At 60.0% G+C, this 230,686-nt stretch carries 188 protein-coding genes (2 of these 188 only partly in view); 92 read left to right on the forward strand and 96 right to left on the reverse strand.

All coding sequences use genetic code 11. From position 1 onward, the window contains the following. From BLU78_RS04960 to BLU78_RS04985, 8 genes are all read right to left on the reverse strand, one after another. A protein-coding gene (locus BLU78_RS04960) for a fimbrillin family protein (protein ID WP_010261386.1) crosses the window boundary here: on the reverse strand, window positions 1-476 show its 5' portion. Its footprint begins 1,585 nt before the window's first position; 476 of the gene's 2,061 nt are visible here — the first part of the coding sequence; its start codon is at window positions 474-476; its stop codon lies off the left edge, out of view. Window positions 477-497: 21 nt separating this feature from the next. Continuing rightward, entirely contained in the window at window positions 498-629 is a 132-nt protein-coding gene (locus BLU78_RS14285; RefSeq protein ID WP_010261389.1) for a hypothetical protein, read from the reverse strand. A gap of 74 nt (window positions 630-703) precedes the next feature. Further along, window positions 704-2,062, reverse strand: coding sequence for a fimbrillin family protein (locus BLU78_RS04965; protein ID WP_010261391.1), 1,359 nt, complete (start codon window positions 2,060-2,062; stop codon window positions 704-706). Between the two features lie 25 nt (window positions 2,063-2,087). Continuing rightward, window positions 2,088-2,237 (reverse strand): hypothetical protein, encoded by a 150-nt coding sequence (locus BLU78_RS14095; protein WP_176791122.1) that lies wholly within the window; start codon window positions 2,235-2,237, stop codon window positions 2,088-2,090. A gap of 42 nt (window positions 2,238-2,279) precedes the next feature. Beyond that, a complete protein-coding gene (locus BLU78_RS04970) occupies window positions 2,280-2,534 on the reverse strand; it encodes a hypothetical protein (protein WP_010261394.1) in 255 nt (84 codons plus the stop codon). Window positions 2,535-2,581: 47 nt separating this feature from the next. Then, window positions 2,582-3,751 (reverse strand): OmpA family protein, encoded by a 1,170-nt coding sequence (locus BLU78_RS04975; RefSeq protein ID WP_010261397.1) that lies wholly within the window; start codon window positions 3,749-3,751, stop codon window positions 2,582-2,584. A 50-nt stretch (window positions 3,752-3,801) separates the two neighbouring features. After that, on the reverse strand, window positions 3,802-4,293 hold the full coding sequence (locus tag BLU78_RS04980; RefSeq protein WP_044106342.1) for a hypothetical protein: 492 nt from the start codon (window positions 4,291-4,293) through the stop codon (window positions 3,802-3,804). A 425-nt stretch (window positions 4,294-4,718) separates the two neighbouring features. Continuing rightward, on the reverse strand, window positions 4,719-5,627 hold the full coding sequence (locus BLU78_RS04985; RefSeq protein WP_143029362.1) for a tyrosine-type recombinase/integrase: 909 nt from the start codon (window positions 5,625-5,627) through the stop codon (window positions 4,719-4,721). Between the two features lie 521 nt (window positions 5,628-6,148). Here BLU78_RS04985 and BLU78_RS04995 point away from each other — a divergent pair. From BLU78_RS04995 to BLU78_RS05050, 12 genes are all read left to right on the forward strand, one after another. Next, window positions 6,149-6,874, forward strand: a complete 726-nt coding sequence (locus BLU78_RS04995) for a GntR family transcriptional regulator (RefSeq protein ID WP_010261405.1) — start codon at window positions 6,149-6,151, stop codon at window positions 6,872-6,874. Window positions 6,875-7,057: 183 nt separating this feature from the next. Continuing rightward, complete coding sequence (locus tag BLU78_RS05000) at window positions 7,058-8,833, forward strand: class I mannose-6-phosphate isomerase (RefSeq protein WP_010261407.1); 1,776 nt, start codon at window positions 7,058-7,060, stop codon at window positions 8,831-8,833. 27 nt (window positions 8,834-8,860) lie between these two features. Then, window positions 8,861-10,036: an MFS transporter gene (locus BLU78_RS05005; RefSeq protein ID WP_010261409.1), complete on the forward strand. Its 1,176-nt coding sequence runs from the start codon at window positions 8,861-8,863 to the stop codon at window positions 10,034-10,036. Further along, entirely contained in the window at window positions 10,020-11,129 is a 1,110-nt protein-coding gene (locus tag BLU78_RS05010) for an ROK family protein (protein ID WP_010261412.1), read from the forward strand. Before BLU78_RS05005 ends, BLU78_RS05010 begins: the two co-directional genes overlap by 17 nt. 35 nt (window positions 11,130-11,164) lie before the next feature. Next, window positions 11,165-14,224: a SusC/RagA family TonB-linked outer membrane protein gene (locus BLU78_RS05015; protein WP_074712033.1), complete on the forward strand. Its 3,060-nt coding sequence runs from the start codon at window positions 11,165-11,167 to the stop codon at window positions 14,222-14,224. 26 nt (window positions 14,225-14,250) lie between these two features. After that, on the forward strand, window positions 14,251-15,792 hold the full coding sequence (locus BLU78_RS05020; RefSeq protein WP_010261419.1) for a RagB/SusD family nutrient uptake outer membrane protein: 1,542 nt from the start codon (window positions 14,251-14,253) through the stop codon (window positions 15,790-15,792). An 18-nt stretch (window positions 15,793-15,810) separates the two neighbouring features. Further along, a complete protein-coding gene (locus BLU78_RS05025) occupies window positions 15,811-18,531 on the forward strand; it encodes a GH92 family glycosyl hydrolase (protein WP_010261424.1) in 2,721 nt (906 codons plus the stop codon). A 21-nt stretch (window positions 18,532-18,552) separates the two neighbouring features. After that, entirely contained in the window at window positions 18,553-19,017 is a 465-nt protein-coding gene (locus BLU78_RS05030; protein WP_010261427.1) for a hypothetical protein, read from the forward strand. A gap of 11 nt (window positions 19,018-19,028) precedes the next feature. Then, window positions 19,029-19,997, forward strand: a complete 969-nt coding sequence (locus BLU78_RS05035; protein WP_010261429.1) for a DUF4961 domain-containing protein — start codon at window positions 19,029-19,031, stop codon at window positions 19,995-19,997. Window positions 19,998-20,001: 4 nt separating this feature from the next. Then, window positions 20,002-21,432: a sialate O-acetylesterase gene (locus tag BLU78_RS05040; protein ID WP_010261431.1), complete on the forward strand. Its 1,431-nt coding sequence runs from the start codon at window positions 20,002-20,004 to the stop codon at window positions 21,430-21,432. A 27-nt stretch (window positions 21,433-21,459) separates the two neighbouring features. Next, entirely contained in the window at window positions 21,460-22,569 is a 1,110-nt protein-coding gene (locus tag BLU78_RS05045; RefSeq protein ID WP_231290779.1) for a DUF4185 domain-containing protein, read from the forward strand. 156 nt (window positions 22,570-22,725) lie between these two features. Next, window positions 22,726-24,591 (forward strand): outer membrane protein assembly factor BamB family protein, encoded by a 1,866-nt coding sequence (locus tag BLU78_RS05050; protein WP_010261435.1) that lies wholly within the window; start codon window positions 22,726-22,728, stop codon window positions 24,589-24,591. A 103-nt stretch (window positions 24,592-24,694) separates the two neighbouring features. Here BLU78_RS05050 and BLU78_RS05055 read toward each other — a convergent pair whose 3' ends face one another. The 23 genes from BLU78_RS05055 to BLU78_RS05165 all read right to left on the reverse strand — a co-directional run bounded on the left by BLU78_RS05055 (window position 24,695) and on the right by BLU78_RS05165 (window position 58,925). Next, window positions 24,695-25,996 carry a TolC family protein gene (locus tag BLU78_RS05055; RefSeq protein ID WP_229096329.1) on the reverse strand — a complete coding sequence of 434 codons (1,302 nt, stop codon included), beginning with the start codon at window positions 25,994-25,996 and terminating at the stop codon, window positions 24,695-24,697. Window positions 25,997-26,001: 5 nt separating this feature from the next. Then, complete coding sequence (locus tag BLU78_RS05060; protein WP_010261440.1) at window positions 26,002-29,181, reverse strand: efflux RND transporter permease subunit; 3,180 nt, start codon at window positions 29,179-29,181, stop codon at window positions 26,002-26,004. A 2-nt stretch (window positions 29,182-29,183) separates the two neighbouring features. After that, the gene (locus tag BLU78_RS05065) at window positions 29,184-30,326 is read right to left on the reverse strand and encodes an efflux RND transporter periplasmic adaptor subunit (RefSeq protein ID WP_231290781.1); all 1,143 of its coding nucleotides are present in this window, start codon (window positions 30,324-30,326) and stop codon (window positions 29,184-29,186) included. Window position 30,327: 1 nt separating this feature from the next. Beyond that, on the reverse strand, window positions 30,328-31,548 hold the full coding sequence (locus tag BLU78_RS05070; protein WP_231290782.1) for a DUF4857 domain-containing protein: 1,221 nt from the start codon (window positions 31,546-31,548) through the stop codon (window positions 30,328-30,330). 2 nt (window positions 31,549-31,550) lie between these two features. After that, window positions 31,551-32,216: a hypothetical protein gene (locus BLU78_RS05075; protein WP_010261445.1), complete on the reverse strand. Its 666-nt coding sequence runs from the start codon at window positions 32,214-32,216 to the stop codon at window positions 31,551-31,553. Between the two features lie 18 nt (window positions 32,217-32,234). Beyond that, a complete protein-coding gene (locus BLU78_RS05080; protein ID WP_010261446.1) occupies window positions 32,235-33,491 on the reverse strand; it encodes a DUF4857 domain-containing protein in 1,257 nt (418 codons plus the stop codon). Window positions 33,492-33,493: 2 nt separating this feature from the next. Next, window positions 33,494-34,180: a hypothetical protein gene (locus BLU78_RS05085; protein WP_231290785.1), complete on the reverse strand. Its 687-nt coding sequence runs from the start codon at window positions 34,178-34,180 to the stop codon at window positions 33,494-33,496. A 5-nt stretch (window positions 34,181-34,185) separates the two neighbouring features. Then, a complete protein-coding gene (locus tag BLU78_RS05090) occupies window positions 34,186-35,079 on the reverse strand; it encodes an ABC transporter ATP-binding protein (protein ID WP_010261449.1) in 894 nt (297 codons plus the stop codon). 32 nt (window positions 35,080-35,111) lie between these two features. Next, a complete protein-coding gene (locus BLU78_RS05095) occupies window positions 35,112-36,647 on the reverse strand; it encodes a PKD-like family lipoprotein (protein ID WP_176791123.1) in 1,536 nt (511 codons plus the stop codon). A gap of 19 nt (window positions 36,648-36,666) precedes the next feature. Then, on the reverse strand, window positions 36,667-37,374 hold the full coding sequence (locus BLU78_RS05100; protein ID WP_010261452.1) for a DUF4843 domain-containing protein: 708 nt from the start codon (window positions 37,372-37,374) through the stop codon (window positions 36,667-36,669). 25 nt (window positions 37,375-37,399) lie between these two features. Continuing rightward, window positions 37,400-38,800 (reverse strand): RagB/SusD family nutrient uptake outer membrane protein, encoded by a 1,401-nt coding sequence (locus BLU78_RS05105; RefSeq protein WP_010261454.1) that lies wholly within the window; start codon window positions 38,798-38,800, stop codon window positions 37,400-37,402. Window positions 38,801-38,845: 45 nt separating this feature from the next. Further along, window positions 38,846-42,250 carry a SusC/RagA family TonB-linked outer membrane protein gene (locus BLU78_RS05110; RefSeq protein WP_010261456.1) on the reverse strand — a complete coding sequence of 1,135 codons (3,405 nt, stop codon included), beginning with the start codon at window positions 42,248-42,250 and terminating at the stop codon, window positions 38,846-38,848. Window positions 42,251-42,265: 15 nt separating this feature from the next. Further along, window positions 42,266-43,744, reverse strand: coding sequence for a RagB/SusD family nutrient uptake outer membrane protein (locus tag BLU78_RS05115; RefSeq protein ID WP_010261458.1), 1,479 nt, complete (start codon window positions 43,742-43,744; stop codon window positions 42,266-42,268). A gap of 20 nt (window positions 43,745-43,764) precedes the next feature. Then, complete coding sequence (locus BLU78_RS05120; protein ID WP_010261461.1) at window positions 43,765-46,443, reverse strand: SusC/RagA family TonB-linked outer membrane protein; 2,679 nt, start codon at window positions 46,441-46,443, stop codon at window positions 43,765-43,767. A 55-nt stretch (window positions 46,444-46,498) separates the two neighbouring features. Beyond that, complete coding sequence (locus tag BLU78_RS05125; RefSeq protein WP_010261464.1) at window positions 46,499-47,677, reverse strand: FecR family protein; 1,179 nt, start codon at window positions 47,675-47,677, stop codon at window positions 46,499-46,501. 199 nt (window positions 47,678-47,876) lie between these two features. Then, window positions 47,877-48,425: an RNA polymerase sigma-70 factor gene (locus BLU78_RS05130; RefSeq protein ID WP_020692064.1), complete on the reverse strand. Its 549-nt coding sequence runs from the start codon at window positions 48,423-48,425 to the stop codon at window positions 47,877-47,879. A gap of 590 nt (window positions 48,426-49,015) precedes the next feature. Then, window positions 49,016-50,665, reverse strand: coding sequence for a PCMD domain-containing protein (locus BLU78_RS05135; RefSeq protein WP_010261471.1), 1,650 nt, complete (start codon window positions 50,663-50,665; stop codon window positions 49,016-49,018). Continuing rightward, a complete protein-coding gene (locus BLU78_RS05140; RefSeq protein WP_010261475.1) occupies window positions 50,662-51,540 on the reverse strand; it encodes a hypothetical protein in 879 nt (292 codons plus the stop codon). Before BLU78_RS05140 ends, BLU78_RS05135 begins: the two co-directional genes overlap by 4 nt. Window positions 51,541-51,550: 10 nt before the next feature. Beyond that, window positions 51,551-52,357 carry a hypothetical protein gene (locus BLU78_RS05145; RefSeq protein ID WP_010261478.1) on the reverse strand — a complete coding sequence of 269 codons (807 nt, stop codon included), beginning with the start codon at window positions 52,355-52,357 and terminating at the stop codon, window positions 51,551-51,553. Window positions 52,358-52,367: 10 nt separating this feature from the next. Next, complete coding sequence (locus tag BLU78_RS05150; protein ID WP_231290787.1) at window positions 52,368-54,533, reverse strand: PCMD domain-containing protein; 2,166 nt, start codon at window positions 54,531-54,533, stop codon at window positions 52,368-52,370. 14 nt (window positions 54,534-54,547) lie between these two features. Continuing rightward, the gene (locus tag BLU78_RS05155) at window positions 54,548-56,254 is read right to left on the reverse strand and encodes a DUF4493 domain-containing protein (protein WP_020692062.1); all 1,707 of its coding nucleotides are present in this window, start codon (window positions 56,252-56,254) and stop codon (window positions 54,548-54,550) included. Window positions 56,255-56,289: 35 nt separating this feature from the next. Next, entirely contained in the window at window positions 56,290-57,141 is an 852-nt protein-coding gene (locus BLU78_RS05160; protein ID WP_026020685.1) for a DUF4493 domain-containing protein, read from the reverse strand. Window positions 57,142-57,164: 23 nt separating this feature from the next. Further along, window positions 57,165-58,925 (reverse strand): fimbrillin family protein, encoded by a 1,761-nt coding sequence (locus BLU78_RS05165; protein WP_010261489.1) that lies wholly within the window; start codon window positions 58,923-58,925, stop codon window positions 57,165-57,167. A gap of 199 nt (window positions 58,926-59,124) precedes the next feature. On the opposite strand from BLU78_RS05165, the gene BLU78_RS05170 reads away from it, so the two are divergent. From BLU78_RS05170 to BLU78_RS05195, 6 genes are all read left to right on the forward strand, one after another. Then, window positions 59,125-59,727 (forward strand): TetR/AcrR family transcriptional regulator, encoded by a 603-nt coding sequence (locus tag BLU78_RS05170; protein WP_010261494.1) that lies wholly within the window; start codon window positions 59,125-59,127, stop codon window positions 59,725-59,727. 112 nt (window positions 59,728-59,839) lie between these two features. After that, a complete protein-coding gene (locus tag BLU78_RS05175) occupies window positions 59,840-60,295 on the forward strand; it encodes a hypothetical protein (protein WP_010261498.1) in 456 nt (151 codons plus the stop codon). Between the two features lie 98 nt (window positions 60,296-60,393). Next, window positions 60,394-61,035, forward strand: coding sequence for a hypothetical protein (locus BLU78_RS05180; protein WP_010261501.1), 642 nt, complete (start codon window positions 60,394-60,396; stop codon window positions 61,033-61,035). Window positions 61,036-61,045: 10 nt separating this feature from the next. Beyond that, entirely contained in the window at window positions 61,046-62,386 is a 1,341-nt protein-coding gene (locus BLU78_RS05185) for a hypothetical protein (protein WP_010261504.1), read from the forward strand. Window positions 62,387-62,407: 21 nt separating this feature from the next. Continuing rightward, entirely contained in the window at window positions 62,408-63,490 is a 1,083-nt protein-coding gene (locus tag BLU78_RS05190) for a serine protease (RefSeq protein WP_010261505.1), read from the forward strand. A 15-nt stretch (window positions 63,491-63,505) separates the two neighbouring features. After that, window positions 63,506-64,849, forward strand: coding sequence for a hypothetical protein (locus tag BLU78_RS05195; RefSeq protein ID WP_010261508.1), 1,344 nt, complete (start codon window positions 63,506-63,508; stop codon window positions 64,847-64,849). 87 nt (window positions 64,850-64,936) lie between these two features. Here the strand turns inward: BLU78_RS05195 and BLU78_RS05200 are convergent, their stop codons facing one another. After that, the gene (locus BLU78_RS05200; RefSeq protein WP_010261510.1) at window positions 64,937-66,925 is read right to left on the reverse strand and encodes a sensor histidine kinase; all 1,989 of its coding nucleotides are present in this window, start codon (window positions 66,923-66,925) and stop codon (window positions 64,937-64,939) included. A gap of 327 nt (window positions 66,926-67,252) precedes the next feature. Here BLU78_RS05200 and BLU78_RS05205 point away from each other — a divergent pair, with 327 nt between their 5' ends. Genes BLU78_RS05205 through BLU78_RS05275 form a run of 15 tightly spaced genes read left to right on the forward strand, consistent with a single transcriptional unit; the run spans window position 67,253 to window position 84,001 of the window. Then, window positions 67,253-67,621: a response regulator gene (locus tag BLU78_RS05205; RefSeq protein ID WP_010261511.1), complete on the forward strand. Its 369-nt coding sequence runs from the start codon at window positions 67,253-67,255 to the stop codon at window positions 67,619-67,621. Further along, complete coding sequence (locus tag BLU78_RS14290) at window positions 67,618-68,790, forward strand: sugar transferase (RefSeq protein ID WP_010261513.1); 1,173 nt, start codon at window positions 67,618-67,620, stop codon at window positions 68,788-68,790. Before BLU78_RS05205 ends, BLU78_RS14290 begins: the two co-directional genes overlap by 4 nt. Before the next feature lie 3 nt (window positions 68,791-68,793). Beyond that, entirely contained in the window at window positions 68,794-69,603 is an 810-nt protein-coding gene (locus BLU78_RS05215; protein ID WP_010261515.1) for a TolC family protein, read from the forward strand. A 12-nt stretch (window positions 69,604-69,615) separates the two neighbouring features. After that, window positions 69,616-71,805 (forward strand): GumC family protein, encoded by a 2,190-nt coding sequence (locus BLU78_RS05220; protein WP_010261516.1) that lies wholly within the window; start codon window positions 69,616-69,618, stop codon window positions 71,803-71,805. A 24-nt stretch (window positions 71,806-71,829) separates the two neighbouring features. Further along, on the forward strand, window positions 71,830-73,341 hold the full coding sequence (locus BLU78_RS05225; protein WP_010261517.1) for an O-antigen ligase family protein: 1,512 nt from the start codon (window positions 71,830-71,832) through the stop codon (window positions 73,339-73,341). Then, window positions 73,338-74,228 (forward strand): glycosyltransferase family 2 protein, encoded by an 891-nt coding sequence (locus BLU78_RS05230; protein WP_010261520.1) that lies wholly within the window; start codon window positions 73,338-73,340, stop codon window positions 74,226-74,228. Before BLU78_RS05225 ends, BLU78_RS05230 begins: the two co-directional genes overlap by 4 nt. After that, on the forward strand, window positions 74,225-75,418 hold the full coding sequence (locus tag BLU78_RS05235; protein ID WP_010261522.1) for a glycosyltransferase family 2 protein: 1,194 nt from the start codon (window positions 74,225-74,227) through the stop codon (window positions 75,416-75,418). The genes BLU78_RS05230 and BLU78_RS05235 overlap by 4 nt, the downstream gene beginning before the upstream one ends. Beyond that, on the forward strand, window positions 75,415-76,557 hold the full coding sequence (locus tag BLU78_RS05240; RefSeq protein WP_010261524.1) for a glycosyltransferase family 4 protein: 1,143 nt from the start codon (window positions 75,415-75,417) through the stop codon (window positions 76,555-76,557). The genes BLU78_RS05235 and BLU78_RS05240 overlap by 4 nt, the downstream gene beginning before the upstream one ends. Next, complete coding sequence (locus BLU78_RS05245) at window positions 76,554-77,159, forward strand: acyltransferase (RefSeq protein ID WP_010261525.1); 606 nt, start codon at window positions 76,554-76,556, stop codon at window positions 77,157-77,159. The genes BLU78_RS05240 and BLU78_RS05245 overlap by 4 nt, the downstream gene beginning before the upstream one ends. A gap of 1 nt (window position 77,160) precedes the next feature. Further along, window positions 77,161-78,252, forward strand: a complete 1,092-nt coding sequence (locus BLU78_RS05250; protein WP_010261527.1) for a glycosyltransferase family protein — start codon at window positions 77,161-77,163, stop codon at window positions 78,250-78,252. Then, window positions 78,233-79,711 carry a lipopolysaccharide biosynthesis protein gene (locus BLU78_RS05255; RefSeq protein ID WP_010261529.1) on the forward strand — a complete coding sequence of 493 codons (1,479 nt, stop codon included), beginning with the start codon at window positions 78,233-78,235 and terminating at the stop codon, window positions 79,709-79,711. The genes BLU78_RS05250 and BLU78_RS05255 overlap by 20 nt, the downstream gene beginning before the upstream one ends. Window positions 79,712-79,717: 6 nt before the next feature. Next, on the forward strand, window positions 79,718-80,851 hold the full coding sequence (locus BLU78_RS05260) for a glycosyltransferase family protein (RefSeq protein ID WP_010261530.1): 1,134 nt from the start codon (window positions 79,718-79,720) through the stop codon (window positions 80,849-80,851). Then, entirely contained in the window at window positions 80,848-81,594 is a 747-nt protein-coding gene (locus tag BLU78_RS05265; RefSeq protein WP_010261532.1) for a glycosyltransferase family 32 protein, read from the forward strand. The genes BLU78_RS05260 and BLU78_RS05265 overlap by 4 nt, the downstream gene beginning before the upstream one ends. Window positions 81,595-81,604: 10 nt before the next feature. Continuing rightward, window positions 81,605-82,777: a glycosyltransferase family 2 protein gene (locus BLU78_RS05270; RefSeq protein WP_010261534.1), complete on the forward strand. Its 1,173-nt coding sequence runs from the start codon at window positions 81,605-81,607 to the stop codon at window positions 82,775-82,777. Between the two features lie 57 nt (window positions 82,778-82,834). After that, window positions 82,835-84,001, forward strand: a complete 1,167-nt coding sequence (locus tag BLU78_RS05275; RefSeq protein ID WP_010261536.1) for a hybrid sensor histidine kinase/response regulator — start codon at window positions 82,835-82,837, stop codon at window positions 83,999-84,001. Here the strand turns inward: BLU78_RS05275 and BLU78_RS05280 are convergent. Beyond that, window positions 83,991-85,037 carry an endonuclease/exonuclease/phosphatase family protein gene (locus BLU78_RS05280; protein ID WP_026020688.1) on the reverse strand — a complete coding sequence of 349 codons (1,047 nt, stop codon included), beginning with the start codon at window positions 85,035-85,037 and terminating at the stop codon, window positions 83,991-83,993. The genes BLU78_RS05275 and BLU78_RS05280 overlap by 11 nt on opposite strands. 107 nt (window positions 85,038-85,144) lie before the next feature. Here BLU78_RS05280 and BLU78_RS05285 point away from each other — a divergent pair, with 107 nt between their 5' ends. From BLU78_RS05285 to BLU78_RS05310, 6 genes are all read left to right on the forward strand, one after another. Then, the gene (locus BLU78_RS05285) at window positions 85,145-86,104 is read left to right on the forward strand and encodes a UDP-glucuronic acid decarboxylase family protein (RefSeq protein WP_010261542.1); all 960 of its coding nucleotides are present in this window, start codon (window positions 85,145-85,147) and stop codon (window positions 86,102-86,104) included. Window positions 86,105-86,555: 451 nt separating this feature from the next. Next, a complete protein-coding gene (locus tag BLU78_RS05290; RefSeq protein ID WP_020692050.1) occupies window positions 86,556-89,075 on the forward strand; it encodes a zinc-dependent metalloprotease in 2,520 nt (839 codons plus the stop codon). Window positions 89,076-89,127: 52 nt separating this feature from the next. After that, window positions 89,128-92,451 carry a SusC/RagA family TonB-linked outer membrane protein gene (locus BLU78_RS05295; protein WP_231290788.1) on the forward strand — a complete coding sequence of 1,108 codons (3,324 nt, stop codon included), beginning with the start codon at window positions 89,128-89,130 and terminating at the stop codon, window positions 92,449-92,451. 13 nt (window positions 92,452-92,464) lie between these two features. Further along, window positions 92,465-93,934 (forward strand): RagB/SusD family nutrient uptake outer membrane protein, encoded by a 1,470-nt coding sequence (locus BLU78_RS05300; protein WP_010261548.1) that lies wholly within the window; start codon window positions 92,465-92,467, stop codon window positions 93,932-93,934. Window positions 93,935-93,947: 13 nt separating this feature from the next. Then, entirely contained in the window at window positions 93,948-94,853 is a 906-nt protein-coding gene (locus BLU78_RS05305) for a DUF4843 domain-containing protein (RefSeq protein ID WP_010261550.1), read from the forward strand. A 15-nt stretch (window positions 94,854-94,868) separates the two neighbouring features. Then, on the forward strand, window positions 94,869-96,374 hold the full coding sequence (locus BLU78_RS05310; protein WP_010261553.1) for a hypothetical protein: 1,506 nt from the start codon (window positions 94,869-94,871) through the stop codon (window positions 96,372-96,374). Window positions 96,375-96,434: 60 nt separating this feature from the next. On the opposite strand, the gene BLU78_RS05315 is transcribed toward BLU78_RS05310, so the two are convergent. Next, entirely contained in the window at window positions 96,435-97,832 is a 1,398-nt protein-coding gene (locus BLU78_RS05315) for a Gfo/Idh/MocA family protein (protein WP_026020690.1), read from the reverse strand. A gap of 95 nt (window positions 97,833-97,927) precedes the next feature. Here BLU78_RS05315 and lnt point away from each other — a divergent pair, with 95 nt between their 5' ends. Next, window positions 97,928-99,517 carry an apolipoprotein N-acyltransferase gene (lnt, locus tag BLU78_RS05320; RefSeq protein WP_074712026.1) on the forward strand — a complete coding sequence of 530 codons (1,590 nt, stop codon included), beginning with the start codon at window positions 97,928-97,930 and terminating at the stop codon, window positions 99,515-99,517. Window positions 99,518-99,529: 12 nt separating this feature from the next. Next, window positions 99,530-100,819, forward strand: coding sequence for a bifunctional folylpolyglutamate synthase/dihydrofolate synthase (locus BLU78_RS05325; protein WP_010261562.1), 1,290 nt, complete (start codon window positions 99,530-99,532; stop codon window positions 100,817-100,819). Between the two features lie 57 nt (window positions 100,820-100,876). On the opposite strand, the gene BLU78_RS05330 is transcribed toward BLU78_RS05325, so the two are convergent. Continuing rightward, window positions 100,877-101,182 (reverse strand): DUF3467 domain-containing protein, encoded by a 306-nt coding sequence (locus tag BLU78_RS05330; protein WP_010261564.1) that lies wholly within the window; start codon window positions 101,180-101,182, stop codon window positions 100,877-100,879. 190 nt (window positions 101,183-101,372) lie between these two features. Here BLU78_RS05330 and BLU78_RS05335 point away from each other — a divergent pair, with 190 nt between their 5' ends. The 10 genes from BLU78_RS05335 (at window position 101,373) to yidD (ending at window position 109,490) form a co-directional block, all read left to right on the forward strand. Then, window positions 101,373-102,050: a LysE family translocator gene (locus tag BLU78_RS05335; protein ID WP_010261566.1), complete on the forward strand. Its 678-nt coding sequence runs from the start codon at window positions 101,373-101,375 to the stop codon at window positions 102,048-102,050. Beyond that, window positions 102,037-102,738 (forward strand): (d)CMP kinase, encoded by a 702-nt coding sequence (gene cmk, locus BLU78_RS05340; protein WP_010261569.1) that lies wholly within the window; start codon window positions 102,037-102,039, stop codon window positions 102,736-102,738. Before BLU78_RS05335 ends, cmk begins: the two co-directional genes overlap by 14 nt. Before the next feature lie 97 nt (window positions 102,739-102,835). Beyond that, a complete protein-coding gene (locus BLU78_RS05345) occupies window positions 102,836-103,717 on the forward strand; it encodes a 4-hydroxy-3-methylbut-2-enyl diphosphate reductase (RefSeq protein ID WP_010261572.1) in 882 nt (293 codons plus the stop codon). 11 nt (window positions 103,718-103,728) lie between these two features. Then, window positions 103,729-104,199, forward strand: a complete 471-nt coding sequence (locus BLU78_RS05350; protein ID WP_010261575.1) for a hypothetical protein — start codon at window positions 103,729-103,731, stop codon at window positions 104,197-104,199. Then, on the forward strand, window positions 104,192-105,853 hold the full coding sequence (locus tag BLU78_RS05355; protein WP_010261577.1) for a S41 family peptidase: 1,662 nt from the start codon (window positions 104,192-104,194) through the stop codon (window positions 105,851-105,853). Before BLU78_RS05350 ends, BLU78_RS05355 begins: the two co-directional genes overlap by 8 nt. A gap of 9 nt (window positions 105,854-105,862) precedes the next feature. Then, window positions 105,863-107,038 carry a sensor histidine kinase gene (locus BLU78_RS05360; protein ID WP_010261579.1) on the forward strand — a complete coding sequence of 392 codons (1,176 nt, stop codon included), beginning with the start codon at window positions 105,863-105,865 and terminating at the stop codon, window positions 107,036-107,038. Continuing rightward, on the forward strand, window positions 107,038-107,982 hold the full coding sequence (locus BLU78_RS05365) for a DUF4271 domain-containing protein (protein ID WP_010261581.1): 945 nt from the start codon (window positions 107,038-107,040) through the stop codon (window positions 107,980-107,982). Before BLU78_RS05360 ends, BLU78_RS05365 begins: the two co-directional genes overlap by 1 nt. Before the next feature lie 102 nt (window positions 107,983-108,084). After that, a complete protein-coding gene (locus BLU78_RS05370) occupies window positions 108,085-108,879 on the forward strand; it encodes a uroporphyrinogen-III synthase (protein ID WP_010261584.1) in 795 nt (264 codons plus the stop codon). 85 nt (window positions 108,880-108,964) lie between these two features. Continuing rightward, a complete protein-coding gene (locus BLU78_RS05375) occupies window positions 108,965-109,273 on the forward strand; it encodes a ribonuclease P protein component (protein WP_010261585.1) in 309 nt (102 codons plus the stop codon). Continuing rightward, the gene (gene yidD / locus BLU78_RS05380) at window positions 109,230-109,490 is read left to right on the forward strand and encodes a membrane protein insertion efficiency factor YidD (RefSeq protein ID WP_044106350.1); all 261 of its coding nucleotides are present in this window, start codon (window positions 109,230-109,232) and stop codon (window positions 109,488-109,490) included. The genes BLU78_RS05375 and yidD overlap by 44 nt, the downstream gene beginning before the upstream one ends. Before the next feature lie 200 nt (window positions 109,491-109,690). Here yidD and BLU78_RS05385 read toward each other — a convergent pair whose 3' ends face one another. The 7 genes from BLU78_RS05385 to BLU78_RS05415 all read right to left on the reverse strand — a co-directional run bounded on the left by BLU78_RS05385 (window position 109,691) and on the right by BLU78_RS05415 (window position 117,053). After that, window positions 109,691-110,584 carry a cation diffusion facilitator family transporter gene (locus tag BLU78_RS05385; protein ID WP_010261592.1) on the reverse strand — a complete coding sequence of 298 codons (894 nt, stop codon included), beginning with the start codon at window positions 110,582-110,584 and terminating at the stop codon, window positions 109,691-109,693. Then, window positions 110,581-111,513: a helix-turn-helix transcriptional regulator gene (locus BLU78_RS05390; RefSeq protein ID WP_010261595.1), complete on the reverse strand. Its 933-nt coding sequence runs from the start codon at window positions 111,511-111,513 to the stop codon at window positions 110,581-110,583. The genes BLU78_RS05385 and BLU78_RS05390 overlap by 4 nt, the downstream gene beginning before the upstream one ends. Window positions 111,514-111,588: 75 nt before the next feature. Further along, window positions 111,589-113,424, reverse strand: a complete 1,836-nt coding sequence (locus tag BLU78_RS05395; protein ID WP_010261598.1) for an LTA synthase family protein — start codon at window positions 113,422-113,424, stop codon at window positions 111,589-111,591. Between the two features lie 137 nt (window positions 113,425-113,561). After that, the gene (upp, locus tag BLU78_RS05400) at window positions 113,562-114,218 is read right to left on the reverse strand and encodes a uracil phosphoribosyltransferase (protein WP_010261601.1); all 657 of its coding nucleotides are present in this window, start codon (window positions 114,216-114,218) and stop codon (window positions 113,562-113,564) included. A 22-nt stretch (window positions 114,219-114,240) separates the two neighbouring features. Then, the gene (gene hflX, locus BLU78_RS05405; RefSeq protein ID WP_026020693.1) at window positions 114,241-115,461 is read right to left on the reverse strand and encodes a GTPase HflX; all 1,221 of its coding nucleotides are present in this window, start codon (window positions 115,459-115,461) and stop codon (window positions 114,241-114,243) included. Between the two features lie 133 nt (window positions 115,462-115,594). Beyond that, a complete protein-coding gene (locus BLU78_RS05410; RefSeq protein WP_026020694.1) occupies window positions 115,595-116,269 on the reverse strand; it encodes an energy transducer TonB in 675 nt (224 codons plus the stop codon). A gap of 100 nt (window positions 116,270-116,369) precedes the next feature. Beyond that, a complete protein-coding gene (locus BLU78_RS05415; protein WP_010261612.1) occupies window positions 116,370-117,053 on the reverse strand; it encodes an energy transducer TonB in 684 nt (227 codons plus the stop codon). Between the two features lie 158 nt (window positions 117,054-117,211). Between BLU78_RS05415 and rlmN the strand changes: the two genes are divergently transcribed. Then, on the forward strand, window positions 117,212-118,234 hold the full coding sequence (gene rlmN, locus BLU78_RS05420; RefSeq protein WP_010261616.1) for a dual-specificity RNA methyltransferase RlmN: 1,023 nt from the start codon (window positions 117,212-117,214) through the stop codon (window positions 118,232-118,234). Between the two features lie 77 nt (window positions 118,235-118,311). Continuing rightward, the gene (locus tag BLU78_RS05425; protein ID WP_010261619.1) at window positions 118,312-118,731 is read left to right on the forward strand and encodes a thioredoxin fold domain-containing protein; all 420 of its coding nucleotides are present in this window, start codon (window positions 118,312-118,314) and stop codon (window positions 118,729-118,731) included. A gap of 16 nt (window positions 118,732-118,747) precedes the next feature. Here the strand turns inward: BLU78_RS05425 and rsmG are convergent, their stop codons facing one another. From rsmG to BLU78_RS05440, 3 genes are read right to left on the reverse strand one after another with little or no spacing between them, the layout of a single operon-like run. Beyond that, entirely contained in the window at window positions 118,748-119,371 is a 624-nt protein-coding gene (gene rsmG, locus BLU78_RS05430) for a 16S rRNA (guanine(527)-N(7))-methyltransferase RsmG (protein WP_010261622.1), read from the reverse strand. A gap of 4 nt (window positions 119,372-119,375) precedes the next feature. Beyond that, window positions 119,376-119,939, reverse strand: coding sequence for an RNA polymerase sigma factor (locus BLU78_RS05435; protein WP_010261625.1), 564 nt, complete (start codon window positions 119,937-119,939; stop codon window positions 119,376-119,378). After that, window positions 119,930-121,084 (reverse strand): glycosyltransferase family 2 protein, encoded by a 1,155-nt coding sequence (locus tag BLU78_RS05440; protein ID WP_010261628.1) that lies wholly within the window; start codon window positions 121,082-121,084, stop codon window positions 119,930-119,932. The genes BLU78_RS05435 and BLU78_RS05440 overlap by 10 nt, the downstream gene beginning before the upstream one ends. A gap of 59 nt (window positions 121,085-121,143) precedes the next feature. Here BLU78_RS05440 and tgt point away from each other — a divergent pair, with 59 nt between their 5' ends. From tgt to BLU78_RS05465, 5 genes are read left to right on the forward strand one after another with little or no spacing between them, the layout of a single operon-like run. Next, window positions 121,144-122,274, forward strand: a complete 1,131-nt coding sequence (gene tgt / locus BLU78_RS05445; protein ID WP_010261631.1) for a tRNA guanosine(34) transglycosylase Tgt — start codon at window positions 121,144-121,146, stop codon at window positions 122,272-122,274. Between the two features lie 3 nt (window positions 122,275-122,277). Continuing rightward, the gene (locus BLU78_RS05450) at window positions 122,278-123,381 is read left to right on the forward strand and encodes an LptF/LptG family permease (protein WP_010261634.1); all 1,104 of its coding nucleotides are present in this window, start codon (window positions 122,278-122,280) and stop codon (window positions 123,379-123,381) included. Between the two features lie 10 nt (window positions 123,382-123,391). Continuing rightward, window positions 123,392-124,348, forward strand: a complete 957-nt coding sequence (locus BLU78_RS05455; RefSeq protein ID WP_010261637.1) for a PASTA domain-containing protein — start codon at window positions 123,392-123,394, stop codon at window positions 124,346-124,348. After that, window positions 124,348-125,430, forward strand: a complete 1,083-nt coding sequence (locus BLU78_RS05460; RefSeq protein ID WP_010261640.1) for an RluA family pseudouridine synthase — start codon at window positions 124,348-124,350, stop codon at window positions 125,428-125,430. The genes BLU78_RS05455 and BLU78_RS05460 overlap by 1 nt, the downstream gene beginning before the upstream one ends. A gap of 14 nt (window positions 125,431-125,444) precedes the next feature. Continuing rightward, window positions 125,445-127,214 carry a YgiQ family radical SAM protein gene (locus BLU78_RS05465; protein ID WP_010261644.1) on the forward strand — a complete coding sequence of 590 codons (1,770 nt, stop codon included), beginning with the start codon at window positions 125,445-125,447 and terminating at the stop codon, window positions 127,212-127,214. A gap of 97 nt (window positions 127,215-127,311) precedes the next feature. On the opposite strand, the gene BLU78_RS05470 is transcribed toward BLU78_RS05465, so the two are convergent. The 5 genes from BLU78_RS05470 to prmA form a co-directional block, all read right to left on the reverse strand. Continuing rightward, the gene (locus BLU78_RS05470; protein ID WP_010261645.1) at window positions 127,312-128,589 is read right to left on the reverse strand and encodes a YeiH family protein; all 1,278 of its coding nucleotides are present in this window, start codon (window positions 128,587-128,589) and stop codon (window positions 127,312-127,314) included. A 152-nt stretch (window positions 128,590-128,741) separates the two neighbouring features. Further along, window positions 128,742-129,797: a porin gene (locus tag BLU78_RS05475; RefSeq protein WP_026020695.1), complete on the reverse strand. Its 1,056-nt coding sequence runs from the start codon at window positions 129,795-129,797 to the stop codon at window positions 128,742-128,744. Window positions 129,798-129,919: 122 nt separating this feature from the next. Beyond that, on the reverse strand, window positions 129,920-130,294 hold the full coding sequence (locus BLU78_RS05480; protein WP_229096336.1) for a hypothetical protein: 375 nt from the start codon (window positions 130,292-130,294) through the stop codon (window positions 129,920-129,922). 35 nt (window positions 130,295-130,329) lie between these two features. Then, window positions 130,330-131,055 carry a DNA repair protein RecO gene (gene recO / locus BLU78_RS05485; RefSeq protein ID WP_010261652.1) on the reverse strand — a complete coding sequence of 242 codons (726 nt, stop codon included), beginning with the start codon at window positions 131,053-131,055 and terminating at the stop codon, window positions 130,330-130,332. Continuing rightward, the gene (gene prmA / locus BLU78_RS05490; protein ID WP_010261654.1) at window positions 131,052-131,882 is read right to left on the reverse strand and encodes a 50S ribosomal protein L11 methyltransferase; all 831 of its coding nucleotides are present in this window, start codon (window positions 131,880-131,882) and stop codon (window positions 131,052-131,054) included. Before prmA ends, recO begins: the two co-directional genes overlap by 4 nt. Window positions 131,883-131,951: 69 nt before the next feature. Between prmA and xerD the strand changes: the two genes are divergently transcribed. Beyond that, complete coding sequence (gene xerD / locus BLU78_RS05495) at window positions 131,952-132,848, forward strand: site-specific tyrosine recombinase XerD (RefSeq protein WP_010261656.1); 897 nt, start codon at window positions 131,952-131,954, stop codon at window positions 132,846-132,848. Window positions 132,849-132,868: 20 nt separating this feature from the next. Here the strand turns inward: xerD and BLU78_RS05500 are convergent, their stop codons facing one another. The 14 genes from BLU78_RS05500 to BLU78_RS05565 form a co-directional block, all read right to left on the reverse strand. Continuing rightward, window positions 132,869-133,222, reverse strand: coding sequence for a hypothetical protein (locus tag BLU78_RS05500; protein ID WP_010261657.1), 354 nt, complete (start codon window positions 133,220-133,222; stop codon window positions 132,869-132,871). Then, window positions 133,182-134,009: a DUF4296 domain-containing protein gene (locus BLU78_RS05505; RefSeq protein WP_010261658.1), complete on the reverse strand. Its 828-nt coding sequence runs from the start codon at window positions 134,007-134,009 to the stop codon at window positions 133,182-133,184. The genes BLU78_RS05500 and BLU78_RS05505 overlap by 41 nt, the downstream gene beginning before the upstream one ends. Window position 134,010: 1 nt before the next feature. Beyond that, window positions 134,011-135,216 carry an FtsX-like permease family protein gene (locus BLU78_RS05510; RefSeq protein ID WP_010261661.1) on the reverse strand — a complete coding sequence of 402 codons (1,206 nt, stop codon included), beginning with the start codon at window positions 135,214-135,216 and terminating at the stop codon, window positions 134,011-134,013. Window positions 135,217-135,336: 120 nt separating this feature from the next. Beyond that, a complete protein-coding gene (gene rbfA, locus BLU78_RS05515) occupies window positions 135,337-135,678 on the reverse strand; it encodes a 30S ribosome-binding factor RbfA (RefSeq protein ID WP_010261662.1) in 342 nt (113 codons plus the stop codon). 12 nt (window positions 135,679-135,690) lie between these two features. Then, a complete protein-coding gene (locus BLU78_RS05520) occupies window positions 135,691-136,500 on the reverse strand; it encodes a porin family protein (protein WP_010261664.1) in 810 nt (269 codons plus the stop codon). Between the two features lies 1 nt (window position 136,501). Next, window positions 136,502-138,538: an Ig-like domain-containing domain gene (locus BLU78_RS05525; protein ID WP_010261666.1), complete on the reverse strand. Its 2,037-nt coding sequence runs from the start codon at window positions 138,536-138,538 to the stop codon at window positions 136,502-136,504. Beyond that, the gene (locus BLU78_RS05530; protein WP_010261667.1) at window positions 138,535-139,503 is read right to left on the reverse strand and encodes a hypothetical protein; all 969 of its coding nucleotides are present in this window, start codon (window positions 139,501-139,503) and stop codon (window positions 138,535-138,537) included. Before BLU78_RS05530 ends, BLU78_RS05525 begins: the two co-directional genes overlap by 4 nt. Before the next feature lie 7 nt (window positions 139,504-139,510). Beyond that, on the reverse strand, window positions 139,511-139,999 hold the full coding sequence (gene folK, locus BLU78_RS05535; protein ID WP_010261669.1) for a 2-amino-4-hydroxy-6-hydroxymethyldihydropteridine diphosphokinase: 489 nt from the start codon (window positions 139,997-139,999) through the stop codon (window positions 139,511-139,513). Window positions 140,000-140,002: 3 nt separating this feature from the next. Further along, window positions 140,003-141,148 (reverse strand): DNA polymerase III subunit, encoded by a 1,146-nt coding sequence (locus BLU78_RS05540; RefSeq protein ID WP_010261671.1) that lies wholly within the window; start codon window positions 141,146-141,148, stop codon window positions 140,003-140,005. A 1-nt stretch (window position 141,149) separates the two neighbouring features. Further along, on the reverse strand, window positions 141,150-141,335 hold the full coding sequence (locus BLU78_RS05545) for a hypothetical protein (RefSeq protein WP_010261673.1): 186 nt from the start codon (window positions 141,333-141,335) through the stop codon (window positions 141,150-141,152). 2 nt (window positions 141,336-141,337) lie between these two features. After that, complete coding sequence (locus BLU78_RS05550) at window positions 141,338-142,807, reverse strand: lipopolysaccharide biosynthesis protein (protein WP_010261675.1); 1,470 nt, start codon at window positions 142,805-142,807, stop codon at window positions 141,338-141,340. Window positions 142,808-143,053: 246 nt separating this feature from the next. Further along, the gene (locus tag BLU78_RS05555) at window positions 143,054-144,037 is read right to left on the reverse strand and encodes a magnesium transporter CorA family protein (RefSeq protein WP_010261677.1); all 984 of its coding nucleotides are present in this window, start codon (window positions 144,035-144,037) and stop codon (window positions 143,054-143,056) included. A 69-nt stretch (window positions 144,038-144,106) separates the two neighbouring features. Next, window positions 144,107-144,661: a type 2 periplasmic-binding domain-containing protein gene (locus tag BLU78_RS05560; RefSeq protein WP_244886500.1), complete on the reverse strand. Its 555-nt coding sequence runs from the start codon at window positions 144,659-144,661 to the stop codon at window positions 144,107-144,109. 153 nt (window positions 144,662-144,814) lie between these two features. Beyond that, window positions 144,815-146,038: a glycoside hydrolase family 27 protein gene (locus tag BLU78_RS05565; protein WP_010261684.1), complete on the reverse strand. Its 1,224-nt coding sequence runs from the start codon at window positions 146,036-146,038 to the stop codon at window positions 144,815-144,817. Between the two features lie 502 nt (window positions 146,039-146,540). Here BLU78_RS05565 and BLU78_RS05575 point away from each other — a divergent pair. The 9 genes from BLU78_RS05575 (at window position 146,541) to BLU78_RS05615 (ending at window position 154,806) form a co-directional block, all read left to right on the forward strand. Further along, window positions 146,541-147,545: a hypothetical protein gene (locus tag BLU78_RS05575; protein ID WP_010261687.1), complete on the forward strand. Its 1,005-nt coding sequence runs from the start codon at window positions 146,541-146,543 to the stop codon at window positions 147,543-147,545. Next, on the forward strand, window positions 147,536-149,887 hold the full coding sequence (locus tag BLU78_RS05580; RefSeq protein WP_010261690.1) for a hypothetical protein: 2,352 nt from the start codon (window positions 147,536-147,538) through the stop codon (window positions 149,885-149,887). Before BLU78_RS05575 ends, BLU78_RS05580 begins: the two co-directional genes overlap by 10 nt. Further along, window positions 149,887-150,153 carry a hypothetical protein gene (locus tag BLU78_RS05585; RefSeq protein WP_010261692.1) on the forward strand — a complete coding sequence of 89 codons (267 nt, stop codon included), beginning with the start codon at window positions 149,887-149,889 and terminating at the stop codon, window positions 150,151-150,153. The genes BLU78_RS05580 and BLU78_RS05585 overlap by 1 nt, the downstream gene beginning before the upstream one ends. Continuing rightward, window positions 150,150-151,022, forward strand: a complete 873-nt coding sequence (locus BLU78_RS05590) for a Clp protease ClpP (RefSeq protein ID WP_010261695.1) — start codon at window positions 150,150-150,152, stop codon at window positions 151,020-151,022. The genes BLU78_RS05585 and BLU78_RS05590 overlap by 4 nt, the downstream gene beginning before the upstream one ends. Window positions 151,023-151,269: 247 nt before the next feature. Beyond that, window positions 151,270-152,247: a hypothetical protein gene (locus BLU78_RS05595; RefSeq protein WP_010261698.1), complete on the forward strand. Its 978-nt coding sequence runs from the start codon at window positions 151,270-151,272 to the stop codon at window positions 152,245-152,247. A gap of 68 nt (window positions 152,248-152,315) precedes the next feature. Further along, window positions 152,316-153,542: a phage portal family protein gene (locus BLU78_RS05600; protein ID WP_010261701.1), complete on the forward strand. Its 1,227-nt coding sequence runs from the start codon at window positions 152,316-152,318 to the stop codon at window positions 153,540-153,542. Beyond that, window positions 153,539-154,012, forward strand: coding sequence for a DUF6712 family protein (locus BLU78_RS05605; protein WP_010261702.1), 474 nt, complete (start codon window positions 153,539-153,541; stop codon window positions 154,010-154,012). Before BLU78_RS05600 ends, BLU78_RS05605 begins: the two co-directional genes overlap by 4 nt. After that, complete coding sequence (locus tag BLU78_RS05610) at window positions 153,987-154,412, forward strand: phage holin family protein (protein WP_010261704.1); 426 nt, start codon at window positions 153,987-153,989, stop codon at window positions 154,410-154,412. The genes BLU78_RS05605 and BLU78_RS05610 overlap by 26 nt, the downstream gene beginning before the upstream one ends. Further along, the gene (locus BLU78_RS05615; protein ID WP_010261706.1) at window positions 154,405-154,806 is read left to right on the forward strand and encodes a hypothetical protein; all 402 of its coding nucleotides are present in this window, start codon (window positions 154,405-154,407) and stop codon (window positions 154,804-154,806) included. The genes BLU78_RS05610 and BLU78_RS05615 overlap by 8 nt, the downstream gene beginning before the upstream one ends. A 48-nt stretch (window positions 154,807-154,854) precedes the next feature. On the opposite strand, the gene BLU78_RS05620 is transcribed toward BLU78_RS05615, so the two are convergent. The 12 genes from BLU78_RS05620 to BLU78_RS05675 form a co-directional block, all read right to left on the reverse strand. Further along, window positions 154,855-156,033 (reverse strand): DUF5009 domain-containing protein, encoded by a 1,179-nt coding sequence (locus BLU78_RS05620; RefSeq protein WP_010261709.1) that lies wholly within the window; start codon window positions 156,031-156,033, stop codon window positions 154,855-154,857. Window positions 156,034-156,045: 12 nt separating this feature from the next. After that, window positions 156,046-157,095: a glycosyl hydrolase family 18 protein gene (locus BLU78_RS05625; protein ID WP_010261711.1), complete on the reverse strand. Its 1,050-nt coding sequence runs from the start codon at window positions 157,093-157,095 to the stop codon at window positions 156,046-156,048. Window positions 157,096-157,105: 10 nt separating this feature from the next. Further along, window positions 157,106-158,494 (reverse strand): PKD domain-containing protein, encoded by a 1,389-nt coding sequence (locus tag BLU78_RS05630; RefSeq protein ID WP_010261712.1) that lies wholly within the window; start codon window positions 158,492-158,494, stop codon window positions 157,106-157,108. A gap of 33 nt (window positions 158,495-158,527) precedes the next feature. After that, window positions 158,528-160,129 (reverse strand): beta-N-acetylhexosaminidase, encoded by a 1,602-nt coding sequence (locus BLU78_RS05635; protein ID WP_010261713.1) that lies wholly within the window; start codon window positions 160,127-160,129, stop codon window positions 158,528-158,530. A 1-nt stretch (window position 160,130) separates the two neighbouring features. Then, window positions 160,131-161,687: a family 20 glycosylhydrolase gene (locus BLU78_RS05640; protein WP_010261716.1), complete on the reverse strand. Its 1,557-nt coding sequence runs from the start codon at window positions 161,685-161,687 to the stop codon at window positions 160,131-160,133. Between the two features lie 10 nt (window positions 161,688-161,697). Then, window positions 161,698-162,846: an acyltransferase family protein gene (locus BLU78_RS05645; RefSeq protein ID WP_010261718.1), complete on the reverse strand. Its 1,149-nt coding sequence runs from the start codon at window positions 162,844-162,846 to the stop codon at window positions 161,698-161,700. A 64-nt stretch (window positions 162,847-162,910) separates the two neighbouring features. Then, complete coding sequence (locus BLU78_RS05650; RefSeq protein WP_010261719.1) at window positions 162,911-163,261, reverse strand: PKD-like domain-containing protein; 351 nt, start codon at window positions 163,259-163,261, stop codon at window positions 162,911-162,913. 27 nt (window positions 163,262-163,288) lie between these two features. Further along, window positions 163,289-165,157: a SusD/RagB family nutrient-binding outer membrane lipoprotein gene (locus BLU78_RS05655; protein WP_074712030.1), complete on the reverse strand. Its 1,869-nt coding sequence runs from the start codon at window positions 165,155-165,157 to the stop codon at window positions 163,289-163,291. Window positions 165,158-165,171: 14 nt separating this feature from the next. Next, a complete protein-coding gene (locus BLU78_RS05660; protein ID WP_231290791.1) occupies window positions 165,172-168,348 on the reverse strand; it encodes a SusC/RagA family TonB-linked outer membrane protein in 3,177 nt (1,058 codons plus the stop codon). Between the two features lie 70 nt (window positions 168,349-168,418). Beyond that, complete coding sequence (locus BLU78_RS05665) at window positions 168,419-169,378, reverse strand: family 20 glycosylhydrolase (RefSeq protein WP_010261726.1); 960 nt, start codon at window positions 169,376-169,378, stop codon at window positions 168,419-168,421. Window positions 169,379-169,632: 254 nt separating this feature from the next. Further along, window positions 169,633-170,802 carry an N-acetylglucosamine-6-phosphate deacetylase gene (nagA, locus tag BLU78_RS05670; protein WP_010261727.1) on the reverse strand — a complete coding sequence of 390 codons (1,170 nt, stop codon included), beginning with the start codon at window positions 170,800-170,802 and terminating at the stop codon, window positions 169,633-169,635. Window positions 170,803-170,806: 4 nt separating this feature from the next. Next, entirely contained in the window at window positions 170,807-172,150 is a 1,344-nt protein-coding gene (locus BLU78_RS05675; RefSeq protein WP_229096338.1) for an MFS transporter, read from the reverse strand. 273 nt (window positions 172,151-172,423) lie between these two features. On the opposite strand from BLU78_RS05675, the gene BLU78_RS05680 reads away from it, so the two are divergent. The 8 genes from BLU78_RS05680 to BLU78_RS05715 all read left to right on the forward strand — a co-directional run bounded on the left by BLU78_RS05680 (window position 172,424) and on the right by BLU78_RS05715 (window position 182,813). Further along, window positions 172,424-173,200, forward strand: a complete 777-nt coding sequence (locus tag BLU78_RS05680; RefSeq protein ID WP_010261732.1) for a 6-phosphogluconolactonase — start codon at window positions 172,424-172,426, stop codon at window positions 173,198-173,200. A gap of 44 nt (window positions 173,201-173,244) precedes the next feature. Continuing rightward, window positions 173,245-174,297 (forward strand): substrate-binding domain-containing protein, encoded by a 1,053-nt coding sequence (locus tag BLU78_RS05685; RefSeq protein ID WP_010261734.1) that lies wholly within the window; start codon window positions 173,245-173,247, stop codon window positions 174,295-174,297. 28 nt (window positions 174,298-174,325) lie between these two features. Beyond that, window positions 174,326-175,804 (forward strand): ComEC/Rec2 family competence protein, encoded by a 1,479-nt coding sequence (locus tag BLU78_RS05690; protein ID WP_010261736.1) that lies wholly within the window; start codon window positions 174,326-174,328, stop codon window positions 175,802-175,804. Next, the gene (locus BLU78_RS05695) at window positions 175,801-176,946 is read left to right on the forward strand and encodes a THUMP-like domain-containing protein (RefSeq protein ID WP_010261738.1); all 1,146 of its coding nucleotides are present in this window, start codon (window positions 175,801-175,803) and stop codon (window positions 176,944-176,946) included. Before BLU78_RS05690 ends, BLU78_RS05695 begins: the two co-directional genes overlap by 4 nt. Before the next feature lie 30 nt (window positions 176,947-176,976). Beyond that, window positions 176,977-178,281: a YihY/virulence factor BrkB family protein gene (locus BLU78_RS05700; protein WP_010261741.1), complete on the forward strand. Its 1,305-nt coding sequence runs from the start codon at window positions 176,977-176,979 to the stop codon at window positions 178,279-178,281. 20 nt (window positions 178,282-178,301) lie between these two features. Next, window positions 178,302-179,081, forward strand: coding sequence for a Rossmann-like and DUF2520 domain-containing protein (locus tag BLU78_RS05705; RefSeq protein WP_010261742.1), 780 nt, complete (start codon window positions 178,302-178,304; stop codon window positions 179,079-179,081). Then, window positions 179,057-179,602 (forward strand): KdsC family phosphatase, encoded by a 546-nt coding sequence (locus BLU78_RS05710; protein ID WP_010261746.1) that lies wholly within the window; start codon window positions 179,057-179,059, stop codon window positions 179,600-179,602. Before BLU78_RS05705 ends, BLU78_RS05710 begins: the two co-directional genes overlap by 25 nt. 97 nt (window positions 179,603-179,699) lie before the next feature. After that, window positions 179,700-182,813 carry a glycoside hydrolase family 2 TIM barrel-domain containing protein gene (locus BLU78_RS05715; protein ID WP_010261749.1) on the forward strand — a complete coding sequence of 1,038 codons (3,114 nt, stop codon included), beginning with the start codon at window positions 179,700-179,702 and terminating at the stop codon, window positions 182,811-182,813. A 60-nt stretch (window positions 182,814-182,873) separates the two neighbouring features. Here BLU78_RS05715 and BLU78_RS05720 read toward each other — a convergent pair whose 3' ends face one another. Both BLU78_RS05720 and kbl read right to left on the reverse strand, forming a co-directional pair. Continuing rightward, entirely contained in the window at window positions 182,874-183,347 is a 474-nt protein-coding gene (locus tag BLU78_RS05720; protein WP_010261751.1) for an Lrp/AsnC family transcriptional regulator, read from the reverse strand. Window positions 183,348-183,355: 8 nt separating this feature from the next. After that, window positions 183,356-184,543 (reverse strand): glycine C-acetyltransferase, encoded by a 1,188-nt coding sequence (kbl, locus tag BLU78_RS05725; protein WP_010261753.1) that lies wholly within the window; start codon window positions 184,541-184,543, stop codon window positions 183,356-183,358. Window positions 184,544-184,769: 226 nt separating this feature from the next. Between kbl and galE the strand changes: the two genes are divergently transcribed. The 3 genes from galE to pth all read left to right on the forward strand — a co-directional run bounded on the left by galE (window position 184,770) and on the right by pth (window position 187,066). Further along, window positions 184,770-185,798: a UDP-glucose 4-epimerase GalE gene (gene galE / locus BLU78_RS05730; RefSeq protein WP_026020699.1), complete on the forward strand. Its 1,029-nt coding sequence runs from the start codon at window positions 184,770-184,772 to the stop codon at window positions 185,796-185,798. Between the two features lie 123 nt (window positions 185,799-185,921). Further along, window positions 185,922-186,494: a 50S ribosomal protein L25/general stress protein Ctc gene (locus BLU78_RS05735; protein ID WP_010261756.1), complete on the forward strand. Its 573-nt coding sequence runs from the start codon at window positions 185,922-185,924 to the stop codon at window positions 186,492-186,494. Window positions 186,495-186,502: 8 nt separating this feature from the next. After that, window positions 186,503-187,066, forward strand: coding sequence for an aminoacyl-tRNA hydrolase (gene pth / locus BLU78_RS05740; RefSeq protein WP_010261761.1), 564 nt, complete (start codon window positions 186,503-186,505; stop codon window positions 187,064-187,066). 564 nt (window positions 187,067-187,630) lie between these two features. Here the strand turns inward: pth and BLU78_RS05745 are convergent. Genes BLU78_RS05745 through rsmH form a run of 8 tightly spaced genes read right to left on the reverse strand, consistent with a single transcriptional unit; the run spans window position 187,631 to window position 197,169 of the window. Then, window positions 187,631-188,026: an RNA-binding S4 domain-containing protein gene (locus BLU78_RS05745; RefSeq protein ID WP_010261764.1), complete on the reverse strand. Its 396-nt coding sequence runs from the start codon at window positions 188,024-188,026 to the stop codon at window positions 187,631-187,633. Between the two features lie 2 nt (window positions 188,027-188,028). Then, window positions 188,029-189,402 carry an FtsW/RodA/SpoVE family cell cycle protein gene (locus BLU78_RS05750; protein WP_010261766.1) on the reverse strand — a complete coding sequence of 458 codons (1,374 nt, stop codon included), beginning with the start codon at window positions 189,400-189,402 and terminating at the stop codon, window positions 188,029-188,031. A gap of 3 nt (window positions 189,403-189,405) precedes the next feature. Next, complete coding sequence (gene murD, locus BLU78_RS05755) at window positions 189,406-190,755, reverse strand: UDP-N-acetylmuramoyl-L-alanine--D-glutamate ligase (RefSeq protein ID WP_010261769.1); 1,350 nt, start codon at window positions 190,753-190,755, stop codon at window positions 189,406-189,408. A gap of 1 nt (window position 190,756) precedes the next feature. Further along, complete coding sequence (gene mraY / locus BLU78_RS05760) at window positions 190,757-192,001, reverse strand: phospho-N-acetylmuramoyl-pentapeptide-transferase (RefSeq protein WP_010261771.1); 1,245 nt, start codon at window positions 191,999-192,001, stop codon at window positions 190,757-190,759. Window positions 192,002-192,019: 18 nt separating this feature from the next. Further along, complete coding sequence (locus tag BLU78_RS05765; RefSeq protein WP_010261773.1) at window positions 192,020-193,477, reverse strand: UDP-N-acetylmuramoyl-L-alanyl-D-glutamate--2,6-diaminopimelate ligase; 1,458 nt, start codon at window positions 193,475-193,477, stop codon at window positions 192,020-192,022. A gap of 1 nt (window position 193,478) precedes the next feature. Then, window positions 193,479-195,740 carry a penicillin-binding protein gene (locus BLU78_RS05770; RefSeq protein ID WP_010261774.1) on the reverse strand — a complete coding sequence of 754 codons (2,262 nt, stop codon included), beginning with the start codon at window positions 195,738-195,740 and terminating at the stop codon, window positions 193,479-193,481. Between the two features lie 6 nt (window positions 195,741-195,746). Then, window positions 195,747-196,262, reverse strand: a complete 516-nt coding sequence (locus BLU78_RS05775; protein WP_010261776.1) for an FtsL-like putative cell division protein — start codon at window positions 196,260-196,262, stop codon at window positions 195,747-195,749. 4 nt (window positions 196,263-196,266) lie between these two features. Continuing rightward, the gene (gene rsmH / locus BLU78_RS05780) at window positions 196,267-197,169 is read right to left on the reverse strand and encodes a 16S rRNA (cytosine(1402)-N(4))-methyltransferase RsmH (protein WP_010261778.1); all 903 of its coding nucleotides are present in this window, start codon (window positions 197,167-197,169) and stop codon (window positions 196,267-196,269) included. A gap of 92 nt (window positions 197,170-197,261) precedes the next feature. Between rsmH and BLU78_RS05785 the strand changes: the two genes are divergently transcribed. The 3 genes from BLU78_RS05785 (at window position 197,262) to BLU78_RS05795 (ending at window position 200,792) form a co-directional block, all read left to right on the forward strand. After that, on the forward strand, window positions 197,262-198,089 hold the full coding sequence (locus BLU78_RS05785) for an acyltransferase (RefSeq protein WP_026020700.1): 828 nt from the start codon (window positions 197,262-197,264) through the stop codon (window positions 198,087-198,089). Window positions 198,090-198,117: 28 nt separating this feature from the next. Beyond that, window positions 198,118-199,125: a glycine N(alpha)-acyltransferase GlsB gene (locus tag BLU78_RS05790; protein WP_010261784.1), complete on the forward strand. Its 1,008-nt coding sequence runs from the start codon at window positions 198,118-198,120 to the stop codon at window positions 199,123-199,125. A 149-nt stretch (window positions 199,126-199,274) separates the two neighbouring features. Beyond that, window positions 199,275-200,792: a BACON domain-containing protein gene (locus BLU78_RS05795; protein ID WP_026020701.1), complete on the forward strand. Its 1,518-nt coding sequence runs from the start codon at window positions 199,275-199,277 to the stop codon at window positions 200,790-200,792. 179 nt (window positions 200,793-200,971) lie between these two features. Here BLU78_RS05795 and BLU78_RS05800 read toward each other — a convergent pair whose 3' ends face one another. The 3 genes from BLU78_RS05800 to BLU78_RS05810 form a co-directional block, all read right to left on the reverse strand. After that, a complete protein-coding gene (locus tag BLU78_RS05800; protein WP_229096340.1) occupies window positions 200,972-201,181 on the reverse strand; it encodes a hypothetical protein in 210 nt (69 codons plus the stop codon). 227 nt (window positions 201,182-201,408) lie between these two features. Further along, entirely contained in the window at window positions 201,409-202,764 is a 1,356-nt protein-coding gene (locus BLU78_RS05805; protein WP_010261795.1) for a sigma-54-dependent transcriptional regulator, read from the reverse strand. 4 nt (window positions 202,765-202,768) lie between these two features. Further along, window positions 202,769-205,210, reverse strand: coding sequence for an ATP-binding protein (locus BLU78_RS05810; protein ID WP_020692015.1), 2,442 nt, complete (start codon window positions 205,208-205,210; stop codon window positions 202,769-202,771). A 198-nt stretch (window positions 205,211-205,408) separates the two neighbouring features. On the opposite strand from BLU78_RS05810, the gene BLU78_RS05815 reads away from it, so the two are divergent. The 4 genes from BLU78_RS05815 to BLU78_RS05830 all read left to right on the forward strand — a co-directional run bounded on the left by BLU78_RS05815 (window position 205,409) and on the right by BLU78_RS05830 (window position 211,229). After that, complete coding sequence (locus BLU78_RS05815; RefSeq protein WP_010261801.1) at window positions 205,409-206,329, forward strand: ABC transporter ATP-binding protein; 921 nt, start codon at window positions 205,409-205,411, stop codon at window positions 206,327-206,329. 12 nt (window positions 206,330-206,341) lie between these two features. Next, entirely contained in the window at window positions 206,342-207,664 is a 1,323-nt protein-coding gene (locus BLU78_RS05820) for an ABC transporter permease (RefSeq protein WP_010261805.1), read from the forward strand. Between the two features lie 109 nt (window positions 207,665-207,773). Further along, complete coding sequence (locus tag BLU78_RS05825) at window positions 207,774-209,036, forward strand: phosphoglycerate kinase (RefSeq protein ID WP_010261807.1); 1,263 nt, start codon at window positions 207,774-207,776, stop codon at window positions 209,034-209,036. Window positions 209,037-209,234: 198 nt separating this feature from the next. Continuing rightward, window positions 209,235-211,229, forward strand: coding sequence for a M13 family metallopeptidase (locus BLU78_RS05830; protein WP_010261809.1), 1,995 nt, complete (start codon window positions 209,235-209,237; stop codon window positions 211,227-211,229). Between the two features lie 272 nt (window positions 211,230-211,501). Here the strand turns inward: BLU78_RS05830 and BLU78_RS05835 are convergent, their stop codons facing one another. Then, complete coding sequence (locus BLU78_RS05835; protein WP_010261811.1) at window positions 211,502-213,799, reverse strand: patatin-like phospholipase family protein; 2,298 nt, start codon at window positions 213,797-213,799, stop codon at window positions 211,502-211,504. A gap of 76 nt (window positions 213,800-213,875) precedes the next feature. Between BLU78_RS05835 and pheS the strand changes: the two genes are divergently transcribed. From pheS to mnmG, 5 genes are all read left to right on the forward strand, one after another. Further along, window positions 213,876-214,901 carry a phenylalanine--tRNA ligase subunit alpha gene (gene pheS / locus BLU78_RS05840; protein ID WP_010261814.1) on the forward strand — a complete coding sequence of 342 codons (1,026 nt, stop codon included), beginning with the start codon at window positions 213,876-213,878 and terminating at the stop codon, window positions 214,899-214,901. 12 nt (window positions 214,902-214,913) lie between these two features. Continuing rightward, window positions 214,914-216,704: a tetratricopeptide repeat protein gene (locus BLU78_RS05845; RefSeq protein WP_010261816.1), complete on the forward strand. Its 1,791-nt coding sequence runs from the start codon at window positions 214,914-214,916 to the stop codon at window positions 216,702-216,704. 7 nt (window positions 216,705-216,711) lie between these two features. Then, on the forward strand, window positions 216,712-217,836 hold the full coding sequence (locus BLU78_RS05850) for a murein hydrolase activator EnvC family protein (RefSeq protein ID WP_010261818.1): 1,125 nt from the start codon (window positions 216,712-216,714) through the stop codon (window positions 217,834-217,836). A 73-nt stretch (window positions 217,837-217,909) separates the two neighbouring features. Then, window positions 217,910-218,344 carry an rRNA maturation RNase YbeY gene (ybeY, locus tag BLU78_RS05855; protein ID WP_010261820.1) on the forward strand — a complete coding sequence of 145 codons (435 nt, stop codon included), beginning with the start codon at window positions 217,910-217,912 and terminating at the stop codon, window positions 218,342-218,344. Continuing rightward, complete coding sequence (gene mnmG / locus BLU78_RS05860) at window positions 218,341-220,299, forward strand: tRNA uridine-5-carboxymethylaminomethyl(34) synthesis enzyme MnmG (RefSeq protein WP_010261822.1); 1,959 nt, start codon at window positions 218,341-218,343, stop codon at window positions 220,297-220,299. Before ybeY ends, mnmG begins: the two co-directional genes overlap by 4 nt. Before the next feature lie 105 nt (window positions 220,300-220,404). Here the strand turns inward: mnmG and BLU78_RS05865 are convergent, their stop codons facing one another. From BLU78_RS05865 to BLU78_RS05885, 5 genes are all read right to left on the reverse strand, one after another. Continuing rightward, window positions 220,405-221,418, reverse strand: coding sequence for a branched-chain amino acid aminotransferase (locus tag BLU78_RS05865; protein ID WP_010261824.1), 1,014 nt, complete (start codon window positions 221,416-221,418; stop codon window positions 220,405-220,407). Between the two features lie 49 nt (window positions 221,419-221,467). Further along, the gene (metG, locus tag BLU78_RS05870) at window positions 221,468-223,510 is read right to left on the reverse strand and encodes a methionine--tRNA ligase (protein WP_010261829.1); all 2,043 of its coding nucleotides are present in this window, start codon (window positions 223,508-223,510) and stop codon (window positions 221,468-221,470) included. Window positions 223,511-223,659: 149 nt separating this feature from the next. Next, a complete protein-coding gene (locus tag BLU78_RS05875; RefSeq protein ID WP_010261831.1) occupies window positions 223,660-225,756 on the reverse strand; it encodes a S46 family peptidase in 2,097 nt (698 codons plus the stop codon). A 72-nt stretch (window positions 225,757-225,828) separates the two neighbouring features. Beyond that, the gene (nadA, locus tag BLU78_RS05880) at window positions 225,829-226,770 is read right to left on the reverse strand and encodes a quinolinate synthase NadA (RefSeq protein WP_010261833.1); all 942 of its coding nucleotides are present in this window, start codon (window positions 226,768-226,770) and stop codon (window positions 225,829-225,831) included. 388 nt (window positions 226,771-227,158) lie between these two features. After that, a complete protein-coding gene (locus tag BLU78_RS05885) occupies window positions 227,159-228,211 on the reverse strand; it encodes an Mrp/NBP35 family ATP-binding protein (protein ID WP_010261835.1) in 1,053 nt (350 codons plus the stop codon). Window positions 228,212-228,378: 167 nt separating this feature from the next. Between BLU78_RS05885 and sppA the strand changes: the two genes are divergently transcribed. Next, on the forward strand, window positions 228,379-230,145 hold the full coding sequence (sppA, locus tag BLU78_RS05890; RefSeq protein WP_010261838.1) for a signal peptide peptidase SppA: 1,767 nt from the start codon (window positions 228,379-228,381) through the stop codon (window positions 230,143-230,145). A 74-nt stretch (window positions 230,146-230,219) separates the two neighbouring features. On the opposite strand, the gene BLU78_RS05895 is transcribed toward sppA, so the two are convergent. Next, window positions 230,220-230,686, reverse strand: partial view of an FG-GAP-like repeat-containing protein gene (locus BLU78_RS05895; RefSeq protein WP_231290795.1) — the end only. 1,546 nt of this gene lie beyond the right edge of the window; only the last 467 of its 2,013 coding nucleotides appear in the window; the start codon falls outside the window, past its right edge; the stop codon is at window positions 230,220-230,222.

Raw genomic sequence — 230,686 nt, forward strand, 5'->3', positions numbered from 1 at the left:
AGCTGCATGTTGCATTCGCCGTTGTTGCAGGTCTGCACGGAGGGGACGGCGGTCAGGATGATCGACCCGCTGTTGGCCCTGACGGCCGCAGCCGGATAGAACGCATAGAAATTATAACGTTCGTCGCTGCCCCACGCCATGCCCGTATTGCCGAGGTCCGCCTCGCTCTCCGTCGCGCCGGAGACGCTGACCGTAACTGCCGCCCGCTGCGGGGTCGTCTGGGGACAGATGATCTCCACCCGGTCGCCGTTGCGCCAGTAGATCGGATAACCGCCGTTGCGCAGGGGCCCGTAGGCCGTGCGGGTCTCGGGCGGAGCGTCCGCCTCGCCGTCGTTGTCGATCGAAAAACGGCAGGCGACGGCACCGCCCCCGCTCCCGGGGTCGCCGGGATCACAGGCCGTCTCCGTCAGATCGGTTCCGCACCCGGCCAGCAGGAGCGCAAGCGCCGGCAGCCGGAAAATAGTTCTGTATTTCATAGCGTCTGTTCTGAATGGGCGTTAGTACTCATCGTCCGCAAAGTCCGGCGAATCGGGCCCCAGCTCTCCGCCGTGCGGCTGGGAGATGGCGAACCCCGCCTCCGCCGCAACCGCGAACACCTCCAGCTGCGGCTGTATGTAAACTGCTTTCATCGGGTATCTACTTTATAGACATATCGGGACGGCGTTGTCTCCGTCCCGATATATGCAGGTTTTCTTCGCCGGAATTACTCGATCGTATAGGTGAAGTCGGCGAACTCGACGTGGTAGGAACCCGCGGTGCTCAGGATCTTGACCATGATCCGCTGCCCGTTCGAAACCGTGAACGTATGGGTCTGCGTACCGGACCGGCACTCGTTGTCGTTGCCACTGATGATGTTGTTGCGGTCGCGGAGCCACGCCTCGGTGATCGGGCCGTTGCCCGTGACGCCGATGCGGTATTTGATGTTCACCAGCGCCCGGTTGGTAGCTGCCTCGAACGAGATCCGCACGGTCTTCTGGCCGTCGCACTGGATCGGAGCCGTCACGAACGCACCGTTGTTGCTGTTATTCGTCCCGGCCGGAACCTGCAGCTGGATACGGTTCTTTTTAAGTTTGTCGTCGCCGTTCTTGTCGCTTTTGATCTCGGCGCGGTAGAAATACCAGCCGTCGAAAAGTCCGTCGGGATCGTACTGCGGATCGACATAGTAAAACCCGTTGTCCTTCCAGGTGTCGGAGCCGTATTTGCTGTCGATGGCGTCGGGAACAGCGATCGTAACGGTCTTCCTGTTGCAGGGAACGCTCATCGTGTAGTGGTGGTTACGCTTCAGGCCGGCCAGGGTCAGCGACTTGTCCGAATAGGTCAGGCCGTCGGCGGTCATGACCTTCACGGTCAGCGTCGAGTGGATGCCGACCGGGAGCAGGCCGATCACGAACTCTTTCTGTCCGGTGGGAATGGTGATCGCATTGGTGACGGACGAGGCCGTGAAGTTTCCCAGGGCGTCGATCGTACCCGCCGTCGGCAGGACGTTGGCGTCGGTCTCCAGCATGATCTTCCTGGGCGTCTCGTTGGCCCCCAGTCCGAGCGTGATTTTGATGCGCGCCATCAGCGGTTTGAACGTGAAGTTGACGGGCAGCACGGTCGAGGTCTCATCGACGCTGAAGGGCTCCTCCCAGATGTTCGTGTACATAAAATCGTAGTCGGCGAGGTTCGACGTGCAGTAGGCATCGCCCCACGTGTGTTTGAACGTCTTGTTCACGGCATCGAACGATGCGCTGCAGTCGTACGGGTAGTAGGCCGCAGCCAGGGTGTAGGAACCGACGGGCACGTCGCCCGAGAACGTGGTGGTCGCGCCCGACTTGTCAGCCGTAAAGAGGCAGGTCCGCGTCACGGAGCCGTCGTAGAGGAGCACGGCGACCCGGTCGCCCTCCACCCAGTTGGTCGTGTTGCCGTCGATGGAGGTGCGGGTCTGCGCCGAGACCATCTCCTCGGGAATGGTGACCTGCACATACGTCTTCGTATCTTCGGGCGAGGTCACATCGCTGTCCTTGCTGCATGCGCTCATGCCGACTGCGGCAAAAAGGGCAATGGCGAATAATTTTTTCATAAGGCGTTTTTCGTTTTGTCGTTGGTTATTCGAAATCGTCGAACGAACGGGAGTTGTCGCCCAGCTCTCCGCCGCCGGTTCCCGGCTCGATATCGCTGCTTGCAGCGAATCCTTTCTCCACGCACACGGACATGACGTACAGGTCCGGAGCTTCATAAATCAAATGCTTTTTCATAGTCTTTTTATTGTGTTTAAATCAGTTACATCAATCCCGCCGCTATCCTGCGACGCAGAGCACCCGTACACACAGCCGTTCCCCGTCGGCGAAAAGGCAGACCTCCAGGACGGCCACCCGGCGTCCGGAGCGGCGAAGGCGGTGCAGTTCCGCTTCGATCCGCAGCTCCTCGGCTTCGGGAAGCGACCGGCCCACCCACGCTCCGAGCGAATCGGGAGCGTACACGCAGAGCCGTTCCTCCCCGAGATAGGCCAGCAGGTAGTACGGCGCCGAAGCGGACCGGGGAGTTTCGCCCATGGCAGATATTGCGGTTCGGGACATACGGGGAACATGGCCGGCAACCATTATTCTACGATCACGGCACGGTTCAGCTCGGGCTCCGCAAAGCGGTTGTTGGTGTCACCCTCGGCCTTTTTGACAAGGCGGTCGGGAGCAACGCCGTATTTGTTCTTCAGCAGGTTGTAGACATACTCCATCCGCTGCTCGCTGAGGCGCCGGTTCAGCTCGCGGCTGCCCGTCGCCTTGTCGGCCGAACCGATCAGCGTGAAGGTCTTGTCCTTGTCGGCCTTAATGGCGTTTTTGACATAGAATTCGAGATTGGTGAGCTCCTTGCTGTCGAGCGTCGCCTTGCCGATTTTGAAGAACAGCACCACGGGCGATGCGGAGACCTTCTGCTCGACAACGACCTTGGCGGGCGCGTTGCGCAGTTTTTCATTCTCGTCGTTCAGCACGGAGTTTTTCGAGGCGAGTTCGGAATTGTTCTCCTCGAGTCCCCGAATCCGGTTGAGATAGGGCGTAATGTCGATCGGCTGCACGTTCGAAGCACGCTTGAAACCGCGGCGGTTGAACTTGTAAGCCAGACCCGCCGTGACGGAGAGCATGCCTTCGCCGAGGCGTCCGCCGCTCACGCCGTCGAAACGCTGGTTGACGAGCAGGCAGCGGGCCTCGATCGTCAGGTCGAGCGACTTGCAGAGCCGCACGACGTTCAGCAGGCCGATGTCGAAACCGATCTCGTTGTCGTGGGTGTCGTTGCCGTAGGAGCGCGCCCAGCCGACACCGGCGTAAGGCACGAAATTCCAGGTGCGGTCCTTGCGGTAGCCGCTCAGGGCGTTCGAAAGGTTCCACATGGCGTCGGCGTGGAGGTACATCACGCCGAATTTCTCTTTGAACAGATTGCCGTCGGCGCCCCTGGCGTAGATCGAATTGGCAGTGGTCCAGCCTTTGGCCTGCAACCCGGCATATCCGACGCGGGCGCCGACCGAGGGGGTGAACCATTTTCCGGCGTGGATGTCCAGCGCCGGGGCCAGCCGTTTGCCGAATTTACCCTCCGAATCGTTCTCTCCGAAATAGAGGTTTACACCGCCGGCGACACCGACGAAGATATTGTCGAAGAACCGGTTGGTTTCATAGGGACCACGCACGATGCGGCCCTGCGCATCGCGGTTTTCTTTTTCCTGCGCCTGCACAGCGAGGCCGGAAAGCAAGAGGAGAGCAAAAAGCCAAAAATGTTTCATGTTCGAATGTTTTGTAATGATTTGATTGTTTTACGTTCGGTTTCGGCAGGTCAGAGCGGTCCCGTCCCGGTGATCCCGCCGCCCGGAATCTCCGGATGCGACAGTTGGAACCGGCTCTGCCGCGACAAGGCAAGCGACTCCAATTCTTCGATTTGTATTTCGGACAAATAACTTTGCATGAGGCGGTCGAAATCCATGCATACCTTCCGCAAAGGCTGCATGGTGAGGATATTCTCGTAGGACCAGAAGATGTTGGAGGCTTCGTGCAGATCGCCCTCCAACCGGACGGCCAGATCGTAGAGCGTCGGATTGGAATCGGGATTCCAACTGTAGGAGGTTTTTCCCGACTGGAAGACACAAGTCACATAATCGGTCTTTGCAACCAGCTTCCGCAGCGTCCGGCGGTACAGGTAGCTGTCCGCTCCCGGCCCGATGCAGGCGGCCTGCAACTCGCGGCCCTTCATCAGAGGGGTCCCGGCAACGGAAGCCTTCCGCAGCACGAGCAGGATTTTCACCGCCCAGAGTATTCTTACAGACAACATAAACCTACAACTGATTTAATAACAACATTTTACGCGCAATTTCCGAGACCCATTATTACCAATAATGGGTCTTATTACAGGTATGTGTCTGATTACCAGATAGCAGATACGCTATTCGGACACTTCGGCAACGACAAAACAGAGCCGGTCCGGACAATTTCGATCAGTCCGGAGCAGATTGGATGAAAATAAAATTTAAACGATTGACAGCAAACGCATTACGCCATACAACGCAATTTTTTACCGTAAAATATTTGGTTATATTTATAATTAACCCTACTTTTGCCCATAGTTCAAAATGTCTATAATACAATTCATTAGGGCTTCAAGATACATTATTGGTAATAATGGGTCTTGAATTTTTTTATTGTCCTGTTCCTTTCTCTCCATCCGAAAAATCCGAACGGTTTACAGAACCGGCTTTTTTACAGATCGATGATTTTGCGATTCGCCCGGTCGATGATATTGTGATCGAGCTGCGTGAGGTAGATGCGCGTCGTCCTCTCGGACGTATGTCCCATCCCGGCGCTGATCACCGTGAGCGGTGTGCCGCAGTCACGGGCCAGAGTGGCCCATGAATGGCGTGCGACATAGAATGTCAGCGGTTCCGGGAGATTTAACAGGACTCCGATCTTTCGGATGAATTTGTTCAGCTCGCGCTGCTGCTGGCGGTAATTCGTATAGCTGTCGTCTTTTGCCAGGATCGGAAGAATGTAAGGCGACGCATTGCGATAACGGTCGATGAGCCGCTGCAACTGCGGCTCGATGCTCATCAGCAACGTCTGACCCGTCTTGTGGCGCACATAAGTCAGCACGCCGTTGCGGATATTGCCCGTGCGCAGGTAACACATGTCCACGAACGACATGCCGCGGGTGAAGAAGCTGAACAGGAATATATCACGCGCAAGAGCATATTTGGGGTGATACGACGAGAGGTCGAGGTCGACAATCCGTTTGAGGTTCGCACGCGACAGCGCCCGTTTGCGGGTCGCGGTCTGCCTGACGGTCAGCTGTCCGAAGGGGTTGACGTGGGAAGCGGGAATAAGCCGTTTCCTGACGGCCCGGTTGTAGACGGCCCGGAGGTTGCGCAGGTGGAAAATCACGGTGTTCGCGGAGACGCCGCGCGCCCGAAGCCAGCGCTCGTAGCGCTCGACCCAGCGAACGGTGAACTGTCTCGGCGTCAGACGCATCCCGTTCAGGTAACTCAGCAACAACCGGAACGATGCCCGGTAATTTGCTGCCGACCCTTTTTTCCCTGCCTTTTCGTAATCGAAGATGTGCTGCGAGAAACACAACACGAAGTCGAATTGCTCGTTACTACGGGCACGATTCATCCCGGACGGGTATGCCCCGACAACCGGATGCCGCCCCGTAAAAGCGGAATCTGGGGAATACATAATTAAAATTTTAATGCGAAGAATTAGTCACTGTATGCAAAGATACAAAATTAGCACCATCTTCAACCATGCAGGTCGGTGATACAGCGCAAATTAGTCTTTCGCCAACGGCCTTTTTTCGCCCCTCACGGAGCATTCGCCGCGACCGTATATTTTATATAACAGACTGATAATATAATATTTGATACCTTTCCAGACCTTTTCCCGGACCCATTTTTTCACGCGCTTGTATTTGAGCGAACCAAATGGCGCACTGCTCGTTTTTTCGGCAGATCCGGCAGCAATTTTTATCGGATGCGATTTGTTGTTTAAAGAAAAAAGTGCTATGTTTGCACATATTCTACAACCCCGACAAATTGATTCCGGCGGCTAAAGCCGAGCAAAGCACTCATAATGAAATCTTTGAAGCGCTAAAACAGTCATAGGATACATACATAACCCTCAATATGTCATACGCTATGACCGAAGTGAAAGTGAACAAACCGCTGCACGTGCTGGCGGAGGAGGCGATCAAAAAGATGATCGTGCTTCCCGAATACCAGAACGGCAAACTGCTGCCCAACGAGATCGAACTCGCACGCAGCCTAAATATTTCGCGTAACACACTGCGCCAGGCCATCAACAAGATGGTCTTCGAAGGACTGCTCTGCCGTCGCAAAGGGTACGGCACATGGGTCGCCAAAAAAACCATCACGGGCGGTGTGAAAAACTGGCTGAGCTTCTCGCAGGAGATGCAACGGCTGGGTATTCAAGTCAAAAACTACGAGCTGCATATATCTATGGAACAGCCCGATGAAAACGTCCGCCGGTTCTTCGGCATGGGAGAGGGTATAAACGAGCTCTGCCTGAAGCTGGAACGCGTAAGGGGGCACGCCGAATATCCGTTCGTGGTCTTCATCTCCTATTTCAACCCCAAATTTCCGATCAGCAGCGACGACAACTTCGCCATGCCGCTCTACGAACTGCTCGAGAAACAATACGACATCGTCGTACACACCTCCGTCGAGGAGATTTCGGCCCGGCTGGCCGGAAAACGGGTCGCTTCGAAGCTGCGCATTCCGGAGAACGACCCGATCCTGATCCGCCGCCGCTTTGTCTACGATATCAAAGGCGTACCCGTCGAATATAACATCGGCTACTACCGCGCCGACAGTTTCACCTACACGATCACGGCCGAGCGATAGCCGCACAATAGAGCTTTGACAGTCGTTTCAGGCTGTTTTCCACGTCGGAAGGAGACCTCCTTCCGACTTTTTTCATCCCCGGGCCAAAAAAAAGTGCCAAACTATTTTGTATTTACAAAATATGTTACTTTATTTGCACAAATAATAATATGTATGAACATATATAACAATATAAGATATACCATGTATAGAAAATCAGACAGTTTCCTGGCTCCCGTCCAGGCGGCCGAAACACCGGCGGGCGAATACGAACTCTACCCGGCATTTGAGATCGGAGATGAGATATACAGCCGCATCGAGGTGCTCGCGGAGCGGATCGCCGCAGAAAAAAGCGTCGTCATCGACGGTTACGAAGGCATCCTGTGGGAAAAATTCATCGGATCGCTGGTCCGCGCCCTCGAGTCGCGGGGCCGGAAGGCGGCGGCCATTCCCGTGGCCGGTGCGCTGAAGAGCGAGACGGAGATCGACACGCTGATCGCCCCCTTCATGGGCGAGGAGGATTCGATTTTCGGCCGCATGACCGACCTGCTGCTGATCGACTTCTTCGACCGCACGGCGCTTCGGCAGCTCAGCCCTGACGCCGAGGCCGACATCACCCTCCTTTACGGTTGCGGCGCCGCGCTGGCGGAGTGGAAAGGCCCGCTCGTGTATGTCGACCTGCCCAAGAACGAACTCCAGTTCCGCATGGCGGCGGGAGCGGCCTTCAACGTCGGCACGACGCGCCGCATGGACGCCCGGGAGTCCTACAAGCGCTGCTATTTCATCGACTGGCCGATTCTCGACGCCTACAAGGGCGCGCTGATCCCCCGCATCGACTGGATCGTCGACGAGCAACGCATCGACGCCTACACGTTCATGAGCGGCGACGCCCTGCGCGAAGGTCTGCGGCACATGTGTCGCAGCAGTTTCCGCGTCCGCCCGTGGTTCGCACCCGGCGTGTGGGGCGGCACCTACCTGCGCGACCATATCCGGGGTCTCAACCGCGAAGCGCCGAACATGGCCTGGTCGTATGAACTGATGGCGCTCGAAAACGGAGTCATGTTCAAACATAAGGACACGCTGCTCGAAGTGTCGTTCAGTTTCCTGATGTCGTACGGCTACCGCGAGGTGCTGGGACATTGCGCCGAGGATTTCAAGGAGGATTTCCCGATCCGCTTCGACTTCCTCGACACGATCGACGGCGGCAACCTCTCGATCCAATGCCACCCGCGCCCGGAGTACATCCGTTCGCGGTTCGGCAAACCCTACACGCAGGACGAGACCTATTATATCCTGCGCGCGACAGACGACGCGCACGTCTACCTGGGTTTTCAGGAAGGCGTACAGAAAGCGCCCTTCACCGCTGCGCTCGAAGAGAGCCAGCGCACCGGAAAGGCGCTCGACATCAAACAATACGTACAATGCTTCCCGGCCCGCAAACACGAGCTGTTCCTCATCCCCAACGGAACGATCCACGCCTCGGGCGCCGGCAACCTCGTACTGGAGATCAGCAGCGCACCCTATATCTTCACCTTCAAAATGTACGACTGGGTGCGCCTCGACATCGACGGCCGCCCCCGTCCGATCAACATTGAGCACGGGCTGAACAACGTCCGCTTCGAACGCAACGGCAAGGTGGTTCCGGAGACGCTCATCAGCAAACCGAGCGTCATGGAGCGCAACGAAAGCTATACGCAGGAGCACCTGCCCACACATCCCGACCACTTCTACGACGTGCACCGCTACCGCCTGCACGACGCGCACAGCCTGACGATCGACACCGGCAACCGCTGCCACGTCTGGATGGTCGTCGAAGGCTCCGGCGTCGAGGTCGAGACCACCGACGGACGCAGGGAGCGTTACAACTACCTCGAAACGTTCATCATCCCGGCAGCCGCAGGCTCCTACACGCTCTACAACGTGTCGGGAGGCGACCTGCTGATGGTCAAAGCCTTCGTGAAGGACTCCTACAAGCTGTAAACAGAATTCCAACCCAAAACCCGAACCATGAATAAAAAACACAGCCTGAGCCGCCTGCTGCCCGTGCTTTTCGGATTCTTCATCATGGGCTTCTGCGACGTGGTAGGCGTGGCGACAAGCTACGTGCAGCAACATTTCGCGCTCTCGGAAAGCCTCGCGGGACTCATTCCCTCGATGGTCTTCCTGTGGTTCCTGCTGCTGGCCGTGCCGGTGGCCTTCTGGATGAACCGCATCGGCCGCCGCCGCATGGTGATCGTGGGCAACGTCATCACGATCGTCGGCATGCTCACGCCGCTGGCGGATTACTCGTTCGCCGCCTGTCTGGCCGCCTTCGCCCTGCTGGGCATCGGCAACACGATCCTGCAGGTGTCGCTCAACCCCCTGCTGACGAACGTCGTCGACGGACGCGCCCTCTCCAGCTCGCTGACCGCCGGACAGGTCATCAAAGCGGTCTCCTCGTTCAGCGGCCCCTTCATCGCCACCTTCGCCGCCTCGACGCTGGGCAACTGGATCTGGATGTTCCCGATCTTCGCCGGAGCGTCGCTGATCTCGGCGCTGTGGCTGCTGGCCACCCCGATCGAAGAGTCCCCGGCCGAACGCTCGTCGTCGATGGGCGAGGTTTTTTCAGTGCTCCGCGACCGGAAGATCCGGCTGCTCTTCCTCGGCATCGTCGCCATCGTGGGCATCGACGTCGGGCTGAACACACTGGCCCCGAAACTGCTGATCGAGCGGTGCGGCATGCCCCTCGAAAGCGCTGGCTACGGGTCGAGCGTCTACTTTTTCTGCCGGGTGATCGGAGCGTTCACCGGCACGCTGCTGCTGACCCGCCTCTCCGACCGAACCTACTACTTCTCCCACATCCTGCTGGGAATCGCCGTGCTGGGTGCGCTCTACTTCGCACACAGCCGCTACGCCATCCTGATCGCCCTCGGAACGGAGGGATTCGCCTTCTCGAGCATCTTCGCCGTCATCTATTCCCAGGCGCTCAAACACATGCCCGCCCGGGCCAACGAAATCTCGGGACTGATGATAACGGGCGTCTTCGGCGGTGCCGTCGTACCGCCCCTGATGGGCTTGCTGACCGACGCCGTGGGCTCGCAGGCCGGTTCGCTGGCCGTGCTCACCCTCTTCGCACTCTACCTGCTGGGCTGCGGCCTGATGATCCGATCCGAAAAAACCGAAAACCATGTATCAGCACGATGACAGAACGGTCGTAACGCTCGACGCGGGCGGTACGAACTTCGTATTCGGGGCCATGCGGGGCTGTGAGTTCATCACCGAGCCCCTTTGCCGGCCTTCGAACTCCCACGACCTGGACCTGTGCCTGCGAACCCTCGTCGAAGGGTTCCGCGAGGTGATCTCCCGGCTCGACACACCTCCCGTGGCGATCAGCTTCGCATTCCCGGGACCGGCCGACTATCCCCACGGGATTATCGGCGGCAACCTGCCCAACTTCCCGTCGTTCCGCGACGGCGTAGCCCTCGGGCCGTTCCTCGAGATGAAATTCGGCATCCCGGTCTTCATCAACAACGACGGCAACCTCTTCGCCTACGGCGAGGCCATGGTCGGGGCGCTTCCGTGGGTCAATGCACAACTGGCCGCCGCCGGATCGCAGAAACGCTACCGCAACCTGCTGGGCGTGACGCTCGGAACGGGATTCGGCTGCGGCGTGGTCATCGGCGGGGAGCTGCTGCTGGGCGACAACGCCTCGGGCGGCGACGTGTGGTGTTTCCGCAACGGCAAGCATCCCGAATACATCATCGAGGAGAGCGTCAGCATCCGGGCCGTAAAACGCGTCTACGCCGAGCGTTCGGGCGACACGGCCGACCTCACTCCGAAAGATATCTACGACATCGCCAAAGGCATGCGCCCGGGGAACGCCGCAGCGGCCCGGGAGAGTTTCGCCGAGCTCGGACGCGCGGCAGGCGACACGCTCGCCGCAGCCGCAACCATCGTCGACGGCATCATCGTCATCGGCGGCGGACTGACCGGCGCGGCGGAGTTTTTCGTTCCGGCGATGCTGGAAGAGATGCGCAGTCCGCTGAAGATGATGAACGGCACCTCTTTCTGTCGCATGCAGACCGAAGTGCTGAACCTCGACGACGAGGCGTCGCTCCGACGGTTCGTCTCCAACGGAGGACGGCCGCTGAAGGTCTACGGATCGGAAAAGGTCGTACTGTACGACGCCGGCAAGCAGATCGGGGTGACCGTCAGCCGGCTGGGAGCCAGCCGTGCCGTCTCCGTCGGCGCCTACGTCTACGCGCTCAACCACATCGGACAAACAGAATCCATTTGAACGAGATACAAACTAACCAAATACTTGCAATGACCATGAAACAAAAACAACTTGACTTCCGCAGAGGACGGGCCATCCGGAACTTCGCCGCCCTTGTCTGCCTTCTGCTGCTGGGCGTCTCCGGAGTCCGGGCCCAGAGCCGGTACGAAGTTTCGGGCGCAGTCACGGACCGCAATGCACAACCCGTTGCGGGAGCCTCCATCGTGGAGAAGGGAACCAACCGCGGTACGGTCACCTCGGCCGACGGCAGCTACACGATCCGCGTATCGTCGGACAAGGCCGTGCTGGTCTATTCGTTCTTCGGGTGCAAAACCCAGGAACTCGCCGTCGCAGGCCGCACACGGATCGACGTCACGCTGCAGGAGGATGCGATCGCCCTCGAAGAGGTCGTCGCCATCGGCTACGGCTCGATGAAGAAATCCGACCTTACGGGAGCCGTCTCGTCGATCAAATCGGAACTGCTCGAAAACAAACCCATCGCCTCGTTCGACAACGCCCTGCGCGGCCAGATAGCCGGTGTGCAGGTACGCCAGAACGACGGACAGCCGGGGGGGGGTGCGTCGATCCGCATCCGCGGCACGAGCTCGATCAACGGCACCAACGAACCGCTCTACGTGATCGACGGCGTGCCCCTGATCAGCGAATCGGTGACCGAGGGGCAAGGGCTGGTCATCAATCCGCTGTCGAGCCTCAGCACCAATGACATCGAGTCGATCGAGGTGTTGAAGGACGCCTCGGCGACCGCCATTTACGGAGCCCGCGGCGCCAACGGCGTCATCCTCGTCACGACGAAGAAGGGCCGCGAACAGCGCGGCGAGGTGCGTTTCAGCGCCACCCTCTCGCTCCAAACCCCCGAGCAGGCCTACACGATGCTCGACGGCGCACAACTTGCACAGCTGGGCAAAGAGGCTTACGAGAATGCCGGCATGTCCGTTCCGGCCTATTTCCAGGACCCCAAGTCGGTGGTGACGCGCACCAACTGGCTGGACGAGATCTTCCGCACGGCCATCACACAGAACTATCAGGTGAATTTCGGCGGCGGATCGAAGAAGGTCACCTACAACTTCTCGGCCGGTTATTTCAACCAGGAGGGCATCCTCATCAATACCGATTTCAACCGTTACACGTTCCGCGGGCAGGTGGCGGCCGAGATCAACAAGTACATCAGCTTCGGCAGCACGATGGGTTACTCGCAGGTGCAGTCCGAGGGTTACGGAAACGCCGACCAGTCGTTGAGCCTGATCTCCATGGCCTACGACATGAACCCGGCGCTGCCCGTGTACGACGCCGAAGGCAACTACACCTTCCGCAACAACCTCTCCTCGTCGACGGGCGTCTACGGCGGCAACCCCGTCGCCACGGCCCGCAAAGCCGATATGCAGAACCGCCAGAACCGCTTTACGGGCAACATCTACACCGACCTGAAGTTTCTGGGCGACGACCGGCTGGTGTTCCGCACGCAGTTCGGCGTGGACGACATCTTCAGCATGGACCGCATGTTCCTGCCCAATGACCTGGCGGTGGCGGTGGACGGCCCCGGCAAAGGCAACGTCGCCACGTTCAACACCAAAACGTGGGTTTGGGAGAACACCCTCACCTACAAGAACACCTGGGGCAAGCACAACCTCTCGGCCATGATCGGACAGACAGCCCAGAAATTCACCCAGACCGTCTTCCGGCTGGGCGTGAAGAACTTCGAGGACAACCGCCTCGGCTACCACGACCTGAGCGTCGGCAAGGATGTCTGGCTCAACCAGACGACCGATTCCGAGTGGGCGATGCTCTCCTACATCAGCCGCATCCACTACTCATTCGACAACCGCTACCTGTTCACCTTCACCGGCCGCGTGGACGGCTCGTCGAAATTCGGCGCCAACCACAAATACGGCTTCTTCCCCTCGGGGGCCTTCGCATGGCGCATCTCGGAGGAGAAATTCATGAAGGACATGAAGAGCGTCTCGAACCTCAAACTGCGCCTGAGCTACGGCGTAGTGGGCAATGCAGGCATCGCGCCCTACCAGTCGCAGGGTACGCTGGTTTCGGTGAAACCGCCCTTCGGCGACGGCGTCGCCAGCGGCGGACTGGCCCCGCTGACGCTGCCCAACGCCGACCTGGCGTGGGAGTCGACCTCGCAGTTCGACGCGGGCATCGACATCGGCCTGTTCGACAACCGGCTGAGCATCACCGCCGACTACTACCGCAAATACACCACCGACCTGCTCTACGCAGTCGACCTGCCGATGTACTCGGGCTACATGTTCTCGATGCGCAACCTGGGCGACCTGAGCAACCGCGGTTTCGAGTTCTCGGTGACGGGCGTTCCCGTGACGACGCGCCATTTCAACTGGACGTCGACCTTCAACATCGACACCAACGTCACCCGCATCGAGAAGCTCAACATCGCCGAGGGCGAATCGGCCGGCACGGGCGTGACCCGCATGGTGGTCGGCGACAAGCTGAACAACATCTGGGGCTACAAGACCAACGGCATCGCCCAGTTGGACGAGGACCTGACACAGGTGGCCCAGCTACCCAACCGTCCGATGGTGGCCGGCGAGCAGAAATACCAAGACATCAAAAAGGACGGCATCATCGACCTCAACGACGAGGTCATCCTGGGCAACCTCGCCCCGAAATTCTCGTTCGGGTTCAACAACAGCTTCTCGTACAAGAACTTCAACCTGAACCTCTTCCTGGAGGGCACCTACGGCAACGACGTAATCAACTACACGCGCAAGGAACTGGAGTCGATGGACGGTTCGTACAACAACATCACCACGGTACTCGACCGCTGGACGCCGCAGAACCCCGGCGGAAAACTGCCCCGCGCCGACGCCGTGTCCAACTCGTCGGGCTTCTCCGACCGCTGGGTCGAGGACGGCAGCTACCTGCGCATCCGCGACCTGACGATCGGTTACACGATCCCCCGCAAGTCCCTGCGCGGTATCGCCAGCATCAATGTGTTCGTGTCGTTCGAAAACCTCTACACCTTCACCAAATACACGGGCAACGACCCCTCGATCGGCGGCGGCATCGACCAGAACCTCTATCCCACGTCGCGGAAATATTCGCTGGGCGTCTCGATGACTTTCTAAGCTACTGACCAATAATGATTACGAAAATGAAAAACAGATTCATTCATACGATTTTCGGCCTGTCGCTGGGGCTCGCATCCTGCAGCGGGTTTCTCGACGAAGTGCCCCTGTCGAACGTGACGGACAAGAATTACTACACCACCGAGTCGGACGCCGAAGGCGCCGTCAACGCCATTTACGAGACGGTGGGCATCGGTTCGGTCAGCCAGTGGCAGGGCACGGGCAATGCGAACACCCCCTACGGAGGCGTTTTCTACAACGACTTCTGGCTGTCGCAGGACCTCTTCTCGGACAACGCCCTCCACGACAACTGGCTCTACGCCAACTTCGACAATTTCAGTCTTCCGGAGACCGACGGCAAGGTCAAAACGCTGTGGTACGCCTTCTACCGGGCCATCAACACCGCCAACATCGCCATCGACCGGATTCCGGCCATCGACATGGACCCCGACAAGCGCGATCACCTGGTGGGCGAGGCCCGCTTCTGGCGCGGCCTGCTCTATGCCGAAATGGTCAAAATGTGGGGCGACATGCCGCTGCGGCTGAAGCCCAGCGAATCGGTCGACGAACTGTTCGGCGTGGAGCGCACGGACCAAGTCGCCGTACTCGGCACGGTGATCGAAGACCTGCAGTTCGCCATCGACAACCTGATGGACAACTACCGGTCCGGCTACGGACGTGCCGACGTGCTGATGGCCAACGCCGTGATGGCAAAGGCATACCTGATCAAGGCCACCCGGACGCACGACGCTGCCGACTATCAGGCTGCCGCCGACTACGCCTATGAAGTAATCAAAACCGGGAAATACGACCTCTTCCCCGATTTCGCCGACAACTTCGTCATCAGCAAAAAGCACGGCATCGAATCGGTCGTGTCGATCAACTACGGCGGCGACGACCTCTGGAAATCGCAGTTCAACGTCTCGCTGCTGCCCGCGGAGATTCGCCAGAACAGTCCCGGCGGCAACGAGGGCCCCTCGAACGCCAATTCGTGGATCGTTCCGACGGAGAACCTCTACAAGTCGTTCGCCGAGGGCGACACCCGGCGCGACGCGACGATCATGAAGGACTTCACCTACAGCGACGGATCGACCCTCGTCTTCGCGGAGAGCGCCAAGTATCCCTATTATTTCTGCAAGTTCTGGGACCGCGAGGCGGAGCCCAACGGCCAGAACTCGGACCAGAACTACCCCTACATGCGTTATTCGGAGTTGCTGCTGATCTACGCCGAGGCGCTGAACGAAGTGCACGACGGTCCCACGACCGAGGCTTACGACGCCATCAACAAGGTCCGCGACCGGGCCTTCCAGGACAACGGCTCGGGCGATCACGATCTGAAGAACCTCGACTACGCCGGATTCCGCAAGGCGGTGCTCGACGAGCGCCGCTGGGAACTGGCGCTCGAAGGTTCGCGCTGGTTCGACCTCGTGCGCCTCTCGACGGATTTCGCCGGCGAGGTGAAGCGCGCCAAACCCGCCGCCTACGTTGCCGGCAAGCACAAGCTCTTCCCGATCCCGCAGTACGAGCGGCTGCTGAACAAGAAGATCACGCAGAACGACGGGTATTAACGAAATAATTCGAAATCGATGAAAACGATAATCAGCATACTGGTCCTCGCGGCACTCTGTCCCCTGACGGGCCGGGCGGCGCAGAACAACATCGCCCCGCAGGCGCATGCCACCGTTTCGGACTCCCTGGGCGGGCAATACGGCGCCGAAGGACTGAACGACGGGGTGATCCGCTACGACGGACGCGGCGAATGGGCCTGCCAGGGGGCCGTGGCCTCATGGGGCGTGATGCACATGCCGTGGGCGCAACTGGAATGGGACGAGGAGGTGACCATCGAGCGCGTAGTGCTCTATGACCGCGTATCGCCCGAAGAGCATCTGGCCGGAGGCACGCTCCGCTTCAGCGACGGTTCGGAAGTCAGCGTAACGGGGATTCCCAACGACGGAAGCCCCCGGAGCGTGACGTTCACTCCCCGAAAGGTGAAATGGATGCGCTTCGAAGCGACCGACGGCGCGGGCAAAAACATCGGCCTCTCGGAGATCGAGGTCTTCCCGGCCCGGGACGAACGGACCTCCTACGTGGAGTGGGTCGATCCCTGGATCGAGACCACGCGCGGCCGCTGGTTCTTCTGCACCCCTGCGGCACGCCCAATGGGCATGGTGGCGGCGCACGCCTTCACCCGCAACAAGAACCAGGGCGGCGGCGGTTACAACTACAACTTCCCCGACATCCTGGGATTCACACAGGTCAACGACTGGATGGTTGCCGGGCCCAACGTCATGCCCGCCGCGGGCGACGTGGACCCGATGCAGGGCATGACCGGGTGGAAATCGCCTTTCAGCCATGAGAGCGAGATCATCCAGCCGGGTTACCACCGGCTTTACCTCGACCGTTACAACGCCTGGGTCGAATATACGGCGACGGACCGCGCGGCGCTCTACCGCGTGAACTACACGAAAGGCGAGCAGGGCAAACTGCTCGTGGACGTGGGCAGCACGCTGGGCAACTGTTCGATGAACCGGGCCACACTCTACCGCATGAGCGACACGGTGATCCTCGGCGAACTGACGACGACGGACCGCTTCTGGGGCGGACCCGACAGCATCGCGCTATTCTTCGTGCTGGAGTGCAACCGGCCCTTCACGAGCGCCGACGGCTGGAACGAGAAGGGCGTGATGCCTTGCGCGGAAGCCATCGCGGGCGATCAGGCGGGCATGGTGCTCAACTTCGATCTGAAGGAGTCCGGCGAGGTGCTCTTCAAAATCGGCATGTCGTACACGAGTCTGGAAAACGCCGTGGGCAACCTGAAAGCGGAGCTCGACGGATGGGATTTCGACGCCGTACGCGGCGAGACGCAGGCCGTCTGGAACGAAATGCTGGGCCGCATGGCCGTCGAAGGCGGCAGCGAGGCACAGCGGATCAAATTCTACACCGACCTGTGGCACGTGCTGCTGGGACGTCACAAGATCAACGACGTGAACGGCTGGTATCCCGACTACACGGGCGGGAAATACGTGGATAAACGCACGCCCGACCCGATGAAACTGCGCCGCGTGGAACTCGATGCGAACGGCGCGCCGAAATTCAACATGTACGGCTTCGACGGCATCTGGCTCACGCAGTGGAACCTCAACGTCCTCTGGGGGCTGGCATGGCCCGAGATCATGGACGATTTCACGGCCTGTCTGGTGCAGTATGCCGACAACGGCGGCCTGCTGCCGCGCGGAGCCTGCGCGGGAGGCTACTCGTTCATCATGACAGGATGTCCGGCGACCAGCATGCTGGTAAGCGCCTATATGAAGGGTATCATGAAGAAAACCGACCCGCTGCACGCCTATGACGCGATCAAACGCAACCACCTGCCGGGCGGCATGATGAGCCACGAGAGCGCCGACGACCTGAAATTCTACATCCGCAACGGCTGGTGCCCCGGCAACGCGGGCAAGACGCTCGAATGGGCGTTCCAGGACTGGGGCCTGAGCCGCATGGCGGCGCGTCTGGGCAAGAAGGCCGACGCCCGGGAGTTCGAACGCCGCGCCCACGGATGGACGCCGCTGTTCAATGCCGAACAGGGGTTGATCCTCCCCAAAAAGCGGGACGGCGAATGGCTCCACCTCGATCCGCTGGACGGCCGGGGCTGGGTCGAAGCCAACGCCTGGCAGGGGACCTGGTCGGTATCGCACGACCTGCCGAAGCTTGTCGGACTGATGGGCGGAGGCGACGCTTTCTGCGACAAACTCAACTACGCCTTCGAACAGGCCCGGGACCTCGACTTCGTCTACGCTTACAGCGGCGGTTACGTGAGCTACGCCAACCAGCCCGGCTGTTCGAACGCCCATCTGTTCACCTACGGCGGCAAGCCCTGGCTCACGCAGTACTGGGTGCGCCAGGTCAAGGAGCGCGCCTACGGCGGCATCACCCCCGACAAAGGTTACGGCGGCCACGACGAGGATCAGGGCCAGATGGGCGGCGTGAGCGCACTGATGGCCGTCGGCCTGTTCAGCGTCACGGGAACCGAATCCGACGTGCCCTATTACGACATCACCTCGCCGATCTTCGACCGGGTGACCATCCGGCTCAACCCCGACTACTACCCCGGGGGCGAGTTCGTCATCACGACGCACGACAATTCGGCCGACAACTGCTACATCCGCCGCGCCGAACTCAACGGCCGGCCGTGGGACTACGCCCAGTTCGACCACGAACAGTTCATCCGCGGCGGCAAGCTCGAGCTGTGGCTCGGCGAGCGGCCCAACATGGAGTGGGGCAAACTCAAATACCTGAATCCGAAACAATAACAACATCCAAAAACTACCGACATGAAAACACCGCATGTTTTCCTGATAACCGCGCTGAGCCTCCTCACGGCAAGTTGCACCAACGAGCTGGAGAGCGGCAAAGACTACCCCGCACTGGCCATGGGCAACGAGACGCTGGTATTCAAAATCGACAAGGTGATGCAGAACGAGACCGACGTAAAACCTTATTTCACCTTCTTCGACGACGTGCAGCTGACGCTGAGCTACAAGGACGGAGAGCCTTCGCTGCTGACCTTCAAAGAGACCGGAGCGCCGTTCCGCGTAACCACGAAAGATTACGTGGACGTGGAGTGGGAGATCTACACCGGAAAAAGCCCCTATGAAATTCGCGAGAAGGGGACCGGCGAGGTGATCTGCTACATGACGCGCGACCGCCTGATCACCTTCCCGTTCAAGCTGGGAGCGCCTTCGAACCAATACGAATACCAACTCCTGCCCGTCGGGAACGAGAGCGAAAACCAATAAACGAACCGAAGATGAAACGCTATTACAGATACCTGACCATCGCCGCACTGGCGGCCATCGTCGCGGGATGCATGGAGTTCCTCGCCATAAACCATCCCGAAACGGTCCCCGTAAACACCGGCGTCGACGCCACGTTCGACGTCAAAATCGAGGTAAACAAGGACATCGACATCCGCACGACCCCCGTGGTCGCCATACTGGCTCCCACGGCGTGGAAAATGGCCGAGAACGCCGTCGTCACCTACACGACCAGCGACGGCTCCGGAACGAAGGAGATGCGTCTGGCCGTAGGCACGGACCAGGAGCCCAAAACCAAAGGCCCGTGGTCCGCGGCGCTGAAATCGCGCCTCGGACTGAAAGGCAACTACGAACCCGTGGAGTGGGTGGCCTTCATCGCCACGACCGACCACAACTGGGGCCCTAACGACCAGTTCACGGGAACGGTCACCGTCCGTTTCACCACGGGAAGCGAAAACCTCAAAACCAACCTCGCCTACTTCATCGGCAACACGCAGGACGGCGTACATGACGACGCACAGTACTACCTGCTCCACGAACAGCCGTTCGAGACCACCGGCGGCAGCAACGCCACCATCGACTACACGCTGCCCAAGATGTGCTCCATTTCGCCCGAGGCTTTCACGTGGGAGGATATCGTGGCGATCAAATACGACGCGACGATCCAGGTCGACGGCGTGGATTCACCCCTGAAAGGCGCCGACAAAGTCTACCTGATGGCGCGCGCCTCCTACAACGGCGAGACGCAGGAAGCCGTTGTCGACGAGGTGGGCGCCAAGACGCTGATGACCAAAAACGGAAAGGACAAATGGATGCTTTACCTCTATCCGCACGAGTTCTTCGGCGTTCCGGCGGGCGTGAAGATCGACAAAGTCAGTTTCTACATGGTCAATGCCGACAAGAGCATCGAGGTGAAGATGCCCGACGGCGAAGAGTTCTCGTTCCCCGAGAACGACAAATAACCCCATGAAACGTCTGATCCTGATCATTCTGTTCGGGCTCTGCGCGTCCCCGGCCGGCGCGCAGGGCCTCGAACTGCCGCCCGTCTTCGCCTCGGGCATGGTGCTCCAGCAGCAGGCCGACGTGGAGTTGTGGGGAGAGGCCCGTCCCGGCGCCCGGGTACGCGTCCGGGCGAGCTGGACGAAAGCGCGGCCCAAAGCCGATGCCGACGCCCGGGGACGCTGGTCGGTGACCCTGCGAACCCCCGAAGCCGGATACGAGCCCCGGACGCTGACGGTGGAGAGCGGCCGGGAACGGCTGGAACTGACTGACATACTGATCGGCGACGTCTGGTTCGTCGGCGGACAAAGCAATATGCAGATGAGTTTCCGCGGCAACCCCGACCAGCCGGTCGAGGATGCGCAGCGGATACTGCTCCGCAGCAACCGCCCGGGCATGCGGCTGTTCCGCGTGGAGAACGGTTATGCGCTGGCTCCGAACGACACGCTGCGCATCGACGGCGCCTGGGGTCCCGCAGACCCGGAGCATGTGAAAGAGTTCAGCGTCGTGGGGTATGTCTTCGGCGAGAAGCTCCACGAGGTGACCGGCATCCCGATCGGCCTCGTGCAGTCGGCGCACGGCGGTTCGACGGCCGAGGCATGGCTGGACCGCGCCGAACTGGAGCGGTTCGGAGGCTTCGACCTCGAACTTACGCCCGCGAAGACCGACCCGGTCTGGTATGCCGTCCTGCCGACGGTGCTTTACAACCGGATGCTCGCACCGCTGTTGCCGATGAGCGTCAAAGGCGTGATCTGGTACCAGGGCGAATCGAACGTCGCCCGACCCCGGCAGTACCGCGAACTTTTCGCACGGCTGATCGAATCGTGGCGCGGCTATTTCCGCAATCCGGAGATGCCCTTCTATTTCGTGCAGATCGCCCCCTACGAGCATCCGGGTGTCAACTCCGCGGAACTGCGCGAGGCGCAGCTCGACGTGATGCACACGGTGCCCCATACGGGCATGGCCGTAACGCTCGACCTCGGAGAACGCGACGTGATACACCCAGCCCGTAAGGAAGCGGTCGGAGAACGGCTCGCCTATTGGGCGCTGAACCGCGACTACGGGCATCCGGCCTTCGGATGCCGCAGTCCGGAGTTCCGCTCGATGGAGGTGCGGGACGGACGCGCCCGCCTGAAATTCGACTACGCCCCCAACGGACTCTCGTTTTTCGGGAAACGACCTTCGGGCTTCGAGATCGCAGGCAGCGACCGCGTCTTCCACCCCGCAGAAGCCCGCATCGTGCCGGCATTCTGGGGCAACGAAGGGCTGGAGGTTTGGAGCGACGAGGTTCCCGAACCCGTCGCCGTACGCTATGGCTACACAAATTACGTCGACGGTTCGCTCTACAACACCGAGGGGCTTCCGGCCTCCTCGTTCCGGACCGACGACTGGCATTGAACGAACACCATTAAAAACCGATCTATGATGAAAATCCTGAAATTTTTAACACTGCCGACCCTGCTGGCGGCCGTATCCTGCGGCTCGAACAGCCCGGCGAAAGCACCCTCCGTGCACGTGGACACCCGCTTCACAACGCTCTATTCGCCCGATTCAAACGGCGTGACGGGCTCCGACGGCGCGATCTCGATCGTACTCGACGACGGCAGCTCGCTCTTCATGACCGGCGACTGTTTCCTCGGCGAGGTCGTCGGCGGAAAACGCGATTTCAGCTACGAGATGATCAACAACTCGCTCATCCACATCAGCGCCGACAGCAAATACCTGGGAGCCTATTACGGCGGCACGCCCGAGGCGCCCCAATCGCTCTGCACGCCCCTCGAAGCCGCAACTTCGCAGTACGTCTACTGGTACTGGCCCGGCCACGGATTCCAGCACGGCAATACGCTCCATCTCTTCATGACGAAGTTCTACCAGGGCGGCGAGGGGCAGTGGGGCTTCCGCTTCGACGGCACGGACGCCGTGAAGATCGACATGACGGATTACAGCGTCCGGTCGATCGAAGAGATTTACGACGACCGCTGCCCGATCCACTGGGGACACTGCGTGATGAAGCAGGGCGGCTGGTATTACGTCTACGGAACCCGTTCGGGAGCCGGTTACGACCCCGCGCAACTGTGTGTTTCGCGGGCAAAATTCGACGAAGCGGCCGATGGCCTGGGCCCCTACGAGTATTTCGACGGCACGGGATGGAGCGCCGATCCGGCCTCCGCGGCCGCCTGCCAGGGTCTCGACGTACCTGTCTCGGAGCAATTCTCGGTATTCAAACACGGCGATGTCTATGTGCTGGTCACACAGCGCCGGGCACAACAGGCGGGCGACATCTACTCCTACATCGCCGATACGCCGGTGGGACCGTGGCGGAACAAACAGTTGCTTTACGTCACCACCGAACAGGACAACGACCGCGAACTGTTCACCTACAACGCAATGGCGCATCCGCAGTTCATCAACGAAGCGAACGAACTGCTGATCTGCTACAACATCAACAGCTACAACCTCCAGAAACCCTACCTGGATGTTTTGACCTACCGGCCCGTGTTCCTGCGCGTCCCGATGAGCATGATCCTCGAATAGAAAAATCACCCGGGAACAGAATTCGGCGGGGCTGCGATACCAAATCGCAGCCCCGCCGAATTGTTTTATGCCTCTCGGGTTCAGACTCCGATCAAACGTTGTACGAACTTTTCCGAAGAAATCCGTATCTTGCGGTAATAAAACTGCGCAAAACCCATGAAACACTCCGGCATCCTGCGGGGACTCGGCCTGTGGTGGCTCCTGCTGTCTGTGGCAACTGTTGCAGCCGCACCCTGCGACACGCTCCGCGTCGCCTTTCTCACGGACATTCATGTGACGCCCGGCAATGCACAGGACTCGCTGCTGCGCATCGCCATCGACGAAATCAACGCCTCGACATGCGACATCGTTCTTTTCGGCGGCGACCTCACCAACCTGGGCAGCGACACCGAACTGGAACACGTCCACGCACTGATCTCCCGACTGCGGAAACCGTGGTGCGCAGTCCCGGGCAACCATGAAACCACGTGGTCCGAAAGCGCCTGCACGACGTTCGCCCGAATCTTCGGTCACGACGGGCGTATCGCCTTTCGTGCCGGAGGCTACCTCTTTCTGGGCTATGCATCGGGACCGTTCATGAAGATGGCCATGGGCGCCGTGCGCACCGAAGACCTCGCATGGCTGGCTGAGGAAGCCGCCAAGGCGCGTCCCGGCGAGCGCATCGTGAGCCTCTGCCACTACCCGCTCAACGGAGATCTCACCAACCGTTCCGAAGTTACGGCGACGCTCCGCCGGCTGGGCATTCCCCTCACGCTGTTCGGCCATTATCACCGGGCACCGTCGCTCTTCAATTTCGATTCCGTGGCGGGAATTCAGGGCCGCGCCCTGTCGGGCGGGAAGCAAGGCACGGCGGGATACATGCTGCTCGACTTCCGGGGCGACTCGGTTCGTGTGAGCGAAAAGGTGTTGGGCTCCGCGCCGCGCGTCTGCTTCACGATCGGCATGCACGACGACCCGCAGGTTGCGGCCATTGCCTCCGACCCGATGCCCGAAACTCCCGACTACGCGGACCATGCACAGTTGATGCTGCAGGACAGCGCGACAATTTACACCGGGGTCGCTTTCCACGACGGGATGATCTATTACGGAACGACGCAAGGCGTGCTGCGGGCCTTCGATCCCCGCCGGGGCCGCGAGGTGTGGCAGCAACGGCTCGGCGGCGCCCTTTATACCACGCCCCTTGCGGTCGAAGGCATTGTCATTGCCGGGACGACGACTCGCGGGCTGTGCGCTTTCGACGCCCGCACGGGCCGCGCACGGTGGAGGATCGACACCCCGACGCCGATCGTCGGACAGGGGCTCGTCGCAGGACGCGGCCGCGACGCGGCCCTCTACATCGGTCTCGGCAACGGCACGATGGCTAAAATCGCCGTGCGCGACGGACGTATCCTCTGGCGTTACGACTACGGGCGCAGACAATCGCAGGGACAGCCTGCACTGGCCGGCGACTGCCTGGTTTTCGGTGCCTGGAACGGCCGTCTCTACTGCCTCGACGCCTCGACGGGCGCACTTCGCTGGACGTGGACCAACGGATCGAAAAGTTTATTTCTGGCTCCGGGCAACATCGTTCCCCGAATCGCTAGGGGCCGTGTGTTCATCGATGCACCCGATCGGGCCGTCACGTGTCTCGACCTGGCCTCGGGCCGTGTCGTATGGCGCTGCCGGGATTACAAGGCCCGCGAATCATCGGGGCTGAGCGCCGACGGCAGTCGGTTTTACGTCAAGACGATGGACGGCGAACTGCTGGCTGTCGACACCTCGCAGAATTCTTTCCGCGAGGTGTGGATTACCCCGGTGGGGTTCGGCTACGACTACACGGCATGCCCCGTAACCGTGAGCGGCGGCATCGCCTACCTGGCCGACCGTTCGGGCCGTATCGCCGCCGTACGCGAGGACGGGACGTTACTTTGGTGTGCGAAATGCTGCCAATCGGCGGCAAACTTCATCGTTGCGGCCCCCGACGGTTCACTGTGGACGACCTTCGCCGAAGGAAAGATTTTCCGGATACCCCCGGAGCGCTGATCCCGGAGCATCCGCAGCCGAATACCCCGGAGCCGGAAAAATCCATGTATCCGAAACCGGCGCTGTCGCCGTCAGCGATACCCTGAATGCCCCGAACGGCCCGTCAATCCGTTTCCCGTAGCAACATGCCTGTCGTCAGCAATAAATCGACATGCGCCATTACCAGGTCATAGCGCGCTGACAGCAAATCGACGGCCGCGTTGAAATAGCTGATCTGCACATCGCGGAAGTCGAACTGCGAAAGCGTTCCGGAAGCGAATTTCTGCTCCGCGATCCGCAGACTCAATTCAGTGGTCGCCAACTGTTCCTCCCGCAGACCGACCAGTTCACGGCGAAGCAGGAAAGCGTCGTATTGCTTGTCGACATCATAGCTGACCGAAAGTTTCATATCTTCAAGCGACAGTTTCTCGATTTCATGGTTGATCTGCGCCACCCGCACGGCGCGCCGCCGCTGACTGCCGTTGAAGATATTGAATGAAATCTTCGCGGAAACATAGGGCTGTATCTGGCGGTTGTCGATTCCGGCAGCACGATTGTAAGCGTAACCGGCTCCCACGCCCACATTCAGACTCGGATAATAATCCGAACGGGCGACGAGCGTCTCCTCGGCGCGAAGCCGGATAGCAGCATACTGTTTGCGGATCGAAGCATTGTCGCTTTGCGCGATCCGGTGCAGTTCGGCCGGATCGAGCCGTTCGTCGATCGCCGGAATGCTGTCCGTCAGCGTCCAATCGCCTCCGCGCTCCACGGCAAGCAGGAATCCCAACTGCCGGCGAGCGTCCTCATAATTGTTTTTCTGGCTCAGATAGGAGGCCCGGTCCTGCAGCCAGGCATTCTTCGCCTGCAACAATTCGAGATTGCGGACCACACCCAGATCCGCCGCATGCTGCTCGCGGCGGAACCGGTCCATGGAAGCGTCCATCAACTGTTGCGCAATCGTCACCTTTTCCGATTCCAGAACGGCCTGATAATAGGCCGAGATGATCGACCGCACCGTATTCTCGATCAGCACGGTCTGCGAACCTTCGGCCTGTTCCTGGGCCGCATCGAGTTTGGCTTTCGTACGCCACACGCGAAAACCGCCGAAAAGGGTCCACGACAATTCGAGGCTGGGCTGCACGCTCAGCGTCGAATAATCCTCCGCGTCCGACCCCTGCGGCATCGTACGGCTGAAATTGGCGGAAGCCCCGACCGCTACGGACGGATAAAGTCCGGCCGCGCCCCACGTGTTGTTCACGACCGAAGTCCGGGTTTGCAGTTCGCCGACTTGAAGATCGTAATTGTTCTTCAACCCGATATCAATGGCCCTGGCCAATGTCAGAGCGTTTCCGTTCTGTGCAGCCGCCGGCTGCCGCACGGCTCCGAACAAACAGATCGCCGCACAAAGTACACTATATCGCATCATAGTTTTCATTCGTTGAAATCCGTATTCCGCGCCATGTCCTTCACGGCCGTTTCCGCACTTTCGGGCGTTGCATCCGGATGACGAAGCCGCAGGAAGAAGAGTTTGAACCGGTTGGCCATCTTGATAAGCACCGGGAAGCACGTCAGGATGAAAAACGTCCCGAAGAGGATACCGTATCCGAGCGTAATGGCCATGGGCAGGACGAAACGGGCGTCGCTGCTGCCTTCGCGGATCAGCGGGAACAATCCGGCCGTCGTCGTCAGCGACGTAAGTATAATGGGCCGGAAACGCGACCGGGCGGCCTCGACAATCGCCTCGTCGACCTTCATGGACAGTTTCAGACAATCGTTATAGCGGGAGATGAAGACCACCGCGTCGTTGATAATCGTTCCCGAAAGAGCCACCATGCCCCAGATGGTCATCATCGAAAGCGGCACGCCCTCGATCCAGTGGCCCCAGATCGCCGACATGCAGCCGACGGGGATCATCAGGACTACGAGCGACATTTGAAGCGTCGAACGCAGGTAGATGACCAATATCATGACGATGACGAACAAAGCGATCATATAGAAACCCTTGATGGTCTGCATTTCGTCGCGCATGTCCTTCATCTGCCCCTGCTGCATGTAGGTAATGTCCGGATAGCGGGCGAGAATCTCGGGCAGGATATGCTGCTCGATCTCCTCCATGACAGGGATCACAGACGCCGAAGCGTCCTCCATATAGGCGTCGACACGAATCTCCTTCCGCCCGTTGTAGTGGTTGATCGAAAGGACGCTGCGCCCCAGATCCAGATCGCACAGTTCGCCGAGCGGATAGACGCCGTTCGACGTGCGGATCATCATTTTAACCAGATCGCCCATCGTCCTGCGGTCCGTATCGGGGTAGCGGACGTAGAACCACACCTCGTCCTTGCCCTCCTGCAAACGCTGCGCGAGCGACCCGTAGAACGCCTCGCGCACCTGCCCCATCACCTGCTGCTGGGTGAGCCCCAGGCTGTAAGCCACCGGTTTGAGCCGGACACGGACCTCCTGGCCGCCGAGCTGCGCATTGTCGATCACGTTGTACAGCGCGTCGAGTTCGCGCAGGCGAGCCTGAAATTCGGAGCTCGCCCGTTCGAGCGTCTCCATGTCGTAGCCGAACAGACTGATCGAGACCTGCGCGCCGAAACGGTGTCCGGCGCCGATGGCGAACTTGTAGGCGGACGGAACCGTCCCCAGCTCTTTCGATATGCAGGCCTTGATCTCGTCCGTTCCGATCTCCGACTGGTCGAGACGCCGCAGGAAGACCACCACCGACCCGGCGTGGCTGCCCGTCTCGCTGCCCGAAAAAGCGGTTCCCGTACGCATGTTGATCAGTTTGATGAACGACGGTTCCCGGTAACGCTCCATCAGCATGGAGTCGACCCGCCAGACAACGGATTCGATGCGCTTGAGCTCAGCCGTCAGCTGGTCGTAATTCGTACCCGGCTTCATCGCCAGTTCGATGTTGAAGCTGTCTTCGTTCATCGACGGCAGGATCGTAAAGCCGATGCGGCCGCCGCCGATCAATCCGGCCGTCAGCAGAAAACAGGCGGCGAGCGACGACAACACGACCGACCGGTGTCCGAGAGCCCAGCGAACGAAAGGCAGATAGACCCGTTCGCACAGCGAGCGCATTCCCCGGTCGAATCCGCTGCGGATACGCCCGTAGAACGAAGTGGCCGAAGGCGGCGCCAGGACCTTGGCCGACGCACAGTGGGCCGGAAGCATGAACATACTCTCCAACAGGGAAAACAGCAGGCAGACGATAACGACCACCGCCATTTCGTACATCATTTCGAGATTGCCCTGGATGAAGAGAATCGGCAGAAACGCGACCAGCGTCGTCAACACGGAAACCAGCACGGCGGGCAGCACCTCCATCGTTCCCTCGACGGCCGCTTTCCGCGCCGGTAGCCCCTGCTGAAACCGCGTATAGATATTTTCGCTGATGACGATACCGTCGTCGACGAGGATTCCCACAATGAGGATCATGCCGAACACCGATATGAAATTCATGGTCAGCCCCATGAGCACCGCCACGACGAACATGCTGAGGAAGGCCATCGGAATGCCCCACGCCACCCACACCGAGAGACGGAAGCTCAGGAAAAGCGACAAACACAGCACCACCAGCAGCATACCGGCCAAACCGTTGCTGTACAAAATATTGAGCTGCCCGCGGAGCGTTTCGAGAAAATCGTGCATGAATTCGAGCCGGTAGCCGTTACCGCGCTCGTTGAACTCGCGGATGTAATCGTGCAGATAAGCGGAGATACGCTCCAAGTCCTCGGTCGCCAGGTTGTCGATACGGAACATGACGTTGCGCTCGCCGTCGACATAGCTCGCCGTCGGAATGTCCTCGAAGATCATCCGTACGTCGGCCACGTCTCCCACACGGATCAGATCGCCGTTGGCATTGGCCCGCACCACGATCCGTTCCACGTCGGCGGCTGAAACCGACCGATAGCGCGAATTGATCTTGATCTCCTCCCTGGGATTTTTGATCTTGCCGCCGTAAATATCGAGGTTGTTGGCGGCAATGGCATTCTTGATCTCCGAGAAGCTCATGCCGTAACGCTGCAACACCTCTTCACGAACCTCGACGGACATCTCCATCCGTGTCGGATAGCCGATCAGCGTCACCTGCGAGATCAGGCCCGAACCCAGAAAGTCGTCCTCGATACGTTGCGCCGTGCGCTTCAACAGCATGATGTCCTCCGGCCCGCGTGTCTGGGTCAGAGCCAGAAATCCGGAAAGCGACGTAGTTTTGGTCTTGGTGATGACCGGATTCTCCGCCCCGGCGGGGAAATTCGAGATTTTGTCTATCGCGTTCTTGATGTCGTTCAACACCACGTCGACATCGTAGTCAGTGCGGATGAGTATGGACACGAGCGACTGGTTCTCCATGGATTTGGAGCTGATCTCCTTGACTCCGACCACGCCCCGCAGCGCATTTTCGACGAGCGTCGTCACGCCCTCCTCCATTTCCTTGGGCGTGGCGCCCTGATAGGTCACCGACACGGTGATCAGCCGGGACTCGGTGATCGGGAACGAAGCCTTGCGGATGGAAAACAAGGCTGCGATGCCGAAGACCAGCGTCAGGAATACCAACGCCTGCGCATAGAACGGATACCGAACGAATGCAGTGATTACTTTCCGCATGACTATTCCGTTTTATCCGACGCCCGACGACCTTCCAGCAAACCGATCTCCATCCCGTCGGAAGGATTGACCAGCGATTCGGCGACGACGAGCGTTCCGGGTTCCAGGCCGCGCAAATAGGCGTAATCCTCATCCACATAAACAACCTCGGCCGGCCGGGCGCGCAGGCGGCCGTCGACGCAGGCATAAACCGTATCGTCGGCGAAGAGCGCCTCGCGCGGCAGGCGCACAACCTCCCTGAGCCGGGCCGCGGCGATACGAACCCGGTAAAGCTGGCCCGAAATCAGGTTGCGGCCGGGAGTTTCGACCCGAATGTAGACCTTCACGCGCTGCGTGTTCTCATCCACAAACGGGGCGATGCGGGCGACCGTACCGCGAAAACCGCCCCGTTCGTCCTCCACCGTCACGGCGCTGCCGCAGGAAAAATAGCGCACATAATCGGGTTCGACGCCGGCTTCCAGTTCGAGCCGGTCGGTCTGGGTGATGGTGGCGATCTCGCCCCCGACGGAGGCGATGGCGCCGACCTCTTTGCTCACCGTCGAAAATACGCCGTCGAAAGGGGCGTAAACGGCGTATTTGCGCAGATTGATCTCGGCCTGCCGAACTCCGTAGTATTCGGAAATGACATTCCGGACCGCCAGATAAACTTTCTCCTTCGCACTGTTGACCGCCGGAAGCGGCGGCAGGTCCTCATCGACGGAAAGTCGGTTGAAGAAGGCGCTCCACTTATCCGCCTCCTGCGGAAAGTCCACAGCCAGATCGGAAAGCTGCTGCGAAAGCAGGCTCATGTAACGGCTCCGGGCTGCCATCAGCGACGCGCGCGCGTCGTCGTCATAAAGCCGGACGAGCAGGTCCCCCTTCCGGAAACTCGTGCCTTCGCGCAGCGCGACCGGCCCTGCGACGATGCGGGCGCTGACCTCCGAGCTGAGCCGGACCGTCGCTCCGGCATGAACCTTCGCAAAACAGGAATAGGCGACGTCGTAGTCCCGCAAGGCGACCGTATCGGCCCGGACGTGTACGACGCTCTTCTTCGCCTTGTTCTTCTCGGCGACCGGCTTGGTCACGACCATGTAGCGGTATACTCCAAAGGCTGCGATCAGAATGAAAGCGGCCAATGCCGCCTGCAATAATCGATGTTTCTTCATATCAATATCTGTTCGGGAAAATTAACACGGCGATGAACCCGTAAATGCCGAACACGGCCGTCAAGGCCAGATCGACGAGATGGAATGCGCCCGTAAGCCGGCAGCGGTTGAGCCGTTTGACGACGACGAGCAGCAGCACGAAAAACAGATTGACGGGCCAGAACTGCCGTACCGGATTGGGAATGGGGATGAAATGCGCATATCCGGGCGTCAGCATGATGCGGAACGGGAATATCCGCTCTTCGGCAGCGGCGGCCGGCGAATTGCGGTAGTTGTTCACTGCGATCGCGCAACGGTCGACAGGCTCGAAATCACGGTCGAGGACATACATCGTACTGCTGTCCTGCCCAAGATTCTTGTACGAGCGGAAATAACGGTTGTAGGTCAGCATGAACCGGCCATTGTTCTTTCCGAGAGGCAGTTTTTTCAGCGTATAGTCGGTCAGCAGCGCATAAAGCTCGTTGTCGGGGGTGAAGATATGGCAGTAAATCTCCCCCGGCACGTGGCATTTAATCTGCTTGATCTCGAAATCGTTGTCGATGGCCTTCACGCGCGGTGCGCCGTGGACCATCAGCAAATGAAACAGTTTGCCGCGGGCGTCGACCACGAAATAGCCGTCGTCGCGGGATTTGATCGTTGAAGGGATGCCGAAGATGTCCCGCGCCGGAGCACGGAACCCGGCTTCGCGCAGCGCCTCGTCGAAAATCCGGCTCTTCCGTGTATCGACGCTGTTCGTCGCCGCGTCGATGAACTCGATGCCCCGCCTGCCGATCCGGAAGAGGTCGTGCGGCAGATCGACGCCCGGATGTCCGGGACACGACTCGAACAGGGGAGCCAGCGCGAAGTCGAATCCGCGGTCCCCGATGAGCATCACGCGGCGCACGCTCCGCAGCACCTCCTGCGTGAGCGGCTCGCCCATGAGCGAGTCGGGCATCATGCCCAGCATCTTCAACTTGCGCGCATTGTCGAAAGGCAGCAACCGGGCATATTCATTCTCGGTCAGCGGATTGCCGCTCCGGTCGTAATATACCATGCGGTTGGCTTGCCGGAGCGAATCGTACACCTCTTCGCTGAACACGAAATCGCGCTTCACTTCGCTGTAATAGAGCAGGCGCTTGCCCGCACGCTTCTCGAACCGGCTGCGAAACAGATCGGGCAGATAAAAGCCCAAAATCAGGATGGTGGTGAACACCAGCAGCACTCTTACAATTTTCGCCGTCATATCTACAACTCTCCCTTATTGAACCGACGGGCCGTGAAGAGCACCGAGACACTCGAAACTCCCGTAAGAGCCGCGAGCACCGGCAGCAGCGTCTCCACGTTGCCGACAGCAAATTTTCTCATGAATACCGAAATCAGCAGATAGGCGACGATGAAATAGAAAAAGCGGAACTTTCCCACCGGTTCCATCGCGATCATCGCTATCCAGAAATAGGCCGTCATGCCACCCAGCACCCACGGCATCATCGTCACCAGCGCCGCCCGAATTACCTCGGCGGGAAGGTATACGGCCGTCAGCCCCACGAACAGCAACAGGCAGCAGGCCAGAATCGCCGACAGCAGCAGAAAACCGTAAAGCACCATGCTGTAAACGACCCGGACCGGTCCGAGCGGCAGATGCAGCGAGAGTTTGATCCGCTTGTCGACCACCTCGGGCAAAAACTGCGACACCCCGATCAGCACGGCTGCGAACAGCGGCACGAAACGGAACAGCGCAAAAAACGCCTCCTTATTGGTCAACAGCCGCGACAGGTAAAGCGGAGCGTCGCTGCGGATACCCCCGGCGACGCCGGCGAATATGCCGACCACGGCCGCAAGGCCCGCCACGAGCGCCACGAGCGCAAACCAGCGGGTTTTGATCCACTCCTTGTATATAAGATGCAAAGTCATATCTTTCAGCTATTAAAGTCAATTTACATTCGGGTTTCCGAGTCCCGGCATAACCAACACGCCCAAAAATCCGTAGATGCCGAACAACGCCACGATCACCAGATCGACGAGCACGAACGGGTCGTGCAGCGACTCCCGGCGGCGGCGTTTGATCGCGGCCATGATTCCGGTCAGACAAACGCTGACCAGCAGCCAGAGGAATCCGTCGGACCACGTAAAACGCAGCCCGTGCCAGGGCGTAAGGCGCACGGTAAAGGGGAACACGACTTGTTGCGCTTTATATTTCGCAGTCTGTTCATAGGTGCGGTTGCCCACCGTACAACTGTCGATCATCCGATAATCGACATCCGTAACATAACAGGTCGTATGATCGTGATAGGCATAGACGAACTTGTTGAACAGCAGCATGCCGTGCATCGCCACCCGCATGGCGCGCGTATCGGGCAGCGGGAGCCGGCGGAAAGTATAGTCGCGTCCCATCCGGTACACTTCGCCCTTTTCGGTCAGCATCATGGCCAGGAATTCGGGCCGGTCGGCAAAACTCAAATTACGCACAACGCATCCTTCCGGCAGTGCGATCCGCTCAACCTCAGGCTCTCCGCCGCACATGCCCATACGGAAAAGCCCTCCGCGGCTGTCGGTCATGAAATAACCCAGCGTCTCGGCGTCCGTACGGTCCGCGGGCGTCCATGTGCCCGACGCCGGAGAGACGAATCCCGCACCGGCGAGCGCACGGCGGAAAGCCGCCGTTTTCGCCGTATCGACCCGGTTCGAGGGCGCGTCGAGGAACTCAATCCCGCCACGGCCGAAACGGAACAGATCTTGCGTCCGGTAATCGTTCGAAACATAGGACAGCTTGTCCTTCAAATCGAGCAATCCGTAGTCCCGGCCTCCTCCGTCGCCGAAGTAGACCGTATAATCGTGCGCCGACACACGCTCAGGCGTGACGGCGACACCGCAGACGGTTTCAGGCAGACGCCCTTCGTAAATAAGCTGCGAAGCGTTTTCAAGCACGGCCAGCGTATCGGCCTGTTCGGGCGTGTAGGCGTTGCCCTTCGAATCCCGGATTTCGTACCGGATGCCGGACCTGTCGGACGGATCGTTGGAATAGATGCTTTTCGAGATGATGAAATCGCCCAGAACTTCCGAATAGACGATTTTTTTGTAGTCGCCGTGCCACGATGCGGGAACCATGCGGTAGAACCCGGGCAACGCCATGGCGGCCGCGAATGCGGCGAACAGAACGGCGACGACGCGTATGATATTTCGGTACATGGCTATCGTTCTCCTTTACTGAAACGGTACGACGAATACAACAGCAACGGGAAAGATCCCGCAGCGATCGCCAGCAGGGGAAGCGCCGACGAGAAATAGGACCCCGGAGCCTCTCCGCACACGACGAACGGAGAAATGAGATAATATCCCGTAACGGCATACAGCAATGCACGCCAACGGTTCGGTTCGAGTGCGACCATGGCGATGAACCCGTAAACCGGATATGCCGCCAGCAGCCAGGGCAATACGGACTTCAACGCCGGAAGCGTAATCTCAGCCGGGAACAGAGCGGCGCTTTTCGCAACGAACAGCCCGTACAGCAGCGCATTGGAAACGGTGACCGCCGCAACGCCGTAGAGGGCCATGCCCAACACCAGCCGCGTATTGGCGACCGGCAGATGAAGCATCAGCCGGATACGCCGGTTCACAGTCTCCGGCAGGTATTGCGTGACGCCGACGCACGCGGCGATCAGCAGCGGCACGTAAAGCAACATGCGATAATAGATCAACGGCGGATTGTCGTACAGCACTTTGAGCATATAGGTCTTGGCCCCGAATCGTTCCATGCCGTTCTCCACCCGGATGAAAACGTAAAAGACCGTCGCCAAACCCAACACGAGCGCCGCAAGGTAAGTCCAGCGGGTCTTGATCCACTCCTTATAGAAAATATGCCAAACTATCTTTCCCATCTGCATCAGTATTTACCCGTAAGTCCGATAAAGGCATCCTCCAAGGTGAGGTTTTCCCGCCGGAAGTTGACGAATCCGACGCCCCGGCTCTGCAAAAGCGCGACGATCTCCTCTTCAGAGGCATAGGTGTACAGCTCGCAATGGTTGTTCAGCCGTTCCAGATTGACGACCTCCGGCGCGCCCGAAAGGTCGAACGCCCCCTCGGCCTCGAAGAAGAACCCTTTGAAATCACGCTGGAAATTGGCCAGCGGTCCCTGATAGAGCACCCGGTTATAGTCCATGATCAGGATGTCGTCGATCAGCCGCTCCATATCCTGAATGATGTGCGAGGTGAGAAAAACCGTTTTGCCCCTCGACTTGGCGTATTCGCGCAGGTAGTCGATGAACAGACGCCGATACCCCGGGTCCAGTCCCAGCGAGAAATCGTCGAGGATCAGCAGGTCGGGGTCCTGGGCCAGAATAAGCCCCAAAGCCACCTGTGCACGCTGCCCGCACGACATGGTCGAGATTTTCTGCCGCGGGAGAATCTTCAGCCGGTTGATCAGGTTGAAATAGGCGTCGCGGTCCCATTTTTCATAGAACCCCGAATAGAACTTCTCGATCTGGTGGACATTCATGAACGAATACTGAATATGTCCCTCGATCAGGTAACCGATGCGGGCCTTCGTCGCAGGCGACAGGTTTTGCGTATCCTCACCGTAGATCAGACACCGACCCGAGCGGGGAGCCAGAAATCCGTTGAGGATATTGATCGTCGTACTCTTGCCCGCACCGTTCTTGCCCAGCAAGCCGAGAATACGACCTTCGCCGACCGAGATATTCAGGTTTTCGTAAACCAGTTTTTTGCCATAGTAGTGCGTCAGGTTACGGCACTCTATTACATTTTTGCGTTCTTCCATCAGGAATGATTAAAAGATTAGTAATTTTCGGATTATTTTTTAATGAAATCCACGCCGCGTCCCGGAAGAATATCTTCGTAGGTGTGCAGATCCTCGCCGGTCAACGTGTTGTAAACGTCGATGGTCGTCGTCTTCTTTTCCCGGTCGTAGAGATAGACCACCGTGCAGTCGTCCTTGTCGCTGAGCGCCGTGCCGGCAATAAGCACGAAAACATCGACGATCTCGTACTTGTCGTCGTAGAGCCGGAACGGCTTCTCCTCGGGCGCAAACTGCGTGATGTTCAGATAGTCGAATTTCATGATCCTGTTCCCCACGGCATAGAACCCGTACCGGGTGGAAAAGGCCCCGAACCACACTGCGGCCTCACGCCCCACGCCGGCCGGAATGGGAACGACGGTTTTGAGCGTCAACGGATCGTTGGCCGAGGAGTGCGATCTGGCGTTATACACATACAGGAAATAGTCGCTGCCCTTGCGCACGACCAGGTGCATCAGGTAAGGATTGTTGTTCCCCTTGCCGGTAGCTTCGGAAAAGGCCCCGCAGAGTTCGTCGGCCGTCAGCACCGATTCACCGCCGGTTCCGGGAACCGGCGTGGCGGGTTGGTTGTACTGTTGCAGGCAACCGACCGTTCCGTCCTCGTAGAGCACGAACAACGCACGCTTATAGCGCATGAACTGTTTCGAGCCGACGACCTGCCGGATGTTTTCGGCCATGACGAACGCCTCGTCGTCGAAGACCGGCGTTTTCGTATCGGTCCCGCTGAACATGTGGATCTTGCCGTTCGCCACCACATACTTGGCTCCGCCCGCAGCATAGAATGCCGACGTGATTTTCACATCGGGAGCCTTTCCCACGTAAACCCGGCCGTTGACCGGCGAAACGATTTCGCCCATATTGGCCGTAAAATCCTGATCGCCGTCGGTATCCACCATGCTGACCGTAGCGCCGCACGAAGGGCTGTTGTCGGTGAATACCGCCAGTTCGGATTTCGCACAGACCGCCCCGACGTAGCGGCCTTCGATACGCTCCGAACTTCCGTTCACACGGGCGACCATGCCGGGAAACCAGCGGGTGAAACCGTTCTTCGGCGAGATCGTCGAGGCCGACGTTCCCGTCGTCTGGATCGACATCCATTCGACGCACCCCTCCTCGGTCTCGTACAAAGCGAGGAATTTGGGCGTGTAGCCGTTCAGCACTTTGAATTTGAAAGTCGACCGGAATTCCAATCCGTTGAGTTTGTTTCTCACCACGAAACTCCCCGGAATGTCCGTATTGAGTTGATACGATTTCGGGAGGTAGATTTCCCAATCGAGGTTTTTCTCGGTAGAGATCACCTCGCTTTTACCCACGATCCACTCGTATTCGTAATCCGCCTCGTCGCATCCCTCAGGCAACACGACCGTCGGTTCGCAGGTGAAGCGGTCGCCCAGATAAAGGTCGCTTTCGATCTCTACGCCTTCGACCGAAACCACATAATCGGGATCGGAGCCGATCTCGCCGTCCCTGTCTCCGTAGCACGACACCGCCGCAAGCGCTGCCAATGCCAATATATATGTTCTGCTGTTCATAATCATTCAACCGTTAGCGTCATTCATCGAAAAAGATTCTGTTACCCGTCGTCTGGTCGTAGACTTCGTTCTGCTCGAAATATTCCGTGCAGACGGCGATCCAGTAATCCAGAGCGAGACTGGTTCCGGCATCCTTCCAGTCGGGATCGGTGATGCCGCTGACCTCCAAAAATTTGGCGCATTTCACCGGATGATAGGTAAGTTTGCTGAGTTTGGAGGTATTCTCCCAGAACGCGGGCGGCGTATTGACGTTTTTCACGAACGACACCTCCACCCACTGATATTCGGGCAGTCCGGACACGAAATTCTCGTTCGGAGTCAGTTCGATGCGGAGTTTGTAGTCGTCGGTCTCGTTGAGCCGTGCGACATGGATCGTCAGCGGAAAGGTATCCTCGTAAAGCCCCTTGCGGAGAAGCTGCCTTTCGTCGAGCGTATATTCCACGCCGTTGACGGCATACTGCGACAACTCTTCGTTGACCCGGACCCGGTATTCGCGGTCGCGCTCGTAGTCGACGACCCCGGTCAGGCGCACCGGAATATCCAGCGTGTAGTCCCCGGCTCCCACACCCAGGAAATAGGCGTTGAACGCATAGGACTCAGGATAAGTTCCGGGCCTGAACTCGCCTTTGGCGATGTTGAGCGAAACGCGGCCCGCATCATAGACCTCTATATCGCGTTCCCGGCACGCCCCCGACAGACAGACCGCTGCGACCAGGAAACAAATCATCCTTCTATTCATGGCATTTACAGATTTAATTACCGAAATCGTTTTCATTGTCAGGCCGCGGGAAAGTATATGCCTGCGGAGCTATCGCAATGGTGTTGCCGTTGTAATTTCCGTTGTCGACCCGGTCCATATTGAGCCGCTTGTAGTAGAAAAACAACTGCCCCTCGCCCTTGAAATCGCAAATATATTCGCGCGTCAGGGCCGTGCGCAGCACATCGGCGGATGTCGATGCGTCGAGTTCCGCAATACCGCGGTGACGCTTGAGCGCATTGATGTAGGACAACGGTGCGGGATCGAGCTGCGGAGCGTTCATCACGGCCTCCTCGGCAATCAGATACATTTCGCTCAGTTTCAGCATCGGAGTGCATGCCTTGGGATATTTGTAGCTGTCAGCCGCCAGCGAGGAACGTTTGTATTTGATCAGATTGATCTTGTTCATCGAATTGTAAGCGAGCCAGGCATTCAGACGCAGGTCGCCCGCCTCGTAACAGTTGGGCGAGGTTACTATATCTTCGGAAAGCCCTTCGTAATAGGCCCGTGCACTCGCCGTGATCCGATCGTTGTCGAGGGCGAACACCAGTTCGGGCGTGAAGACCCGGTTCGACCGCAGCTCCTCGCCGTAGGAATCGGTCTCGGCGATCTCGGGTGCGGTGATAAACCGGAATTTCTCCGATCCGACGACCGTCTTCGCCTCGTCGTAAGCCGTAGCGTAGTCGCCCGTGTAAAGGGCGATACGCGCACGCAGCGCACAAACGGCATAATAGTTCATGCGTTTGGTGCGGTCGTAGGAGACATACGGATCGGCCGACTTGCGTGCGACGACGATGGGGTCGCGGGTTTCGAGCAGGGATTTCGCCTCCGCGAGTTCATCCATCAACTGCGCCAGCAGCCGCTCCGACGTGTGGCGTTCACCGATCGTCGCATCCCAGGAGGTTTTCCACGGGACATTGTTCGATTCCGCATTGACGGCATACGGTTCGTTGAACATCCGCACCAGGTCGAAGTACATATAGGCGCGCATGGCGAGCATCTCCGCGAGCATGATCTCCCGCACCCCCTCTTCGAACAGGGTCCGTTCCTCGTGGCGCAGTTTGTCGATGACCAGATTGGCGTTGAAGATGTTGTTGTACATCGTGAGCCAAAGGTCGTCGATAACCTTCTTCGAATCGTCGTTCGCGTAGTCGTAGGCCGCCCACTTACGGCGCTTCTCGTTGTTGGCCGATACGGTATACTGCCCGGTCAGCGGTTCGAGGGCGGTCAGCGCCACGTAACCGCCGTACAGATTGGCGTCGCCCATGTTGATATACACGCCCGTTACCGAATTGTAGTAGCCCTCGGCCGCATCGTACATGTCGTCGATGTCCACTTCCGATTTGGACGTTACGTCCAGCCACTTGCCGCACGATGCGAGCAGCAGTACGAACATCACGGATATTTTTGCAAGATTTTTCCTTTTCATTGCTGTGCCGTATTAAAAGTTGACCTGAGCCGAAAAACTGATCGTCCGTGCATAGGGATACGCCAAACCGCGCTCCTGACGGATCGTCGACAGGTAGAAAAGTTCGTTGGCCGTGAGTTGGAGCCGCAGCATGGAGATTCCCTTCCATCCCCAGCGTTCGACCGGGAAGGTATAGGCTACGCGGAGCGACGAGAGCGACAGACGGTTCTCGCGCTGGACGAAGCGCGACGTGGAACGCGTCGGGGTCGTATCGTCGATGGCCTTGTAGCGGGCGATCTGCCCGGGTTCCTTCCAACGTTCGGTCAGCGCCCGTACGTCGTTGTTCACCGAAGGATCGGCCCCTTCGATCTTTTCATGCAGGGTGAAGTTGTAGCGGTCGGCCCCGAACGAATAGTTGAAGCTGGCGCCCACCTCCAATTCCTTGTAGCGGAAGTTGAAGCCGGTGTATCCTTCAAGCGCGGCCTCGCCGACACCGATCGGGACCATATCCTCGTATTTCCAGACATCGGTCCGCTCGCCGTCTTTCGTCAGAAACTCCTCGCGGCCCGTACCCGGGTTGATCCCGAAACTGCGAACGCCGTATATCGTGTTGAGCGACTCCCCTTCCTTGAAAAGGAAAACATTGGCATCGCTGCTGCTTTCGGCGCGTTCGCCCACCATTTTGTTGTAATTTTTCAGCGTATTGGAAATTTTGCTGAGGATGTTCGAATTATGACGCCCGTTGAACGTCACCGAGAAGAGCATCTCCTTCGTGCGGACGGGTGTCACCGAGAGCGAAAAGTCGATGCCCTTATTCACGATGTCGCCCTGATTGACCTTCAATTCGGAGAATCCGATCGACGGCGCGATGGTTACCGACGTAAGGCTTCCCTCGGTCGTGTTGTAGTAATAATTCATGTCCAGATTAAGCAGCCCTTTGAGCACGGTCAGTTCCAGACCCACGTTGCGGTTGAACGTCTTCTGGCATTCGAGGTCGGGATTGCCCAGCACCGAAACGCTCGTACCGAACAGATTGCCGTAAACCGGTTTGAGATATGTGTACATGCTCTTGGACTGGTTCTGCGTAAAATTCTGGTTGCCGGTGGTTCCGATATTGGCGCGCAGGGCCAGCAGCGAGAAGACGCCCCGGTCCTTCATGAACCGCTCGTTGTGAAGGTTCCAGCGCACACCCGCCGACCAATAGGGCGCGGTCTGCTGCTTGCTGCCGTAGATCGAAGAACCGTCGATGCGTCCGGTGAGATCGACCAGATAGCGGTCGTCGTACGAATAGTTGGCGTTGAGATAGGCGCCCGCCGAACGAACGATGGACTCGTTGCCCGAAGGACGGGAGTCGGGTTCGTACTGCACGGCATAGGAGACGTAGTCGAGCGCATCGTCCATGAATCCCGTCACGACATAGCCGTCGCTCTCGCGTTTGACTTCGCGCAGGTCGCCGCCCACCACCGCCTGGACCAGATGCCGGTCGAGCTGCTTGGTGTAGGAGAGCATCAGTTTGCCGGCAAGCGTCATGTCCGTACCGTTGTTCAGCGTATATTTGCCCCGCGCGTAAAGCACGCTGGGATCGTTCACGTCGTTGTCGTTGTCGCGGATGTAGGAGTAACTCATAGGCGACAGGTAGATGTCCGTGCGGTTGAAATCGCTGCTCACCGAAAAGTCGCCGCGCACTTTCAGCCCGGAAACGATCGTCCAGTCGATCGCCGTGTTGTTCGTGACATTGGTCACGTCGCCGTGCGTGAAGCTGCTCAGGTATTTCGCTTCGTAGACGGGAGAGAGCTGCGACGACGAAACCGCGAGTTCCATTCCCTCCGGGGCCACGTTGTAGAGCGACAGCGTACGATAATAGGCACCGTCGGCATCCTTTTCCCGGTGATAGGGAAGCGTCTTCGAATAACTGGAAAACGATCCGTAAGGCGACTCGTCGCTTCGGGAGATGGAAAACTGCAAATCGTTGGTGATTCGCAGGCTCGAATGCGAATAGATCAGTTTCGTGCCGGCCCCGTAGGTCGTTCGGCCCGATTCCTTCATCACGCCGTTGTTCTGTCCGAGCGACAGGTTGACCTGATAGCGCACGTTTCCCTGATTGGCCCGCAGCCGGTTGACGCTGCCCTCGATGATGACCGAATGACGGTGCTGAAGACCCACGCGCAGCGGTTTCGAAAGCCAGTAGGTATCGACGCCCGCAAGGATCTCCTTGCGGATCAGGTTGTAGGAGTTGAGGTAATAGCCGCCGTCCTCCCCTTCGCGCGCAGGGTTGAAGAGCCCGGACAGACGTTGAAACTCCAACGCCTGCGATGCGTTCATCAGCTTGTACGACGACAGGTCGGGAATGTTCACGCCGCCCGTAAGCGTATAGCTCACGCGAAGCGCTCCGGGTTCGGGACTTTTGGTCTCGATCACGATCACGCCGTTGGCGGCCCGCGAACCGTAAATGGCCGACGCCGAGGCGTCTTTGAGAATCGTCACGCTCTGAATGCGGTTCATGTCCAGGTCGTAGACCTGCTGGACCTTGACCTCGAAACCGTCGAGAATGAAGATCGGCAGGCTGGTCATCGTTTTCAGCGTGCTGCCCGAGATCTCGGGAAAGCTGTTCTGTCCGCGGATTTCGATCTGTTCGGGGATATAGTTGGGATCGGAACCGAACATTCCGCGCACGTCCACGACCTGAAACGACGGGTCGAAAACTTTCAGGGCGTCGAAGAAACTGTTGTTGTTCACCGTCCGCAGCTCATCGCCCTTGACGAGCACGGCCGTTCCCGTGAAGCTGTTCTTCGCCTTGGGCATGTATCCCGTAACGACCGTAGCCGCGATGTCGTTCACCTCGGGTTCGAGGTAAATGTCGAACGTACTCTGGTTGTTCACCTCGATCGTCTGTTTTTTCATGCCCATGCACGACACGACGACCGACGTGCGGCCCGACGGCAGCGTCAGGCGGAAACATCCCTTCTCATCGGTCGAAACGCCGTTGTGCCCGGCGTCCTTCTGCACGACCGAAGCATAAGCGACCGGATTCTTGTTCTCGTCGAACACCGTTCCCGTGATTACGAATCCGGCCGGCCGGCGGTCGGACGCCGCGGCATTTTTCTGACGGGGGGGGGAAATCACGATCGTCCGGTCGACGATGTTGTAACTCAATCCGGCCGAAGCGCAGAGCTTGTCCAGCACCGTGCGCAGGTCGACGCCCGACACCTTTAAACTGACCTTGCGGCTGTCGTCCACATTCTGATTCACATAGAAGACCTGATAACCCGACGCCTTTTTGATCGCCTGAAAGACCTCGCTCAAAGGCCGGTCGGTCACGTCGATCGTGATATTCTGCGCCCGCACCAGACAAGGAGCCAACACTACGACCGTTACAAACAACAAGCGCATGAGACGCTCTGCAACAGTCTTCTTCACTTTTTCCGTATATGCAGCCATGATGATTTTTAAAGTTTAGAGAGCCTGTATTACGTTTACGGAACCCTCCGGAATCGGCCACGTGTACTTGTCGGCCGTCACGGTCAGCTCCGTGCCGTCGGATTTGGGAATTCGGGGACTGTTCAGACGTTTGTAGTAGTAGAACAACTGTCCTTCGCCGAAAAACTCGCGGCGGTATTCCAATTCAATGGCGTCGAGCAGCTCCCCGACGGTCAGCCCGGACGTTTCGAGCCGCTCCGCCACCGTCGGAATGTCGCGCGCCTTCTGCAACCCGGCCACTCTCGCCGCCGCGTCCGCAATGTTGTCGGCCGACTGGCGGACGAGGGCTTCAGCCTCGATCAGAGCCGCCTCGCCCAGCTTGACGAAAGGAATGCGGCAGGGCAGCACGCTCTCATTTCCCGCCACCGACGTGTAACCGTTGAGAACGGAGTTCTCGCCGAACTTGTACGCCATAAACACACGTGACGGATCGCTGTTGTCGAACCAGTCGCGATAACGCGTATCCTTCGGATTGTCGAACAGTGCGGAATAGTGCTTCGTCACAGAGGCCCCGTTCCGGCCGTAAAGCAAAGCCGCCGACCGCGGGAAACCCTCGGGGAGGGTGGCTATGCCGAAAAGATGCTCGCGCGAGAAACTGTAATCGTCGCCATATTCGCCCGGACCGAAATAATAGAACACCCGGTAGCGTTTCTCAACCTTCGTCTGGTGTTCGAAAGCCCGTGACGCATAGGCGGCGGCCTGCTCATAATCGCCCTTATACAGGTAGACGCGGGCCAGCAGCGTCGTCACGGCATAGTAATTCAGGCAGAAGGTGCGCAGCCGCGAGTCGATCTCCCCGGGGAGCACGGTTCCCAGCGTAAAGCCGTTCAACACGGGGTCCGCCGTTTCGAGTTCGGAAGCGGCCCGTTCGAGATCGGCGATCACCTTGCCGACGAACGCCTCGGTAGAGAGCGGCTCGGAAGCCGTCATTCCGAAACGGACCATATAGGGCAGTCCGACGAAACCCGGATCGACGGCATACGCCGGATGGAACAGCCGCAGCAACTCGAAGTGCAGGGCCGCACGCAATCCGTAAAGCTCTCCCGTGATAATCCGTTTCCGGGATTTCGAGTTGAAGACGATGTTCGTATTTTCGATATGCGCAATCACGTTGTTGCAGGACGCAATGGCCTTGTACATATCCACGAACGTCTGTTCGATGGCCGAGCGGAAAACCGCATCGGCGTAGTCGAGATCGGCCGCGGCCCGGAAATCCGTGCCGGCGGGCTGAAAGTTCTGTCCCATGAATTCCAGTTCACCGACCGAAAGCATGCGCCCGTAGAGGCTTTCCGCGCGCAGCTGGGTATAGACATCGGTCAGAGCGTTCAGGAAGACGTTTTCGTTGCGGAAAAACCGATCTTCGGGAATCGAGGTCCCGTCGGGAGTCATGTCAAACCATTCGTTGCACGACACCGACGCGACGCATAAGAACAACAGCAGATATATTTTTTTCATTTCGTATCTTCTTTAAGCGGTTAGAAAGTCGCCCGAAGCGACAGCGTGACGGTCCGCGTATACGGATAGACCGTTCCGCGCTGCATGTCGACGCCCGAACAATAGAAGAGGTTGCTGCCCGTGAGATAAAGGGCCAGATTGCGCATATAGAGCTTGCCGGCGGCCTTGGCCCCGAAAACATACCCGACCTGCACAGCCGAGAAATTCAAGGCGTCGAACCGTTCCACGAACCGTTGCAGCCGGACCGGTTCGCCGTCGAACGCGCGGCGGTACTTCGGGTTCAGCGCCCGCCGGTCGAGGTTGTAGAGCGGACTGCCGAACTGCACGTCGTACAACGTCCGGTTGAACGTCTGCCCGCCGATCCGGTAATCGAAGGCGGCTCCGAAATGCCACTTTCCCCAAGTTACGTTCACGCCGAAATTGCCTTTCAGGTCGGGTTCCGCACGTCCCGCCGCAACGGCTTCGCCCGCGGCCCGTTCGGTCGTCCCGTCGAACGAACTTTCAGCCGCATAGATCGCATTCACGGACTCGCCCTCCGACAGCGGAGCCTCACCCTCCGACAGCGCTTCGTTGTACCATGCCGCGAAGAATCCCGGCAGCTCCCCGATGCGGTTCCGGTTATGGCTGCCGGACGTGAAAGCCGAGACGGAAAGTCCCGGACGGCTGTAAAGAGTCGCGTTCAGGTAATATTCCAGCCCCGAATTCCGGACCCGTCCTCCATTGGAAACGTTACGGCGATAACCGCTCGCCAGCGGCAGCCGATCGACCGTCATGAGGTCTTTCGAATCATTGTTGTAATACTCGACGCGCAGCCGGAGCGCATGCGCGAACTCGGCCTGCAACGCCACGCTGCGGCTCACGAGCGTACGCCATTTCAGATCGGGATTGGGCATGAAATTGACCGAGGCTCCGACCAGATAGTAGTTGTAGACATACTCGTTGTCGATATTGCTGCTGTAAGTGACCACGTAGTCGGAATTCAGGGCGTCGACCGCTCCCGAAGTGCCGATCGCCGCGCTCAGCGTCAGGCGGTCGATCCAGTCGGCCCGGCGCAGGAAACGCTCCCGGCCGATGTTCCAGGCCGCCGACACGCCGTAAAACAGAGCCGTCCTTTCACCGGGCGCAAGCATCGACGAACGGTCGAGATGCGCCGTTCCGGCAACCGTATAACGCTCGTCGTAGGAGTAGTGCGCCGAAAGCGTTCCGCCCACCGTCCGGTCGTAATAGCGCCAGGCGTAAGGCGCCGTATCCGGATCGTAGGCCTTGGTGAAAGAGATGTAGCCCATCTTGTCCGAAGGGATTCCCACACCGGCATAGCTTTCCATATTGTAAGTGCCGCTGAAAATCCCGGCTTGCAGCGATGCGCCGTAGGACGACCGGCCGCGCGAACCGCGATAGGTAAGATCCACCGCCCCGTCGTAGGTCTGGATCGACGACCGCGCAATTCCGTAACGTCCCGTATAGGAGTCGGTCGTCTGCGAGGCATAGCGCACCGAAGCGGGCGATACGTAGGTGTCCGTGCGGATAAGGTCGCGCACGAACGAGAAGCGTCCGTTGACCGAAAATCCGGCTCCCAGGTCCAGCGAAAGGCGCACGTTGTCGAAGATCGAATAGGTCCGGCATTCGTTGTGCGAACCGAGCGTCAGTTCGTAGAGCGGATTTTCGAACCGCACGGCGTCCTCTTCGTGCCCCATCGTTTTGAGGTATCCCCCATGCCCGTTATCGGGGTCGAGCCAGCGGGGCGTGCGGGCGTAGTCGCCCAGCGTACCGAAGAGTTTCGAATTTTTCGCTGTTTTGTCGTAAGTCAGATCGTTCGAAATCCGGAACGACTTGTAACGATACTCGATGTAAGCCCCCAGACCGAGAATCTCCTTTTCCACACCTTCGACGACTCCCTTTCCGGAGGGAGCGATGCGCCCCGTCAAAGCATATTTCACATTGTCGTCTCCGCCGTCGACGGTTATCTTGTGCCGATGCCGGAAAACGGTGCGCGTGAGCTGGTTCAGCCAGTCGACGTTCTTTCCCGACGCCTTGTGCTGCTGCATCGAGGCGGCGCTGCCCGTCGTCAGCCCCTCGCGTTCGATCAGCGCGAGCTGCTCCGAAGCGCTCATCAGATCGTAAGAACCCAGATCGGCCCATTCCACGATACCGTCGAACATGTAACGCACTTTGAGCGGCCCCTTGACCGGCTTCTGCGTCTTCATCTCCACGACGCCGTCAGCGCTCCGGATACCGTATTGGGCCAGCGAAACGGGGTCTTTGCGGATGATGATCTGCCGGACGTCGTTGATGTCCGTATCGAAAAACTTCCGGGCGTCGACCAGCGCCCCGTCAATGATATACAGGGGCCTCGACGGTTTGACCGCCTCGTCCCGGGCCCACCGTTTCGAGCCGCGGACAGTCATGTCCCCCGCTCCGTAAACCGGGTCGGAGCCATGCTCCCGCTCCCACGAGTTGCTGATCGAAGGATCGTAAAATGAAATGGCCTTCCACAGGTCGACGGGATCGACCGCCCGGATCTGGGAAGCCGTAATCACGAGGTCGCCGGCGGCGACGCGATCCGTCTGCACGGGCAGCCGCAGCGCGGCGGAATCCCGCACGGGAGACTTCGCAGCGGCGACTCCGCACCACACGACCAGCATCAGATGCAGCCAGCAACGGGCCGAACGGCAGACATTCAGGGCGTAGATTTGCTTCATCAATTAATCGTTAAGGTTAGACATTCGAGATTCCATTCCGATTCGTCGTCAGGCATTAGCGCCTGTCGACGTACAACACTCCGTCTTCATAGCGGAGCACGATCGGCATATGCGCTTCATACAGCACCCGGAACAGATAATCCAGACCTCCGTCCTTGCTGATCTGCCCGGTAAACGTATATTTCTCCAAATCGGAGTCCGTAATGTCGTAGCGGAAGTCGTACCAGCGGGAAACGATCCGCAAAGCTTCCGACAAGGGGGTGTTTTCGAACACGAATTCCCGGTCCATCCAGGCCGTGTAGACTTTGGTGTTGACGCGTGCCACCGAGAAAGTGTCGGTCCCCGTCTCGTGAACGACCTGTTCGCCCGGGGTGAGAACGATCTCCTCCCCGTTCCGGCCGCTGTCGGGAACGATTCGCACACTGCCTTCGACAAGCGTCGAACGGCAGATCCGTTCGTCGGCATAGGCCGTGACGTTGAACTGCGTACCCAGCACCTCGATACTGTATCCGTTCACCTCGACCACGAAAGGCCGCCCTGCATCGTGTGCCACATCGAAATAGGCTTCACCGACCAACGACACGGTGCGCACGTCCTTCGAGAATGCCGAAGGATAGACCAGTTCCGATTCCGCATTGAGATGAACGGTCGTACCGTCTTCCAGAAGGACGGAATAATAACCGCCGCGGGGAACCGAAAGCCTGTTCTGCACGACCTCGGCTTCCGCATCGGCCGTATACACCAGCCGGTTGTCGTCGCCGCGTTCGATATGGCCGCCCCGAACGTCGATCGACAGCGATTCGTCGCCGTGCAAATCGTAACACTTGTCCCCGTCTACGATCAGCCGGGCCTTATCCGTCGCAGGGGCATAATCGCGTGCGAGTTCGTAACAAACGCGGTCCATCGCCGCCCCGGCGTTATCCCGATGCCAGTCGAAGCACGACAGCACAACGAGGACCGCAACAGCGGCCGCAATTCCGTAATAGGACCGGCGACGATACATCGGTTTCGGCCGGTCGTGCATTTCCAGCCGCGTTTTCAGCGCAGCGAAAGTTTCGTCGAGCGGCAGCGGTTCCGCCGATTCTCCGGCATAGAACCTGCGGGCGCGTTCGTAATATTCCCGATGCCGGGGATCGGAATGGAGCCATTTTTCGAATTCGGCCTGCTCTTTCTCATCCGCCGTATGATCCAGCACTTTACGGAAGAGGGTCCAATCAATCGTTTTTTTCGTCATAGTCTGCATGATAACGATCCGGAATGCGCATTCGTCCCGGGTCGGGACACGGATTATTCCGATAAAAATGAAATCACCGGCTGATTATTGCGGCCGGCAAGAACAAATACCCGACTAACCGAAACTGCGACCCGGAACGGTCGTTTTCAGTTACAATAAACTTTCAGACGAAAAATGGGGGACAAACGGACCCGATTTTTTACAAAAAAACCGAAAAAAAACATTTCATGCCCTCCCGGAGGGCTTTAAGCGCACGTTTGATGTGTGTTTTGACCGTAGCTTCGGATACATGCATGACTTCGGCAATTGCTTTGATCCGCATATTTCCGACGAAATGCATTTCCAGCGCCGCGCGGCCGCGTTCAGGGAGCGCATCCAAAGCATGCCGCAAACGCAATTCAATGGCATAACGGTGATCGTCGGGCTCATCGTCGAACAGGAAATCGGTAAAAACTGCGGCGTCGGCATATTTCCGGTCATTGCAGTCCCGGATGTCGAGCGACCGGAGATAGTTCAGACAGTTGCTACGCACCAGCCGGTAAAGAAGCGCTGCCACGTTACCCTCATCGCGGATTTTATCCGGATTGTTCCACACCCACGCAAAGGCGTCGTGTACAAGATCCTTGGCCGTTTCCGAATCATACGCATACTGCATGGCAAAACGATAAAGCACAGGCATATAATAGTTGTAAACCATCTCAAAATGGTCCACATCACGTTGTTTTATGCAGGATACGAGGATCTTCATTTCTTTCCTCCGTTCTTGGCGAACGAGAACCTAACTCGGTTACAAATATAACTATTCTGCAAATTATACCAACCTTCCGCACTAAAAAATCGAAAGCCGACGCTTAGAAACAGGCTCAAAAAGGGGTTAAAAAGCAATGGAATCTATACCCTGCCGGACCGAACCAGCTATCGGCATTACAGATTTGCCGCACGTCACAGAAATAGCAAACCACTGAATATAAGCATGGTTATCGCCATACGAATACTCAACACGGTCATATAAAACCGACCGATTCCATTTCAACATGAAAGACTGTAACGATTTGTAAGAAATGCGCGAATCCGGAACCTGACAAATTATTACGTATCGACCAATTCGGACAGAACATCAATCAGTCTGTTACAAGATTTCACACCTGAAAAGAGCTTGTCAATCCGAAACAAGCCCTTCGGTATAAGATGAGCCGGCAGCGGAGATCTCTTCGGTCAGTTTGCCTTTCAGGGAAGGCATGGCCATAAACATCGCATGCAGGCCCCGACGTGCCGTTCATATCTGGAGGTCTCCGCGGGTCGATGGCCAACGGCACGCCGCGTCCTTACGAACGCGCGTCAGGGCGTCAGCACATCATAATCGTAAATCAGTTCGAAGTCGTCGAGCCACATGCGGCTGGCGGTCGATCCGGTGAAATAGTCGCCCCAGCGCGATGCCGAGCAGACGATCATGAGATGCGTCGGAACGACATCGGTGACGCGCCAGTCGAGTTCGATCGTGAACTCCTGCCATTCGTCGACGCTCTGCGTGAGTATCAGCTCGCCGTAAGCCACCACATCCGCCCCGTCCTTGTCGAAGAACGTCGAAATATCCTTGGTGTAGATTTGCACGGGCGACTGTTCCGTACCGCCATACTTCGCGGCCGTCCAGGTTCCCAGCGCGATATAGATGGACCCCTGGTCGAAATCCTCTTTCGTGAGGGTCATGCCGGCGGGCTGCTTGTCGATACGGTCGATCCTCCCCTGCGTGTAACGAAGCCAGCCACGCAGCGCGACAGGGTGCGCAGCGAAAGGACGGCCGAAATTCACCTTGCCGTTCGTACCGACGGTCTCGGCATAGGTGCCGATGAATATATTGCCCGCAGCGAACTTGCCGATACCGGCCAGAGATGCGAACTTCGAGGTCAGCAGCGCCGCGAACGCTCCCGAAGAGCCGGGACGGATGTCGGACACTCCTTCGCAGATGGTCTCGCCGACCGTCGCGGAGCCCTTGTTGCCGCTGTCCCAGAAAGCGTCGTCCTCCGTCAGGTAGGGATAGACGATCTTCTTGGGCTTGCTCCACGCCTCGAATCCGCCGTTGGGCAACGGCAGCGCCGCCTCGGTCGTGAAAGTCTCGACGGCGGAGAGATCTCCGTCGGAATAGGCGACAACCTCGTAGGCCGATTCGGGCCGCAGGCCCCGGAGCTGCGCACGGAACGAGCCGCCATCGACCGTCACCGACTCGCGGGCGACCTCCGTCCACTCCCCGGCTCCCGCCTCCCGGTAGCGGAATCCGAGCTCGGAACCACTGAGCCCCTGGGCGTACAGCCAGGCCGAATGCGACCAGGGATCGACGTGCGACCAACTCACCTTGACGTCGGTGTATTCGACCGAAAGCCACCATATTTCGGTGCGGCCGTGGCAGACGACCTCGATACGGCGGGGCGCCGTAAAGTCGTGCAGCCGATAGAGGTTATCCTCCGTGAGTTCGGGAACATCGGCGCACGACATGGTCGTGATGCCCTCCGGCCCGAGTTTAAGCGACAGCACCTCCACCGACGAATGGTCGCGGAAGCCCACATGAACGGTCGCCGTATGCTCAGCCGTATCCCACTCCGTAGCGCCGATCTGTCCGGCCACCGTGAAGCTACGTTCGATGGTCTGCTCGGCCTCGATACGCCACGGGTAATCCTGATAGAGCGAAAGTGTGACGTAGAGCGGTGCGCGCAGGTCGTGTACGCCCACGATCTCCCGCGACGCTTCGGCCCCTTCGGTGACGACCGCCCCGGTAATCTCCACGGCCTGAATGTCGGTCGTTTCCAGCAGGGGGAGCTTCACGCACCGTCCGGCGGCGTCTATGACCGGATCGCCCGAAAGCCCCCGGGCCGAGATGCTCTCGATATTACATACCACGACGGGATAGGGAATGTCGTTCTCAATGCATCCGGAGACGAAAATTGCCGCAACGCACGACGCCAGACGCCACAAATTCCGATTCAGCCGTTTCATCCGCGCCCTCCTTTCCTTTTGTTCCACAAGTGCACCGTCATGCCGAAACGAATATCGGCCAGGTTGAGCCGGAAGTTCATCTTCGAATAGCGGCGCGACCCCACCTGGGCGCCCTGCTCGTCGAACTGACGCGTCGACGCATACTTAAAGCCCCCGAGTCCGAACGAGAGCGTCGCGCAAACGTTCGGGAAGGCATAGACGGCGACACCGGGATTGAACCATACCTTGACGGTCATGTTTTCCGAATTGGTGAATTTAAAATCCTCGCCCGACTTATAGGAAAAGTTGTTCTCTCCCGTGGCGAACGAAAGCTCCATCTCGGCAAAGAGGCCGAAGCGCCCCTTCTCGTCCAAAGCGATGTAAGAGCGGTGGAACACCCCGAACGAGAATCGCTCGCTCGAAAGATCCAGCCACGGTACGTCGAGATCCAGGTCGTTGCTCTCCCCCAGATTGACGTCGAAGGTATCGAGCGTTCCCGACAGGTGGGAATACCCGAAACGAACCCCGAAGCAGTTGTTGTTGCGGTAGAAATAGCCGACGAAGGGATTTATCGTAGTGACGGAGCCTTTGAGGTTGATATTCTCGAAGACGGGGAACATGTCGGCATCCTCGGACGAGAGCGTCCCGTAGGAGACCGTCAGGCCCATCATCGTCTCTCCCTTGTAGACGAACCGCCCCTTGTTGATTTCACGGTCGAAGCGTCTCGATGTCGGCAGGAAACGCTTCCTGACGCGCATCTCCGAGGCCGACGCGCCGGGAGCACCGGCCGCAGCGACCGAATCCGCGGCCTCTCCGGCCGAAGAGGCGGAACGGGCGGCGCCCGGAAACGCCAGCAGGCTCAGCAGCAGCAGAATATGATACAGCGCACTTTTCATCGGACGACGGTTACAGATAGAATGACACACCCAGTCCTATCGACAGGAGGTTGATCTTGAAATTCATAAGACTCGACTTGACATCGCCCTCCCGGACCCGGTTGTGGTCCTGGTGCGCATGCGTGTAACTGAGACCCATCACACCCACGTTGACCTCCACAGCCATGGTGTTGGTCGCGAACGCGATCAGGCCGGGCGACACGCCCAATGAAACCGAATAGCCCGTCTCGTAAGTGCCGCGCACGGGCGAGTCGGCGGCGAACTTCTTCTGATGGCCACCCAGCGTCAGCGACATCTCGTTGAAGAGCGCGATACGCCGGTTCCGCCCGAGGGGAATGTACTGGCGCCAGATGGCGGCTGCCGAGTAGGAGTGTTTGAGCGAATAGTAGTATTCGGCCGTGAGGTGGGTGCCCGACTCCTCGTCGCCCAGGTTGAGTTCGCCCGAATCGACCTTCAGCAGCGAACGTCCGTAGACGAAACGCATGCCGAGCGCCATGTTGTTGCGCAGGGCGTAGCCGATGAGCGGACTTACCTTGAACGTGTAGCCGTCGGAATTTATCTTCTCGACGATAAAAAAGGTATAGTCGTCGTTCGCATGTGCGGAATACGACGCCGTACCGCCGAAGATCCACTGACCCTCGGGAACGAAAACGTGCGAAATATCCACCAGTCCGCGCTGCCGCCGCATCTCCTCGACCGCCGGACCGGCCGGCGAATCCGTGCCTGCCGACGCAGCGGGCTCATCGTGCCGGCCGTACGCCGGTAAGCATACGGCCGACAACGACAGCAACAGGATGGTGCATCGCAAAATTCCCATGCACCGGACGCTAATAAACGAGTTCCACATCGTCGAGATACATGATGCTGGCGGTAGAACCGGTGAAGTAATCGCCGTACTTGCTGGCGGAAGCGGTCAGCATCAGGTAATTCGGCACCGTTCCCTCGTACTCCTCGTTGTAGTGCAACTCGACGGTCACCTCCGTCCATTCGCTCGTCTCCGGGGTCGTATTGATCCATTCGGCGTAGGCGATGATCTTGCCGTCGGTCCGGTCGTTGGTGCTGTCCTTGTTCAGGGCGCCGCTGCAATAGGTGACGGTCTTGGACGCAGGGTTGAAGAAGGTGTCGGATTTGCGGGTATCGACGACATGCGGTCCGTCCATCTCGCAGAGACAGATATAAACCTGCGCCGCGTCGGAATCGCCCTTGTTCACACCGCCGCCCGAATAATCCACCGTACCGACCGTGCCTTTGTACCAGAACTTCAACTGACGGGGACGGTAGGTGAAACCGAAAGGCTTGCCGAATCCGATGACACCGTTCGTACCGACCGTCCCGAGGTATTTGCCGACGAAGAGGTTGCCGGCAGCGAACTTGCCTAACGTCCCAAGGCCGACGAACTGGGAATTCAACTCGGCAGCCGTGGAACCCGCAGAACCGGGGCGCGGGTCTGCAACGTTTTGCGTCACGTTCTTGCTCATCGTCGACGATCCGTGATTGCCCGAATCCCAGTACTGCTCGGTGACATAGGGCAGCAGCGGGCTGGAACCCGACCACTCCTCGAATCCGGCATTGGGAACCTGAGGCCCCGCCGCCGTCGAGAAACCATAGGGTTGGTTTATCGCCTTCTCTCCGAAGCAGAGCTGGCATTCGTATTCGGATGCGGCGCCGATGCCCGTCGCCGTAGCTTTGTAGACCCCGCGCTCCGGACTCTGCGAGGCCGGCGTCTCGCTCCACTCCGCAACGCCTTTCCGGCGGTAGCGGACCTTCACGTCGGAAGCCGACGTATCGAAGACATAGGCTTTCAGTTCGGCCTTGTCGTTCCAGCAGTCGGTCGCCGTATACGACACGACTCCCTGCGTACGCACCACCGAGGTCTTTTCGGTGCTGCGGCCGTCCTCGTCCCCGACGAGGAACGTCAGCGTACGATCCCCGGCAGGGAACTGCGCGAAGAACTTCTCGCTCAGCGTAAGCATCATGTCCGAACGGCTGTTCATCGTTACCGCGATACCATCCGCGGATTCCGTGGTCGTATCGAGCCCGACGGGCCAGCTCCGGCCTCCGGACGACAGCGTCACCGATGCGAGGTTGCCGATGGAGATTATCTTATAGCTGATGGCCGGCACCGAGCCGAACTCCTGCATCTTTTCGATATCGAAGCCGAAACCGCTGATTTGCGGATCGGGAGCGAACATCACGGGGTCGTTCTTCTCATCGACGCTGGTGTCGACCGAAATCTCGAACGTGAGCGAACCGCCCAGATCGGGCGAATATTTGTAGCGCAGCAGGTAACGCATGCCCGGAGCGGTCGAAATGTGTTTCGTGCCGTCCTTCATCACCACGGTTTCCGTATCGTCGCCGGGCTTGGTGCCGACGCCGCGGAAACGCCAGCTGAACGCCTCCACGCCCTCGGGCAGGATGAAATAGCCGGGTTTGCTCTCCTCGTAGTGGAGATAGATCACCTCGCCGTTCACCACCTCCTGCTGGTTGTAACGCTCGGCGAGCACCACGTTGGTCCACAGCTCCTCCTTGAAGAGCGAGAGCACCGTCTCGTCGTATTCCACCTCGACGATCGTATTGGCGATACGGCACTCCACCTGCACGTCGGAACGCCGGCCCGAAACGACCGTGAAGTCCGTTTCGCCGCGGTAGAAGATTTCGTCGAAGGTCGCATCGACCCGGCTGCCCAGCTCCACGGAGATGGAGTAGTCGCCGGCCAGCAGCCAGATCGAACCCGGCATCTCGCCGACCGACGAATAGCGGCGGATAAGTTCCTTGGTGCGCTCTTCGCCCGTCCCCACGTATTTGTAGACGCGGATGGCGCATTCGGTCCAGGGATAGGCGTCATAAGCGCCGGCACGCGTCGACCGGGGCATGCCGAGCGAGAAACTGACGGCCCCCTTGCCTTCGGCGGCCGGGTCGGCCTCCTTCGTGCACGCCCCCGGAAAGAGGAGCGTACAGAGAAGCATCAGTGCGTATAATAGCGTTTTTTTCATGGTTGCATGCATTTTTATTCGACGACGAGCATCAGTGTTTTATCGTCCGACTGTCCCTCGCTGTCCGTCACGATCATCCTGAAAGTCGTCTTACCCTTGAAAGTCCCCATCAGCGGCAGGAAACGCGTAATCGGGAAGAGGATTTCCGTCTTGCCGCGCACTCCGTCCCCGACCGGGAAGCCGAGACCTTCCAGACTCGCGGAAAGCCCATCCTGATAAGTTTCGGGATCGACCAGATCGAAGCGGGGCACTAAACCGACATCCGGCAATCCGGCCCCCAACTCACCATCGATCTCCACGATCAGCGATTCGATGCCCTTCGTCGCCGTGAAACGAATCTCCACCTCGAGGTCATCCGTCACCGTGTATTCCTGCGAGAAGTCGTGGCCGCTCCAAACGATGCGGGGATCGGCTCCGCCCGACTTGTCGACCCGGACTTTCAGTTCGAAGGTGCTCCGGCGGTTCGCCTCGTCGGTGACGGCGAGCGTAAAGGTGTGAAGGCCTTCGTAATCGAAGAGCACCTTCATCAGGTCTTTCATGTCGAACGTGCGGGGCGAAACGGTCAGATTCATGACCGGGAATCCCCACAGGCGGAGCGTCGTGCGCGCCTGTCCCTCCACTTCGAACAAATCGAGGGTTCCCGACACGCCGTTACTGCGCGCGTATTCCAGGAACGCCGCGTTTTCACTGGCAAGGGCCACCGTGAAGTGGCTTGCGGGAGCCACGGTCGTAAGCGTGAGGTTGTAGTCGTCGACCGGATAGCCGTTCTGGTCGAACTTGTCGTCGTTCAGCAGCACCTCGCCTTCCAGCACGGCATGGCTCTTCGACCACTCGATGCGGGGTGCGTTCGGATCGTTGAGATCGGGGATCGAAGCCTCCGACAGAACCGCCAAACGCTGTACGTCAACGTCGACCGTCTCGCCGTTGACCCAGTTCTCGATGGTAGCAGTGATGATGATGGAGCCGTTCTCGCCGTTGAGCAGCTCGACCGTGATCTTGCGCCACTCGCCGGGACGGGCGTTATCGGTGACTTTGAGCGGCTGGCGGGTGATCTGTTTGCCTTCGTAGACCGTCGTCAGGTAGAGAACCAGCGAATTGGCCTGTCCCGGCAACGGACGGAGATATCCGGCACGCTTCTCATCTTTGAGGAAAGTCAGACTCGCGTTGCCCGACAGCACCAGATCAGCCTCCGTATCGGGCCCCAGCAGGTCGTAGAGCGACTGTTTGTAGGCGACCGAAACCTTCACCGTGAGCAATCGGCAGGTGATCTCCCCCAGGTCGGTCACCTGACCTTTATTGATGACAAACGCCTGTTCGGTGCCGTAAGTCGGCGTTCCCTCGGTACCCTCCCATGCGGCATCGGGCGTCTCACCCGAATAAACGCGGAGCGTGTAGGTGCCCGTAGGCAGTTCGATGGGTTCCGCGGAACGGTCGCCGTAGGCGAAGGCCGGAACCGCCGGTTCGCCCTTTGCGTTGATAATCTCCACCGTATACGTATCGAGATCGAGGTTGGCGGCACGGGTCGCCTTTCCCGCCACCGGCGTACTGCCGATCTGTTCGTTGCGCTCCTCGACCGTCAGCGAACCTCCGAAGGTGAGATACCCCGTCTCTCCCTCGTGGGCGCCGCCCTCCGGTGCGAATGAGGTTTTCTCGCTCACGCACGAAATGAGCATCGCCGCGGCGACGAATGCGGCCGTCAAATATCCGTATAGTTTTTTCATGGTCCCTGTATTGAATGTTCTGTCGTCGGTCTTCTTTAAAGAATGGCATCGTCGTTGAGTTCCGTATCGACCGTCTCGGTCGCTACGGGGTTCTCGTTGAGCGTGATAATCACCTCGCCGGTATCGCCCACGCCCGAAACGTCGAACTTATAAGTGTAGAGCGTCCGGGCCGCAGGAGTCTCGTTGACGACCTCGGCGAAACGCACGACCTCGGCATCGGCCGTCGAGGAGGGAAGCTGCTTCACCGCCAGACCCGCAATGGTGAAGCGCTTGGGACGCACGTACCAGTAGGTCTCCGCGACCGTATGGTCTTCGGCCGAGTAGCCCACCTCGAACTTGTTCCCGGCCGCGGTCGTCAGCGTGAAACGCGCGCCGTTGGGGAAATAGTTCCGGAAGCGTTCCGTAAAATCGATGCGGACGATGGTATTGGCCAGCCTCGCGGCGATCGTCACCGGAGTCTGCTGCCGGGCCACCACCCGCGTATTGGTCACACCCTCGAAATAAGGTTTGTTCTCGCCTTCGGGAATATTATCGACATTCTCCGCCCCGACCCACTGCGAGGTCGAGAAGACCGTAATGCGGTAGTCGGCTTCGGGCATCAAATCCTGACGCGGATTGTATTCGCGGACACGGGCCCACACCCGGTCGAAAGGAGTGCCGGTGGTCGTGCTCACGATACGCATCCGCAAATCCATCCCATCGGGGACCGTGATCCCGTCGGGCAGCGGAACCTCCCCGGCGCGTGTCACTGCGGCGACTTCGGGCGTACATCCGACGTTCAGCGCCAAGGCGCCCGTTCCTTCCGGATAACGGATCGGGTCGGGTTCGTTTTTCGAGCAGGCCGCCAACAGCACCGCAGCCGTCAACAGCACAAACGTTCTTTTCATAAAATTGCTATCGTTCATAAACATTAAGATACGATGGTTACTCGGATATTGTCGAGGTAATAATAAAAATCGGCTCCCGTCACTGCGGCCCAATTAGAAGTTCGCTGAAAGTACCCAAACCAGGTCAGACGCATCCCCTTCCTAACTTCCGAAATATTATTATCCTTGTGTGTAGGCTGATTGGTCGGGGAACCGTCCTTATCCAGCCGAAACTCTTCCACCCGTATCTCCGGATAATTCTGATTTCCGTTGCTGCCACCCGACGGTGTACCGAGATCAGTCGAAAGGCCAAAGAGGCAATCAGGATGGATATAGTTCACAAGAGTGGAAGCCCCACTACTGAAAGCAGCCCCTATCTCATAATGAAGCGCCACCTTCACGCTGCTTCCGGCACGTAAGGGCAGAGGCGGAGAATCCACACGTCCGTATTTACCACTCGGACCTACGGCCGATCCGATATGCGTACGAAATTCCAAGGATTGCTGATCGACTTTCCATCGCGTCCCCGTCCAACCGACGAGACCTGCACCGGAAAGTTCCGATCCATTGTCATCTTCCGCATGAGCGTCATTGAAACTGGTGTCTGTAAAATCCTCGAAGAAAAGATAAGGCGCCATGATCGTGCAGCCCGACGCGGTGACGTCTCGGACCTCGCACCTGCGGCCGAAGACCCCCTCGGCATTCGCCGAACCGACGGTCATTGACACCGTATTATCAGGAAAGCCCGTGCCCATATCGTTGAAAATCCGAACCGAAAAGGTTCCGTCGCCATTGGGTGTCACGCGCTCCGTACGGTTCGAATTGTCGAGACTTGGAAAAACATATCCTTCAGGGCAAACGATCGAGTTGATCTCCGTCACCTCCTCGCCCAGATTCACCGGGTCCACCGCAATGCGAAAATCATGTGACGGACGTATCTCGGGAAGCGTCAGATTGACCGGAGTGATGCGGCCCGCCGTGCAGTCGCCGAAAGCCCCGCTCGACAGCGGCCAGGTGAACTCGGTGCCGTCGGACGCCGTGAAAAGCACCTCGCCGCCGCGCATGTCGCCCGGGGCGATGAAGACCCAGAACGAATCGCCCTCGCCTACGGGACGGGCGAAGCGGAGCGTCACGGCATCGCCCGCGCCCTCCATGGAGGGTGCGGCATCGGGCGCCGCGAGATCCCAGGTCATACGCCCCGTCACGGGACGCGGAAAACGCACGCGGAGCATCGTCACGGGACGCCCGAAAAGGTTGCGGCCCGCCGGGACCGTCACCTTCAGCGCGTGTATCTTATGTGAAAACCCGAGTGCAAGTTCGTTGACGTCGTCCAATCGGTCCGGATCGGCAGGGACGAGCTCGGGAGCCGACGCCGACGCCAGCATGATGTCGAGTTCGCCGCGCCACGTACCGTCCTGCTCGGCAGGAATCTCATAGGTGACCCGGGAACCTTCAACAGACTCGGGATAGGGATAGGCCGCATAATAGCGGTAGGTGCCGGTCGGCATCGCAGGGATGCTGCCCACGAAGAAAGCGCCGCGGTTGTCGGTCTTGTTACTCCAGAAAGTGAAAGGTTCCCGTTCGAAAACAGCGCTGCCGCTGTCGGAAAAAGCCCACAGGGCGATACGGTCGTCCTTGATCCACTCGGTCGTCACGCCGTCATCGCCGAGCGCCGTGCGCGTAGTGGCGGGGGGGGGTGCGATTCGCACCTCCACACGGCCGTTCGAAACGATAGGACCTGTCTCCGCACGGTCGACGCAAGACCAGCAGGAGAGCGAGAAAAATAACGTTGCGAACGGAAGCAAACATCTCGTTATTTTCATCTGCAAAAAGCGACTCAACCGTCACAAAAATAGAATAATAAAGTTTTTATGCGAAATATTTTCAACGAACTCCCCGATTTTCATCACGAAACGGTATCAAAAACCAGACGCAAGACAATTAAACAATTTGCTCGGCTATGGCACGCAATGTTTCCCGATTTTTTCGTAATTTCGTAGCGTCATGAAGACCAACCGCGACGAGATACTGCGAAACTGCTTTACCGTATTCGTCTCCAAGAACTACGAACGGGCGACCATCACCGAACTGTCCCGAGCCTGCGGACTTTCGCGTATGGGCATACACCACTATTTCCCCAACAAACAGGCCGTCTTCATGGCCGTCGCCGACCGCTACGTCTTCGAGATACAGACCCCCGAAAACAAGTTCACGGCCGCGGACGGGACGCTGGCCGAGTTCATCGAACGGTATATAGAGGGCGTAAGGCAAACCATGACGCAACTGCTGGTGCTGTGCAAGGGGGGGGGTGACGTCGCGCTGAACATCTACTACCTCAACTTCATGATGCAGGTGCGCCAGTATTATCCCGGAGCGGACCGGAAATTCCGGACGCTGATGCAACTGACCCAGACATACTGGCGGCAGGCCGTGGAGCAGGCGACCCGAAGCGGCGAACTGCGCTCCGACCTCGATCCGTCCCACATCGCAGGACTCTTCCATCAGATCCATTTCGGACTTTCGTTCGAACAGGCGTTCCTCAACGGTCTCGACCTCGAACATCTCTACCGCCAGTTCCGCTGTCTGTACAGCCTGATCCGGAGCTGAACATTTTTTTATGGATAAAAAAGTATACAACCGTATACTTTCGAACCCTGTTTTTGCTATATTTGCACTTGCCCGGCATACCCGGACATAACCCAAGTCACTCAAAAACAAAATGAAAACATTCAACTACACCCCGACCAGCCCGGTCATGAGCAAGCTCTCGACGATCGGCATCTCACTTTTCATGATCGTATTTCCCCTCGTCGCACCCTTCGGCATCCGCATCGGCCGCATGCGCATCCTCGGGCCCACGGCCGTCACCGTGATCTTCGTGGCCGGAGGCCTCGCCCTGCTGGTCTTCACGCTGCTGGAAATCCGCAAAGCCCGCGTACTGGCCGCCCAGGGGGCCTCGATCACCGTCGACGGCGACACGGTGACCTATCCCGTAGTAAAGAAAAACGGGATCGAACAGGGCCGGTTCAACATCCCGGATATCGAATGGGTCAAATACGACGAGGAAGAGAACGAGTGCAAGATCAAAACCGTCGACGACCACATCATCCTGCGCACCGACTTTTTCGAAAACTGGGAGGCCTACGAAGACTTCCGCGCCCTGCTCGGCAAATAAACGGCCGGTCATTCCGGCGAAAAATACGCCGAAGCGGGAAAAAAGAGCCCGCTTCCGGCACAATGTGACCGAATTTTCTTATCTTTGAATAATATACCATGCAAAAGAATTTTTACAGCCTGATTACGGCCATCGCGGCCTTGTGCGCCGTCTCCTGCGATGCAATCACCGGCTGCCCCGCCGACGAAGCGAACAGTTACGCCAAAGCCATCGAACTGACCCGAAAGAGCGTGGACGGCGAACGGTTCAAAATCTACTCGGTCTCCTTTATGGAGATGAGCGAACTGTCGAACGACCTCGGCCTCGTCACCGTGAAGATGGTCAACAAGGACGACCAGGCCTTCTCGCAGAGCTATTACCTCTCGGGACTGGAGCCCACGGACCTGCGCGAAGTGCAGAGCGTGTTCGAATCGCCGGAATATGAGACCACCATAGGCATCGACCTCGGCAAACTCTCGCCCGAGACCATCGCCGCGCAGATCGCCCAGGCCAAGACGATGCTGCCCGAAGGACACACGTTCAAATCGGTGGGCTGTTACGAGATCGAGGAAGAGGTCCCGGCCGGCATGGAGCATTACAACCGGAACAAAGTGATGGGCCGGCAGACCGCGTCGTTCACGATCCGCTTCACCGAGGACGGCAAGGAGACCGAAAGCAGCGCCGGCAAGACATCGATCATTTATTACGAGGGAAAGGCGACCGTCAACCCCGACGGAAGCCTCTCCATCGAGGACAACTAAATACCGACCCATGAAACAGACACCGATTTTCGTAGCTCCCGTACTCGGCTCGACGCAGAGCAAGGTCAATAAGGAGCTCTTCGAGCAGAGCGTGGAGCGCTACGGCGAGGGCAAACACCTCGAGGCTTTCCACCTGCTCCTCGACCACCTGAATCCCGAGTTCCGGACCAAATACGGCAATGCCGACGGCACGGAGTTCAGCATCCCCCACGGCTCGATCCTGGTCAACATCCGGATCGGCGACGGACGAATGCGCATCAGCGCCGATTTCCTGGAAATCCCCGAGAAGGGCCGCGTGGCGATGCTGCGGCAGGTCGCCGACCTGAATATCAACCGCCTGATGCTGCCCCGCTTCCGCAAGGAGGGCGACCTGCTCAAAATGGAGTACGAATGCGCGATGGCCCAGAGCCACCCGCACAAGCTCTATTTCGTGCTGCGCAACATCTGCCACGTCGGAGACCGCTACGATGACGAGTTCTGTTCGAAATTCGGGGCCAGGCGCACCTACGAACCCCGTATCACGCCCTATTCGGACGCCGAGACCGACCGCGTCTGCGAAGCTGTCCGGCAGGTTTGCCGCGAAACGCTCGACGCACTGGCCGAATACGCCGCCGAACGCCGCTACGGCTACGCCTGGAACGTGCTCGACACGGCGCTTTACAAGATCGCCTATTTCGCCCACCCGCAGGGGCAGCTGATGAACGAACTGGAAAAGGCCGTGGACGACATGGACAAGGAGCTGCCCGTGGCCGAACTGGTGGCCAAAGGCAAGGCGTTCCTCGAAAAGCTGCTCGCCGCGTCGCGCGAGGAGTTGGCCCGGGACCTCTATTTCGTCGACACGCTGATCTCGACCAAGCGCCGTTCGTCGCTCAACAACGTGCAGGAGAACATGAAGGATGTCTACACCGAGGCCACCGAGGCGATCCAGGCCGAGAATTACGAGCGCAGCGCCGTGCGCATCCTCTACAAGTTCTACGAGATGTATTTCTACAACGACGTGCAGGACGACCTGAACGCCCTCGTGTCGCGGGCGCTCGAGCGTTCGGCCGGAAAGCCGATGGAAGAGGCTTCGGAAATCCTCTACGATGCGCTGGACAACATCATGGAGGGCGAACTGGACGCGGAAGACGATGACGACGCGATGACGGGGCTGGCCGAAGCGATGACGGGAGCAATGGCCGGAGCGGCCGAACAGATGCAGCAGATGGCTTCGGCCATGGAGTCGCAGATAGCCGACATGCAGACCAAAATGCAGGAGGCGATGATGCGGGGCGACATGGCCGAGTACATGCGTCTGGCAACCGAATTCCAGCAGAAGATGCTGGAACAGGCCATGGGCAAACAGGAGTAACGACACGTAAAGCGCAAGACAATGGAACAAAACAATATCTATCAGCTGGTATTCAAAGTAACCCACGCCGGAGGCTCGGGCAGCTGTTTCTACCTGAAAAACTACGACCTCTTCGTGACCAACTACCACGTCGTCGAAGGTTTCCGGACGGTCGCCGTACACGACAACGACCGCAACCCCTATCTGGGAAAGGTCGTGCTGGTCAATCCCGCGCTCGACATCGCCCTGCTCGCGGTCGACGGCGACTTCTCGTCGCTTCCCGAACTGCAGCTGGCCGGCGACGAATCGCTGGCCATCGGCGGCAAGGTCTATGTGGCGGGCTATCCCTACGGCATGCCGTTCACCGTTACCGAAGGTTCGGTGTCGTCGCCCAAGCAGCTCATCAGCGGCAAATACTACATCCAGACCGACGCCGCGGTGAACCCCGGCAACTCGGGCGGTCCGATGCTGAACGAGCGCAACGAGGTGGTCGGCGTGACGGTCAGCAAATTCACGCAGGCCGACAACATGGGATTCGGCATCCGCGTCGAGAGCCTGCGCAAACTCCTGGAGTCGGTCGGCGAACTCGACCGCACGGTCTTCCAGGTGCAGTGCGGCAGCTGCGACGAACTGATCGCCGAAGAGGAGGAATTCTGCCCCTCGTGCGGGGACAAGCTGCCCGACGGGGTCTTCGACGAACACGACGCGTCGCCGCTCGCGGAGTTCGTGGAGAGCGCCATCGCACAGATGGGCATCAACCCCACCCTGGCCCGCGACGGCTACGACTCGTGGCTGTTCCACAAGGGCAGTTCGGAAATCCGCATCTTCGTCTACGACGGCGACTACCTCTTCTCGACCTCGCCGATCAACCTGCTGCCCAAAAAAGAGGTGGAGCCGGTGCTGGACTACATGCTGAGCGAGGATTTTGGTCCCTACAAACTGGGCATCGAAGGCCGCCAGATCTACATCGCCTACCGCATCCACCTCTCGGACATCACCGAAGAGTCCGAGGAGACGATCCGGCAGAACATCGTCAACCTGGCATTCCGGGCCGACGAGATGGACAACATGATGGTCGAGCGTTTCGGCTGCGAATTCTCGGAGTACTCCAAGAGCGAGGCGTAAACCGACGGTAATGCGATGAAACATCTTTTCGGGCTGCTATTCGCACTGCTATTCACGATAAACGGCGCGGCGGCACAATCCGCCGACGCCGTTTTTTACATGGAGATGGACACGCTCGGCGGCGGCATCCGCGCCGGGCAGGAGTACGACCTCTACTACAAGAGCCGCATTCCGTTCGACTCGGTCTCGCCCCCGGCGTTCGACGCGCGGATCGAGGTGGTCAAAGGCCCCCTGCCGTGGCGCGGGAGCAGCAGCACGTTCGAGAACGGCCGGAAGAGCTCCAGCTCCGGCGAAGGGTTCCGCTACCGGATACGTTTCGCCGGTGAAGGAATGGTCGAACTCCCCGCGGCCGGCATCAAAAAAGGCGGCCGGGAGTATGTGACGCCCGATGCCGTCGTGCGGGTCCTGCCGGCGATCGGGGAACTGCGGGAAGTCACGTGCCGGATAGGACTGCGCCCGGAGAATCCCGGCCCGAAAGAGGATTTCTTCATCACGCTGACCTGCTCGGCCCGCCCCGACAACAAGGAACCGGCCATCACGGCCCCGGGACTCCGATGCCGCCCGATCAGCAGCGGATCACAGGTCCGCAACGGCGAGGCGCAGTACACGTTCACCTTTCTCGCCCAGGCGGAACGGGGCGGCGAATATGTGCTCCGGGCCGAGAACCTCTCGTTCGGAGCCAAGCCCTATCCGCTGGAACATACGCTGAAAATAGGCCGCATCCGCACCGGATGGATACGCGACTGCGGCCCCCTGCTGGCGATCGGCGCCGGACTGCTGCTCGAAATGCTGTTCCTGCGGCTGTTTTTCCGCCGGGAGCGCAAAGCGGATTTCGTCGCTTTCGTACTGCGTCACAAGCGCATTCCCCTGACTACGAGCTGGGCGCTGACCCACTACGGAATCCCGTTCTTCCTGGTGAATGTCCCGATGTTTTTCTGGATAGCCGTCATCCCCATGGGCCACCCGCCCGCCCCGATGAGCGGCGGCCTGAATCCGGAGCTCTGGATCGGCACACTCCCGCTGCTACCCGCCGCGCTTCTGATCCGGCGCCAGTACCGGAAACTCTTTTTCACCCCCGTCCGCACGACGCTCCCGCCCGCGGAACTCTACCCGGCGATCGAGCGGCTCTGCAAGGAACACGAATGGGCGCCCGACCACGCCGGAGAGGATTGTTTCGTGGGCCACACCCCGGGCGGAATGTTCTCGTGGGGCGAACAGTTGTTCGTCGTATTCGACAAAGGGCAGGTGTGGATCAACAGCGTCGGCAACATGGACAGGCGGCCTTCCGTCCTCCCGTCCCGCCGCAACAGCCGGAACAAACGCCTGATGCAGGAGGCGATCGAACAGGCACGCCCCTGACTTCCGGCAAAAAACACCTAAAAAGGACCCTGCGCAGGGTCCTTTTCAGCTTGTATTTCCGCCTCCCGGATCAATCCGGGGCCGAGACTAAATAGAGGGGCTGGCGCTGCTCAGATAGTCAAAATCCCCCCCCCCCTCGCGGTTCTCCCGACCGGAGTCGAGGCCGATGGGATGGGCGAAGATGAAACGCGCACCGCCCGTATAGGTCGGGTCGACCCAGATACGGCCCCCGACGATCATGGCGATCTGGCGGCAGATGGCCAGGCCCAGGCCCGTGCCTTTCTTCTTGTTGCCGTCGAGTTTCTCGAAACGGTTGAAGACCATCTCCTGCTTGTCGAGCGGAATGCCCGGACCGGTATCGGTCACCGAGAAGAGCACTTCGTTGTGCTCCTCGTCGACCACGACGCCCAGCGTGATGCTGCCCTCGGACGTAAATTTGCCGGCATTGGTCAGCAGGTTGATCAGGATTTGCGACAGGCGGTGGGCGTCGGTGGTGAGCATGAACGAATCGACAGCACATTCGAGGCGCCCCTCGACGCCTTCCTGACGCGTATGGGCCGTGGTCATCAGCACGTGCTGGCAAAGCTGCACGATCTCCTCCGAGGCGTAATTGAACCGTATCTTGCCGCATTCGAGCGACGAAATGTCGAGGATGTCGTTCAGCAGCGTCAACAGCATCTCGGAGTTGTTCACCACGATGGCGCAGTACTCGGCGCGCTCCTCCTGCGACAGCTCCTCGCTCTGCATGAGCGACGAGAAGCCCACGATGGCGTTGAGCGGCGTGCGAATTTCGTGGCTCATGTTGGCCAGGAACGCCGATTTGAGCATGTCCGATTCCTCGGCCCTCTCGCGGGCGACGACCAGCTGTTCCTCGCGCTCCTCGAGCGTCCGTTTGAGCCGCTGCACACGCAGCAGCAGCCACGTCACGAACAGCAGCAGCACGACCAGCAGCAGGATGCCCAGCACGAGCAGTTCGATGTAATGGGAGTATTTCGAGAGCTTGGTAGCTATCGCATCCTCCACGACACTGCCTTTCGGAAGGGCGTATTCGGCAATCTTCCAATCCTTCAGCTTGCGCGAATCGAAGAGGTAGATATTCTTGCTGGTATGGAAACGCACATCGTCGATCTTGCCCGTATCGTAGTACTTTTTGATCTGGGCGGCGATCAGCGGGGCGCCGTTCTCGTACTCGGGGACATAGCCGCCTATGGCCACGTCGCCGATGCTCGTGCGGGTGATCGAGAAGACCGGGATGCGGGGGTTGCTCTGGACCAGGTCGTTCAGCGAACGCTGCATGAAATACTCCCCGTCGCTGCCCACGCGCCACGTGCCGAGCATCACGGCCGAACGGGGAGGCAGCGAAGCGTACGTCTCGTGCACCGCCTCGTCGCCCTCGCGGCTGTCCACGAGAACCAGGTTCAGGTCGGGGTAGTTCTTCCACTCCTCGCGCACGAGGGCCTGCAGCGAAATGCCGCCGTAGGTGTTGTCCGTGATGAGGGCGATGTTCTCCACCTGGGGATACAGCGAGCGGATTAGTTCAACATTTCGGCGGATATTGTAACGGTTGAGCATGCCTCCCACCGCTTTCAGGCTGTCGGTCATGCCCTGATATTCGACCGAACGGGGCTTCCACGTCTGCAACGAATCGGGCGGCGGCGGAAGCATCACGCCGTTCGAACTGGCGAAACCGCTGAAACACATGACCCCTTCGGGAATGCGGCCCAGCGACACGAACGAGGCCCACGCCTCCTGTCCCAACAGCACGATGGCCCGCAGCGAACGATTCTCGTAACGGGTTATCATATTGTCGATCAACGACATCCACAACGCGGCATCGGCGATGCCCTTGCTTTCGAGCGTCTCGATATAGATGTCGCACGGGATGCCCGAAGCCAGGATTTGCTGTTCGAATTCGGTGATGAAACTCGCCATGCGGCGCGTGTCGGGGTTATACGACGAGATGATCAGGATGCTTTCGCGCTCCGGTGTCTCCTGAGAATGAACGAACAAGGGCGCCAACAGCATGCAGAAGCACAGCAGCACCCAACCCGGTTTTATCACGTTGTTTCGGTTCATAAATTCATTTTTACCTCCCGGCGAAAAGACCCGTTTCCGGAGTTCACGCCCGAAGGGACCGTCCGGAAGATTATCATATCCGGCCTTTATCAACCGCTATGAAGCAGGGAGATCGGTACAAAAATATCAAAAAAATTCGAAAATAACCCTACCGGCGGCAAAAAACCGCCGATATAGACCGTTTTTGTAAGTCAATCGATTCGAAATTGTTAATAATCCAATTATTTTACCTATATTTGTGAAATTAAAAAGCGACGGGATAACCGCTTTTCAATTTTTTACCACATTTACAATTTACACCCGCACGGGAGCGGACACATTTTTTCCATGAGCAAGAAATCGATACTGATCGTCGACGACAAAGAGCAGATCGCCAAAATCCTGTATGCCTATCTCCACGGGGACTACGACTGCATGTACAAGCAAAACCCGGTCGAAGCACTCGCATGGATGCAGAAAGGCAATGTCCCCGATCTGATCATTTCGGACATCCGCATGCCCGAAATGCGCGGCGACGAATTCCTGAACCATCTCAAACGCAACGAACTGTTCCGCGGAATACCCGTCGTGATGCTCTCCAGCGAGGACAGCACCACCGAGCGCATCCGCCTGCTGGAAGAAGGAGCCGAGGATTATATCGTCAAACCCTTCAATCCGATGGAACTCAAAATACGCATCAAAAAGATTCTGGATTGAAATACCCGGTCATCTATATCAAAGGCAGAGGCGGCCGCACGGCCCGTTTCGCCGAACTTACCGGCGGAAAAATGCGCATCGTCGCCGACATCAGGTCTGCGGCGCAAGCCCTGACGGCCCTGCGCGCCGACCATGCCGTCGTCCTCTACGAACAGCGCGACACCGAGACCGACAGCGGCAACATCCGTTTCCTGCGGTCGCGGTTTCCCGGGACGGGAATCATCCTGATCGCCTCGGCGCCGCTCGAGGACGCACAGCGACGCAGTTACCTGAGCGCCGGGGTCAACAGCGCCGTGACGGGCGACATCACCGCCGAGGATTTCCTCCGCACGGTGCAGTTCATCACCGACTACTCCTTCTCGCACAAGCCGGCGACAGGGAAGGGCGGAGAGATGAAGATGTTCCGCATGCCGCTCTGGAAACGCACGTTCGACATCGTGGCGTCGCTCGGGGCGATCGTCGTGCTCTCGCCGCTGCTGATCGTCGTGGCCGTCGCCGTGAAACTCGACAGTCCGGGACCGGTGATCTACAAATCGAAGCGCGTGGGGAGCAACTACCGGGTCTTCGACTTCCTGAAATTCCGCTCGATGCGCAGCGACGCCGACCGCCGGCTCAAAGAGCTCAGCGACCTGAACCAGTATGCCGCCGAGGAGGAACCCGACGCCGACGCCGCCAAGATATCGCTCGACGAGGACGAGATGAAGAAACTGCTCGACGACATGGAGAGCGGCATGCTGTTCGCCGATGATTTCGCCATCCCCGAGGAGGAACACCACCAAATCGTGGAGACCGAGCAGGAAAATGCCTTCGTGAAGATCGAGAACGACCCGCGCATCACGCGGCTGGGGCGTTTCCTGCGCAAATACAGCATCGACGAGCTGCCGCAGCTGTTCAACATCCTGCGCGGCGACATGTCGGTGGTGGGCAACCGCCCGCTGCCGCTCTACGAGGCCGAGCGCCTGACCAGCGACGAGTATATCGAACGCTTCATGTGCCCCTCGGGCCTCACGGGACTGTGGCAGGTCGAAAAACGCGGACACGCCGGCAAGCTCTCGCCCGAGCAGCGCAAGCAGCTCGACATCCGCTACGCCCGGGAGATGTCCCCGTGGCTCGACCTGAAGATCATTTTACGGACGTTTACGGCGTTCATCCAGAAAGAAAATGTTTAGACTATGAAAAAAATCCTGCTCATCCCCGTCCTGCTGACCCTCCCGGCCCTGCTCCGGGCCCAGGCTCCGGCTTCGCAGGCCGCCGACAGCCTCCCGGCAGCAACGCCCCGTACGAACTATACCGACCTGGCGCGCACGTCGGCCGAGACCTATATCAACCTCCACCTGCCGCCGCTGTACGTCCTGCTGGAAAACGCCCGCGAGCGGTCGCCGCAGGTCAACATGTTCGCCTCGACCAAGGAACAGGAGGAGCGCGAGATCAAAACCCTGCGCCGCTCGTGGCTCAAAAACATCAAACTCAACGCCCAGTACAGCTACGGCTCGACGGACGTCAACAGCCAGATATACCAGGACATAAACCTCCCGATCATCCAGAACGTCACGGGAACCTCCCAGGCGTGGTGGACCGTCGGGGCGGGCATCTCGCTGCCGCTCGACGAGATTTTCAACCGCCGCAACCGCATCAAACAGCAGCGCAAGCGGCTCGAAAGCATCGAGTACGAGATGAACAGCTGGTATGACGAAATCTGCCTGAAGATCATCGAAGCCTACACCTCGGCCGTCGAGAACCTCTCGCTGCTGGAATCCTCGGCCCGGTCGATGGTGGCCGCCAAAGCCCAGTACACCGCCGCCGAATCGGACTTCGTGAACGGCAAGATCGATGCCCAGACGCTCAGCCGCCAGAAAAGCATCGAGAGTTCGGCCGTCAGGGAGTACGAACAGACCCGCTCGCTGCTCAACAAGGCCCTGCTTCAACTGGAGGTGCTCTCGAAGACCCCGATCATCAGTCAGCCGACCAACCCCACCCGTTAAACCGCCGCGCTTATGACAACATACATTGCTTATATTCTGAAATTCCTCTTCCGCATCAAGTGGTGGCTGATTATATGCCCGGTGCTGGTCGCATTGCTGGTCTACTTTTACATGGGGCGTCAGTCCCGTTACTACCGCTCGACCACGACCATCTATACGGGCATCGTGTCGGGCTACGACCTCGAAAACGGCGAGGGATCGCGTCAGGACTGGAACATCATCAACAATGCGATGGACAACCTGATCAACATCATCAAGTCGCAGTCGACGCTGCACAACGTTTCGCTGCGCCTCTACGCCCGGAACATGGTGCACGGCAACCCGGACGAGGACAACAACTACATCTACGCCCGCAACTACCGCAGCGAAGTGGCCCACACGCCCCAGGAGGTGCTCGACCTGATCGACCGCACGAGCGAGGACAAGACCTTCCGCAAACTCCTCGACTACGAGGTCGCCGAACACGGCAACCACGTCTACGGACTGTTCCACTGGACCCACCGCTATTACAGCTACCAGGCGTTGAGCCGCATCGAGGTCCGGCGCATCGCCAACAGCGACATGCTCGAGATTAGCTACGAGAACGACGACCCCGGGGTGGTCTACAACACGCTGGAACTGCTCAACGACGAGTTTGTCGAGCAGTACAAGGAGCTGCGTTTCGGCGAGACCAACGACGTCATCCGCTTCTTCGAGCAGGAGTTGGCCCGCGTGGGCCACGAACTGCGCGAACAGGAGGATTCGCTGCGCGATTACAGCGTCGAGAACCTCATCATCAACTACGACGAGCAGACCAAACACATCGCCATCCTCTCGCGCGACTTCGAGCTGCGCTACGAGGAGACTCGGCTGAACCTCAACAGTTCGGAGTCGCTGCGCCGGAAGATCGAGGCGCAGCTCGAGGAGCTGCAGATCTTCCGCAACAACGCCGCATTCGTCGAGCAGCTGCACAAGATCGGCGACCTCCAGGCCCAGATCACGGCGGCCGAGGCGTTCATTCCCGATCCCGCATCGGGCCGTCAGCCCGTCCGACAGCCCGTCGATGTGAGCCGGCTGCAGGTGCAGATGAACCGCGAGACCGACAGCCTGCGCAGCCTCACCTCGGCCATCGCCAGCCAGCAGTACACCAAGGAGGGCATCGCCACGGGGGCGCTCATCCAGCAATGGCTCGACGCCGTGCTGCTCTCGACCAAGTCGCAGGCGGAAATGAAGGTCGTGAACGAGTGGAAAAAGTCGCTCGACGACCGCTACGTGCAGTATGCACCGGTCGGCTCGACGCTCAAACGCAAGAACCGCCTGATCAGTTTCACCGAACAGTCGTACCTCGCAATGCTGCAGGCCCTCAACACGGCGCGCCTGCGGCAGAAGAACCTGCAGATGACCTCGGCGACGCTCAAAATCATCAACCCGCCCGTGCTGCCCATCTCGGCCGAACCGACCAAACGCAAGATGATGGTCGCCGCGGCGTTCTTCGTCACGGCCGTCTTCATCCTCGGCTTCTTCATCCTGCTCGAACTGCTCGACCGCACGCTGCGCGACAAAATCCGCGCGGAACGCATCACCGGAGGCAAGGTCATCGGAGCCTTCCCGGGCCCGGGACGTTTCGGCGAACGGCGCTTCGCCCGGCAGTACCGCGAGATCGCCTCGCGGTTCATGGGCAATGCCGTGCTCAACTATTTCGATCCCCGGGAGCGGCCCAATGTGCTGAACGTCCTCTCCACGGAACGGGGCGACGGCAAGTCGACGCTCGCCGGGCACCTGGCGGCCTATCTGCGCGAAACGGGCATGAAGGTCCGCATCGCGTCGTGGAACAAGGATTTCGATTCCCACCAGAAGGAGTTCCTGCTCGCCTCACGGCTGGAGGAGTTCGTACACGACGCCGAAGGTGAAACGCCGCTGTCCGAAGCCGACGTGGTGATCGTGGAATACCCGCCGCTGGACGACAGCGCCATCCCGAAGGAGCTGCTGCAAAACGCCGGACTCAACATCATGGTCGCCCCGGCCAACCGCACCTGGAAGGAGACCGACCAACTGCTCTACGAAAAGAGCGTCGAGATGGCCGGCGAAACGCCTACGGCACTGTTCCTCAACTGCGCCGGCCGCGACGTGGTACAGACCTTCACGGGTCTGCTCCCGCCCTACACACGCCTGCGCAAACTGGGTTACCAGATCAGTCAGTTCGGCTTCACGGCGGTCAAATGATCCGCCCCGAATATCCGTAATCCGATGCAGCTTACCGGCAACATAACCGCTCCGCTGAGCATTTCGCGCGCACTCGTAGGACTGGTGCTCGCCGGAGGCGTGGCGGCCATCGCCTACGCCTTCATCCGCTTCGGGCTGCCGGCGGGGGCCGCGATCGCCCTGCTGCCCGCAGGGCTCTGCATCCTGTGGCTGTCGATGCGCAACCCGGCGTTCTCGATGCTCGGGATGCTGGTCCTCAACTACTTCATCATGTATCTCGGCCGCGAATTCCTCCACGGGGCGCCGGTCGGCGTGATCCTCGATGCCGCGCTGTTCTTCAACCTGGCGATGCTCATCCTGCAGGCCCTCGTGCACCGGGTCGAATGGCGGCGCGCCGGAACGGGGCTGACCCTCGCCGCCGCGATCTGGATGATCTACTGCGTGCTGGAGCTTTTCAACCCCCAGAGCGTCTCGCTCAAGGGGTGGACCATGACCATCCGTTCGCTGGCGTTCTATTTCTTTCTGATCGTGGTGCTCACGCAGCTCACGATGGCCCGCTACAAGTACCTGAAACAAATGCTGGCCGTGTGGTCGGTGCTGACGCTGATCGCCGTCGGGAAAGCCCTCGCCCAGAAATACCTCGGGTTCAACGCTGCGGAGAACTACTGGCTCTTCGTCGAAGGAGGCGCCACGACCCATATCATCTACACCGGAGTCCGCTACTTTTCGCTGTACAGCGACGCCGCGAACTTCGGCGCCGGCATGGGGCTGGCGATGGTGGTCTTCTCGATCTCGGCGCTCTATTACCGCAATCCGTGGATGAAAGCCTACATGCTGGCGGTGGCCGCGGCGGCCTGCTACGGCATGCTGATCTCCGGCACGCGCAGCGCGCTGGCCGTACCGTTTGCGGGATACGCCGTCTTCGTGATGCTGTCGCGGAATTTCCGGATGGTCGTGGCGGGCGTGTTCCTGATCATCATGGCTTTCTGTTTCCTGAAATTCACGACCATCGGCCAGGGCAACCCCATCATCCGGCGCGCCCGGAGCGCCTTCAACACCCAGGACGCCTCGTTCCAGGTGCGTCTGGACAACCAAGCCCGGCTGCGCGAACTGATGCGCGGCAAACCCTTCGGCGCGGGACTGGGCCACGGAGGCGGCAAGGCGAAGGTCTTCGCCCCCGATGCGCCGCTGTCGCAGGTCCCGACCGACTCGTGGTTCGTGATGATCTGGGTCGAGACGGGCATCGTGGGACTGCTGCTGCACATCGGCATCCTGCTTTACGTGCTCGGAAAGGGCGCCTGGCTGGTCTTCTTCAGGCTCCGGAACCCCCAGCTCAAAGGATTCGTCGCGGCGCTGACGGCCGGCATTGCGGGCGTCGTGGTGATGGCCTACGCCAACGAAGTGTTCGGCCAGATCCCCACGGGCGCCATTATCTATATGAGCATGGCCTTCATCTTCCTCTCGCCGCGTTTCGACAAGGAGCTGGCGGAGGCCGAGGAGGCGAAACACACGATCCCGGCCAAAAACCTGCTCGCCGGCAAAACGACAACGCCATGAAACCGCGCATCTCGGTCATATCGGTCAATTACAACGGCTTCGCAGTCACCGCGGCGATGATCGACTCGCTGCGGCGCCACGTCACGACGCCGACGGAGATCATCGTCGTGGACAACGGTTCGGAGCGGGACGAGGCGGCGATACTGCGGGAACGCTACCCCGACATCACGGTCCTGCGCAGCGCTGAAAACCTCGGCTTTGCCGGGGGCAACAACCTCGGCATCCGGGCCGCGGCGGGCGACTGCCTGCTGCTGCTCAACAACGACACGGAGGTCGCGGACGACACGCTGCACCACCTCTGCGACACGCTCGACGCCGATCCCGCGATCGGGGCGGTCTGTCCCAAAATCCGTTTCCATGAGCCTCCGCAGGCGATCCAGTTCGCGGGATACACGCCCCTGACGCGCATCACCCTGCGCAACGCGCTCATCGGATTCGGCGAACCGGACAGCGGGCGGTTCGACACCCCGCACGACACGCCCTATGCCCACGGTGCGGCGATGATGGTGCGGCGCGAGGCCATCGAACGGGCGGGAATGATGCCCGAGGAGTACTTCCTCTATTACGAGGAGCTGGACTGGTCGGTGCGCATCCGCGAGGCGGGTTACCGCATCGCCTACGACCCGCGGGCCACGGTCTTCCACAAGGAGAGCGCCACCACGGGCCGCCAGAGTCCGCTGCGAAGCTATTACCTCACGCGCAACCGCCTGCTGTTCGCCCGCCGCAACCGCCGCGGAGCCGCACGGAGGCTCTCGGTCGCTTACCAGTTGGGAGTGGCGCTTCCCAAAAGCGTCCTCACGTCGCTGCTGCACAACCGCAGGGATTTGGCGGCGGCCGTCCTGCGCGGCGCACGGGACTTTCTGAGACATAAAACAGGAAAAGAATGATAGTGAACATCATAGACTGGATCTTCGTCATCGCGCTGCTGCTCCCGGTGCTCTATCTTTTCGTCTTCGCGGCATTCTCGATGCAGCGGCGGCGGGAGAAATATCCCCCGGCCCGGAAACAGCGTCGTTTCGTGACGCTGATCCCCGCCTACAAAGCCGATGCGGTCGTCGTCCGCACGGCGCAGGCGGCGCTGGCACAGGAGTATCCCGCCGAACTGCACCGCGTGGCGGTGATCGCCGACCAACTGCAACCCGCAACGCTCGGGGAGCTGCGCAAACTGCCCCTGACGATGATCGAGGTGACATTCGAGAACAGTTCGAAAGCCAAAGCCCTGACCGCCGCCGTCGAGGAACTGGGGCCCGATGCGGCCGATGCGGTGGCAATCCTCGATGCCGACAACCTCGTGGGCGGGGAGTTCATCGCCCGTCTCAACGAAGTCTTCGATGCGGGTGTGGAGGCCGTGCAGGCCCACCGCACGGCCAAGAACCGCGACACGGACACCGCGGTGCTCGACGCCGCGGGCGAGGAGATCAACAACTCGATCTTCCGCCGCGGACACGTGGCGCTGGGGTTCTCCTCGGCGTTGATCGGCTCGGGCATGGCATTCCGCTACGACTGGTTCTACGCCAACATCCGCCGATGCGTCACCGCAGGCGAGGACAAGGAGCTCGAAGCGCTGCTCCTGCGGGAACGCATCTACATCGACTACCTGGACGACGTGGAGGTGCTCGACGAGAAAGTGCAGGGCGAAGCGGCCTACTACAACCAGCGGCGGCGGTGGATCGCGGCGCAGTTCTACGCCCTCGGCTCGGCGGTGAAAAACCTTCCCGGAGCCCTCTTTTCGGGGAATTTCGACTACTGCGACAAGCTGCTGCAATGGTGTCTGCCTCCGCGGATGCTGCTCATCGGCCTCGTACCGCTGTGGGCCGTCGTGATGACCTTCCTCGACCCGTGGGGTTCCATAAAATGGTGGACCGCCCTCGTGCTGATGCTCTTTGCGCTGGCCATGGCCCTGCCCGACACGCAGGCCGACGCCAAGCTGGGCCGCGCCCTGCGCCGCGTTCCGGCGCTGGTGCTGCTCACGGCCGCCAACCTCTTCCGCCTCGGCGGAACCAAGGACAAGTTCATCCACACCCAACACACCGGAGCGACCGACTCCGCGCCGGATAAAACAGACCCGAACGCATGAAAATAGCCATCGAGGCGCAGCGCATCTTCCGCCCCAACAAACACGGCATGGATTTCGTGGCGCTCGAAACCATCCGCTGCCTGCAACGGCTCGACACCGAAAACGAATATTTCGTCTTCGTGGGCGACGGTCCCGACCGCTGTCTCGAGGAGACGCCCAACGTGCACATCGTCACGCTGCGCTGCCCGTCGTACCCGCTGTGGGAGCAGTGGGCCCTGCCGCGGGCCGTGGCGCGCGTGAAGCCCGACCTTTTGCACTGCACGAGCAACACCGCCCCGGTGTGGGGATCGACGCCGCTGGTGGTGACGCTTCACGACATCATCTTCCTCGAAAAGCAGGCCGGGCGCAACTCGTCGCTCTACCAGTCATTGGGACGGCAGTACCGCCGTCTGGTGGTGCCGCGCATCCTGCCCAAATGCCGCAGGATCATCACCGTATCGCAGTTCGAATGCGACCGCATCCGCACGGCCCTCGGCCTCGATCCCGAACGGATCATGGCCATCCACAACGGCTACAACCCCCGGTTCCGGCCGATGGACGACACCGCGGAGGTCACGAAACGCTACCTCCCCGACGCGGAATACCTCTTCTTCCTGGGCAACACCGACCCCAAGAAGAACACCCCGGGAACACTGCGCGCCTATGCCGAATACGTGCGCCGCTCGGAACATCCGCTGCCGCTGCTGGTCGCGGACCTCACGGTGCAGGCCGCGGAATCCATTTTACAGCAGATCGGCCGGCCGGAACTGACGGAGCGTCTCCGCCTGCCGGGTTACATCCCCAACGGCGACCTCCCGGCCGTCTACAACGGCGCCTCGGCATTCCTCTACACCTCGCTGCGCGAGAGTTTCGGCATTCCCCTGCTCGAGGCGATGGCCTGCGGCACGCCTGTCGTGACGTCGAACACCTCGGCCATTCCCGAGATCGCGGGCCCGGGGGCCATCCTCGTCGACCCGACCTCGCCGCAAGCCATTGCCGACGCCCTCCTGCAGCTCGAAACCGACGACGCCTGCCGAGCGGAAACAATCGCCTACGGACTGGAACGGGTGAAGCTCTTCTCGTGGGAGCAGACGGCCCGGAAACTGCTGGCGCTCTACCGCGAACTGGGTCCCATAAACTCAAACACAACCGAACGATGATCGAAAAGATAAAACAAAATCCCCGCCTGCGGCGTCTGACGCTGTGGCTGCTCACCCCGTCCAAACGGCCCCGGCCGCGTTGGTGGCTGCGGCTGCTGCGCCCGCTGCTGCACCCTGCGGGAAAAGGTTCCAAGATATGTTCCCATGCCCGGGCGGACATCTTCCCCTGGCACCGCTTCGTGCTGGAACGGGATGCCCAGATCGAAGATTTCGCCGTGGTCAACAACGGCGCCGGCGACGTCCGGATCGGCGAGGGCTCGCGCGTGGGCGTGGGTTCGGTGGTGGTCGGGCCGGTCGATATCGGCCGTTACGTCTTCCTGGGACAGCACGTCTCCGTGCAGGGGCTCATCCACGGTTACGAGGACGTGACGCAGGACCCCAACCTCCAGCCGTTGATGCTGCGGCCCGTGAAGGTGGGCGACTACACCCACCTGGGGACCAACTCGACGATCATGGCCGGCGTCACCATCGGCGAACGGTGTCAGATCGGCGCCGGATCGGTCGTCACCAAGGACATACCGCCCTATACCGTGGCCGTGGGCAATCCCGCGCGCGCGGTGAAACGTTACGATTTCGAAAAAAAGGAGTGGGTACGGGTTTGAAATGAAGGTACTGATCGTTTATAAATCTTCGGGACTCAGCGACAACCCCTTCGTCCGGCTGCTCGCCGAGGGCATCCGTGCCTGCGGCTTCGAGGTCGTCTGCTCAGCCGACGAGTTCTGGAACAACGCCGCGGCATACGACCTGGTCCACTTCCAGTGGCCCGAGGAGCTGTTCGGCTGGAGCTACCCCTCGCCGGAACAGGTCGCGGAACTGGGCGAACGGCTCCGCATGCTCCGCGAGCGGGGAATCCCGATCGTCTACACCCGCCACAACACCCTGCCCCACAAAGGCGACCACCGGGTTTGCGAAGCCTACCGGCTGATCGGGGAGTATGCCGACGCGGTGGTCCACCTGGGCGGTTACAGTCTCCGGCAGTTCCGGGCGAAATACCCCGATTCGCGGCAAATTCACGTCGTGATTCCGCACCACATTTACGAGGGCATTTATGGTCCCGACATCACCCGCGGGGAAGCCCGGCAAAGGCTCGGCATCCCGGCCGACAGCTTCGTCGTGCTGGCTTTCGGAGCGTTCCGCCACGATTTCGAACGGAAGCTGACATGGAGGGCGTTCCGCCGCCTGCGCGTTCCGCGAAAATTCCTGCTGGCGCCCCGCCTCTGGCCCCACACCCTCAACGGATCGCACCGACGGGGGCTGAAACGCTTCGCCACCCGGCTGCTTTACTACGGGGCGCACGCCGCCGAAAGGCTGTTCCGCAGCCGCATCACCTCGGCCGAGGGGCTGATCCCCGACGCCGACCTGCCGGCCTACTTCACGGCCGCCGACGTGGTCTTCATCCAGCGCACCGACATCCTCAACTCGGGGAACGTCCCGCAGGCTTTCGCCTTCGGCCGCGTGGTCGCAGGCCCCGCAGCAGGCAATATCGGCGAAATGCTGACGGCCACCGGAAACCCGGTCTTCGACGCCGCGGACCCCGCATCGGTGGACCGCGCGCTGGCCGAAGCGGTCCGGCTCACCGCCGCAGGGCACGGCGAACGGAACCGCGAATACGCCCTCGAACACCTCCGCCTGCCGCAGATCGCCGCGGCATACGGACAACTTTACACCCGATTGCATGACGCAGAACGACGATAAACAACCCCGGTCCGTAGGGCGCGAATTAGCCTCGGGAGTCTTCTACACCTCGGTCGCCAAATACGCCGGCGTCGTAGTGACGATCCTCGTGACGGCGGTGCTCTCGCGCCTGTTCACCCCCGAAGAGTTCGGCGTGGTGAACATCGCCACGGTCATCATCGCCTTCTTCGCCATCTTCAGCGACCTGGGCATCGGACCCGCGGTGATCCAGCACCGCGACCTCTCGCGCCGCGACCTGAGCAGCATCTTCTCGCTCACGATCTGGTCCGCAGCGGTCATCGCCCTGCTTTTCTTCGCCGCCTCGGGGCTGATCGCCTCGTTCTACGACGGTTCGGCGGAACTGCGCGACATCTGCCGCATCCTCTCGCTGAACCTCCTCTTCGCCACGGCGAACATCGTCCCCAATTCGCTGGTGATGAAAGACAAACGCTTTCGGTTCGCCGCCGTGCGCTCGCTCGCCGTGCAAATAGTCGGAGGAGCCGCGGGCATCATCGCCGCCTATGCCGGAGCAGGCATCTACGCCCTGACGATCAACCCGGTCTTCTCGAGCGTGATGCTCTTTGCAATCAACTACCGCGAATATCCCGTCCGCCTGCGGATGAAGCCCGCGCGCGAAGCCCTCTCGAAAGTCTTCTCGTTCTCAGCTTACCAGTTCTCGTTCCAACTGCTGAACTTTTTCAGCCGCAACCTCGACAAACTGCTGATGGGGCGTTACATGAGCCTTTCGGATCTGGGCTACTACGACAAATCGTACCGCCTGATGATGATGCCGCTGCAAAACATCGCCTTCGTCATCTCGCCGGTCATGCACCCCGTCTTCGCGCAGATGCAGCACGACATAAAGAAACTGGGGGAAGCGTATCTGAAAGTAATCCGCCTGCTGGCCTTTATCGGCCTGCCGCTGTCGGCCGTGCTGTGGTTCACGGCCGAGGAGCTGGTGCTCATCATCTTCGGCGACCAGTGGATGCCCTCGGTGCCGGCGTTCCGCATCCTGGCCCTCTCGGTCGGCATCCAGATCGTGATGTCCACGTCGGGATCGATCTTCCAGGCCGCCAACGCCACGCGGATGCTCTTTATCTGCGGACTCTTCTCGGCGACGCTCAACGTCGCGGCCATCTCGACGGGCATCTTCGCCTTCGGGACGCTCGAAGCCGTGGCATGGGCCATCTGCATCTCGTTCGCCGTCAACTTCGTGCAGTGTTACCATGCGCTGTTCTGTCTCACCCTGCGGATGAAATGGGGCCCTTTCTGGCGAAGCCTCCTGCAACCGCTGCTGCTCACGGCAATTCTCTCGCCGGCGCTGGCCGGCATCGCGTGGCTGCTTCCCGAAACGACGCCGCACCTGCCGTCGCTGGCGGCGAAATGCGCCGTCGCCCTCGTCATCTGGCTGGGATACATCCAGTTGAGCGGAGCGTACAACCTCAAAGAACTCGCCGCACGCCTGCGGCCCGGAAAATAGAGTGCCATGAAGGGATTGTTCATCGTATTCCACGGATTCTCGGCCCACAGCGGCATCTCGAAGAAGATCTTCGCCCAGTGCGAAGCCCTCCGGCGCAACGGCGCGGACATTGCGCTGTGTCACCTGGAGATCGACGCCGACGGCACGCAGCGACGCATGGCGGGCGACGCCGTGATCCGCACGTTCGGGAGCGGTTTCCGCGCCAAGCTGCTCAAACGGATCTCCTACGCCGACATCACCGACTACATCCGCCGCGAAGGGGTCCGGTTCCTCTACATCCGCCACGACCTGAACGCCAATCCGCTGCTGGTCGGCTGGCTGCGCCGCGTGCGCCGGCTCGGGGTGCGCATCGCGCTCGAAATCCCCACCTACCCCTACGACGCGGAGTTCCGCGAGGCCGGAAGGAAAGAGAAAATCCAACTGCAGGTCGACCGGATGTTCCGCCGCAGCCTGGCCCGGCAGGTCGACCGCATCGTCACCTTTTCCGACGACGAAGAGATTTTCGGGCAGAAGACCGTCCGCATCTCCAACGGCATCGACTTCGGCACGATACCCCTCAAAACCGAGGTGCACGCCATCGCCCGCGAGATGCGGCTGCTGGCTTTGGCCAACATCCACCCGTGGCACGGCTTCGACCGCGTGATCGAGGGGCTGAAAGCCTATTACGCCGCGCCGCACGACCGCATCGTGAAACTGCACATCGTGGGCGACGGCATGCCCGGCCTGATCGACGGTTACGCCCGCAGCATCGCGGCATACGGTCTCGGCGAATACGTCGAAATCACGGGACCCCGTTCGGGCGCGGCGCTCGACGCCGAATTCGCATGGTGCGACATGGGCGTGGCGAGCCTCGCCCGCCACCGCAACGGCATCGAGAGCCTCAAAAGCCTCAAAAACCGCGAATATGCCGCGCGGGGCATTCCGTTCGTCTACTCCGAGCGGGACAGCGACTTCGACGCGATGCCCTATGTTCTGAAAGCCCCCGCCGACGACTCACCGCTCGACATCGCGGCCCTCGCCGGCTGGCTCGACGCCGCGGACCGCACCCCGGAGCACATCCGCAAAACGATCGAAGGCTCGCTCTCGTGGGAGCGGCAGATGCAAAAGGTAATGACCGAAATGAAAACCCTGACACCATGATTCCCAAGCAAATCCACCTCTGCTGGCTGAGCGGAGACCCCTATCCGGCCAAAATCGAGAAGTGTCTCGCAAGCTGGCAAAAGCACCTGCCCGACTACGAGGTCGTGCTCTGGGACACGAAACGCTTCGACCTGGAATCCTCCCCCTGGGTGAAGCAGGCTTTCGAGGCGAAGAAATACGCCTTCGCGGCCGACTACATCCGTTTCTACGCCCTCTACAACTACGGGGGCATCTACCTCGACTCGGACGTCGAGGTGCTCCGGAGTTTCGACCCGCTGCTCGGCCTGCCCTACTTCGCGGGGGCCGAGACCGCCGGGACCATCGAAGCCGCCGTGCTGGGCGCCGAGAAAGGATGCGACTGGGTGAAACAATGCCTCGACTACTACGAAGGGCGCCGGTTCGTCCGCGAGGACGGCTCGTACGATATCCGGATGCTCCCGGAGATCATGCAGGAGCAGATCCCGAAGCTGAAACCCATCGTGAAGGTGGAGGGAGGGCTCGAAGCCCTGAAACGCAAGGACCTCGACGAGGCGGTCTGCATCCTGCCGCGGGAGTACTTCTCGCCCAAGGTCTTCGACTCGCGCAAAGTGGAGCTCACGCCCGACACCTACGCCATCCACCACTACCAGAACTCGTGGTTCTCGCCCAAGGCTTTTGCCTACTACCGGGTCCGGACCTTTTTCGTCAACCTCTTCGGATACCGCTTCGTCCGCAGCGTCGAACGGCTCATCCGCCGCAAATAACCCGAAGTCCATGACTGTCACAGCTATCCTTTTCTGGGCCTGCGTCCTGTTGGTCGTCTACACCTACGTCGGATACGGCCTCCTGCTGGCCGCGCTGGTGAAGCTCCGCGAAGCCCTGTGCCCCGCCAAACGGCATCCCGTTCCGGCCGAAACGGCCGAAGCGACGCTGCTGATCGCCGCCTGGAACGAGCAGGAGATCGTGGCGGAGAAGATGGAAAACTGCCGGGCGCTGAAATACCCGGCCGGAAAACTGCACATCGCCTGGGTGACCGACGGTTCGACCGACCGCACGCCCAAACTGCTGGCGGCATATCCCGAAGTCACGGTGCTCCACGACGCCCGGCGCGGCGGCAAGACCGCGGCCCTGAACCGGGCGCTGGAACATATCCACACCCCGATCGTGATCTTCACCGACGCCAACACGATGCTCAACCCCGAAGCCGTGGAGGAGATCGTGCGCTGTTTCGACGACCCCAAGGTCGGATGTGTCGCGGGCGAGAAGCGCGTGGCCGCCGCGGAGGGCTCGGGAGCCGCCGCGACCGAAGGGGCCTACTGGAAATACGAATCGAAACTCAAAGAGCTCGACTACCGCCTCCACTCGGCCGTGGGAGCCGCCGGAGAGCTGTTCGCCGTGCGGCGCGAACTGTGGCGGACAATGCCCGAAGATACGCTGCTCGACGATTTCGTCTGTTCGATGCTCATCGCCGCCGACGGCTACAAGATCGCCTACTGCAAGGAGGCATATGCCCTGGAGACCCCCTCGGCCGACATGACCGAGGAGGGCAAACGCAAACGCCGCATCGCGGCGGGCGGGCTGCAGTCGGTATGGCGTCTACGCAAATTATTAAATCCCTTCCGCTACGGCGTGCTGTGGTTCCAGTACGTCTCGCACCGCGTACTGCGGTGGACCGTCACTCCCGTCGCGCTTGCGGCGCTCGTGCCGCTCAACATCGCCCTGTTATGGTCGGGCCATCCGCAGCTCTACGCCATGATACTGGCCCTGCAGGCGCTCTTCTACCTCACGGCCGCCGCCGGATGGATACGCGAACGCCGCGGCCGGCAGGGAGGCTTGCTCTCGGTGCCCTACTACTTCCTTTTCATGAACCTCAACGTCTTCCGCGGGGCCTGGTACCTGGCGACCCACCGGGGCCGCGGGGCCTGGGAAAAGGCACGGCGCGCCTGACGTTTGCACATCTGCGGATTTTTTATTAGATTTGTTTACCATAAACTGCTGATTTCCATGAAAAACATCGCCATAAAGCCCGAAGATTACACCATTCTGGCAGTCGACGACATCGCCACGAACATCATGCTGCTGAAAGCCGTGCTGAGCCGGGCGAAGTACAAGATCGTCACCGCTTCGGGCGGGTTCGAAGCGCTGGAAAAGGTCGCGGAGGTGAACCCCGACCTGATCCTGCTGGACATCATGATGCCCGACATGGACGGATACGAGGTGCTGAAGCGGCTCAAGGCGGACCCGGCGCACGAGGATATTCCGGTGATCTTCCTCACGGCGCTGCACAATCCCGAGGATATCGTCAAAGGATTCAAATTCGGGGCCAGCGACTACATTTCCAAGCCGTTCAACCACGAAGAGCTCATCACCCGCGTGGCGCACCACATCTACCTGGCCGCCGCGCAGCGGACCATCATGCAGCAGCGCGACGAACTGCAGGCGACGGTCGAAGCCCGCGACAAGATGTATTCGGTGATCGCCCACGACCTCCGGTCGCCGATCGGCACGCTGAAGATGGTTTTCAACATGCTCTCGATCAACCTCACGGCCGACCAGATCGGCGAGGACAGTTTCGAGATGATCTCCATGGGCAACAACATCACCGAGAGCACGTTCATGCTGCTGGACAACCTGCTGAAATGGACCAAGAGCCAGATCGGACGCATGAACACGGTGTTCCAGGAGGTCGACATTTCGGAAGTGGTGCTTTTCGCCAGCAAGATGTCCGACGTGGTGGCGCAGGTGAAGAATATCGAGGTCGAATACGACATTCCGGAGGCGATCACGGTCAGCTGCGACGTGGACATGGTCAAAACGATCATGCGCAACCTGATGTCCAACGCCATCAAATACAGCCAGGAGGGCGGCAAGATCGTGGTTTCGGTCCGCGAAACGCCCACGCACGCCGCAATCTCGGTGCGCGACAACGGCATCGGCATCAAAGAGGAGGACATTCCCAAACTGCTCAACCCCGAGACCCACTACACCACCTACGGCACGAAGAACGAGGAGGGGTCGGGACTGGGACTGCAACTGGTGCAGGACCTCACGCACCGCAACGGCGGCACCCTGACCATCGAGTCGAAAGAGGGCGAAGGTTCGACCTTCACCTTCACCATCGCCAAGGAGCAGCCCGAACAGGGGCCGGGCAAGGACGAAGCTACCGCCTGAGCTGCAGCTCGGCGATGACGGCCTTGTGGTCGCTCACATCATCCTGCGGCATGTAGTAACCTACGCCCGCAAACCGGTTGTCATAGAAGATATAGTCGATTCGCAGCACGCCGCCCAGATAGCGGAACGTGCCGCCGAATCCGTTGCCGACAGCCCGGAACCCGTCGGTCATGCCGCCTTTCAACTGGCGGTAGGTATAGGACGAGGGTGTGTCGTTGAAGTCCCCGGCCACGATGACCGGGTAGCGCGTGGAGTCGATCACCGTGCGGATTTCGCGGACCTGCTGTGCACGGATACGGCTGTTGCGTTCCAATTCGCCGATCACCCGCTCGACCGGGACATCGCGGTCGTGATCCTTGCGGAAACGGTGCCGGAGACTCGAAATGCCCGACGTCTGCAAGTGCACCGAGAAAATGCGCACCGTGTCGCCGCCGATCTTCACGTCGGCCTGCAGGTAATCGTTGCCCGAACCGGGGAAGCGGACATAGCGGTGGCCGACAATCGGGAAACGGCTCAGGATGGCCTGCCCCTCCTGATGGATGAACCAGGGCATGTGCGAGGCGAAAAGCTTCGCGATGCTGTCGGGCGGGAACGTCCGGTCGTCGATGAACTCCTGCAGGCATACCACATCGACCTTTTCGCGCTTCATCAGCGACGCGATGCCGTAGCCGGTGACCGAGGTCGGGCCGAGGCGGCGGAAACCATAGGCGTTGAGCGTCGCCACACGGATGTCATGGGGCCCCTTGCTGTCGAAATCGGGCAGCTGGACCATCGCTGAGATATAGCCCAGGTTGAGCGCCAGTGCCGCAACGGGCATCAGCGCCACGCCCCACTGACGGCGGAAAAGCCACCAGATAAGCGCCGCGAAGTTCAGCAGCAGGATAACGGGCATCAACAGTGCGATCGAAGCCCAGAAATTCCCGGCCTCGGGCGAAATGAACGAAGAACGCCAGCTCAACACGGCTGCGGCCAGCAACAACGCAGTAAAGGTCACTGCGAGACCCTTTAATAAATAAGATACAGCTTTTCGGCCCATAAAGTATGTTATTTCGACCTAATTTGTTTATTTAATTGACAAAGATAGTTCATTTTTAAATAATAATCCTACCTTTGTGCGTCTGAATCAAACTTCTTCACCTGAGAATGAAGCGAATATTAATATCGGGCGGCGCCGGATTCATCGGCTCGCACCTGTGCGAGAGACTGCTGGCGGAAGGGAACGACATCATCTGTCTCGACAACTATTTCACCGGTCACAAAAGCAATATCCGGCACCTGCTGCCGCACCCCAATTTCGAGGTGATCCGCCACGACATCATCTACCCCTACATGGCCGAGGTCGAGGAGATCTACAACCTCGCCTGTCCCGCTTCACCGATCTACTACCAGCACGATCCGATCAAAACCACCCAGACGTCGGTGATCGGAGCGATCAACATGCTGGGCATGGCCAAATACAACCGGGCCAAAATCCTCCAGGCTTCGACTTCGGAGGTTTACGGCGACCCGCTGATCCATCCCCAGCGCGAGGATTATTGGGGCCACGTCAATCCGCTGGGCATCCGCTCGTGCTACGACGAGGGCAAGCGCTGCGCCGAATCGCTCTTCATGAGCTACTACCGCGAACACGGCATCCCCGTGAAGATCATCCGCATCTTCAACACCTACGGCCCGAAAATGGACATCAACGACGGCCGTGTGGTTTCGAATTTCATCGTCCAGGCGCTTCGCGGCGACAACATCACGATCTACGGCGACGGCGGGCAGACCCGCTCGTTCCAATACATCGACGACATGGTCGAAGGCATGATGCGCATGATGAACAACACGCCCGACAACTTCACCGGACCGGTGAACATCGGCAACCCGAACGAATTCACCATCGCCGAACTGGCCCGCGAGGTGATCTCGCTGACGGGTACGCGATCGAAAATCGTCCACCTGCCCCTACCGGCCGACGACCCCCAGCAGCGGCAGCCCGACATCTCGCTCGCCCGCAACATGCTCGACGGCTGGGAGCCGAAAATCCAGCTGCGGGACGGTCTTCGGAAGACGATCGCCTACTTCGAAGAGGTGCTTTCGCGGGGAGGAATCCGGCGCTGAGACCACCCGACAGATGCAAAAATACGGCCATCATCGTTCAAAAGACAACGAATTCCGTTCAGCGGATCAAAGTTGACCGTACCTGCCCCGACAATCTTTTTATCATATCAACTGGCCGAAAAATAATCGTTTCGGTCACTTCGCATGTTGCAAAATCGAATCGTTTTCAATATATTTGTCATCGACCTTTTCGTCAAAGGAAACAAATTACAATGCAAAATGGCTTTTTCTCCGATAAATTGAAACTCAAAAGCTCGATCAGATTATAAAAACTCCCAAAATTCCCAAATTTATTTACATGCGTCCATTTTCCAAATTCTGTGTCCTGCTGTTCACGGCAGGATTGCTTGCAGTTCCGGCGTCAGGAACGGCGGCATCCAAATCAAAATCCAAAAAGAAAAAAACGAAGACAGAGGCGGTCTCGAAACCCAAGGTCGACAAATACACCAAGATGTTTGTCAACGACAAGTCGTGTGAAACGGCCCAGGGACCCTTTCTGACACTGCACAAGCTCAAAGGCAAACTCTACGCCGAGGTTCCCCTCAAAACGATCGGCCGCGAAATGCTCATCGCTTCGACCATCTCCGAAGCCAGCGACACCAACCTGGGAACCATCGGTTACAAACCGAAGGACCCCATTCACGTCAAGTTCACGCGGATCGACACCACGCTCTACCTCTCCGAGGCCCCCGTACCCCCGCTCTACGACAAGAACGACCCCCACATGACCAAGGCCATCAGCCGCAGCACGCTGCCGGCCATCATCACGTCGTTCAATTTCATCTGCTACAACCGGGACAGTTCGGCCGTAGTGGTGGACATGACCAAGTTCTTCGCCGGGGACAACGCCCAGCTGGCTCCCATGAGCAACAGCAACAACGGCCTGATAAGCATCACCGGAAAATTCAAGAGCGACGGATCGGCCATCGACCAGATCAAGGCGTTCGAGGACAACGTCACGATCAAGTCGTACCTCTCCTACTCGGTATCGGCCAGCCTGCTGGGTCTGGTGCAGCTCAAAAAGGACGAGCCGATGACCATGAAGGTGACGCGCACGATCCTGCTGCTGCCCGAGGAGTCGATGCGGCCGCGTCTGGCCGACGACCGGATCGGCATCTTCCTGACCGGCCTGTCGCGCATCGACGGCAAAAAAGAGACCATCGAGGACTTCTCTGTCATCAACCGCTGGGACCTCCAGCCCAAAGATGTGGAGGCGTGGAAACGCGGTGAACTCGTGGAACCGGTCAAGCCGATCGTCTTCTACCTCGACGACGCATTCCCCGCGCTGTGGCGCGAACCGATCCGCCGCGGCGTCCTGCGCTGGAACAAGGCCTTCGAGAAGATCGGGTTCAAAAACGTCATGCACATCGAGGATTTCCCGAAAGACAATCCCGATTTCGACCCCGACAACCTGAAATACTCCTGCATCCGCTATGTCCCGGCGGCCGTGGCCAACGCCATGGGCCCCTCGTGGGTCGATCCGCGCTCGGGCGAGATCATCAATGCCTCGGTGCTGATGTACAACGACGTGGTGCGGCTGGCCAATACGTGGCGATTCGTGCAGACTTCGCAGGTCGACGAGCGCGTGCGCGGCAAGGAGCTGCCCGACGACGTTTTCCAGGAGACGCTGGAATACATCCTCGCCCATGAGATCGGACACACGCTGGGCCTGATGCACAACATGGCGGCATCGAGCGCATTCCCCGTGGACTCGCTGCGCAGCGCCTCGTTCACGCAGAAGCACGGCACCACGCCCTCGATCATGGACTACGCGCGTTTCAACTACGTGGCGCAGCCCGGCGACCGGGGCGTGAAGGTGACTCCGCCGGACCTCGGTCCCTACGACGAATACGTCATCAAATACGCCTATACGCCGCTGCCCGACAAGAAAGACCTGTTCGACGAGGAGAAAACCATCCGCGGATGGATCGACGAAAAGGTCGGCGACCCAATCTACCGCTACGGCCGGCAGCAGCTCATCGCACGCTACGACCCGACCGCCCTGGAGGAGGACCTCGGCGACGACGCCATGAAGGCCGGCGACTACGGCATCGCCAACCTGAAATACATCCTCTCGCACATGGAGGAGTGGATTTCCGACGAGGAGGACCCCGACTTGTCGAAGCGCATCCGGCTCTATGAATCGATCGCCGGACAATTCGCCCGTTACGTCAACGCCGCAATGCTCAACGTGGGCGGCATCTACCTCAAACAGGTGAACAGCAACACGGCCGGAGGTCCTCAGGCCATCGCCGTACCGAAAGAGCGCCAGCGCGCCGCGCTGAAATGGGTGCTTGCCAAGATGAAGGATTCGTCGTGGCTCGAACAGCCCGCACTGACCGAAAAACTGCCGCTGCACGTGGACCTTTCGTCCATCCTGCGCTTCAACTTCTGCCGTGCGTTCTTTACCTATTACAAGAACGTCATGCTCTCGTCCCACATCTCGGACAACCCCTACACTCCGCAGGAGTATATGAACGACCTCTACGACATCATCTTCGAGAACACGGTCAAGGGCCGTTCGCTGTCGCCGTCGGAGCGGCTCATCCAGCGGATGTTCGTCGATGCGGCCGCTGACGTCGCCGCCAGCGAGGCCAAACGTATGAAGTTGGGCGGCATCGCCGAAGCCTATGCGCCTTCGGTGGACGAGATCGCCCTGCTGGGACTGGACGACACCGGCCTGGTGGAGCGCTACCTCACCCCGCTGCGCGAAGCCGAGGAGGAGCACGGCAAAGGTTTCGTGGCGTCGAAACTCTGGAATGCCGACGCGCTGTCGCACGGCTACGGCTGGCAGTACAACGTCCAGCTGCGGTCGATCGACGAGTCGCGCGCCTTGTTCGTCAATGTCAACGACCGCATACTGAAACTGCTGCGTTCGCGCGTAAAGAGCGCCTCGGGTGAGACCCGGGCCCACTACCAGGGCATGATCTACGTGCTCGAACGCAGTCTGTTCCCGTCACAGAAAAACTAAGAACCCGGGCAGGCCGGTTCATCCGGACCGGCCTGCTTAAATACCCAAGTCTATGCAAAAAATTCTACAGCTTCTCAGCCGGGCACGGGCGCTCCGGCTGGTACTGCTCGCAGCAACGGTCTGTGCAGCAACTACCGTGACAATGGCTCAGGGGGGGGGAAAGCCGATCAACCTGAATGCCACGGTGAGCATCGAAGCGGCGGAACGGCCCGTCGCGGCGATATTGGATGAAATCTCCAAGAAAACCGGCGTCAAAATCGCCTACGACCCCGAAGACATCCGCCGGCTCCCGGCCGTGAGCGGTGACTTCAGGAAAGCAGCGATCTCGGACGTGCTCGATCGCTGCATCGCCGGATCGAGCTTCAAATACCAGATCGAAAACAACGTCGTGCTGGTCTTCGACACGACGGTCAAGACACGCCGATTCACCGTTGCGGGTACGGTTTACGACTCGAACAACACGGTGCTGCCCGGCGCCACGGTCCTGCTGGCCAACGGATCGGGACAGGGAGTCTCGGCCGACGAAAAGGGTGAATTCACCTTCTCCTTCACAACCAAGACGAGTCCCGCCCTGCTGGAAGTGGGATTTCTGGGCATGGAGACACGCCAGGTGGCGGTCACCGGCTCGATGAAAGGGCTCAAAGTGAAGCTCAAGGAGGGCGGCACGCAGATCGAGGACGTGGTGGTCAACGGTATGTTCTCGCGCAACAAGAACACCTTCACCGGTTCGGTGACCACGGTCAAGGGCGAAGACCTCGTTTCGATCTCGAACACCAATCTCATGACGGCCCTGAGCGCCGTGACCCCGGGCATGGTTGTCGTGCAGAACAACGCCCTCGGCTCGAACCCCAACGCCATTCCCGAGATTCTGATCCGCGGTTCGAACTCCATCGCCACCTCGGCCGAGGAGAAGGCCTACAACAACCCGCTCATCATCCTCGACGGCGCCGAAATCTCGATGGAGGAGCTTTACGACCTCGACATGTACGAGATCGAGCGCATCGACGTCCTGAAAGACGCCCAGGCCGCCATCGTCTACGGCGACCGCGCCGCCAACGGCGTGATCGTCATCGAACGCCAGCAGGTGACGGACAGCAAGCCCCGCCTGAGCTACAACTTCGTCCCTGAACTGAGCGTCCCCGACCTGAGTTCGATAAATCTGACCAACGCCGCCCAAAAACTGGAACTGGAACGACTGGCAGGTCTTTACGAAACGACCGACGGGTCGATGGACAAGACCTACGCCTACAAATTGCAGAATGTCCGCCGCGGCGTCAACACCGACTGGATACGCGCCCCGCTGCGCGTCCCGTTCAGCCACACCCATTCGCTTTCGCTGAGCGGCCGCGCCCAGAAGATCGACTACCGGGCGTCGCTGCGTTTCAGCGACAAATACGGTGTCATGAAAGGCGACAACCGCCGCAACTACACGCTCAACTTCTCGGTGGGCTACCACTCGCGGGACAAACTCACGCTGCGCTATACGGCCAACTACTCGCTGACCGACTCCAAGGAGTCGCCCTACGGCACGTTCAGCGCCTACACGAAACTCAATCCCTACGAATCGCCCTACGACGAGTACGGCAACCTGGTGAAGGCTTTCTATTTCGACCCTGAAGACCCCTCGACGACCAGCGCGGGATTCCAGGCCAACCCGCTCTACAACGCTACGCTGTCGAGCTTCTCGACCTCCCGGACCCAGAACCTACGCAACACGGTCGATGCCAAATGGGAGATTACGCCCGACTTCTATGTCAGCGGCCAGTTCAACGTCGACATCGAAAGCAGCCAGTCCGACCGTTACATTTCACCCGACGACGCCCAGTTCCTCAGCAAAACGGAGCCTTCGGAACGGGGAACCTATCGGCTGGGCACCAGCAAAGGATTCAACTACGACGGCAAGCTCGTGCTCAACTACGGCCGCGCCCTCGACAGCCAGGGCTCGGGATTCGTGGTCAACGCCGGAACCGACATCCAGCACACGAACCTCACCTCCTCCTACGTGACGGCCATGGGCTTCCTGAAAGACAACCTTTCGGATATCAAATACGCGCTGGGCTACGATCCGAGCAGCCTGCCCTCCGGCAGCGAGACGCTGCTGGCCAAAGTGGGATTCTTCGCCAGCGGCAACATCTATTTCCGCAACCGCTATTTCGCCGACATCTCCTACCGGACCTCCGGTTCGTCGGCCTACGGTTCGGAGAACCGCTTCGCGCCGATGTGGTCGTTCGGTCTGGGATGGAACCTCCACAAGGAGAAATTCCTCGACGACGTAGAGTGGATCGACGTAATGCGTCTCACCTGGTCGTGGGGTTACAACGGCCAGACCACCGGCAGCCCCTACCAGGCCATCACCACCTACCGCTACGACAACAAAAACATGTACTACACGGGTGTGGGAACCGTTCCGATCCGCATGGGCAACCCCGAGCTGAAATGGCAGCGCGTGTTGAAGAACAACATCGGTATCGACCTCACGCTCTTCAAGGAACGCCTGGTTCTGAGCTTCGACTATTTCCGCAACACGACCAAGGACCAGTTGATGAGCATTCCGCTCCCGGCCTCGACCGGCGCCGAGAATATCACGGTGAACTTCGGCGAGAACCAGAACACGGGTTACGATTTCTCGGTCGCCGCACAGATCATCCGCAGCCGCAACTGGGCATGGACCTCGGTAATCAACGGCTCGCACGTCAAGGACCGCATCAAGCGCATCAGCAATACGCTGAAGAACACCTCCTACCAGGTCGATCTGGACAGCCCGCTGATGCTGCGGTTCCGGGAGGGCGGTTCGCAGTATGACATTTACGCCGTGCGCTCGGCCGGCATCGACCCCGCCACGGGACAGGAGATCTTCATCAAGAAGAACGGCGAATACACCTTCAAGTACGACACCGAAGACGAGGTGGTCGTGGGCAACACGCAGCCCAAACTGCAAGGCACATGGCTCAACACGCTGCGCTACAAGGGGTGGTCGCTGAATTTCGTCTTCAGCTACACGTTCGGCGGCGACACCTACAACAAAACCCTCTGGGAGAAAGTCGAGAACATCGACCCGCGTTATAACGTCGACGAACGCGCCTTTACCGACCGCTGGAAGAGACCCGGCGATTTGTCGCGCTACCTGGCCATCCGCCAAACCACGCAAAAGTACAATTCGGAACGTTTCGTCGAACGCCTCAACGAACTGTGGCTGTCGAGCGCGACGATCTCCTACGAGTTCCAGGCCAAATTCCTCAAACGCCTCGGATTCAAACGCCTGGCCGTCGGCGTCGGCGTTACGGACCTCGTGCGTTTCTCCAGCGTCAAATACGAACGTGGTACGAGCTATCCGTACAGCCGTACGATCAACCTGATGATTCGTCCCACTTTCTAACATGCCGAAGATTATGAAAACGATCAAACAATACAGTCAGACCTTGCTGCTGACGCTGCCGTTGCTGCTGAGCGCCTGCGGGGCTTATCTCGACGTCAATCCCAAATCGGAGGTAACCGACAAGGAACTTTTCGCCACGGCCGAAGGCTGCGAGGATGCCATCTACGGCATCTATGCCGAGATCGGCGGCGATCGCAACGGGCTCTACGGCCAAATGCTCGCCTACAAATACCCCGATCTGATGACCGGCAACTTCACGATCAACCAGAGCGACGACATGGCTTACGTCGTCCAGCGCCAATGGACGCACGACAACGCCATCGCCGTCGCCGAAAAGATCTGGGTCTCGGGATACAAGGCCATCGGCCATGTCAACAAGGCCCTGTCCCATATCCTGCCCAAAGACGACGGCGAATTCCGCCATACACGCCTCTACAAGGGCGAGTTGCTCGCACTGCGGGCTTTCCTCCATTTCGAGATGGCGCGCATCTTCGCCGTATCGTTCGCCTCGGGCGACGCCGCGGCCAAAGCCAAGGCCATTCCCTATGTAAAGAGCTACGGCATCCAGGTCACTCCGTACAGTTCGCTCGACAAGGTGTTCGAACTCATCATCGCCGACCTGACCGAGGCCGAGAAGTACCTCGAAGAGGACAAGACGCTGCTTCCGGTGGAACGCAACAACAGCATGGGCGACTTCACGAGCAACCGCATCACCCATTTCAACCTTTACGCCGTCAAAGCGCTGCTGGCCCGCGTATACTGGACGATGAACGATCTGGAAAAGGCCGAGGACTACGCTCAGGAGGTCATCGACAGCGGTAAATTCCCGCTGAAAACGACCGCCGGGGCCTGGAACGGTCTCGAAACGGGTACGCTCGACATGCAGGAAACCGTCGTCGGTCTCTATTCGACGACCTTCACGTACTACTATTACTTCGACCTGATCCGCAGCTCCACCAGCATGGGCTCCATGAAACTCGCGGAGCAATACACCTCGATCTATGAGGCGGATCAGGAGGGCAATGCCGACCGGCGCTACGTGGCGTGGTTCGACCGGAACAACAACTGGTGCACGAAGCACTACAATGTGATGTACGCTTCCAGCAACGACTCCGGTTCGACGGCGACCTACAACGGCAATTCGATCCCGGGCGTGAGCCTGATCCGCATTCCGGAGATGTACTACATCGTCGCGGAGGCCAACCTCACGAAAGATCTCGGCAAGGCCACCGAGTATCTCGACTACGTGGTCACGTCGCGCGACCAGACCGCGTTCGCCGACAGGGAAGCGGGCAAAATCACCGAGGAGAATATCTTCAACGACCGCCGCAAGGAATTCTTCGCCGACGGAGGCGATTTCCACAACATGAAGCGTCTGGCCCGCGACCTCACCATCCCGGGCATGGGAACTTTCGCCGGCAACGACGACGCGACCTACACGATGCCCATTCCGGCCAGCGTGGAAGACAATTACAGACAATAAAAAAACGAGGCATATGAAACGCAAACTCATATTCAACATCCTCATCGTCCTGAGTGCGGCGGGCGGATTTCTCTCCTGTTCCGATACGTGGCTGATGTACGACACCTCGCAGAAGAACAAACTCTATTTCAGCGACGGAGCCCAAAGTCTGGACCGCTATCTCTCGACCGAAGCGCCGTTCGCCCTGCTGGACGAATCGGTAAAAGAACTCCGGCAAACTGTACCCGTGAAACTGCTGGGCATGGTCGCCGACCATGACCGCACCTTCGAAGTGCAGGCCATCCACGACACGACGACCAACTACACGACGGGCGGTGTCGCACGCGAACTCTACGACGCCGTCGAAGGCGAAGACTACACGATCGACAAACTCATCATCCCGGCAGGGTCCGTGGAGGGCAGGATCGAGGTCACGGTGAAGCGCACCGAAAAGCTCAAGGACAAAACCGCTTCGCTGGTGCTTCAAATCGCCGAAAGCGACGAGTTCCAGGGCGTTCCGCGCAACGTCTACCGTATTCTGATCTCCGACGGTATCGCCGCCTGCCCCAACTGGTGGTACCATACCGCCACTATTCAGTGGTATATGTATCTGGGCGAATTCCGCGAGGAGAAGTACCGGAAGCTGCTGGAACTCTACCACGGTATCGAAGAACTCAATCCGTCGCTTTACGCCGAGATGGTCGAACAGTTCGGCGAAAATATCGACAACAAAACCTATATAAATAAAAACGGAGTAGTAACCGAAATCCGTACAGGCTTTTTCCATAACAGCAGCAACCCCTACAAAATGGCCTGGAACCGATATGTGCTCAGTCCGCTGTACGAATACTACAAGACCAATTACCCCGATTTGGAAACTTACGGCACCTACAACGGAACCTTAGGCACCGGATGGAGAGATCCGGCAAATATCTATTAACCGAACAAACGCACCATGAAAAAGTTACTGAAATATTTCGTGGCCGTCAGCTGCGGCATCGTTTTGATCTCTTGCTACGGACTTGAAAAAGAGGAGTACCGCGAACTGGCGCCGATTACGGTCAGCGGTCTGGAACAGACCATTTATGCCAAGGCAACCGAAAAGCTGACGCTGAACAGCCTGCGTGTCGAAAGCAACAGCAGCCAAGAGATCGCTTACGAGTGGTCCTACGGCCGTCCCGACGGCGACTTCCCCGGAATGGTCGACACGACCTTCATCTCCAGCTCGCCCACGCTCGACTATGCCTTCGAAAAGTCCGGCAGTTATGTGCTGCGCCTGCGGATCGACAACGGCGAGAGCATCGGTTTCTACTACTACGACCTGCGCGTGCAGTCGGGATTCGACGAAGGCTATCTGATCCTCTGCAACGACGCGGAGAATCGCGGTTCACTGGCTTTCGTCAAAATACGGACGCCCCAGGAAGAGGCTGAGAACGCGCAGGAGGTGTGGGACGACCTGCTGAATCTGATCAATCCGGAGTACGAATTCCGGAACCTGAACGACGTCTACGTTTTCTCCACACCCGGATTCTGGTCGGGCGTTCTGATCTCGTCGAACGACGACAAAAGCTCGATCTATCGTCTCGACGCCGCATCGCTCGCCGTCACCCACCGCATGAAGAGCATGGAGGAATACGGTGTTCAGACCGGAACGATTCTGGGAGAGCAGGTCTATGGAAGCACCGAGCAATACGTCCATCTGATCGGCGAAGATTTCAAAGCCTATCGTTACGAATTCTCGGTCGATATGCTCATCTCCCGGAACCCGCCCTATCCGGCAAAATACAGCCAGCAGGGGTACTTCGCCTCGAAAAGCAAAGGAGTACGCAACGTACTCACATTCTCCGAAGAGGGTGCGAATCTATTCCCCAACGGCCGCAGCACGAAAGGATATGCCGCGCCGAGCGGATATAAGTTCGTCAATATAGCTGCTGCACGAGTCGGAGAAGGACAGTATGACCGCTGCTATTTATACTACATTGCACAGTCAATCGAAGGTTCTTCCAAACAGATCAAGATACTCAAAACAGATGATTCGTTCGGCTCTCCGACCGAACTCCTGACATACACCGAGTCGGCCCCGATGCTGATGAACGCCCATTCGCGGATCGTGACGACGAAACTCAACGGAAACGCCTATTACGACTACGACAACAAAATCTACCACTGGTCGATGACCGGAACTTCGCCGCGGGTGCCGGCCGAAGGAGACCAGCCCGACATTACGCTGCCCGACGGCGAACAGATCGTGGACATCTGCACCAATGCGGTACCGTCCACTTCGTCCACGGTAATTGACGACGACAAACTGCTGATCGCCACCTATAATCCCACGGTGACGGATCGCAAGCCGGGCAGCCTCTATCTATATGACCTGCGGACGATGAAAAAGGAGAAGGAGTGGATCGGCATCTGTGAAAAGCCGGTGGCCGTGGCCTACAAATTCCCGACATCGAACTGACACCGTATCCGACAAGTATCAAAAATTCGGCCCTCCCGCATGGGAGGGCCGAATTGCATCTTATTGCACCAGCATCGCGTGGTGATAGCCGTCGGTCTTGTCCCAGTCCCCGCGCGTGAAGTCGGGCACGGCCACCGGGGCGCTGTTGTGCTCGAGCGACACGGCCGTCAGCTCCCCGATGCACGACCATTCGGCGGCATCGTAGACATCCTGGTCGAGCGGCAGGCCGTGTTGCAGGCAGTAGATCAGGCGGTAATCCATAATGAAATCCATGCCGCCGTGGCCGCCGACCTCTTTGGCCTTCGCCTCGATTTCCATGGCGATCGGGTGTTTGTAACGCTGCATCAGCGCCTCCCGCATCTCCCTGGGCACGAATTTGTGGGAGCTCAGATTCTCGTGGTCGGGCACGCCCGACTCCGAAAGCTGTTCGGGATCGAAAGCATAGCCCTGAATCGGGTATTTGTTGGCGAAGCCTTTCGTACCGGTCACCTGATACATGCGGCTGTAAGGACGAGGCGTGTAGACGTTGTGTTCCAGCAGAATCGTGCGGCCCTTTTCGGTCTTAATCAGCGTCGAGGTGTGGTCGGCGTTGGCGAACTCCGTGGCGCCCATCTTCTCCTCGGCCTGTTTCAGTCCGTTGACCGACTTGGTATCCACGGCCACGAGGTAGTTCATCTTGTCGCCGCGGTGGATGTCGAGCACCTGGCAGGCGGGACCAAGGCCGTGCGTGGCATAAACGTCGCCGCGGTGCTTCTGGTTGAAGTCGAGACGCCAGTTGCCCTCGTAATAGTCCCAGAAAGCCTCCAGATCGTGAATATACGACCCCTCGACATGGAGGACATCACCGAACAACCCCTGTTTGGCCATGTTGAGCGTCGTGAGTTCGAAAAAGTCGTAGACACAGTTTTCGAGCATCATACAATGGCGCTGGGTCTTCTCGGCGGTGTTCACCAACTGCCAGCACTCGTCGAGCGACGTGGCGGCGGGAACCTCCACGGCGACATGCTTGCCCTGCTCCATGGCGTAGACAGCCATCGGCACGTGCTTCTGCCACGGGGTGACGATGTAGACGAGGTCGATGTCGTCGCGTTCGCAAAGCTGTTTCCAGCCCTCCTCGCCGCTGTAAGCCTCCGCAGCGGGAAATCCGCGTCGCGCGAGGATCGCCTGTGCGCTGTCGACCCGCTCGGGGTAAAGGTCGCAGAGAGCTTTGATATCGACCCCGTGAAGATGGGTGAAGCGCTCCACGGCGCCCGGACCGCGCATGCCCAGTCCGATGAAGCCCACGCGAACGGTCTCCATCGGAGCCGTTTTGAGCCCCAGCACCGACTTCTGGCCCGGTTCGCGGGCCGGAGTGTCGAACACGATCACCCCGTCGATCGTCTTGTAGCCCTCCGATTGACAACCGGAAAACAGAAGCGCACCCGCAAAGGCGCACAATAAAAGAAAGAATTTCCTCATTTGTATAGCAGTTTGATTGGTTTCATGACAAAAGTAGGAAATATTTTGAAAACTGCGCTCATTTGAGTACTTTTGCGGTCATAAAATCTCCTTCCATGTTTCGTAGACTCGCGGCGGTAATCCTTTCGGCCCTCCTGCTCTCCCCGGGATGGCTCAGCATGACGGGGCTGACGCTCCTCGCGGGGTTCGTCCCGCTGCTGTGGGTGAGCGCGTCGTACGATGACTCGCGCCGCTCGTGGTGGAGGGTGTTCGGCTGGGCGGCGCTGACCTTCGTGCTGTGGAACGCGCTGACGATCTGGTGGATCTGGTATGCGACGCCCGTAGGACCCCCGGCCGCCACGCTGGCCTCGACGACGATGAACATGATCGCCTTCATGCTCTTCCACACAGTCTCGAAAAAAGCCCCCAAAGCCCTTGCCTATACGACCCTCGTCACGGCGTGGATCGCCACCGAATACTGGTACACCGTCGGGGATTTCTCGTGGCCGTGGCTCATCCTCGGCAACGGATTCTCGCACGAGGTATGGGCCGTGCAGTGGTACGAATACACGGGCGTCTTCGGCGGTACGCTGTGGGTGCTGCTCTCGAATATCCTGATCTTCGAAGCCCTCCGGGCGCGCACCGTGCGGCAATGGACAGCCGCGGCGTGCGTCGTCGCGGTGCCAGTAGTCATCTCGCTGGCCATCTGGGGCAGTTGGGAACAGCCCGACGAGGGTACGGCCGAGGTGAGCATCGTCCAGCCCAACGTGGACTGTTACGACAAATTCCACGGCGACACGGAACGCCAGGAGGAGAATATTCTCGACCTGCTGAACGACGTACCCGCCGGGGCGCAGTTCATCCTGCTGCCCGAGACCTCCGTGCCGGGTTATTACCGCGAACCGGCCCTGAGCGACTTCTGGCCGGGGGCGGCCGACACTCCGGGCGCATTCTGGCAAACGCTGACCGACACGCTCCGCAGCCGCCATCCCGAAGCCCTGCTCATCGCCGGAACCAACACCACACGCCACTATCCGGCGGGAGCGCAGACCGAAACGGCCCGCGCGGAGCGCTTCGGAAACGGCTATTACGACGTATTCAACACGGCCGTGGGGCTCGACTCCGCAGGCCGCACACAGATCCACCACAAGGGCCGGCTGGTGATCGGCGTCGAGAACACCCCGACATGGGTCTTCGACGTCATGCGGTTTCTCGTCATCGACCTCGGCGGCGTCGTGGGACAGATCGGCCGGGGACAGCACGGCACGGTTTTCGGACACGGCGGCGTCATGGCCGGGCCCGCGATCTGCTACGAGGGGCTTTACGGCGATTTCTACGGCGATTTCGTACGCCGCGGCGCGCAGTTCATGGCCATCATCTCCAACGACGGATGGTGGCGCGACACGCCGGGCTACAAGCACCTGTTCACCATCTCGCGCCTGAGGGCCATCGAGCACCGCCGCGCCATCGCCCGCTCGGCCAATACGGGCCGCTCGGGATTCATCTCCGCCCGCGGCGACGTGGGGGAGACCCTCGGCTGGGAGGAGCGCGGCGTGATCTCCGCCCGGGTGCCCCTCAACTCGGAACTGACCATCTACACCCGCTACGGCGACTATCTGGCCCGCATCTCGGAATACGTACTGCTGCTGTGCGTGCTCTACTACGTCGCCTACCGGGTCAAACGCAAGAACCACCTCGTCAAATAAATTCCCGATGTCATGAACTACACCCAAACCCTCGAATTCCTCTTTCAATCGTTGCCCGCTTTCGAAACCAACGGCGCAATGGCCTACAAACCGGGATTGGAGCGTATCACCGCATTCTGCCGCCACCTGGGCAACCCCCAGCGGAACTTTTTCACGATCCACGTGGCCGGCACCAACGGCAAAGGCTCCGTGGCCCACATCATCGCCTCGGTGCTGGAGCAGGCGGGATACCGCACGGGACTCTTCACCTCGCCCCACCTGCAGGACTTCCGTGAACGCATCCGCGTCGACGGCGAAATGATCCCCAAGCAGAAAGTGGTGAATTTCGTGGACAAACACCACGACAAGATGGTCGAACTGGAGTTGTCGTTCTTCGAAATGACCGCCGCGATGGCCTTCGACTACTTCGCGCAGAGCGATGTCGAGGTGGCCGTGATCGAGACGGGACTCGGGGGCCGGCTCGACGCCACGAATATCATCGTGCCGATCCTGAGCGTCATCACCAACATCGGACTCGAACACACGGGACTGCTGGGCGACACGCTCCAGAAGATCGCCGCGGAAAAGGCGGGGATCATCAAAAAGAGCATTCCGGTGATCGTCGGCGAAGCGGACATCCGCTACAACGAGGTCATCGAACAGGCCGCCGCGGCCAACAAGTCGCACGTGATCTACGCCGAGCAGGAGTTTGTCTGCGAAGATCATCGCCCCGAGGGCAACCGCCAGTATTTCCACCTGCGCCGCACGCGCGACAACCGGGATTTCGACGTCCTGCTCGACCTGCAAGGCAGCTACCAGTGCCGCAATATCGTGACGGCTTCGGCGGCGATCGACTTCCTGCACGAGGAGACGCCGCTGACGATCTCCCGCCGCGCCTACCTCGAAGGAATGTGCTGCGCGGCGGCCAACACGGCGCTGCTGGGCCGCTGGCAGACGCTCGCGGAAGCCCCCCTCACGGTCTGCGACACGGGACACAACGCCCACGGCATCGCCTATGTGGCCGAACAGCTTAAGGCGACGCCCCACAAAGCGCTCTATTGCGTAATCGGGTTCGTACGCGACAAGGACCTGGCGCACATCCTGCCCCTGCTGCCGCACGACGCTCACTACATCTTCACCCAGGCGCATTCGGAGCGTTCACTCCCGGCCGCGGAACTGACGGCGAAAGCCGCCATCTACGGCCTGCACGGCGAAGCGGTGGAGGAGGTGACGGCCGCCATAGCCCGCGCCCGGGAACTGGCGTCGGAGGGCGACATGATCTTCATCGGCGGCAGCACCTACGTCGTCGGCGAGGCGCTGTAACGAAGCGCGGAACGAAATGAAAAAGTCCGGGGCGCGGCCGCTCCGGACTTTTCCTTTCTATGCCTGCCCCATCTTGGGCCCCGCTTCGGGCGTGGGCGGAGGGGTCGGGATCTCGATCTTGCCCACGTTGCTCTCGTAGCGCACGATGTTGTCCTGCAACGACCGCAGCAGGCGTTTGGCGTGCTCGGGCGTAAGGATGATGCGGCTTTTGACGCGCGCTTTCTGCACGCCGGGAAGGACCGTAGCGAAGTCGATGATGAATTCCGAGGTAGAGTGCGATATGATCGCCAGGTTGGAATAATGGCCCTGGGCCACGGCGTCGTCCAGTTCAAGGTCGATACCGAATTGTTTCATCTCTGCCATAGTGTGGAGTGTTTGTGCAAAAATATTCACTTTCAGGGGAGAATATGCAAGCATGGAGCCAAAGTTTTCGATATTTTATCAACATATCGGCCTTTCGGAACAACCCGTTGCGCCCTTTTTTCGCCTTTTCATAGGCGGATTGACGGCTTTTTCGTATCTTTGACGTCTAAAAAAACTGCAAACCGGAAAAATGGCATTGGAAATCGTCGAAACCCTGTTCCGCGGCATCTGTGTAGGTGTAGCTGCTTCCATCACGGTAGGTCCCGTGGCGGTGCTCTGCATCCAGCGGACGCTGTCGAAAAGCCGCCGTTCGGGGATTGTCTCGGGCATCGGCGTCGCCTGCGCCGATACGTTCATGGCCATGGCCGCGCTGTTCTTCTACTCGATGCTCCAGACCCAGATCGAGCAGTACAACACGCTGCTGCGCGTGATCGGCGGCATCTTCGTCGTGATCGTCGGGGTCTTCATCTTCGCCCAGAACCCCGTGCCGCAGATTCGCCGCAACCGAGCCGGCAAAACATCGCTGTGGCAGGATTTCGTCTCGATCTTCGGACTCACGATCGCCAACTTCATCATGGTGATCCCCTATATCCTCGCCTTCTTCGCCGTCTTCAAAATCTCGGGCGGCGACATGGCCGACCATACGTTCGGAGGCTTCATGCGTTCGCTGTTCGTCATCGCCGGATTCTTCGGCGGCGCCGTGGGATGGTGGACCCTGCTGGCCTTCGTCATCAACCTCTTCCGCCGCCGGTTCCGCCCGCGGCATATGCTCACGATCAACCACGTCGCGGGCCTTATCATCGGCATATTAGGAGTTTACACCATATTATCGACCTTCTTTGATATATTCCCAAATGTCGGACACTAAGCATAAAATCATCATTGCCGTCGACGGATTTTCGTCGTGCGGCAAGAGCACCTTCGCCAAGGCCATCGCAGCCCGCCTGGGCTACATCTTCATCGACACGGGCGCCATGTACCGCGCCGTCACGCTCTACGCCCTCGAACACGGGGCGATCCGTTCGGGCATCGTCGACGAAGAGGCCGTCGTGAAGCAGCTCGACAAGATATCCATCACGTTCCGCTTCAACCCCGAGCGCGGCGCCAGCGACATCTATGTCGACGGCGACCTGGCCGAGGGCAAGATCCGCACCATCGAGGTTTCGAACTGCGTGAGCCGCGTGAGCGCCATCCCCGAGGTGCGCAGCAAGCTGGTGGCCATGCAGCAGGAGATGGGACGCCGCCGCGGGGTGGTGATGGACGGCCGCGACATCGGCACGGTGGTCTTCCCCGACGCCGAGCTGAAGATCTTCATGACGGCGGACCCCGCCGTGCGTGCCTGCCGCCGCTACAAGGAGCTGACAGGAAAGGGTATGACGGTGACGATGGAGGAGGTCGAACGCAACATCCGCGAGCGGGACAAGGCCGACATGAGCCGGGCAATCTCGCCGCTGCGCCAGGCCGACGATGCCGTCGTGCTCGACAACAGCCACATGACCGTCGACGAGCAGATGGCGTGGTTTATGAACGAGTTCCAATTAAAAATGAAAAATTAAGAATTAAAAATCCGACGGCATAGGTCTCGGTTTGCAAACCGGAATCGGCTCACAACTAATTTTTAATTTTTCATTCTCAATTTTTAATTACGCAGTTATGCGTATCGAGATCGACGATAAATCGGGCTTCTGCTTCGGCGTTGTCCGCGCAATCACGGAGGCCGAACGCGCCCTCGGGAGCGGCAGCACGGTCTATTCGCTCGGCGACATCGTCCACAACCGCATCGAAGTCCAACGCCTCGAACAGTTGGGACTGCGGACCGTCACCCACGCCGACATGCCGCGCCTCGCGGGCTGCCGGCTCTTCATCCGCGCCCACGGAGAGCCCCCTACGACATACGCCGCGGCCCGGGAACTGGGCATCGAGGTGATCGACGCCACCTGTCCGGTGGTCGCCCGCCTCCAACGGCGGGTGAAGGAGGCCCACGAGCGGATGCTTCCGACAGGCGGCCAGGTCGTGATCCTCGGCAAGCGGGGCCACGCCGAGGTGGTGGGGCTCACGGGGCAGGTTCCGGACCCGACGATCGTGGTCGAAAGGGCGGAGGACCTGTCGCTGATCGACTTTGCGCGTCCGGTCTACTTCCTTTCGCAGACCACGCAGAGCATCGCGCTGTTCGAGGAGCTGGGGGCCGAGATGCGCCGCCGGGCCGCCGATCCGGACCAGGTGTACATCGACGACACGATCTGCCGGCAGGTATCGAACCGCGAACAGCACCTCACGGAGTTCTCGGGACGGTTCGATGCCGTGGTCTTCGTCTGCGGCCGCAAATCGTCGAACGGCAAAGTGCTCTCGGAGGTGTGCCGCAGGGCCAATCCTCGGACGCACGTCGTCGAGGAAGCGAGCGAAATCGAACCCGAATGGTTCGACGGCATCGCCTCGGTGGGCATCTGCGGCGCCACATCGACCCCCAAATGGCTGATGCAGGAGGTTGCCGATGCTATCGGCAATCTCAATGAAAAATTAAAAATGAAAAATTAAAAATTTCCGCTATGAAATACTTCGTCCGTTCGTTAAAATATTTTTGCGCCCTGTGCGTTCTCTGTATAGTCCTGATGGGGCTGATGCTGATGACCAGAACCTCGGCGCTGTCGCTCGACGACACGCTCTACGCCATGTTCCACACCGACCGCTACCTGATGCTGTTCACGGCGATCGTGGTGCTGGCGGCCCTCTATCCCCGATTCGGGTTCGTCGAACGCAAGGTAGAGGGCGACGTGGAGGAGAACCGCCAGCAGATCGTCAACGCATTCCGCTCGTCGGGATTTTCGCTCCGCAGCGAGGAGGACGGGGTGATGGTCTTCCGCGCCGACACCATCCTGCAGAAACTCATGCTGCTGGGTGAAGACGAAATAAAAGTTTCACAGTACGGACAGTGGATCGTGCTCGACGGCATCCGCCGCGGCGTCGCCCGGGTGCAGTACCGCCTCGATTCGTACATACACATGACGCGCAATGATTAGAAAATACCGTTACCTGCTCATCGCGGCCGCGGCTGTCGCCGCCGCAGGCCTCATGACCTTCGCCGCCCGCAACGACTTCGGGCTGGGCCGCAACATGGAGATCACCGTCAACATGATGCGCGAACTGTCGCTCAACTACGTCGATCCGGTGGACCCCGACAAGCTGATGGAAGGAGCCGCCGCGGGCATGGTCAACGACCTCGACCCCTACACGGAGTACATTCCCGAAGAGGGGATGCAGGATTTCGAACTGCTCACCACGGGCAAGTACGGCGGCATCGGGTCGCTCATCCGCCAGAAGGACGACTATGTGCGCATCGCCCAGCCCTATGAGGGTTCGCCCGCCGACAAGGCCGGGCTGAAGATCGGCGACAAAATCCTCTCGATCGACGGCAAGGAGGCCAAAGGCTTCACCACCGAGCAGGTCTCCTCACGCCTCAAAGGCGAACCGGGAAGCAAGGTCAAAGTCACTGTCGAACACCTCGACGGCACGCAGCAGACCGCGACGATCCGCCGCGAGCGCATCGCCATTCCGGGCGTACCCTATGCCGGATGGGTCGCCGACGGCATCGGCTACATCCGCCACAGCGATTTTACCGAAGGGTGTTACGAGGAGCTGCGCGCGGCCATCGAAGATTTGCGCAGGGAGGGCGACCTGAAAGGGCTCGTGCTCGACTACCGCTCGAACGGCGGCGGCATCATGCAGGAAGCGATCAAAATTCTGGGGATGTTCGTCCCCAAGGGCACGGAGGTATTGAGCACCAAAGGGCGCTCGGAGGCCTCGAAACAGACGTTCCGCACCGATTCGGAGCCCATACTCCCCGACCTGCCGCTGGCCGTGCTCGTCAACGGCAATTCGGCTTCGGCGGCCGAGATCGTCGCCGGAGCCCTGCAGGACCTCGACCGCGCGGTGCTGATCGGCCAGCGCAGTTTCGGCAAGGGGCTCGTGCAGGCGACCCGCCCGCTGGGTTACAACACCATGCTGAAACTCACGACGGCCAAATACTACATCCCCTCGGGCCGCTGCATCCAGGCCATCGACTACTCCCACTCGCAGGAGGGTTCGGTGCGCGTGGTCCCCGACTCGCTCATCTCGGAGTTCTCGACCAGGGCGGGCCGCAAGGTCTATGACGGCGGCGGCGTGATGCCCGACATCCGCACCGATCCGGAGTATATCTCGCGCTTCGCCATGACGCTCTATGCGATGGGATTCATCGAGGATTTCGGCGACGAATACATGCGCCGCAACCCGGGCCAAAAGATTGACATACGCACCTTCTCGATCACGGACCGGGACTACGCCGATTTCGCGGAGTTCATGAAAGGGAAGAAAGTACCCTACGAATCGGATACCCGCCGGGCGCTCAAAGCGCTGAAGAAAGCCGCCGAGGACGACCGTTTCGCCGAACTGAAGAACAAGTTCGAACAGGTGGAGGCCGAGTTGAAGGACGACACGCAGACCAACCTCGAAACCTACCGCAAACAGGTCGTCGAGGCGATCAACAACGACATCGTGATGCGCTACGGCTATCAGGCCGGCGTGATCGAGCACTCGCTGCCCGGGGACAAGGAGGTGAAGCAGGCGATCGGGGTGCTGGAAAATCCCGAAGAGTACGCCCGCATCACCCGCGAGCAGGACACCCAGCGCAAATAGCCCCGCGCCATGAAGCTCAGCACGAAATATTTCTCGTTCCGCAACCGCGTGGTGGTGATCGTCGTCGGGGTGACGCTCGGCGCCGTGTCGCTGCTCTACACCAACAACATGGCCCAGCGGCTCAAATGGAAGGAGCAGCACGACGTGGCCCTGTGGGCCCACGCCATCGAACGCGTGAGCCGCGACGTGCTGGGCGGCACCATTCAGGACCCGCTCGTGACGGACATCATGTCCAACGGCAACAATATCCCGTTCATCATCACCAACGAGAACCTCGAGGTCATCAACTCGCACCTCGTACCGGACAAGATCATCGACCATCCCGACCGGCTGCGGCGGCAGATCGACAAGTTCACCCAGGAAAACACCCCGATTCCGGTAAATTTCCTCTGGTCGTCGCAGCATTACCATATCATTTTTTACGGCCGGTCGGCGCTGCTCAAATCGCTCTACTATTTCCCCTACGTGCAGCTGCTCGTCATCACGGCCTTCATCGCGCTGGGATTCATCGCCTTCCGCTCGTCGAAGCACGACGAGCAGAACCGCGTGTGGATCGGACTGGCCAAGGAGACCGCGCACCAATTGGGTACGCCCACCTCGTCGCTGCTCGGATGGATCGAATACCTGCGTTCGCAGAACGTCGATCAGACCGCCGTGGAGGAGATGAACAAAGACCTCACGCATCTGATGAAGATCGTGGACCGCTTCTCGAAGATCGGCTCCGAAACGCCGCTCACCCCAGCCAACATCAACGAGGTGGTGGGCGAATCGGTCATGTATTTCCGCAAGCGCATTCCCCGCAACGTGACCCTCGACTACAACGGACTGGCCATCGCCCCGGTGCAGGCCAACATCAACGCCGCGCTGTTCGAATGGGTCGTGGAAAACCTGATGAAAAACTCGCTCGACGCCCTGCAAGGACACGGGGCCATCGACGTAAGGATCTCCTCGGACGACCAGCACGTCATCATCGACGTCAAAGACACCGGCAAGGGCATTCCCAAAAGTAACTGGAAACGCATCTTCGAACCGGGATTCACGACCAAGACCCGCGGCTGGGGCCTCGGGCTGTCACTCTCGAGGCGCATCGTCGAAGACTACCACCAGGGCCGGATCGCCGTCATAGACTCCGAAATCGGTAAGGGAACCACCATCCGTATCACCCTCAAACGCATCTTCGCCTGATGGTCGACTCGCCGGCACATAGCGTGACAGCCGGGCCTGCGGCGGATTCGGCGGCAGGCGGACCCGACAGCGCGGCACTGCACGCACCTGCGGACAGCATCCCCGCACCGGCCGTGGATTCGGTCGGGCAGACGGCGGCCGACACGCTGTTTTTCCGGGATTTCCGCGCGACCGAAACGGAATCGTGCTCCGTCTGGCGCGACACCACGTCGGCGGCCCTTTTCGGAGAAGCGTCGGTCACGGTCCGGCCGCTGCGGATGCAATCCGCCGAGCCGATTTCACTCACGGAAAACGCCGTTTTCCAGAGTTTCGTGCTGCTGCTCGCGGCGACCTATGCCATGCTGCTCTACCGCAACCTGGGCGACGTGCGCACGCTGCTCGACCGCATCTCGCGCGACACGGCCACCGGGCAGCGGCTCTCGGAAGACCCGGGCGGCAGCGGCTTCTCGCGCTTCCTGAATATCGCAACGGCCATCGGCATGCTTTTCATGGGAGTCATGGTGGTCAAATACGGCGATTCGCTGATGCCGAGCCGGCTCGGAGAGACCCTGTCGCACGGCGCCGTGCTGGCCCTGAGCCTGCTGGCGACGGCGGCCTGCTGCGGCGTGGTCGCTTACCAGATGGCCGTCGTCCGTCTGGCGGGGGCCGTCACGATCTCACAGCCATTCATCTCGCAGCTCGTACTGCTGAAACGCACCTATTTCGCCCTGGGAGTGATCGTCACTTCGCCCGTGCTGCTGCTTTTCGCACTCTGCCCCCGGGGTACCGGAGGCGTATGGTTTTGCATCATTATCATCGAGTTGGCCATAACAGCCGGTTTATACCTCCGGGAGACGTTAAATCTGTTTATTACTAAAAAAATTTCGATTTTGCATTGGTTTTTGTACCTTTGCACAGTGGAAATCTTTCCAATCAGCCTTTTGTGGTTGCTCTCGGTGAGATGACCCAGCAACAACAAACCTAAATTATTCGCAACGTTGAAAGTAAAGAGTGTACTGGTTTCGCAGCCGAGGCCTGCAGTTATTGAAAAATCCCCGTTCTACGAATTGTCCCAGAAATACCACGTAGAGATCGCCTACAAACCCTTCATCCGCGTCGTCGGCGTCTCCCTGAAGGAGTTTCGCGCCCAACGGGTCGAAATACTCTCGCACACCGCCGTCATCTTCACATCGCGCACGACGGTCGACAGCTTTTTCCATATCTGCGAAGAGGCGCGCATCACCGTGCCCGAAACCATGAAATACATCTGCCAGACGGAGGCCGTGGCGCTCTACCTGCAGAAATACATCGTCTACCGCAAGCGCAAAATCTCGTTTGCCGACGGATCGTTCACCTCGCTCGTCGAGCTGATCATCAAACACAAGGAGGAGAAGCTCCTGCTGGCGCTGAGCGAACCCCACCGCCCCGAGCTGCCTGAAACGCTCGCCAAGCTCAAACTGTCGGTCAGCCCGGTCATCCTGGCCCGTACGGTCGCCGGGGACCTGGAAGACGTAAAACTGGCCGATTACGGCCTGCTGGCGCTTTACTCGCCGTCGGACATCAAAACCCTCGTCGAGAAATTCGGCACCGACAACCTGCCGGCCATCGCCGTCTTCGGCGAAAGCACGCTGCGCGCAGCCATTGCGGCCGGAATCACCGTGCTGGCCAACGCCCCGACGGCCGAAGCCCCCTCGATGGTCAAAGCCATTGACATCTTCCTGCAGAAAGTGCAGAAAGGCGAGGAGCCGGAACCCGTCGAGTTGGTGGCCGACGCCCGCAAGGAGGAGTTCATCCGCAGCCAGCAAAACAAGCTGGCCAAGAAGAGCCGCACACGCCGCCCCGGCACGGAACCCCGCAAATAACAGCGGTCCAAAGCCCCCTGCCGCCATGTCTGCAAACTCACTGCCCCGCACCGAAAGGCTCCGTTCGCTCGGTGTCATACGCCGTATGTTCGAGAGCGGTGAGAGCGGTTTCATCTTCCCGTTCCGCTACGTCTGGTTCGCCGAACCCGACGCCGAGCAGTCGGTCGAGGTGATGTTCTCCGTCCCCAAGAAGTTCCACAAACGGGCCAACAAACGCAACCTCCTGCGCCGCCGCGCGAAGGAGGCCTACCGCCTGCAAAAACAGATCGTGCACAACGGCGCGCAGGTCAACCTGGACCTGGCGCTGATCTATTCGTCGAAGGAGGTGCTGCCGTATAAAACCGTCGCAAATGCCGTCCGCAGGATTCTGGAATCGGTCGTGGAGCATCTTTAAACGGGTGTGCGCCTTTCCGCTGATCGTGCTGGTGCAGTTCTATCAACTCTGCATCTCGCCCTTCACGCCTCCGTCGTGCCGTTTCACCCCCACGTGTTCGCAGTACGCCCTCGAAGCGCTGCGCAAATACGGCCCCCTGAAAGGGTTGTGGCTCACCGTGCGGCGGCTGTCCAAATGCCATCCGTGGGGCGGCAGCGGCTACGATCCCGTGCCCTGACGACACGCGCAAAAAAAAGGACGGACGGCTTTTCAGCCGTCCGCCTCCCTTCATAAAGCTTTTGCGTCACTTCACTTCTTTGAATTCATTCTTCTTCGACGACAAAGATTGCACCCTTTTCTGAAAAAATCAACACCGGGCCTAACGTTTAAGGGCAAAATTACGTCTTTCATTCAACCGATTTCGTCCAACTACACAATTCAGTCGTGGAAATCGCAACATTGTTCCGTGGCGGATTCGAATTCGAGCGTCGCATGGGGAATTCCCGCATGCTCCAACAACTCCTTCAGGGCGTGTTTCACCTCCTCCATCCGGGAAAGGCTGTCGAGCACGACATGCGCCGTAAGGGCGTTTTCGGTCGTGCTGATAGCCCAGACGTGGATGTGATGAACCGCCCTGACACCCGGAACGGCCGTCATCGTTCGTTCGATCTCGGCAACGTCGATGCCTCCGGGAACTCCGTCGAGCGAAAGGCGCAGGCTGTCGCGGGTCAGCGACCAGACCGAAGCCACGATCACCCCGGCGACGACAAGCCCCACGATCGGGTCGACGACGGTCCAGCCGGTCCACGAGATCACGAGGCCCGAGACCAGCACTCCGACCGACACCAGCGCATCGGCAGCCATGTGCAGGTAGGCGCCTTTGACATTCAGGTCGCGGTCCTTGTCCTTCACGAAAAGCCATGCCGTAAAGCCGTTTATCACCACGCCGACTCCCGCGGTCCAGGCGATGGCGCCGCCGACGACCGGTTCGGGATGTATCATGCGCCCGATACTCTCGGCGACGATGACGCCGACAGCGATGAGCAGGATCACGGAGTTCAACAGCGAAATCAGCACCGTGCTTTTCTTATAGCCGTAGGTGTATTTGGGCGTTGCCCGGGCCTGGGCCAGCCGGAACGCCAGCATGGCCAGCAGCAGGCCGGCCACGTCGGAGAGGTTGTGCCCGGCGTCGGACAGCAGGCCCATCGAACCGTAGTAGAGGCCGACGGCGAATTCGACGATGACGAAGCCCACATTGAGGGCGATACCCCAGATGAACGCCTTGTTGAGCGAGGTGACCGTATGATCGTGGTGGTGATGTTCGTGTGTCATGGCTGCAAATCGGTTATGGTGTCTTTGATCTCGGACAGTTCGACCAGTTTATTGACGATGGCATAGATCGTAAGCCCCGCCGCGGAGTGAATCTGCAATTTGGCGGCGATGTTGCGGCGGTGGGTGATGACGGTGTGGGCCGAGATGCAGAGGGCGTCGGCAATCTGCTTGTTGGTCATGCCCTTCACCACGCAGACGATAATCTCCTTCTCGCGGGCGCTCAGCGGCTCGGGCTTCACGGCGCGGGGTCCCTTCGCCGCCAGCCGTTCGACGGCCGGAATAAAGATGTCGTCCTCGACGGCGTTGTGCGACGCGAGTTCGTGCTCGCAGTTGAAGATGTCGAACAGCACGCCGTTCAGCTCGTTCGTACTGCCCGAAGGATAGTATTTGATGATGATGTTCTTCAGTTCGCGCAGTTTGATGTCCACCTGATCGTGCTGGCGGCGGAAAATATCCATCGAATAGGCCGAACTCTTCTCGCCCGCGAGCAGCGACTCGACATAGGGAAAAACCGTCTGCTCCTCGTAGGACATATGGCGCTGGACCTCGGCGGCATATTCGTCGAAAAAGCGCATGATGGCAAACGCTACGTCGCTCTGGGCGCAGTCGACCGCCTCGATCAACTTGCGGCGGATAGCCGGCAGGCGGAAATCGAGAAAATAGCTGTGCGAGTTGTGCAGGTAGTCGGTCAGCGACCGGACCGAGACCTCGCCGGCCAGTTCGGCTCCGTTGCCGAAATTCATCAGCATATTGACCACCGCGAGGAATGTCGCCGCATCGACCTTGTTTTCGGCGCACACCTCGGCGATCGTCTTGTCGCCGAACCCCAGCGCGATTCCGAAGCGGCTCATCACCTGCAACACGGCATAACGGTCGCACACCAGGTCGCACATCCTGTCGTCGCCCGTATATCCACCATTTTTATACATAAATATAGGTATTATTTCCTGTGCACAAAGATATCCGGACAAGGCCCGTGCCGCAATACCTAAAACACGGTATTTTCAGCGGTTTCCGATATCCACGTAAGTCGTCTGCAACATCGTGCGGCCGACATCGAGCAGTTCGGGATTCGTCGCCGTCACCACCCGGTCGCCCGTCGCATCCCACACCGCCTCGCCCGAGGCATCGACCACGCCGAAACCGTCGTTGAAGGTGTAATAGGCAAACTTGCGGGGGGGGGTCGGTGCGAAAATATCCTTGCTGTAATCGAAATCGTCGTGCGCAATGCCCAACTGGGCCAGCAGCGTCGCGGCAATGTCGATCTGCGCGGCATAATCCTCCACAACGCGCGGTTCCGCAACCGCTCCACCCGTCCAGATCATCGGAATGCGGTGGCGCAGCGGCTCGTTGTAGGTCAGCGTCCGCGGATAGGGGTAGCTGTGGTCGGCGACCAGCACCACGAGCAGGTCCTTCCATGCGGGAGAGGCTTTCAGGCGGTCGATCATCTTCCCGACACATTCGTCGGAAAAGGCCATGGCGTTCAGCACCTTGTCGTCGAATTTCGAGTAGGGAACGTCGAAAGGCGTGTGGCTGCTCAGCGTCAGCAGTCCCGCGAGGAACGGTTTTCCGGCATCGCTCAGCGCGATCACCCGGTCGGCAAACCAGTCGCACATCAGCGCATCGTCGTAACCCCAATCGGCCGCAGGAGCGTCGAAACGCAGGTCCTTCTGCCAGACCAACTCCTGCCACCCCGTAGCGTACATGTAGGAGGCCTGATTCGTGAAATTGAGGTCGCCGCCATAGGCAAAACTCGTCGCATAGCCCTCTCCGGCCAGCGAACGGGCCACCGAAGGCAGGCTGCGGCTCTTGGCCGGGAGTTTCATGACCGACATGCGCGTCTGCGCCGGGAATCCGCTCAGGATCGCCACCTCCCCGCGATCGGTGCGGAACGAGTTGGCGAAGAAATTCTCGAACCAGACGCCCTCTCTCTTCAACCGCTGCATATAGGGCATCACGGGTTCCCCGCCGACCTCGGCGTCCATGACCGTGCGGGCGAAACTCTCCAAAATGACGATCACGACGTTAGGCCGCGCGGTGTTCAGCACCGGCTCCGTGGGTCCCGCAGCCGGACCGTTGCCCCGCAGGGCGTCGAACTTCGCGGCACGCACGGGTTCTTCAAAGAAAGGATATTCATCGGCATAATCGACCCGGTCGCCCAAACTGGAGAGAAACGAGAAGACGGGATTCGTGGCGGCATGGTTCAAGAACTGCGTCGGGCTGAAATAGACCTTCGAGACATTGGCCACCGAAGCCCCCGTACCGCCGCGGATGGCCAGGAAATCGAATCCGGCAAGCATCACGACGGCGACGCTGCCCGGCAAAGCGACCCGCCAGCCGACCGGCCGGCCGTCGAAAACGCCGAGGATGCGGCGGTAAACCCAGATCATCCCCGCGGCATAGACCGCCGCCAGCAGCGTTTGCCGCACCCCGAGCCAGAAATCGACGCTCGCCATCGCCTCCTCGGGATCGGTGAGGTAGATCAACACCGTCGCATCAATGCGGAACCCCCAATGCTCGTACAGCGCAATGTCGACGGCGAAGATCACGGCCGTCACCACGGCGACCAGCACGAACCAGGCCGTCAGCACACCCCACCACACCTTTTCCGGCAGGCGGAGCCACAGCGAGAACAGCGTCACGAGAATCGGCAACACGGTGACATAGCCTGCGACCGTGAGGTCGAGCGTCAGCCCGTGCCACAGCACGTCGATCCACCCGCGAAAGCCTGCTCCGGATGCCTCCACGGCGTAATAAGCCATGAAGACGGGCTTCTGCACGGCCATCATCACAACGGTCGCACAGAACACGGCAACGAGGAAAGCGAGTTTTCGGCGCATTACTTATTCATATTTTTTGATTTCAGGGAGTGCAGGTTTCGTGCTTCGTGAAGTGGGGCGAAGCTGGAGCATACAGGAGTATGTGACTGTTTCGTCCCGCGAGGGAAGTGCGAAAAATGCCCGCTGAAATCGAAAAACTATATTTTTTCGCCGTAAGCCAAATCCCCCGCATCTCCGATGCCGGGGACGATGTAGGACCGCGAGGTCAACTCCTCGTCGACGACCGCCGTCCAGATGGTCGTGGTCTTGCGCGGCATGTTCTTCATCGCATAGTCGAGCCCCTGCTCGCTGGCCACGACCGCCGCGACATGGGTATAGGCGGGAGTGCCGCCCTTCTCGCACAGCGCATTGTAGGTCAGCACGAGCGACGACCCCGTGGCCAGCATCGGATCGACCAGCAGCAGCGTCTTGCCCTCCAGGCTGCCGCACGAAATGTACTCGACCTTCACGGTGAACTTGCCGTCCTTGGTGCTCTTGCGGTAGGCCGACACGAAAGCATTTTGCGCGTCATCAAAGTAATTCAGAAAACCCTGGTGGTAGGGAAGCCCCGCACGGAGGATCGTCGCCACGACCAACTGGTCGTCGATCATCTCGACGGTGGCTTCGCCCAGCGGCGTCTCGACCACGCACGGTTTGTAGTTGAGCGCCTTCGAAATCTCGTAGGCCGTGATCTCGCCGATACGCTCCATATTGCGGCGGAAACGCATCGAGTCCTTCTGAATCTGTTTGTCACGGATCTGGGCGATGAATTTGTTGAGAACCGTGTTCTGCTCGGAAAGGATATGCAACGTCATAAACTGGATGTAGGTTTGGTTGTCAATAGAGGAAATTGTTGAACGGATAGCGTCCGGCATGGATCTCACGCACCATGCCGTAGAGGTCCGAACGGAACTTCTCGAGGTTGGCCTTCGTCCGCGCCGAGAGGAAAATGCAGGGCGTATTGGCACGTGCGATCCAGCTCTGCTTCAATTCATCCAGCGAACGGTTCTCGCGCGTAGGGGGCGTCAGGTCGTCCTCGTCCTTTTCAACATACGTATAGGCGTCGACCTTGTTGAAGACCAGATAGACCGGCTTGTCACCCGCGCCGATCTCCTGCAAGGTCTGTTTCACCACGTCGATCTGCTCCTCGAACTGCGGGTGCGAGATGTCCACCACGTGCACCAGCAGATCGGCTTCGCGAACCTCGTCCAGCGTTGATTTGAACGACTCAATCAGCTCCGTGGGGAGTTTTCGGATAAATCCCACAGTATCCGACAGCAGGAAGGGCAGGTTGTCGAACACCACCTTGCGGACCGTGGTGTCCAGCGTGGCGAAGAGTTTGTTCTCGGCAAAGACCTCGCTCTTGGAGATGAGGTTCATCAGCGTCGATTTGCCAACGTTGGTATAGCCCACCAACGCCACACGGACCATTGCACCGCGGTTCGAACGCTGCACGGCCATCTGGCGGTCGATCTTCTTCAGGTCCTCCTTCAATTTCGAAATGCGGTTGCGGATGATACGCCGGTCGGTCTCGATCTCGCGCTCACCGGCGCCGCCGCGGGTACCCGTACCGCCCCGCTGACGTTCGAGGTGGGTCCACATGCCCGACAGCCGGGGCAGCATGTATTCGTAATTGGCCAGCTGCACCTGCGTCTTGGCATAGGCCGTCTGGGCCCGGGACATGAAGATATCGAGGATTAGGCGCGTGCGGTCCAGCAGGCGGCAGGGCATCTCCTTTTCGATGTTGCGCGTCTGCGAAGGGGACAGCTCGTCGTCGAAGATCACCACGTCGATCTCGTTTTCCTTGCAATACCCGGCAATCTCCTCCAGTTTGCCCGGTCCCACGTAGATGCGCGACGAAGGCTGCGGCAATCGCTGGGTGAAGCGTTTCACCGAACGGATGTCGGCCGTCTCGGCCAGAAACTCCAGTTCGTCGAGGAACTCCCCGGCCTGCCGCGGGTCCTGATTGTCGCGGATGACGGAGACCAGCACGGCGCGTTCGCGGTTATCGGTCGGTGCCGCAGCATCGGCCGCGGGATTATTTTTGTTCTCTTCCAAAATTGTCTTTACCATTTAAATCCGTTTATTCCGGTTCACTCCGGAACCTTTGTCATCGCGCTGCAAACACGATGCTACAAATAAGGGTATCCGCCCGAAAGCAGGATACCCTCAAAAAGTTGAGCCATACGCCTCAATTCCGTACGCGAAAATCGACCGGAAGGGTGAATTTCACACGTACCGTCTGGTTACGCTGCTTGCCCGGGCTCCATTTCGGCGATTTGTTCAGTACGCGGACCGCCTCTTCGGCCAACGAACGGTCGGGCGACTGCAACACCTCGATATTGGTCAGGCGTCCGTCCTTGTCGATCACGAACGAGAGAATCACGCGACCGTAGACGCCGTTATCGAGGGCGCTCTGCGGGAATTTCACGTTCTGCATCACCCAGTTCCGGAAGGCTTCGATGCTTCCGTCCATAAACGACGGCATCGTCTCGGCCACCAGGAAAACCTCGTCGTCAACGATCGGTTCGGGCTCCACCGGAATCAACTCGATCGGCGTATTCTCGTCAAATTCATCAAACGGAATATCCGTCTGGATTTTCCGGTCGTTCCGGACGATCTCGATCGCATCCGCAAAGGCTTTGAGCTCGATCTTACGGGGCACCTCGCGGGGTTTCTCGCGGGTGATTTCAGTCATCTCCACCTCGACCGGCGCATAGGCCAGGCCGAATTGCTCGATCCGGTACTCTTTCGGCGTATAGGCAAAAGCGGCAACGACCAGAACAAGTGTCGCTACCAAGCCGATCTCCAACAAAAGGCCTCGCTTATTTCGAAGGTCCGCCTTGAATGATTTTTTAGTCTCCATATCAATCAGGTTTAGAGGTTGGTACGCGAATCGAGGCAGCCGTATTTAAAAACGAAATTCCACCCGGCTGCCGGGCGGAATTTACGATTTCCCGACGGAATTAGTTCTGTACGCGGAAGTCTACCGGGAGGGTGTATTTGACACGCACCACCTGGTTACGCTGCTTGCCCGGGCTCCACTTCGGCGACTTGCTCAGCACGCGGATAGCCTCCTCGGAGAGCGAGCGGTCGGGGGTCTGCAACACCTGGATGTTGGTCAGACGGCCGTCCTTCTCGATCACGAACGACAGGACCACACGGCCCTGGATGCCGTTCTCGAGGGCGATCTGCGGGAACTTCACGTTCTGCTGCACCCAGTTGCGGAAAGTATTGAGGTCTCCGCCCTGGAACGAAGGCATGGTCTCGGCGATCAGGAACGGCTGGTCGTCCTCGATGGTCTCCTCGGCCACCTCGACCTGCTGAATCACTTCGGTATTCTCGTCGAACTCGGCGAAGTCGACCTCGGTGGTGATCTTCGTGTCGTTGGTCACGACCTGCAGCAGGTCGGTGATCACCTTCAGCTCCACCTTTCGGGGAGCCTCGGGCGGCTTCTGGTCCTGACGGGTGATCTCGGTGATCTCCTCTTCGACGATAGCCGTCTGCAAATCGAGTTTTTCAATGGTACGCTCTTTCGGCGTATACGCGAATGCTCCGATCACAAGACCGAGTGCAACGACAAGACCGATTTCGAGCAGAAGACCCCGCTTGTTCTGAAGGTCCGCCTTGGGTGATTTTTTGATTTCCATCTATTATAAATTTTTTTAATTGTTCGGGTATAAGCGCGCATGGGCACGCTATGCACCACAAATATATGGATAAAAATTCAAAAATGCACAGCCGGGTGCAAAAATCTTCGTTTTTTGCCTACTTTTGTAGGGTAAAAGTGCTCTGAAAACAACAAAAAATGGCTGACCGCGAAACATTATACGGCAAAACGCCCGAGGAACTCGCCGCCCTGTGCGGCGGGCTGGGCATGCCGCGTTTCGCCGCACGGCAGATCGCCCGCTGGCTCTACGTCCGCCATACGGAGGACCCGTTGCTGATGACCGACATCGCCGCCGTGCACCGCCAGCGGCTCGCCGAAGCGTTCGCCCCGGCGTTCAGCGCCCCGGAGCGGGTCACCGAATCGGCCGACGGCACCAAAAAATACCTGTTCCGCATCCCGGGAGGTCATTTCATCGAATCGGCCTACATCCCCGACGGCGAGCGGGCCACGCTCTGCGTCTCGTCGCAGGCCGGATGCCGCATGGGGTGTAAATTCTGCGCCACGGGACGGCAGGGGCTTCAACGGTCGCTCACGGCGGCCGAGATCCTCAACCAGATCGTCTCGCTGCCCGAGCGCGACAAGCTCACCAACGTCGTTTTCATGGGCATGGGCGAACCGCTCGACAACACCCGCGAGGTGCTGCGGGCGCTCGAAATACTCACCGCCGAGTGGGGTTTCGGGTGGTCACCGACACGCATCACCCTCTCCACGGCAGGCGTCGTGCCCGAGCTGCGGCGGTTCCTCGACGCCACGAAGGTCCACCTCGCGGTGAGCCTCCACAACCCTTTCCACGAGGAGCGGGCCGAAATCATGCCCGTCGAACGGGCGTGGCCCGTCGCCGAGGTCGCCGCCATCCTGCGCGAATACGATTTCACCCATCAGCGGCGGGTGTCGTTCGAATATATCGTGATGAGCGGGCTGAACGACTCGCCGCGCCACATCCGGGAGTTGACGCGGCTGTTGAACGGCATCAAATGCCGCATCAACCTGATCCGGTTCCACAAGATTCCCGATTCGCCCTACTTCTCGCCGGACGATGCGGCGATGATTCGTTTCCGCGACGCGCTGACGGCCCGGGGCATTCAGACCACGATCCGCGCCTCGCGGGGCGAGGACATTCAGGCCGCCTGCGGGTTATTGAGCACCAAAGGCGCTCAATAACGATTAAAAATGAAAAATTAAGAATTAAAAATTGCCTGCGGAGCAAAATTTGCAGCGATATGCGAAAAAACGACAGTATGAAAAAACTGATTTTTCTGTTGATGCTCTCGCTCTGTGCGGGCGCCGTGCAGGCCCAGGTGAAATTCGAGACCAAATCGACCGACGCCGTGCGCGAAATGGCCGTCAAACAGGGTAAGCTGGTCTTCATCGACCTCTATGCCGACTGGTGTCCCCCGTGCCGGATGATGGAACGGGAGGTTTTCTCGCGCAAGGACGTGGGCGAATTCATGGACCAGCGGTTCGTGGCCGCCAAATACAACACCGACAAGCCCACGGGCCGCGAACTGATGAAGAAATACGGCAGCGGCTCGATCCCGCTCTACCTGGTGTTCGACACCCAGGGCGAACTGCTGGGCCGCATCACGGGCGCCGCCGACGCCGAGACTTTTATGGACAACCTCCGCACGATCATCGCCCGGCAGGCACCCAAGAAATAGGAAGCTCTGCAGCTTCCTATTTCTTGGGAGTATAGACCACTTTCTTGGTCTCGAAGAAATCCTCTTCGAAGAAGCGCGGAATGTCGTAGATATACCACCTCCTGCCGGTGAGGGCCAGCTCTTCGGCCAGGTCCCCGCCTTTCAGGTAGAGGATGCCGTTCGGCAGCGAACCGCGCTCCCCGCGCTCGATCAGGGGCCAGACCCATTTCACAAACTCCGGCATGGCCGTCACGGCCCGCGAAACGACGTAATCGAAACGTTCCTTCAGGGTCTCGACCCGCACGCAGCGGGGCGTGAGGTTTTCCAGTCCGAGACTCGCCGCAACGCCCTCGACCACGGTTATCTTCTTGCGGATGGAGTCCGCAGCCGTGAAATGCGCCCCGGGAAAGAGGATCGCCAACGGCACCGACGGAAATCCCCCGCCGCACCCCACGTCGAGGATGCGCGCACCGTCGCCGAACGTACAGACCTTGGCGATGGCCAGCGAGTGCAGCACGTGGCGCAGGTAGAGCTGGTCGAAATCCTTGCGCGAAACGACGTTGATCTTCGCGTTCCAGTCGGCGTAAAGGTCGTACAGCGCCGCGAACCGCTCGCGCTGCAGGCCGGAAATCTCCGGAAAATATTTCTCGATCAATTTCATGGAATCATTTGTTTTCACCCGCGGCGATCAGCCGGCACATCTGCTCCCGGGCGCGGTGTATCTGGGTTTTGACCGTTCCCAGCGGCAGGGCCAGCTTCGCGGCGATCTCCTCGTAGGAGTACTCCTCGAAAAAACGCATCAGGATCAGCTGTCTGTAACGGGGCGCCAGCCGGTCGAGGTACTGCTCGATCTGCGACCGCTGCTGGAGGTTGATGACGCTCTCCTCGGGGGTCGGAGCGCTCGACGCCGGGGCATAGAAGCGGTCGTCGATCGACAGGTCGTCCTGACGCCGCCGCACGAAGTCGATGAACGTGTTACGGGCGATGGTGTAGACCCACTGTCCGAAGGTATAGTCGGAGCTGTAACGGTGGATGTTGATATAGACTTTGATAAAGGTCTCCTGAAGCAGGTCGTCGGCATCGTTCGCACCGCCCAACCGCTGTACGAACAGACGGTGAATCGCGTCACGGTAACGGTTGAAGAGGTATTCGAAAGCGGTATTGTCCCCCTTCAGCACCCGGTCGACCAGTTCCCGGTCCTCGGCTACGATATAGTCGGCTATCTCCATACGCGGTCGTCACGGCGGAGCAGCATGACCCACAGCACCGCGGCCCACAGCGGACTCAGCAGGTCGTAAATGAAATAGCGGCCCATGATCCCGCCCTCGCCCAGCCGACGGGCGACGCGCCGCACCTCGAGGGCCACGGCGACGTAACGGACGATCACCAGCGTCAGCGCCGCGATCTTATACTCCAGGGGCATCACCGCCAGGGCACAAACCGCCGTGGCGAAGAAAAGCACCCGCGACCAGAGTTCCCAGCCGACGTAGGTGCGCACCGCCTGCGGGTAGAAGCGGAACGCCGAACCGTAATAACGCAGCTGGCTCATCCACCAGCCCATGCCGCCCCACGTCTTTTCGCGCAGCGTGGCGCGCGGCGAGAGGATGACGCTCACGTTGTCGCGGGTCATGACCCGCTGCATGAACAGGTCGTCCTCGCCGATGTTCATATTGAGGTGGCTGAATCCGTTGGCCCCGAAATAGATGCGCTTGGTGAAACCGTAGTTGTGCAGCGTTCCCCGGTAGGCGCGGCGCTGCACGGCGCGGGCGATCCACGCAGCGGATTGCATCATCCGCCCGGTGCGCATCATGTAGTTCGCAAATCCTTTCCTGCGCTCCACGCCACAATATCCCACGACGATCTCCCCGCGCATGAAACCCTTGGCCATGAGCGACAGCCAGCGGTCGGTCTGCGGCACGGCGTCGGTCGAGGTGAAGACCATGCACTCGTAATGCGCCGATTTAATGCCCACATTGAGCGCCATCTTGCGCGAAATCGGAAAACGAGGGTCGAGCTGGATCTTCGTCGTGGTGATCTGCGGGAACGACTGTTTGAGCCGCGCGAGGTCCTCGTAAAAATCCGAGTCGTGGCCGACGTAGACGATCACCACCTCGAAATCGGGGTAGTTCTGGGCCAGGATCAGCGGCAGGCGCTCCTCGACGAACGAATAATCCTCGGAAAAGAGCGGCACGACCACCGACACGGGCGGTTCGTCCTCCATCTCCGCCGCACGCCGGTTATTCTTATACCCGGGAATGCGGCCGTAGGTGAAAATATAGTAATGGAACTGCACACCGAGCAGAAGGAGCATCGACCCCGCGAGGGCCGCCCCTTCCCAGCCGTAGCATGCCAGAAAATCATCGATGAATTGCATATTGCCGAAATATGCGCAAAGATAGAAATATTTTGTGTATTTTTGCCGAATAGTTGAGTATGAAATTTACCCTGCAACATAAAGACCCGTCGTCCCGCGCCCGCGCGGGCGAACTCCAGACCGACCACGGCACGATCCGCACCCCGATCTTCATGCCCGTAGGCACGGCGGCCACCGTCAAAGGCATTTTCCACCGCGATGTGCGCGACGAGGCGCGGGCCCAGATCATCCTGGCCAACACCTACCACCTCTACCTGCGTCCCGGCATGGAGATCATCGAGAAGGCCGGCGGCGTACACCGCTTCTCGACCTGGGAAGGCCCGATGCTCACCGACAGCGGCGGATTTCAGGTCTTCTCGCTCGCGGCATGCCGCAAGCTGAAAGAGGAGGGATGCCATTTCCGTTCGCATATCGACGGCTCGAAGCACCTCTTCACGCCCGAGAGCGTGATCGACACCGAGCGGACGATCGGCGCCGACATCATGATGGCGTTCGACGAATGCCCCCCGGGCGACGCACCGCGCGAATACGCCGCCAGGTCGCTGGACCTTACGGAGCGGTGGCTCGACCGGTGTTTCAACCAGTATCACCGGACCGATCCGAAATACGGCCACTATCAGGCCTTGTTCCCCATCGTGCAGGGATGCACCTACCCCGACCTCCGCGCCCGGGCCGCCGAGAACGTAAAGCAATACGACGCGGACGGTTACGCCATCGGCGGACTGGCCGTCGGCGAACCGACCGAGGTGATGTACGAAATGATCGACGTGGTCAACGCCATACTGCCGGAGGACCGTCCCCGCTATCTGATGGGAGTCGGCACGCCGGTGAATATCCTCGAGGGCATCGCGCGCGGCGTCGACATGTTCGACTGCGTGATGCCGACGCGCAACGGCCGCAACGGGCAGTTGTTCACCGCCGAGGGGGTCATCAACATCCGCAACAAGAAATGGGAGGACGACTTTTCGCCGATCGACCCCCAGGGAACGGCCTTCGTCGACACGCTCTACTCGAAAGCCTACCTGCACCACCTGACGGTCTGCGGCGAGATGCTCGCGGCGCAGATCGCCTCGCTGCACAACATCGCTTTCTACCTGCGGCTGGTCGGAGCGGCCCGCGAACACATCCTCGCCGGGGATTTCGCGGCGTGGAAGGAGGAAATGGTCGCCAAACTGCAAAAAAGGCTCTAACCGATGAAAATGCGTTTTCCGGGGTTCAAAATCTTGGACCGTTACATATTGGGGAAGTTCCTCACGACCTACTTCTTCTCCATCGCCATGATCATCGTTATCGTGGTGGTCTTCGACTATGTGGAGAAGATCGACGACTTCACGGAGCTGCACGCCCCCCTGAAATCGGTCATCCTGGACTACTACCTCAACTTCATCCCCTACTTCATCAACCAGTTCAGCGGCCTGTTCACCTTCATCGCCTGCATCTTCTTCACCTCGAAGATGGCCTATCAGACCGAGATCGTGGCCATGCTTTCGGGCGGCATGTCGTTCCGAAGGCTGATGTGGCCCTATTTCCTCGGGGCGTTCATCATCGCCTCGCTGTCGCTGACGCTCAACCTCTGGCTGATCCCCATTTCGCAACGCCACATCGTCAGTTTCGAACAGCAGTACATCAAACGCAAGCAGAACACCAAGTTCAACCGACACATCTACCGCCAGATCGAACCCGGCATCTTCGCCTATATCCGCGGCTACAACGACGGAGCCCGTCAGGCGTCGTTCTTCGCCCTGGAACGCTATTACAGCGGTACGATGACCCATTCGCTCGAGGCTTCCGACGTGAAGTTCAACCCCGAGACCCGGCGCTGGACCGCGCCGCGCTACACCAAACGGGAATTCGACTCGCTGGGCATGGAAACATTCGAACAATTCCGCAACCTCGACACGCTCATCAACCTCGACGTCACGGAACTGGGCGAGATCAACGACCTGATCCAAACCATGAACATCTCCGAGCTCAACGACTTCCTCGACCAGCAGCGGGCCAAGGGTTCCGACTCGATCAACATCATCGAGGTCGAGAAACACGCCCGTTACGCCTATCCGCTTTCGACGTTCATCCTCACGCTGATCGGCGTCTCGCTGTCCTCACGCAAGGTGCGCGGCGGCACGGGACTGCACATCGGCATCGGCACGGGACTGTGCTTCTCGTACATCCTCTTCAACCGCTTCTTCGAGGAGTTCGCCAAGAGCGGAACGCTGCCGCCCGGGCTGGCCGTGTGGCTGCCCAACATCATCTATCTGTTCATTGCCGTCTACCTCTACCGGAAGGCGCCGAAATAACCCATAACCCATGGAGAAACGACCCAATTACCTCTCCCGGCTCCGGCAGAACCCGCTGCTCTGGAACCTCACGCTGATCGTCGCCCTGATCCTTGCGGCAGCCATCGCCGCCCATATCCTGATGCGGGTCGGCACGCGCCACGGAGCGCGGCGCACCGTGCCCGATTTCTCGGGCGTCGCGCTGCACGACGCCCAGCGCATCGCCCGCAAGCACGACTTGCAGCTGCACATCAACGATTCGCTGTTCGTCCCCGCCTACGAAGGCGGCATCGTCCTCGACCAGCTTCCCGAAGGCGGCGTGGAGGTGAAACCCGGACGCACGGTCTACATCACGATCAACTCCTTCCGCCAGAAGATGGTTCCCGTACCCTACGTGGCCGGGCGTTCGCTGCGCCAGGCCAAGAACATGCTGGAGATCGCCGGGCTGGAGATCGCCGAGCTGGTCTACCGCCCCGACATCGCCACCAACTACGTACTGGAGGAGTACTGCGACGGAAAACAGATCACGCAGACGACCCGCATGGAGGCCGAGATGGGTTCCGGCGTAACGCTTTACGTGGGTGTCGAGAGCGGTCGCGGAACGACCGTCGTGCCGCGGCTGGTGGGGCTGCCCCTGATGCAGGCCAAGGGCCGCCTCTGGGAACTGGGGCTCAACGTCGGGAAAGTGGACTTCGACGAGGGGGTCAACCTCCTCAACCAACGGGATTCGCGGGTATACGTCCAGATTCCGGGCGCTGAGCGCAGCGCCGGGCTGGGATCGAAGGTCGATCTGCGGCTGACACTCGACGCAAACAAAGTGGACAAACACCGGGCCGAGGCCGAAAAGCAGGCGCAGGCCGCCGCCGAGGAGCGCCGGCTGGCCGAACAGCAGCTTGCCGACTCGCTCGCGCAGGCGGCGCTGGAAGAGGCTGCGGAACCCGCCGCAGAACAGCCCGCGAACAACGACAACGAGGGATTTTTCGACTGATGAGCGACGAACGACCGATCGAGGAGCTGGACCCGGAGGTGATTCCGGCAGACGGGGAGGACGAAGAAGAAGCGGGCCTCTACGAGCACTTTGCGGTCACGGCCGACAAGGGGCAGACTCCCATGCGGCTGGACAAGTTCCTGACCGTAAGGATGGAACACTGCTCGCGCAACCGCATTCAGGCGGCGGCCGACAGCGGCAACATCCTGGTCAACGGCAAGGCGGCGAAGTCGAGCTACAAGGTCAAGCCGCTGGACCGCATCCAGATCGTGATGCCCTATCCGCGGCGCGAGGTGGAACTCCGGGCCGAGAACATTCCGCTCGACATTCCCTATGAAGACAAATGGCTGCTGCTGGTGGACAAACCCGCCGGGATGGTCGTCCATCCCGGCGTGGGCAATTACGACGGCACGCTGGTCAACGCGCTGATGTACCACCTCAACGCGCAGGGAATTCCGGCCGAGGAGCAAAACCGTGCGGGGCTGGTGCACCGCATCGACAAGAACACCTCGGGACTGCTGGTGATTGCCAAGGACGAGCAGACCCATGCGCGGCTGGCCAAGCAGTTCTTCGACCACACGATCCAGCGCCGCTACGTGGCTCTCGTGTGGGGCAACTTCGAGGAGGACGAAGGAACGATCACGGGCAATATCGGCCGCAGTCCCAAGGACCGGCAGAAGATGTTCGTCTTCGCCGACGGCTCGGACGGCAAGCACGCCGTGACGCACTGGAAGGTTCTGAAACGCTACGGATACGTGACTCTCGTGGAGTGCCGCCTGGAAACAGGACGCACGCACCAGATACGGGTACACATGGCGTGGATCGGTCACCCGCTGTTCAACGACGAGCGCTACGGCGGCGACCGCATCCTCAAGGGCACGACCTTCGCCAAATACCGCCAGTTCATCGACAACTGCTTCACGGTGATGCCGCGCCATGCGCTGCACGCCCGTCTGCTGGGCTTCGAACATCCCGCAACCCATGAGGAGGTGCTGTTCGAAAGCCCCCTTCCGGACGATTTCCAAGCCCTGCTGGAGAAGTGGGACACCTATTGTTCGGCGACGGAAACCACTGAACAATAATTAATTGCGAAGCCATGTTTCTGCCGACGACCATCAAAGAAGTCCGCGAACGCGGATGGGACCAGCTCGACGTGATCTTTTTTTCGGGCGACGCCTACATTGATCATCCGGCATTCGGCGCGGCCGTCGTGGGACGGCTGCTCGAGGCCGAGGGTTACCGCGTGGCCATCGTCCCCCAGCCCAACTGGCGCGACGACCTGCGTGATTTCACCAAGCTGGGCGTCCCGCGCCTCTTTTTCGGGGTCTCGGGCGGGTCGATGGACTCGATGGTCAACCACTACACGGCCAACCTGCGGCTGCGCCACGACGACGCCTACACCCCCGGCGGCAAGGCGGGATTCCGCCCCGACCACGCCGTGACGGTCTACTCGCAGCTGCTTAAACGCCTCTATCCGCACGTCCCGGTAGTCATCGGGGGCATCGAGGCCTCACTGCGCCGCCTGACCCACTACGACTACTGGAGCGATGCGCTGAAACCATCGATCCTGGCCGATTCGGGCGCCGACCTGCTGATTTACGGCATGGGCGAACGCGTCGTGCAGGAGGTTGCCCGGGCAATGCGCAACGGCTACAACGCCAAACTGCTGCGCAAAATCCGGCAGGTGGCGTTCCTCTCCGATGAGAATTACGTCGCACGGCTCGATCCCGCAACGACGATCCGTCTCAACAGCTATGAGGAGTGCCTGCGCAGCAAAGCCGCTTTCGGGGATAATTTCAAAGTCATCGAGACCCAGAGCAACCTGATGGAACCCGAAGCGACGCTCGTGGAGGCTGTCGGCGACCGCTATACGGTCGTCACGCCCGCCAATACGACACTCTCGACCGAGGAGCTGGACCATTCGTTCGACCTCCCCTACGAACGGGCCCCGCATCCGCGTTATGCGGGCAAGGGCGACATCCCGGCATGGGAGATGATTAAACATTCGGTCAATATTCACCGCGGCTGTTTCGGGGGCTGCTCGTTCTGCACCATCTCGGCGCATCAGGGCAAGTTCATCAACTCGCGCAGCGAACGTTCGATCCTCTCCGAAGTGGAGAAAATTACGAAAATGCCGGGGTTCAAAGGCTATCTGTCCGACGTAGGGGCCCCCTCGGCCAACATGTACCGCATGGGCGGCCGCGACCGCGAGTTGTGCCGCAAATGCCGCCGCGCGTCGTGCCTCCACCCGAAGCCGTGCCCCAACCTCGACAACGACCACCGGCCGTTACTGGCTCTGTATGAAAAAATCCGCGCCGTCAAAGGGATCAAAAAAGCCTTTATCGGCAGCGGCATCCGTTACGACCTGTTCGACCGGTCGCCCTATCTGGAAACGGTGCTCAAACACCACACCTCGGGACGGCTCAAAGTGGCGCCCGAGCACACCGAGGAGAGCGTATTGAAGCTGATGCGCAAACCGCCGTTCGCGCTGTTCGAACAGCTCAACACGGATTTCCACCGCATTTGCAGCCGGGAGCGTCTGCCCTATCAACTGATCCCGTACTTCATCTCCTCGCACCCGGGATGCACCGAGCGGGACATGAAATCGCTGTCGGAGAAAGTGTTGGGGAAACTGCATTTCAATCTCGAGCAGGTGCAGGACCTCACGCCCACGCCGATGACCCTCTCGTCGGTGATGTTCTACACGGGCGAAAATCCCTACACGCACGAAAAAGTCTACGTCGCCCGTTCGCAGGATGACAAAAGGCGACAGAAATCGTATTTTTTCGGCGGAAAACCACGCCCGGAACAGCGGCCGGCCCGGAAAGGCGGAACGGGATTCCGGAAATTCAACAAGAAAGGCTAACGAATTCGTTAGCCTTTCTTATTAAGATGATGGCAGCGCAGAACCGGCTCGGAAAAGTCCAACCTGCCACCGCCCCTAAAAGCGCGTTCTTAAAGCGCTAAAGGGCAGGTTTGAGCAGACCGAACAGCAGGCAGGCGATCACGAACGTCACGACGATATTGAAGGTCTGCGCCGCGAGGAACGACCAGAGGACATTGCGGTTCTCCCTCGAGATGATGTCTTTGAGGCGCGTGTCGAGACCGATGCAGACGAACGCCAGCGAAAAGAAAACCGTCGAGAACATCTTCGCCACGCCCGGTTCGAGGAGCTTGCCCTTGGCGCTGAGCGTAAAGAGGTCGTTCGACTGACAAAGACTGAAAATGAGCGACGCGGCGACGAACCCGATGATGAATTTGGGGAACTTCTCCCAGACGATGCCCAGCGAGGGCGCCTGGCTGCCCTTCTCGCCGCGGGTCGAAAGGTAGAGCGCGATGAAGAACGCCACGACGCCGATCAGCACGTTCTGCGCCGCTTTGATAATCACGGCGTGCTGGTTGGCGACCTCGCCGACGATCATGCTCGATGCGGCGACGCCCGACGTGGTGTCGATCGTACCGCCGATCCACGCTCCGGCGACCTCCTCGGCCACCTCGGGGGAGAACAGATGCGGGAGGATCAGGTTCGCCAGCCACGGCATGAGGTAGATCATCGGAACGACGACGATCAGCACCAGCGAGACGATGTAGGAGAGCTTCTTGTCGTCGCCGCCCGCCACGCGCGCCGCCGTGATGCAGGCCGAAACGCCGCAGATCGAGACGCCGCTCGAGAGGATCATCGCCGAACGTTCGTCGACCTTCATGCGGCGCGAGAGCCGGAAGGCGAAGAACCACACGACGGCCACCACGAGACAGGCCTGCACGAGTCCGAAGACGCCCGACTTCATCACGTCGCTGAAGAGGATCGTGGCGCCGAGGCAGACCACGCCGATTTTGATGAAGAACTCGCCCTGGATGGCGGGTTTCATCCATGCGGGAACGTGCCACACGTTGCGGATCAGCAGGCCGAACAGCACCGAAAAAAAGACCGATTCGAAGCCGTAGTACGACACGGCCGGAATTTTGGCCACGACCTGCGCCAGCAGCGAAACGGCGAAGACGACGACCAGCGACGGCAGCAGTCCTTTGAGGGGACGCCGCAGCAGCAGGCAGCCTACGTAGAGCACCGCCAGCACGATGGCGAACAGATAAACGATATTGTACCAGGCCACTTCGCCCACGAGGGTCGAGGGAACACTCGGCAGGTCGGCGGGGATGAGCGCCGCAAGCAGCAGCAGCGGAATCGAGACCCAGACCACCACCCAGTCCTCGACACGAAGTTGTTCGATAAAGTTTTTCATAGCAAAATGCAAGTTTGTTTTTCGTTCGGGTTTCCGTCTAAGACGGTTGTTATTCGCGGCGTACCGGCGCGTTTACAAATTGGTCCCACCCCCAAACCCCCGCCTTGCCGGGGGCTTGTCGCAGCGCGACCGGAATGCGGGTCGTAACTACGCTAAAAAATTCCGCTCAGCATCAGCGACACGACGTTGCGGTTCGAAGCGGCGTGCGACGCATAGTCCTCATAGGTGTAGTTGAGCTGGCAGCGGAGGAATTTCACGGGCTGCCACAACAGTCCCACCGTGTAGTTGGTCTGGCGGGAGGCATTTTCAGACGTATTCTCGCGGAAGGTGTCGTAGCGCACCGCGGGCATCAGCGTCCGCATCACGCGCCAGCCGCCCACGGCGTACCAGCCGTCGCTGTCCAGCTCGCCGGCGCCCTGGGGAAGCCCCGTCGTGCCGCAGATCCACTCGGCACGCACCACCAGAGGGCCGCGGTCGTAGCAGGCGCCCGCACCGTAGCGGACACGTCTGAGGTAGTCGGCGCCGTATTCGCCCCAGTAGCAGGAACCGGCGACCTGCAATCCCGCGACGGGACGCAGTGTCAGCCGCGCCGCGATATCCTTCGATTTGTTCTTGTCCTTTATGTTGAGCCCTTCGCCGTTGAAGACGCCGAAATTATAGCTCAGGATGCTGAAACCTTCGCGTTTGAAGAAGCTGCCGCAGAGCATGGCGCCCATATCGCGGCCCGTGGCCGAAAGCCCGCAGATGTCGTTGAAACCCATCAGCCGGCACAGGGAAAGCGGGTATTCGATAAATTCGTATTTGAGGGGCGGATACTCGGTGTTCTCGATCGAGAAAGGGAGTTTGAACTCTCCGAGCTGGAAATTCAGCCCATCGAAAGGCCGGTAACGGAGATAGGCGTCGACGATCTTCGGCGACACGAACTCGACCTGCACGCGGTAGTCGAGTTTCGGAGCGATGGCGCCCGCCAGATTCAGCCGCACGCGTTTGATAAAAAAGGACGAGGAGGTCTCCGACCACTCGCAACCGGCCTGCACATAACCCGAAATCTCGGGGAGGCGGGCCAGTATCCTGTCCCACGTCGAAGTTTTGGCTTTCAGGGCTTCGACCTCGGCAGAAAGCTCCGCAACGGAGGGTTCAGCGGCAGGCTCCCGGGCCTGAACCCCGAGGATAAACAGGGAGAATAGTCCCACAAAAATCGTTTTCATAAACAGCGATTCGAATTCGGGTACAAAATTCGGGATTTCATCGCTGCGGGTCAATACGCCTAAATACCTAAAAAGGACCGGAAAAATCCGGTCCTTTCACAAAACAACTCCCTAATGCGGCACTACCGCGGCATGGGGAACGAAAGCGTGCGCGCGTCGAGGTAGGCGTCGGGGAAAGGACTCCAGTTCCACGCCTGTCCGTTCGAAAGGGTGAAATGAGCCCCCAGGCGCAGGGTATTGTTGTCGATGACGGTGATGCGCGAAGGCAGATTCTCCTTCTGGATCACCACCACCGAGGTCATCGACACCGTGGGCTTGGTCTTCACCGGCGCCATCGTCTTATAGTCGGGTTTCCACGGCGACATGTGCGCCAGCGAATCGGGAAGCGCGAACCCCGACGTGCGGGTCGTATCGCGTTTGAAATCGAATTTCGGTTCCTGGGCCGAAGCGGCCAGCGCCACGACGAGCGCTACGGCTGCAAACAACATCTTTCTCATAGTTTTCCCCTTTTATCTCTTCATTATCACTAACGCTAAAACACTTCCCGTAGTATGCGCACCGACTGTACGGCGCTGATGGCATCGAGATGATAGCCGAAATAGGCCAGCATGGCTCCGAGGAAGTCGGACCGCCGGTCGCGGTTCAGCTCCACTTCGCCCAGCCGCCGCACGTCGCAGCACAGCATCCGGTCGAGCAGGCAGGCGCACTCCTGCGTCATCACCCCCGGATGTGCGGGCCGCACGGGGGTATACAGCCCCTCGCGGATGTCGAACCACGCCCCCGGCGTATAGTCGTTGCCCGGACGGTAGCCCAGCAGGCGGCTCAGGTTGGCCAGGAACCAGAGGTGAAAATTCGAAACCCCGTCGTCCATCGCATCCAGCGCTTCGGCCGAGCTCCACACGAAATCGAAAAGCGGTTCGTTGGGCTCGCTCTCCCGGACCAGGCGATACAAAACTTCGGCCATAAAAAGCGCCATCGTCGACTTGCGGACGTCGAACGGCAGGCTTTGCAGCACGAATCCCGCACGCACCTCTTTGAAGCGGTCCATCTGCTGCCGCGAGGACTCCAGTCCCTCGAACTCGACGGGAAACATCGGCTGAAACAACGCCAGTTTCGATCCCCGTCCGCTGCGGCTGCGGACGCCCTGCACCATGTAGCTGCGGCGGCCTCCGACATCGGTCAGCAGGTAGGCGACCATCGACGAATCGCCGTATTTGAGCGTGTGCAGCACGATGCCGCGGCCTTTGTAGCTTTTCACGACTCCTTTTTGACATGTACCAGCATCCAACCGTCGCGTTCGGCGGCGGCGACAGCCGTCATTCCCTGTTTTGAGGCAGCCTCCGTGACCGCCGGGACATCCTGTTCCAGAAATCCGCTCATCACCAGATCGCCGCCTGGGAGCAACGCCGCAGCATAGGCCGGCATGTCGGCCACGAGGATATTGCGGTTGATATTGGCCAGGATGAAATCGTAACTCCGGCCCGCGATGCGGCGCACGTCGCCCAGCATCGGGGTAATACGCTCCGAGACCCCGTTCGCGGCGACATTCTCGCGGCAGTTTTCATCGGCCCAGTCGTCGATGTCCACGGCGTCGACATGCGCCGCGCCGCACTTCGCGGCGACGATTGCCAGCACGCCCGTACCGCTGCCCATATCGAGCCCCGTGCGGCCCGCGACCCCGAGGTCGAGCACCGCGCGCGACATGAGCCATGTCGTGGCATGGTGGCCCGTGCCGAACGACATCTTGGGCATCACGACCACCTCCGTCTCGCCCGCGGGAGCCGCCTCGTGGAACGGCGCGCGGATGCGCAGGCGGCCTTCGACATCGACGGCCGGGAAATTACTCTCCCACAATGCGTTCCAGTTCTGCGTCTCGATGGAGATATAGCGTCCGCCGACGCCGTAACGCGCCAGCAGGCCGTCGACCTGCTCCTTGCAGTCGGCCAGCCGCTCCTGCGGGATATATGCCTTCAGCACGCCGTCGCCGGTCTCGAAACTCTCGAACGGGAAATCAGCCAGTTCGGCGGTCAGAATCCCGGCCAGTTCTTCGTCGGTACACGGGACATTGAGCGCGATGTAATCCATATTATGTAAAATTTTCGTATCTTCGTCGGAACAAAGTTACTCAAATTATCGACATTCAGCGGATCGGAGATGGCAGAAAATACGAAAAAGTGGGAGGAGGTCGGACGCCGCTACCGCACGTACATCAAATTGGAGAAACGGCTCTCGAAAAACACCGTCGAGTCGTACATGCGCGACCTGAGGCAGTTCGCCCATTTCATCCTGCGCCAGTGGGACGTAGCGCCCCACAAGGTCGAGGAGGCGATGATCGAGCGTTACATGGCGTGGCTCTACGACCGGGGCCGCGAAAAGACGTCGCAGGCGAGGGCGCTGAGCGGCGTGAAGAGTTTCTTCAACTTCCTGATGATCTCCGACAAGATCGAATCGTCGCCGGCGGAGTTCGTCCTGACGCCCAAATTCGGACGCCAGCTCCCCGACGTGCTCACGACCCCGGAGATCGACCGCATCATCGCCGCCGTGGACACCTCGACGCCCAAGGGGCTGCGCGACTGCGCCATGCTCGAAGTGCTCTACTCGTGCGGACTGCGCGTCTCGGAGCTCACGTCGCTGCGGATGCAGGACCTCTTTTTCGGCGAAGGCTACATCCGCGTAATCGGCAAAGGCGACAAGCAACGGCTCGTACCGATCAGCGCAACGGCGCGCGACCGCATCCAGCTTTACCTCGAAAAACGGCGGAGCGCCCGGGCCGGCGAGGAGGTCGTATTCCTGAACAACCGCGGCGGGCAGCTCACCCGGGTAATGATCTTCACCATCCTCAAAGAGGCCGCCCGACGGGCCGGGATCACCAAGCGCATCAGTCCCCACACCTTCCGCCACTCGTTCGCCACGCACCTGATCGAAGGCGGCGCCTCGATCCGCCAGGTGCAGGAGATGCTGGGACACGAAAGCATCCTGACGACTGAAATATACACCCATCTCGACCACGAGCACCTGCGCCGCACGGTCGAAGAGCATCTGCCGATCTGACAGCAGGAGATTCCTTTATATTATAGTCTGCGGATTTGCGACCGGGACGTCAGCCGCATCGATTCGTAGTCGAGCCCCGAGATCACGACCAGCACGCCGCCGGGCGTCACCGTCTGCGCGAGCAGTTCGGGCAGCGGCGTCGCCGAGTCCCGGCACAGGCGTTCGAAAGCCGTGCGGTAATCGGCCGGGAAGTCGGGGACGAGCAGTCCCGCATAGAACTCCGTAGCGGCGAGGCGGTCGGGGTCGGAACAGCTTCCGACAGCAACCACCCAGCCGTCGGGAGCGAGCGTCAGCAGCGGATTGCGGACGATACCCCCGGGAGTCCAGAGAAGGTTAGAGGCTATCCGCCGGATTGGCTGCGCGGAAGAATCCATCGGCGAAGATACGGATATCGAGTTGCTGTTCGTAGAGTTTTTCGACCGCCGTGCGCGTCGGGGGCGTAAACTCGACCCTCAGGTCGGTGACCGTCACCGAGGGACGCTGGGGCTTGCCCGTGAAATTCAGGAAGTCGATGCGCAGGCGGCGGTGCGACGAATCGACGGCGAAACGGCGCGAGAAGGTCTCCTCGCGGTTGCGCCGCAGGGTCGTGGTATAGACTCCCGTGCGGGTGCTGTCGCGGCGTTCGAGCCAGACGGAGCCTTTGAGCCCCTTGTCGTTGCGGTCGAGCGAATCGACGAGGTATTTGAGCGAAAGCTGGTAGTCGCCCGGCTCGACGTCGAGCGTGAAACTCAGCCGCGCCGTATCGGCCAGCGACCGCACGCGGATCAGCGAGTCGGCAAGCACGGCCCGGGTAAAGGTCCGGCGGGCCACGTTGTCGATCGTGTCGAGCACGGCGACCTCGCGGTTATAGAACTTGCCCTCCCGTTCGAGCATCTCGATGGCACGTTCGACGATGTCGCCCAAGCGGGCGCTCTTGCGCTTCGAGAAGTTGCCGATGGTGTAGTGAACGTCGTCGGTCGTATAGCCGTAGCGGGCGAAAATAGGCTCGTAGATGCGCAGCGAGTCGGTCCGGACGTTCCCGTTGCCGATATAGGCGTTGGTGAGGAACGCATCGTGGAAAATCTGCGCCAGCTTGTCGTCGGGGATGATCTTGTGGCGGGCGCAGGCGGCAAAAAGCACCACCAAAGCGGCGGAAGCCGTTATGCGGAGGAATCGTTTCATATCATTCGTTGTGTTTTATCATGCTGCGCACCGTAACGCCCGACAGCAGGACGGCCACGGCGGCGAAAGCGGCAAGGACGGCCAACAGGTCGGCAAAGCGGAATTCGACGGGATAGCTCTTCGTGAGGAACGTTTCGGCAGGAATCTCGATCAGTCCGAAATGCTGCTGCACGAGGCTTGCGCCGACCCCGATAACGACACCTGCGGCAGCCCCCAGGCCGCATATCAGGAATCCCTCGGAGCGGAACACGGCCCGCACCAGCCCCGTATCGGCCCCCAGCGCCCGGAGCGTCACGATGTCACCGCGCTTCTCGACAATCAGCATGGCCAGCGCACCCACCACAGAGAACGAGGCGATGACGAGCACCAGCAGGGCGATGAAGAAGATGCCCCACTTCTCGTAGGTCATGATGCGGTAGAACGAGGCGCGGAGTTCGTCGCGTGTGCGGACCCGGAAGTCGTCGCCCACGGCCTCGGCGACAGCCCGGCGGACCCCGGCGGCATCGGCCCCCGGATCGAGGCGCACGACCAGCGACGAGACGCGTCCCGGGTAGCCGAAAAGCTCCTGCGCCAGCCGCAGCGACGAGAGTACATAGGTGCGCTCGGTGTCGAGGTCGAGCGTATAGACCCCGCCCACGGGCTCCGTGCGGCGCGTATAGTTTTCCAGCGGCAGCAGCGTCGAGAACGAGCCCCGGCGCACGGCGTAGAGCGTCACGTCGGCGTCGGCCAGCGACCGGATGCCCAGCATCCACGCCATCGACTGTCCGACGACCAGTCGTTCCAGGTCGCCCAGCCGCACCCGCCACTCCCCGGCCGACACGGCGTCGCCCAGGGCGAACACCTCGGCATAGGCGTCGTCGACACCCCGCACCGTGGCGGTAGCCTGACGGCCCCCGTGTTCGAGCAGGGCGCTCTGTTCGAGGGTGAACGACAGCGCCCCGACGCCCGGAATGCGCCGGAGCGCCGCGGAGTCGATCTCCTCCTGCGCAAAGGTCTGCCCCTGCCGCGGGGTGACGGTCAGGTCGGCGTCGAAAGCCGAATACATCGACTTCACCAGCGACTCGAAGCCGTTGAAGACCGACAGCAGGATAATCATCGCCGCAACGGGCATCGCCACGGCCGCGACGCTCAGTCCCGCGATCAGGTTGACAACCGACCGGGATTGGGACGAGAAGAGGTAGCGGCGGGCAAAGAGCTGCGGCAGCATAACGGGCAAACGGTTAGGTACGGGACTCCGAAGCCCCCGCCGAGGCGGGGGTTTGGGGGTGGGTCAGGTTTGTAAACGACGCCGCAGGCGGCGCGAACGACCGGCATAAGCGCATAGCCATCAATCTTCTTTCAATGCCCTGTCTATATTCTCGATGTATTCCAGGGAATCGTCGAGGAAGAACTGGATTTCGGGAACGTTTTTCAACTGGTTGCGCAGCCGTTGGCCCAGGGCCCGGCGGATGAACCAGTTCTGATGTTCGAGACGCTGCATCACTTCGTCGCTCTGCTCGAAGGGGAAGATGCTGACGTAAATCTTGGCGTAGCTGAAATCGGGCGAAACACGCACGGCCGTGACCGTGACGAGCGCACCGCGGACGATCTGCGCCCCCTCCTTCTGGAAGATGTCGGCGGCGTCCTTCTGGATCTGTTTGGCGATTTTCTGCTGACGGGTGGTTTCCATAATCTGCTGTTTTTACAACCCATATTTGAAGACCTCGCGGTTCTTCTCCTTTTTGGGTCTTGGTTTCCAGGTTTCGAAGCCCTGTTTGTTGAAGCGGTAGTTCAGCCCCACGGAGATCGTGAGGTTGTCGAGCGGCGAACGCAGCGGAGTGGCCCAGAAGGGGTTTTCCGACCCGTCGCCGGCATTGTCCGAATATTTATTGCGGTTGCGGACGATGTCCGAATAGCCGAAGTAGTAACGCACGCGGAAATTCAGTTCGAAACGGCGGATCAGAAACGCGATACCGCCGCCGCCGGCCAGCCCGTAGCCCCAGCGGTTGTCGCGCGGAAGTTTGAAATCGTAGGTCCCCTTCCAGTCGGAGGCCCCGTTGGCCCGCGCCTGCTCGTTCTCGTAGGTCGAAGAGAAATTGTAGGAAAAGGTTGCCGCGGCCTCGAAGTAGACGCGCACGTGGTTGCGGAACATGTAGACATGGGGCTGCCAGACAATCGGCAGCACCACCGAATTGATATGCCGCGAGTAGTAGAGGTAGTCCTTCTTCTCCTCGACCAGCGAGGCGTTGGGCGCGAACGAAAAACCCTGCTGGAGAAATTCCAGGTCGATACCGAAGCCGCCCACGAAACGCTGCGTGCCATAGTAGCGCCACGAAAGGCCGCCGCTGTACATGCCCCACATCGCCCGCATCTCCTGCTGGGGCTGAAAGCGGCCGTTGCCCATGCCGTAGCCCGCCGTGAAGCCGAGCGTATGCTGCGCCGAGGCCCCCTGCCATGCGGCGAGGGCGGCGAAGGCGAGGAGCCCGGCAATGATATGTCGTTTCATCGTCATCCTACCTGAAATTGTTGAACATGCTGCCCGCAGAGTTGAAATTGCTGTTGTTCTGCTGCTGGCGTTCCTGCTCCTGTCGGTTCTTCTTCGGGCCCTCTTTGAGCCGTTTCTCCTCCTCGCGGCGCAAACGCTGGGCCTCGCGCTCGTCCAGCAGGCGCGAGAGCGACTGCATCGTGACCGGTGCGAAGATGCGGTTCATATCCATCGTGAACTCGATCTCCCAATTGGTCTTGGTGGCGAAGGTGTCCTCGCCCTCGTCGTTGGCATAGATTTCGGCCCGCTCGGGCTGACGCCGTTCGACCAGGTTGCCCGTGTCCCACTTGCCGTTGCCGTTCCGGTCCTCGATGACGCGGAATTTGATCTCGCCCGCCGGGACGTAGTTGAACTGGATGTCGCCCGTCGTCACGTCGCGCCGCTCCTGTTTGAGGGCATTGTTGCCGTCGAGCAACTGGACGATGTATTTCGTACCGTCGTCACGACCGTTGACGTGGATCTTCACCGTGGCGAACTTTTCGGGGTCGAGGACCGTATATTTGCCGACGATCGAGTCGTTCGACAGCCCCGCAACGTCGGTGATGGCCCCCTCGGGGATGGTCAGCGTATATTGTCCGCCCGTCTTCCACGGAGCGCGGATATACCATTTGCGCAGCTGGCCCGTATCGCGCACCATGCGCACGGGGACATCCTCGACCGAATTGTCTTCGAGCAGGCGCGTCAGCAGCAGGCGCGACGAGTCGATCTTCACCAGCGGATAATCGAACTCCGCGGTGAGATGATTCTCGGGGTTGATGTCGCCCGAAGCGGGGAGTTTGACGGCGAAGGGATTCGGCTTTTTGGGCTCGACCCACTCCTCGCCCGCGGCCTCGGCCTTGCGGCGCTCGCGCTCGAGCTTCTCGCGCTCGCGCTCCTGCTCCTTGGTCTCGATCAGCCGCCAGGCGAGTTTCAGCGGCTCGGTGACCTCCTGCAGGCGGTTGACCGTATCGTGTTTGAAATAGGTGATCTCGCCTTTGATCGTATCGGGCAGGTCGGCCGAAGGAACGTTGAACCACAGGGCGATCGTATCGCGGCCCACGGTCTGGGGATCGAAGATGACCCGGTCGGCGGGGATGCTGTCGAAACGCAGGCTGGTGATCTTCGGGTGCGCCGAGGCAAAATAGAGCATCGCCTTGTGCTGCTGGGGACGCTCGGACTCCGAAAGCATCTGCCGGCGGAACGCCTTGTCGGTGAACATCCGGAAATAGAGCTGCGGCTCAGCCGTCACATACTGGCGGATCGAATCGTACCACATGGCGAAATCGGGCATCTCGGCCGGGTTGTAGGTCTTTTCGAGGAAGCCCACCTGGTCATTGCCGGGCTCGTACATCTGGTTGTCGTTCTTATCCTGGACGGCATAGACCCGGTAGGGAATCGGTTTGAGGTTCTGGGCGATGAAGATGCCGTTGTTCTCGGCGCGTGCGATCGACGCGGGCTTGTATTTGAACACCGTGGAATCGTATTCGGCGACGTTCTCGACCGAGTCGGCCGGGAAGAACCAGATGAAGGTTTTCGACACGGAATCGGCCTTGTAGCTGTCGGCCGTATAGCCCGTGAGGAGCATCGAGTCGATCTCGGGGCCCGTCGAAAAGACATAGCGCATCGAATAGAGGGGGTTGCCCTCGTTGTTGTCGCGGATGGCGCTGCCGAAATTGAGCGAATAGGTCGTGTTCGGAGCCAGCGTATCGCGCAGCTGGACCACGACGCCCCGGCCGCGCAGGGAGACCGTGGGTTTTTTCTTCATCGCCGGCGAGGTGAAGAACTCCTTCTGCTGGTCTTTGAGCTGGACGAACTCGTCGAACTCGATATAGATCTTCTCGTGGCCGACGAGGGGCCGGTTGACCGAATTGTTGTCGGGCGTCATGTTCACGATGACGGGAGGAAGCGAATCGCGGGGCCCTCCGGTAGGGGTCATCATGCTCGCGCAGCGGCTCAGGAAAGCCGACACGAAGAGCAGCGCCACCGCAAGGCGCAGCAGGTAAAGGGTATGTCGCGGCGTATTCATCGGCGGCGTGCTTGTGTTTGCGTTTTCGAATCCTTGTCGGGGTCGAGCTCCGGATTGACGACGATCCAGCCGTTGGGCTCTTCATCATCAATCCATTGCTGAATCCAGGGCCGGAAGAGGACGGGGAAGGTCGGCGAAGCGCCTTCGAGGTCGACCTCCTTCTTCGTGTAGGCATAAAGTCTATTGACGCGGTCGACCACAACCACCATCAGCGTCGGGGTCGAGACCTGCATCTTGTAGAGAGCCGAGCTCTCTTCCTTATAGGCCGTGAAGTTGGGGTTGGAGCGCGTGAATGAATCGTCGTCCTTCGACGTGATCTTGCCCGCCACGGCATCGTCGTACGAGGCGATGTACCACGCCGTGGTGTCGGCGGCGAAAGCATAGGCTTTCAGGCTCGATATCTCGCCCGCGGCGCCGCCCTCCTCGCTCTGGACCGCGGGTTCGATGAAGCAGTCGAGATAGGTGGGAGGCGTATAGAACTCGTTGTAATAGCTCCAGTTGCCGTCCTTGTAGGAAAAGCCCTCCTTCCACGGTTTGAAAGGCAGCGCCACGTACAGAACCGGAAGATTTTCGGCCAATTCCTGCTGGGTGTAGGCATAGATCTTATGCTCCGTATCGACGGCCAGAACCATTTGCGTAGCGTTCGACATCGACATCTGGACCCATCCGTCAGTCCCTTCGCGCTCGTAGGGCACGGCCGTGACGAAGGGCGAAAGCCGCTCCGAAGGATTGCCCTTCAGGCTGGCGACGCCCTCCAGCGCATCCGCATAGGAAGCGACGGTGTAGAAAGCCGTGTCGGCGGCGAAAGCGTAGGCTTTTACCCCCTCGAGCGCCAGGTACGGATCGCCCGACAAGTCCTGCACGAGGGGTTTGATCACGTAGTTCGTCGTGGTCGACACGTCTTTGAAGCACCCCGTCAGGAGCGCCGCGGCAGTCAGGAAGAGTATCGTTCGTTTCACGTTCATCTCCGTATTATTTATGCAGCGCACCGAGCATCTCCCCCACGGTGACGCCCGTCACGGGGTGGCGGTGCCGGCGCATGATCTCCGCGAGCGGCTGCAAGGCAAATTCCCGTTCGGCAAGCAGCGGGTGGGGCACCGTAAGGCGCTCGTCGTCGATCACTTCGTCACCATAGAAGATGATGTCGATGTCGATCGGGCGCGACGAGTAGGCGGCGCCCGACGAGGCTTTCTCGACCGCCTCGGCGGCACGGTTGCGCCCCAGCTCCCGCTCGATCTGCTGGCAGGCGTCGAGCACTTCGAGCGGCGAAAGGTCGGTCGAAACCTCCAAAGCCTGATTCGAAAAACGCTGCGCGGCCGGGAATCCCCACGGCGCGCTCTCGTAGCGGTGCGAACAGCGCAGGACAGCCCCCACACGGGAGTTTATCAACTGCTGTGCCGTTTGCAGGGTGCGTTTCACATCGCCCTGGTTTCCGCCTAAAAGAAGTGCCACACGTGTCATAACTCACAAATGTTTTATCATCTTGCTCACCGAGAGGGCAAAATGGGTGAAAACGATCGTCGGATTGCCGTTCTGCACAATCTGTGCGGAGGCGCTCTCGATCTCGGCGATCAGCGGCTCGATATTCTGCGAGCCGACGAAAGGGGCGAATTTCGAACAGAAGGCCAGCTCCTCGCCCCAGAGGTAACTGACTTCGCGGATACCCGCATGGAGCATGTAACTCTCGCGCAGAAGCCGCGCCGCATCGCGCAGGAACGCCCGCTGCTGCTCGCGCGAAAGCTGCGCCGCATCCTCGGCCCAGGAGACCAGTTCGAGGTGCTTGTCGTTGTAGCTCAGGCGCATCAGGCCGCAGAAAAGGTCGAAATTCTCCTTCCGCAGCGCATCGCTCTCGCCAGCAACCAGGTGATTCAGCTCCAGGAGGTTGCCGCCGGCCAGACGCGCCATGTTGCGGGCCTGCAAAGGGTCGGAAACGCCTTTCCCCGCCGCGACACGTTCCAGCACGTCGGGGGCGATGCGCGGAACGCAGACCTCCTGCGTCCGCGAGATGATCGTCGGCAACAGCCGGTCGGGCTGTTCGGAAACCAGGATGAAGAGCGTCCGGTCCCACGGCTCCTCGAGGATTTTGAGGATCTTGTTCGCGGCCTCCTCGTTCATCGTCTCCGGGAGCCAGATGAGCATCGTCTTGTAGTCGGCCTCGAAGCTTTTGAACGAGAGTTTGCGGATGATCTCGTCGGCCTCGCGGGCCGCGATCATACCTTTGAGCGTCTTGCCCAGGTCGAGCCGGTCGTACCAGTCCTGCGGCGAAACATAGCCGCCCCGTTCGGCGAACAGCGTGCGGAACAGCGGCAGGAACTCGTCGCTCCGCATCACTTCGCCCGACTTCTTGCCCTGTTTGTTCACGGGAAAGACCAGATGCAGGTCGGGATGCGCCAGCGTCCCGATCTGCCGGCAGTCGGGACACTCGCCGCACGAGTCGCCGTCGCGGCGGTGGCGGCAGCAGAGGTACTGCACATAGGCCACGGCCAGCGCCAGGGCCCCGGAACCGGCCAGCCCCGTGAAGAGCTGGGCATGGCTCACACGGCCGGCATCGACCGACTGCGCCAGGTGCCGTTTCAAATCGTCCTGTCCTATGATATCCGCAAAGCGCATTTTAATTCTTCTTTTTCAAATGCCGGAGGGTTTGCACGCCGGCAATGGTTAACAATCCCGCGAAAACCAGCGCGAGGATGACGGTGCGGACGGTTCCCGGCTCCAGCTGGAGAGCCCCGGCCCCGCCGAGAAAGAGCGCGAAACTCACGCCCAATATCCAAAGTTTCTTTGTCGTGTCACGCCCCATCGTCAACTCCTTTTCAGCACCGAACGCAGCATCGCCCCCAGGTCGATCCGCTCACGGCGGACGAGGTAGGCGGCATACAACGCAAAGAGCACTATATTAAACGCATAGCTTACGAACATATTGCCTGTGCAGGACGATACGGCCTCACAAGCGGCGAAAATGACGAGCGCCGCGGCGACATACTCGCCGATGCGGCGCCAGTCGTAGGGCGTCGGGTAGTAGCGGCGGTTGAGCCACCAACTGACGGCGACCATTACCGATTCGCTCGCCAGGCGCGCCCAGGCGGCTCCGTAATAGCCCCACAACGGGATGAGCCACAATCCGAAAGCGAGCATGGCGACGAGTCCCGAACCCGTGACCACGATGGCCAGCGAGGTGCGCTCCTCGCGTTTGTACCAAAACGAGAGGTTGAGCCAGACGCCCGTGAGGACGTTGGCTCCCAGCACCACCGGCAGAATGAAGATGCCCTCGCGGAAGTCCCGTCCCACGATCAGCGCGAACACGTCGCGGAAGAGCGCGATGGCGAGGAAAATCACCATCGAGGCCATGACGTAGTATTTCAGCGCCGCGGCGTTCATCTGCACGAAATCCGACTTTTTGAAGTTCGAGAGGAAAAACGGTTCGGCGGCAAGGCGGTACATCTGGTAAAAGAGCATCATCACCACGGCGATCTTGGTGATGGCGCCGTAGACGCCCAGCTGCGCCATAGCCCCCTCGGGAACGAGGTATTTAATCAACTGACGGTCGATAAACTCGTTGGCCGTGCCGGCCAGTCCGCCCACTAGCAGCGGCAGCGAATAGGCGAAAACGGCGACGAGCAGCGCCCAGTTGATCCTGGGAACCGTGCGGTCGACGGTCGTCAGCATCAGGCCCCATGTCACGACGCTGGCAATCAGGTTGGCGACAAAGACCCAGCCCACCCCGAACTCCGTAGCGAAAAGCCCCGCAGCGCCGAACCCGAAGGCCAGAACCACGTTCAGAACCACGTTGAGAGCTTTCAGCCCCACGAAAGTCATGGCCCGACCCTGTTCGCGCAGCCGCGAGAAAGGAATGCAGGCCCAGACGTCGAAGAGAATGATCAGACCGACCCAGACGACATATTCCGGATGCGACACATACGCCTCGCCCATGGCATGGGCGATACCGTCGCGGAAAAAGGCCATTGCGAGGAAAAAGACCGCGGCGGCAAGCGACGTGACGCCCCATGTGGTGGCGAAAAGCCGTCGTTTGGCGGCTTTCACATCCCCGCCGGCCTCTTCGGCCTTGGCCGAAAAACGGAAATAGCTCGACTCCATACCCATTGTCAGCAGCGTGAGCGCCAGCGGGATAAGGGCGTAGATGTCGGTGACGACGCCGTAGGTCTCCTGGCCGAAAATGCGCGTGTAGTAAGGCGTGAGCAGATAGCTCAGAAACCTCACCACGATGGTGCTGATACCGTAGACGGCAGTTTGTTTGGCCAGTTTTTCGAGCATGACAGGAGTTTATAGCTTGCAAATATACGAAATTTACCGGGAAAAGTCTTCTTTCTTTGAAAGAAGGGAAAAAAGAGGACTGTACTTTTGATGCCAAAACCGCCTCTCAAAGAGGAGGGGCGGTTTTGATTTAAGTGGAGCAGGTTTGCGCTTAAACGAAGCGGGACGCGGATGGGCGGTATCGGAATACGTCCCATTCGCGCCCAGCAAGAGCAAGTGCGAAGATGCCCTATAAAATCGAAAATATCAGAGCCATTTCTTATACTTGAAGTACCAGATAGTCAGCGCCGAGCAGAAGATCATCATTCCGATGGCGAAGATGTAGCCCAGGGGGATGTTCCAGCCGTTGGAGAGCGTCAGCGTCCAGTCCAGCTCGGGCATGAATTTGAAGTTCATGCCGTAGATCGACGCGATGAGCGTCGCAGGCATGAAGATCACCGCCGCCACGGAGAAAATCTTCACGATCTCGTTCTGCTCGATGTTGATAAGACCCAGCGCCGCATCCTGGATATAGTCCAATCGCTGGAAGCTGAAATCGGCGTGATTGATCAGCGAGTTGACGTCTTTGATCATCAGCTGCAGGCGCGGATAGATATCGTTGGGGAAGCGTTCCGAACGCAGGATGCCCGACAGCACGCGCTGACGGTCGAAGATATTCTCGCGCAGCGACATCGTAGACTCCTGCAGGGCGCTGATGCGGTGCAGCACCTCCTTGTCGATCGAGTCCTCGGAGTTGATGTCCTTCGACAGCGCCGCGACCTGCTTGGCGATCAGCTCCACGAGGTCGGCATCGAAGTCGATACGCACCTCCAGCAGCGAAATGAAGAGGTGATAGCCCGTCGAATAGCTGCGGTAGTTCATCTGGAGCCGCTTTTCCGTCTCACGGAAGGTCCGGAACTCGGCGTTGCGCACCGAGACCAGCACACCCTCGTTCGAGATGATGAACGACACCGGCTCGACGAGGAACGAATCGCCCGTGGGAACGAAAAAGTTCGAGTTGGAGATGATGGCGTTCTCGTTCTCGGAGTATTTCGACGTCGACTCGATCTCCTCGACCTGCTGTTTGGTCTGGAGGCTGATCTCCATGAAGTTCTCGACGGCTTTCTGCTCCTTGATCGTGGGCAGCAGCATGTCGATCCACAGGATGTCGTCGTAGCCCAGCTCATCGAAGAGCCTGGTGTCGGCATTCCGGATGATCTTGTTGTATTGCTTGAGGTAAATTGTAATCATAAGACGCTCTCTTAAGGTTCGTGAATCCGTTTACGTGCAGAGAGGCGGATTTCCGGTCCGCTAAGCTCTTCAGCCGGGATTGGCCCGCGGTGCTACCTTGAGGCCCGAGTCCCAGAACTGTTTAAGCGCTTTGTCTTTCTGATTGTCGAAGATGTAGTCGAAACGCGAGAGCCCCTCGTAAGCCTGCCCGGGATCGGCGGCAAAGGCCGATTCGAGGACCGCCTCATAGCCGTGTTCGAGGCCAAAGGTCAGTGCATGCTGCAGGGCTTCGACCGTCTCGGGCTCCACGTCGCCGTGAGCCACCCAGACGGCAAACGCGAAGGGGAGTTTTCCGAAGGGTTTCCACGCCCCGACCAGCGGGTCGTCGTCCGCAAGCAGCGCCGCTTTGGCGGCAGGGACGCCGCCGACACAGTATTCGGTGACGATGCGGGCATCCTCCAGCGAGGGCACGGCGGCGGCAGGCATCAGGGCGATGTCGGCACGACGGTCGGAAAAAATGCGGATTACCTCTTCGGGATCGGACAACAGCAATTCGGCGCGGAGGTTACCTTCGCGCTGGATACCATAGATGAATGGGGTCGTGCTGAGACACGACACGACGGCTATACGTGGAACTATGACCATCATCCATAAGGTGTAAAACTGTTGGTTTGCGGAACAAAGATAGCACTTATTCCGGAAAAACGGGAATAATACAACAGATTTCTTTTTCCCAAACGATTCCGGCCCCGGAAACGCCAGGGTTTCCGGGGCCGGGCAGGACGGAGGCGAAACGGATTATTTCTTTTTCACGGGGGTCAGGCGGTAAAGCACCACGTCCTCGGCCGGAACGACCACCTCGCGGACGCGGTTCGTGCGGAACGGTTTGCCCCCGAACCAGAGGTCGCGCCCCTCGTAGACGATTTTGTCGAAATCGGTCGAACGCTGCGAAACCTCCACGTCGGTGAAGCAGAAGCGCTGCCAGTCGATCATGTAGCGGCGCGGCTCGAGCGTCCGGTTGAGCAGGCAGAAGGCCCAGTCGCCGCCGGCGAGCGGTTTGAACCACACTTCCAGCCCGTTATCCGTCTCATAACGAAGCCCCTGAACGCCCAGCGAATCCTGGTCGATGGCGATCACGTCCCGGTCGAGCAGAATGGCCGCCGTCTCGTCCGACATCGTGCGGACATCGTTGCCCAGGATGAGCGGCGCCGCCATCATGCACCACATCGTGAAATGCGCACGGTCCTGGTTGACAGACATCCCGTTGCCCACCTCGAGCATGTCGGGATCGTTCCAGTGGCCCGGTCCGGCAAAACGGCGCAGACCGGCGTTGGAATCGAGGTTTTCGAGCACGGTGCGGGGCCGCCAGTCGACTTTGAAATCGGCCGGATCGGAGAAGGCGAGACCGATGTCCTGCGTCGTGCGCCACAGATGGCCGACCTCCTGCGCCCACTCCCAGGGCTTGTTGGTGCCCCATTCGCAGATCGAAAAGAGGATCGGGCGGCCTGCGGCGCGGAGTGCGTCGCGCATGAGCGTATAGGCCCCGACCGGGTTGACATTCTCGCTGTTGCACCAGTCGTATTTCAGGTAGTCGATCCCCCAGCGGGCATATTGGAGCGCATCCTGGTACTCGTGGCCGAGGCTGCCGAAACGCAGGGCACAGGTCTTGCATCCGGCATCGGAGTAGATGCCCAGTTTCAGCCCTTTGGCATGCACGTAATCGGCAAGCGCCTTCATGCCGCTCGGGAAACGCTCGGGATCGCACTGCGGAAATCCGTCGGCATCGCGCTCGGCGGCGTGCCAGCAGTCGTCGATATTGAGGTAAACGTATCCGGCATCGGCGAGGCCCGAAGAGACCAGCGCGTCGGCAATCTCCCGAATCATCTTTTCATCGACATTGCAGGCGAATTTGTTCCACGAACTCCAGCCCATCGGCGGAGTGTCGGCAAGCCCCTCCCACTTCTGGGCCTGGGAGACCGCCGCACAGCAAAGGGCGGCGCAAAGCAGAAAGATACGTTTCATCGCTATTTTCGGTTCAGGTTAGTAAATAAATTTAATTTGAATCGAGATTTCTATAAAAATCCTTACAAATATAACTGCTTTTCCCGGATATACGGCCCGTTTTTCCACAAAATTTAGAAAAAGTGCGCAGGGGTATTGACAAGGGGGTATCGGCTGTCGTATATTTGTCCTGCAATTCACAGCGAGCCGTCGACGGCGTCAAAATTATCAACAGCGAGGAACTGCTCTGTTCCAATAGATTGCGAATTGTTTTCACCGATTATCAACAGATTTTCAACCGTTTTATCGACAGTTTGAACATCCTTGGACTTTTGATGCCAAAAGCTCCAAAGCCACCGGCACAAGACGCCGGATTCAAAGACTGCGGCAGCATTTTGCGCATCAACACCCGATCCCCGCCACCGCTCTTTCTGAGACCGGTCTTTCGGATGAACATTGAGCAAGGCGGCACAAAGCGCGCACGAAAATCGCCTTTATTTTCCCATTTCCTAAAAATCCCATTATGCAATTCACACAAATTCCCCAACAGTATGCCCCGCTCGGCGGAAAGCTCCGCTACGCCGTCGGGCAGGCGGCGGCCGGGAACATCGACATCCGCATCGTCGATGCCGCGGCCGGGATCGCGGACGCGGCCGGACCGGTCGGCGACGGAAGCGCCCTGCTGGGTGCGAAGCGGTTCGCAGCGGTGACTGAGGCCGGATTCGACATCGCACCCTACCTGCGCCGCCGCGTGCAATTCGTCCCCGCAACGGGCGGCACAGGGTTTCACGCCGCAGCGGGCCGGACGGTCACGGCCCTCGTCGAAGCGGCGATGACGGGCGGAGCCGTCGAAGCCGTCTCCCCGGCACGCACGTTCCGGCCCGGCGCCGGGAGCGCCGAAGCGCCTTGTCTGCTGACCTCGATGCCCCTCAGCCGCCTGATTCCCGATGGGACGTGCGACGAACTGACGCTGTTGACCGACGGGCCCTGCACCGTGACGGTGACCGCGCTGGCCGGGGACACCACCTCCGCCGAAAGTTACCGTGCGGCGGAGGCCGGACTCCACCTTTTCCGCCTCGACCTGCGCGATTTCCCCGATGCGGAGTCGCTGACGGTGGATGCCGGGGCGTGCGGCACGGTAGCTTACGCCGTAATCCCGGCCCGGCAGGAGGCCGTGCGGCTCGCCTGGCGCAGTCGGGCGGGATCGGTCGAGCACTACTCCTTTCCCGTGGTGCAGACGGCGGTCGTCCGGAGCGTCCGGCAGCAGGCATACGGTCCCGACGGACGCACGGCAGCGACGGCAGAGACGGACCGCGAGACGGTGCTCGTATCGGCCTACGAGGGCCGGCAGGTATTGGAGGCTCTTGCAGAACTGACGGCGGCACCCGAGGTCTGGATCGCCGACGGCGACAGCTACACCCCGGTGGACATTGCCACCGATGAAGCCATCGTACAGCGTCACGGCACGCTGAGCTGTCTGGAGATCGCCGTTCGTCCCAAACGCAAAACCCGCACGTCATGGAACTGACGATCGACGGACAGCCCTGCGACCTGGGCACGAAAGCCATCGCCGTACCCGGTTACAACGCCGCGAAACTGGCCGGTCCGGAGGCCTGCCGCGAGGGGCGGTCGCTGAAAGTCACGATCCCGGCAACGCCCCGCAACGACGCCGTGGCGGCCTTTGCCGGGGACCCCCATGCCGCCGGGCGGTTCAACGAAACGCTCCACACGGCGGAGCTGACGGCAGAGGGTTCAACGCTGATCGGCGGAACGGTGCGGCTGCTGGCCTCGTCGGAGGCGGGTTACACGCTCGAAATCCGCGACGGCGGCGCCGGATGGGCAGAGAACGCCGCCCGCAGGATGTTTTCCGCCCTGGGCGTGGCGTGGCAGGGGGAACTGACGCCGACGACGGTCTTCGAAAGCTGGACGAATGCGTCGCCCGTGAAGTTCTTCCCCATTCACCGCGACGAATACGAACAGCAAAACAGTTCGCAGGACTTGCTTCCCGCCGAAAGGCTCCTCTCGGTGGACGACTACCATCCCTTTCTGCACATCGCCACCCTCGTCGGGCAGCTCTTTTCCGAAGCGGGTTACAGCGTGAAGAGCCGTTTTCTGGAATCGGCGTTTTTCCGCTCGCTCTACATGAGCGGGGCCTACTCCTCGCGCGACACCACGGCGGCGGCCAACCGCATGGGCTTCGCGGCCCGGAGGCTGGCCCCGGCAACGGCGACGGCCAACGAGCTGGGACGGGTCACGGCCAATCCCAAGGCGATAGCCAACACGGTGGGCAACATCGTCGACACGGCCACGCCGCAGAGCGTCGATACGGACGGCCAAGCCGTCAGCGGACTCTACAACAACGGCAACTGCTTCTCGACGGACAACGGCAAGATCGTCTTCACGCCGCCCACGGAGGTCAACGTCGGATTCGAGTACTACCTGAAATACACCACCTCGCACCGCATCGTCTCCCGCACCCGTCTCAAAGGCTTCGACACGATCTATCTCGGGCCGGGATCGGAATTCCGGTTCGAACTGGCCAACCGTTACAGGGACCTCCGCGACGCGATCGTGCCGAACTTCACCTACCGGGCGCTGGTCTTCGACCACGTCGCAGGGTCGCAGTATCGCCTCGTCTACGTCCGCAACGGCACGGCAGGCACGGTGTGGACCGATTTCGCGGCCCGCTCGGCGCAGGTCACGACCCCGGCTTCGGGGACCGTAGCCCAACCGGCGCTGCTGGTCCGGAGCGGCTCGCAATGGGCGCCCTATGCCGGGGACTGGGCGCTCTACAACGGCTATGTCGACGAGACGGGCGAAACGACCGTCGAGGTGCGGCTCCGCACAGTCGCCGAGAGCGTTTCGCCGCAGTCACCCAAGTATTTCAACCTGATCTATTTCACGGGAGCCGAGGAGGGGATGAAGCTGACGCTGCACAAAGAGTGCGCGCTGCGCCCGCGCTTCCTTTCGGGACCCGGATTCGGGTCGCGGATCATCTTCGCCGACGTGGCGCAGCACCGCATCCGGCAGGCGGAACTGCTCGAAGCATTGGCGCATCTCTTCAACCTGCGGTTCTACACCGAGGAGGCGACCCGGACGGTGTGGATCGAACCCGAAGGGGAGTTCTTCGGGGCGGGTCCCGAGGCGGACTGGAGCCGCAGGACGGATTTCTCGCAGCCGGTCGAACGGCGGGAGATCGTTCCGGAAGTTCACGAAGTGCGGACATGGCGCTATCAGGACGGCGACGGGGCCGTGACACGTTTCGACGCCGGAGAGGAGTCGCCGCTGGGGGCGTGGAGTTTCGACACCGGGTCTTATGCCGCGTTGCAGGGCGAAAAGGTCGTGCGCAACCCGCTGTTCGCCCCCTCGCTCAGCACGGCCGGGCACTACCTCAACGCTCCGTCGGCGCTGATCCTCCGGGTCGGCGACCGCGACGACGCGGAGGAGGAGGGCACCAACTTCACGCCCCGCATCGTCCGCTATGCCGGAATGCGTCCGCTCCCCGCGGGCGAACGGTGGGGCTACCCTTCGGGGCAGGCCGAGTATCCGTTAGCGGCGTTCCACCTCGCCGGGGACGAGGGGTTCACGCTCTGTTTCGAGGACCGCGACGGGCAGGCGGGACTGCACCGCTACTACGACCGCCAGGTACGCCGGGAGGCCGCCCGCGAACGCATCACCCTCTCGCTGCGGCTCGCACCCCACGAGTTCGAAGCGCTCTTCACGCCCGGCACGGGAGCCCCGGACATCCGTTCGGTCTTCCGCATCGACACCGGGGCGGGCGTGGTCCGGGCCACACTCCATGCCGTCGGCGACTACGATCCCGAAAAGGCCTCGGTGCGCTGCACGTTCAACCGGCTGACGGAGGACTGATGACACGTCACGACGAAATGCTGGCCGAAACGGCGCTCCGCGAGGTCAGGGGGCTCGGGACGGCGGAGGCCGTGCAGCGGTTGTTCGAATTGGGACTCATCAGCCGCCGGGGGTGCGAACGGCAGGCCATCCGTAACGAGGTATGGCGTCTCGAAGGGGAGGGGGTGCCCCGCTGCGAGGCGCTGGAAGCAGCGGCCGGAAAATACTGCTGTTCCTACGAAAAGGCGCGCAACGCGTTTTACACCAATTACAAAAACAAATCATGAAATCGAAAATCCAAATCAACAATTCAGCCGAGGTCTGCCAAATCGACATCGAAGGGACCATCGGCATCCCCGAGGAGTGGCAGTTCGACGACCCCGAAGCGCGGGTGGCGACCTACGAACGCTTCCGCAGCGCCCTGCGGGGCATCGCGGAGATCGAAAGCCCGGAGGTCGTGGTCAACATTCGCTCGACGGGCGGCGACGTGAACGACGCACTGCTGATCCACGACGCCCTGCGGCAGCTTCCGGCACGCATCACCACCCGTTGCTACGGTTACACGGCCTCGGCCGCGACGATCATCGCGCAGGCGGCGTCGGAGGGATGCCGCGAAATTTCAGCCAACGCCCTCTACCTGATTCACACGGCGGTCTGCGCGACCGAGGGCAATGCCGCGGAGATCGCCGGAAAACTCGACCTCCTGCACCAGACCGACGGGCGCATCGCCTCGGTCTACGCCGCCCGTTCGGGACGCCCGGCCGCGGAGTTCGAGGCCCTGATGGCCGAGAACAACGGCAACGGCCGCTGGCTTTCGCCCGAAGAGGCCGTCGCGGCAGGGCTCGCCGACAAGGTGGTCGAAGCGGCGGAACGGTCCACCCCCTCGCTGGCGAAGAACATCGCCCGGGGCTGGGAGCGTCTGCTCGCCGGCATCGGCCTGCGGCCCGGGGCGGGAGAGCCCGCCGACCGCAACGTCCTCCATTTCGGCGAGGAGGTGCGGGCCCTGCAACGGCGTTCATCCGTCGCGGCGGACGAGGCCCGGCAGCGCGTCGGGGCAACCGTCACGCAGCCCCGCGAGGACCCCTCGTACGGCGACACGGTCCGCTCGGCCAACGAGCGCGCCTATGCCGAAGATGCGAAGCGTATGCGCTTATAAAGCGCATACGCAATTAAAAATGAAAAATTAAGAATTAAAAATTGCCGAAGGGAAAGCCTCCCTTTTCAACGTTGCGATTAAGCGAGGGCAGAAAATGCATGCATTTTCTGCCGAGCGAAAGCAACGAAAAGGAACTTAAAGGGAGGTTTGGAGGGATTGTCGACATAAAATGGAGGTCAGGCAACACCCTTCCTCGACGGCACCACAAAACAACCCAATTCATCAACAATTCAAAAACATTTCAACCATGACCTATCTCGAAAATTCGAAACAGTACACCGGCACCGAACTCGAAAACATCTTCTTCCGCCCGATGCTGACCGGAGAGTCGGCCCAGGAACTCGGCGTGCGCGTACTCTACAACATGCCCCAGCCCACGCACATCCAGCTCTGGGACGGACAGCGCAACATCCTCCAGAAATTCACCTCCGCAGGCTGGACGGGAGGCGCCCCGGCGGCCAAAAAGGAGAAGACCGTCAACCTCAGCCGCGTGAAGGCCGAATTGGGATTCTCCGCCGCAGATTACTTCTCGATGGTCTACGAAAAGATCACGGCGCTGGCCAACGTCAACATGGACGACCTTTCGGGCACCGATCTCGAACAGGCCGAAACGGCACTATTCAGGCAGGCCCTCGCGGAGAACATCCGCGCCACGATGTGGATCGGCAACACGGCCGGAGCATCGGGCTACAACACCTTCGACGGCTTTCTGAAGTCGATCACGACCCAAGTCAGCGACGAGGCCATCTACAATTTCACCTACCAGGAGTCGTCGCTCGCCGACCCGGCCTACGCCGTGGAACTGTTCGACAAGCTGTGGAACAAGTCCGACCTGCGCATCCAGGACCTCAAAGCCGACGGCCAGCTGGCATTCTTCGTCACCTCGGACCTCTGCCACCTCTACGAGAAATACCTCGACTCGAAGGGCGCCGACGCCGCCTACACCGACACCGTGAACGGCCGCCGGACACTCGCCTACCACGGAATTCCGGTCATCGACCTCCGACTGGGCGGCTACCTCGCGGAAACCTCCTACCACCAGTCGTTCGGCATGCTCACCGACCGCCGCAACCTCGTGCTGGCGGTCAACACAGCCGACATGCCCGGCAACGAGGTGCGCATGTGGTACAACCCCGACGAGATGGAGAACCGCCAGCGCGCGGTCTTCATGGCCGGAAGCCAGATCCTCGACGCATCCCTGATCACCTACGCCTACAAACAGTAATCCGACCCGGGGCCGCGCACCCGCAGGGAAATCCCTGCGGGCCGCGGCCTCCAAACCCGAAAAACGCCATGAGCAAAGCGAAAAAAATCAAAACCGCCGTGGGGGTAGCCAACCGCACCGACCCCTACTTCGCGCTGGGAACGGCGCGGGTCGAGAGCGACAAATTCTGGCGCTGGGGCGACGACAACCTCTTCCCGGCGGCGCTGGCCCTGATGGCCCGCCGTTCGACGACCCACCGACGCATCATCAACGACAAGGCCGACTACATCTCGGGCAAAGGGTTCACCTGCGATGAGGCCCGGGAACCGCTGCTGGCGGCGTTCGTCCGCCGCGTGAACGGCAGCGGCGAGAGCCTGAGGCAGGTACTCAACAAACTGGCCTTCGACAAGTCGCTGTTCGGCAACGCCTTCCTCGAAATAGTCACCGACGAGGAGCACTCCTTCCTGTCGTTCTATCATCAGGACGCTTCGCGCTGCCGCGTGGCCCGCGACTCGGAACACATCCTGCTCCATCACGACTGGGCGGCGTTCAAACCCGCCGAAGCGCGGTCGCTGCCCCTCTATCCGCAGTTCGAGCGGCAGGAAGACGGCTCCCTGCGGTCGATCGTCCACTACAAAGATTACGAACCGATGTTCGAACACTACGGCGTGCCGCCCTACATCGCGGGCTTCAGCGTCTCGGCCATCGCCTGGAAGACCGACCGCTGGAACATCTCGCGGCTGGACAACTCGTTCCAGCTGTCGGGCGTGATGATGCTCGACTCGTCGGCGGACAACGAGGCCGAAGCCGAACGCATCGTGCGCCTTGCCGAGCAGAAATTCGCCGGAAATCCCGGGCAGGTGATGTTCGTCATCCGCGACGGGGGCGAGGACGACCATTCGCGCTTCATCCCCATCACGGCGCAGAACGAAGGCGACTGGCAGGCGTTGCACGAACAGGCCGTCGGGGACATCGTCGTAGCCCACTCGTGGTTCCGGACCCTGAGCGGCCTGGATTATGCCGCGGGGTTCAGTGCCGAACGCATTCTCCACGAATACGAGGTGGCGCTGAACACGGTGATCCTGGCCGAGCAGGCCGAACTCACCGAGCCGATCCGCACCGTCATCGCCTCGGTGCTGGGACTCGACACGGCGTCGCTGCAAATCGTCAACCGGCCGCCGACGCGTTCGAAACCCATCTACATGAAAGTCTGGGAGGCCCGCAAGGCCGACGGCCTCGACTACGACCCGGAGGACCCGAAACAACAGGCCTTCCTCTCGGAAATCACCAAATACAATATCAAAAGCATCGAATGAAAACCCTCATCACACCCCTGCAAGTCCTGCGCCTTGCCTTCGGCGACGGAGAACAGCTGCCGCCGGAGACCGTCGCCGAAACCGACATCGCCGGGGCCGAACAGCGCCACATCGTCCCGGTCGTCGGGCGGGCGCTTTACGAAAAACTCCTCGCAGGCTCCTATCCCGACTTCCGCAACGAATACCTCGCGGCCCCGGCGGCCCTGTTCACCCGCCTCGCCATTCAGCCGCGGCTCGACGTCCGCACCGGACAATGCGGCACGTCGGCCCCAAAATCCGCCTGGGGCCAGCCTGCCGGCGAAACGGCACTCCGCGCCCTGCGGCAAGGTCTGCGGACGCAGGCCCGGACGCTGCTGCGCCGCGCCGCGGAGCACCTTCGCGCACACCGGGACGAATTTCCGGAATACGACCCCGAAAACGACATCCTCAACCGCTGTACGACCGATGGAGGCTTTGTTCAGATTCGTTAGCGGCACGGCGGCGGGGATCGCCGCCCTGTTCGCCCCGATCGGGCCGCTGGTAGCGACCACCATGATCTTCATCGGCGTCGACTTCCTCTCGGGCGTGGCCGCCGACCGCGCCGCGGCCCGCCGCGAGGGCCGTGCGTGGTACTTCGAAAGCTGCAAAGCCTGGCACACGGTGGTCAAACTCACGCTGGCGGTCACGGCGATTTCGATGGCGTGGCTGATCGACAGCTGCGTGCTGGATTTCATGCAGCTGAACGTGGCGAAGCTCCTCACGGGATTCACCTGCGGGGTGGAGCTGTGGTCGTTCCTCGAGAACGCCGCACAGCTCTCCGACGCCCCGCTGTTCCGCTGGCTGCGCCGCTACGTCCACCGCCGCATCCGGAAGGAGGCAGGCGATGAGTAGGGGACTTGCCAACAACAACCCCGGGAACATCCGCCGGTCGAAAGTACGCTACAAAGGCGAGGTGCAGCCCTCACGCGATCCGTCCTTCAAACAGTTCGAATCGCCGGCGTGGGGTTACCGGGCGGTCTTCATGCTGCTGCACACCTACCGGGTGCGGCACGGACTGCGAACCATCCGGGAGATGATCTCGCGCTGGGCCCCGCCCTCGGAGAACCACACCGAAGCCTACATCCGCGCCGTGGCGGCAGACACGGGCATCGGCCCCGACGAGGCGCTGGACACGCTCGACCCGGCGACGATGGTTCCCGTCGCGGCGGCCATCTCCCGCGTGGAGAACGGCACGGTCGCCAACCCGGACGAAATAAGGCGCGGCTGGGAGCTGTTCACGACATAAAAAGAGGCTGTCTCAATAAGACAGCCTTTTTTACGTTGCCCGGCAGGATCAGACTTTGAGCCTCACCCCTCCGCGGCCCAACAGCCAGACGGTCCAAATGAGCAACAGCGCGTAGAGGAACGAATTGACAAGTCCCGGAATCCCGACCGAAAATTCGGGACGAAGCAGCGGATCGGAAAAGATCAGGTTCTTCAACGGATTCCACGCATAAGCCACCACGTAGCACGACAGCGCTGCCGTACCGGCCGGCTTTACCCACGCGAACCAACGGGCATGTCCCCGCACATCGGTCAGATAATAAAGCAGGGCGAAGAGCGGAAAGAAGATCGCGCAGCAGTAGAAATACCAGGTCGGCGTGGCGGCGAGTTTGGAGACGATCCAGAAGCGGTGGGCGACAAGGCCCGCAGCGAGCATGCCCACACCGACGGACAGGGCGATCCGATAGAAACGCCCCGGAGCCCGGACATCGGCATAGCGTTCGACAAGCAACGAAAGCAAGACGCCCGTACTGCCGAAAGCGAAGATCGTCAACTGGTTGGGCAGGATGTTCCCGGGAACCAGTCCCGACGCCTGCAACAAGGCTCCCGCCACAAGCAGGACTGTGACAACGACATGCGCCGCCAGACGTTTGCCGACCGCCAGAAATACCAGTGTACAAAAAAGATAGGTCCATCCGATCCGTCCCAAAATGCCCCACCACCGAATGGCGAACCCCGAACCGTCGCTGCCCCGGAAGATAACCGCCAGCCAGATCAGCAGCGCCGCTCCCGAGAATTGCAGCAGCAGGATGCCCCGCTTTTTCCAGACACTCTCAGTCCGCGGGTAGACATTCCACACCAGGAAGAACCCCAAAACCATGAGCATCGCATAGTTCCCGCGGGAAAGGCCTGTTCCGGCGGCCGAAAAGGCGTCTCCGAAATTGACCGTCAGCAGCCCCATGACCACCAGGGCGAAGGTTCGCGTGAAAACATGCCACACGATCTTCACCGTCGAATCGCCTTTGGCGCGGCGGCTGCCGACCGCCAGCGGCACGGAGGCTCCCATGATAAAGAGAAACGCCGGAAAGATCGTATCCGAAAAACCCAGCATATCTTCACCGCGGGCCGCATGCTGCAACCAGTGCGGAACATCGCTCAGACTCCAAAAAGAGTTCACCCACAGCATGAAAAACATCGTCAGCCCGCGAAAGACGTCGATAGAGGCTATTCTGTTACGTTGTTCGGTCATGGCTCCGGAGATTCACTTTATATCGGCAACGCTTTTGATAGCCCGCAGCAGCGACAGCGAACTGTCGTAGGCCACATCCTGCGAAAGTTCCCAGATCGTAAGCCCCGCATAGCCGTTGTCCAGCACGTACTGCGTCTTCTCCTTCATCAGATCGACACCGTTGAAAGCATAGCCGCCGTAGGAGTTCGAAGAAGCCGTAATCGCACCGCCCGCCATGGCACAGAGCGTATTGTAAGGCTGCGTTATGACCGGCGACACGCTTTTGTCGCCCCCGTAGAACGGTACGCCGACGATAATTTTCGAATTGGGAACACCTGCGGCCGCATAGCCCGCAAGCGACTCTTTCAACACACGCATCGGCGCATGGGGATAACCCTCCTCCTCGGTACCGTAGGTATCGTAGATCATCACGTTGATATGATCGACGTAATCGGCGATACGGCCGCCCATCGACTGGCCGCGCGTGCTGGAAGAGAGCGCCGCCGTCAACTGCCGGACTTTCGTGCCGACGGGAAGTTCGGCCATCCGCGCCCGGATCTGCTGTAACAGATCGACCATATCGTCCTCGGGGACATGCAGGAACGGTTCCGACGACCAGTCCGTCTCCCAATCGACGTCGATGCCGTCGAAACCGCGGGCATGCGCGTACTCCACGACCGCCCTGGCGAAAGCCGCCCGTTTCGCCGGATCGGTCCCCATGCGGTACATGTTACCCGCCGTGGCACCGCCGCCCACGACCAGAAACGCCTCCTGCGAAGAGGTCATGGCCGCACGGACCGTGTTCTGCTGCCGTTCGCGTTCGGGATTGACGTACCACACGCCCTGTGCGTCGGGCGATATGCCGAAACAATAAACCCGCGTGGGATATTTCAGATAGGGATAATCGGCCGGCGACGCCGACGAAATGCGCCCGGCGTTGGAGTAACCGGCGACGATACACCGGGAGACGGACGGCTTCGGCCCGTCATGTCCCTCATCGGAAGAGGAAGAACACGAAGAGCAGGAAGCGAGCGACACCAACGTCAGCGGGAACAGGAAATACGAAAAAAAGGCATTTTTCATAATCGGATGCTTATTTCAGAAATTCGAAATCGTCATAGTAAAGGATGCGGTCGTTATTCTCTGCCGGAGCATTGGACCCGTCGAAATTCGACATCGGACGGAAATCGAGCGTCACAACGCCGTCGAGATTCTCCTTGCCGTAGGTCTCCGGAAGATCGTAGACGAGCACGTTCCATTCGTCGGTCCGAACGATCTGCCGCCACTCGTCCTCGGTCGTGTAACGCTGTCCGTTGAGTGTCGTGGGACGACGGTTGATGCCCTGATCGAGCAACTGCATGTAAGGCACATAGGAGTTCGTCCCGATCCAGACCTTCACTCGGACCGCGCTGTACGAAGCGAGATCGGACATCCCCGACAGGTCGAGCCAGAAACGGCCCGAAGTCGGATTGCTGGACGAAGACATATCGCTTTTGAGCACTTTCGCACTGCCGTTGACCGCCGTGACATGGGGATTCTCCGCAACGGAAATCGACTTGTTCTGATCGACCAGCACCGAAGGAAGCGCCGCAGCCTCCTCCAAATCCTCGACCGAATGGCTGACAAGCAGCGACCAGGTCTTCTCGACACGCTCCTGTTTGGCGTTCACGCCCGTATAGGAGATCGAGAAAGTTCCCAGCTCGGAGAACACCCGGCGGAACTCCGCATCGGACGAAACGACCGCGCCGTCTACCTTCCATTCGTGTACGAGCCCCTCGGCACCGCCTTTTACCGAAGTCGAGATCACCACCTCGTCGCCGCGATGGCGGTCGACTGCCCCCGGCACGGGAGAGAATTCGATCGTCAGCGGCAGTTCGACCTCGGCCACCTGGACTGTCCAGCTCTTCGCGGCGGTCATCCGATAGGCGTTGACTCCCGCATAGGCGAGCGTGAAGGTCCCCGGCTCCATGAACGTATGGATGAAATCGGCCGTTTCGGAAACGACCGTGCCGTCGATACTCCAAGAGTGTTTCACCTCCTTATCGCCGCCCACCACTGTTGCCGAAATACGCACCTCATCGCCCTGATCGCAGGAAACCGTATTCCCGGAGTCGGAAAATTCCACTTTCAGCGGAATCCCGTTGACTTTCACCTTATAGACTTTCGCAATACGGCCTCCGTCGTTGTACACTTCGCAGCGCACGGTATAAAGTCCCACCTGGGTGAATGCGTAGGTCATCGTCGGCGCCGAAGCGGCCGCCACTCCGTTCACATACCAGATGCAGCTGGCTTCCTCGTCGTTTTCGACGACGGCTTCAAACGTGATCTCCTCCTCCACATCCACCTCCATTTCGGCATCCGTCACGGGGAACGAAACGACGGGCGGCGCCACCGTCTCCGTCTTGTCATCGCTGCAACTTCCGAGCACGGCGAAGATTCCGAGCAGCAGCACCCACAGCGCTCTTTTCAATACATGTTTCATAGTAGGTAAATTTTACAAGATAGGTTTCAGGTTTCAATTTTGAATGAAAATATGCTTCGCATAGTTGAATCCGCACAGATCGTAGATCCTGCGCAACGACTGCATGCGCCGCACGAAATCGTCGTAGTCCTTGCGATCATACGACCATCCGTTCTCGGCCATTGCGGCCATGCGCGGCAGCACCATGTACTCGACATGCGGCATGGAGGAGATGTACTCCGTCCAGAGGTTGGCCTGCACGCCCAGAATCGCCTTGCGCTCCCCGGCGTCGAGCTGGTCGTAGGGGTCGTATCCATACACCTTGGAAACGGGGACATAGCCGCCGATGGCAAAAGGTTCGCGCTCCGTATCCTGCGACTGGTAGTAGTCGAAATAGCTGAACTTCGAGGGCACCATGATGACCTTGTTGCCCCGCTTGGCGGCCTCGATCCCCGCCTGCGGACTTTTCCACGACATCACGGTCGCCGTCGGCGAAACGCCCCCTTCGAGAATCTCCTCCCAGCCGATGATCCTGCGGCCCCGGCTATTGACGAAGCGTTCGATACGCTTCATGAAATAGCTTTGCAGCTCGTGTTCGTCTTCGAGCCCCTCTTCGGCGATCCGTTTCTGACAAACCGGACACTCCTTCCAGCGCGTTTTCGGGCACTCGTCACCGCCTATGTGAATATACTCCGAAGGGAAAAGCGCGATCACCTCGTCGAGCACGCCCTCCATGAACTCAAAGACCCGGTCGTTCCCGGCGCAGAAAACGTCGTCGAAGACGCCCCATGTCGGCGACACGGCATACCCCTCTCCGCGGCATCCCAATCCGGGATAGGCGGCCAGCGCGGCCAGCGCGTGTCCCGGCATCTCGATCTCGGGAATGACATCGATGTAGCGGTCGGCGGCATAACGGAGCACTTCGCGCACGTCGTCCGCCGTGTAGAACATCCCCTTGCCGTAGGGCTTGCCGTCGTATTCCTTGCTTGTCCGGGCATGCCCGACGACAGTCTGAGCGCGCACGGTGCCGATCTCGGTAAGCCGCGGGTATCTCTCGATCGCCAGCCGCCACCCCTGGTCGTCGGTCAGATGCCAATGAAACGTATTGACCTTGTGCAGCGAAAGGATGTCGAGATAGCGTTTCACCTCCTCCACGGTGCGGAAATGGCGGCAAACGTCGAGCATCATGCCCCGGTAGGAGAAAAACGGTTTGTCCTCGATCCGAAGCGCGGGGATCGTCGTTTCCTCCTCTCCGGCGCAGCAGGCGGCGATCTGTCGCAGGGTTTGCATGGCATGAAACGCCCCGCGGGGCGATCCGGCCGTGAGGTCGATGCGCTGTCCGGAGACCTCGACGCGATACTCCTCCGCGGCAAGTTTCCGGTCGAGAGCGATGTTGACGGCGCCTTTCTTCGCCTTCCCGCAAACCACGTCGGGTTCGAAGGAGACGATCTGTTCGAGCTGACCGGCGAAAATCCGGGCGGCAGGGAGCAGTTCGGAGACTGCGACCCGCAGTGCGAGCGGTTCCGAAAGACGGAACTCCTCGCTGTCCGAGACCTCCATGAAGAGCGGCCGGGGGACGACGTCAATCTGCTTTGCGGCAGTGCCGCCAACGGCCGCCAACAGAACGGCAGCGGTTGTAAGAATGGTTTTCTTCATCTTATCGGGTGTTGTTTGTCAGTCGTTCGTAAAGCAATTTCATCTTCACCGAACGCATGGTGTTCATATACTCTATTTCACGCGCTTTGAGATAGCCGCCGTTGAGCCGTGCAAAACGACGGTCCAGCGTGCGCGTTTCGGCGAGCAGCGTTTTCAGCCCGGACATCAGCTCCGGAATCCCGGAGCGGTCGAACGAAGCGGACTGGTAACGCGCCTCGACCGCCTTGAAACGCAGGTAATTGATCCGGATATCGAGCATCAGCAGATAGTGCGCCGCCTCTTCCGCCCCTTTGCGGGGTTTCAGCCGCGCCAGTTCGTCACGCATCCGCACGCATTCGTCGATCACCTCATGCAAATCGCGCCCGGAGGCGTCCTTCGCTCCGGAATCCGAGACCGTCACGGTCTCCTGCGGCATTGAGAAATAGCGCCACAGCACACCGGCTCCCGCATCGTCGAGCCCCAGTTCCGTCCGGGCATACCGCCGCACGAACGCTTCCGGTTCGAACGGCGCATCCGTCACGAAAGCCTCGCAGCAGGCCGCTTCGAGAATCCGGAACGCCGACATCGGGTAAACCAGCCGCACAGGCTGCATCGAAAGAATTTCGTACCCGTTGTCGAACCAATAGCCGTAGGTGCCGCTCGTGGACCACGACGTTTCGATCATGCCTCCGTAATCGTGCTCCCGCGCATATTCGACGAAAACAGCCAGGTTGTCGAAATGTTTTTTCCACTGCGTCAGGTAGATGTTGTCCGGTCCGGAACGCAATGCCGGAGCCCCCCACAGTTTCACGCCGCGGGAGAAGAGATTGGCCAATTTGCCGAAACGGTCCGGCTCCCAGCCGTAGTTCCAATCCACGAAGATCAGGTCGTCGGGCAACTCGTCGAGCGCTTCGGGGTATTTGAGGATGATGTCGGCCCAGATAACGGGTGTCTTGCCCAGACGGTGCACGATGTCGCACATCGCCTTGACATAGTCCACGAACAGCCGCGATTTCCCCTCCCGGTCAGCCACGGCACGACAATTCCCGCATAGACCGAGCAGATAGGTTTCGTCGGCGCCGATGTGGAAATATTTCGACGGATGGAGCGACGCCACCTCGGCGAACAGTTCCGAAAAGCAGGCCGTCGCCTCCGCAATTTTCAACGGACAGACCTGCGAAGGGTCTTTGGGGTCCTCCCGCAGGGCGCGGTAACGCTCGTGTTGCAGGATGTATTCGCAGTGCCCGAAGCAATTCTGCAAGGGAATGACCTCGACGCCCCGCCCGCTGCAATAATCGACAAACGAGATCACCTCCTCCCGGGTAAAGGCGGAGGCATTCGACAGCGTGGCATGCTTATCGAAGGGGAAAGCGGCCTCCCACTCCATGACGAGCGTGTTGATCCCCTGTTCGGAAATCCGATCGACAAGGCGTTTCATGGCGTCGAGCGTCATCACCTCGGTACGGAAATCGAGGTGGAAGGCCCGGATAGGAAAATCCCCGGTCCGGGCAGCACAGGTTACGATGCCCGTCAAAAGCGTCAGCAAGGCTGCGGCAATATTCAAAAAACGGTATTTCATGGCAGCGTTTTCAGATTTTGATGTAAATTTTCCGCCGGTACAACACCAATCCGAGGCTCCAAACCAGCAAAATGAAGCACAACGAATAGACCAGCGACCCCGAAGCGTCGCCGAACAACGGGTCGATCAGCGTCGTATAGAACCAGCTCTTAATTGAAAGGGCGCCCAACGTAACCGACAGGACCCAAGCAGCGACATAGAGGAACAACGGGTTGACACCGAATACCCGGAAAAACCCGGTCCACCGCACCTGTTTGTGCAGGTCAATCACCCAGCACAGCAGCCCCAGCAGCAGCGATGCGAACCCCGAGGTGGCCAGTGCGAACGAACTGCTCCAGATCTTTTTGTTGAGCGGATCGCCGTATTGCAGCAACAGCCCCGTAAAGAACAGCGCCGTTCCGAATGCGAACAGACGGCCGAAACGCATCGGGGCATCCTCGTTCGCAAGCAGTATCCGCCCGGCGGCGCATCCCAGTAGGAACTGCGCGATCCGCGGCAGGGTGCTCAACAGCCCCTCCGGCTCGAAAGCCAGCCGCGAGCCGTCCGGCAGCCACTCCCTGTAAAGATGGCTCTCGCCCAAAACAGCCCGGTCCACCACCGCGATGATGTTGTCGGCCGAAAGCGAATAGCCGTTACCCGTTTGAAGCAGCACCAGATAGAGGATCAGCAACCCTCCGGCGGCAACGATCAGATGCCGGAAACGCAGACAGAGCAACGCCGCGGAGCCGAACAGATAAACCAATGCCAATCCCTGCAACACTCCCATAATCCGGAACGTCCGGAACGGAAAAACCGTCTCGAACCAAGTCGCATCGGCAGACGTCTGCCCGGAGAGGAAATTCGCCGTGCCGTAACCGAAATAGCTGATCTCCTGCAACAGCAGCCCCACGCCGAAAATGACCGCACTGCGGCGCAGAATCCGGGAAAAAGCCTCCCGGCCGGCGCCCTCGTACCGTTTCGAGAGGGAAAAGAAGGCCGACACCCCCATGATGAAGACGAAAAACGGATAGATCAGGTCCGTCGGCGTCATGCCGTGCCAAAACGCATGCTGCAACGGCGCATAGGCCTTGCCCCATACGGCGGGGTTGTTTACCAGAATCATGGCGGCGATCGTCATGCCGCGCATGACGTCGAGCGATAGCAGTCTTTCGGATTTCATCGTCTTTTCCATGAGTTGAAGAAAGTCCCGACGTCCGGATTCCCGGACATCGGGACGCAAAAGGTCAATTGGGAGCCGTTACGGAGAGCGTATAGCGCATCGAGATGGCCCGCGAGCCGCGAACGGCCTCGAAACGCAGGGCGAAGGTCCCCGGCTGGGAGAACGTATAGACCAGGTCTTTCGAATGGCCGATCGCCTGCTCGTCGAGCAGCCAGGTGCACTCGACCGAACCGTCGTTCGGAGAGACGATCAGACTCAGCTTAAACTCCTGGCCGACAACGGCCGTCAACGACTCGGCAGTCTGATCGTAAATGTAAAGTTCGTCGGCAGCGAAAGGCGGATTGCCTTCATCTTCGTTACAAGCGAGACATACGAGTCCAGCCAGCAAAAACAATATGTATTTCAGCATTTTCATAATCGTATCGTTTTTCGGGTTAAACACTTACTGCACATCCCACCATACCGGCACCGTCCAGTCGTCCGAACCGCCCATGCGGTCGACGGCCTCCTGCCAGTTCGCGGCGTTCTTGCTCTGCTCCTCAATCGGGTAGGTCAGACGCAGCGGACGCTGGCCGTTCGACTGGTTCTCGGAGGGATAACGGTTGTACCATTTGCAGTAGGCCGTAGGCATGCCGTCCGTACGGCGCAGATTCGACCACGCCTCGATGGGGTCCATGAAGTGAAGAATCCAGATCTGCTTGTTGATCTCTTCGAGCGCCCGGGTGCCGCCCGCCGCCACCTCCGGGAGCAGGTAGGTCGTCATATAATCCCGGATTTCCTCATCCGAAGGCATGTCGGCGGCACTCACCCCGAACAGCGAGAACTGCTTCACGGCCGCTTCGTAGCCCTTGGCAAAACGAGACTCGGCCGTCTCGGTGTCGATTCCCCAGCCGCGGACGGTCGTCTCGGCCAGCAGGAATTGCGTTTCGGCATAGCTCATGTGAATCCACGGGCTGTCCACGGCCATGATGGTCCGCGAAGGCGAAAGACGATACATGGCATGGGGCACCGTATAGCTGCCGATCGCACGTTTCAGTTCGGCGCGTTCGTCCTCGGTCATCCACGTTGCGGCATCGACCATAGCGGACGTAATGCCCTGAGCCCAGACACTACGGGTCTTCGCCGCACCCTGGTAACCGTTCTCTCCGGGTCCCTGGTTGCCGCCGCCGTAGGTGAAATCCTGAGCAGGCAGCGTGAGATAACCGCCGATGTTGATGTAACCGTCGGGAGTCGCGGCCAGATCGGCCGGCCCCTGATTGCCGGCGTATCCGGCATTGAACTTGCGCATCAGCTCGGTCACCTCGACCGCGTCGCCCCACGCGGGAAGCCCCGCTCCCGAGGTCGTCACATAAACTCCCGCTATGAGCAACAGACGCGGATCGAGCGCCAGATAACGCCGATAGGGAGGCGTCGTGTACTGCTGCGGGTCCATCGCACAGAGCGATTTGAAGAACTCGGTGGTCATCTTGTACTGCGTGATGCCGAGACCCGTATTGCCCGTCACCTGAAGAATGATGTCGGCATAGCCGTTGCCGGCCCCGAGCGTCTCGTAATCCTCGGCGTGTTTGACGGCCGCGATGTCGGCATTCGAGGTCATCACCCCTGCGGCGAACGCCTCGCGGGCCTTCTGCTGAGCCACATCGGGCTTCACCTTGATCAGGCGCATCGCCACGCGCAGTTTGAGCGAAGCGGCGAAACGCTTCCACTTCTCCACGTCGCCCCCGAAATAGCAATCCGTCGAAGGCGACGACTTCGAAGCGTCGAACTGCGCGAGGGCACCGTCCAAACGCTCGAAGAAATCATTGTAAATAGCCTCCTGCCGATCGTATTTGGGCGAGAAGATCGACTGGTAATAGCCCTGTCCTCCTTCGAAATAGGGAACGTCACCGTAGCAGTCGGTCAGTTTGAGGAAGGTCTCCACACGCAGCACCTTGGCGATCGCGCTGTAATTGACCAGTTCGGGATCGTTGTCGGCGATATTTTCGAGCGCCACGATATTCTTCACAGCCTCGGGATAGAACAGGTCTTGCCACAGACGGGCGAAGTAACCGTTGTTGCGAATACCCTTGCCGCCGTATTCGACATTTCCCCACGAGCCGCTCCAATGGTTGACCCATTCGCCGGGATAAGTGAAGAAGCGCGCCGCATTCTGACGGCCCATCGAGTGAGACATCTGGATGGTCGGAACCAGCAGCGAAGGATCGATGCTTCCGTTGGCTTTCGTCGGGTTGACATTCAGTTCGGTCAGGTCGCTGCAACCGCCGGCAACGGCCGCAAGCGCCGACAAGAGATATAATGATAGCTTTTTCATGGTCGCAAGATCGTTTAGAATTTAACTTTGATGCCGAAACCGAAGGTTCTTCTCGAAGGCAGCGAACCGTATTCGAAACCCTGACCGTTTCCGTTATAGTAGGACGATTCGGGGTCGATGTTCTTCACGTTCGTATAGAGAATGCACAGGTTGCGGGCAAAAGCCGTCAACTGAACGCCGGCAATAGGCGTCTTGCGCAGCCAGCGCCTCGGGAAGTCGAACGAAAACGCCAGTTCACGGAACTTGACATACGAAGCGTCGATGATGAACGGTTCGGGCGACACGTCCTGGAACGACTGCCAATAGGACTGCGGGTTGACATAGATGTCGTTCTCTGCGTAGATCGGATTGCCTTCGGGATCCTTGCCGACAACCTTCACGCCATCGACCAGATAACCGCCCGTGGCTTTCCAGTCGGCGGGAGAGCCGGCGGCGCGTTTGGCCTGTTCGGAGCGGTACCAGGCGTCGCGCCCTTTGAGCGTCTCCTTCGCGGTACCGTTGTAATAGGACTGCATCATCGACATCGAATACATGTCGGCGCCGAACTTGGCATCGAACAGCAGACGCAGGTTCAGGTTTTTCCAGGTGAAGTTGTGCGACCAGCCGAGCGTATGGGCGTAGGTGCCCTTGCCGAGCACCGAAACGTTGGTGTCGAAGGTCGGCAGGCCCTTTTCATCCACGATCACGCGGCCGTCGGGCGTGCGCTTCTGCGCCTGACCCACGATCACGCCGTAAGGCTGATTCTCCATGGCATAAATGTAGGCATTGGCCCAGCGTGCCGCCGTCAGCTCATACGACGGGACGTCGGGATGCAGCGAAAGCACCTTGTTGTCGTTGGTGGCATAGGTGAAGGTCGTCTCCCATTGGAACGACTTGATTTTCAAAGGAACGCCCGTCACAGCCAGTTCGATGCCACGGTTGCGGATCTCGCCGGCGTTGATCAGCGCCCGCGTAAAGCTCGAACTCGAAGAGATCGGCAGGCTCATGATCTGATTCTTGGTCGTCTGCTGGTAGAGCGTCAGGTCGAGACTCAGCCGGCTCTGGAAGAAACGGACGTCGAGACCGACCTCCATCGAGTAACTGGCCGTGGGTTTCAAATCATAATAGGGAATCACGGTGCTGGCAACCTCGCCCAGCGATTGTCCGTTGAGTTTGAACCCCTTCGTTCCGAAATCGAGATAAAGCTGATAAGGGTCCGTATCGCCGCCGACATTGGCCCACGAAGCACGCAGTTTGCCGAACGAGAACCAGTCGCCGTGCTTGAAAAGGCTCGAAAAGATCAGGCTGCCCGAAACCGACGGATACCAGTAGGAACGGTTCTCCGGGCAGAGCGTCGAAGAGACATCGTTGCGGATCGTGGCGTCGAGATAGGCCAACCCCTTGTAACCGAGACTTACGGAACCGAACATCGAACGCACCTCTTTCTTATAGAGACCGTGCGTCGTATTGATCCGCTCGAAGGCATTGATGTCGTCCACGCCCGGCATCACCTGTTTGAGACCCTCGGTGGTGAACTGTTCGTTCTTGTTCCGCCAGAGGCTCGCGCCGACGAAAGCGTTGATGTCGAAATCGCCGTATTTCTTCGCAAAGGTCAGCGTCGCTTCGAGGTTCGTCTGCGTGACGTTCATGACACGTTCATTGATGGCGCCCTCGACCTGCCGCGGCGTCGAAATGGGCGAGAAAGTCGTAGCCCGGAAATTGTAGGTATCCAGTCCGCCGCGCCCCGCCAGTTTCAGCCACGGGGTAATGTCCCACGAAATACGCGCATTGCCCATCAACCGCGAACGGCTCGACTCGTTGCGCATCTCGTTGATGACCCAATAGGGATTGAAGCGGTAGTCGCTGCCGTTCCACTGGTAGTAATTGCCGTTCGCGTCCTTGTAGGAGTCGGCCAGCCAGTTCTGATCGAAGTTCGGGGCGATGCCGATCAGCGCGTTGCCGATGTTGCTGGCGTTGTCGGTCAGCGCCGGACGGTTCTTCACGTCTTCGTAGATATACGACGCCGAAGCATCGGCCGAGATCGTCTTGCCCAGTTTCGTCGTGCCGCGCATGGTGATGTTCGTGCGGTTGAATTCCGACTTGGGAACGATATCCTTGTTGCGCATGTCGGTCACGGCGAAGCGGAACGAGGTCTTTTCGGTCGCGTTGGAGAGCGACACCGAGTTCTGGGCCGTGAAACCCGTATCGAAGAACGACAGCACGTTGTTGTTCACGTTGCCATAGGGCTTCCACTCGCCATTGTAGATCTGGATCATGATATTGGGATCGAGCTTGCCGCCCCAGGCGACCTGTGTCGTGCCGCGGCCGTCGGAATCGGTGAGGGGAATAACGCCGTTGCGCCCCTGTCCGTAAACGCGCTGGTAATCGTCGAACTTCGACAGCAACGTCGTGAAGCTGATGTTCGACGACACTTCGATGCCGAGCGATTCCTTTCGCGCCGAACCGGATTTGGTGGTGATCATCACCACGCCGTTCGAGGCCATCGAACCGTAAAGCGCCGAAGCCGACGGGCCTTTCAGAATCGTGACGTTCTCGATGTCCTCGGGATTGATCGACGACATGACGTCGCCGAAGTCGAAGCCCGAACCGCCCCACTTGCCGTCGGCGCCCTGCAGCTGCGAGTTGTCAACCGGCATGCCGTCGACGACGTAAAGCGGCAGGTTCGAACCCGAAAGCTGGGAATTACCGCGGATCAGCACGCGCGACGATCCCGTCGGGCCGGCCGTCGTCGTCGAAATATCGACTCCGGCGACCTTTCCGATCATCGCCTGCATGATGTTCGACTCGCGTCCGGCCGTCAGGTCCTCCTTGCCCACCGACGACACGGCGTAACCCAATGCCTTGGCTTCGCGCTTGATACCCAGGGCCGTGACTACGACTTCACCCACGGAAACGGCCTCCTCCTTGAGTACGATTTCGAGACGGGTTTTGCCGCCGACGGGAACCGACTGTGTCGCCATACCGATGAACGAAACCTGCAAGGTGGCGTTCTTGTCGGATATGTTCAGCGTGAACCGACCTTTCGAATCAGTCGTCGCGCCGCGGCTCGTCCCCTCCTGGATGACCGTGGCTCCGACAATCGGCTGCTTCGCCTCATTCGTCACGACACCCGTAACGGTAACATTTTGCTGAGCCACTGCCGCGGAGCAGCAGAGGACCGACAGGAGCAGCACGGATAAAATCCGCGTCAATCCGCCGCAAATCTGTAATTGTAATGGTCTTAGCATATCATTTATATTAAGTTAGTAAGGTTGCCTTTCATCACTGCCCGAATGCGGGAGCCTTCTCCTCCCCGGCGTGCGGAAGGATTCCGCCGCCGTCTTCGGAGAACTGCCGGAAATAGGATTTGAGGAAACGGTAGTTCCGGGCCGCACAAAATTCCTTGTCCGAACCGTTGTGGTACTCGTCCATAAACTGCCCGAATCCCGACCATACGGTCTGCATGTAGCCTTTGAAACGCTCCGACATGTATTTCGAAGAGTGCCTGCGGAAACGGAGCATGTCGTCGAGCTGCATCCGCGTGACGCCGGGACGCTCCCAGCCGCAGGTAACGACATCGAAACCTTTGATGGCGAAATAGACGGCCGACTGTTCGGCGTCGCGGTAGTGCCAGTCGCACATCATCACGCTGCGGTCGATCCGGTCGATCGCGCGGTGGGTGTTGCCGATGCTGGCCGACCACTCGCCGTAGCCGCTCGCATCGCGCCGACCGTCGATCAGCCGGTCGGCCCACATCCAGAGGCGCACCCCTTTCCGCCGCAGGTGGGCGGCAATCCGGTTCACCTCCCCGGCGAAGACCTCAGCAGGGTCCAACCCTCCGCAGCGCGGACAATCCGTATCGGCCAAATCGAACACCTCGTCGAGTCCGGCATGGAAATCCGTCGCTCCGAAAGCCTCCACGACTTCGTCCACACAGTCGAACACGACGTCATGCACTTCGGGATGATTCGGACAATAACTCTTGCAATAGAGACGATCCGGATTGGGCCAGACGTAATTTTCGGGAAGTTTCACCCGCGGCTTTTCATCGAACTGCGGGTAAACCTGCAACAACTTGCCCGCCGTGCCGTGCCACGACTGATGGCCCAGCAGATTGATCAGCGGCACGAGCCTGATGCCTTTCTCACGACACAATGCGGCCAGCCGGCCGGCCAGCGAACGGTTCCAGCCGTCGGGATCGGCCAGCTCGGGGCGCGATTCGAAATCATAGGCCCAGTTCACCCGGACGACCAGCGTATTGATTCCTGCAGGAACCAGATCGTTCTCTACGAAATCGAAGAACGTATCAGCTTGTTTTACAGATGGAAGCGCAACAGAAAAAGCCCGAATCGGAAAACCGTTATCGAGCACAGAAATATCGACAAAAACAGAATCGGCCGGCCGGGGGGGGGTAATCCCCTCCCTGTTCGCAGCAGTCGCCAGGATACAGCCCGCAGACAGCAGAACGGTCAAAGTATGAATCGGTCTCATCATAACTAAAAACGGGTTTCGCCGGCTATCACGACACGTTGAATTCCGATATTATCGTCGAAAATCAGAATATCGGCATCTTTTCCGGCTTCGAGCGAGCCTTTCCGGTCGTCGATGCGCATCACGCGGGCCGGAGTCGCCGTCATCATCTTCACGGCCTCGGGCACCGGCACTTCGGCCAGCCGGTGCATGGTCCTCACACAGCGGTCCGCCGTTGCGACGCTACCGGCGAAGGCGCTCCGGTCGGCCAGCTTGGCCACACCGTCCTCGACCACGACCTCCATACCCGAATTCCGGGCCCCGAGCACATAACGGCCCTCGGGCATTCCGGCGGCACGCATCGAATCGGTGATAAGCACCGTCCGGTCAGCCCCTTTGAGCTTATAGACCAGCCGAAGCAGGCTTTCGGGCAGGTGCACGCCGTCAGTGATGATCTCGACCGTCATGTCGTCCAGCCAATAGGCGGCCTCGACGATCCCGGCATACCGGAAAGCATTGCGGCGGACGACCGACGAGGTGCAGGAATAGAGATGCGTCACATGCGTATAACCGTTACGGAACGCCTCGACCGTCTCCTCGAACAGCGCATCGGAATGGGCGATCGACGCCAAAATCCCCTTTGCGCGCAGCACCCGTCCCAGTTCGAGCGCACCGTCGAGCTCGGGAGCCAGCGACATCCGGCGAATATCGTCGCTGGCGGCGAGGATCGCATCGTACTCCTCGGGGCGCGGATCGCGCAGGTAGCGCGGATCTTGTGCGCCGCGTTGGTTGTAGGCGAAATAGGGGCCTTCGAGATGCAGCCCGGGCATGTCCGCCCCTTTCGTATTGAGCGGTTGCGCACGGCGGAACACCTCGAACGTCTCGAACAGGTTCTCGTTCGTGCTGGCCAGCGTTGTCGGAAAGATCGTCGTGGCGCCGTGACGCGCCGACATCTCCGCCGCACCCAGATAGGCTTCGACCGTGCAGTCCATAAAATCGTGACCGCCGGCGCCGTGCGTATGAATATCTATGAATCCGGGGGAGACCCAATCGCCGCCGGCATCGGTAACCAGTCCGGCATCCCCCTTATAGTCACCTTCGCCGACAGCCGTGATCACACCGCCGTCCCACTCCACATAGCCCCGGCCCGCTGTCGCGGGACCGATGATCCGTCCGTTTACAATCGCCTGTTTCATCGTTCTATCTTTTTTCCGCACCGCGGCGGGTCCAATATTCCAGTCTGTATCCCCTCAACGCATAATACAATAAAAAGACGAAACAGGGAATCATCAGCCAATAAGCCGATTGAGCGTCACCCAAACGGGTTGCCTCACCGGCGTAGACAAGCGGGAAAACCCCGCTCGAAGCCAGCGCCATGACCAGCCACGCCGAGCCGAGACTCGTGTGGCGTCCCAGACCGCGGATCGCCAGCGGCCAGATGCCGGAATAAAGAAATGCGTTGGGAACACCCATCAGAATCAGAATCCACATCGCATTGTGGGTCTCCACACCGAAAAACGAGGTCTGTCCGCCGACGCACACCGCCGCCACCGAAGCCGCCAGGTTCAGCAGCGACGCGATCCGCAGGGCGGTGAGCTGCGAAACGACACGCGGAATGAGCACCGTCCCCAATGCAAAGCCGACAAAGGTCGAAAAAAGAATCATCGGCGGCAGCAGCTTGGCCTGGGCGATATCGGTCCCGAGCGATACGGACGATGTGACCAGCGTGTTGATGCAAAGCGCCTGGGTGCCGAGGTGGCACACCATCGCCACCACGCCGAGAACCAGATAAGGATAGCTGAAGATGCTCCGGCCCGCCCCTTCTCCGGAAGCGGAATCACTCTTTCCACCCGCAATGTCGGGCAGCGGCGAACGGCGGACATACAGGCCGAACGCGATCAATACGAAAGCCAGAATCAGATAGGGTACGATCACACGGCGCACCATCCCGTCGAGGACCATCTCCCGGGGCAGCCCGCCGATAAGCTCCGCCCCGGACTCGGCCTGCTCGAAAAGCGCCGCATCGCCCGGACGGATGATGACGTAGCCCAGCAGCAGCGGGGCGATGATCCCGGCCAGCTTGTTGCAAACGCCCATGACGCTCATCCGTTTGGCCGCTGCCTCGATCGGCCCGATCACCGTCACGAAGGGATTTCCCGCGGTCTGCAGGACGGCCAGTCCGATCCCGAGCAGAAACAGCCCGGTGAGAAAAAGTGCGTAACAACGGGTCAGCGCGGCGGGAACGAAGCACAAGGCTCCGAGCGCCATCACGAACAACCCATAGCTGATGCCCCGTTTATAACCGACCGCATCGAGCATCATCGACGAGGGGATAGCCATGACCAGATAGGCGATATAGAAGACGAACCCCACCAGATAAGCCTGCGCCAGCGACAATTCGCATGTCACCTTAAAATAAGGGATCAACACGGAATTGACCCAGGAGATCATTCCGAAGAAGAAGAAAAGCGTTCCCATGATTGTCATGGAAACATAGTATTGCCGTCGGGAGTCCATGTCGTGCGAAGTTCGGTCAGGTTTCATTCGGTCAGTATTCTCTTCAAATCAGTCCGTGCGTCAATTCGTGTTCGAACACGGATTATCCAGCCGTAAAGGTAGTGAAAAAATAATACCATGCAACAATTCAATGAAAAAATATATAACAAAAAGTTCCGGACCGAAAATGTATGGGCATATATACTCCTTGTTATCAATAAATTATAAAATTGTTCCGAATTTATTTTGGAAAACGAAGCAAAATCCATATTTTTGTGCTCGAACACGGTTATTAATTTATCACGCCTATAATCAACAACCATGGATGGACTCATAAAAGAATTCCACATCGACAAATTACACGTCTCGATCTACAAAACCCGCCGACAGATGGGAATGGCAGCCTCGGCGCACTACCTGCAACGACTGGAAACCATCCTCGCCGGCCAGCCCGCAGCCCGAGCCGTATTCGCAGCGGCGCATTCGCAGGATGAATTCCTGGAAGGGCTGACCGAAGCCGAAGACGCCGTATTCAACCGGATCGAAGCGTTCCATATGGACGAATACATCGGGCTGCCGGCCGATGCGCCGCAGCGTTTCGGCACGTTCCTGTCCCGTGCGATCTTCGACCGGAAGCCTTTTCGCAAGGTCCATCTGATGAACTCCGGCGCCGGAGACGGACGTCAGGAATGCCACCGTTACAGCGAACTGCTCCGGTATGCACCACTGGACATCGTGTCGCTCGGAATCGGGGAGAACGGACACATCGCCTTCAATGACCCGCACGAAGCCCGTTTCGACGATCCCGAAACGGTGAAGATCACCACGCTCGACGAACCGTGCCGGCAGCAGCAGGTCCACGACGGCGAATTCGCCGACATATCGCTCGTTCCGCACCAAGCGATGACGCTGACCATCCCCGCACTGATGTCGTGCCGCTGCGCGGTAGGCATCGTACCGCTCGACCGCAAGGCGAAAGCCGTGTACGACGCGCTTTACGGCCCCATTTCGGAGAAATGTCCGGCTTCGATCCTCCGCACCCACGACGACGCGGCGCTTTTCCTCGACGAAGGAGCGGCTTCGTTGCTGAGAATCTGAGCGGAATCCATTACCAATCGAAAATATTTTCGTACTTTCGCCCTATGGATCGCAAAAATTATAAGATCAAGGACATCGCCGCGATGGCCGGCGTATCGGTCGGTACGGTCGATCGGGTGCTGCACAACCGGGGCGACGTTTCGGAAAAAAGCAGGAAGAAGGTGGAACAGGTGCTCGAAAAGATACTCTACCGCCCCAACCTGCTCGTTTCGTCCATCGGCGTCAAACGCAAAATCACCCTTGCGATCGTCCTTCCCAGCCATCAGCAGGGTGAATATTGGGAACAGATCGAAAAGGGCATCCACCAGGCGCTCTACGACTTTTCGAAGATCCGCACCGAAACGAAAACCTTCTATTACGACCAGTTCGACCTCTATTCCTGCCGCACGGCTTACAGCCAGGCGTTGGAATACGCCTGCGACGCCATGATCATCGGCCCGACTTTCCGCGAGGAAACCGTGTTTTTCTCCCGCAAGCTCGACGAACAGGGAACCCCCTATGTCTTCATCGACACGCTTATCCCGTCGTGCAACCAGCGGGCGTTCTTCGGACCTGATTCGCGGATGCTCGGATACATCGAAGCCAAGCTCCTCTCGGACGTGATCGGCGAGGAGAAAGACATCGCCATCCTGCACGCCGTGCGTTCGGGAAACGAGAGTTCGTTGCAGACGGTCGTGCGCAAGGCCGGATTCTTCGAATATTTCGACACCGTATCGAGCAAAAACAGATTCCTCTACGCCAATTATTACAGCCAGGACGTCGAGCAGAGCTGGAAAGAGTTCGACCGGCTCTTTTCCGGGGAAAACGACATCGGCGGAGCCGTGCTTTTCAACTCCCGGTCATACATTTTCGCCAGCTATCTGGAACACCACGGCATCACCGGAGTCAAGGTAATCGGCTGCGGCGTGACGCAAAAGAACATCGAATACCTGAAAAAAGGCTACCTGTCGTTCCTGCTGTCGGAACGCCCCGACGTACAGGGCTACCAAAGCATCAAATACGTACTGGAATACATCCTTTACGGACAGCACGAACAAATCATCAAGCACACGCCGATCGAGATTCTGATACGCGAAAACATCGACTCGCTGTTCTGACATCCGCACCGGCAGAAGCGGGAAATCCATGAAAGCGTCCCGAATATACGAACGGCTCGACCGCATGCCCGTCCTGAAACTCCTCGTGCCGTTCGCGGCCGGGATCGCGCTGGCTGGCCGGTATGAACTGCCCCTGTGGTTTCTCGCAGGGGCTTTCGTATGCACGGGAGTCATGGCGTTGTTGTTCCGTTCGCAGGCGGCCGCCGTGGGGATGCTCCTCACGGCGGGATTCGCCGCGGCACAGCTCCGGACGCCTTCTCCCACCGTGCCGCGGGACATCGGGACCACGTACGAAATTACCGTCGAAGGATTTCCCGCCGACCGGGGCCGCTATGCCACGGCCGATGCTTCGGTGGCGGCATGGCGCGACCCCGCAGACGGACATTGGCACCCCTCCGACGCCCGGGTCCGGCTCTACGTCGACTCGCTCACCGACCTGCGGCCCGGCGAACGCCTCCGCTGCCGGGGCACGGTGCGGCCTTTCCGGAGCGGGGCGGAGAGCTTCCGCCTCCTGATGCGGCGGCGGGGCTATGCCGGAACGCTGTGGGTCTCGGAACGGACGATCCTCGAACGCCTGCCACAGCAATCCGCCGGATTGCACCGCACCGCCGTGGAACGCCTCGCCCGGCTGCCGATGGCGCCCGAAGCCGCAGCCGTCGTCGAAGCCATGGCGGCCGGCGAACGGCGGGGCATCACCCCGGAACTCCGCGCCCGCTACTCCCGCAGCGGGCTTTCGCACCTGCTGGCCGTGTCGGGACTCCACACGGGAATCGTCTTCGTACTCATCAACGCCGTGTTGTGGTGGCTGCCGCTGCTGCGCCGGGGACACCTGCTGAAAAACCTGCTGGCGGCCGGGGCCGTGTGGCTCTTCGTCGCGGCGGCGGGATTTCCGCCGAGCGCCGTGCGGGCCGCCGTGATGTGCACCGTCCTGCAGGCGGCATTGGCCTCGGCCTCGGAATACATCGGAATGAACGCCCTCGCAACGGCGGCGTTCGGGATGCTGCTGTGGAATCCCAACTGGTTCGGGGACATCAGCTTTCAACTCTCGTTCCTCGCCGTGGCGGGCATCCTCGCGTGGGGCGTGCCGCTCTGCCGCCGTTGCCGGACCCGGTGGAAAGGGCTGAACATCGTGATCGACGCCTACCTGATCGGGCTCGCCGCAACCGTCGCCACGGCGCCGCTCGTCTCCCACACCTTCGGCATCGTGCCGCTGGCGGGACTGGCCGTCAATCCGCTGGCCATCGCGCTGGCCGGGGTCGTGGTCTTCGGCGGAGCGCTGTGGATGCTCGCACCGGTCGGGGTCCTCGCCCCGGCATTCGGATTCGTGACGGGCACGGCGGCCGGATGGATCAACGCGCTGGCCCGGCTGACCGCCTCGCTGCCGGGCGGAGCGGCGGATTACACCCTCGGAGGATGGCAGACGGCGGTCCTATACCTCGTTTTCGCCCTCGCAACCGCCGCCGCATGGAGCGCCGAACCGAAAAAAAGCGTACCTTTGCGGACGTGATAACGCCCGAAGAATACACGCTCCTGCTGACCGACGAGGTACAACGCGCCATTGCCGCCGCACGCGACCGCGACCCGCTCGAGGTGGCGAAAGACCGCCGGATTCCCCATGCGCGGCTGGTCGCCACACAGGTCAAATACCTCGCGCGGGCCGCACAAAAACTCCCGTCGTATGCCGCCGCGCAGTGCATCCTGCCCCCGCTGGCCTTCGAACAGGCGTCGAGCGAAGCCTGCGCCGCCCACAAGCGGATCGAAGGCGACACGGCGCTGGACCTCACCTGCGGACTGGGCGTCGACGCATTCTTCCTGAGCCGCCGCTTCCGCCGCGTGGTGACGCTCGAGCGCAACGACATGCTGGCCCGCGTGGCTTCGGAAAACTTTTCGAGGCTGGGCGCAACGAATATCGAGGTCGTGAACACCTCCGCCGAGGAGTATCTCCGGCGGGAGGACCTGCGTTTCGACTGGATTTACGCCGATCCCGACCGCCGTTCGGCCGAAGGCCGCAAACTGGTGCGGCTGGAAGATTGTTCGCCCGACATCATCGCCCTGAAACCGCGTCTCGATCGGATTTCGGGGCGTCTGTGCGTCAAAAACTCACCGTTGTTCGACGTGGACGAAGCCCTTCGGCTCTTTCCCGACAGCCGCGTGGAGGTGCTCTCGCTCGGCAGCGAATGCAAAGAGGTGCTGGTCTATGCCGACGGCACGGGACCGCTCGTCACCGCCACGGCCCTCGGGCACGGCTCCTTCTCGGCCCGGCCCGGCGAAGCGGCTCCCGAACCGGGAGCGTTCGACCCGGCGCGCTGCCGCTGGCTCGTGGTCCCCGACGTGGCCCTGCAAAAAGCCCGGCTGGCCCGGCTCCACCTCGCGGAAAAGGCCGCCATCTGGAGCGAGAACGGCTACGGATTCGCCGCCGAGGAGCCGCAGGACGTACTCGGACGGGTTTACGCCGTCGAGCGGATCGAGCCCTACGACCCCAGACGGTTGAAACGCGAATTGAAAGGCCGCGGGGCCGAGGTGCTCAAACGCGACTTCCCGCTGGCGGCGGAGGAGCTGATGCGCCGCCTCGGACTGCATCCCGGAGCGGAACTGCGGCTGGCTTTCACGAAAATCGGGAACGATTTTTGGGTTATCCGCTTAAAATAACTATATTTGCCTGATTTCCAACGGTCTCTTATGAAACTCAGCGAATTCCTGACATACTTTACCGACACGATCTTCCGGCGCGACGTGAACGAATGGCGCAACCCCGTCGTGCGGTGGCTCGTACAGCAGTACCGCCTGCTGTTCTACACGGCGCGGGGACTGCTCGAACACGGGACCATCGTCCGCTCGGCGGCGCTTACGTTCTACACGCTGATGTCGCTGGTGCCGATCGCCGCCGTGGTGTTCGCCATCGTCAAAGGATTCGGACTCGCCGACGGCCTCACGGAAAACCTCTATGCCCTCTTCCCCCAGAATCCCGAGATCATCGACTACCTCGTCGATTTCGCCGAGAACGCCCTGGCCCGCACGCAGGGCGGCGTGGTGGCCGCCGTGGCGCTGGTGATGCTCTTCTGGGCCGTGATCCGGGTCTTCGGGTCGATCGAGAGCGCCTTCAACAACATCTGGGAGGTTAAAGTCGAGCGCAGCATCACCCGTCAGTGGACCGACTACATCGCCGTGGTGATGATCGTGCCGATCCTTTGGATCGTGGCCAACGCCGTGGGCAACTACGCCCAGGAACTCGTGGGATTCGACGACAGCTGGTACTTCGAACTGCTGTCGCGGCTGGCCTCGATGGTCGTGATCTGGGTGATGTTCACCTTCCTCTACATCATCATCCCCAACGCCAAAGTCCGCTTCGGAAGCGCCCTGATGGCCGGCATCGTCGCCGGAACCATCTTCCTGCTGTTCCAGTGGGGCTATGTCTACGTCCAGCGGTGGATGACCTCCTACAACGCCATCTACGGCAGCTTCGCGGCCCTGCCGCTCTTTTTGATCTGGATGCAGACCTCGTGGGAGATACTCCTCTTCGGCGGCGAGCTGTCGTTCGCCTACCAGAACATAGCGCGCTTCGGCGAGGAGCGCGAATCGCTCCTGATCAGCTATGACCAGCGCCGCAAGGTGCTGCTGGCCGTGATGCTCATTGTGGTCCGGAATTTCCGCGACCGGGGAGGCGCCATGCCCGCGGACGATATTCGCACGCAGCTCGACCTGCCCACGCGCATCGTCAACGACGTGCTGTTCCAGTTAGTGCAGGCCGGACAGCTGATCGCCGTGCGCAGCGGCGACGGCGAACGCGAAACGGCCTTCACCCCGGCCCACGACATCGCGTCGATGACCGTCTACGGGGTGCTGGAAGCGGTCGAACGGTCGGGACAGACCACCTTCGACCTCGGACAGACCCCCGAACTCGCCCGCGTGGACCGCGAATTGGAGATGCTGAAAGACTCGGCCCGCCAGTCGCAGGAGAACGTGCGGCTGGTAGACCTGCTGTGAAACCCAAACCGGAAAAGCCCATGAAACGCGTCGTCATCATCGGCAGCGGGAACCTGGCGGAAGCGCTGGCCCGCGCGGTCGCGAAAAGCGACCTCGAACTCGTGCAGATCTTCGCCCGGAACGCCGAGCGGGCGCGCATCGTCGCGGAACTCACCGCAACCGACTGGGCGACGCATCCGGAAATGCTCGCCCGGGATGCCGACATCTACCTTATCGCCGTGAGCGACCGGGCCGTGGAGCACGTCGCCGCGACGCTCCCCATACCCCAAGGTGCAGCCGTCGCCCACACGGCCGGCAGCGTACCCCTCGCGGCCATTCCCGCGAAATTCGCCCGCCGGGCGGTCTTCTACCCGATGCAGACCTTCACCAAGGGACGCGAAGTCGATTTCCCGGTCATCCCGATCTTCCTCGAAACCCCCTCGGCCGAGCTGCGCCCCGAGCTGGAAGCATTTGCCCGGAAGCTCTCCGGCGCGGTGATCTGGGCCACCTCCGAGCAGCGGGCAAAGGTGCATCTCGCGGCGGTTTTCGCCTGCAACTTCGCCAACCACATGTACGCCGTGGGCGAACGCATCGTGCACGACGCCGGACTGGATTTCGACGTGCTGAAACCGCTGATCGCCGAGACCGCCGCCAAGGCCTGCGACGCCCGCTCGCCGCTCGACGTGCAGACGGGACCCGCCGTGCGCAACGACTTCGCCACGAAAGCGCGCCACAGCGACCTGCTGTCGTTCGACCTCCGATTGAAAAACATCTATTCAACTATAAGTCAAAGTATATGGGAAACTTCAAAGAAGATATAGCGCGCTGCGAAGCGTTCGTGTTCGACGTCGACGGCGTCATGACCGACGGGGGCATCATCCCCACGGCCGACGGCGATTTCATCCGCCGTTACAACGCCAAGGACGGCTACGCGCTGGCCTATGCGATCAAAATGGGCTATAAGGTCTGCATCATCACGGGAGGCCGCGGACGGACGCTCGAGAACCGCCTCCGGATGCTCGGCATCCGGCATTTCTACATCGACTGCATGGACAAGATCTCGGCGCTCCGCGAATACCTGGCCAACGAAGGGCTGGACCCGCAGAGCGTGATCTACATGGGCGACGACATCCCTGACCTGGAGTGCATGCGCGAGGTCGGAATTCCGGTCTGCCCGTCGGACGCCGCGGCGGAGGTGATCGAGGCGTCGCGCTACGTCTCGGAGTTCCGGGGCGGCGAAGGCGCCGTGCGCGACATTGTCGAGCAGGTGCTCCGCGCCCACGGCGACTGGGCCCGCGATTCGCAGGGCGTCACCCCCTCGTCGCTCGCCGCATCGCGGTAAAATACAATCTTCCGAGCCTTAAAACGCCGTAATCCCCGAAACAGATTGCGGCGTTTTTCGAAAAATGCTTATCTTTGATACAAAACCAACCCGAACGATGAAAAAACTGTTCCTGACACTGTTGTGCACATGTGCGGCTGCCGGGCTCCGGGCCCAGGGCAACGAATGGCACGACGCCGCGGTCAACGAGATCAACCGGCAGCAGATGCACGCCACCTTCTTCGCCTACGAATCCGCAGACGCCGCCCGGAGGGGCGACCCGCACGCCTCCGAACGCTTCCTCGACCTCGACGGGACGTGGAAATTCTCGTGGGTGCGCAACGCCGAGGAGCGTCCCACGGACTTCTTCCGTCCCGGCTTCAACGACGGCGCATGGGGCGAGATGCCCGTTCCGGGGCTCTGGGAGCTGAACGGCTACGGCGATCCGCAATACCTCAATATCGGCTACCCGTGGCGCGAGCAATTTGAAAACAATCCGCCCGAGGTGCCCACGGCCGAAAACCACGTCGGTTCCTACCGCCGTGAGATCGAAATTCCCGCCGCGTGGTCGGACAAACAGGTCATCGCCCATTTCGGGTCCGTCACCTCGAACATCTACCTGTGGGTCAACGGACGGTTCGTCGGTTACAGCGAGGATTCGAAACTCGAGGCCGAATTCGACATCACGAAATACGTCCGTCCCGGCAAGAACCTCATCGCATTCCAGGTCTTCCGCTGGTGCGACGGCACCTATCTCGAAGATCAGGATTTCTTCCGCCTCTCGGGCGTGGGCCGCGACTGCTACCTCTATGCCCGCGACAAGCGCCATATCGCCGACGTGCGGCTCGACGCGGCCCTCTCGGAGAACTACACCCGCGGAACGCTCGCCGTGGAGCTGGCTCTCCCCGCAGCGGCCCGGGGCTGCACGGCGGAGGTGACGCTCACGGCCCCCGACGGCAGGGCCGTGGCCTCCCAAACGGCGAAACTCTTCGGTACGATAGCCCGTCTCGTGCTCGACGCCGGGAAGGTGCAGCCGTGGTCGGCGGAGATTCCCGCGCTTTACGGCGTCACGGTGACCCTGAAAGACCCGGCCGGAAAAACGATCGAAATCATCCCCCTGCAAGCCGGATTCCGTGAGGTGAAGATCGAGGGCGGCCAGTTGCTCGTGAACGGGCAGCCGGTGCTCATCAAAGGCGCGAACCGTCACGAAATGGACCCCGACGGCGGGTATGTCGTCTCGGAAGAGCGGATGATCGAGGACATCCGCATCCTCAAGGAGAACAATTTCAACGCCGTGCGCACGTGCCACTACCCGGACGACGCCCGCTGGTACGCGCTCTGCGACCGCTACGGGCTCTACCTCGTAGCCGAAGCCAACATCGAGTCGCACGGCATGGGCTATGACGAAAAGACGCTGGCCAAGAACCCGGCTTTCGCCCAGGCGCATCTGGAACGCAACATCCGCAACGTGCGGCGCAACATCAACCACCCGTCGGTCATCGCCTGGTCGCTGGGCAACGAGGCGGGCGACGGACCCAATTTCGACGCCTGCTACGACTGGGTGAAGGCATACGACCCTTCGCGGCCGGTCCATTACGAACGTGCGGTCTACAACAACGGCGGCCGCAACACCGACATCGTCTGCCCGATGTACTGGGACTACGACCAGTGCGAAAAATACCTCCGGAACAATCCCCGGAAGCCGCTGATCCAGTGCGAATACGCTCACGCAATGGGCAATTCGCTGGGCGGATTCGGCCAATACTGGAAGCTGATCCGCAAATATCCGCACTATCAGGGCGGATTCATCTGGGATTTCGTGGACCAGGGGCTTCGCAAAACGGGCCGCAACGGCGCGATGATCTACGGCTACGGCGGCGACTGGAACCCCTATGACGCTTCGGACTGGAATTTCTGCGACAACGGCCTGATCTCGCCCGACCGCGTCCCGAATCCCCACATGCACGAGGCCCGCTACTGGCAGCAGCCCGTCTGGACAACGCTCGGCGAAGACCGGCGCACGCTGACGGTTTTCAATGAAAATTTCTTCCGCCCGCTCGACAACTGCTACCTGCGCTGGACGGTGCTCCGCGACGGGGACCCCGTGCGCAGCGGCATCGTCGCCGACCTGCGCGTCGCCCCGCAGCAGAGCGCTGCGGTCACGCTGCCTTACGACCCCGCGCAGCTCCCCGCCGGAGGCGAACTGCTGCTCAACGTCGAATACCGGCTCAAAGACGCCGAACCCCTGTTGGAACCCGACCACCGGCTGGCCTACCAGCAGTTCACGCTGCGTGCGGCCGCACCCGAACCGCTCGCCGTCGCCGAACGGATGGCCGACCGCCACAATTCAATCGGCACGCTCGCCATCCGCGACAACGACCGCAACTACCTGATCGTCGAAAGCCCCGCCGCACGCATCGACTTCCGCCGCGCCGACGGGCTCGTGACCCGTTACGAAGCGAACGGCATGCGCCTGCTCGACGAAGGGGCCGTCGTGGAACCGAACTTCTGGCGCGCACCGACGGACAACGACTTCGGGGCGAAACTCAACGAGAAGAACCGTGCATGGGCCGATCCGGGGCTGAAGCTGCTGTCGCTCGACCACACGCTGTCGGACGGCGTGGCCGTCGTCACGGCCCGTTACGACCTCCAGCGTGTGACCGGACGTCTGGAGATCGAATACCGCATCGACAACGCCGGAGAGATGCTCGTCCGCCAAACGCTGCACGCCGCCGCGGACAAGGGCGAACCCGACCTGCTGCGCTTCGGGATGCGGATGCGCCTGCCCGCCCGGTACGACCGCATCGACTACTACGGCCGCGGCCCGTGGGAGAACTACGCCGACCGCAAGGACGGAGCACTCATAGGCCGTTACCGGCAGACCGTGGACGAGCAGTTCTACCCCTATATCCGTCCGCAGGAGACCGGCACCAAGAGCGATGTGCGCCGCTGGCGGCAGTGCGACCTGGCAGGCCGCGGCGTGGAGATCACGGCCCCGGAACCCTTCTCGGCCTCGGCCCTGCACTATGCGCAGGAGGCGCTGGACGAAGGGCTGGCCAAAAAGCAGGGACACTCGCAGGAGATCGCACCCGATGACGCCGTATGGCTCTGCATTGACAAGGCACAGTACGGATTGGGGTGCATCGACTCGTGGGGCGCCCTGCCGATCCGGGAATACCGGATGCCCTACGGCAATTACGAATTCCTCTTCCGGATCACGCCGGTCCGGTAAAAACAGCAAGCGGCCGACATATCTGTCGGCCGCTGCTGTATCCGGGGAGAAGCGAAAAATTTACTCCTCGATGAAATCGATATTGACCTCGCGCTGGAAAACCTCCTGCAGCGAGATGTTCGTCTCGGTGGTGGCGATGCCCTGAATGCGCAGGATGCCGTCGAAGATCGTGCGCATGAGGTGTTCGTTGTCCACGCAGTAGAGCTTCACCAGAATGTTGCCGTTGCCCGTGATGAAGTGGCACTCCACGATCTCGGGGACTTTGCGCAGCTCCTCGACGGTCTTCTTCAGCAGTTGCGGGTCTTTAAGCGTGATGCTGATGTGGGCGCAGACGTCGAAGCCCATCATCTTGGGATCGACGATCAGACGGCTGCCGAGAATCACCCCGGCCTCGTCCAGCTTGCGGATGCGCTGGTGGATGGCGGCGCCCGAAATGCCGCATTCGCGGGCGATCTCCAGGAAAGGCATGCGGGCGTTTTTGATGAGGTATTTGAGGATCTTGCGGTCGATCGCGTCCAGTGAAGTTTTTACCATAATCGTACTTATTTAATGACGTTTAACGCTTTGCCCACCTTGACGAAGGCGGCGATGCAGCGGTCCAACTGCTCGGTGGTGTGGCCCGCCGAGACCTGCACGCGGATACGGGCCTGTCCCTTCGGCACCACGGGGTAATAGAAACCCGTGACGAAGACCCCTTCGTCCTGCAGCTTCGCGGCAAATTCCTGCGAAAGGGGGGCGTCGTAGAGCATCACGGCGCAGATGGCCGACTGGGTGGGTTTGATGTCGAAGCCCGCGGCCATCATGCCGTTGCGGAAATGTTCGACATTGGCGACCAGCCGGTCGTGCAGTTCGTCGCTCTCGCCGAGCATTTTGAACAGCTCGATCCCGGCGCCGACCACGGCAGGGGGCAGCGAGTTGGAGAAAAGGTAGGGACGCGAACGCTGGCGCAACAGGTCGATGATCTCCTTGCGGCCCGTCGTGAAGCCGCCCACGGCGCCGCCGAAGGCTTTGCCCAGCGTACCCGTCAGGATGTCCACCTGCCCGCGCAGGTCGTAGAGTTCGGTGATGCCGCGGCCCGTCTTGCCCAGTACGCCCGCGGAGTGGCACTCGTCGACCATCACCAGCGCGTCGTATTTCTCGGCCAGCGCGCAGATTTCGTCCAGCGGCGCGGCGTTGCCGTCCATCGAGAAGACCCCGTCGGTGCAGATGATGCGGAAGCGCTGGGCCTGCGCCTTCCGGAGGCACTCCTCCAGTTCGCCCATGTCGGCATTGGCGTAGCGGTAGCGCACGGCCTTGCACAGACGCACGCCGTCGATGATCGAGGCGTGGTTGAGCGAATCGGAGATGATGGCGTCCTGCTCCGTCAGGAGCGGTTCGAAAACTCCGCCGTTGGCGTCGAAGCAGGCGGCGTAAAGGATCGTGTCCTCGGTGCCGAAATAGTCGGCAATGGCCTTTTCGAGCTCCTTGTGAATGTCCTGGCAGCCGCAGATGAAGCGCACGGACGACATGCCGAAGCCGCGGTCGTCCATGGCACGTTTGGCGGCGTCGATCAGCCTCCGGTTGTCCGACAGGCCGAGGTAGTTGTTGGCACAGAAATTCAGAACCTTCCGACCTGCAACCTCGATCTCGGCCCGCTGGGGCGAACAGATGACCCGTTCCCGTTTGTAAAGCCCTGCGGACTCGATTTCGGCGAGCTCATGCTGCAGGTGCTCTTTGATTTTTCCGTACATATTCCGTTATGTTTTGATAAAATTACGTGCGTTCGAGTGTCGAATTGTTACAAATATAGATAAAAATTTCAGAAACCGACACTTCCCCGGCGCTTTTTTCACACCCCGGGTTACAATTTGTTAGCAGACCCGCCCCGAAAACCTCCGCATCCGATTTCCGGGCGCGTTTTTTTGCCGCCGCCGGAAAAATTAATATCTTTGCTATTCAAACAACAACCAGCAACCTATGAAAAAATCGTGTGTATTGGTCAGCGGCGGTGCCGGCTACATCGGCTCGCATACCACCGTGGAACTCATCAATGCCGGCTATGACGTCGTGATCGTCGACAACCTCTCGAACAGCGACCTGAACGCCGTCGAAGGCGTGCGCCGGATCACAGGCGTCGACATCCCCTTCGTCGAGGTGGACTGCTGCGACCGCGCGGCTTTCCGCAAGGTCTTCGAGCAGTACGAATTCGACTCGGTGATCCACTTCGCGGCGTCGAAAGCCGTGGGCGAATCGGTCGCCAAGCCGCTCGAATACTACGGCAACAACCTCACGTCGTTCATGAACGTCATCGGCCTGATGCGGGAATTCGGACGCCGGAACATCGTCTTTTCGTCGTCGTGCACCGTCTACGGCGAGCCCGAGAAGCAGCCCGTGACCGAACAGACGCCCCGCAAGCCGGCCACCTCGCCCTACGGCAACACCAAGCAGATGTGCGAGGACATCCTGCGCGACTCGATCGCCGCCTATCCCGGCATGAAGGGCATCGCCCTGCGCTATTTCAACCCCATCGGGGCTCACCCCTCGGCGCTGATCGGCGAACTGCCGCGCGGCGTGCCGCAGAACCTCGTGCCGTTCATCACGCAGACCGCCGCGGGACTGCGCGAATGCCTCTCGGTCTTCGGCGACGACTACCCGACGCCCGACGGCTCGTGCATCCGCGACTACATCGACGTCGTGGACCTGGCCAAAGCCCACGTGGCAGCCATCGGCCGCATGATCGACGGGAAGGAGAAACAGCCCTACGAAATCTTCAACATCGGCACCGGCAACGGCGTCTCGGTGCTGGAGCTGGTGCACAAATTCGAGGAGGTCAACGGCGTGAAGGTCTGCCACAAGATCGCGCCGCGCCGTGCTGGCGACATCATCGCCATCTGGGCCGACCCCACGCTGGCGAACACCGAACTGGGCTGGAAGGCCGGACGGACGCTCGACGAGACGCTCCGCGCCGCCTGGGCCTGGGAAAAACACCTGCGCGGCATCAAATAATTTTTAATTTTCAATTATTTACACTACCTTTGCGCACCCAAAGCAGGCGGAATTGGGATGCGGTCCGCAGAGTCCGCGTTGAGAACCGCCCAAGGTAACACATTAAAAAACAAACAAATTACCATGAAAACTATTTCGGTAAAAGCTGTAAAGCGCGCCGATTTCGGCAAGAAAGCAGCCAAAGCGGTACGCCGCGAAGGCATGGTACCCTGCGTACTGTGCGGCAACGGTGACACGGAGACCTTCTCGGTCGATCCCCGTGAGATCAAACCCCTGATCTACACCCCCAATTCGTACATCGTAGAGTTCGACATCGAAGGCAAGAAAGAGCTGGCCGTGATGCGCGAAGTGCAGTTCCACCCCATCCGCGAGGAGATTCTCCACCTGGATTTCTTCCGCATCGCCGACGGCAAGCCCGTGTCGATCGCCATTCCGGTGCGCCTGACGGGTAACGCCGAGGGTGTGAAGGTCGGCGGTAAGCTGGCCCTGTCGGCCCGCAAGCTGGTTGTCAGCGCCCTGGTCGAGAACCTGCCCGACGAAATCGTCGTAGACGTGACCTCGCTGGGTGTCGGCAAGACCATCTTCGTCGGCGACCTCAATATCGAGAACCTGAAGTTCGTGACCCCGGCATCGACCGCCGTCTGCGCCGTTCGCGTGACCCGTGCATCGCGTGGCGCCGCTGCCGCCGAGAAATAATCCGGAGCATGAAATACCTCATTGTTGGGCTCGGGAACATCGGCGCCGAATACGCCGGAACCCGCCACAACATCGGTTTCAACGTGTTGGACGCCCTTGCAGAGGCGTCCAACACTGCTTTTACGACGGCCCGTTACGGCGACGTGGCCGAGGCGAAGCACAAAGGCCGGACGCTGGTGCTGCTGAAACCCTCGACCTACATGAATCTCTCGGGCAAAGCCGTCCGCTACTGGATGGAGGCCGAGAAGATTCCGCTGGAGAACCTGCTGGTCGTCTCGGACGACATCGCGCTGCCGTTCGGCACGCTGCGCCTGCGCCCGAAAGGGAGCGCCGGCGGCCACAACGGACTGAAGAACATCTCCGAACTGCTCGGCACGGAGGAGTATGCCCGGATGCGCTTCGGCGTGGGCGGCGATTTCCCCCGGGGACATCAGGTGGAATACGTGCTCGGGGAGTGGAACGACGAGGAGCGGGCGGCCCTGCCCGAGCGGCTCAAAGTCTTCGTCGACGCCATCCGGTCGTTCGCAACCGTCGGAACGGCGATGACGATGAACTTTTTCAACAAGAAATAGAAAAAGCGGCTTTCAGGCCGCTTTTTTGCCACATAACGCCCCTCGGGCGGTGCTGTTTTCTGGTGATTGCAGGGCCCGCCAAAAGCCTCAGATTTCAGGATTCGGCACCGCCCTTTTTCTATTTCCCCCGGTTCAGCCCTGCTGCGGAAACTACGCAACCGAATCTTTTTTTTGCATTGTCCGGCTTTTTCGCTACCTTTACTGCGTAAAGCCCCGACTTTATTGCGTTCTTGACATATTTCCATTGTATCGCATCCTAAAATTTTGGCGAATTTTATGCAACGAAGATACAGTACCACCCCGAGGGGTGTGTGCTGTTTTCTTGTCGTTGCGGGCCCGCCAAAAGCCTTAGGATGCAGGATTCGGCGCCGCCTCTCTTTTTTGCGTCCTGCCGGATTCCGCTGAATAAAGAGCCCGGCAGGTTGCCTTCTTTTTCCCTTCAAATTCTTCAGGAAAAAGACAGGGTTGCGCTCCTGCCGGGGCTCTCCCGGCTAAGAGCCGGGTTCTATGGGCGACGCAAGCTGCCAGAGCTTCGAAACCAGCCCTGCGCCCCCGGCTCAAACATCACTCCTCCTCGTCATAGTAAATCTCCTCCATCAGCCCGTCCAGCTCGCGGCGTTCCTTCTTGGTGGGACGGCCCGTGCCGCGGTCGCGGAAGACGAAGATCGTTTCGCGGGGCACGTTGAGCTTGTCCAGCTCCTCCTGCGGCGTGATGTTGAGGCAGTAGGCCGGGACGTTCTTGGCCGGCTGGCGGCTCGACACCAGGTCGAGCACCTTGTAGGAGTAGGTTACGGCCTGCTTGCGCACGGCGATCACGTCGCCGATCTTCACCTCGCGCGAAGGCTTGGCATAGGAGCCGTTGACCGTCACCTTGTTCGTGCGGACGGCGTCGGCGGCGTCGCTGCGGGTTTTGAAAATCCGCACCGCCCAAAGGTATTTGTCCAATCGGATCTCTTCCATAACTATTTTTCGTACAATGTTTCGCTTTTCGGCCGGTCGTGCGACTGCTCGTCGTTCTGGCGGCTGACGCTCAGGATCATCCCGAAGGCGATCATCGTGAAGAGCATCGACGATCCGCCGCGCGAAATCAGCGGCAAGGTCTGTCCCGTCTCGGGAATCAGGTTCACCGTGACCATGATGTGCAGCAACGCCTGACACGTTATCAGCAGCGCCAGCCCCAGCACCAGCAACCCCGGGAAAGCCGTTCCACAGCGGCGGAAAATCTCGATCCCCCGGAAGAAGACCCACAGGTAGAGCATCAGCAGCACGACAGCCAGAATGATGCCGTACTCCTCGACGAAGAAGGCATAGGCATAGTCGCTCTCGGGGTGGATCATCTCCACGCGCATGGCGCTCTGCCCGGCGCCCTCGCCCAGAATGCCGCCGTTGTGAATGGCGATCATCGAACGTTCGGTGTCGGAGAGGTGCTCGATGGGCTTCTCGGTCTGCGACTTGGTCCAGAGGTGAATCCACGTCGAGACGCGCCCTTCGGCCGTCTCGCTGCGCCCGAGGTTGAGCGTCATGATGACGACGATGGCCGCAACGCCCCATCCCACGAGTTTCAGCAGTTCGCCGAAGCGCACGCGGCCGATCAGCATCATCACCCACGACGCCAGGCACACCAGCACCGCCGACGAAGTGTGCGCCGGGAAGATCACCAGGGCCGAAACGGCCACCGGCATCAGAATCGGCCAGGTGCCCTCGCGCCAGATTTTCCGCTGTTCGGGCGACGAACGCCAGGTCCAGAATTTCCACGTCGGGACAATGCGTATCTTGTCGATCTTCGACTGCCGCCCGGCCAACTGCTGGGCCAGGAACAGCACCGTGGCGACCTTCAGCGCCTCGGAGGGCTGGAACTGGAAGGGCCCCAGCGGAATCCAGCGGGCCGCGCCGTTGGTCGTGGCGCCGATGAAGTAGACGGCGACGGTGAGCGCCACCGAGAGGAAATAGACGGGCCGGGCGAGGTAGTTGTAAATGCGGCAGTCGATCCGCTGCACGACGAACATGACGAGAAGGCTGACGACCAGCAGAATCAACTGCTGACGCAGGAAATGCGCCGTCGTGCGGGCCGTATGGGCGTCGTAGGCCATCTTGGCCGTCGAGGAATAGACCACCAGCACCGAGATCACCGCCAGCGCGGCGAGGATGATCCACAGCACCCGGTCGCCCGTAAAGAAGCGGAATTTGGGCCCTTCGCCCGCCGCACGGGCGTCGGCCGTCCCGTCCGCGGCACATGCCTCGTCCGCGGGCGCGCTCCGGCGGCGCCGGCGGGGCGCAGCGTCACGGGCCAGTTCCGCCGTCATTCGCTCTTCGTTCATGTTCTCGTCCCGGTACATCGTCTAAGCTTTTTCCGTTACCCAGTCTTTGAACAGCTTCCCGCGGTTCTCGTAGTTTTTGAACAAGTCGAAGCTCGCGCAGGCGGGCGACAGCAGCACCGCGTCGCCGGGGCGCGCCGCGGCCTTCGCGGCCTTCATGGCGGCCTCGAGCGAATCGGTCGAGACCACCTCGGGAACCACTCCGGTGAACTCCTTCACCAGCTTGGCGTTGTCCAGCCCCATGCAGACCAGCGTATGCACCTTGGCGCGGGCGAACGCCTTCAGCGGCTCGTAGTCGTTGCCCTTGTCCGTGCCGCCGGCGATCCACACCACGGGGCGCGTCATGCTCTCCAGCGCATAGTAGACCGAATCGACGTTGGTGGCCTTCGAGTCGTTGATCCACAGCACGCCGCCCTTCTCGGCCACGGGTTCGAGCCGGTGCTCGACGGGTGCGAAATCGTAGAGCGACTTGCGGATCTTCGCCGGAGCGACGCCCGCCGCGAGGGTCGCCAAAGCCGCCGCCATGGCGTTGTAGGCATTGTGAAGCCCTTTGACCTGCAGTTTCGCGGTGTCGATCTCCACCGACGCCCTGCCGGCCGTCGCCGTGAATTTCCCGTCGCACAGGAACGCGTCGCCCGCGCCGCTCGCCACAGCCGCATGGGCCATGAACGGCAGCTGGCGCATCCGGAAATCGTACTTCGGCAGCTGCTCGCGGATCACCTCATCGTCGCCCGAATAGACGAACCAGTCGCGCGAGGTCATATTCTGCGTGATCCTCATTTTCGAGTCGACATAATTCTGAAAACAATGGTCGTAGCGGTCCAAATGGTCGGGCGTGATGTTCATCAGCACGCCGATATGCGCCCGGAACTTATACATGCCGTCCAGCTGGAACGAACTCAGCTCCAGCACATACCAGTCGTACGACCCCGTGGCGACCGAGTAGGCGAAGCTCTCGCCGATGTTGCCGCCGAGGGCGACGTTCATCCCGGCGTCGCGCATGATCTTGTAGATGAGCGACGTGGTGGTGGTCTTGCCGTTCGAACCCGTGATGCAGATGCACCGGGCCTTGCCCATGTAGCGGCCCGCGAACTCCATCTCGGAGATCACCGGAATACCCGCCGCGCGGATTTTGCACACGATGGGCGCCGTGTCGGGAATGCCGGGGGATTTCACGACCTCCGAGGCCGCGAGGATGCGCTCCTCGGTATGGCCGCCCTCCTCGTAGGGAACCTCCCATTCGTCCAGTTTGGCCTTGTAGCGGTCGGCAATGCGCCCCGCGTCGGAGAGGAAGACCCCGAATCCCTTCTTTTTGGCGAGGATCGCGGAGCCGTAGCCGCTGATTCCCCCGCCCAGAACGACGATCTGTTTCATATTACCTTATCTTCAACGTAACCAACGTAATGGCCGCCAGCAGCAGCGAAATGATCCAGAAGCGGAGGACGATCTTGGTCTCGAAAATCCCCTTTTTCTGGTAGTGGTGGTGGATCGGCGACATCAGCAGGATGCGCCGGCCCTCGCCGTAGCGGCGTTTGGTGTATTTAAAGTAGCTGACCTGCATCATCACCGAGAAGCTCTCCACCAGAAAGACGCCGCACAGCAGCGGCAGCAGCAGCTCCTTGCGGATGCAGAGCGCAAAGACGGCGATGATGCCGCCGATGGCCAGCGACCCGGTGTCGCCCATGAATATCTGTGCCGGGAAGGAGTTGTACCACAGGAATCCCACCAGCGCACCCACCAGCGCCGCGGCGAAGACCACCAGTTCGCCGCTGTCGGGGATGTACATGATGTTGAGGTAGTCGGCATAGACGATGTGGCCCGAAAGGTAGGCCAGCGCGCCCAGCACCGCGACGATCGGCACCGAGACGCCCGTCGCCAGTCCGTCGAGGCCGTCGGTGAGGTTGGCGCCGTTCGACACGGCCGTCACCACGAAAATCGCCACCAGCACATACAACAGCCACGTGGCGGTGGGATTCTCCCCCGTCAGCCAGCCGTAATCGAACTCGTTGTTCTTAACGAAAGGAATGGTCGTCTGCGTGGTTTTGAGGCTCTCGGAACTGAGCACCACGTTGCGCTGAACACTCCCGACCACCGTACCGTCGGCATCCGTGTAGACCGTCTGCACGGGCTGGGTGACCTTCTCGCGGACGACGATGTCGGACGACATGCACATCGTCGTACCGACGATGATGCCGAGGCCCACCTGCCCCACGATCTTAAAGCGGCCCTTCAGCCCCTCCTTCCGGTGGCGGAAGACTTTGATGTAGTCGTCCAGACCGCCGATCAGCCCCAGCCAGACGGTCGAGACCAGCATCAGCTGAATGTAGATGTTGTTCAGGTTGCCGACGAGCAGCATCGGGACCAGGATGGCGATGAGGATGATGACACCGCCCATCGTGGGGGTGCCTTTCTTCTGCAGCTGTCCCTGAAGCCCGAGGTCGCGGATATCCTCGCCGATCTGCTTGCGGCGCAGGAAGTCGATGATCCTACGTCCGAAGATGATGACGATCAGCAGCGACAGGATGATGGCCGCCGCGGCACGGAACGAGAGGTACTGGAACATACCCGAACCGGGCAGGTTATAGGCTTCGTCCAGGTACTTGAAAAGATGGTAAAGCATGTCTTATAAGCGTTGTTTTTATTTGATCAGTGTTTCGAAGGCCCTGCGAACCTCCTCGCGGTCGTCGAAATGGTGTTTCACGTCGCCGACGACCTGATAGGTCTCGTGCCCCTTGCCCGCCACGAGGAGGATGTCGCCCGGACGCGAGAGCATCACGGCCGTGCGGATCGCCTCGGCCCGGTCGGCGATGCGCAGGTAGCGCACCCCGGGGTCGAGCCCCGCGGCCATGTCGTCGAGGATCGCTTCGGGCGACTCGTGGCGTGGATTGTCCGACGTGAAGATCGCCGTCGAGGCGTATTTCACGGCGATCTGCGCCATCTCGGGACGCTTGGTCCGGTCGCGGTCGCCGCCGCAGCCGCACACCACGATCAACTGCTGTTCGGGAGTGCGGATCTCCTCGATGGTCTGAATCACATTCTCCAGCGCATCGGGCGTATGGGCATAATCCACGATGGCCGTCGTGCCGTTCGCCGCGCGGACCTTCTCGAAACGGCCGCTCACGGCGTGCAGCACGCTCAGCACGCGCAGCACCTCGCCCCGGTCGAGCCCCAGCAGCGCCGCCGCACCGTAGACCGCCAGCAGGTTGTAGGCATTGAACCGTCCCAGCAGCCCCACCCACAACTCCTGTCCGTCGATGCGCAGCAGCATGCCGTCGAGATGCATCTCGACGATCTTGCAGCGGAAATCGGCCATCGCGCGCAGCGAGTAGGTGCTCACCGCGGCCGCCGTGTTCTGCACCATCACGCGGCCGTTGCGGTCGTCGGCGTTCGTCAGCGCGAAAGCCCCTTTGGGCAGTCCGTCGAAGAAGAGTTTCTTGGCCCGGATGTATTCGGCGAAAGTCTTGTGGTAGTCGAGGTGGTCGTGGGTGATGTTGGAGAAGATGCCGCCCGCAAAGTCAAGGCCCCGCGTGCGTTCCTGCACGATGGCGTGCGACGAACACTCCATGAAGCAGAATTCGCACCCGGCGTCGGCCATCTCACGCATCATGGCGTTCAGACGGATCGGGTCGGGGGTCGTGTGGGTCGATTCGACCTCGCGGCCGTCGATTTTGTAAACGACCGTCGAGATCAGCCCGGCCTTGTAGCCCATGGCCCGCACGAGGTCGTACAACAGCGTCACGGTCGTGGTCTTGCCGTTGGTCCCGGTGATACCCACGAGCTTCAGCTCGCGGCTCGGATAGCCGTAGAACGCCGCCGCCATGTCGGCCATCGCCCCCGCCGAGTCTTCGACCACGACATACGCGACACCTTCGGCCGCCGTCTCGGGCATCCGTTCGCAGACCACCGCGGCGGCTCCTTTTTCAACCGCCATCGGGATATAGTCGTGGCCGTCGCTCTGCGTCCCCGGCACGGCGAAGAAGCAGTCGCCCGGCTTCACCGCCCGCGAATCGTAGGCCAGCCCGGCGACCGGCGCCGAACCGTCGCCGTGCAGCGCCCCTACCGGCGTATTTTTCAGCAGTTCAGAAAGTTTTTTCATCTCATTTCAACGTTATGGTTACCGCCGTTCCCGGCACGATGCGGGTTCCGGCGGAGATCGTTTGCTGGGTTACGGCTCCCTGCCCCGTGAAGCGGACCTTCAGGCCGCGGCTTTCGAGGATGAAGAGGGCGTCTTTGAGCCCCATGCCGCGCACGTCGGGCATCACGCTCCGGTCGTCGGGCAGGCTCGTGATCGAAACGTTCGCAAGGCTGTCCACCGAGACGCGCCCCCACCCCGTACGGCTGTCGAACGAGGTGCGGCGCGAGAGACGGTCGGCCACGCGGCGGATCTGGGCGATGTCGCCGCCCTTCATCCGCTCGGGATAGCGGCGCGGTCCGTCGTCGTCGATCCGGGCATACCAGTCGTGGCCCCGGTTGTAAATGTAGTCGACCATGCGCTTCACGACGGGGCCCGCCAGCGGACCTCCGTAGTAGGCTTTTCCGGCCTGCGCACGGGTTTCGATGGTCGTCAGCACCGTATAGCGGGGTTCGTCGGCCGGGAAATAGGCGACCATCGAGCCCAGGTAGTAACGCCCCTCGCGGCTGCGGGCGTCGGTGATCTGCGCCGTACCGGTCTTGGCCGCCACACGGACATGGGTGGTGTCGCGGAAGAATGCGCTGGCCGTACCCTCCGTGCAGACCGCCTGCAGGCAGGCGCGCACTTCGCGCAGGGCAGACCGCGAAGCGATCGACGAAGCGATGGTCCGGCTCTCGAACTCCTCCTCGACCCGCTCGCCGCGGCGCAGTTCGCGCACCAGCACCGGAGAGATCATCTTCCCGCCGTTGGCGATGGCGTTGTAGAAGGTGATGACCTGGATCGGGGCCATCCGCACACGGTAACCGTAGGCCATCTTGACCAGCATGACGCCCGGGTCGGGAACTTTCCAGTCGGTCGTGATCGAGGGTTTCCGCTCGCCGAGGCGTTCCAGCCCGACGGTTTCGCCCAGGTGCAGCTCCTTATGGAGAAAATCGCTGTACTCCTGTTTCTTGCCCGTGATTCCGTAACGGTCCCAGATCGCCTTGGCGAAATAGACGTTCGACGACGAGGCCACGGCGCGCCGGAAGTCGATCTCGTGGTCGCCGCGGTGCGAATCGCGGATGTTCTTGGCCGGACCCACCGTCACCGGGTCGCCGTTATGGGTGTCGTAGACCGTCGAAGGCCGCATCCCGGCATCGTCCAGCAGCGTGAGCATCGTCGCCAGTTTGAATGTCGAACCCGGCTCCATGCTGCGCCCCAGGGCGTAATTCTCGCGTTCGGCGAAAGTCCCGTCGGCATTGCGCCCGAGGTTCACCATCGCCAGGATCTCACCCGTGCGGACCTCCATCACGATCGTCGTACCCCACAAGGCGTTCTGCCGCTCCAACTGGCGTCGCAGGGCCTTGTCGGCCACATCCTGCAGGTCGAGGTCGAGCGTCGTCACCACGTCGTAGCCGTCCACCGGGTCCACATGGTCGCCGCCCGCCACCCGTCCGTAAAATCCGCGGGCGATACGCTGCCGCACAGCCTTGCCGTCGCGTCCGGCCAGCTCCTCGCGGTAAGCCTCCTCGATACCGTAATTACCCTTGTCGCCCGTCAGTCCGATGGTGCGGCGGGCCAGTTCGCCCTGCGGGTAGATGCGTTCGTCGCGCTCGATGAGCCGGTAGACCATGCCCATATTCCAGTTCAGCAGCGGATAACGCCGGAGCGTCTCCCACTCGGCGAAATCCACTTCCCGGGGGAAGATGTTCACGGGCGTATGGTCGCGGATCGTGTCGTAAATGCGACGTTTGACCCACTCCTCGCCCCGCATGCGGTCCATCATGCGCGAGAACCACCCTTCGGAACGCAGGTAGGAGGTGTCGCGGGCGTTCACCAGCCGGTAGCGGCGGGCGTGTTCGTCGCGGAACTTCTTCGAGTAGGCCGAAGCGGGTTTGTCCCGGAAAAAGGCGGACAGCAGTTTGGCCAGCGAGTCGGCCTGTTCGTGGAATGTTTTGAGCGAATCGAGTCCGGGCGAAGCGAAGTCGAAGGCGGCCTGATAGCGGAAGATCGACGTGGCCAGCGGTTCGCCGTCGCGCGAAAGGATGCTGCCCCGCTGGGCCGGGATCACCTCCTCGGTGAAGATGCGGCCGGCGAGACGGTCGGCATTGTAAGCCACCTCCGCGCTGAACAGCTGCACCCAGACGAGCCGTGCGAGCACAATGCCTCCGGCGAGGATGAAAAGCACGTACAGAAGCCTCACCCGCAGCAGGATATCGCTTTTTACCTTCGACCGTTCCTGTTTCATCGCCGCCTAATTGTCAATGATTTCACCCGGAGCGAGCGGGTCGTAGAGTTCGATGCCCCGCGCCTCCAGCTGCCGGACGATGGCCGAATGGGTCGTGCGCTGGTAACGCTGCTCCTGCAGGCGGATCGAGCGTTCGCGGAGTTTCTGCACGTCGCGTTCGAGGCGCGTGTAGCGCATGTCGAGATGCAGCGACCAGAACATCACCATGATACTCAGGAAGAACATGCCCGCAATGGTCAGCATGTAGGGGTAATATTTCGAGACGCCCTCGCGCACGAGGATCGAGCCCGAGAACAACTGCCAGAAGGTGCTCGCCCTGCGGCGGCTCTCCCTGCGTTCGCGTTCCTCGGCTTCGGCGCGCTCTTCGGCCTCCCGCTCCTCGTCGGCACGGATGTCCTCCTCCGCCTCGCCGCGCTCCATGCGCAGCACTTCGCGGCGCACACGGCGCGCGAACTCCTCCTCCTGCTCGCGGCGGGCCTGCTCCTCGGGGGTTACGGGGTCGAATTCGTGGTCGCGGTACATCGTATCAGCGTTTTACGGCCGCCCGGAGCTTCGCCGAGCGGGAACGGGGGTTGCGGTCGAGTTCTTCGGCCGAAGGGGTCACGGCCTTGCGTGTCAGGGCGTCGAACGGCACCTGCGGACGGCCGAAGAAGTCCTTTTCGACCGTCCCCGAGAAATTGCCGCTGCGCATGAAATTCTTCACCAGCCGGTCTTCGAGCGAGTGGTAGGAGATCACCACCAGCCGCCCGCCGGGTTTCAGCACTTTGAGACTCTGTTCCAGCGCCATTTTCAGCGCCTCCATCTCGCCGTTGACCTCGATGCGGAGCGCCTGGAAAAGTTTTGTCAGGAATTTGGATTCGTCCTTCCGGGGGGTACAGGGCTTCACCGCCCCGACCAGCTGCGCCGTGGTGGTCACGGGCTCCGCGGCCCGGGCCTTCACCAGGCAGTTGGCGACCTTCCACGGGGTTTCGATCTCGCCCCAGTCGCCCAGAATGCGGGTCAGCTCCTCCGCGGTATAGTTGTTCACGACATCCGCCGCCGTCAGCCGTCCCCGCTGGTTCATGCGCATATCGAGCGGCGCGTCTCCGCGGAACGAAAAGCCCCGTTCGACGGCGTCGAAATGGTGCGACGAGACGCCGAGGTCGGCCAGGATGCCGTCCACCTCCACGACGCCCCGCAGCCGCAGCGCGCCCCGCAGGAACCGGAAATTGCCCTCCACGTAATGAAACCGCGCATCGTCGGGACGGTTCTCCAGCGTGTCGCGGTCCTGGTCGAAGCCATAAAGGCGCCCGTCGGGCCCCAGCTCGGCGAGGATTCGGCGCGAATGGCCGCCTCCGCCGAAAGTGAGGTCGGCGTAAGTGCCCGCCGGATCGATACCGAGCAGTGCCACAGACTCTTCCAGCAGTACGGGAGTATGATATTGAGACATAACGATTGTTTGCAAAGGTCTATTTGGGTGTAAAGTTAGGGATTTTTCAAAAAAGAATGCCTATATTTGTGATTATAATTTGCGAACATTTCATGCCTAAAATCGACATCGGCGCCATACTCAGGAAGAAGGCTCCGCGACTGGCCCGTTGGATTCCGCGTCCGGTTGTGGGCTGGCTGCGCCGGACCATTCACGAAAACGAGATAAACTATATCCTCGAACACTACTGGAACCTGCCGCCGCAGGAGTTCATCCGCGCATGCTTCCGCGAATGGCAGGTCACCTATTCGATCGAGGGACTCGAGAAACTCGACCCCAAAGGACGCTACCTCTTCGCCTCGAACCACCCGTTCGGGGGCATGGACGGCATGATGCTGGCCGACAAGCTGATCGACCGTTTCGGCGACGCGAGGGTGGTGGTCAACGACCTCCTGATGCACCTCGAACCGCTGCGTCCGCTGTGGATTCCGGTAAACAAGCACGGTTCGCAGAGCACGGCCTACGCCCGCAAGTTCGACGAGGAGTTCTTCGGCGAGCGGCCGATCCTGACCTTTCCCGCAGGTCTCTGCTCGCGCTGCATCGGCGGCGAAATCACCGATCCCACGTGGAAAATCAGCTTTCTGAAAAAAGCCTACGCCTCGCAGCGGCAGATCGTCCCGGTCTTCGTCGAAGGCGAACTGTCGAATTTCTTCTACCGCGTTTACCGTATCCGCAAGGCGCTGGGAATCAAATTCAATATCGAGATGCTGTGGCTGCCCGACGAGATGTTCTCGCAGAAGGGCAAACACTTCCGCATCGTCGTCGGCGACCCGATTCCCGTAGCCGACCTGCAACGTTACGGTTCGCTGCACGAACAGACGGAAGAAGTACGCAAAAAAGCGTATTTTTTGAAAAACAAGCTCGACACCCCGGCAAAGTAGCGGTAAAATTGGTATTTTTGCCCCGTCTATGGAACAGAAAGAGATGGCCCCCATTATAGCACCCGTCGACCGGGAGTCGCTGCTCGCGGAACTGACACCCGCCCGCAAGATGCGCGACACGAACAAGGCAGGCAACGAAATCTACATCTTCGCAGCCTCGGAATGCCCTGCGCTGATGCGCGAGGTGGGACGCCTGCGCGAAGTCGCCTTCCGAGGCGCCGGGGGCGGCACGGGACAGGAGGTGGACATCGACGAGGAGGACCTCGCCGGCGACGGCTACTACCAGCTGATCGTCTGGGACCCTGCGGCGCAGGAGATCATCGGCGGCTACCGCTTCATCGTCTGCACCACGCCCAATCCCCGCCATCTCTCGACCGAACACTATTTCCGTTTCAGCGAACGCTTCCGCCAGAAATTCCTGCCCCGGACCATCGAGCTGGGGCGTTCGTTCGTGCAGCCCGCCTACCAGGCCCGCGGCAATGCCAAAAGCATCTATGCGCTGGACAACCTCTGGGACGGACTCGGGGCGCTGATCGTGCTGAATCCCAAGGCCAAATACCTCTTCGGCAAGGTCACGATGTACACCTCTTACAAATCGGTGGCGCGCAACGCGCTGATCTGGTTCCTGCGCCGTTACTTCCCCGACCGCGACAAGCTGGTGGAGGGCATCCACCCGATCGACCTCGACCTCGACGATCCCTACTACGAGGAGCTGTTCTGCGGCGCAACCTACATGGAGAACTACCGCATCCTGATCCAGCAGATCCGCGAATTCAACGAAAATATCCCGCCGCTTATCAACGCCTATATGAACCTTTCGCCCACGATGCGGGTCTTCGACACGGTGTCGAATCCCGATTTCGGCGGGGTGGAGGAGACGGGCATCCTGGTCACGATCCGGGACATCTATCCCGAGAAGCGCCTGCGCTATACCCGCTGGCAGGGGTGGAGGGCCAACCTCAAACACCGCCGGGAGGAGTTCAGCGAACACCTGCGCGAACACCTCGAACGGATGAAGAAAAAGCGGAACGCCTGAGCGCTCCGCTTTTTTGATGCATGCCCCCGGAGTAGTCATTTCTTCCACAAAAATAGTCCGATCGGCCTGAATCTTGCATTTGCAATGCAGTAATCCCCGGGCGAACGCATTTAGCAAAAAGTACTGAAAACCCAAATACATCTCCTGATATGAAACGACTATTTCGCCTTTTCCTGATGTTCACCCTCCTGACAGGAGCGTGGGCCTGCTCCGACGACAAGACTTCGGAGGTCCGCATCAACGACGGCGCCGAATTCCTTTCGCTCGACTACCTGGCCCGCAGCGGAAAAATCACCGTAAACGCCCCGGCACCGTGGACCGTCATCCTCTCGGCAGGGAGCTACGGCGGGGACGAGCGGCCCGACTGGGTGACCCTCTCCGCAGAAGAGGGACCCGAAGGATATTCCGAAATCGACGTGACTTTCGCCGCGAATCCGGGCCCTGCCCGCAGCGCGCTGCTGCTTTTCATCTGCAACGGAAAGACCTCCGTCTTCACCCTCTCGCAGAGCGCCAAAGACACGGGATTCGACTCCCCGGACTACTATTTCTACGCCGCATTCGGCACGATGCCGGCCCTCTATTCGGGCCTGCACCTGCTCTCGCACGACAAACCGAGCTACTTCTTCTACGAGCGTCCCCAGACCTACGACCCGGAGTTGTTCCCGGACTACGCCACGGTTTTCACCGCCGCGAACCCCAACGCCGGAGCCACGACCGAGGAGATTTACGCAATGAGCGAGCAGATGAAACGCCGCATTCTGGAGATCAACGCCGAAGACCCCACGGCCGTATTCGGGCTCTATGTCACCGACCTGGCCTGCCGGGCGGGCTATGACTGGTTCGTCGAGCAGGGTATCGACTCGGCCCGCGTGAAGGTGACGATGCTCTCCGACGGCACGGGCACCTACAACAACTTCTATAAATTTTTCGGCGATCCGGCCACGGCCGAGCAGAACTGGAACGACTACGCCGCCCGGGTCGAGGCCCTCGACTGGAACCACGGCGGCCGTTATCCCGAGACCCGCGCCCCGCAGGACCTCGTTTCCGACGAGTGGATCGCCTACCTCTCGACGCGCCCCAACTACCGGCTGATGCTCCAAAACGCCTCCCTGATGGAGTCGTCGGGGCCCTTCATGACCCAAAAGCTGGCCGAGATGAAGATGGAGAGCGTCCAGCCCTACGAACTGCTGACGGCCCTCCCGGAAGAGGCCAAGAAGGAGTTCTACCGCATGGCCAACTTCGACTATGACCGGTTCAAAGCCCTGTTCGACGCCTCGCCGAAAGGCAATCTCATCATCCTCGGCACGAGCCACACCACCGACGAGAGCCGCCAACAGCAGGCCGCTTACGTCCGGCGCATCATGGACCAGTACGGCAGCGAATACGACGTGTTCTTCAAACCCCACCCGGCGGACAACTCGTCGTCCGACTACGAAGAGCGGTTCCCGGGACTGACGCTCCTGCCGGGACAGATGCCGTTCGAGATCTTCGTCTGGTCGCTGCTCGACGAGGTGAACCTCATCGGCGGCTATCCCTCGACGACGTTCCTCTCGTTGCCGCTCGACAAGGTCGGATTCCTCTTTGCGACCGACGCCGCGAGCCTTCCCCGGCCGCTGAACCTGCTCTTCAGCGACGCCCCGAACGTGGAGTGGATGCAGCAGCCGTGACGCACGGCCGCGGACGAACGAACGGCGCCTTCCGACAGTCGGAGGGCGCCGTTCGTCGGATATGGAGTGCGGCACATCGGAACGGAGCACGACAAGCGCCCCGCCGCCAAAAAAATACCCCGCCCGAAGGCAGGGTACCAGGCAAACAATCGTTTAACTAAATGATTCCGGACAGACGGCTATCGAATGAACATGTCATAGGTCAGGCCCTCGGTCTTCTCCGTCTTTTCGGGCTCGTCCTTCTTCGTCGGTTCCGACTTCTCATCGGGCTTCTGCTCGGGTGCGGGATTCTCCTGCTTCGGAGCTTCGGGCTGTTCGGGCTGCTGGGCAAATGCCATACCGCCGGCCATCATCATCATCGCGGCCATCATTACAACTGTCTTTTTCATAGCTTTAAGAATTAGTGGTTAAACTTCATTTTCTCAGTTCTGCGGTTTGTTTCCATTCCGTTTCTGTTCTTTTGAAGTTCAAGCCGTATGCCATGCAGGCAGAAAACAGACAACGCACTGTATTTCAACGGGAAATACAATGTGCCAAAAATCCGGGACATGTGGAAAAAGTGTGGAACCGGAGTGCGGAGTGTGGAATAATTCCACACCCGGAGTGTAGAACGGCGCTATTCGATGCCGTAGAGGTGCAGTTTGTTGTAGAGCGTCTTGCGGTCGATGCCGAGCAGTTTTGCCGCCTGCGACTTGTTACCGCCGGCCGCCGCGAGGGCGCGGCGTATCTGCTCCTCCTCCGACGCACGGTCGCGCAGCGGAAGGGGCGCCGCAGGGGATTCCGCGGCCGGGCCGCCCGTAATCTCCTCCGGCAGGTCCCGGCAGGTGACGTATTCGCCCGCGGCGAGCAGCGTCGCCGAGAGCACCGCGTTCCGCAACTGGCGCAGGTTGCCCGGCCACTCATAGGCGGCGAGGGCCGCCGCGGCCGCCGGGTCGAATCCCACGATCCGCTTGTCCAGTTCGCGGTTGGCCTGGTCGAGGAAGAAATCGGCGTAGAGCGGTATATCCTCGCGCATCTGCCGCAGGCAGGGCATGCGGAGCGTGAAGGAGTTGATGCGGTGGTAGAGGTCGGCGCGGAACGTCCCGCGTGCGATGGCCGCTTCGAGGTCTTCGTTGGTCGCGGCCACGAGGCGGATGTCGACGGGAATCTCCCGGTTGCTGCCCACGGGCCGGATGCGCCGCTCCTGGAGGGCGCGCAACAACTGCACCTGCGTTTCATAGGTGAGGTTGCCCACTTCGTCGAGAAAAAGCGTGCCGCCGTCAGCCGCTTCGAAAGCGCCCATTTTGTCGGAAAGGGCTCCGGTGAACGAACCTTTGACGTGCCCGAAGAACTCCGAAGCCGCCAGTTCGCGGGGAATGGCTCCGCAGTCGACCGCTACGAAAGGTTTTCCGGCCCGCCGGCTCTCCCGGTGGACCAACTGCGCCACATGCTCCTTGCCCGTGCCGCTCTCGCCGTTCACCAGCACCGACATATTGGTCGGAGCCACCAGCCGGATGTGTTCGTACAACTGCCGCGCGGCGTCGCTGCGCCCCTCGATGTAGTTGAGCGCCTCCGCCGGACCCCCTTTCGCGGGCCGCGGGGCCGGTTTTGCCGCCGGGGTTTTCGGCGCAGGCGTGTCCAGCGCCTCGCGGATCTTTTTCAGCAGTTCGTCGGGATTCACCGGCTTGGCCACATAGTCGCGGGCGCCGAGTTTCATGCACCGCACGGCGTTCTGTATCTCGGCGTAACTCGTCATCACGATCACCGGCGCCGTCACGCCCGCCCCGGCCATCCATTGCAGCAGGGCGATTCCGTCCTCGTCGGGCAGACGCATATCGCTCAGCACCAACGAGAATGCGCCGGCTCCGAGGGCCGTGCGGGCCGCCGCCGCCGATGAGGCGGTCTCGACCCCGAAACCGCGCTTCGAAAGCCATGTGCGCAGCATCAGGGCAAAGGTGATGTCGTCGTCTACGATCAGAATACGCTCTTCCATAACGCTACAAAGTTACCGTTTTTTCGGCTTCCGCGACAATCGCGCGGATTTTTTCGACCGCCGCGCGCAATTCACCGCACAGCGTGTCGGTCAGGGGCCCTTCGTGGTTCTCGGCCCGGCGCAGGATGTCGGCGACTTCCGCCGCACCGAGCATCGTGAAGATCGGCAGCATCTTGTGCGACAGGGCCCTTACCGCTGTCGCATCGCCGCTTCCGACCGCCTTTTCGAGCTCCCGGACATTGGCCGCAGTCTGTTCGGCGAAAGAGGCCAGAATATTCCGCGCCGCACCGGCATCGTCCCCCGCATAGGCCGTCAGGGGGTCGAAATTCGTCCCCGACGCCGGAACCGCCGGTTCATCCCCTTCCGCAGCCGCCCCGCCGCAGGCCGCACGCACCACTGCGACCAGTTCGCTGTAAGTAAACGGTTTGCGGAGGCACCCCGCAAATCCGCGGGCCGTAAAATCCGCAGCGTCCAGTTCCCCGCGGGCCGACACGGCGACCACGCACAATGCGGGATCGACCCCGTGCACGGCTTTCAGCACGCTGAATCCGTCGGCCGAAGGCATCTGTATATCGGTCAGCACCAGATCGAACCGTTCGTCGGCGACCAACCTGGCGACATATTCGGGATACTGACAGCACTCGGTCCCGATCCCTGCCCGGCGGCACATCGCGGCGGTCATCTCCAGTTGCAACGGGTCGTCGTCGACCACGAGCACCCGCAGTCCCGGCTGCGGAGGAGCCGGCTCCCGGACCTCCTGCACCGCCGCAGGCCCGGCCTCCCCGACGGGGACCGACACGATGAACCGGCTCCCCTCGCCGAGGCGGCTTTCGAGCGAAATGGTCCCTCCGAGCAACTTCACGAGACGATCGACGATCGACAGCCCCAATCCGAACCCGTCGACGCCCTGCGCCGAACTCAGACGCACGAACTCCCCGAAGATCCGTTCCTTTTCCTCGCGGCCGATGCCGCGGCCCGTATCGCGGACGGAAAACACCAGCCGTCCCTGCCGAACGTCGGCACGGATCGTCACGGAGCCCTTGTTGGTGAATTTCAAAGCGTTTGAAACCAGGTTGTCGGCGATCTGCCGGATGTGGAAAGCATCCCCCGTCACCGTCCGCGCAGCGTCGGGTTCGGCCTCCAGACGCAGTTCCAGCCCTTTGGCCGCGGCCGCGGCGGCAAATCCGGCCCGGATCGTTTCAAACAGCTGCGCGGGACTGAAAGCCACCCGGGCCACCTCGATCTTGTTGATATCCAGCCGGTAGAAATCCAGCAGGCTGTTGACCAATGCCAGCAGGTGCTCGGAGGACTCCTTCATGTTGTGCAGGTAAAGCTCCTGCCGCTTATCGGCGGTCAACCGCGAAAGCAGGTCGATATAGCCCATCACCGACCCCAGCGGGGCTTTGATGTCGTGCGTGATGGCCAGCATCAGCTTCTCGCGGGCGGCCAGCAGCGCCTCCTTGTCGCGGTTGGCCTGCTCCAGCTCCCGGCGGTAGCGGTTGCTGCGGCTGATGTCGCGCCACAATATCCCGACGAACAACAGCACGAGCACCACGGCCCCGGCGGTCACGCCTCCCAGCACGCGCGACGACCTTCGGCGAAAAGCCTCCGTGCGTTCGATGCGCCGCATCAGGAACTCCGTATCCTCGGCCTCGAAATCCATGATCAGGCGGTATATCTTCGTGTTGACCAGCTCGTTGCTGTAACTCAGCCGCAGTCCCTCCTGCCACGCCCGGTCGTAGATGCCCAGGCGATTGCTCGTAACGCTGTCCTGCAAAGCCCTCAGCACCAGCGTAATGGTATCCTTCACCGATCCGGCGGGCACCACGGGGGCCACCAGTTCGCGGCGGGAGATCACCACGCTCGAATCCTCCTCCGGCGGACTGAACAGATCGCCCAGCCGTTGCAGGAAACGCCGCCGGGAGCGCGGCACCGCCGTCGTGTCCAGCCTCACGACGCGGCGGAACGGCGTCGTGTCGGCCACGATCCCCTGCTGAGGACCGATCAGGTCGCGGATGTTCTTGTCCAGCAGACTGGCCGTGGAACCGGCGCGAATCGTGCTCCGCAGGCTCATCGTGCGCCGTTCCTTGTCAGCAAGCAACCGCGTGATGCTGTCCAGACGCATCGTCTGCAACGAATCCCGGTCGCCCGTCAGCGACCGCAGCGAGTCGATGCAGCCCCTCACGGTACGCAATTCGCGTTTGTAACGCGCCTCGTAGGACTGGTAGCCGGCGATCATCAGCTGCCCGTAACTTTCGGCCTGATAGAGATGGTAAAGGGTTCTGTTGACGGCGCTGTGTTTGGTCTGCAGCAGCACATAATTGCTGTCGGGAGCGGAAAAACGGACCACGACCCGGTAGACATACCCCACCGCGAGCACACAGACCGCGATCAGCAGGACATAGCCCGCGACCATCTTTGTTTTGACGAATTTCGACTCCTTCACAGCGTCAAATATAGTGAAAGGAGCGTGCAACGCCAAACCCGTCCGGACTTTGCCGAACCGCACTCCGAAGCGGCTCCGGGGATTCTGCAAAGCCCCGGATGCAGAAATTTATCGAAAAACGATAAATATTTTTTGATATTCAAAATTTGTTCCTATATTTGTCGCCGTAACGATCCGAAAAACAAATATTCTGCGACTATGGATTTACTCACAGTAGAACACGTCACCAAACGCTATGCTTCGCACACGGCGCTCGACGACGTATCGCTCGCCATCCCCCAGGGCTCGGTCTACGGACTGCTGGGGCCCAACGGAGCGGGCAAAACGACCCTGATCCGCATCATCAACCGCATCACGGCGCCCGATTCGGGCCGTGTGCTGTTCGGCGACCGCGAGATCGCCCCGGAAGATGTCTACCGCATCGGCTACCTCCCCGAGGAGCGCGGCCTCTATAAAAAGATGAAAGTCGGCGAACAGGCCGTCTTCTTCGCACGCCTCAAAGGACTTTCGCGCCGCGAAGCCGTCGTACGGCTGAAGGAGTGGTTCATCAAATTCGGCATTCAGGACTGGTGGGACAAGAAGGTCGAGGAGCTCTCGAAGGGTATGGCCCAGAAGGTGCAGTTCATCGTCACGGTGCTCCACGAGCCCAAGCTGCTGATCTTCGACGAACCTTTTTCGGGATTCGACCCCATCAACGCCAACCTGCTGAAAGACGAAATCCTGGGACTGCGCGACAAGGGGGCCACGGTCATCTTCTCGACGCACAACATGTCCTCCGTGGAGGAGATCTGCGACCACATCACGCTCATCAACAAGTCGCGCAACATCCTCTCGGGCAAGGTCGACGACATCCGCCGCCGTCACGGATCGAACATCTTCGAGGTGGCCTACCGGGGCGACGAAGCCGTCCTGCGGCAGGCCGTCGCCGGACGCTGCGAAATCCTCGACGGGACGCAGGAGGAGTCGGTCTACCGGATGCTCAAACTCCACGTCGACAACGACGCCGAGGTGCGCGGGGTTATCTCCGCCGTCAACGAGGCCGTCGAACTGCGCTCGTTCCGCGAGATCATCCCCTCGATGAACGACATTTTCATAAGAGCCGTGAACGGCAAACTCTAAAACAGAAAAGCCATGTCGAACATATCCATCATCATCCAGCGCGAGTTCAACGAGCGCGTACGCAAAAAATCCTTCATCATCACCACGCTGCTGATGCCGCTGCTGATGATCGCCCTGATGGCCGCCCCGGCGCTCATCATGCAGTTTTCGCGGGGCGACGAGAAGGTCATCGCCATCATCGACGAAAGCGGCCTGATAGCCCCGAAACTCGAAAGCGACGAGGAGATCCGCTTCGAGGCCACGGAGCTCCCGACCGAGGAGGCCCGCAGGGAGCTGACCGACAAATTCGGCGTGCTCTGGATCGGCGGCGACATCCTGGAAAACCCCAACAACGTCCGGCTCTACGCCAATTCGTCGTCGTCGCTCTCCCTCGAAAGCAACATCACGGGACAGATCGAGCGCATCCTCGAAGCCGAGAAACTCAAAGCCTACAACATCGAAAACCTCTCGCAGATTCTCGAACAGGTCAAAACCAAGGTCAATATGCAGACCTTCCGCAACGACAAGTCGCAGGAGGAGGACACGCAGGCGCAGTCGTCGGCCGTGGCCACGGGCGTGGGGTATGTCCTGGGCTTCATCCTCTACATGTTCCTGCTGATCTACGGCTCGATGGTCATGCAGTCGGTGATCGAGGAGAAGAACAACCGGGTGCTGGAAGTGATGGTTTCGTCGGTCCGTCCGTTCGACCTGATGATGGGCAAAATCCTCGGCGTGGCCTCGGTGGCCATCGTGCAGGTGTTGATCTGGGGCGTGCTGATCGCCGGCGTCGGGGCCCTCGTGATGCCCCACCTGATGCCCGAAGACGTGATGGCAAGCGCCCAGGCCATGCAGCAGGGCATGCCCGACGCGGCTTCGATGACCGACATGAATCCCGAGATGCTCCAGGCCGTGGCCGCCATGACCGACCTGGGCTACATTATCAAAATCTTCGCCAGCCTGCTGCTGTTCGTCTTCGGCGGCTACCTGCTCTACTCGGCGATGTTCGCCGCCGTGGGTTCGGCCGTGGACAACGTGCAGGACGCCTCGCAGCTGCAAATGCCCATCACGCTGCCGATCATCCTGGCCCTGCTGATGATGTTCGTCGTGATCCGCGACCCCAATTCGCAGATGGCCTTCTGGTTCTCGATCATCCCCTTCACGTCGCCGATCGTCATGATGGCCCGCATCCCCTACGACATTCCGCTGTGGGAGATCGTCCTCTCGCTCGTGCTGCTCTACGGTTCGTTCGTGGGCATGGTGTGGGTCGCATCGAAGATCTACCGCGTGGGTATCTTCATGTACGGCAAAAAACCGTCGCTCAAAGAGCTGTTCAAATGGATTCGGTACAAGTATTGAGTTTTTTCCGTTAGCGAAATAACAGATTTACTGAAAATTTTCATAAATTTGTCCCGGATTAGGACTTACCGAAAATCATTTCAACAAAATACTTAAAAATCAAACAGCTATGATCTCGATCGACAACTACGATTTCAAAGGCAAACGCGCGATTATCCGCGTGGATTTCAACGTGCCCCTCAACGAGAAGGGCGAAGTGACCGACGACACGCGCATCCGCGCCGCCATGCCCACCGTCAAAAAGGTGCTCGCCGGCGGCGGTTCGGTGATCCTGATGTCGCACATGGGACGCCCCAAGAAGAATCCCGATCCCAAGTACTCGCTCGAGCAGATCGTTCCCGCCGTCGAGAAGAACCTCGGCGTGAAGGTCGAGTTCGCCGGCGACTGCATGGGTGAGAAGGCTGCCGAAATGGCCAAAGCCCTCAAACCCGGACAGGTCATGCTGCTCGAGAACCTGCGTTTCTACGCCGAGGAGGAGGGCAAGCCCCGCGGTCTGGCCGAAGACGCCACCAAGGAGGAGAAGGACGCCGCCAAGAAAGCCCTGAAAGAGGGTCCGCAGAAGGAGTTCGTCCAGAAGCTCGCTTCGTACGCCGACTGCTACATCAACGACGCCTTCGGCACGGCCCACCGCAAGCACGCCTCGACCTACCTGATCGCCAAGAAATTCCCCAACGACAAGATGTTCGGCTACCTGATGGAGAAAGAGGTGAAGGCCATCTCCTCGCTGATGGAGGCCCCGGCACATCCGTTCTGCGCCATCATCGGCGGCTCGAAAGTGTCGTCGAAGATCGGCGTCATCAAAGCCCTGATCGAGAAGGTCGATTCGATCGTCATCGGCGGCGGCATGACCTACACCTTCGCAGCCGCACAGGGCGGCAAGGTCGGCGACTCGATCTGCGAGCCCGACATGTTCCCCGTAGCGCTGGAGATCCTCGAGCTGGCCAAGAAGAAAGGCGTAGAGTTGGTGATGTCCCCCGACGCGCTGATCGCCGACGCATTCTCGGCAGACGCCAACACGAATGTCGCCCCGGCCAACAACATTCCCGACGGATGGGAGGGTGTCGACATCGCCGACGAAGGCAAGAAGGCTTTCCGCGACCACATCCTGAGCTGCAAGACCATCCTCTGGAACGGTCCCGTGGGCGTGTTCGAGATCGACAAGTTCGCAACCGGCTCGAAAGAGGTGGCGCTGGCCATCGCCGAGGCCACCAAGAAGGGCGCCTACTCGCTCATCGGCGGCGGCGACTCGGTAGCCTGCATCAACAAGTTCGGCCTGGCCGACCAGGTATCGTACATCTCGACGGGCGGCGGCGCGCTGCTCGAATACATCGAGTTCGGCGACCTGCCCGGCGTTGCGGCTATCCGTGAATAGACCGGACGTCCCGCGAAACAACTTATCCGAACGGGGGCTTCCGGTTTATCCGGAGGTCCCCGTTTCCTAAAAACCCCGAACAATATGAAAAAAATCATTCGTTTTCACGCACCTTTTCTCGCCTCGGCATTGCCTGCGCAAGCGCGGCACTGCTCTCGGCTTATCGAAAACGTTCTCTTCGCAGCAACGATAGCCTGTATGACAGCCTGCCAGAATACCCCCAAGACCCCGGCCCTCGACATGGCCAACTTCGATCTGTCGGTAGCCCCCAACGCCGACTTCTACGAGTACGCCACGGGCGGCTGGCAGAAGAACAATCCCCTGAAACCCGAATATTCGCGTTACGGATCGTTCGATATCCTGCGCGACAACAACGAGAAGCGTATCAACGAGCTCTTCTCCGGCATGACGAAGCAGAAAGCCGAACCGGGAAGCGTCGAGCAGAAAATCTCGGACCTCTACAAGATGGGCCTCGACTCGGTGCGCCTGAACGCCGAGGGCGCCGCCCCGGTCAAAGCCGCCGTGGAGGAGATCCTCGCCATCGGCGACCGCGCGCAGCTGACCGCCGCCGTGGCCAGGCTCCACACCTCGATCGCCAATCCGTTCTTCGGCATAGGCGTGCAGTCCGACCTGATGAACAGCGACATCAACGCCCTCTACGCTTCGCAGCCCGGGCTGATGATGGGCGACCGCGACTACTACCTCGACGCCGAGAACGAGTCGATGCGCACCGCCTACAAGGAGTATCTGGGTAAGATCTTCCGGCTGGCGGGCGTTCCGGAAGCCGACATCGAAAAGGCCGTCGCCGGCGTGATGTCGATCGAGACGAAACTCGCCGAGAAAAACTGGTCGAGCGTCGAGCTGCGCAACATCCCCGCCATGTACAACCCCATGTCCAAGGCCGACTTCGAGAAGGCTTACGACGCCGTCGACTGGGCCGAGTACTACAAGGCAATGGGCATCGGCGACTTCGACCAGATCATCGTGACGACCCCTTCGGCCCTGGCCAACGCCAACGAGCTGATGAAGAACGCTCCGCTGGACGACATCCGCTACTACCTCGCGGCCCAGTACATCGACGCCGCCGCCAACTACCTGAGCGACGACTTCATCGACGCCTCGTTCGATTTCTACGGACGTGCCATGTCGGGCAAGCAGGAGCAAAAGCCCCGCTGGAAGCGCGCCATGTCGGTGCCCAACGGCACCCTCGGAGAGGCCGTCGGCGAGATGTACGTCGCCAAGTACTTCCCCGAGAAGGACAAGGTCCGCATGATGGAGATGGTCAAAAACCTGCAGACGGCGCTTTCGCAGCACATCGCCGGCCTCGACTGGATGTCCGACGCCACCAAGGCCAAGGCGCAGGAGAAGCTCGCGGCATTCACCGTGAAGATCGGCTATCCCGACAAGTGGAAGGATTACTCCACGCTTGCGATCGACCCCTCCAAGAGCTATTGGGAAAACATCGTCGAGGCCAACAAATGGTACACGGCCGACAACATCGCCGAGCTGGGCAAACCCGTGGATAAGGACGAGTGGCACATGAGCCCGCAGACGGTCAACGCCTACTACAACCCCACGACCAACGAAATCTGCTTCCCGGCCGCCATTCTGCAACCGCCGTTCTACAACCCCGATGCCGACGACGCCGTGAACTACGGAGCCATCGGCGTGGTGATCGGCCACGAGATGACCCATGGATTCGACGACCAGGGCCGCAACTTCGACAAGGACGGCAACATGAACAACTGGTGGACCGACGCCGATGCCGCCGCGTTCAAGGCCAAGACGGACATTCTGGTCAAGCAGTTCGACGCCATCGAGGTGCTTCCGGCCAAGGACGGCCAGCCCGCGGTCTTCGCCAACGGCTCCCTCTCCCTGGGCGAGAACATCGCCGACCAGGGCGGTCTGCGCGTGGCCCACACGGCTTACCGCAACTCGCTCGAAGGCAAGGAGGCTCCCGCCCCGATCGACGGATTCACCCCCGAACAGCGGTTCTACCTGGGTTACGCCACGCTGTGGGCCCAGAACATCCGCGACGAGGAGATCGCCCGCCTCACGAAGCTCGACGTACACTCGCTGGGCAAATGGCGCGTGAACGCTTCGCTGCGCAACCTCCAGGACTTCTACGACGCCTTCTCGATCACCGACGGCGCCATGTTCATGCCCGAAGAAGAGCGCGTAATCATCTGGTAGCCGGCTTAAGAAGCCGGATTTAGGGGCAATCGGCAGTTATTGCAATTCTGATCCAGTTCCGTGCTCCCGCCCGCCTAAGAGGCGGGTTTTAGGGGCGAAGGGTACTCACCGGGATTCCGGTCCGGTTCTGCGCTCCCGCCCGGCTAAGAGGCAGGTTTTAGAGGGCGATGCCGGGTCATCGGATTTCCGAGCCAATGTTTCGCACCCTGCCAAATTAAGAAAAGCGTCCGGGAATTCCCGGACGCTTTTCTGTTTTCAAAGTTAAAACCCAATCAATAGAACGTCCCCTTCGGGGCGAAGATCGCATAGCCGAAATTGAAGGTCAGGTACATGTTCTTCCAGTTCTGCACCTCGTATTTCGTCAGGGCGAGGCTCACGGGGCCGATCGGCGTGTGGTAGACAAACGACGCCTCGGCGACGTAGTGCCAGCGCCGGTCGGGCTCTCCGAGCGGATTGAAGCCGCGCTTGTCGCGGTACATGGCATAGAAGCCCGTGCGGAAGAAGAAGTTGGGCATCAGGTCGAAGGTCGGCATCAGCCCGCCGGCCACGAAGCGCCGGGCCCGGTAGTCGGGCATGTAGATCATCCGCATGTGCGACACGGGAGCGTAGTCGGGCATCGACATCAGCGTCGCGGACTCGGTCCGGAACGTCGGATGATTCGTCAGAACGGCATCCACGTTGAAACCGAACGAAAACCAGCTGACCCCCGGCACGTCGAAGAACTTGTCCCAGGTGAAACGCCCGCCGAACCACTGGCGGGTCTCGCGCGAGATGAAACGCCCCGAATCGTAGGGCTGGTACTTGTCGCGTCCGGTGACGAAAATAGCCGAGAACTGCAAGTCCGAACCCCGCCGGGGATAGAGGAACTTGTCGAGCGTATTGCGGGCAATCCCGGCCCGCAGGCCGAAGAACGAAAAGCGCGAATGGTCGGTGTCGTCGGCGAACAGCACATCCGAATCATAACGGTAATTGACATGTCCGGCGTTGGCGCGCAGCGTCAGGACGCTGCGGTGGGTCAGCGGCATCCCCACGGCCGTGGAGAAGAAGCTCTCGCTGTTTTTGACCTGCTCGGCATTGCGGACCTTGGTGACGTTGCCGAAATAGCCGTGGCGGAAGTTGCGGACCGCAAAGTTATAGGAATAGTCGAGGAAAATCGGCTTCCAGGCGTAGAAATCCGTGCGGCCGCCGACGGCGCCCCACGTGTAGATCGGGCCCAGGTAGAGGTCGGCCCCCAACTGCTGCGACACGCGGCCGATCCAGTGGTGGTTAATGCCGATGTAGGCCTGGTTGAAGGCCGTCGAGGAGATGTTTCCGCCAATGGTGACCTTAAAGTTGGGGCGCGTGCCGAACCGGGCTTCGAACGAATAACCCTTCCGGACCGAATCATAGCGCACGACAGGAAAACCCATCGTAAATTCGCCGCCGGCAAGCACCTCGTAGAGATTGTCTTTCAGCTCCTCGAATCCCATCGGCCGCTGGATGCCCGGCGTGCGGCGGTCCACCTGCACGAAATCGCGGATATACTCCCGCTGGGCCGATTTCAGTCCTTCGAGTTTGTAGTCGTTGAAAACCAGCGGCGGACATCTCTTGCGGAACGCCTCGCGGCGCTCGGCGTAGTAGGCCGAATCGCGCCGCTCCCCGATCTTTTCGAGCAGTTGCGGCATGGCGGCCATGGCGTCCTCGTAACCCGCATCCATGATCGCTTCGGCCTGGTCGAAATCGAGCATGTTGACGTCCACGGCACGGCGGATCGTGACGCTGCGATCTTCGGGCAGCGTGTAGTCGGTTTCGTGCATGGCCAGCATGAAGGCCTGATCCATGATGTTGTTCCGCTCGCTGGGCGGGGTGTTGCCCTCGGTGCAGATCGACCCGACGATCACGTCGGGCCGGAAATCCCGGTCGAGAGGCTTCCAGGGAAAGTTGTCGTAGATGCCGCCGTCGTAAAGCAGCATCGAATCCTTCACCATCGGTTTGAAAACCAGCGGAATGGACATCGACGAGCGGACCGCCTCGCTCAGATCGCCGCGGCGCATCACCACCGGCCCGCGGCTGTTCATGTCGCTGGCCACGCAGAGGAACGGGACCATCAGACGGTCGAAATCACCGCCCGCAGCGGCCGTCGCCGGGGCGAACAGCTCCGTAAGGGCCATGTCGATCTGCGTCGAGGAGATCAGGTTGCGGGGAGCCCGCAGCCGCTTCCCGGCGGGGCCTTCGATGTCGATGCGCATGCTCAGGAAGCCGGGATTGTTCCCCAGCTGCCGGTAGTAGGCCATGTAACGGTTGGGGTCGATGCGCCCCGCAACCCAGTCGCGGACCACACCGGAGCTGACGATCGCCCGCATCTCCGCCGGAGAGTATCCTGCGGCGTACATGGCCGCGATGATCGAACCCATCGAGGTTCCGGCCACATAATCGACCGGCACGCCGTTCTGTTCGAGCGCCTCCAGGACGCCGATATGGTAAAGCCCCTTTGCGCCGCCGCCGCTCATCACGACCCCGACTTTCTGGGCCGAGACGGGAAGCGCTGCCAGCAGGAGCGTCAGGACAAATGAAGCGATTTTACGCAACATATCTCAATTTTTTTATAACTTTGCACGTTACAAAGATATCTCTCAAAAGTAGGTAAAAAAGAAACACGAGCAAAATATGATCGACAAAATCAATGAACTCCTCCGACGTGTCGAGGAGTTTAAACCCAAAGCCGCCGCCGAGATCGAGGAATTCCGCATCAAAATCCTCGGCAAGAAAGGCGAGCTGACCGCCCTGATGGAGGAGTTCAAAACGGTGGCTCCCGAGCTCAAACGCGACCTGGGACAGCAGTTGAACCGCCTCAAAAACGAGGCCACGGTGCGCATCAATTCCCTGCGCGAGGAGTTGCAGAACGCCGTGGCGGACAATTCGCCCCGGACCGACGACCTGACGCGCCCCGGCTCGGCCGAACACCTCGGGTCGCGCCACCCGATCTCGCTGGTCAAAAACCAGATCGTCGAGGTCTTTTCGCGGCTGGGTTACACGGTGGCCGACGGTCCGGAGATCGAGGACGACTGGCATGTCTTCTCGGCCCTGAACTTCCCGCCCGAACACCCGGCGCGCGACATGCAGGACACGTTCTTCATCGAGAAGGACCCCGACATCCTGCTGCGCACGCACACCTCGTCGATCCAGGTCCGCACGATGGAGCACCAGAAGCCCCCCATCCGCGTCATCTGCCCCGGCCGCGTGTTCCGCAACGAAGCCATCTCCTACCGCGCGCACTGCATCTTCCACCAGATCGAGGGTCTCTACATCGACGAAGGGGTCTCGTTCGCCGACATGAAACAGTCGTTGCTCTACTTCGCCAAGGAGGTCTTCGGCGAGCAGACGGTGATCCGCATGCGCCCGTCGTATTTCCCCTTCACGGAGCCTTCGGCCGAGGTCGACGTTTCGTGCAACCTTTGCGGCGGCAAGGGATGTCCGGTCTGCAAGGGCACGGGATGGCTGGAGATCATGGGTTGCGGCATGGTAGACCCGAACGTTCTGAAAGCCAACGATATAGACCCTGAAAAATACGCGGGATTCGCCTTCGGCATGGGTATTGAGCGTATCGCCATGCTCAAATACGGCGTGAAAGACCTGCGTCTCTATTTCGAGAACGACGTGCGGTTCCTCCACCAGTTCGACGAAGCGCTTTAAACATCCCTGCCCATGAAACGCCTGACAGCGATAACGCTTTTCTGCCTGCTCTTCTTTTCGGCGTTCGTCGCCGGGAAGGGCTCCCCGGAAGCGCCCGGATATCCCGACTCGCTGCGCAGCGTGTGGCTCTACACCGAGGGCATCAAACAAAACGTCATCCCGGGCGACACGGCCCGGGCCCGGGAACTGTTCCGCGAAGCGATCCTGAACGACTCGACCTATGCCCCGGCTTACTACGAACTGGCCGGCAGCATCCTCGAATCGTCGCCCGGCGAGGCCGTGGAGCTGGCCCGCCGCGCATTCCGGCTCGACACCGCGAACAAATGGTACCACCAGTTCTACGGGCAGGCGTTGATCATGTCCAACCAACTCGACGAGGCGCTGAAAGTCTACCGCCGCCTGTTGGAAAACGACCCCAAGGACCCGGACAACTACCGCATCGTGGCGGCCCTCTACGAGCAGAAACGGTCGCCCTTCATGGCTCTCGCGACGCTCGATTCGGCGGAGCTGCGCTTCGGACGCATCCCGCTGCTGAGCGCCATGAAACGGCGGATGCTGGTGGCTACGAACCAGATCGGCAAAGCCGTCGACGAAGCCCGCGCAATGGTCGAAGCCGCACCCTATGAGGCGCAGCACCACGTCGTGCTGGCCGATCTCTACGGGATCGACGGCAAGGATTCGCTGGCCCTCGCCGAGTACGGCCGGGCGTTGCAGATCGACTCCACGAATGTCCAGACGTTGATGGCCCTGGCCGATTTCCACACCGCACGGCAGGATTACCGGTCGCTGCTGGCCGTCACCCGGAAACTCTTTCTCTCGGACGCCGTGCCGCTCGAGACGAAGATCAAACGCTTCGAACAGTTCACCTCCGACACACGCTTTTACCGCGAATATTATTTCCAGCTCAACGACCTGGCCTCGGTCCTTGCGATCCGTTATCCCGGGGACAAGCGCGTCGTGGAGCTTTATGCCAACCACCTGATCGCCTCGGGCGAACTGGAGCAGGCCCTCGCGCTCTATAAAAACCGTCTCGGGGACCAACCGCCGGTGGAGGATTTCTACCGGACGGTGATCGACATCGAGACCTATCTCCAGCACCCCGACTCGGTGGAAAAATATGTCACCCGGGCTCTGGAACTCTTCCCCGACAAGATTGACTTCCACATCTCGAAAGGGCATGTGATGAACAGCTCGAAGCAGTACGGCCAGGCGGTCAAAGCCTACAAGGAGTCGCTCCGCTATGCCGACACCGACTCGCTGCGGGGCGTGATCTGGGGCATGATCGGCGACACGTGGCACCAGCAGGCCGCCGCGGGAGTCCCCGAGTGGGACGAGGCCCGTGCGGCGAAAGAGGGTCGCTCGGGTCCCTACCGCAAAGCCATGAAGGAGTGTTACAAAGCCTACGAGCGCAGTCTCGCATACCGTCCCGACAACCCCATGGTGCTCAACAACTACGCCTATTTCCTCTCGCTGGAGGAACGCGACCTCGAGCGGGCGCTCTCGATGTCGAGCCGCGTGGTGGCGCTCACCGACAACAATCCGACCTATCTGGACACCCATGCGTGGGTGCTCTTCAAACTGGGTCACACGGACGAAGCCAAGAAAGTCCTCCAGAAAGCCGTGGCGCTCGACGGACAGAAGAGCCCCGAACTGATGGTCCACTACGGCGACATCCTTCACGAGCTGGGCGAACAGTTCATGGCCGAGGTTTACTGGAAACGCGCCCTCGAAAAAGGGTATGACGCCCGACAGATCGAACTGCGGCTGAAACAACCCGCCAAGAACGCCAAAACCTCCGAATAATCCGCCCATGAGACTCCTCCGCATACTGACCCTCGCATTGCTGCTCTTCTCCCTCGCCGCCGTGGCCCAGCAGACTACGGACAACCGCATCGAGGCGCAGAAGAAGGTCATCGCGGCCCTCGAAAAGCGGATCGCCACCGAGGAACGGGAGATCTCGAAACTCCAGAAAGGCCGTTCGGCCACCGAGGAGCGGGTCCGCCGCCTGGCGCGTCAGATCGACTCCCGGAACCAACTGCTCGACGAAACCGAAAAGCAGGCCCGCCTCCTGCGCGAGGAGATCGCCCGCACGGACAGCGTGGCCGGCAATCTCTCGGCGACGCTCGAACGCGACCGGGCGCAATACGGTGAAATGGTGCGCGAAGCATACCGCAACTACAAGCACAACAACTACCTGACCTTCCTCTTCTCGTCGCGCGATTTTACGGACGTGGCCCGCAAGATCACGGCTTTGCGCGAGGTCGCTTCGCTGCGCGAACGCAAACTGCGCGACATCGAGGAGCTGTCCGTCCAGGTGCGCCATGAAAAGGAAGAGCTCGACCGCCGCAAAAAGTCGCTCGATTCGGTGATGCGGAACCTCTCGGCACAGCGCGAAAAACTCCAGCGCGACGCCCGCAACGCCAAGGCCAGCATCCGGTCCCTGTCGCAGAAGGAGAAGCAGGCCCTCCAGCGCAAGATTTCGCAGGAACAGCAGTTGGACGTGGCGATCGGCGAATTGCGCAAGCTCACGAAAGGCAACACCGAAGGCGCCTCGTTCTCGACGAAGACCTCGGGACTGCGGCTTCCGGTGACGGCCGGGCGTGTGAAACGCTACAAGGAGAACATGGCCGAGATCACGGGTCCGAAAGGCGCCCACGTGATTTCGATCTACGACGGAAAGGTCGTCGACATCAAACGTAACCGCATCACCAACAAATACGACGTTTACGTGGCTCACGGAGAATACATAACATCCTATGCCAACCTGGGGACGATCTGCGTCGAGAAGGGCCAAAAAGTGGCAAGAAACGCACAGTTGGGAACCATCGGCTCGTCGGTCAACGTGATGACGATGGAAACGGAGTTCAAACTCGTCTTCGGCATCTACCCGCCCAATCCCGGGCAGAAGATGCGCGCCGAGGACTGTTTCAAATAAAAAACCACCGGTCCCTGCGGGTCCGTCCGGCGCCGAAACCCCGGGACAGACACGACTTAACAACAACGAAAAAATGGCTGTCAGATACTACACCGACGACTGTTCCTACCGCCTTCCGCAGAAACGCCTCACGGCCCGGTGGCTGCACGAGGTGGCACAGGCCGAAGGCTATACGCTGGGCGATGTCACCTATATCTTCTGCTCGGCGCAACGCCTGCTGGAGATGAACCGCCAATACCTCGGACACGACTATTTCACCGACGTCATCACCTTCGATTACAGCGACCGCAAGGGCACGCGAATCGTCTCGGGCGACATCTTCATCGACGTCGAAACCGTGGCCGACAACGCCCGCCAATACGGCTTTCCGACACTGCAGGAGATGCGCAGGGTAGTGGTCCACGGGGTGCTGCACCTCTGCGGCCAGGGCGACAAGACCCCCCGCACCAACGCACAGATGCACCGCAAGGAAGACAAGTACCTGAAATTCTGGGAGAAAGAACTATGACACTCGACTACGACATTATCGTCATCGGAGGCGGACATGCCGGATGCGAGGCCGCCTCGGCCGCCGCACGATTGGGTTCGCGCACGCTGCTGCTCACGATGGACATGGACAAAATGGCTGCCATGTCGTGCAACCCGGCAGTCGGCGGAGTAGCTAAAGGACAGATTGTCAGAGAGATAGACGCTTTAGGCGGCCAGATGGGACGCATCACTGACCTCACGACCATTCAGTTCCGGATGCTCAACCGGTCGAAGGGCGCCGCGATGTGGAGCCCCCGGGCGCAGTGCGACAAGACCCGCTTTTCGGAAGAGTGGCGCCACACGCTCGAAAACACCTGGAACCTCTATATCTGGCAGGATGCCGCGACCGAACTGCTGTTCGACAAGACCCCGGACACAGATCCCGCACAACCGAACGCCCCGGGTTCAGAGTCGGACCCGAAACAAGATACTCCCCGATCCTCCACACAAAACCCCCGCATTACGGGAGTTCGGACCCGCATGGGCGTAGAATTCACCTGCCGCGCCGTGGTTCTCACCTCGGGAACTTTCCTCGAAGGACTGATGCACTGCGGCGCCTCGCACGCCGAAGGGGGCAGGGCGGGGGACGCCGCTTCGCACGGCATTACCGAATGTCTCCGAAAGATCGGCTTCGAAACCGGACGCATGAAGACCGGAACTCCGGCACGTCTCGACGCCCGGACCATCGATTTCGAACGGCTCGAACCCCAATACGGCGATGAAAATCCGGCCAAATTTTCATTTTCACCGGAGACGCGGCCGGTCAAAGATCAGCTTCCGTGTTTTTTAGTTTACACCTCCTCCGAGGTTCACGACATCCTGCGCAGCGGTTTCGACCAGTCGCCCCTGTTCAACGGTACCATCTGCGGCATCGGTCCGCGCTACTGCCCTTCGATCGAGGATAAACTCCGCACCTTTGCCGACAAGGAACAGCACCAGCTCTTCCTGGAACCCGAAGGCCGCACGACCAACGAGTATTATCTCAACGGTTTTTCATCGTCGCTGCCCTGGGACGTACAATGGAAAGCGCTGCATAAAATCGAAGGATTCGAAGATTTACACATCTACCGTCCCGGATATGCTATCGAATACGATTTTTTTCCGCCCACGCAACTGCATCATTCCCTCGAAACCAAACTGGTTTCAGGACTCTACTTTGCCGGACAGGTCAACGGAACGACCGGTTACGAAGAGGCCGCAGCACAAGGTCTGATGGCCGGAATCAATGCGCACCGGGCATTGGTAGGGGAGGAGCCGATCGTGTTGAAACGCGACGAAGCCTATATCGGCGTCCTGATCGATGATCTCGTGACCAAGGGAGTCGACGAACCTTACCGGATGTTCACCTCGCGGGCCGAGTATCGCATCCTGCTCCGACAAGACAATGCCGATATCCGGCTGACTCCGTTAGGATATAAAATCGGACTGATTCCGCAGAAAAGATACGAACATTTCGTCAAAAAAAATTCGCTCGTAGAATCGCTTGTAGAATTCGCGCGCCGACAGAGCATCAAAGCAGCCGAAATTAACGACTATTTAAAATCAGTAAATTCAGAGCCTTTAACACAGGGCAGGAAGCTCTATGATATCCTGATGCGCAACAATGTTACCTTCGAATCGCTGCAAACGGTCCTTCCCAAGCTGAAGAAATTCATCGCCGAAAACGAAATAGATGCCGAGGTGATCGAAGAGGCGGAGATACAGATTAAATACAAAGGATATATCGAACGCGAAAAATTCATCGCCGAGAAACTCCATCGACTCGAAAATATCTCCATCCCGAACGATTTTGATTTTCATTCGATGAATTCGCTTACCATTGAAGCCCGCCAGAAGCTCTCTCGCATCCGGCCGACAACGATAGGGCAGGCATCGCGCATTCCCGGAGTTTCACCTGCCGACGTCAATGTTTTGCTGGTGAAATTCGGAAGATAAAAAATTCCACGTGGAACAAAACCCAGAGACATAAAAGCGTTCCACGTGGAACAAATTAATAAGGGCCGCCCGAAAGGCGACCCTTATTAATCAAAGTAAATAAACTTACAGCACAATTGTACACCAGCCATACTTATCCTCGGCTCGTCCGTACTGAATATCCTGCAAACGGGTGTAAAGTTCCAGGCAAGTTTTACCGACTTCCTCTCCGTAACTATATTCAGCTTTGGTCTGCATATCATAAACAAACCCGATAGGGGAGATAACGGCAGCCGTTCCGCAGGCGCCGCATTCCTCGAAAGTAGCCAGTTCCTCGACAGGAATATGGCGCTCTTCGACGGTAAGACCCATATCCCGGGCAAGCTGGCGAAGGCTCATATTGGTAATAGAGGGCAGCACCGAAGGTGATTTCGGGGTAACATACTTACCCTCTTTGATGCCGAAAAAGTTGGCAGCACCGCACTCCTCGATATACTTATGTTCGGCGGCATCGAGATACATGATATTGGAATAGCCCAATTCATGCCCTTTCTCTCCCGAAAGCAGGCTGGCCGCATAGTTGCCGCCGACCTTCACGTCGCCCGTTCCACGTGGAGCAGCACGATCCTGTTCCCGATCAATAGCAACCCGAATCGGTTTGATTCCACCTTTGAAATAGGCACCTACGGGCGAACAGTAAACAATCAGCAGGGCCTCTTTGGCAGGTTTCACACCCAGACCGACCGTCGTTCCGAACATCACCGGACGCAGGTAAAGCGAAGCACCCGTACCATAGGGAGGTACAAAACGCTCGTTGCGCTTAACGACTTCGATGCAGGCATCGACGATCATTTCGATCGAAGGCACCGGCAGGCAAAGCCGCTCGGCCGACGACTGGAGACGCCGCGCATTGTCGGCAACACGGAACAGGCGGACCTTGCCGTCAACACCGCGGAAGGCTTTCAGACCTTCGAAGAGTTCAATGCCGTAGTGCAGGCACGAAGCCGACATGTGCATTTTGATATACTCGTCCTGCGTAACCTCCATCGGGCTCCACTTACCATCGGTGTAGGAGTAGCGGACATTCCAATCGGTCTTGCGATAGTCAAACCCCAAGGCGCTCCAATCTGTTGTTTCCATATCAGTAATTGTTAGAAAATTTCAAAAATTCATTCGTTTCATTTTGCGCTTATCCGACAACAGCCCCATTATTGGTCGTTTCGCCGGGCTGCAGCAAACGCAATTTTCCCGAAGCATCTTCCGCCATCAGGATCATACCATTGGAGAGAATACCCTTCAATTCGCGCGGAGCCAGGTTAACCAGCACGAGAACCTGTTTGCCGACGAGCTCTTCGGGCGTGAAATGTTCGGCGATTCCCGACACGATCACCCGTTTGTCAATGCCCGTATCGACCGTCAGTTTCAACAATTTCTTGGTTTTGGCCACTTTTTCAGCCTCCAAAATCGTCGAAACGCGAATATCCATTTTCTGAAAATCGTCGAACTGAATTGTATCTTTCTGAGGTTCAACACTTTGATTCATTTCAGCCGCCTCATTGGCTGCCTTCGTCGCGGCGAGTTTGTCCAGTTGGCGCTGAATCACATCGTCCTCGATCTTTTCGAACAGCAGGGCGGGTTCACCGATCGCGTGTCCGGCAGGGATCAGGTCCATCGCCCCCAGCCGCTCCCAACTGAATTTTTCAGCGGCAAGCATCCCGAGAATCTTCGCGGCCGAAAAAGGCATGAAAGGTTCGATGGCAATGGCTGTATTCGCCGTAATTTGCAGGGCGATATTGAGAATGGTCTCCACCCGCTTCGGATCGGTTTTAATCACCTTCCACGGCTCGGTATCGGCGAGGTATTTATTGCCGATGCGCGAGATGTTCATGGCATCTTTCAGCGCCTCGCGGAACCGGTAATTCTCGATATTCGCCTCGAGCGAAGCCTTCACGGCAGCCACTTCGGAAACAGTCTGGCGATCGTAATCGTTCAATTCGCCGCAGGCCGGGACCTTGCCGCCGTAGTATTTCTGCGTCAGCACCAGCGCGCGATTGACGAAATTGCCCAGCACCGCTACCAGTTCGTTGTTGTTACGTGCCTGAAAATCCTTCCACGTGAAGTCGTTGTCCTTGGTTTCGGGGGCGTTGGCGCACAGGACATAACGCAGTACGTCCTCCTTGCCGGGGAACTCTTCGAGGTACTCATGGAGCCACACGGCCCAGTTGCGCGAGGTCGAAATCTTGTCGCCCTCGAGGTTCAGGAACTCGTTGGCCGGCACGTTCTCGGGCAGGATATAATCCCCGTGCGCTTTCAGCATCGAGGGGAACACGATGCAGTGGAAGACGATGTTGTCCTTGCCGATAAAGTGCACCATCTTGGTGTCCTCCGACTTCCAATATTTCTCCCACTCGGACGTAAGGTCCTTTGTAGCAGATATATAACCGATAGGAGCGTCGAACCACACATAGAGCACCTTACCTTCGGCACCCTCTACGGGAACCGGGATGCCCCAGTCGAGGTCGCGGCTCACGGCACGCGGCTGCAACCCTCCGTCGAGCCAGCTCTTGCACTGCCCGTAAACGTTCGTTTTCCACTCCTTGTGGCCCTCCAGAATCCATTCGCGGAGGAACTCCTCATAGCGGTCCAGCGGCAGGTACCAATGCTTCGTTTCGCGTTTCACGGGCACCGAACCCGACACGGCGCTGTGGGGGTCGATCAGTTCGTCGGGCGAGAGGGTAGAACCGCACTTCTCGCACTGGTCGCCGTAGGCACGGTCGTTGCCGCACTTGGGACACGTACCGACGATGTAACGGTCGGCCAGAAAGGTCTGCGCCTCCTCGTCGTAATACTGCATCGAGGTCTTTTCGATGAACTTCCCCTCGTCATAGAGCTTCCGGAAAAAGGCCGAAGCGGTCTCGGCATGCGTCTCGGACGAGGTTCTCGAATAGATGTCGAACGACATTCCCAGCCCCTCGAACGACTTTTTGATCAGCGCGTGGTAACGGTCCACGATCTGCTGGGGCGTCACACCCTCCTTGCGGGCTTTGATGGTGATGGGCACGCCGTGTTCATCCGATCCGCAGACCGAGACCACGTCGCAGCCTTTGAGCCGCAGATAACGGGTATAGATGTCCGAAGGTATGTAAACTCCCGCCAGGTGGCCGATATGTACCGGACCATTCGCATAGGGGAGCGCCGATGTCACGAGGTAGCGTTTGAACTCTTTTGCCATAAAACAGATACAATATTACTAATTTCTGTCAAAATTACTAAATTTTAAGCTATTCAGGAACTAAACGACCACATTTTGTGAAAGGTTGTCAATAAAAAGAGGCGCACCCCGCGGGGCACGCCTCTTTTGTTCCGCCTCAACATGCGGATTTATTCGAACTGGAGTTCGTCGAGCAGCCATCCGGCGCCTGCGAACTTGTCGATGACGAACAACACGTAACGCACATCCACAGCGATTGTGCGCTGCAATTCGGGCTCGAAAGCCACGTCGCCCGACATCGCCTCCCAGTTGCCGTCGAAAGCCAGTCCAATGAGCGATCCCCTGGCATTGAGCACCGGCGATCCCGAGTTGCCTCCCGTGATGTCGCAGTCGGCCAGGAAGCAGGTCGGAAGCTCGCCCGCAGCGTTGGCATAACGGCCGAAATCCTTGGCGGCATAGAGCTCCTTAAGCTTCGCAGGCACGGTGAACTCCGTCGGATTGGCGGGATTCTCCTTCTCCATCACGCCTTTGAGCGTCGTGTAATAGTTGTAGCGGATACCGTCTGCCGGGTCGTAAGGCAGTACGCGCCCATAGGTCAGGCGAATCGTGAAATTGGCATCCGAAGCCCACGCTTTCTTGGGCTGCATGCGCATCAGGCCGGCGATATAGAGACGGTGCCCGTCAGCATACTTCTGCTGCCCGTCGCGCTGAGCCTCGCTCAATGCACGCATTTTTTGAGCGACGGACCTGCTGAGCAGTACGGCCGGGTCCTTCGCGAGATCCTTGCCGGATGCTGCGGCAGCCAACGCCTGCGTTTCGTCAGCCAGCACCGAATTGTCGTAGAGGTAATCCACATAGGCATCCGTGTCGCCTCCGAACTCCTTGTCGATCACCTCGGCGAACACCGACGGCAGTTCCTTACAGTTCTCTTTGACAATCTGGAACATCCGCTTGGCGACACGGCGGTCCGTCGGCATGTTGTAATCCTTATAGAAACTCTTCAGCGCACGCTCCAGCTCTTCACCTTTCAGCATAAGCGCATAACGCGCCGGAGTGAGAATTTCCACGGCCCGCAGGAACGCCTCCTGCAAATACTGCCGCGACGCGAAAGCGGGAAGGTTCTCCTCCACCGACTCGCGGATCTTGTCCAGTGCATCCACATACCCTTCGGTCGGCAGCGTGTTCTTGGCCGCCCACGCCCGGAAAGCGGCCTCCTGCTCCTGCTTGCGGCCCTTCACATCCAAGCGTTTGATACCGCGCGACATGCCGATCGAATTCTTCCAGTAATTCGACGACTGGGCGTATTTCGACGCATACTGGATGCGGACCTTGTCGCTGGCGGCCATATCCTCTTTGAGGATCGCCTGCCGCTCGCCGCGGATGAAGATGCGCTGGGGATTCTCCACCTCCAGCATCCGGTCGATCTCGTAAGAGGTCATGTAACGCTGCGTCGAACCCGGGAAACCCATGATCATCGCGAAGTCGGCTTCGTCGTAACCGTTCAGGGAAACCTTCAGGAATTTCCCGGCCTTATAAGGGCGGTTTTCGGGGGCATAATCGGCCGGCTTATTATCGGGTCCGGCATAGACCCGAAAGACCGAGAAATCGCCCGTATGACGCGGCCACATCCAGTTGTCGGTGTCACCGCCGAACTTGCCGATCGACGTCGGGGGCGTGCCGACGAGCCGCACGTCCGAAAAGACCTCGATCACAAAGGCGAAGAACTGGTTGCCCCCGAAGAAGGGTTTCACCGAAATCTCCATGCCGGGGTTCTCTGTCTCGAAGCGGCTCTTCACAGCCTCCGCATGCTCTGCCACCAAGCGCGAACGCTCCTCGCCGCCCGCGATGTCGGGCACGGCGCCCAGTATGTCGGACGTCACATCGACGATCTTGCGGATGAAGCGCACTTTGAGCCCCGGAGCGGGAATCTCCTCGGCGCGCGACATGGCCCAGAAGCCGTTCTTCAGGTAGTCGTGCTCCACCGACGACAAGGCCTGGATCGACCCGTAGCCGCAGTGGTGGTTGGTGAAGAGCAGTCCGTCGGGCGAGACGATCTCACCCGTGCAGCCGCCTCCGAAGATGACGATGGCGTCTTTCAGCGAGGAGTTGTTCATGCTGTAAATTTCCTCGGCCGAGAGTTTGCAGCCGCGGGCCTTCATGTCCTTGGCGTTCATCTTCTGGAGGTAGGGCAGCATCCACATACCCTCGTCTGCCGCAGCCGAAAGGGTGACGCACGCCGCGGCAAGCAGTAAAAAGAGTTTTTTCATGTTTTCTTATTATTTTTTTAATTAGATTTTTATAAAAAAGGAAAAGAATTAAAATCCGAAAGAAGAAAAAATCTATTTGATGTCGATCATGTTCAGTATCGAGCGTTCGGCGCTGCGGCGCACCTCTTCGTCGAGCACGATTTCGGGAGCTTCGTTCTCGAGGCACGCGCAGATGTTCTCCAACGTCACCATCTTCATATAGCGGCAATTGTTGCAGGCACAGGTCTCGTCGTCGGGAGGCGCCGGGATAAAGGTCTTTTCGGGATAGCGCTTTTTCATCTCGGCCAGAATCCCCGATTCGGTCACGACGATAAACGCCTGCGCATCGCTCCGTCCGCAGTACTCCAGGATACCCGCCGTGGAACCCACGAAATCGGCCGCCTCGAGGATATAGGCGCGGCACTCGGGATGCGCCACGACCCGGGCTTCGGGATGCTCCTGCTTGAGCTTCAGGAGCTTTTCGAGCGAAAACTCCTCATGGACGTGGCAGGCGCCGTTCCACAGCACCATGTTCTGCCGCCCGGTGAGCTTCTGGATATAGGCGCCCAGGTTGCGGTCCGGGGCGAAGATCACCGGCTGGTCGGCGGGGATCGACTCCACGACCTTCAGGGCATTGGACGACGTGCAGCAGATGTCCGTCAGGGCCTTGACGCCGACCGTGGTGTTGACATAGGAGACCACCGTATGCCCGGGGTGCTGCGCCTTGAAAGCCGCGAACTCCGCGGCGTCGCACGACTCGGCCAGCGAGCATCCCGCCTCGGGACAGGGAATCAGCACCTTTTTTTCGGGGCAGAGGACCTTGGCGGTCTCGGCCATGAAGTGCACCCCGGCGAAGAGGATGATGTCGGCATCGACCGACTGGGCCCTTACCGACAGGGCGAGCGAGTCGCCCAGGAAGTCGGCGACGGCCTGTACTTCGGGAGTCGTATAGTAGTGCGCCAGGATCACGGCGTTTTTCTCCCGCTTGAGTTCCCCGATGCGGCGGCAGAGTTCGGCTGAGTTATCGACGTTCATTTTTTATTTTTATTCTTTTAATTAATTTAAATAATAAAGAAGAATAGATATAATAGCTGTTGATAGTGTTAACAACTGAACGTGTTATTTTCCAATCAACATTTTTTCTTTTTATTGTTTCTTATTTTGAATTATAACCGATTAAAAATCAAAATAATAAAAAAATAATCAACAGTTGTTGAAAAGGGTTGTAGACATACCGACAGCCATTTGTTTTTAACATTTCGTGCCGTTTCCGGTCCGTATGACCCCGGCATAACTTCTCATAAAAAAATTTGGTTTCTGCGAAAAGCCGTATATAACCGGATCGTTTTCCAAAAAGCAAATTTTCGGGCCCCGACTTTTCACCTTTTTTCCATCGGTTATCGACAGGTTGTTGGGGGAGTTATCAACCGTTTTTCATCACTTTTGAAACCACCTTTTCGGCGATTTCCCGGTAATACGCTTCGACGCGGGAATCGATTCCGGCCGCAGGGCGTCCCTCCTCCCCTCCTTCCATGATCGACTGTACGATCGGTATTTCGCCCAGGAAATCCACCCCGCTCCGCTCGGCGAAAGCCCGGGCTCCTCCGCGGCCGAAGATGTAGTAGCGGTTTTCCGGGAGTTCGGCGGGGGTGAACCACGCCATGTTCTCGATGATGCCCGCTACGGGGATGTTGACGTTTTCGTTGCGGAACATCTCCACGCCGCGCACGACGTCGGCCACGGCGATCTGCTGGGGCGTCGAGACGATCACCGCGGCGTCGATCTTCAACTCCCCGATGATCGAGAGGTGCACGTCGCCCGTGCCGGGAGGCAGGTCCGCCAGCAGGAAGTCGAGCGTTCCCCACCGGGTCTGGTGGATCATCTGCTTCAGGGCGCTGACGGCCATGGCCCCGCGCCACAGCAGGGCGTCGGTGGGTTTGATGAAGAAGCCGATCGACATCAGCCGGATGTCCATCGACTCGGCCGGGACGATGTGGTCCACGCCCTCCTCGGCAATGGCTTCGGGGACATACCCTTCCACGCCGAACATCTTGGGCTGCGAAGGTCCGTAAATGTCGGCGTCGAGAATCCCCACGCGGAACCCCATGTTCCGCAGGGCGACGGCCAGGTTGGCCGTGACAGTAGACTTGCCTACCCCGCCCTTGCCCGAAGCCACGGCGATCACTTTGGCGATGCCGCCCGTGGTGGTGTTCTGCTTGGGTTCGGGACGCGGCGCGGCCCCGCCCTCTTTGATGACGACCAGCACTTCGGCGTCCGGAAAGGCCTCGCGCAAAAGGGCTTCGGCCTGGTTCTTGATCTTCACCGCGAACGGGTCGCGGGCTTTGGCGAAGCGCAGGACGACCGTGACTTTTCCGTTTGCGGCCGCCGTATGTTCGATGAATCCGCTCGTGACGATGTCCTGTCCCGTTTCGGGATGGACGACCGCCGCAAGGAGGTGTTTGATTTTTTCTTCCATGCAGTAAGAAAGGTTTGTCTTTGACAAAGATAACGCATATTTTGGACAATAAATATAGTATGCGGTTCTTTTTTATCGAAAAACGATAAATTTTATTTGTTTTTCGTAGAATATCGTTATATTTGCTCCTGAGAAAAAAGAATTATGAACAAATAAATAGAAGGATTATGAATTTTGTAAAGACTTTTCTGGCCGGGCTCCTTGCGGTCGTCGTAGGGACGTTCCTGGTGTTTTTCTTCTGGATCTTCATTCTGCTGGGTATTGCCGGGTCGATGGAGAAAAGCGTTGTGGTGCATCCCGAATCGATCCTGAAGATAGACTTCTCGGAGGTGCTGACCGACGCCCCCTCGTCCGACCCGCTGGCCGGCATCGACCTGATGACGCTCCAGACCACGCGGCAGCTGTCGCTGTTCAAAGCGCTCCGGGCTATCGAGGCCGCCGGGGCCGACGACCGCATCAAAGGCATCTACCTGCGCATGAACGGCGAAGGCGGTGTCACGGGATCGGCGCTGTTGGAAGAGCTGCGCGAAGCGCTGCTCGAATTCAAACAGAGCGGCAAGTTCATCATTGCCTACAACGAAACCTATTCCCAGGGGCAGTATTACCTCGCCTCGGTTGCCGACAAGATCTACTTGCAGCCCGAGGGCGGCATGGACTGGTCGGGACTCTCTTCGAACGTGATGTTCTACAAAGGGTTGCTGGACAAGCTCGACCTCCGCGCCGAGGTGTTCCGCCCCACCGCCTGCAAGTACAAGAGCGCCGTGGAGCCCTTTATCCTCGACAAGATGTCGTCCGCGAACCGCGAACAGATGCAGGCGCTTGTCAATTCGATGTGGGGAACCATTTCGGGCGCCGTCTGCGAATCCCGCGGCATCGACTCCGTGAAGATGCGCCGGATCACCGACAACCTGCAGGTGACGCTTCCCGAGGAGGCGCTCGAATACGGATTTGTCGACAGCCTGGTTTATGAAGACCAGATGGAGGATGTCTTCGCCGAACTCGGGGTTTCCGACGACTATGATTTCATTACGCTGGGCGACTACGCTTCGCAGGTGGGCGCCGATCTGAAAAACATCTCCGCCGACCAGGTGGCCATCGTCTATGCCGACGGCCAGATCGTCGACGGCGAGGGCTACGGCAAGGAGATTTACGGCAACACGCTGGCCGCGAAGATCGCCGGCGTGCGTGAAGACGAGAAGGTTAAGGCCGTGGTGCTGCGCGTCAACTCCCCCGGCGGCAGTGCGCTGGCTTCGGATGTCATCTGGCGTGAGGTCGAACTGCTCCGGGCCGAGAAACCCGTCGTCGTGTCGATGGGCTCCTATGCCGCCAGCGGCGGTTACTACATCTCCTGCCCGGCGGACGTGATCGTGGCCGACAGGCTGACCCTCACGGGTTCGATCGGGGTCTTCGGCATGATCCTCGATACCCGCGAGGCGCTGAAGAACAAACTCGGCATTACGATCGACGGAGTGAAGAGCAACGCCTCGTCGAGCTTCCTCGCCACGGAACCCCTTACCCCCATCCAGCGGTCGATGATCATGCGCGGCGTGGACAAGGTCTACACCACCTTCACCAACGACGTGGCCGAAGGCCGCAACCTGCCCATCGAGAAGGTGCTCGACATCGCCGGCGGACGGGTCTGGTCGGGTGCGGATGCGCTGGGCATCGGCCTGATCGACACCTACGGCGGCCTGAAGACGGCCATTGCGCTGGCGGTGGACAAGGCCGATCTGGGCGACAACTACCGTGTGACGGAGGTAACCGAAACCCCGACGGGATTCGCGGCTTTCATCGCGTCGCTCAACGTGAGTGTCCGCGAGGCTTTCACCCGTTCGGAGCTGGGTCTGATGATGAAGGATTACAACACGGTCCGCGAAGCCTTCCGCCAGCAGGGCGTGCTGATGTACTCGCCCTACAAGGTCGAGATGCGGTAGTATGGTTTCCGTTCAATAGAAAACAGGGCTCTCTGATTTGTTCAGAGAGCCCTGTTTCATGTATCGGCCCGGCGTCAGTCGTCGATGCCGACGGTCGTGATCCGGTCGTGTTCGAAGAAGAAATATTTGCCGCTTTCGCATCCGACCACCAGATTCGGACCCTTCGACGTGTCGCCCAGCATACAGGGTTCGGGGGCGTTCGAATGGGCGCCGAGGTAGAAGTCCTTGCCGTCGATCTGCAACTGGACGGGCTCTTTGAAGACCATCTTTTCATTGGTTCCGGCGTTGATCAGCAGCATTACCTGCAAACCTATTTCCTTCTTTTTGAAACGGTTGTAGGGAAGTCCCCGTTCGGGCGAGGGATACGACGAACGCTTGATCGAACCGATCAGCAGGTCGAGTTTTCCGTCGCCGTCCCAGTCCACGAAGCGGAGTTTGCCGCGTCCCATCTGTCCGAGCGACTCCATCGCGTTGTTGTGGCCGGTGATCTGAGAACCGTCCGTCAGGCGGAGTTTGCCCATATCCTCGACGTTGAAATCGT

Origin of the sequence: Alistipes timonensis JC136 (assembly GCF_900107675.1) — a bacterium.
GTDB lineage: Bacteria > Bacteroidota > Bacteroidia > Bacteroidales > Rikenellaceae > Alistipes > Alistipes timonensis.

What these genes read in the sequence shown, in the direction of transcription:
- BLU78_RS05595 (WP_010261698.1), top strand. Translation starts at nt 151,270, where the DNA reads ATGACCTATCTCGAAAATTCGAAACAGTACACCGGCACCGAACTCGAA.
- BLU78_RS05820 (WP_010261805.1), top strand. Translation starts at nt 206,342, where the DNA reads ATGTCGAACATATCCATCATCATCCAGCGCGAGTTCAACGAGCGCGTA.
- BLU78_RS05070 (WP_231290782.1), bottom strand. Translation starts at nt 31,548, where the DNA reads ATGACGGCGAAAATTGTAAGAGTGCTGCTGGTGTTCACCACCATCCTG.
- BLU78_RS05550 (WP_010261675.1), bottom strand. Translation starts at nt 142,807, where the DNA reads ATGCTCGAAAAACTGGCCAAACAAACTGCCGTCTACGGTATCAGCACC.
- BLU78_RS05455 (WP_010261637.1), top strand. Translation starts at nt 123,392, where the DNA reads ATGGAGAAACGACCCAATTACCTCTCCCGGCTCCGGCAGAACCCGCTG.
- BLU78_RS05145 (WP_010261478.1), bottom strand. Translation starts at nt 52,357, where the DNA reads ATGGGAATTTTGCGATGCACCATCCTGTTGCTGTCGTTGTCGGCCGTA.
- BLU78_RS05470 (WP_010261645.1), bottom strand. Translation starts at nt 128,589, where the DNA reads ATGAAAAACTTTATCGAACAACTTCGTGTCGAGGACTGGGTGGTGGTC.
- BLU78_RS05435 (WP_010261625.1), bottom strand. Translation starts at nt 119,939, where the DNA reads ATGGAGATAGCCGACTATATCGTAGCCGAGGACCGGGAACTGGTCGAC.
- BLU78_RS05815 (WP_010261801.1), top strand. Translation starts at nt 205,409, where the DNA reads ATGGATTTACTCACAGTAGAACACGTCACCAAACGCTATGCTTCGCAC.
- BLU78_RS14285 (WP_010261389.1), bottom strand. Translation starts at nt 629, where the DNA reads ATGAAAGCAGTTTACATACAGCCGCAGCTGGAGGTGTTCGCGGTTGCG.
- BLU78_RS05295 (WP_231290788.1), top strand. Translation starts at nt 89,128, where the DNA reads ATGCAAAAAATTCTACAGCTTCTCAGCCGGGCACGGGCGCTCCGGCTG.
- lnt (WP_074712026.1), top strand. Translation starts at nt 97,928, where the DNA reads ATGTTTCGTAGACTCGCGGCGGTAATCCTTTCGGCCCTCCTGCTCTCC.
- BLU78_RS05715 (WP_010261749.1), top strand. Translation starts at nt 179,700, where the DNA reads ATGAAAAAACTGTTCCTGACACTGTTGTGCACATGTGCGGCTGCCGGG.
- BLU78_RS05350 (WP_010261575.1), top strand. Translation starts at nt 103,729, where the DNA reads ATGAAATACTTCGTCCGTTCGTTAAAATATTTTTGCGCCCTGTGCGTT.
- BLU78_RS05020 (WP_010261419.1), top strand. Translation starts at nt 14,251, where the DNA reads ATGAAAAACAGATTCATTCATACGATTTTCGGCCTGTCGCTGGGGCTC.
- metG (WP_010261829.1), bottom strand. Translation starts at nt 223,510, where the DNA reads ATGGCAAAAGAGTTCAAACGCTACCTCGTGACATCGGCGCTCCCCTAT.
- BLU78_RS05170 (WP_010261494.1), top strand. Translation starts at nt 59,125, where the DNA reads ATGAAGACCAACCGCGACGAGATACTGCGAAACTGCTTTACCGTATTC.
- xerD (WP_010261656.1), top strand. Translation starts at nt 131,952, where the DNA reads ATGGCAGAAAATACGAAAAAGTGGGAGGAGGTCGGACGCCGCTACCGC.
- BLU78_RS05610 (WP_010261704.1), top strand. Translation starts at nt 153,987, where the DNA reads ATGGAGGCTTTGTTCAGATTCGTTAGCGGCACGGCGGCGGGGATCGCC.
- BLU78_RS05850 (WP_010261818.1), top strand. Translation starts at nt 216,712, where the DNA reads ATGAGACTCCTCCGCATACTGACCCTCGCATTGCTGCTCTTCTCCCTC.
- BLU78_RS05375 (WP_010261585.1), top strand. Translation starts at nt 108,965, where the DNA reads ATGTTCGAGAGCGGTGAGAGCGGTTTCATCTTCCCGTTCCGCTACGTC.
- BLU78_RS05480 (WP_229096336.1), bottom strand. Translation starts at nt 130,294, where the DNA reads ATGAGAAAGATGTTGTTTGCAGCCGTAGCGCTCGTCGTGGCGCTGGCC.
- BLU78_RS05520 (WP_010261664.1), bottom strand. Translation starts at nt 136,500, where the DNA reads ATGACGATGAAACGACATATCATTGCCGGGCTCCTCGCCTTCGCCGCC.
- BLU78_RS05680 (WP_010261732.1), top strand. Translation starts at nt 172,424, where the DNA reads ATGGATGGACTCATAAAAGAATTCCACATCGACAAATTACACGTCTCG.
- BLU78_RS04970 (WP_010261394.1), bottom strand. Translation starts at nt 2,534, where the DNA reads ATGGGCGAAACTCCCCGGTCCGCTTCGGCGCCGTACTACCTGCTGGCC.
- BLU78_RS05415 (WP_010261612.1), bottom strand. Translation starts at nt 117,053, where the DNA reads ATGGAAATCAAAAAATCACCCAAGGCGGACCTTCAGAACAAGCGGGGT.
- BLU78_RS05055 (WP_229096329.1), bottom strand. Translation starts at nt 25,996, where the DNA reads ATGATGCGATATAGTGTACTTTGTGCGGCGATCTGTTTGTTCGGAGCC.
- BLU78_RS05200 (WP_010261510.1), bottom strand. Translation starts at nt 66,925, where the DNA reads ATGAACCGAAACAACGTGATAAAACCGGGTTGGGTGCTGCTGTGCTTC.
- pth (WP_010261761.1), top strand. Translation starts at nt 186,503, where the DNA reads ATGAAATACCTCATTGTTGGGCTCGGGAACATCGGCGCCGAATACGCC.
- rlmN (WP_010261616.1), top strand. Translation starts at nt 117,212, where the DNA reads ATGGCTGACCGCGAAACATTATACGGCAAAACGCCCGAGGAACTCGCC.
- BLU78_RS05645 (WP_010261718.1), bottom strand. Translation starts at nt 162,846, where the DNA reads ATGAAATCCGAAAGACTGCTATCGCTCGACGTCATGCGCGGCATGACG.
- BLU78_RS05075 (WP_010261445.1), bottom strand. Translation starts at nt 32,216, where the DNA reads ATGACTTTGCATCTTATATACAAGGAGTGGATCAAAACCCGCTGGTTT.
- BLU78_RS05745 (WP_010261764.1), bottom strand. Translation starts at nt 188,026, where the DNA reads ATGGAAGAGATCCGATTGGACAAATACCTTTGGGCGGTGCGGATTTTC.
- BLU78_RS05285 (WP_010261542.1), top strand. Translation starts at nt 85,145, where the DNA reads ATGAAGCGAATATTAATATCGGGCGGCGCCGGATTCATCGGCTCGCAC.
- BLU78_RS05045 (WP_231290779.1), top strand. Translation starts at nt 21,460, where the DNA reads ATGAAAATCCTGAAATTTTTAACACTGCCGACCCTGCTGGCGGCCGTA.
- BLU78_RS05650 (WP_010261719.1), bottom strand. Translation starts at nt 163,261, where the DNA reads ATGAAAATGCTGAAATACATATTGTTTTTGCTGGCTGGACTCGTATGT.
- BLU78_RS05710 (WP_010261746.1), top strand. Translation starts at nt 179,057, where the DNA reads ATGGGAAACTTCAAAGAAGATATAGCGCGCTGCGAAGCGTTCGTGTTC.
- murD (WP_010261769.1), bottom strand. Translation starts at nt 190,755, where the DNA reads ATGAAACAGATCGTCGTTCTGGGCGGGGGAATCAGCGGCTACGGCTCC.
- mraY (WP_010261771.1), bottom strand. Translation starts at nt 192,001, where the DNA reads ATGCTTTACCATCTTTTCAAGTACCTGGACGAAGCCTATAACCTGCCC.
- BLU78_RS05615 (WP_010261706.1), top strand. Translation starts at nt 154,405, where the DNA reads ATGAGTAGGGGACTTGCCAACAACAACCCCGGGAACATCCGCCGGTCG.
- BLU78_RS05255 (WP_010261529.1), top strand. Translation starts at nt 78,233, where the DNA reads ATGACGCAGAACGACGATAAACAACCCCGGTCCGTAGGGCGCGAATTA.
- BLU78_RS05325 (WP_010261562.1), top strand. Translation starts at nt 99,530, where the DNA reads ATGAACTACACCCAAACCCTCGAATTCCTCTTTCAATCGTTGCCCGCT.
- BLU78_RS05545 (WP_010261673.1), bottom strand. Translation starts at nt 141,335, where the DNA reads ATGGGGCGTGACACGACAAAGAAACTTTGGATATTGGGCGTGAGTTTC.
- BLU78_RS05095 (WP_176791123.1), bottom strand. Translation starts at nt 36,647, where the DNA reads ATGAACAGCAGAACATATATATTGGCATTGGCAGCGCTTGCGGCGGTG.
- BLU78_RS05280 (WP_026020688.1), bottom strand. Translation starts at nt 85,037, where the DNA reads ATGGGCCGAAAAGCTGTATCTTATTTATTAAAGGGTCTCGCAGTGACC.
- BLU78_RS05335 (WP_010261566.1), top strand. Translation starts at nt 101,373, where the DNA reads ATGGCATTGGAAATCGTCGAAACCCTGTTCCGCGGCATCTGTGTAGGT.
- BLU78_RS05040 (WP_010261431.1), top strand. Translation starts at nt 20,002, where the DNA reads ATGAAACGTCTGATCCTGATCATTCTGTTCGGGCTCTGCGCGTCCCCG.
- pheS (WP_010261814.1), top strand. Translation starts at nt 213,876, where the DNA reads ATGATCGACAAAATCAATGAACTCCTCCGACGTGTCGAGGAGTTTAAA.
- BLU78_RS05360 (WP_010261579.1), top strand. Translation starts at nt 105,863, where the DNA reads ATGAAGCTCAGCACGAAATATTTCTCGTTCCGCAACCGCGTGGTGGTG.
- BLU78_RS05120 (WP_010261461.1), bottom strand. Translation starts at nt 46,443, where the DNA reads ATGAAGCAAATCTACGCCCTGAATGTCTGCCGTTCGGCCCGTTGCTGG.
- BLU78_RS05395 (WP_010261598.1), bottom strand. Translation starts at nt 113,424, where the DNA reads ATGCGCCGAAAACTCGCTTTCCTCGTTGCCGTGTTCTGTGCGACCGTT.
- BLU78_RS05205 (WP_010261511.1), top strand. Translation starts at nt 67,253, where the DNA reads ATGAGCAAGAAATCGATACTGATCGTCGACGACAAAGAGCAGATCGCC.
- BLU78_RS05035 (WP_010261429.1), top strand. Translation starts at nt 19,029, where the DNA reads ATGAAACGCTATTACAGATACCTGACCATCGCCGCACTGGCGGCCATC.
- BLU78_RS05625 (WP_010261711.1), bottom strand. Translation starts at nt 157,095, where the DNA reads ATGAAAAATGCCTTTTTTTCGTATTTCCTGTTCCCGCTGACGTTGGTG.
- rsmG (WP_010261622.1), bottom strand. Translation starts at nt 119,371, where the DNA reads ATGAAATTGATCGAGAAATATTTTCCGGAGATTTCCGGCCTGCAGCGC.
- BLU78_RS05310 (WP_010261553.1), top strand. Translation starts at nt 94,869, where the DNA reads ATGAAAAAGTTACTGAAATATTTCGTGGCCGTCAGCTGCGGCATCGTT.
- BLU78_RS05135 (WP_010261471.1), bottom strand. Translation starts at nt 50,665, where the DNA reads ATGAAACGGCTGAATCGGAATTTGTGGCGTCTGGCGTCGTGCGTTGCG.
- BLU78_RS05220 (WP_010261516.1), top strand. Translation starts at nt 69,616, where the DNA reads ATGACAACATACATTGCTTATATTCTGAAATTCCTCTTCCGCATCAAG.
- BLU78_RS05290 (WP_020692050.1), top strand. Translation starts at nt 86,556, where the DNA reads ATGTTTGTCAACGACAAGTCGTGTGAAACGGCCCAGGGACCCTTTCTG.
- BLU78_RS05635 (WP_010261713.1), bottom strand. Translation starts at nt 160,129, where the DNA reads ATGAAGAAAACCATTCTTACAACCGCTGCCGTTCTGTTGGCGGCCGTT.
- BLU78_RS05085 (WP_231290785.1), bottom strand. Translation starts at nt 34,180, where the DNA reads ATGGGAAAGATAGTTTGGCATATTTTCTATAAGGAGTGGATCAAGACC.
- BLU78_RS05565 (WP_010261684.1), bottom strand. Translation starts at nt 146,038, where the DNA reads ATGAAACGTATCTTTCTGCTTTGCGCCGCCCTTTGCTGTGCGGCGGTC.
- BLU78_RS05735 (WP_010261756.1), top strand. Translation starts at nt 185,922, where the DNA reads ATGAAAACTATTTCGGTAAAAGCTGTAAAGCGCGCCGATTTCGGCAAG.
- BLU78_RS05845 (WP_010261816.1), top strand. Translation starts at nt 214,914, where the DNA reads ATGAAACGCCTGACAGCGATAACGCTTTTCTGCCTGCTCTTCTTTTCG.
- BLU78_RS05560 (WP_244886500.1), bottom strand. Translation starts at nt 144,661, where the DNA reads ATGGTCATAGTTCCACGTATAGCCGTCGTGTCGTGTCTCAGCACGACC.
- BLU78_RS05015 (WP_074712033.1), top strand. Translation starts at nt 11,165, where the DNA reads ATGAAACAAAAACAACTTGACTTCCGCAGAGGACGGGCCATCCGGAAC.
- BLU78_RS05365 (WP_010261581.1), top strand. Translation starts at nt 107,038, where the DNA reads ATGGTCGACTCGCCGGCACATAGCGTGACAGCCGGGCCTGCGGCGGAT.
- BLU78_RS05440 (WP_010261628.1), bottom strand. Translation starts at nt 121,084, where the DNA reads ATGCAATTCATCGATGATTTTCTGGCATGCTACGGCTGGGAAGGGGCG.
- BLU78_RS05620 (WP_010261709.1), bottom strand. Translation starts at nt 156,033, where the DNA reads ATGACCGAACAACGTAACAGAATAGCCTCTATCGACGTCTTTCGCGGG.
- BLU78_RS05575 (WP_010261687.1), top strand. Translation starts at nt 146,541, where the DNA reads ATGCAATTCACACAAATTCCCCAACAGTATGCCCCGCTCGGCGGAAAG.
- BLU78_RS05190 (WP_010261505.1), top strand. Translation starts at nt 62,408, where the DNA reads ATGGAACAAAACAATATCTATCAGCTGGTATTCAAAGTAACCCACGCC.
- BLU78_RS05150 (WP_231290787.1), bottom strand. Translation starts at nt 54,533, where the DNA reads ATGAAAAAAACGCTATTATACGCACTGATGCTTCTCTGTACGCTCCTC.
- cmk (WP_010261569.1), top strand. Translation starts at nt 102,037, where the DNA reads ATGTCGGACACTAAGCATAAAATCATCATTGCCGTCGACGGATTTTCG.
- tgt (WP_010261631.1), top strand. Translation starts at nt 121,144, where the DNA reads ATGAAATTTACCCTGCAACATAAAGACCCGTCGTCCCGCGCCCGCGCG.
- BLU78_RS05060 (WP_010261440.1), bottom strand. Translation starts at nt 29,181, where the DNA reads ATGCGGAAAGTAATCACTGCATTCGTTCGGTATCCGTTCTATGCGCAG.
- BLU78_RS05705 (WP_010261742.1), top strand. Translation starts at nt 178,302, where the DNA reads ATGAAACGCGTCGTCATCATCGGCAGCGGGAACCTGGCGGAAGCGCTG.
- BLU78_RS05450 (WP_010261634.1), top strand. Translation starts at nt 122,278, where the DNA reads ATGAAAATGCGTTTTCCGGGGTTCAAAATCTTGGACCGTTACATATTG.
- BLU78_RS05750 (WP_010261766.1), bottom strand. Translation starts at nt 189,402, where the DNA reads ATGTACCGGGACGAGAACATGAACGAAGAGCGAATGACGGCGGAACTG.
- BLU78_RS05500 (WP_010261657.1), bottom strand. Translation starts at nt 133,222, where the DNA reads ATGGATTCTTCCGCGCAGCCAATCCGGCGGATAGCCTCTAACCTTCTC.
- BLU78_RS05600 (WP_010261701.1), top strand. Translation starts at nt 152,316, where the DNA reads ATGAGCAAAGCGAAAAAAATCAAAACCGCCGTGGGGGTAGCCAACCGC.
- BLU78_RS05315 (WP_026020690.1), bottom strand. Translation starts at nt 97,832, where the DNA reads ATGAGGAAATTCTTTCTTTTATTGTGCGCCTTTGCGGGTGCGCTTCTG.
- BLU78_RS05885 (WP_010261835.1), bottom strand. Translation starts at nt 228,211, where the DNA reads ATGGAAGAAAAAATCAAACACCTCCTTGCGGCGGTCGTCCATCCCGAA.
- BLU78_RS05345 (WP_010261572.1), top strand. Translation starts at nt 102,836, where the DNA reads ATGCGTATCGAGATCGACGATAAATCGGGCTTCTGCTTCGGCGTTGTC.
- BLU78_RS05090 (WP_010261449.1), bottom strand. Translation starts at nt 35,079, where the DNA reads ATGGAAGAACGCAAAAATGTAATAGAGTGCCGTAACCTGACGCACTAC.
- BLU78_RS05080 (WP_010261446.1), bottom strand. Translation starts at nt 33,491, where the DNA reads ATGTACCGAAATATCATACGCGTCGTCGCCGTTCTGTTCGCCGCATTC.
- BLU78_RS05510 (WP_010261661.1), bottom strand. Translation starts at nt 135,216, where the DNA reads ATGCTGCCGCAGCTCTTTGCCCGCCGCTACCTCTTCTCGTCCCAATCC.
- BLU78_RS05460 (WP_010261640.1), top strand. Translation starts at nt 124,348, where the DNA reads ATGAGCGACGAACGACCGATCGAGGAGCTGGACCCGGAGGTGATTCCG.
- rsmH (WP_010261778.1), bottom strand. Translation starts at nt 197,169, where the DNA reads ATGTCTCAATATCATACTCCCGTACTGCTGGAAGAGTCTGTGGCACTG.
- BLU78_RS05530 (WP_010261667.1), bottom strand. Translation starts at nt 139,503, where the DNA reads ATGAACGTGAAACGAACGATACTCTTCCTGACTGCCGCGGCGCTCCTG.
- BLU78_RS05775 (WP_010261776.1), bottom strand. Translation starts at nt 196,262, where the DNA reads ATGTACCGCGACCACGAATTCGACCCCGTAACCCCCGAGGAGCAGGCC.
- BLU78_RS05000 (WP_010261407.1), top strand. Translation starts at nt 7,058, where the DNA reads ATGTATAGAAAATCAGACAGTTTCCTGGCTCCCGTCCAGGCGGCCGAA.
- BLU78_RS05875 (WP_010261831.1), bottom strand. Translation starts at nt 225,756, where the DNA reads ATGAAAAAACTCTTTTTACTGCTTGCCGCGGCGTGCGTCACCCTTTCG.
- nagA (WP_010261727.1), bottom strand. Translation starts at nt 170,802, where the DNA reads ATGAAACAGGCGATTGTAAACGGACGGATCATCGGTCCCGCGACAGCG.
- BLU78_RS05155 (WP_020692062.1), bottom strand. Translation starts at nt 56,254, where the DNA reads ATGAAAAAACTATACGGATATTTGACGGCCGCATTCGTCGCCGCGGCG.
- BLU78_RS05125 (WP_010261464.1), bottom strand. Translation starts at nt 47,677, where the DNA reads ATGACGAAAAAAACGATTGATTGGACCCTCTTCCGTAAAGTGCTGGAT.
- BLU78_RS05830 (WP_010261809.1), top strand. Translation starts at nt 209,235, where the DNA reads ATGACAGCCTGCCAGAATACCCCCAAGACCCCGGCCCTCGACATGGCC.
- BLU78_RS05175 (WP_010261498.1), top strand. Translation starts at nt 59,840, where the DNA reads ATGAAAACATTCAACTACACCCCGACCAGCCCGGTCATGAGCAAGCTC.
- BLU78_RS05605 (WP_010261702.1), top strand. Translation starts at nt 153,539, where the DNA reads ATGAAAACCCTCATCACACCCCTGCAAGTCCTGCGCCTTGCCTTCGGC.
- BLU78_RS05160 (WP_026020685.1), bottom strand. Translation starts at nt 57,141, where the DNA reads ATGAAAAGAACGTTTGTGCTGTTGACGGCTGCGGTGCTGTTGGCGGCC.
- BLU78_RS05685 (WP_010261734.1), top strand. Translation starts at nt 173,245, where the DNA reads ATGGATCGCAAAAATTATAAGATCAAGGACATCGCCGCGATGGCCGGC.
- BLU78_RS05800 (WP_229096340.1), bottom strand. Translation starts at nt 201,181, where the DNA reads ATGAAAAAGACAGTTGTAATGATGGCCGCGATGATGATGATGGCCGGC.
- folK (WP_010261669.1), bottom strand. Translation starts at nt 139,999, where the DNA reads ATGACACGTGTGGCACTTCTTTTAGGCGGAAACCAGGGCGATGTGAAA.
- BLU78_RS05235 (WP_010261522.1), top strand. Translation starts at nt 74,225, where the DNA reads ATGATAGTGAACATCATAGACTGGATCTTCGTCATCGCGCTGCTGCTC.
- nadA (WP_010261833.1), bottom strand. Translation starts at nt 226,770, where the DNA reads ATGAACGTCGATAACTCAGCCGAACTCTGCCGCCGCATCGGGGAACTC.
- BLU78_RS05275 (WP_010261536.1), top strand. Translation starts at nt 82,835, where the DNA reads ATGAAAAACATCGCCATAAAGCCCGAAGATTACACCATTCTGGCAGTC.
- BLU78_RS04980 (WP_044106342.1), bottom strand. Translation starts at nt 4,293, where the DNA reads ATGTTGTCTGTAAGAATACTCTGGGCGGTGAAAATCCTGCTCGTGCTG.
- BLU78_RS05050 (WP_010261435.1), top strand. Translation starts at nt 22,726, where the DNA reads ATGAAACACTCCGGCATCCTGCGGGGACTCGGCCTGTGGTGGCTCCTG.
- BLU78_RS04995 (WP_010261405.1), top strand. Translation starts at nt 6,149, where the DNA reads ATGACCGAAGTGAAAGTGAACAAACCGCTGCACGTGCTGGCGGAGGAG.
- BLU78_RS05655 (WP_074712030.1), bottom strand. Translation starts at nt 165,157, where the DNA reads ATGAAAAAGCTATCATTATATCTCTTGTCGGCGCTTGCGGCCGTTGCC.
- BLU78_RS05230 (WP_010261520.1), top strand. Translation starts at nt 73,338, where the DNA reads ATGAAACCGCGCATCTCGGTCATATCGGTCAATTACAACGGCTTCGCA.
- kbl (WP_010261753.1), bottom strand. Translation starts at nt 184,543, where the DNA reads ATGTACGGAAAAATCAAAGAGCACCTGCAGCATGAGCTCGCCGAAATC.
- BLU78_RS05245 (WP_010261525.1), top strand. Translation starts at nt 76,554, where the DNA reads ATGATCGAAAAGATAAAACAAAATCCCCGCCTGCGGCGTCTGACGCTG.
- BLU78_RS05640 (WP_010261716.1), bottom strand. Translation starts at nt 161,687, where the DNA reads ATGAAATACCGTTTTTTGAATATTGCCGCAGCCTTGCTGACGCTTTTG.
- BLU78_RS05355 (WP_010261577.1), top strand. Translation starts at nt 104,192, where the DNA reads ATGATTAGAAAATACCGTTACCTGCTCATCGCGGCCGCGGCTGTCGCC.
- BLU78_RS05265 (WP_010261532.1), top strand. Translation starts at nt 80,848, where the DNA reads ATGATTCCCAAGCAAATCCACCTCTGCTGGCTGAGCGGAGACCCCTAT.
- BLU78_RS05180 (WP_010261501.1), top strand. Translation starts at nt 60,394, where the DNA reads ATGCAAAAGAATTTTTACAGCCTGATTACGGCCATCGCGGCCTTGTGC.
- BLU78_RS05675 (WP_229096338.1), bottom strand. Translation starts at nt 172,150, where the DNA reads ATGAAACCTGACCGAACTTCGCACGACATGGACTCCCGACGGCAATAC.
- yidD (WP_044106350.1), top strand. Translation starts at nt 109,230, where the DNA reads ATGCCGTCCGCAGGATTCTGGAATCGGTCGTGGAGCATCTTTAAACGG.
- BLU78_RS05700 (WP_010261741.1), top strand. Translation starts at nt 176,977, where the DNA reads ATGAAACTCAGCGAATTCCTGACATACTTTACCGACACGATCTTCCGG.
- BLU78_RS05195 (WP_010261508.1), top strand. Translation starts at nt 63,506, where the DNA reads ATGAAACATCTTTTCGGGCTGCTATTCGCACTGCTATTCACGATAAAC.
- BLU78_RS05305 (WP_010261550.1), top strand. Translation starts at nt 93,948, where the DNA reads ATGAAACGCAAACTCATATTCAACATCCTCATCGTCCTGAGTGCGGCG.
- BLU78_RS05585 (WP_010261692.1), top strand. Translation starts at nt 149,887, where the DNA reads ATGACACGTCACGACGAAATGCTGGCCGAAACGGCGCTCCGCGAGGTC.
- BLU78_RS05590 (WP_010261695.1), top strand. Translation starts at nt 150,150, where the DNA reads ATGAAATCGAAAATCCAAATCAACAATTCAGCCGAGGTCTGCCAAATC.
- BLU78_RS05330 (WP_010261564.1), bottom strand. Translation starts at nt 101,182, where the DNA reads ATGGCAGAGATGAAACAATTCGGTATCGACCTTGAACTGGACGACGCC.
- BLU78_RS05720 (WP_010261751.1), bottom strand. Translation starts at nt 183,347, where the DNA reads ATGGTAAAAACTTCACTGGACGCGATCGACCGCAAGATCCTCAAATAC.
- BLU78_RS05765 (WP_010261773.1), bottom strand. Translation starts at nt 193,477, where the DNA reads ATGAAAAAACTTTCTGAACTGCTGAAAAATACGCCGGTAGGGGCGCTG.
- BLU78_RS05250 (WP_010261527.1), top strand. Translation starts at nt 77,161, where the DNA reads ATGAAGGTACTGATCGTTTATAAATCTTCGGGACTCAGCGACAACCCC.
- BLU78_RS05105 (WP_010261454.1), bottom strand. Translation starts at nt 38,800, where the DNA reads ATGTTCGTACTGCTGCTCGCATCGTGCGGCAAGTGGCTGGACGTAACG.
- BLU78_RS05555 (WP_010261677.1), bottom strand. Translation starts at nt 144,037, where the DNA reads ATGATTACAATTTACCTCAAGCAATACAACAAGATCATCCGGAATGCC.
- BLU78_RS05100 (WP_010261452.1), bottom strand. Translation starts at nt 37,374, where the DNA reads ATGATTTGTTTCCTGGTCGCAGCGGTCTGTCTGTCGGGGGCGTGCCGG.
- BLU78_RS05505 (WP_010261658.1), bottom strand. Translation starts at nt 134,009, where the DNA reads ATGAAACGATTCCTCCGCATAACGGCTTCCGCCGCTTTGGTGGTGCTT.
- BLU78_RS05540 (WP_010261671.1), bottom strand. Translation starts at nt 141,148, where the DNA reads ATGCGCTTTGCGGATATCATAGGACAGGACGATTTGAAACGGCACCTG.
- prmA (WP_010261654.1), bottom strand. Translation starts at nt 131,882, where the DNA reads ATGGATTACATCGCGCTCAATGTCCCGTGTACCGACGAAGAACTGGCC.
- BLU78_RS04965 (WP_010261391.1), bottom strand. Translation starts at nt 2,062, where the DNA reads ATGAAAAAATTATTCGCCATTGCCCTTTTTGCCGCAGTCGGCATGAGC.
- BLU78_RS05465 (WP_010261644.1), top strand. Translation starts at nt 125,445, where the DNA reads ATGTTTCTGCCGACGACCATCAAAGAAGTCCGCGAACGCGGATGGGAC.
- BLU78_RS05865 (WP_010261824.1), bottom strand. Translation starts at nt 221,418, where the DNA reads ATGGAAACAACAGATTGGAGCGCCTTGGGGTTTGACTATCGCAAGACC.
- BLU78_RS05390 (WP_010261595.1), bottom strand. Translation starts at nt 111,513, where the DNA reads ATGTATAAAAATGGTGGATATACGGGCGACGACAGGATGTGCGACCTG.
- BLU78_RS05030 (WP_010261427.1), top strand. Translation starts at nt 18,553, where the DNA reads ATGAAAACACCGCATGTTTTCCTGATAACCGCGCTGAGCCTCCTCACG.
- BLU78_RS05130 (WP_020692064.1), bottom strand. Translation starts at nt 48,425, where the DNA reads ATGAAGATCCTCGTATCCTGCATAAAACAACGTGATGTGGACCATTTT.
- BLU78_RS05410 (WP_026020694.1), bottom strand. Translation starts at nt 116,269, where the DNA reads ATGGAGACTAAAAAATCATTCAAGGCGGACCTTCGAAATAAGCGAGGC.
- BLU78_RS04975 (WP_010261397.1), bottom strand. Translation starts at nt 3,751, where the DNA reads ATGAAACATTTTTGGCTTTTTGCTCTCCTCTTGCTTTCCGGCCTCGCT.
- BLU78_RS05185 (WP_010261504.1), top strand. Translation starts at nt 61,046, where the DNA reads ATGAAACAGACACCGATTTTCGTAGCTCCCGTACTCGGCTCGACGCAG.
- BLU78_RS05300 (WP_010261548.1), top strand. Translation starts at nt 92,465, where the DNA reads ATGAAAACGATCAAACAATACAGTCAGACCTTGCTGCTGACGCTGCCG.
- BLU78_RS05270 (WP_010261534.1), top strand. Translation starts at nt 81,605, where the DNA reads ATGACTGTCACAGCTATCCTTTTCTGGGCCTGCGTCCTGTTGGTCGTC.
- galE (WP_026020699.1), top strand. Translation starts at nt 184,770, where the DNA reads ATGAAAAAATCGTGTGTATTGGTCAGCGGCGGTGCCGGCTACATCGGC.
- BLU78_RS05825 (WP_010261807.1), top strand. Translation starts at nt 207,774, where the DNA reads ATGATCTCGATCGACAACTACGATTTCAAAGGCAAACGCGCGATTATC.
- BLU78_RS05580 (WP_010261690.1), top strand. Translation starts at nt 147,536, where the DNA reads ATGGAACTGACGATCGACGGACAGCCCTGCGACCTGGGCACGAAAGCC.
- BLU78_RS05475 (WP_026020695.1), bottom strand. Translation starts at nt 129,797, where the DNA reads ATGAAAACGATTTTTGTGGGACTATTCTCCCTGTTTATCCTCGGGGTT.
- BLU78_RS05110 (WP_010261456.1), bottom strand. Translation starts at nt 42,250, where the DNA reads ATGGCTGCATATACGGAAAAAGTGAAGAAGACTGTTGCAGAGCGTCTC.
- BLU78_RS14095 (WP_176791122.1), bottom strand. Translation starts at nt 2,237, where the DNA reads ATGAAAAAGCATTTGATTTATGAAGCTCCGGACCTGTACGTCATGTCC.
- BLU78_RS05835 (WP_010261811.1), bottom strand. Translation starts at nt 213,799, where the DNA reads ATGTTGCGTAAAATCGCTTCATTTGTCCTGACGCTCCTGCTGGCAGCG.
- BLU78_RS05795 (WP_026020701.1), top strand. Translation starts at nt 199,275, where the DNA reads ATGAAACGACTATTTCGCCTTTTCCTGATGTTCACCCTCCTGACAGGA.
- BLU78_RS05790 (WP_010261784.1), top strand. Translation starts at nt 198,118, where the DNA reads ATGGAACAGAAAGAGATGGCCCCCATTATAGCACCCGTCGACCGGGAG.
- BLU78_RS05525 (WP_010261666.1), bottom strand. Translation starts at nt 138,538, where the DNA reads ATGAATACGCCGCGACATACCCTTTACCTGCTGCGCCTTGCGGTGGCG.
- BLU78_RS05260 (WP_010261530.1), top strand. Translation starts at nt 79,718, where the DNA reads ATGAAGGGATTGTTCATCGTATTCCACGGATTCTCGGCCCACAGCGGC.
- BLU78_RS05225 (WP_010261517.1), top strand. Translation starts at nt 71,830, where the DNA reads ATGCAGCTTACCGGCAACATAACCGCTCCGCTGAGCATTTCGCGCGCA.
- BLU78_RS05425 (WP_010261619.1), top strand. Translation starts at nt 118,312, where the DNA reads ATGAAAAAACTGATTTTTCTGTTGATGCTCTCGCTCTGTGCGGGCGCC.
- BLU78_RS05140 (WP_010261475.1), bottom strand. Translation starts at nt 51,540, where the DNA reads ATGAAAAGTGCGCTGTATCATATTCTGCTGCTGCTGAGCCTGCTGGCG.
- BLU78_RS05005 (WP_010261409.1), top strand. Translation starts at nt 8,861, where the DNA reads ATGAATAAAAAACACAGCCTGAGCCGCCTGCTGCCCGTGCTTTTCGGA.
- BLU78_RS05690 (WP_010261736.1), top strand. Translation starts at nt 174,326, where the DNA reads ATGAAAGCGTCCCGAATATACGAACGGCTCGACCGCATGCCCGTCCTG.
- BLU78_RS05115 (WP_010261458.1), bottom strand. Translation starts at nt 43,744, where the DNA reads ATGAAAAAAATATATCTGCTGTTGTTCTTATGCGTCGCGTCGGTGTCG.
- BLU78_RS05805 (WP_010261795.1), bottom strand. Translation starts at nt 202,764, where the DNA reads ATGGAAGAGCGTATTCTGATCGTAGACGACGACATCACCTTTGCCCTG.
- ybeY (WP_010261820.1), top strand. Translation starts at nt 217,910, where the DNA reads ATGGCTGTCAGATACTACACCGACGACTGTTCCTACCGCCTTCCGCAG.
- BLU78_RS05785 (WP_026020700.1), top strand. Translation starts at nt 197,262, where the DNA reads ATGCCTAAAATCGACATCGGCGCCATACTCAGGAAGAAGGCTCCGCGA.
- sppA (WP_010261838.1), top strand. Translation starts at nt 228,379, where the DNA reads ATGAATTTTGTAAAGACTTTTCTGGCCGGGCTCCTTGCGGTCGTCGTA.
- upp (WP_010261601.1), bottom strand. Translation starts at nt 114,218, where the DNA reads ATGACGTTGCATATCCTTTCCGAGCAGAACACGGTTCTCAACAAATTC.
- BLU78_RS05240 (WP_010261524.1), top strand. Translation starts at nt 75,415, where the DNA reads ATGAAAATAGCCATCGAGGCGCAGCGCATCTTCCGCCCCAACAAACAC.
- rbfA (WP_010261662.1), bottom strand. Translation starts at nt 135,678, where the DNA reads ATGGAAACCACCCGTCAGCAGAAAATCGCCAAACAGATCCAGAAGGAC.
- BLU78_RS05010 (WP_010261412.1), top strand. Translation starts at nt 10,020, where the DNA reads ATGTATCAGCACGATGACAGAACGGTCGTAACGCTCGACGCGGGCGGT.
- BLU78_RS05215 (WP_010261515.1), top strand. Translation starts at nt 68,794, where the DNA reads ATGAAAAAAATCCTGCTCATCCCCGTCCTGCTGACCCTCCCGGCCCTG.
- mnmG (WP_010261822.1), top strand. Translation starts at nt 218,341, where the DNA reads ATGACACTCGACTACGACATTATCGTCATCGGAGGCGGACATGCCGGA.
- BLU78_RS05385 (WP_010261592.1), bottom strand. Translation starts at nt 110,584, where the DNA reads ATGACACACGAACATCACCACCACGATCATACGGTCACCTCGCTCAAC.
- BLU78_RS05025 (WP_010261424.1), top strand. Translation starts at nt 15,811, where the DNA reads ATGAAAACGATAATCAGCATACTGGTCCTCGCGGCACTCTGTCCCCTG.
- BLU78_RS05770 (WP_010261774.1), bottom strand. Translation starts at nt 195,740, where the DNA reads ATGAAACAGGAACGGTCGAAGGTAAAAAGCGATATCCTGCTGCGGGTG.
- BLU78_RS05630 (WP_010261712.1), bottom strand. Translation starts at nt 158,494, where the DNA reads ATGAAACATGTATTGAAAAGAGCGCTGTGGGTGCTGCTGCTCGGAATC.
- BLU78_RS05065 (WP_231290781.1), bottom strand. Translation starts at nt 30,326, where the DNA reads ATGAAGAAACATCGATTATTGCAGGCGGCATTGGCCGCTTTCATTCTG.
- BLU78_RS04985 (WP_143029362.1), bottom strand. Translation starts at nt 5,627, where the DNA reads ATGAATCGTGCCCGTAGTAACGAGCAATTCGACTTCGTGTTGTGTTTC.